Raw genomic sequence first — 230,686 nt, 5'->3', positions numbered from 1 at the left:
AGTTGTTTGATCAGAATCGTCACGGATGCACGGGGCATGTGCAGGCTCTCGGCCGCCTTGGCGAAACCGCCCAGCTCGACGATACGGGTGAACACGCGCATGGCGTTGAATCGATCCATGATTACCGGCAGCCTGAATAGAGAGAGCGTGTGATGGGTCACACTGTTTTAACAGGGTAAACCGGTTGAACGCAGGCCAGTGCCATTACAGCCGCTGGCCAGTATTCAGAAGTCTCTTTTATAGAAAATATCCAGCGAACTGGCAACACCGCTTGCCGCCTCCAGGTACACGCGCTTGCTGAGCAGATAGCGCAACGCAATGGTATTGGCCGGTTCAAACACGCCGACACCATAACGCAGGCTGAGCTTCTCGGTGATTTTGCCGCTGGCAACCACATTGGTCTTGTCGCCGGTTCCCGAGGTATCCAGCTCGAAGTCCTTGATACCCAGATTGTCCGCGAGCTTGCCGGTGGTCGACGAGCTACCGGCAACGCCAAGCGCCAGTGCAGCCTGAGCGACCATGTTGTTGTCTTCGCCCGAGGTACTCAGCGGTCTGCCCATGACCAGATAGGAGAGCGCCTGCTCCTGGCTCATCGCGGGTTCGGAAAACACTTCGGTGGTGGGTTGCTCGGCACTGCCGGTCAGACGAATGCCTGCGATCACGTCATCTGTCTGGCGAATGGCCTCGATATCCAGATAGGGCTGGTCCACAGGGCCTGCAAACAGCAGGCGCGCCTTGCGGATGGTCAGCCGCTGCCCGTAGGCACGGTAACGGCCGTCGTTCAGGTTCAGCTCACCACGGGTGTCCAGGTTGTCGCCAATGTGCACCCTTCCGACCAGATTGGCAGTAAGCCCAAAACCGCTGAAGGCGAGCTTTTCCTGACCAACCTCCACATCGATATCCATGGCCACTGCCAGCGGTGGCGCGCCCTCCTCGGTCTGCTGCCCGACGATCACCGTATCGCCCGAGAGCTTGACCGTAGACGGCGGCAGCTCACGCACGGTGATCGCCCCCTTGGGCACCAGCACCTTGCCGGAAATGGCCAACCGCTCACCCTGCATGGAAATTTTCAGGTCAGGCGCTACCTCCACTTCCGCGTAGGGCTCGACATTGATCGGCAGACGCGCGCCCTTGAGGCTCACATCAACGTTCAGATTCTGCCCCCAGGCCACCTGACCGCCAATGCTCCCCTGCCCGGTGCTGCCACTTTTCCAGCCACCGGTGAGCTGTACGCTCTCTCCGGCGATCAACGCCTGCACCTTGAGGTCATGCAGTTCCATCGGCAACTCGGCACCCGCCACTTCACCACCTTCAAGTGTCACGCTGCCGTTGACCAGAGGTGCCAGCAAGCTGCCTGACAATCGGCCATTGCCGTTCAGGCGGCCATTGAGTTTCTGCACCATTGGCGCAAAGGGTCGTGCCACCGAGATGTCCAGCCCGGAGAGACTGAAATCGCCTGACAGAGGCTTGTCTCTGGCCAGTGGATCGATCTGCGCATTGAGCAGTAACCGGCCCAGCTTGCCGCCTTCGAAATCCAGACGCGTATCGATACGTCTGGGTGCCAGTGTGGTGTTGAGTTTGAGTGTCTGATACGGAAAGTCCAGCCACTGGTCTTTGTTGCGCACCCGCAGCGTGCCGCCTCCGGCATCAATCGTAACCTTGCCGGAGGGGCCCGCTGCGGGAAGATCAAGCTGAACGTCGGCATTCAGCGCGCCCTGCCAGGCAAAATCCTTTGGCATCCATTGCGCCAGGCTGTCGAGCGGAAAGTTCTTCAGCTGATATCGCAAACGTGGCTCCGGCATCAGTCGTTGATCGCCACCGCACAGGCTGGAGGCACCGGACAGCCAGCAATGCGCACCGAAGTTCAGCCGACCATCGGCCAGGCGTTCAATCTTCGCCGGTTGCTGCAAACGCCAGTTCTGTCCGCCGCTCTGTACGGTGCCGCTGGCCAGCCGACCGCGCCAGTCGCCCTTGTCCAGGCCGCCGTCCAATGCGATCGCAAGCTTGAGCAACGGCCCTTGCAGGTCCAGCTTCAATTGTTGCGCCTTGAGCGTACCCTGACCGTCCACCAGCAACGTCCCCAGCCCGGTGTCGCCGGCCTGAATGCCAACGCCCTTGACGTTGATGGTCGCGCGCTGCGATTGATCCAGGCGGGCATTGAGAGTCAGGCTTTGCAGACGATTGTCCTGCAAGGCGAGCTGACTGCCCTGCAATGCCAGTTGCCCTTGCGGTGCCTGAAGCGTTCCTGTCAGGTCGAGCCTGCCTTTGGCCTGCCCCTGCAAGCGTGGCCACAACTGAGCCAGACGCGGCAGGTCAAGATCCAGCTGCCCTTTGAGACGCTCCTGCAAACTGCAATTACCCTGAACCCGGTTGTCACCCAATCGAATGTTCACATTGCTGACATTCCACTGCTGATCACGGCCGTCAGCCTTGGCTTGCAGCAGCGCAGGCTGGCCACGCAGACGTCCCTTGAGGTCCAGGTCGGCAGTCAGTTCAAGCTTCTCGTTGACCCGTTGACCTTTGCTGCGCAAGGGCCCTGCCAGTGTGCCGGGCAATTCGGCAACCCAGAATGAAGGGTCCAGCGCGCTCAGATCAAGTGCAGTGTCCCAGCCGAAGCCATTGGCAAATTGCAGGTTCAGAAAACCGCTGGCCTTACCCTGCCCTGCGACCAGCTCCAGTTGCGGCAGATGGACTTCCTGCAAATTGCCGCTGAAGGGACTGATCAGCGTGAACGCACCAGCAGGTCCTTTGAGGCTGGCGTTGAAATTGCCAAGATAATTGCCGTCCGTGTAGGAAATCTCACCTTTGAAGGCGTGCAACGACACTTGCGGTTCGGACGCCAGCGGATACAGACGCTGCCAGGGGAAATCCAGCCAGTCGATGCTCGCATCAGCCGAGAAACCACTCTGCCAGTTCAACGTGCCGTTGATGGCCAGACGCTGTTGATCGTTGGCGGCCAGATCAAGCGCTGCAATGGTTGCCCCGTTGGCATCCGCACGCCCCTGCAACGACAACGCTACAGGGCCTTTTTCTGCGGGCAGGCTGGCAGTGCCGTTGATCTGGTAACCCGAGTCGAGATCGCCTTCGGCAGTCAACAGCAGCTGGTCGAGTTGCAGGGTATCGGGCAATGCTGCGCTGGGTTTGAAATGTTCTGTAGTCAGTTTCAATCGTGCTGGCACATGCTCGGCCAAAGGTTGCAGCTCACCGGTCAGTTGCCCTGGTAGATAGCCGCTGCTGTCCGCCTTGAGTTGCAGGGTTTTGAGCACGTCACCGTGAATATCCAGCGCCAGCGTCCAGGGCTGACCGTCCTGTGGCGGCAGTTGCAGTTGACCTTTTACGCTCAATGGCCAGTCGCCCTCGGGCTTCAGCAGACCATTGAGGTCCAGCACCAGCGCATCACGTTGCAGGTGCGCGCTGTCGATTTGCAAGCCTTCGGCGGTCCAGTGCGCCGCCAGCTTGAGGTCGCGCAGCTGTTCGACGCCATCCAGTTGCATGCTGCCCAGCTGTATATCACCCAGTTGCAGGGCGAGCGGCAACTTGACGGCTGGCAAATTCATGGGGTCTTCGTCGCTCGGCGCACTGCTTGGAGGAAAGCGCAGCAGTACTTGACCCGCGTGCAGGCGATTAATGCATAAGGTCATCTTCAGCAGGCAGGCTGGCGTCCAGGCGAAATCGACAGAATGCACCTCGACACGGTCTGCGCCTTGCTGCCACACCAGGCGCTCGGCACTCCACTGCCCGCCCAGGCGGCCCTGAAAGTTTTCCAGTTGCACGCCGGGCACGCGAGCCAGCGCCCACCGGCTGCCTGCCTGGGTTCCAATCAACACCCCGACGCTGACGATCACCAGCAGCAGTAACGCGATCACGCTCAGTCCGGCAATCTTTGCGCCACGCCTGATGTTCATCCTGTTCAAAGTTCCGGCCCCATCGAGAAGTGCAGGCGAATGCCACCGTCGTCATCCAGCGCGTGCGCCAGATCGAGACGCAGCGGACCCACTGGAGATACCCAGCGCACCCCAAAACCGACGCCGGTTTTCAGGTCTGGCTTGTCCAGACTGTTGAATGAGTTGCCCTGATCGATGAAAGTCGCGAGCCGCCATTTATCGGCAATGGAATACTGGTACTCGACGCTCCCGGCAAACATGTAACGCCCACCAATGCGGTCGCCGTCCGAGTTGGTCGGTGACAGTTTCTGGTAGTCATACCCTCGTACGCTTTGATCGCCACCGGCAAAAAAACGCAGCGACGGCGGTATCGAGGTGTAACCGTCAGTCAGGTTGCCACCCAGTTGCACGCGCCCGAGAAAGCGATGGTTCTGAGCGACTGTCGTCAGCCCTTTGAGCAGCACATTGGCATGCACCAGATTGGCATCCGACAACATGCCCTCCTTGGCCACCTGGGTGTCGAACTGTAAACGGTAGCCCTGGTGGGGATCGATACTGTTATCGCTGCGCAGGTACGAATAACTGATGCCGGGCATTAGCATCGTGCTCAGACCCGAATCGTCGCCCAGCCGGTATTCTTCACGCTGCCATTTCAGTGAGATAACCCGTTCCCAGCCGCTGGGCAGTTTGCTGTGCCATTCGGGCCCGGCAGTCAGCAGCTTGCTGAGGCTGTCGGTTCCAGCAATCTCTTCATATTGATAGCCACCGGCATAACGCAGTTTATCGGTCAACGGCGGATCGAGCGGCACGTCGTACCACAGGCCGACATTCTGCCGAGGCGCGGATATTTCCGATTCGAACCCGTAGCTGTGCCCTTGTGGATTGGCCCAGTGTCGTGTCCAGTTGGCTTTGCCACGCGGACCGACATCGGTTGAGTACCCCAGGCCAAGGCCCATGGTTCGGGGTTTACGGGTTTCAAGCTGAACGGTTACCGGAATGACCTGATGGTCAGCTGCGGTAGGCGCGGCATCGACCCGCACGCCTTCAAAATAGCCACTGCCCTGCATGGCCTGGGTCAATTCGGCGATCAGTTGTGAATCGTAAGGAGTATTTTCCTTGAACGGCACCATGCGCTTGAGCAAATCGTCATCGAAAGGCGCATTGCCACTGAACATGACCTTGCCCAGCGAGTAGCGCGGACCACTGTCATAGACCAGCTCGATGTCGGCAAGCCCGGCTCGCGGGTCAATAGCCAGGCGCTGGCTGGTAAAGTGGCCGCTGAAAAAGCCGTAACGCGACGCCTGATTCTGGATCAGGCGTTTGGCATCCTCATAATTGCCATGATTGAGCACCGCGCCGGTTTTCAGCGCGTCGCTTTTGGGTACCCGAAAGGCTTTCAACGATGCTGCCGGACCCTCGACGCGGATTACCACCTTGCGCAGGTGAATCGGCTCGCCCGGCTGGATGTTGATCACTAGGCGCGGCTGGTCAGCGTCCTTGATCTCGCTGTCGATCTGCGCCTGATAATAGCCAAGCGCCTGAGCCGCTTTCTCTGCCTGCTGTTCGGCACCCAGACTGAAGTTACGCAACGCCTGAACGTCACGCTCGCCCAGGTCCCCCACATACCCTTCGACGTTGGCCTTGAGTTCCGGGTTGGCGGGCTTGATCCTGACGTCGAGGCGGGCCTGTGCAAGCGCCGCTGCACTCATGGTCATCAGAAACAGGCTGCTGAATAGTCTGAAAAGCTTCATGGGCGTAGATGCTAACACGATCAACGGGCCGCACTGGAAGCCCACGAATTGTTGGAGATTCAGACCGTTACGTCAGGCACCGGCAGTGAAACCTGAGGATTGGGGTGAAAAAACACATGCTCTCGGACAGGTCCTACCGCAATCTCGCCGATTTCCTCATAGCCTTGACGCTTATAGAACTCGAGATAACGAGGATTTCCCGTGTCTACGACGATGCCCTGAGAGCGCTCATCCACCGCGCACCAATCGTGCAACGCCCCAAGCAGTTGTTCGCTCAAATCCTGCCCCAGCTTCTGACCCTGAAATTCCGGATCCAGGCCTATCAACGGCAGCACATGCACGGTTTCGGACGGAACACAGGCCAGCACCGCGTTGTAATAAGCCAGATAACGCTGGGTGCAACCAAGGCCGGTGTCCATCACCATGCGCAGACGCCAGGCCCAGCTTTCAGTGACGCCCAGACGACGTTGCGGTGGCGCGATCAGCGCTACGCCGACCAGCCGATCCTGCAGAAACAGACCGAGTGCAGGCTGGTCTTGCAGGAAGTGTTGTTTGACCAGTTGGCGGATGGTCGCCAATACGCGTTGCTCATATCCCTCGCGCTCGGCATTGAACAGATAGGCGAACGTCGGATCGTGCCGATAGGCCCTGAACAGCAAGGAGCGGGTTTCACGGGAATAACCACTGTCGAGTTGACGAACTTCACCCGTGATGGCAGCAGGTAGGGACATAAAGGGCCTCGTGTTAACGGAACTGCGTCTGGCGCAGCAGTTTTGGCAAGCAGGCTTTCGAGTGATGGCACTTGATAACAGTTCCAACGATTTGTCCGGGCCTGTGTTCGCGTGGTGCCTTACACGGTGCTGGTCCTGAAACCACGGGTCAGCTAGCATCGCTGTTTGTTTTTGCTCAGGACCGCCGTTTTATGAAAATCGTCTCGTTCAACATCAATGGTCTGCGCGCTCGACCTCATCAGTTGGCGGCGCTGATCGACAAACATCAGCCTGACGTAATCGGCCTTCAGGAAACCAAGGTTTCTGACGAGCAGTTCCCCCACGCGGAAGTCGAAGCGCTGGGCTATCACGTGCATTTCCACGGTCAGAAAGGCCATTATGGTGTTGCCCTGCTATCACGCAATCCTCCGCTGGCCCTGCACAAGGGTTTTGAAGGCGACGACGAAGAATCGCAGAAGCGCTTCATCTGGGGCACTTATGCCGACAGCAATGGGCAGCCGGTCACCATCATGAATGGCTACTTTCCGCAGGGCGAGAGCCGTGATCACCCGACCAAATTTCCAGCCAAACAGCGTTTTTACGAGAATCTGCAGACCTTGCTGGAGAGCCATTTCAGCAACGAGCAGCCGCTTATCGTGATGGGTGACGTAAACATTTCTCCGCAGGACTGCGACATCGGCATCGGTGCCGACAACGCCAAACGCTGGCTGAAGACCGGCAAGTGCAGCTTTCTCCCCGAAGAGCGCGAGTGGATGGAACGCTTGAAAAACTGGGGCCTGGTGGACAGTTTCCGTCATCTGTATCCTGAAGTCGTCGACCGATTCAGCTGGTTTGACTATCGCAGCCGCGGCTTTGAAGACGAACCCAAGCGCGGCCTGCGCATCGACCTGATCATGACCTCTACCGGCCTGCAGCCACGCATCAAGGCGGCCGGGGTGGACTACGATTTGCGCGGCATGGAAAAGCCGTCGGACCATGCGCCGATCTGGCTGGAACTGAACTGAAAAAGCGCCCTATCGTGCGATCCGGCTTTATGCATAAACGGGTAGCGTGTGCAGTGGTCGAGCAATCGTCATATTCCGGAAATCTTTCTGTCTTATTCTCCCGGCACCCTCCCGTGACTCATGGTGACGCCGATGTTGCGCGCTTTGCTAACGGCGCTGACTCTGTCGAGCGCCACCCTGCCCGCCCTTGCGCTGGCGGCACTGCCGCTGCCCGCAGGTGAAATACCGGCCTTGCGCATTCAAGGCTCAAATACCATCAATGCCCAATTGGGCCCCGCACTGGCTGAAGGGTTGATGCGCCAGCAAGGCCTGCAATCAGTGCAGACTGTTGCCGGCAATGTCATGAATGAACAGCGCGTCGTCGGCACTACCGCCGCAGGGCAAACGGTCAGTATCGAAATCGCCGCACATGGTTCAGGCACCGGGTTTACTGCGCTCAAAGCAGGTAACGCCGAAATTGCCGCCTCTTCACGACCTATCAAGGATCAGGAAGCCAAGGACCTGGCTGGCTTGGGCGACCTGAAAAGCGCAGCAAGCGAGCAAACCATTGCCATCGATGGCGTTGCTGTGATTCTGCATCCAGGCAATCCGGTCAGACAGCTGGATACGCTGCAGCTGGCGCGCATTTTCAGCGGGGAAGTCAGGGACTGGGCCGAAGTGGGTGGAAATCCGGGAGCGATTCATCTTTATGTTCGCGATGAGAAGTCCGGCACCTATGAAACATTCAAGGACCTGATACTTGTAAAATACGGCAAGAACCTGTCCGGCACAGCCGCGCGCTTTGAATCCAGCGAACAGCTCTCCGACGACGTCAGCAAGGACATCAATGGCATCGGTTTTATCGGGCTACCATCCATCAGGCGGGCCAAAGCGGTGGCCATTGCCGATGGTGACTCCAGACCGATGCTCCCGACTGTCAGTCTGATTGCCACCGAGGATTATCCTCTGTCGCGACGGCTCTACTTTTATGTGCCCACCTCAACTCATCAACGCTGGGCGCAGGCGTTGGTCCGTTTCGCGCAGAGCGCCGAGGGTCAGGCCATCGTCGCACAGAGCGGCTTTGTCGCGCAGACCGTGCAGGCACTCAAGGTGCAGCCTACTGCGCAGATGCCTGCGGACTATCAGGCGCTGGCGCGCAAGGCCGAACGCCTGTCGGTCAACTTTCGCTTTGCCCAGGGCAGCGCGAGGCTGGACAACAAGGCGCAGCAGGACCTCAAGCGGGTAGCGGAGTACCTGAAAACCAGCGATAAGCTCAATCAACATGTCACGCTGGTCGGCTTTGGTGATGCCAAAAGCGACCCGGCTCGCGCAGCCCTGCTCTCAAGGCTGCGCGCCATGGCAGTGCGCCGCGAGCTGCTGAAAAGCGGCGTGACATTTCGCGACATCGTTGGCCTGGGAGATGAGATGCCGGTAGCCACCAATGAGATCGATGACGGCCGGATCAAGAACCGTCGGGTCGAAGTCTGGGTGCAGTAGCCTGGGCGCAATTATCGACTACCAGTTCAGGACTGGCTGCGCTCCCTGTCTGCCGGCAGATATTTGCCCAGTTCATACTTGCCGACAGCGGCGCGATGTACTTCATCCGGGCCGTCTGCCAGACGCAGTGTGCGCTGCATGGCGTACATATAGGCCAAGGGGAAATCATTGGAAACACCCGCACCGCCGTGCATCTGGATCGCCCGATCGATGACCTTCAGCGCCACGTTCGGCGCTACCACCTTGATCTGCGCGATTTCGCTTCTGGCGACCTTGTTGCCTGCTGTGTCCATCATGTAGGCAGCCTTCAGGGTCAGCAGGCGGGCCATATCGATCTCCATGCGCGAATCGGCGATCCTGTCGATATTGCCACCCAGCCTGGCCAGCGGCTTGCCGAAGGCAACCCGGTCTACGGAGCGTCTGCACATCAACTCAAGTGCCCGTTCGGCCATGCCGATGGAGCGCATACAGTGGTGAATGCGGCCTGGCCCCAATCGGCCTTGGGCGATTTCAAAGCCGCGCCCCTCACCCAGCAAGACGTTTTCAAACGGCACCCTGACGTTATCGAAGACCACTTCGGCATGCCCGTGGGGCGCGTCGTCGTAGCCGAACACAGGCAGCGGCCTGACAATCTTCACGCCCGGCGTGTCGACCGGGACCAGAATCATCGAGTGTTGCTGATGGCGCGGCCCGTCAGGATTGCTCAGGCCCATGAAAATCAGGATTTTGCAGCGCGGGTCGCAGGCACCGGAAGTCCACCATTTTCGACCATTAATTACCCATTCATCACCATCGCGCTCGGCGCGCGCGGCCATATTGGTGGCGTCCGATGACGCCACGTCGGGCTCGGTCATGGCAAAAGCAGAACGAATTTCGCCGCGCAGCAACGGTTCCAGCCAGCGAGCTTTCTGTTCCTCGCTGGCATAGCGAACCAGCACCTCCATGTTGCCGGTGTCAGGCGCAGAGCAATTGAACGGCTCGGGGCCCAGCATCGAACGCCCCATGATTTCCGCCAGCGGCGCGTATTCCAGATTGCTCAGGCCGGCACCGAGCGCAGACTCCGGCAAAAACAGGTTCCACAACCCCTCAGCCCTTGCACGGGCTTTCAGTTCTTCCATGATCGCGGTGGGCTGCCAGCGGTCGCCTTCGGCCACTTGCTGTTCGAAAACCGGCTCGGCCGGATAAACGTATGCATCCATGAACGCGGTGACGCGCTCACGCAATGCCTGCACCTTCGGGGAATACGCGAAATCCATGGGCCACTACCTTCTCGATCAGGGTGTCGAATGCATGATCCTGATGCTAGAGAAACGCCGTACATTTATCTAATCTATTCTCGGCGTGTATAAACATTCATAACCGATATATGATCCATCACCGCTGCGGCGTCCCCAGCCTGCCGAACAGCGAATCAAAATAACAGCACGAGGCGCCCATCAATGAACCTGAGCAAGGTCGATCTCAATCTTTTCATTGTCTTCGACGCCATCTACACCGAAACCAATCTGACCCGGGCCGGGCAGATCGTCGGCATTACCCAGCCTGCGGTGTCCAACGCTCTGGCGCGGCTGCGAGAGACCTTCAACGACCCGCTGTTTGTGCGAACGGCCCAAGGCATGGTGCCGACACCGATGGCGCAAAACATCATCGGCCCGGTGCGCAGTGCACTCTCATTGCTCAGGGTCTCGGTGCAGGAAAGCCGTATATTCAACCCGTTGCAGGCCAACAAGAATTACCGCATCAGCATGACCGACCTGACCGAGGCCGTGATCCTGCCGACGCTGTTCCAGCGGCTGCGACGCCTTGCGCCTGCAGTGACCATCGAAAGCTTTCTGTCCAAGCGTCGGGAAACCACCAAGGAGCTGGCTGCCGGGCGCCTCGACTTCGCCGTGGATGCACCGCTCAATACCGACCCGCAGGTTCGCCACGTCAAACTGATGGAAGACCGCTATGTGTGCGGCATGCGCAAGGCGCATCCGCTGGCAAACAAGGCCACGTTGACGCTGGATGATTACATGAGCCAGGCACACATCCATATTTCCAGTCGGCGTAGCGGACTGGGGCACGTGGACCTGGCGTTGGGCAAGATGGGCATTCAGCGCAGGATTGCGTTGCGCTCGCAGCATTACCTGATGGCGACACAGGTCCTGCAGCAGACTGATATGGTCATGACCATACCTGAACGCTTCGCCCGCCGTAACGATTTGCACTATGTCCACTTACCGGTCAACGATGTGCCTTCGGTCGAAACCCATCTGTACTGGCATGAAAGCACTGATCAGGACCCAGCCAACCGCTGGATGCGCGAACAGATCATCGAGCTTTCACAGCGGGTCGTGGCGCAGGAACAAGGCCTCGAGAAAGCATGAGATAAAAACACCAAGCCATTGTTTTTAAATTAAATATTTGAATTTGTTAAAGTCATTTCTAATTTGGCAGGCGCAGCTTGGCGCGCCTTGACAACACGACTTCTGCTTGACGCTTACGTAAAGCACGCCGTAGGTTGAGTGCTGAATATCTCGTTGAGCGACACCATGAGCAGTCAGACTTACAGCATTTCCGAGCTCGCCCGTGAGCTGGATATCACCACCCGCGCGATCCGCTTTTACGAAGAGCAAGGCATGCTCAGCCCTGAACGCAAGGGACTGGAGCGCATCTACACCGCCCGTGACAAAGTCACCCTGAAACTGATCCTGCGCGGCAAGCGCATTGGTTTTTCGCTGGCTGAATGCAAGAAACTGATCTCGCTGTACGACCCTGCCGGTGACAACCAGAAGCAGTTGCAGACCATGCTCGGCAAGATCGCCGAGCGCCGTGAACAGCTCGAACAACAATTGCTGGACATCCGGCAAATGCAACTGGAGCTGGACACCGCCGAAGAGCGTTGCCGGGCTGCGCTCGATAAAACTGCTGCCACTTCACACTGACCACCAAAAGGCACTGCCATGTCTCTTCCACAAAAGGTAAATATCGTTGAAGTCGGCCCGCGTGACGGCCTGCAGAATGAAGCACAACCGATCAGTATCGACGACAAGGTGCGCTTGGTGGATGACCTGACGGCAGCCGGACTGAGCCACATTGAAGTCGGCAGTTTTGTCTCGGCCAAATGGGTGCCGCAGATGGCTGGCTCCGCCCAGGTGTTCGAAAATATCCAGCGGCGTGAAGGCGTTATCTACTCTGCCCTGGCACCCAACCTGCGCGGGTTCGAAGATGCGTTGGCGGCCGGCGTCAGAGAGGTCGCGGTGTTTGCAGCGGCAACCGAAGGGTTCTCGCGGCGTAACCTCAATTGCTCGATCAGCGAAAGCCTGGAGCGCTTTGCGCCCATCATGGCGGCGGCGCGGATGCATGGTGTGCAGGTTCGGGGTTATGTGTCGTGCGTGTTGGGCTGCCCTTATGAGGGCAGTGTCTCGCCGCAGCAGGTCGCAGCCGTCGCCAACGAACTCTACGCGATGGGTTGCTATGAAGTTTCGCTGGGCGACACCATCGGCACCGGCACGCCGGGGGCCACGCGAGCGCTGTTCAACGCCGTCTCAGCGCAGATCCCGCGAGGCAAGCTTGCCGGACACTTCCACGACACTTACGGTCAGGCATTGGTGAATATCTACGCCAGCCTAGAGGAAGGTATCCAGGTCTTCGACAGTTCCGTGGCAGGCCTGGGCGGCTGCCCGTACGCCAAGGGTGCCAGCGGCAATGTTGCCACTGAGGACGTGCAGTACATGTTGCAGGGCATGGGCATTGAAACCGGGGTAGATCTGGACCAGGTCATCGCCGCAGGCCAGCGCATCTGCGGCGTACTGCGACGCAGCAATGGCTCGCGCGTGGCCAGGGCCCGGCTGTCTGCGTAACGACTGTCACCTGTCGGTAACAGGGTGCGACAACTTGTCACACAGTGTTACCCTGCCCCGAGTCCAGTCGAGACAAACGGGTAACACAGAAACACTCGGCAACTGAATCAGATGGCCCGATGCCCGAAAAAGACGTTCAGCTCCCGGTATTACGGGGCTTTTAAAAAACTGGCACGGGTCCTGCTATATTCTTTGTACAACAAAAATAAAAACACGCAGCAACCCAATAAAAACAACACGTACCGGCTCTGACACAACAAGAACAACACGGACAGAGACGTAGCTAACAGATTTTTTTGGAGTGGACAGCTTTTCTGAACTGCTTGCCTTGCAAGTCGTTCTGCAGCCAGACAGAGAATAACAAAACTGCCCTGAGGCAGCTCCCGAACTGGTTGGATCACATGATGAAAGCTTGATCAGCGCTCAAAAAAATACGTTTGCTCTTGGTCCCGCATGCGGACCGCTCAAAAAAGCAGTAAAGGGCCAGGTCGCAAAAAACAACAACAGGCCACCCGAAAAACAAAAAAGAGCATAGAGACATACCTTGAAGGGGAGCCCAGGCTCCCCTTCGTGCTTTCCAGCGTTTGCTTTTGCCTCCCGACTCTCCCCCACCCTCTGCGCACAAGCCTGATTGACAGCACATATCCGCAGGTTTACGTTAACGTAAAGGTCATAGTCAATCCGCATAGAATCATCTCCAAGAATAAAACAGGAACGCTACCCATGAGTTACCCCAGCCTGAACTTCGCCCTGGGCGAAACCATCGACATGCTGCGCGACCAGTTGCAATCCTTCGTCGCCGCAGAGCTTGCCGCGCGCGCCGCGCAGATCGACAAGGACAACCTGTTCCCAGTCGACATGTGGCGCAAATTCGGTGAGATGGGCGTGCTCGGCATCACGGTCAGCGAGGAATACGGTGGCGCAGGCCTGGGTTATCTGGCGCATGTCGTGGCGATGGAAGAAATCAGCCGTGGCTCGGCATCGGTGGCACTTCCCTACGGCGCACATTCCAACCTGTGCGTGAATCAGATCAACCGCAATGGCAGCCCGGCGCAGAAAGCCCGATACCTGCCCAAGCTGATCAGCGGCGAGCACATTGGCGCGCTGGCCATGAGCGAACCCAATGCAGGCTCGGACGTGGTATCGATGAAGCTGCGCGCCGACAAGCGTGGTGATCGCTATGTGTTAAATGGCAGCAAGACCTGGATCACCAACGGTCCGGATGCCAACACCTATGTGATCTACGCCAAGACCGACCTGGAGAAGGCAGCCCATGGCATCAGCGCATTCATCGTCGAACGCGACTGGAAGGGCTTCTCGCGCGGCAGCAAGTTCGACAAGCTGGGCATGCGCGGTTCCAATACCTGCGAGCTGTTTTTCGATGATGTCGAGGTGCCCTAAGAGAACCTGCTGGGCGCGCTTGATGGTGGTGTCAGAGTCCTGATGAGCGGCCTCGATTATGAACGCGTCGTGCTCTCTGGCGGGCCGACCGGAATCATGCAGGCCTGCATGGACGTGGTGGTGCCCTACATTCACGACCGCAAGCAGTTCGGCCAGAGCATCGGCGAGTTCCAGCTGATTCAGGGCAAGGTCGCAGACATATACACCCAGCTTAACGCCAGCCGGGCCTATCTGTACGCCGTCGCCCAAGCCTGTGATCGTGGCGAGACCACGCGCAAGGACGCAGCGGGCGTGATCCTCTACAGCGCCGAACGCGCCACGCAGATGGCGCTGGATGCCATCCAGATTCTGGGCGGCAATGGCTACATCAACGAATTCCCGACCGGTCGACTGATGCGCGACGCCAAACTCTACGAGATCGGTGCAGGCACCAGTGAGATCCGGCGCATGCTCATCGGTCGCGAACTGTTCAACGAAACCCGTTGATTGCGGAGCTACCATGACCATTCTGCAGACTCGCATCAACGCCCGCTCGCCGGAATTTGCCCTTAATCGCACCACGCTGCTCAAGCAGGTCGAAGAGCTCCGTATGTTGCTGAGCATCGTTCGCCAAGGCGGCGGGCCCAAGGCCCAGGAGCGTCATACGTCACGCGGCAAGCTGCTGCCGCGCGAACGTATCAACCGTCTACTGGACAGCGGCTCGCCGTTTCTGGAAATCGGCCAACTGGCCGCCCATCAGGTGTATGGCGAAGAGGTTCCAGCCGCTGGGGTAATTGCCGGTATTGGCCGGGTCGAGGGCGTCGAGTGCATGATCATCGCCAACGACGCGACGGTCAAAGGTGGCTCCTATTACCCGCTGACCGTCAAAAAGCACCTGCGCGCGCAGACCATCGCCCAGCAAAACCGCCTGCCGTGCATCTACCTGGTGGACTCCGGTGGTGCCAACCTGCCGCGCCAGGACGAAGTGTTTCCGGACCGAGAACACTTCGGGCGAATCTTCTTCAATCAAGCCAACATGAGCGCACAAGGCATTCCCCAGATTGCCGTGGTCATGGGTTCCTGTACCGCAGGCGGGGCCTATGTTCCGGCCATGGCCGACGAAGCGATCATGGTGCGTCAGCAAGCCACCATCTTCCTCGCAGGCCCGCCACTGGTAAAAGCTGCCACCGGAGAAATAGTCAGCGCTGAAGACCTGGGCGGTGCCGATGTGCATTGCCGCACCTCCGGGGTGGCCGATCACTATGCCGACAGCGACGAGCACGCGCTGGCATTGGCGCGACGCAGCATCGCCAATCTGAACTGGCGCAAGCGGGGTCAACTGAACACTGTCACACCGATTGCGCCGTTGTACGCAAGCGATGACCTGTACGGCATTATCCCGGCCGACACAAAGCAGCCGTTTGACGTACGCGAAGTCATCGCGCGGTTGGTGGATGGCTCGTTACTGGATGAATTCAAGGCGTTGTTTGGCACCACGCTGGTCTGCGGCTTCGCTCGCCTGCATGGCTACCCGATCGCGATTCTAGCCAACAATGGGATTCTGTTCGCAGAAGCTGCGCAAAAAGGCGCGCACTTTATCGAACTGGCCTGCCAAAGGGGAATTCCCCTGCTGTTTCTGCAGAACATCACCGGTTTCATGGTCGGTCAGAAGTATGAAGCCGGGGGCATCGCCAAGCATGGTGCCAAGCTGGTGACCGCCGTGGCCTGCGCGAAGGTGCCGAAATTCACGGTCATCATCGGCGGCAGTTTCGGCGCAGGAAATTACGGCATGTGCGGCCGCGCCTACGACCCGCGCTTCCTGTGGATGTGGCCCAACGCGAGAATCGGCGTGATGGGCGGCGAGCAGGCAGCGGGCGTGCTGGTGCAGGTCAAGTGCGAGCAGGCGGAACGTGCCGGCCAGGCCTTCAGCGCCGAGCAGCAGGCCGAACTGAAGCAGCCGATTCTCGATCAGTACGAGCATCAAGGGCATCCTTATTACTCCAGCGCCCGACTGTGGGACGACGGAGTCATCGACCCGGCACAAACCCGCGACATTCTTGCGCTGGCCCTGTCCGCCTCGCTCAATGCGCCCATCGAACCTACCACCTTCGGCCTGTTCCGGATGTGAGGCGGGAAATGACCATGACTTCGACCTCGTTCGCGACCATAGAGTTGATCACCGACCCACGTGGTTTCGCCACGCTGTGGCTAAATAGACCGGACAAGAACAATGCCTTCAATGCGCAGATGATTCGCGAGTTGATCCTCGCGCTGGACCAGGTGCAAAGTGATGCCGGCCTGCGCTTTCTGCTGGTGCGCGGGCGTGGCAGGCATTTCAGCGCCGGTGCCGATCTGGCCTGGATGCAGCAGGCCGCAGAGCTGGACTACAACACCAATCTGGATGATGCCCGTGAACTGGCAGAGCTGATGTACAGCCTCGCCAAATTGAAAATCCCGACGCTTGCGGTGGTGCAAGGTGCAGCGTTCGGTGGCGCGCTGGGCCTGATCAGTTGCTGCGACATGGCCATTGCGACGGCAGATGCGCAGTTCTGCCTGTCAGAAGTACGCATAGGTCTGGCTCCAGCGGTTATCAGTCCGTTTGTGGTACAGGCCATCGGCGAACGCGCCGCGCGGCGCTACGCCCTGACCGCCGAGCGTTTCGATGGCCAGCGAGCGCAGCAGATGGGGCTGATAGCTGAGTGCTACCCGGCTGCCGACCTGCAAGCCCGCACGCAGGAGTGGATCGACAACCTGCTGCTCAACAGCCCGCAGGCCATGCGAGTCAGCAAGGAGTTGCTGCGCGAAGTCGGTAGCGGCGAACTCACACCCGCATTGCGTCGCTACTGTGAAAGCGCCATCGCGCGCATCCGCACCAGCGCCGAAGGCCAGGAAGGCCTGCGCGCCTTCCTGCAAAAACGTACACCCGGCTGGCATCCACACGGCAATCAAACGCCAGCAGCGCTTGCAGCCCGGCAAGAATCACAGAAGGACTCGCAATCATGAGCACCCCCGAGCTGACCACGCTGTTGATCGCCAACCGTGGTGAAATTGCCTGTCGTATCATGCGGACCGCGAAAACCATGGGGCTCACCACAGTCGCCGTGCACAGTGCCATTGACCGTGACGCACGGCATAGCCGTGAGGCTGATATCCGTGTGGACCTTGGAGGCAGCAAGGCAGCAGAAAGCTACCTGGCGATCGACCAGCTTATCGATGCGGCCAATGCAAGCGGTGCACAAGCGATTCACCCCGGCTACGGTTTTTTGTCCGAAAATGCCGACTTTGCCCGTACCATTGAAGAGGCAGGGCTGATTTTCCTCGGCCCACCCGCCTCGGCCATCGACCCCATGGGCAGCAAATCTGCCGCCAAGTCGCTGATGGATCAAGCTGGCGTGCCATTGGTGCCTGGCTATCACGGCGACGCACAGGACATCGAGACGTTCCGCAGCGCCGCCGAACGCATCGGTTACCCCGTGCTGTTGAAAGCCACGGCAGGCGGTGGCGGCAAAGGCATGAAGGTTGTGGAGCACAGCGGCGAACTGGCCGAAGCGCTGGCCTCTGCGCAACGCGAGGCGCTCTCATCGTTCGGCGACGCGCGAATGCTGGTGGAGAAATACGTCCTCACTCCGCGCCACGTCGAGATTCAGGTGTTTGCCGACCGCCATGGTCACTGTCTCTACCTCAATGAGCGCGACTGCTCCATTCAGCGCTGACATCAGAAGGTCGTCGAAGAAGCACCTGCGCCCGGCCTGACACCCGAACTGCGCAAGGCCATGGGTGAAGCGGCGGTCAAGGCCGCACAGGCCATCGGCTACAAGGGCGCAGGCACGGTGGAATTCCTGCTGGACGCGCGCGGCGAGTTTTTCTTCATGGAGATGAATACCCGCCTGCAAGTCGAGCACCCGGTGACCGAATACATCACGGGCCTGGATCTGGTGGAATGGCAGATTCGGGTGGCCAGAGGCGAACCGCTGCCTATTACTCAGGAACAAGTGCCACTGATCGGTCACGCCATTGAGGTCCGGTTATACGCCGAAGACCCGGCCAACGATTTTCTGCCTGCGACCGGCACGCTGGAACTCTACAGAGAATCCGCGTCCGGCCCCGGCAAGCGTGTCGACAGTGGCGTTAGCGAGGGTGACAACATTTCACCCTTCTATGACCCCATGCTCGGCAAACTGATTGCCTGGGGCGAAAACCGTGAGCAGGCCCGTTTGCGCCTGCTCGCTATGCTGGATGAGTTTGCAGTGGGCGGTGTCAGAACCAACCTCGCATTTTTGCGCAGAATCATCGCCCATCCAGCGTTTGCCGCCGCGGAACTGGATACCGGCTTCATCCCCCGCTATCAGGATAAATTGCTGCCGCAAACGGGTGAACTGTGTGAGGAACTCTGGCAGGCCGCCGCCGAGGCCTTCAGCCAGAGCGAACCGGCACGTGTCGATCAAGACGACCTGCACTCGCCCTGGGCGGTCACGACAGGCTTTCGTGCAGGCCTGCCTGCGGAGACGGATCTGCGGCTGAGCTGCAATGGTCAAACCCGAACCGTCTACCTGCGCAACAGCAGCGACTCACCATTTAAACTCGGCAACGAGCATCTGACTGTCGAACACAACGGCGTGCGCCGCTCGCATCTGGCGATACGCCGTGGCGGTACGCTTTACCTCAAATGGCAAGGCGACCTGCACACCATCACGCGACTGGACCCCATCGCGCAGGCCGACCTCAGCGATAGCCAGCATGGCGGCCTGACCGCCCCCATGAATGGCAGCATCGTGCGCGTGCTGGTTGAAGTGGGTCAGGCGGTCGAGTGCGGGGCGCAACTGGTGGTGCTGGAGGCCATGAAGATGGAACACAGCATCCGCGCTGCCAGTACAGGCGTCGTTACAGCGCTTTACTGCCATGAGGGAGAGATGGTCAACGAAGGCGCAGTACTGGTGGAACTGAACTGATCACCAGCGACGGCCGCGCATGAAAACACCCTGAACAGTCAGGGCGTTTTGCGCAGCAGAGAACGGCTTAGGTTCTGTACGAAAAGTCGGCGAGCGAAGGTCAGGCAAGGCAAAAACAGGCGAGGAACGGCCGGGGTCGCGCTCGACTCTACGTGTTGTAAATGAGCATTCCGATCGAACTCGCGCTCGAGCCTGTTTTTAACGCAGCATCACCGAGCGCAGCCACTTTACGTACAGAGCCTAGTAGTAAGCGTTTTCTTTCTGCGTATGGTCGGTCACATCGCGAACGCCCGACAGCTCGGGAATGCGCTCAAGCAACGTACGCTCGATACCTTCCTTCAACGTGACATCAGCCTGACCGCAACCCTGGCAACCGCCACCGAATTGCAGAACAGCAATATTTTTTGCCTCTTCTTCAACCACATCGATCAGCGTGACCTGACCGCCGTGACTGGCAAGGCCCGGATTGATCTCGGTTTGCAGATAATAATTGATGCGCTCGTTGATCGGGCTGTCGGCATTGACCATTGGCACCTTGGCGTTTGGTGCCTTGATGGTCAACTGGCCGCCCATGCGATCAGTGGCGTAGTCAACTACGGCATCATCCAGAAAGGCTTCGCTGAAACCATCGATCCAGGCGGTGAAGCTCTTCAGGCCGATAGCCTTGTCTTCCGGCTTTTCTTCACCCGGCTTGCAGTAGGCAATGCAGGTTTCGGCGTACTGAGTGCCGGGCTGAGTAATAAATACGCGGATGCCAATGCCCGGGGTGTTCTGCTTTTCCAGCAGATCGGCCAGATAATCGTGGGCGGCATCGGTAATAGTGATAGCGGTCATGAAAATTCCTCGCAGACGTGCCAGCAGTTTACGCCAATCGGCACCGTCACACAAAGTCCTAGTATTTTTGTCAGGTTAATGCCTGCGCCCGGCTGACCGCTCGGCGTCCGTCCAGCCAGCTCTTCATCCTTCGGTAAAGGCCCTTCTCGATCCATTCATAACTGACCCAGGCACCGATGGCGATAATCGGCACGCAGAACGCGAACACCACATAAGGACTGAGGCCAAAGCGCTGCGCCATCAGCAACCCGCCGTACAGCACCAAGACATGCAGCAGGTAGACCGAGTACGAGCAATCTCCCAGTACCTTGAGCAACCTGTTGCCCTGGAAATACGGTTCCAGCGAGATGCACGACAGCACGATCAAGGCACTCGGCAGTCCCCAGTTGAGCAGACGCTGCTCATTGGTCAGGTGATTGATCGCATACAGCCCTACCGCAATACTCGCCAGCGGCAGCCATAGCGCCTGTTTGATCCAGCCACGGCGATAGAGGATGCCGATGCCGATACCCAGCAGGAATTCGTAAATAATGTCGTTGCCATAGAAGCGGCTGATCAGCCCGGTGCGGGCCAGAACCTCACTGACCGCAAACAGCGCTGCGGCAATGATCAGCGGCCGGTGACGCTGTTGAAAGAGGAATACCACCGAGAACAGCAGGTAGAAAAACATCTCATAGTTGAGCGTCCAGCCGACGTTAAGCGTCGGGTAAAGGCCATAACCACCGGGGTTTTCGGAAGGAATGAATACCAGTGACAAGAGGAAGTTCTGCCAGCCGATGACCTGATGCGGGAGCATCGGTGCTGCAATCAGCAACAACAACGCCATGGCGGCGGTATACAGCCAATAGGCCGGAACAATTCGAATCAGACGATGCAGAATGAAGCGCCGTGCAGGAATATCGCTGTTCTGCGTCGACAAAAAGATAACCAGACCACTGATGACAAAGAAGATATCAACGCCGACCGCGCCCTTCGACACAAAGAACTGTCCCACCGGGCCGCTGGCCTTGAAATCGAAAAAAATCTGCATGAAGTGATGACACACCACGACCCACGCTGCGAACGCCCGTAGCGCCTGAACTGAAATCAACATCACAAAAAACCTCTACTGCCTGACTTTCAATCATGGGTCGTTTGATAAACCGGCCTATGACGCGCACCATTTCGGACCACCTTTTTGGAAAAAAGATCGCGCGAGATACATTTCGTTCAGGAAGTAAAGATGGCCGCAGGCCATGTTACACAAGGGCCTGCGGCGTGAAGCCCCGGTTTTTCAGAGGTTCTCGTAGCGATTCATGTCCAGCACACCCGCTTCGCGTGGTTCAGTTTCCTGAACGTAGCGATTCAGATCGTGGAAGTAACTCCAGAACAGTGGATGAGTACGACGGATGCCCCAACGCTGGACGATTTGTTCGAAACTCGCCTGATCCTTGCTCTGCTGCATGGCATCGACAAAGGCCGGCACCTGTGCGACCGGAATATTGAAGATGAAATTCGGATAACTGCTGAGCACGCCCGGGTAGACGGTCAGTGTGTCCAGCCCAGGTATATAGCGATAGGACTCGCCCAGCAGAAACGCGACGTTACTGTGTGCACGGTTGCGCAGCATGCTGTAGATCATGCGTTTGCCGTCGCTGCCCTCGATGCGCAGCATGCTTGCTTCCGGCAATTGATCGATGACTTTCAGGCCCGCCGCCGGGCGTGAGGTCAAACGGCTCAGTGCCTGTTCCGCCTGGGCAAAACTGCTGTCGAGGTTCGGCCGAGAACAATACGCCCCGCTACAGCGGTTGATTGGATCAGGCGCGGCATTCAGGCTGCCGGAACGCTCGATCAGCTTGAACGCAAAGTCACGCTGCGGGGCCTTTTCATCGAGTTTGATACCGGTTGGCGTATCGTCATCGATCTTCTGGTAATCCAGCCACATCTTGATCTTGCCGCCATCCTGATAAAGATCGCTGAGTATGTCTTCCCGGCGATCGGCGGGCATCAGGCGCAGGAAGTTGATCTCGGCACCGTTGCGGATCAAATCGAAATACAGCCGGGTCTGTGCCTGATGTGAAACATTGCCATAGACATCGAAGTTCACCGCCAACTGGTAATAGGTACGCTCCAGCAACGGGAAGTCGAACAACCACATGGAGTGCGGCACGTCGCCAATCAGGCCTTTATTGACCGAAGCGCTGTCGAAATGACGGAAAACGGTCAGCAAGGCATTGTCGTTGCCAGCCCACAGCGTGCTCCACCCCGGTGCCGGCATTTTCGCGTAACTGTCGCGGCGCATGTCTTCATATTGATTACGCCGGTCCCGGTACGACAGCCACAGGCTGAGCACGCTGCCGACATCATCGTTCTGCCCCGGCATGGCCAGTAAAGGCGTGGCCTGCCCGCGATAAGCCGCATCGGTGATGTAGTGGTCGTGCTCAGGGTCCTGAAACAGCACCCAGAACTGATCGCGAATCACATCGGTCGCGATTTGCCCGCGACAAACCGGTCCGCGAATGAAGGTGCGGACGAAATACTCGGCATTGTCGAGCATGAACTGATAGCGCGACGCTGCCGGGATGGCTTCAAAGGTCAGAAACGGATTGGCCCGATGGCCAGGGCCATAGCCAGGCAGTGCGTTGACCTTCCAGTCGTTACCATAGAACAACTGCCTGACCCGCGTCAGTTTCTGCGGGCTCATGGCATAGGTAATGTGGGTCTTGTGAACGATCACGCCCTGCACAGGGATCAATCGATAATAGAAGTCACTGCCCGGATCATCGTCGGGGCGACGAGTAGCGATCAGGTCCACAGGCTTGCCGCTTGGGGTTCGCGAGCGCACCCACTGAAAGAAGTGCCCCGCTTCGCCGCCCTCGAAATAGATATGTGCCAGAAACAGGTGCTCAAACAGCCAGCGACCGACCAGCGCCTGATTCGCGCCAGGCTGGTTGAGCTGCGCCTCCCAGGCATTGATCTGCGCCGTTTCCGTGACACTCGGGGTAATGGTCTGCTGCTCCACCGGCGAACCGGCAGCCAGCCAGCGCTGCAGTGTCTGGTATTCGGCATCGGTCAGGCCAGCCACCGCCAGTGGCATGCCTTGTTGCGCATGAGCTGCGGCATAGGCGTTGAATTCGCCGGGCAGCGGGCAGACATTTTCGCGATTGATGCCCAGTGCGATCTCGTCCGGAATTTTGCTGTTGGCTGGCAACGGCGCGCTGCGCCCCAGATCGAGCATGCGCGCCATCAGGGCTGCCTGACTGCCCTGGGCCTCCAGCACAGAGTAAAAACCCTTGCCGCGCCACGCCTCGGTATCACGCGCATCATAAAACAGTCGGGTCGGCGCTACCGCCTCACTGCGCTCGCCCTGGTAAACCGGGATCTTGCTGGCACCACGGCTCACGCCTTCCCCGCTGCCCAGGTTCAACTGGCAGGGAGCGTCGTTGCAGGCATGGCAGGCAACGCATTTCTCGGTAAGGATCGGCTGAATATCCTTTACGTAGGAAATAGCCGGGCTTGCGGGTGTGGCTGAGGGTGTCTGGGCCTGTGCAGCACAGCAGATAAAAAGCAAGGCGATGCTTGCCAACAAACGGTGCGGCATATCCCGTAGGCTCTGTCATTAAAAATGGCACAATTCTACTAGGCCGTCATTGCCTCCAACATGAATGATTTTCATGCAAAAGCCGCAGCACCACCAAAACCGTTCCGGTTTGCTATCATCCCGTTCTTTAAAGTATCGACCTTCTCAAGGTAGCCCCCATGTCTGACCGCAGCGCCCGCCATCAAGCCTTTCTCACTGCTCTGAAACAGAGGATTCTGATCCTCGATGGCGGCATGGGCACCATGATTCAGAGCTACAGGCTTGAAGAGCAGGACTATCGGGGCAAGCGTTTCGCCGATTGGCCAAGCGATGTCAAGGGCAACAACGACCTGTTGATCCTGACCCGGCCTGACGTGATCGGCGCCATTGAGAAGGCTTATCTGGATGCCGGTGCCGACATTCTCGAAACCAATACCTTCAACGCCACTCAGGTCTCCCAGGCCGACTATGGCATGGAGTCGATCGTCTACGAACTGAACGTGGAAGGCGCGCGCCTGGCACGCAAGGTCGCGGACGCCAAAACCCTTGAAACGCCGGACAAGCCGCGCTTCGTGGCGGGCGTGCTGGGCCCTACCAGCCGCACCTGCTCGCTGTCGCCGGACGTCAACAACCCTGGCTATCGCAACGTCACGTTCGACGAGTTGGTCGAGAACTACAGCGAAGCCACCAAGGGGCTGATCGAGGGCGGTGCCGACCTGATCCTGATCGAAACCATTTTCGACACACTTAACGCCAAGGCGGCGATCTTTGCCGTGCAGGGCGTGTTCGAAGAAGTGGGTTTTGAACTGCCGATCATGATTTCCGGGACCATCACCGACGCTTCGGGACGTACCCTGTCGGGACAGACCACAGAAGCCTTCTGGAACTCGATCAGCCACGCCAAGCCGATCTCGGTCGGTCTGAACTGCGCGCTGGGTGCCAGCGAGCTGCGCCCTTACCTGCAAGAGCTGGCCAACAAGGCCAACACCCATGTATCTGCGCACCCCAACGCCGGTCTGCCCAACGCCTTTGGCGAATACGACGAACTGCCGAGCCAGACGGCGAAGATCATCGAAGAGTTCGCCCAGAGCGGTTTCCTGAACATTGTCGGCGGCTGCTGCGGCACCACCCCGGCGCACATCAAGGCGATTGCCGAGGCAGTCTCGGGCTACGCGCCACGCAAAATTCCGGACATTCCAAAAGCCTGCCGTCTGTCGGGCCTTGAGCCTTTCACCATCGATCGCCAGTCGCTGTTCGTCAACGTCGGCGAGCGTACCAATATCACCGGCTCTGCCCGCTTCGCCCGCCTGATCCGTGAAGACAATTACACCGAAGCGCTGGAGGTCGCCCTGCAGCAGGTCGAGGCCGGTGCCCAGGTGATCGATATCAACATGGACGAAGGGATGCTCGACTCGAAGAAGGCCATGGTGACCTTCCTCAACCTGATCGCAGGCGAGCCGGACATTTACCGCGTACCGATCATGATCGACTCGTCCAAGTGGGAAGTGATCGAGGCCGGCCTCAAATGCATCCAGGGCAAGGGCATCGTCAACTCCATCAGCATGAAGGAAGGCGTCGAGCAGTTCATTCATCACGCCCGCCTGTGCAAGCGCTATGGTGCAGCCGTGGTGGTCATGGCCTTCGATGAACAGGGGCAGGCCGACACCGAGGCGCGCAAGAAGGAAATCTGCAAGCGCTCCTACGACATTCTGGTCAACGAAGTGGGCTTCCCGCCGGAAGACATTATCTTCGACCCGAACATCTTCGCCATCGCTACCGGTATTGAAGAGCACAACAACTATGCCGTGGACTTCATCAACGCCTGCGCCTACATCCGTGACGAGCTGCCGTATGCGTTGACCTCGGGTGGCGTGTCCAACGTGTCGTTCTCGTTCCGCGGCAACAACCCGGTGCGCGAGGCGATTCACTCGGTGTTCCTGCTGCATGCGATCCGCAACGGCCTGAGCATGGGCATCGTCAACGCCGGCCAGCTGGAAATCTACGACCAGATCCCTGCTGAACTGCGTGACTGCGTCGAAGACGTGGTGCTCAACCGTAACGCCGAAGGCACCGACGCACTGCTGGCAATTGCCGACAAGTTCAAGGGTGATGGCAGCGTCAAGGAAGCGGAAACCGAGGAATGGCGCAGCTGGCCGGTCAATCAACGGCTGGAGCATGCGCTGGTCAAGGGCATCACCATTCATATCGTGCAGGACACCGAAGAGTCGCGTCTGGCATTCACCCGCCCCATCGAAGTGATTGAAGGCCCATTGATGGCGGGCATGAACGTGGTCGGTGACCTGTTTGGCGCAGGCAAGATGTTCCTGCCTCAGGTGGTGAAGTCCGCACGGGTCATGAAACAGGCAGTTGCACACCTGATCCCGTTCATCGAGCTGGAAAAAGGCGACAAGCCAGAGGCCAAGGGCAAGATCCTCATGGCCACGGTCAAGGGCGACGTCCATGACATTGGCAAGAACATCGTCGGCGTGGTGCTGGGCTGTAACGGCTACGACATCGTCGATCTCGGGGTGATGGTGCCTGCCGAGAAAATTCTCCAGGTGGCGCGCGATGAAAAGTGCGACATCATTGGTCTGTCAGGCCTGATCACGCCGTCACTGGACGAAATGGTCCATGTTGCCCGGGAAATGCAGCGCCAGGACTTCCATCTGCCCTTGATGATCGGTGGCGCGACCACCTCCAAAGCCCACACTGCGGTCAAGATCGAGCCTAAATACAGCAATGATGCAGTCATCTACGTCACCGACGCTTCACGTGCGGTGGGCGTGGCGACCCAGTTACTGTCGAAAGAACTGAAACCGGCCTTCATCGAAAAGACCCGCCTGGAATACGTCGAAGTACGTGAGCGTACCTCGGCACGCAGTGCGCGCACCGAGCGCTTGAGCTATGGCGCGGCGGTGGCGAAAAAGCCGCAATTCGACTGGGAAAACTATACCCCTGCCCAACCGACCTTCACCGGCACCCGGGTCCTGCAGGATATCGACCTTAACGTGCTGGCCGAGTACATCGACTGGACACCGTTCTTCATTTCCTGGGACCTGGCCGGTAAATACCCGCGCATCCTGACTGACGAAGTGGTCGGTGAAGCGGCCACCGCGCTGTATGCGGACGCCACTCAGATGCTGCGCAAGCTGATCGACGAGAAACTGATCAGCGCCCGTGCAGTATTCGGCTTCTGGCCAGCCAATCAGGTCAACGATGATGATCTGGAAGTCTATGGCGACGACGGCAAGCCGCAGGCGAAGCTGCATCACCTGCGCCAACAGACCATAAAGCCTGACGGCAAGCCGAATTTCTCGCTGGCCGACTTCGTCGCGCCGAAAGACAGTGGCCTGACCGACTACATCGGTGGCTTCATCACCACAGCCGGCATTGGTGCCGAAGAAGTTGCCAAGGCGTATCAGGACAAGGGCGACGACTACAATTCGATCATGGTCAAGGCGCTCGCCGACCGTCTGGCCGAGGCCTGTGCCGAATGGCTGCACCAGCAGGTGCGCAAGGAATACTGGGGTTACGCGAAAGACGAGGCGCTGGACAACGAGGCGTTGATCAAGGAGCAATACATGGGCATTCGTCCGGCTCCCGGCTACCCGGCCTGCCCGGATCACACCGAAAAAGGCACCCTGTTCGCCCTGCTCGATCCACTGCCGGAAGGCACACCCGAACATACGCCCGGCAAAAGCGGCGTGTTCCTGACCGAGCACTACGCAATGTTCCCGGCTGCGGCCGTCAGCGGCTGGTATTTTGCCCATCCTCAGGCGCAGTACTTTGCGGTAGGCAAGGTGGATAAGGATCAGGTCGAAAGCTACACCGCCCGCAAAGGCCAGGATCTGAGCGTCACCGAGCGCTGGCTGGCACCGAACCTGGGTTATGACGAGTAAGCACTGACCCGGCTACTTGCCGCCTGGGCGATCAGGCGGCAACATGTTTTTCAGGGAAAACGGTGAGTCCGCGCCAAAAGCCCCCACGTTGAATGCCTGAATATCAAGCCGGTAGCGCTCCTCGCGGGTTGCGTTCAGAAAGCGCTGCGTGTCCTTCGGCTCGACCAGGTGCAGTACATCGATAGTGCGCGCGCCGACCTGTTGCCGGGCTTGCCGCTGGGCAGTGTCATAGCGGTGCAACAGGATGATTGCCCATCCGCCCAGGGTGAAATGCCCGGTAGCAACCACGCTCAGGTTGCCATTGAGCTGGGCCTGCAATGAAAGCGAGGTGCCATTAATGGCACTGAACAACACATCTTCACCCGGTTTGCCGCCTTTTTCCCGCAATGCATCCATCGCACCGAACGCCATTTGCTCATTGGCAGCCCATACCAGGCGTGTCTGCGGGTAGCGTTTGAACAACACGCGCGCCTGCTCGAGTGCGCGATCCCGACGCCATCCTCCCAGCGCAATTTGCCGCAAATGCACCTCCGGGTGCTCTGACAAGGCGCGCAGCATGCCTTTTTCACGCAACAGGGACACAGGCGTGGTGTTGGTGCCCGAGAACGCGAGCATTTCAACCTCCTGCCCTTCCATGACCGGGTGAGCAAGGCTGATAAGCCTTTTCGCCGTCAGGTAACCACCCTGCTCGTCGTTGCCGACCAGGCTGCCAATGAAATCCGGATAGCGCGACGGCAGATCACCCAGAATACGAATCTGATCCGCCGTCAGTGTATTGTTGACGGCGAACAGCTTGACCCCGCTGCCTGTAGACATACGCAGGATTTCAGGGGCGACATTCAGCTCATTGGAAAACATCAGGTAGTCCGGACGCACATACCCTTGCAGCGTATCGCGCGCCATGGCCAGCAACTTGCGGGTGTCGCGATCGGTATAGAGAATTTTGAGTGACATACCGGTGGTATCGGCGGCCGTCTGCATCACCCGGGCATGGCTCTGCCAATAGCCATCGGTTTCTGTACCGGGACTCAGAAATACCACCGAGGCGGCACATGCGGATCCGGCCCACCAAAAGCCGAATAGCATTAGCCAGCCAACAAATAGCGCCTTCATATCAACGAACCTTGAGGTAGCAGGAATTTATCGCTACACGCGAGTTGTCGGCTGCTACAGCAAGGTTCTGGAGACTCCGGCAAATTCTTTGTTCAGCCTGTCACTGGCTGCTGGCCCAGAACATCGCGGCGCCCACGGCCAGTACGACAATGAATAGAATGGCCCAGGCGTCCACGGATCTGCCCGGCTTGGTTACTTTCGGGTGCTTGCTCATCGCATCGCCTCTTGTCGGTCTTATGGGTGATTGCATAAGAAAGGAAGGGTTACGACACTCATTCGGCATCGGTCAATTCACAGTTAAGTCGAGTCTTGCCCACACGGCAAGCAGGGATATGACCGAACGCCTTTTTGCTTATCGCTTTTAGTGATTTGCATATATATAAACATCACTTTTATCGATATCTGCAAACTGCTATCGTCGCCTTCGCTCCCGACGGAGTGCGCGGCCGTGCGCGCAGAATTGACCAGATGGAGCAGGCTACCGCAAGTGACGGGCGTGTGCCCGGACTGACGCAACTGCCCTGCTTCATGACGAAGCCTGAGAACAGGACCTATATGTACGTATACGACGATTACGATCAGAAGATCATCGAGGACCGCGTAAAGCAGTTCCGGGATCAGACCCGACGCTACCTTGCCGGGGAACTGAGCGAAGAAGAGTTTCGACCGTTGCGCCTGCAAAACGGTCTTTATGTGCAGCGCTTTGCGCCGATGTTGCGTGTGGCGGTTCCATACGGCCAGCTGACCTCGCGTCAGGCGCGCATGATGGCCAAAATTGCCCGTGACTACGACAAGGGCTACGCGCACATCAGTACTCGCCAGAACGTACAGTTCAACTGGCCTGCGCTTGAAGATGTACCGGATATTCTCGCTGAACTGGCGACCGTGCAGATGCACGCGATCCAGACCAGCGGCAACTGCCTGCGCAACGTGACCACCGACCAGTTTGCCGGTGTTGCTGCAGACGAACTGGTGGACCCACGCCCATGGTGCGAAATCGTCCGCCAGTGGACCACGTTCCACCCGGAGTTCGCCTACCTGCCGCGCAAGTTCAAGATCGCAATCAACGGTTCGACCAGTGATCGCGCCGCCATCGAAGTACATGACATCGGTCTTGAGCCGTTGTGCAACGAAGCCGGCGAGCTGGGCTTTCGTGTCCTGGTGGGTGGCGGCCTTGGCCGTACGCCGGTTGTAGGTGCCTTCATCAACGAGTTCCTGCCGTGGCAGGACCTGCTGAGTTACCTCGACGCCATCCTGCGGGTCTACAACCGTTATGGCCGTCGCGATAACAAGTACAAGGCGCGGATCAAGATTCTGGTCAAGGCACTGACGCCTGAGGTGTTCGCCGCCAAGGTCGACGCCGAAATGGCGCACTTGCGTGGTGGCCAGACCACCCTGACCGAAGCCGAAGTGCAGCGCGTTTCCCGGCACTTCGTCGACCCGCAATACAAGGCTCTCAGCGACCAGCACGCCGAACTGGCAGCACTGGACGCTCAACACCCAGGTTTCGCTCGCTGGCGTCAACGCAATGTGCTGGCCCACAAAAAGCCTGGCTACATTGCTGTGACCCTGTCGCTCAAGCCCACCGGCGTTGCGCCGGGCGACGTGACCGACAAGCAGCTGGACGCCATCGCCGATCTGGCTGATCGTTACAGCTTTGGTCAACTGCGCACTTCCCACGAGCAGAACATCATCCTGGCCGACGTCGAGCAGGCCGAGCTGTTCACCCTGTGGAACGAGCTGCGCGACAATGGTTTTGCCACACCGAACATTGGTCTTCTGACCGACATCATCTGCTGCCCTGGCGGTGATTTCTGCTCGCTGGCCAACGCCAAGTCGATTCCGATTGCAGAATCCATCCAGCGCCGCTTCGACGATCTGGACTACCTGTTCGATATCGGCGAGCTGGACCTGAATATTTCCGGCTGCATGAATGCTTGCGGCCACCACCACGTCGGCCATATCGGCGTGCTGGGCGTGGACAAGAAAGGTGAAGAGTTCTATCAGGTCTCACTCGGCGGCAGTGCCAGCCGTGATGCGAGCCTCGGCAAGATCCTCGGCCCTTCCTTTGCCCAGGAGGCGATGCCGGACGTGATCGAGAAGCTGATCGATGTCTACGTTGAAAAACGTACCGAAGACGAGCGCTTTATCGACACCTACCAACGTATTGGCATTGACCCTTTCAAGGAGCGCGTCTATGCAGCGAATCATTAAGAACAACGAAGTCATTGATGAAACCTGGCACTTGTTGCCGAAGGAAACCACCTTTGACAGCCTGTCGAACTGCGACGACCTGATCGTGCCGCTGGCACTGTGGCGCGAACACGCGCATGCATTGAAGGCACGCGATGGCGGTTTGGGCGTATGGCTGGACAGTGATGAAGAAGCCGAAGAGATTGGCGCAGATGTGGACCAATTTCAGGTCATAGCCCTGAACTTTCCGGCTTTCACTGACGGTCGTAGCTTCTCGAACGCGCGCCTGTTGCGTGATCGCTTTGGCTACAAGGGCGAATTGCGTGCCATCGGCGACGTGTTGCGCGATCAGTTGTTCTACATGCGCCGCTGTGGCTTCGACGCCTTTGCAGTGCGTGCCGACAAGGACCCGTACGAGGCGCTGGAAGGCCTCAAGGACTTTTCGGTGACCTATCAGGCTGCAACCGACGAGCCGCTGCCGCTGTTCCGGCGCCGCTGATTCAGGCGACCTGCTCCATCGTCCCTTTGCTCACTTGAGATGACTATCGTGCCTGCGCTCCGCGTAGGCATGCAGTTCGTGGTTCTGTGGTGTCAGGTGATTGGCGTTCGGCTCAGGTTATCGTTCCCACGCTCCGCGTGGTAATGCCTTTCGTGACGCTGTGCGTCACACGGTCGTCCTGCGAGATCAGGTGGATTGCGTTCGACTCAGGTCACTTTTGCGCCCTACGACGCCTTACTTTGAGGGACTAAAGTAAGCAAACTCCTTGCTCCTGTTTCCGGCCCGACTTCGTCGGGTTCCTTCGCCCTGTCACTAACGTTGCACTCTGCGTCGCCAGTGCCATCATGATAAAAAGCGCTTTGGTTTATGTGCCGTGATTACGGGCAAGGCATGACGTTGCGCGGCAGCCCAATTGTGACGCAGAGCGTCACGAGACAGCATGACGACGCGGAGCGTCGCACGATAGTTGGAGATTATCGTTCCGCACGCTCCAGCGTGTGAACGCGGCTCTGGACGCTCTGCGTCCGATCTTGATGTGCGACGCAGAGCGCCGCACGATAGTTGAGGTTATCGCTCACACCGGAGCATTGGCGCAAGTCGTTACCCCCCTAAACAATGCCTACCAGAACCGCTGCTGAGTCAAACGTCCCCACCACTTGGTGGCCAGTTGATCCGCCGAGGTGGCTGCAGCCATACCCATGCGCTCTTGCAGGCTCTTGCGTTGCACGTAGTGCAGGTGGAACACGTCTGCATCCTTGGCGCGCTCGGCCAGGTACTCGTCGCTGGTCTTGAGTTCGTCGACCAGCAGTTTGTCGACCGCTGCCATGCCTAGCCATACCTCACCCGTCGCCACTTCGTCGATGGACAACTGCGGGCGGTAGCTGGAAACGAAGTTCTTGAACAGGTCGTGGGTGATGTCCAGGTCCTGCTGGAATTTCTCGCGACCCTTCTCGGTGTTTTCGCCAAACACCGTCAGGGTGCGTTTGTATTCGCCTGCGGTCAGCACTTCAAAATCGATGTCGTGCTTCTTCAGCAAGCGATTGACGTTCGGCAACTGCGCCACGACGCCGATGGACCCGAGGATGGCGAAGGGTGCGCTGATGATCTTGTTGCCGATGCAGGCCATCATGTACCCGCCACTGGCCGCAACCTTGTCGATGCATACGGTCAGTGGAATACCGGCCTGCCGAATGCGTGCCAGTTGCGAGGACGCCAGACCATAGCTGTGCACCATGCCCCCACCGCTTTCCAGACGCAGGACCACTTCGTCCTTGTCGGTGGCCAGCGTCAGCAGAGCGGTAATTTCATGACGCATGCTTTCAGTAGCCGAGGCCTTGATGTCACCGTCGAAATCCAGCACATAGACACGGGATTTTGGCTCGGCCTGCTTTTTTTCTTTTTTCAGGGCCTTGCCCTGCTCCTTGCGCAACGTCTTGAGGCGCTCTTTGTCGAGCAAGGATTGCTCGAGCCGCTCACGCAGGCCTTTATAGAAATCATTGAGCCGGGTGACCTGCAGTTGCCCGGCCGTTTTGCGACGCCCCTTGCCACGCATGGACGCAATGGCAACCAGCACCACCACGATGGCGATCACCAGCGTCACGGTTTTGGCCAGAAAACTTGCGTAATCGACAACGAAATCCACGAATATCCCTCATTTGCGTCAGGCCCTTACCAATCAAGGGCCGCAATAAATGCAGCATACCGACGCCCCGTGCGACGCACCAGCTATCGAGCCGTTACAAACCATTAAAACGATGATTTCAAACGAGCGTATGTTTTTTCATTGACAGTCGCCCGGCATCCCTCATAACCTCGACCCACCTTCAACGTACCGAGACAACACGGACGTGGGCAGCATCTATCTGATACGACATGGCCAGGCCTCATTTGGTGCAGACAATTACGACGTCCTGTCGCCCACGGGCATTCGTCAGTCACAAGTGCTGGGTGCTCACCTCGCGCAGTCGGGCATGACCTTTGACCGGTGTGTATCGGGTGAGCTCCTGCGCCAGAAAGACACGGCACAGCATGTGCTGGGCCAGTACACAGAAGCAGGTATTGAAACGCCTCCCGTACAGCTCGACAGCGCCTTCGATGAATTCGACGCTGAAGGCGTGATCAGGGCGTTGATACCGGCGATGCTTGTCGATGAACCGCAAGCACTGGATATTCTGCGTGACGTCGCCGGCAACCCCGCAGGGTTTCATCGGTTGTTCAACCTGATTACCAAACGCTGGCTGAGTGGCGAGCACGACACGCCGGGGCTGCAAAGCTGGCAAGGTTTCGTAGACCGCGTCAAGGCAGGCCTGGACAGAATTCTTCAGGACGCAGGTCCGCATGAGCATATTGCCGTGTTCACCTCCGGCGGCACCATTACTGCCCTGCTCCACCTCGTTACCGGAATGCCTGCAGCAAAGGCACTGGAGCTGCACTGGCATATCGTCAACACTTCGCTGCATCAGCTCAAATTCAAAGGCAACGACGTTACCCTGGCTTCCTTCAACGGTTACACACACTTGCAACTGCTGAAGACGCCGGCGCTCATTACCTATCGCTGAGCCCGGCCAATCGCGTCCTTGCGGACGCAAGTACTCACCACAAAAGGATCAAGACATGACCTCAGTAGCAGACGCCGTACAAACCATGAAGAACAAGTTCAACCCGGCTGCTGCTGCCGGTCTGGACCTGGTCTTCGGTTTCCATATTACCGACGAAGACAAGCACTACGCCCTGATCGTCAAGGACAGCACCTGCGAATTGCAGGAAGGCGAAAACCCGGACGCCAACGTGACCCTGGTCATGGACAGCGAAACCCTCAAGGGCATTGTCAGCGGCGAGACCGATGGTATGCAGGCATTCATGGGCGGCAAGCTGCGCGCCGAAGGCGACATGATGCTGGCCATGAAGCTCAGCGAACTGTTCCCGGTGTAAACACCTGACGCTTTGCAAGCTGCACCAAAAAAACCGAAGCCCCGCCGGCTTCGGTTTTTTTGTCTGTGCCGTTCTGTATAAGGCAGCAATCAGAGCCGCTGATTGCCCGGCAACACGCTAGTCTATAACGCTGCCGCGAGCTTGCTCGTGGTTCAGACGATCATTAGATTAGTCAATAGTTTAAGCTGACCATAATAAACACAAGGTATACGTATGGCACTGACTGACCAGTCCACCGGGATCCGCAGCGGCGAAGAACTGGACGCCTCCCTGATAGATCCGTACCTGAAGGCGCATCTGGCGGATCTGCATGGCACCCCGGCGATCAGTCAGTTCCCCGGTGGCGCATCGAACCTGACGTATCTGATTCAGTACCCAGAGCGCGAGTTGGTGCTGCGGCGCCCACCGTTCGGACACAAGGCGCGATCGGCAAATGACATGGGTCGTGAATACCGCATTCTCAATCAGCTCAGAAATGCCTTCCCCTATTGCCCGCAAGCGTACCTGCACTGTACGGATGAGTCGGTGATCGGCTCGGAGTTTTACGTGATGCAGCGCGTCAAGGGGATCATCCTGCGCTCTGACCTGCCACCCGAATTGGCGCTGGATGCACGACAGACTGAAGACCTGTGCAAAAGCTTCATCAACAAACTGGTGGACTTGCACCGCGTTGATTACCAGGCGTGCGGCCTGGGTGATCTGGGCAAACCCCAGGGTTACGTGCAACGGCAGATTTCGGGCTGGTCGGAGCGTTATGAAAAAGCGCGAACCCCGGATGCTCCGGCATGGGAGCAGGTCCAGGCGTGGCTGGCAGACAAAATGCCTACCGACTCGCCCACCTCCAGCATCGTGCATAACGACTACCGCTTCGACAATGTGATCCTGGATCCGGAGAACCCGATGAACATCATCGGCGTGCTGGACTGGGAACTGACCACGCTCGGTGATCCGCTGATGGACCTGGGCAATACCCTCGCCTACTGGGTCCAGGCTGACGACCCGCTGCCGGTTCAGTTGACACGTCGCCAGCCGAGCAATGCCCCCGGCATGCTGACGCGCCAGGCGTTCGTCGACTATTACGCCGAACGTTCGGGCATCCGTATCGACAATTTCGACTTCTACTACACCTACGGCCTGTTTCGTCTGGCCGGTATCGTGCAACAGATTTACTACCGTTTTTTCCATGGACAGACTCAGGACAAACGCTTTGCCCGGTTCATTGACATGAACAGGCTGCTGGAGCAGATGAGCCTGAATGTAATCACCAAATCCAGCCTTTGACCGCCAACGCCAAGACAAGGAAACGACATGTCCAGAACCCAGCTTTTCGACCTTGATGGCAAGGTTGCTTTTGTTTCAGGTGCGAGCCGGGGAATCGGTGAAGCCATTGCCAGGCTGCTCGCTCAACAGGGCGCGCACGTTGTTGTGTCGAGCCGCAAGCTCGACGGGTGTCAGGCGGTTGCCGACGCCATCATCAGCGAGGGCGGCAAGGCCACAGCCATTGCCTGCCATATTGGCGAGATGGAGCAGATAACCAGCGTTTTCGCCCAGATTCGCGAGCAATTCGGGCGCCTGGATATACTGGTCAACAACGCAGCCACCAACCCGCAGTTCTGCAATGTGCTGGACACCGACCTCAGCGCGTTTCAAAAGACCATCGACGTTAACATTCGCGGCTATTTCTTCATGTCGGTGGAAGCCGGCAAGCTGATGCGCGAAGGCGGCGGTGGCAGCATTATCAATGTTGCATCCATCAATGCGGTGTCGCCAGGTGCCTATCAAGGTGTCTATTCAATGACCAAAGCGGCGGTGGTCAACATGACCAAGGTGTTCGCCAAAGAATGCGCCGAGTTCGGAATTCGCTGCAACGCTTTGCTGCCCGGCCTCACAGATACCCGATTTGCATCGGCGCTGGTCAAGAACGATGCGATTCTCAATATGGCCCTGGCGCAGATTCCGCTGAAACGCGTCGCAGCTCCCAGCGAAATGGCTGGCGCGGTCTTGTATCTGGCGAGCGCAGCGTCCAGTTACACCACCGGCGTTGCGCTTAATGTCGACGGCGGATTTTTATCCTGATGTCTGGAACTGAATGCCACGCTGAAAAATGAATTAATTTTCCATATTTTATATTTATGGAATATATTTTCCGCATAACAACAATCCTCTCTGGAGAATGTCATGCGGGAAAACCCTTCTACGTCGCTGGCGCAACTGGGCATCGGGCTGATCGGCACCGGTTTCATGGGCCGTGCCACGCCCTGGCCTTCGGCAATGCCAATGCCGCCCTTGATCTGCCGGCACGCATTCGACTGACCGCCCTGGCGGATGCGGACAGCGTCAGGGCCGAGCAGTGCGCTAGCGCCTGGGGCTTCGATCACAGCCACGCTGACTGGCAGCACCTGATCAGTGATCCGCAGGTGCAGATCGTGGCGATCACAACGCCCAATCATCTGCATTTCCCCATGGCCATGGCCGCCATCGCCGCAGGCAAGGCAGTGTATTGCGAAAAACCGCTGGCGGTGAGCCTCGCCCAGGCCGACGACATGCGCCGTAGCGCCAAGGCCGCCGGGGTTGTTACTCAGGTTGGCTACAACTACCAGCACAACCCTATGATCGGCCTTGCCAGGGAAATGGCGAACTGGGCGATATCGTCAGTTTTCAGGGTGAGTTCAGCGAGGACTTCATGGGCAACCCGTCGTCCCCTTGGTCGTGGCGTTGCGAAGCGGCGCATGCGGGCGGCGCGCTGGCCGATCTGGGCAGCCACTTGCTGGCGATGGCTCGCCATTTGCTGGGCGATGTAGAAGCGGTCTGCGCTGACTCCAGCACCGTACACCGCCAACGCCCTGCGAGTAACGGAAGCCAGGAAATGCGCAGCATCGCAGTGGATGACCAGACCCACGCACTGCTGCGTTTTGCCAATGGTGCGCGCGGAACCTTCAGTAGCAGTTGGCTGAAACACGGCTACAAAAACCACCTGAGTTTCGAAATCAGCGGCACCAAGGGCACACTGGCATTCGATCAGGAACGCCTTAACGAACTGCGCATTTACCGCACTGGCGCAGTTGGGCGTGATGGTTTTCAACGTCTTCTGGCAGGCCCTGCGCAACCCGGTTACGCGGCATTCTGCCCGGCACCGGGCCATCAGCTGGGTTACAACGAACTCAAGGCACTTGAGGTACAGGCACTCATTCTTGCAGTATGCGGCAAGGGCAGCCGTGGTCCGGACTTCGAAGAAGCCTGGCAGATCGAGCGTCTGGCGACTGCCATTCGCCTCGCCGCCGCCGAGCAGCGCTGGGTCGCGCTCAGCGATATCTGACTTCCTGCAACGCTTGGCAAGGGGGTAGAATGCGCCACATTCAGGCAGCCATTCTGCCCCCTCCCGCCGCCCCTATAAGCACGCTTGCCACCATGCCTTTTGAACTCAGCGTCGACCTGACCACCCTCGCCATTCTTGCTGTCGTTGCGTTCATCGCGGGCTTTATAGACGCCATCGCCGGTGGTGGCGGACTGCTTACTACACCCGCCCTGATGACAGCCGGTCTGCCACCGCATCTGGTGCTGGGCACCAACAAGCTCAGTTCGACGTTCGGTTCGGCAACCGCCAGTTTTACGTTCTATCGCCGCAAACTGTTTCACCCCAGACAGTGGATACACGCAGTGGTCGGCACTGCGGTGGGTGCCGCAGCCGGCGCGGTCATTGCTCATTACCTGCCAGCCGAATGGCTGAACCAGATGTTGCCGGTCATTGTGTTCGGTTGCGGGCTGTACTTGCTGTTTGGCGGCACGCCCAAGGCACCACTGGATAGCAATGCTCCGATCAAAAAGAAATGGCAACTGCCACAAGGGCTGGGGCTGGGCTTCTATGACGGTGTTGCCGGGCCCGGTACCGGCGCCTTCTGGACGGTCAGCACGCTGCTGCTCTACCCGGTGGATCTGGTCAAGGCCAGCGGCGTGGCACGCAGCATGAATTTCGTCAGCAATGCCGTGGCGCTTTCGGTATTCATATTTTCTGGCCAGGTGGACTACATCATCGCCCTGAGCATGGGCCTTGCGGTAATGCTGGGTGCCTACTTCGGCGCAGGCACTGCAATCAAGGGCGGTGCCAAATTCATCCGCCCTGTGTTCATCACCGTGGTATTGGGCCTGACCGTGCGCCTAGCCTGGCAGCACTGGTTCGGGGGCGCCTGAGCGTTCGGCCAGATACGCCTCGATAAGATAGCGGGCGATAGAACGGTTGGCCGGTAACGGCGGCAAGTCATCAATATGAAACCAGCGTGCGTCCTCGATTTCTTCCGCCTGGGGCACTATGTCGCCGCTATCATATTCGGCATGGAAGCCAAGCATCATCGAGTGCGGAAACGGCCAGCACTGGCTGCCCATGTATTTCAGGTTCTTGATGCGCACCTGCACTTCTTCCATCACTTCGCGGTGCACGCAGTCTTCGGCAGACTCGCCCGGCTCTACGAACCCTGCCAGCGCGCTGTACATGCCGGTGACAAACCGTGGTGAGCGGGCCAGCAGTATTTCATCGCCCCGCGTGACCAGCACGATCATGCTCGGGGAAATACGCGGGTACAGACGCAGGTTGTCGTGCTCGCAGAACATCGCCCGCTCTCCACGGATCTGCACCGTCGCACGACCGCAGGCTCCGCAAAAGCGATGTTCTCTGGCCCACGTACTGACTTGCGCGGCGTAGCCGAGCATCTGGAAGACCGCAAAATCGCCTTCCAGCATGAACTGACGCAAGCCTTGCCACGAACAGCCCTCGACCGCAACCGAGCGCTCAAGCACCAGCAGGTAGACAGGCTCACCCTCAAAATAGCCGATGCCGTGCTCGCTCTGCACTGGCAAATCCAGCCCCGCCAGCCAGCCTCTGGGGAACATTGCCCCATTGGTATCCAGCAAAAACCCCTGATCACTCTGGACCACAGCCAAACCACCATCGGCCTCGACATCCAGAACTGCAGTTGTCCAACGCTCCGGGTGCGCCATGGAAAAACTCCTTTGCTCAGATTCGAGCTCTATCATGAATCAATTATCGAAGACCGGCTTGTGCTTGTTCATCTGCGCAACCATCGCCAGCTTCAGGTCAGGTGATTGCAGCATGGCTGCGTTCCAGATGGCAACGTGTTCCAGGCCGTCCTCCACTCGGTGATCGCGCATGTAGCTGATCATTTGCTTGGTGCCTTCGATGGCAATGGGTGATTTGCCGGCTATCTCCCGGGCCACCGCGAAGACGCCCTGCAACAGACCTTCCAGGTCATCGAAGGTGCGATTGACCAGCCCGATCCTCTGCGCCTCTTCAGCTCCCACGGTACGCCCGGTATAAGCCAGCTCACGCAGCACGCCATCGCCGATGATTCGCGGCAGACGTTGCAGAGTCCCTACATCCGCTGCCATGCCCATGTCGATCTCGCGAATGGCAAACTGGGCGTCGGCGGCGGCGTAACGCATGTCACAGGCCGAAATCAGGTCTATGGCACCACCCAGGCAATAGCCCTGAATAGCAGCCAGAACCGGCTTTCGGCAATTTGCCACTGCAGTGAACGAAGCCTGCATATCACGGATCTTGCGCCTCAACAGCCGGGCATTACGGCCTGGATCCTTGCCCATCTGGTTGGCAACAGAAGCCAGCAATGCCAGATCGATGCCCGACGAAAAATGTTTACCCGCTCCGCTGAGTATTACTGCCCGCACTTCGTCATTGCGCTCAATCCAGTCGAATATGCCGATTATTTCAGTCCAGAACGCCTCGTTCATTGCGTTGAGCTTTTCAGGCCGGTTGATCTGTACGTGAGCAATGCTGTCAGCCAGCTCGACCCGGAAACTTTGATAATCGGTCACGATGTGATCCTCAGGGCATGTTGAGTATTCAGGCGCTGGACTATAACAACAGCGACGCAATCATCGTAACCGGGCTTAAGTGACATTTGCCGGACCGACCGCCAGCCGCGTTTATATATTCGCTGTACCCGCTACCGTTAAATAGTGTGAACGGTCAGAATGCCGGGAGGTCCAGTAATCAGTGATAGCAAAACCTATATGGGTTATTAGAGGGCGATACTTGAATACGTCAAAAGCGGCAACCGGGATTGAAGGTCTGGATGACATCCTTGCGGGTGGTCTTTCACGCAGTCATGTTTTTCTCCTTGAAGGAGAACCCGGAACCGGCAAGACAACCGTGGCACTGCAGTTCCTGAAGGCAGGCGCAGCAGCGGGTGAAATATCGCTGTACATCACCCTTTCCGAGACTGAAAGCGAGCTACGCTCGGGTGCTGCCTCACACGGCTGGGAGCTTGACGAGCAGATCAATATTTTCGAGCTGACGCCGCCTGAAAGCTTGCTTGATGCGGATCATCATCAAAGCCTGCTGTACTCCTCGGATCTGGAGCTGGGCGAAGCGACGCGGCAGATATTCGAGGTGGTAGAGCGGGTCAAACCCTCTCGCGTGGTGATCGACAGCCTCTCGGAAATTCGTCTTCTGGCGCAAAGTTCATTGCGCTACAGACGCCAGATTCTGGCCATCAAACATTACTTCACGCGTTATAACGCGACGGTATTGCTGCTCGATGACCTGACCACCGAAGCGCTGGATAAAACCGTACACAGTGTGGCCCACGGGGTTATCCGTCTTGAAGCGCTGACACCCACCTATGGTGCCGAGCGCAGACGGTTGAAGATCGTCAAATACCGCGGCCAGAAATACCGCGGCGGTTTCCACGACTTCACCATCGCCGAGAACGGCATCCATGTATTCCCACGTCTTGTAGCGGCCGAACACCGCTCCAATTACGCCCGCACTCAGGTCAGCAGCGGCATCACAGAACTGGACGACCTGCTGGGCGGCGGCATAGAAAGCGGCTCCAGCACGCTGATTCTGGGCCCTGCCGGGACCGGTAAATCGCTTATTTCACTGGTTTTCGCGGCACAGGCAGTGGCACGTGGCGAGCGCGTGGGGCTGTTCATATTCGATGAAGAAATGGGCCTGCTGTTCGAACGCATGCTCAAGCTCGGGATTGACCTGCGGGCGCTTCAGGAGACCGGCAATCTGGTGGTCGAGCAGATCGATGCGGCTGAGCTTTCTCCTGGCGAGTTTGCGCACCGCGTAAGGCGCGCAGTGGACCGCAAGCAGATAAAGACCGTGATCATCGACAGCATCAATGGTTATCAGGCGGCAATGCCGGAAGAGAGCGCACTGGTTTTGCACATGCATGAGCTTCTGCTCTACCTCAATCGCCAGGGCGCATCGACCTTCATGACCGTTGCACAACACGGGCTGGTCGGTGACATGCGCTCACCGGTCGACATTACCTACCTTGCCGACAGCGTTATTCTGTTGCGTTATTTCGAAGCTTTGGGTCAGGTGCGTCGCGCGATATCCATCATCAAGAAGCGCACGGGCACTCACGAGTCCACTATTCGTGAATACCGCATCAGTGCCAACGGTCTGAAGATCGGTAAGCCGCTTGAAGCCTTCCAAGGCGTACTGCGCGGGGTGCCGTCATACTTTGGCGACAAGAAACCGCTGCTTGAGGATGACGACCTGTGAGTATTCCAGGACTGTTGTCGGAGCGCGCAATCATTCTGGCGCCCAGAGGTCGAGACAGTCAGATCGCTATGCGGATCCTCGATGAAGCCGGCTACCTGGCAACGGTGGCCCATGACTTGTTCGAACTGGTCAAAGAGTTGAGCTCGGGCGCTGGCCTGGCAATCATCGCCGATGAGGCGTTGCGCAATAGTGACATTAAACCGCTGCTGGACCTCATCAGTCGCCAGCCAGCGTGGTCGGATCTGCCGATCGTCCTGATGACTCATCATGGCGGTCCAGATCACAATCCGTCTGCACGGATGGGTAATCTACTGGGCAATGTGACCTTTCTCGAGCGCCCCTTCCATCCTGCGACTCTGGTCAGCCTGGTCGTCACGGCCGTGCGCGGGCGCAGACGTCAGTATGAAGCACGGGCGCGCATGGAGGACCTGCACGAAAGTGAAGGCCGTCTGCAGAATGCGCTCAAGGCCGGCAGGCTGGGCTCCTGGTTGCTGGAAGCGGAATACCTCAAGCTGACTTGCTCGGATATTACTAAAAGTCACTATGGCCGCAACGAACAGGACACGTTCAATTACGACGACTGGCTCGCCGCTGTGTATTTCGAAGATCAGCCCAGAATGCAGTCGGCGCTTCAGCGCAGCCTGGACACCGGTGTTGATCTGATCATCGAATACCGCAACGTCTGGCCGGATGGCTCACTCAGTTGGGTGGATGTGCGCGCCCGCGCCATTTGCGGCAAGAACGGTCTGGTCAGTTCTCTGGCAGGCGTGACCTCTGACATCACCGAACGCAAGCAAGCCGAGTCGCAATTGCGGCGTCTCAATGAAACATTGGAGCAACAGGTCGAAGAGCGCACCTCGCAGTTGCGCCACAAGGAAGACATTCTTCGTCAGTCACAGAAAATGGAAGCAGTCGGCCAATTGACCGGCGGTATTGCCCATGACTTCAACAACATGCTGACCGGGATCATCGGCAGCCTGGAATTGATAAGAAGACGCCTGGCGCGCGGCAATATAGAGGACCTCAACAGCCTGATCGACCTGGGTGTGACCTCGGCGAATCGCGCCGCAGCACTTACCCATCGCTTGCTGGCATTCTCGCGGCGCCAGTCACTGGACTCAAAGCCGGTGGAGATGAACCATCTGGTCAATGCCATGGACGAACTGTTGCAGCGCAGTGTCAACGAGAGCATTCATTTGCAATTGCGCATGGCCAGCGATCTGTGGACTGCAGAAGCGGACCCTAACCAGCTGGAGAGCGCCCTGCTCAACCTGGTGCTCAATGCCCGAGATGCAATGCCCGACGGCGGCACGCTGGTGGTCGAAACCTTCAATCAGCAGCTGGACAGATCGTTTACCAATGCCCATGAGAACCTGCTGCCCGGTGATTACGTGGTGCTGAGCGTCAGTGACAATGGCTGCGGCATGCCGGAAACAGTGATCAGCCGTGCGTTTGACCCGTTCTTTACCACAAAGCCTATCGGCCAGGGCACCGGCTTAGGTCTTTCAATGATCTATGGTTTCAGCAAACAGTCGCATGGTCATGTTTCAATCAAGAGTGAAGTAGGCCGAGGCACTACCGTACAGCTGTTCCTGCCGCGCTTTAAGGGGCTTGCAGATGAAGCCGAGCAGAGTTTCCAGAGCAATGCCGTTTACGCCGAAAATGGCGAAACCGTGCTGATTGTCGAAGACGACCCGGCCGTTCGGACGCTGGTCAGTGAGGTACTCAGCGAATTGGGTTACACCTTCATCGAGGCCGGCGAAGCACTGGATGCCGTGCCGATACTGGAATCAGGCCAGCGTATTGATCTTCTGATCAGCGACGTAGGGCTGCCGGGCATGAATGGCCGGCAGCTTGCAGAAATCGCAAGGCAGCTGCGACCGGGACTCAAAGTGTTGTTCATCACAGGTTATGCAGAACATGCCGCGGTTCGCGGAGGTTTTCTGGACACCGGTATGCAACTGATCACCAAACCCTTTGCGTTCGATCAACTGACCTCGAAAGTGCGGGAAATGATAGAAGCCTGAGAAACGCTCAGGCTGTGCACGACTCCTGCCTGAAAGGCGGCATGCTCACTCGACGGTTAAAGCGCGTTGTCAGGCCAGCAGTTCCTGAATACGCGAATGCAGCGTTTCCATGGTGAACGGTTTGGCAAGAATGGGTGCCTTCAGCGCAATGGGGCTGCCCGAATCGAGTATTTCCGCCGGATAGCCGCTGATGAAGATCACTTTCAACTCCGGTCGAAGCATCACCGCAGGCTCGGCAATCTGTACACCCGAGACACCACCCGGCAATCGATAATCGGTGATCATCAGGTCAAGGTGGGGTTTGGTCGCCAGAATCTCGAAAGCCTGCTCACCATTCTCGGCTTTCAGGACTCGATACCCCTCACCAGACAGATAATCGGCCAGGAGCATCAGGATCAGGGGTTCGTCTTCGACGATTAATACGACGTTTTCTGCATCAGCGCTCATTGAACTGCCTTTGATCTTATAAATAGCTGCCATTACGACCACGGCATGCATGGGAGGTTGCGCCGATGTGTGATTAAACTTGATTGCCAGTGGCTATCACCTACATCGCCAACGGCTGTCACCTGTATCGACAGCAGCTGTCATCTATAAAGGCAGGCAGATACGAAAGACCGAACCCTTGCCTTCTTCGCTCTCCACCTCGATACGACCGCCGTGGGCCATGACGATCTGATCGGAAATGAACAATCCCAGGCCAAGCCCGGCAACAGCGTGATTGCTCGATACTCGCTCGAATTGCTGAAAGATGCGCTTCTGGTTTTCAGCAGTAATACCGATGCCTTGATCCCGAACCTCAATGAAGGCTTCGCCCTCCCTGCTGTACACATGCACTTCAATCGGTTTGCGCGCACCGTAGCGCAGCGCATTGGTCAACAGGTTGGCAACCACTTGCTCGATACGGAACTCGTCCCAGACGCCGATCACCGGCTGTTCGGCAAGCCGGGTGACCGTCGAATCGGCGGCGGCAATCTGTGCGGCAAAGCTTTCCAGCAACTGACAGACCAGTTCGCTCAAGTCAAACGGGCTCGGCCTGATCGACAGCTTGCCGGTACGAATTCTGGAGACATCAAGCATGTCTTCTATCAGGCGGATAAGGCTCTGAATCTGCCGCTCGTCGCGGTCGACCATTGCCCGCAGCTTTTCCATGGTGAACGCTGAAGCGTTGTCTTTGGCCAGGTGAAGTTTGCGCAGCTGGGTCTCCAGAATCAGACCGTTGAGCGGCGTACGCACCTCGTGGGAAACGATGGACATGAAGTCATCACGCATACGGATCGCGTGTTCCAGTTCGCCCTGGGTCGACTGCAGACGCTTGAGCAAGGCTTCCTGCTCCTGGCGACTGTGCTCCAGCTCTTCGACCTGTAGTTTCATGGCCTTGCGCTGCCGATACAGATCAACGAAAACATTGACCTTGCTCTTTACCGCATGGATATCCAGCGGCTTGTGCAGGAAGTCCACGGCACCACTTTCATAGCCCTTGAAGGCATAATTGAGCTCGCGACCGGCAGCGCTGACGAAAACGATCGGTATGCTCTTGGTCTTCTCGGTGCTGCGCATCATCTCGGCCAGCTCGAACCCGTTCATTCCAGGCATCTGGACGTCGAGGATGGCCAGCGCGAACTCGTGCTGCAACAGCAGTGACAACGCTTCGTCCGCCGAGAGTGCCTTGTAGACGAGTCGATCACCGCGCTTGATCAGCGCCTCGAGGGCCAGCAGGTTTTCCGGCAAATCATCAACGATGAGCAGTTTTGCCTGAATTTCACTTAACATGCGGTTCGTTCCAACTCGACCAGCAAGCGGCCAATATCGTTCAGGGAAAGAAGGTAATCCGGCGAGTGCAACACCAGGCCCGCCTGGGGCATGGTCGACGCCTGGGCCTGCGAGGGGTCTTGAATCACCGTGAAACCACCATACTTCTTGATCTGCAGCAAACCTTGTGCGCCGTCATTATTGGCACCAGTCAGCAATACGCCAGCCAGTCGCGGGCCGTAGGCATCCGCGGCCGAACCGAACAAAATGTCGATACTGGGCCTTGAGTAAAACACCCTGTCTTCCTGACTCAATGACAGTGAAAAGTCAGACTCCACCGAGACGTGGTAACCCGCTGGCGCAACGTACAAAGTGCCCGGCACGATATCTTCCTTGTCATCGGCTTCCTTGACCGGGATCGCCAAGCGATTCTGAAATACATGGGCCAACTGGCTGCGCCGGTCATCCGGCAAATGCAACACCATCAATATAGGCAGACTGAAACCCGGCCGCAGATTTCTGAATATTTTCAGCAGGGCCTCTACACCCCCCGCTGACGCGCCTAAGACAATAGCATCGACCACGGGCAACGGGCCGCAGGACAGGTCATCGTCAAAGGTGGTTCTCATAATTTCCGGTAGATCCGCTCGGGTTTCACCAGCGTCTCGAACGCCCCGCCGTAGGCAGAGAAATCCAGGGTTTCCTTACTGCCCAGCGCCAGAAAGCCGCGATGACACAGCGAGTCATGAAATAACCCGAAAGCTCGATCCTGAAGTTTTTTGTTGAAGTAAATCAGTACGTTACGACAGGAAACAAATTGCGTTTCGGAGAATACACTATCTGTGGCCAGACTGTGATCGGCAAAAGTGACGTTCTCGCACAGTGTCTTGTCGAAGATCGCGTAATCGTAGGCAGACGTGTAGTAATCGGCGAAATTGCGCTGCCCTCCCGAGTTACGGTAGTTCTCCGTATAGGTGCGCAGGTTATCCATGGAAAAGATGCCCTGCTTGGCCTTCTCCAAAGAGCTGGGATTGATATCGGTCGCATAAATGATGGTCCGCTCCAGCAGCCCCTCTTCGCGCAATAGAATAGCCGTTGAATAAACTTCCTCACCCGTACTGCAACCGGCAATCCACACCTTGATCGACGGATAAGTGCGTAGCACCGGCACGACCTCGTTGCGGATCGCCAGAAAGTGCGAGGGGTCACGGAACATATCACTCACCGGGATGGTGAGAATCTGCAGCAGCTGCATGAATGCTGCCGGGTCATGAAGCACACGCTCCTGCAGGGCCGAGATGGTCGCGCAATCGAACTGACGCAACGCATGGATCACGCGGCGCTTGATTGACGCACCGGAATAGTCGCGGAAATCGTAGCTGTACTGGAGGTAGATAGCCTCTATCAGCAGGCGCAGCTCGATCTCTATGCTTCGATCAAGGTGCATGATGCCATCCGTTTTTGCGCCCCGGAAAGCACGGCCAGTGAGCCCTCATTCAAATGCGCTCCATCTTCGGCAGCCAGACGCGAATCAGTGAAAACAGTCGATCCAGGTCAATGGGCTTGGCCAGGTAATCGTTGGAACCTGCCTGCAGACAACGCTCCTGATCATCTTTCATGGCCTTGGCAGTAACGGCGATGATCGGCAGCTTGCGCCAGCGCGGGTCTTTGCGGATCTCGATGGTGGCTTCGTAGCCGTCCATTTCAGGCATCATCACGTCCATCAGGACCAGATCGATGTCTTCGACCTCATTGAGCTTTGCAATCGCTTCAAGACCATTGCGGGCAATTTCCACCACTGCCCCCTTGTGCTCCAGGGCGCTGGTCAGGGCGAAAATGTTACGCACGTCGTCATCGACCACAAGGATCTTGCGCGCTTCAAAGACCTTGTCACGGCTGCGCGCAGTCTTGAGCATCTTTTGTCGCTCGTTGGACAGTTGCGACTCGACCTTGTGCAGGAACAGCGTGACCTCGTCCAGCAGGCGTTCAGGCGAGCGTGCGCCCTTGATAATGATAGAACGCGAATATTTCATCAGCTCGGCTTCTTCATCACGGGTCATGTTGCGCCCGGTATAGACAATCACCGGCGGAAAGGCGCAGATGTCTTCCGTGGACATGCGCTTGAGCAGCTCATTGCCAAGCATGTCCGGCAGTTTCAAGTCGATGATCATGCAGTCGTAGACATTCTCGCGCAGCAGGTCCAAGGCCTCCTGGGCAAAACCCACCGCAGTGATTTCAATATCATCGTCGCCGATAAGGCGAGCAATGCTGTCACGTTGCAGCGCATCGTCTTCGACCAGCAGGATGCGTTTGACCTTCTGGGTCAGTTTGGCCTCCAGCTTGGCGAATACATCCTTGAGCTCTTCGCGGGTGGTCGGCTTGACGGCGTAGCCAATGGCGCCCATGTGCAGCGCAGCTTCCTGGCGATCCTCGACCGAAATTACATGCACCGGAATGTGTCGGGTAGGTGCCAGCTCCTTGAGACGCTGAAGCACGGTCAGGCCCGAGTGATCCGGCAGGCGCATGTCCAGCAGGATCGCGTCCGGCGTGTAGCGTGACGCCAGGTTGAACCCTTCATCCGCAGCATGCGCGACCAGACACTCATAGCCCAGCTCATGGGCCAGATCGAAGAGGATCTGAGCGAAGCGCACTTCATCTTCGATGACCAGAATGCAGCGCCGCTGAAACGGTGCCTTGTCACGATCATCGGCAAACACGGCTACAGGTGTTTCCACCGGCACCGGGGCCGACTGCTGGATGACCGGCGCGGCAGGAACCGGCAACGATGGCGCGGGAGGCGCAACCATGACCGCAGACTCATTGCCTGGCTCTTGAGGGCCTTGCTCGACATAGCTTTCCGGCAACACCAGGCTGAAAATACTGCCCTGCCCTGGCGCGCTGGTCACACTGATGGATCCGCCCAGCAATGCCGCCAGATCGCGGGAGATCGACAACCCCAGCCCGGTACCGCCATAACGCCGGTTGGTGGTGCCATCTGCCTGACGGAATGCCTCGAATATACCCTGCTGATGCTCCTCGGCGATGCCGATGCCCGAGTCGCGCACGATAAACACGATGCCTGCACCCGGCTGGCGCGAAACGACCATGCTGACGGCGCCCGCTTCGGTGAATTTGATCGCGTTGGACAGCAGGTTCTTGAGAATCTGTTCAAGACGCTGGCGGTCCGTGAACAGCATGGTCGGCGCGCCTGCCTGTATGTCGACCGTGAACGCCAGCTTTTTCTCGGCGGCAAGCGGCTTGAACATGCTGCGCAGGCCTTCGACAAGACGAGATACGCTGCTGTTTTCCGGGCGCATTTCGAGCTTGCCGGCTTCGACCTTGGAAATATCCAGAATGTCGTTGATCAGGTTCAACAGGTCATTACCCGCCGAATAGATCGACTCGGCAAACTTGACCTGTTCGGCGGTCAGATTTTCGCCAGGATTTTCGGCCAGCAGCTTGGCCAGGATCAGCGAACTGTTGAGCGGCGTGCGCAGCTCATGGGACATGTTGGCAAGGAACTCGGACTTGTACTTGCTGGCGCGCTGCAGCTCGTCCGCACGCGCCTGCAACTCGGCCTGAGCGATGCTCAGTTCCTCGTTGTTACGGTCCAGCGCATCACGCTGATCGGCCAGTGCCTGACTCTGATCGGCCAGTTGCTCGTTGGTCTGTTCCAGCTCGGCCTGCTGAGTTTCCAGGTGTGCCTGAGACTCCTTGAGAATACGCGACTGCTCTTCCAGCTCTTCGTTGGCCGTGCGTAATTCTTCCTGCTGCACCTGCAATTCTTCGTTGAGTTGCTGGGTCTCGGCCAGCACCTCTTGCAGACGCTGGCGATAACGGGCCGCTTCAATCGAAGTGCCAATGTTGTCCGCGATCAGCTCAAGAAACTCTAGATCCTGCTCGGTAAGCGGGCGCAGAAAGCCCAACTCGATCACCCCGTTGACCTGATCGTCATTGCTGGTAGGCACTGCCACTATGCTGCGCGGCGAGCCTTCACCCAGACCGGAAGCCACTTTGAAGTAATTTTCGGGCAGTTCATCCAGCGTGATGATCCGGTCCTGTTGTGCGGCCTGCCCCACAATGCCTTCATCGCTGTGAATGGTCTGATCCTGCTGCTCCTGTTCGCGAGAGAAACCGTAGGAAGCAGCACGCGTCAAGCCGCCGTGATCCTGGCGAATATAGACCGCCGCCACCGACGCGCCCAGATAATGAGTCAGAAACTGAAGGATGTTTCGACCCAACATATTGAGTGTCAACTGACCCAGTACCTGTTCGGCCAGTTCGCTCTGACCGTTGCGCAACCAGGCGACTTTTTGCAGACGCTCGGCATTGATTTCCTGCAGCCTGAGGTTTTCGCTGTAGGTGGCCGAAAGCGACAGCAAATCACGTCGTCCGATATACGCCAGGATAGCGCTGACAATCACCACGAATATCAGATACAGGCAGACGGAAAGAATGGTACTGCGCGTGACCTCTGCGTTGCGGGTCAACCGAAGTTGCTGTTCCATTTCGACAGCCTGATCGTACTCGGTGCGGATCTGATCAGTAATTCGCTTGCCACGTCCGGCGAGCACAGCAGTTTGATAGTCGCCGTTGTTGCGCCGCAGATTGATCATCTCCTGAGCAAACGCATTCCACTCCTGCTGCATCGTGGACAGACGCCTGAACCGGTCCTGTTGCGTCGGGTTGTCTTCGACCAGACTCTTGAGTCCGTCCAGCTCGGCAACCAGCAACGGTTTGGCGATTTCATAGGGGTCGAGGAAGTGTTGATCGCCGGTCAGCAGAAAACCGCGCATGCCGGTTTCCATGTCTATCGACAGTTTCATCGAACGGTTGGTGTTATTGATCACCCGGTCAGTGTGCTCGACCCACTGTATGGCCGTGAGCAGATAACTGATCAGCAAAATGAAGAAAACGGCGCTCAGTACCCCCACACCCAATGGCAAGCCTACGTTACGCCCCAGCAGTTTTCGAAAGCGTTGCTCATCGACAACAGACGTCCGATTCATGAAATATCCCTGACGAGTGGATCAAAACCGTAGAGTTTGCCGTAAACCCACGAAAAACACTCTTATTTCTGACATAGAACATTGAAATTTCACACATAAATCGGTGATAAGCTCACTCACATATCGCGTTCATGACGTAAAGCCATCAATCCCCCTCACAATTCACCGTATTTGTGCGCCGATTGAACTTCCACCCGGTTTTTATTTACTGATACAGGGACAGTATCAACAGTGGACAGGACCGCGCTCGGTTACGCTGAGCTGCCGGAAAAGGAAGCATGGCATTCCATGCTGTCTGCGCTATCACCATTTTTCAGGTTTAAGGAGTCAACAATGCCGGACACAGCCCGCACCATTCTCGTGGTCGAAGACGACGCCATTGTGCGCATGCTGATTGTCGACGTGCTCGAAGAGCTGGAATACAAGGTACTGGAAGCCGAGGACGCCACTTCAGCTCTGACTTTCGTTGTCGACGATACCAGGCACATCGACCTGTTGATGACTGATCAGGGGTTGCCCGACATGAAGGGCACCGCGTTGGCTAAAAAGGTCATCGAACTGCGGCCTCAATTGCCGGTACTGTTCGCCAGCGGTTACTCCGAGAACATCGATGTGCCGCCAGGCATGCATTCGATCGGCAAGCCTTTTTCGATCGACCAGTTGCGTGACAAGGTAAAAAGCATCCTTGACTGACATCAAAGCTGCTTTCAGTCACACCGACACGCACGCCAGTACACGTGTATTGATCATCGGTTACGTATGGCCCGAGCCACGCTCTTCGGCTGCCAGCGGGCACATGATGCAACTGATCCAATGCTTCCTCGAGCAAAACTGGCAGATTACCTTTGCCAGCCCTGCCACTGAAGGTGAACATAGGGCCGATCTGGTCAGCCTGGGCATCGAGGAAGTACGAATCGCGCTCAATGACAGCAGTTTTGACCTGTTTGTCAGCAAATTGCAGCCCGATATCGTTGTTTTTGATCAGTTCATGATCGAAGAGCAGTTCGGCTGGCGCGTCGAGCAACAATGCCCCGACGCCCTGCGCATTCTGGAAACGTCGGATTTTCAAAGCCTGCGCCATGCACGCCATCAGATGTTGAAGGACTCGCTGAACAGCGATTCCGCGGGTGATCCGAGCGATATCTGCGACACTTCAACGCCGGGGCTTTTCAAGCAGATCGCCTCCAGCGAGCTGGCGCAGCGCGAGGTCGCATCGTTGTATCGCTGCGACCTGAACCTGATGACATCCGACGTTGAAATGGCATTACTGACCGGTTCCTTTGGGCTGCCCGCCTCGCTGCTGCACTGGTGTCCGCTAATGATTGACGGCGTTCCCGACAGCGTTCGGCCTTTTGCAGAGCGCGCACACTTCCTCAGCATCGGTAATTTCCGTCACGCCCCCAACTGGGATGCGGTGCTATGGATGAAAACCGCAATCTGGCCGCTGATCCGTCAGCAATTGCCTGAAGCGCAGCTGCATATTTACGGTGCCTACACGCCACCCAAGGCAACAGCGCTGCACAATGGCGCTCAAGGGTTTCATGTGAAGCAATGGGCTGAAGATGCGTTGCAGGTCATGTCATCAGCACGCATCTGTCTTGCGCCGTTGCGTTTCGGTGCCGGCATCAAGGGCAAATTGATGGATGCCATGCTCTGCGGCACTCCGTCAATCACCACTGTGATCGGCGCAGAAGCCATGAGCGGCGGGCTGCCGTGGCCTGGCGTCATCGCCGATAACCCGAAAGACATCGCTGATGCTGCGGTCAGACTCTATCAAGACCAGACCCGCTGGCTAGAAGCGCAGAACGCCGGGCTGGCGTTGCTGCAAGCGCGTTACCAGCATCGGCAACACTGTGCGGGCCTGATCGAGCGCATTCAGACCCTTCGTAACCAGTTGCCCGAGCATCGTCTGGCGAACTTCACCGGCGCCATGCTTCGCCATCATCACCACAAGAGCACCAAGTACATGGCGCAGTGGATCGAAGCCAAGAGCCGTAACAAGGCTGAAGATACGGTCTAAGCTGGTTTGCGCAACAGATAAGTATCCATGATCCACCCCCTGCGGTCGCGCGCTTCGGCGCGCAACAGCTTGATCTGCTCACACACGTCATCGAGCCTGCCAGACACCAGTATCTCGTCCGCGGTGCCCAGATAAGCGCCCCAATAGATATCCAGCCCCTGCCCGACGTAACGCTCGAATGTGCACTGTGCATCCAGCATCACCACGATATTGCTGTGTTGCTCAAGCGCTGCCGCCGCCAGGCGTCGCCCTGTGGTGATGTGAATCGACTCACCAATACGATTGAGCGGTATCCGGTGTTGCGCCACCAGGCTCTGGACACTGGTGATGCCGGGAATCACCTGATATTCGAATGTTTCCCTGCCGCGCGCCAATACGCGGTCAAGGATGCGCATGGTGCTGTCATACAGTGACGGATCGCCCCAGACCAGAAATGCACCAACCTGATCTGCGCCAAGCTCATCGGTCAACAGCCGTTCGAACAATGCAGCGCGCTGCTCGTGCCAACTTTCGATACCCCGCTCGTAGGCATCAGGGTCGCCTTCGCGCCGAGGGTCCTGAACCTGTACCAGACGATAGTCCTGATGAGTGATATGCCGCTGGCAAAGCGCTTTGCGCAGGCGCAGCAGCTCATCGTCGACATAGCCCTTGTCGAGGATGAAGATCACGTCGGCACGGTTCAGCGCGGCAATGGCCTGCAAGGTAATCTGCTCGGGATCACCGGCCCCCATGCCAATCAGCAGGATCTGTTTCATCGGATAACCACTCCACTGTGGCAAATCATGTGAGACGCCTGATCGTAGGTGATTTTTGTCAGCGACCGGGCATTGAAGCTGAAAATCAGGCACATTATCGTTCTGGCAACTGCTGAACACGACATAGCCATGAGTAAAACAACAAGAATCGCCGACCCTTCCTACGAATTGATGGACGACCACAACGGGCTGTCGATCATTTATCGCGAGCACGGATTCCCCTGTCCGCTGGTGCGCTGGCACTTTCACAAGGAATACGAGCTGCATTTGATTGTGGCCAGCTCAGGCAAGGTATTTGTCGGCGATTACATCGGCAATTTCAACCCTGCCAGCCTGTTTCTGACCGGTCCCAACCTGCCGCATAACTGGATCAGCCAGATCGATGAGGGTGAAGTTGTGGCCAAACGCGACATGCTGGTCAACTTCACCGATGAACTGCTGGAAAGTGGCAATCAGGTGTTTGCCGAACTAAAAACCCTGACACCATTACTGGAACGCGCCCGCTACGGCATCGAATTTCGCTGCAAACGTACGATTCGTCAGGCCATGAAGCTGATGCAGAAGATTGCCGACTCACGGGGCATCACCCGCCTGGGTCATTTCTTCATTCTTCTCGAGTTGCTGGCAGCCAGCGACGACTATCAGTTGCTCTCTGGCACTGCGGTCGCCCATACAGCTGACGAGCACAGCGTCGATCGCACCAACCGGGCGGTGGATTACATCTTTGCCCACTATGGCCGGGAGCTGCCGCTGGAGGAAGTGGCCGAGTATCTGGGCATGAAGCCAACCTATTTTTCCAGAGTGTTCAAGCAGGCCACAGGGCGTTGCTTCGTGGAGTTCGTCAATCGACTGCGCATCAGCAAGTCGTGCGAATTGCTGGCTGATGGCGACAAACCGGTCACTGATGTGTGCTTTGAATCCGGGTTCAACAATATCTCCAACTTCAATCGGCGCTTCCAGCAACTCAAGGGCATGACGCCCTCGCATTATCGCCGCCTGGCCGTGCAGCGCCTGACCGAACAAAACCTGTACTGATTCACCCTGCCCTTGCGCCTATCGTCTACGCTGCAGTTGCGGCGAAGCCAGCCTATAGGCGATTCGGCTCTATCGGCCTTTCGTGCATCAGTGCAAAAAAGTATCAGTCAGAGTGCGGCGCAGGATTTGTCTTTCCGACCGAACGCCGGTGTAATCAATCCACATCTTCCTCACCTCCGGAAGAGAAAAAAACAATAACCATCCTTCTACTGCTCACTGGGCGTGGAAGAGGAGTGATCAATGAAGAACTCAGCAAAACTTCTGCTCGCCAGTTCCGTCCTCAGTACCTGTTTCGTGTTCAGTGGCAGTGCCACAGCGGGGACCGTGACCATCGCCACGGTCAACAACAGTGACATGATTCGCATGCAGCGCCTCTCCAAGACCTTCGAAGAAAAGCACCCCGACATCAAGCTCAACTGGGTCGTGCTGGAAGAGAACGTCCTGCGCCAACGACTGACCACCGACATCGCCACCAAGGGCGGCCAGTTCGATGTGCTGACCATCGGCATGTACGAAGCCTCACTCTGGGGTCAGAAAGGCTGGTTGCAGGAAATGAAAGACCTGCCTGCCAGTTACGAGCTGGACGATGTGTTCCCTTCCGTGCGTGACGGCCTTTCGGTGGACGGCAAACTGTTCGCCCTGCCGTTCTATGCTGAAGCTTCAATCACTTACTACCGCACCGACCTGTTCAAGGCCGCCGGCCTGACCATGCCCGAGCGCCCTATCTGGACACAGATTGCCGAATTCGCTGGCAAACTGACTGACAAGTCCAAGGAACAGTACGGCATCTGCTTGCGTGGCAAGGCTGGCTGGGGCGAAAACATGGCGCTGATCACCACGCTGGCCAACGCTTATGGCGCGCGCTGGTTCGATGAGCAGTGGACGCCACAGTTCGATCAGCCAGAGTGGAAGAATGCGCTGAACTTCTACGTCAACACCATGAAGCAGTCCGGGCCGCCGGGCGCCTCCAGCAACGGTTTCAACGAGAACCTTGCGCTGTTCAACAGCGGCAAGTGCGCCATCTGGGTCGACGCCAGCGTTGCCGGTTCGTTCGTGACCGACAAGAAGCAGAGCAAAGTTGCCGACAGCGTCGGCTTCACCTACGCACCGCATGAAGTAACCGACAAGGGCTCGTCGTGGCTGTATTCGTGGTCGCTGGCGATCCCGACCAGCGCCAAGAACACCAAGGATGCTGCCGAGTTCACCCAGTGGGCCACCTCGAAAGAGTACGCCAAACTGGTTGCCGATACCGACGGTGTGTCCAACGTGCCGCCAGGCACCCGTGCCTCGACCTACACCGATGAGTACAAGAAAGCCGCACCATTCGCCAATATCACGCTTGAGTCGCTGAAGAAGGCCAATCCCAAATCGCCATCGCTCAAAACAGTGCCTTACGTAGGCATTCAACTGGTCACCATTCCTGAGTTTCAGGCCATCGGGACCAGCGTCGGTCAGCAGTTCTCCGCAGCGCTCATAGGCCAGTCCACTGTGGATCAAGCCTTGCAGAAAGCGCAAACAGCGACTGTACGTGACATGAAACGAGCGGGTTACCCGAAAGAGAAGAAAGAGTAACCGTACTGTACCAGGGTGAAGGCGTACGCTTTCACCCTGCCGCTCACCTGTGCAACAACTCTGGTGCAATCCGGTTCGGAGCTCTCCATGAATACCTCAGCCTCCCCTGAACGCACGGACCTGTCCGGCGAACAGCAACCGCTCAAAAGCCGTCGATTCAAGCCGGGCTGGTTTCTGGTCAGTCCTTCAGTGGCGCTTCTGCTGGTGTGGATGATCGTGCCGCTGGGCATGACCATTTATTTCTCGCTGATCCGCTACAACCTGCTCTACCCCGGCGAAAACGAGTTCGTCGGGCTGGAGAACTTCCAGTATTTTGTCACCGACAGCGGCTTTCTGCCCGGTGCCGGTAACACCTTGCTGCTGGTCGGCAGCGTACTGGCGATCAGTGTAATCCTCGGCGTGCTGATCTCGGCGCTGCTCGAAGCCAGTGAGTTTTTCGGCCGCGGCATCGTCCGCGTTCTGCTGATCTCGCCCTTCTTCATCATGCCCACGGTCAGCGCGCTGATCTGGAAAAACCTGATTTTCCATCCGGTGTCCGGCGTACTGCTGATGCCGATCTGCAAGGGCGGGCTGGCCTCTACAGCACTGCTATCGCTGATCCTGTGCTGGAACGAAGCGTTCTGGTCGCTGAACCTGACCTCGTCCGCAGCGGCACCGTTGACGGCACTGATCGCCTCCTACTCCAGCCCCGAAGGGCTGTTCTGGGCCAAGCTGTCGGCGGTCTCGACCCTGGCGTGTGCGCCCATCCTGATTTTCGGCTGGATCAGTCAGAAACAGCTGGTTCGCGGCCTGTCGTTCGGCGCTGTCAAATAGCCCGCCTCAAAGAACAAGAAGGAATCCAACATGGCTAACCTGAGCATCCGCAACCTGCAAAAAGGCTTTGATGGTCATCAAATCATCAAGGGTATCGATCTGGACGTGAATGACCGCGAGTTCGTGGTCTTTGTCGGGCCTTCGGGCTGTGGCAAATCCACCCTGCTGCGGCTCATCGCCGGGCTTGAGGAAGTCACCTCGGGGACCATCGAACTCGATGGCCGCGATATTACCCAGGTCACGCCCGCCAAACGCGATCTGGCGATGGTGTTCCAGACCTACGCGCTTTACCCGCACATGACGGTAGGCAAGAACCTGTCATTCGCGCTGGACCTGGCGGGTGGCGACAAGGCCGAGATCAAGAAGAAGGTCGATGAAGCCGCGCGTATTCTGGAGCTCGGCCCGTTGCTGGAACGCAAACCCAAGCAGTTGTCCGGTGGTCAACGACAGCGTGTTGCGATTGGTCGGGCCATCGTGCGCAACCCGAAGATTTTTCTCTTCGATGAACCATTGTCCAACCTCGACGCCGCGCTGCGCGTGCAAACCCGCCTGGAGCTGTCGCGCCTGCACAAAGAGCTGCAGGCCACGATGATTTATGTGACCCACGACCAGGTTGAGGCCATGACCCTGGCCGACAAGGTGGTCGTGCTCAACGGCGGCAAGGTCGAGCAGGTCGGCTCGCCGCTGGAGCTTTATCACCACCCGGCCAATCTGTTTGTCGCAGGCTTTCTCGGCACGCCGAAAATGGGGTTCCTCAAGGGCAAGATCAGTCGAGTGGACAACGCCGGCTGTGAAGTCGAGCTGGATGCCGGAACGCGCATCAGTCTGCCGGTCAATGGCGCAGGACAGAGCGTTGGCGCGGCGGTAACGCTGGGCATCCGCCCGGAACACCTGAACCTTGCCCAGAGCGAAGATTGCCAGTTGCAGGTGATTGCCGATGTCAGCGAACGTCTTGGCAGCGACACCTATTGCCATGTGCGCACCCGTTCGGGCGAGGCGCTGACCATGCGTATTCGTGGCGACCTGGCCAGCCAGTACGGCGAGACGCTGAACCTGCACCTGGACAGTGCCCAATGCCACCTGTTCGACGCTCAAGGTCTGGTGATTGCCAAAGCCTTGCAGACTGTCGCCGCCTGAGTTCCGGAGAGCCCTTCATGAAACTGACCAAAAACAATCTGTCCCGACTGGACGCCGACATTGCCCTGCCCGCCTACACCGTCGAAAGCACTCGCCAGGGCATTGCCCATATCGGCGTTGGCGGCTTCCATCGGGCGCATCAGGCGTTTTACACCGATGCACTGATGAACAGCGGCGAGGGCTTTGAATGGAGCATCTGCGGCGTCGGTCTGCGCACTGAAGACAAAGCCGTACGTGACGCACTGGCGCAGCAGGACTATCTGTACACGCTCTACGAACTGGGCGACACGCCAGATACCGAAACCCGCGTCATTGCCTCGATCAGCGGCATGCTGCTGGCCGAAGACAGCACTCAGGCGTTGATCGACAAGCTGTCCAGCCCGGACATCCGCATCGTCTCGCTGACCATCACCGAAGGCGGCTATTGCATCGACGACAGCAATGGCCAGTTCATGGCGCATCTGCCACAGATCCAGCATGACTTGGCACACCCGGACCAGCCAAAGACGGTATTCGGCTTCCTCTGCGCTGCACTGGCGCGCCGCCGTGCCGAAGGTACGCCAGCCTTTACCCTGATGTCCTGCGATAACCTGCCGCACAATGGCGCAGTCACTCGCAAGGCGCTGCTGGCATTTGCCACCTTGCGCGATGCCGACCTGCATGACTGGATCAAAGACAACGTCAGCTTCCCCAACGCGATGGTCGACCGCATCACCCCCATGACCAGCGCTGCTCACCGGCTGAAGCTGGCGGACGAGAAGCACATCGACGACGCCTGGCCGGTGGTCTGCGAACCGTTCGTGCAATGGGTGCTGGAAGACAAGTTCGTCAACGGTCGCCCGGCCTGGGAAAAGGTCGGCGTGCAGTTCACCGATGATGTGACGCCTTATGAGGAAATGAAGATCAAACTGCTCAACGGCAGCCACCTTGCCCTGACCTATCTGGGCTTCCTCAAGGGTTATCGTTTTGTCCACGAAACCATGAATGACCCGCTGTTCGTGCGCTATATCCGTGCTTATATGGACCTGGACGTCACGCCGCAGCTGGCGTCGGTGCCGGGCATCGACCTGGAAGGCTATAAAGACACGCTGATCGAGCGCTTTTCCAACCAGGCGATCGCCGATCAGCTGGAGCGGGTTTGTTCGGACGGTTCGTCCAAATTCCCCAAATTCACCATTCCGACGATCAATCGTCTGATCGTCGATCAGGGCAATTTCGAGCGCGCCTCGCTGGTCGTTGCCGCGTGGTCGCTGTATCTGCAGGGTGTCGACGAGAACGGCACGACCTACAAAATTCCCGACCCGCGCGCCGAGTTCTGTCAGGCACTGGTGGCCGACGACGAGCTGATTACCCAGCGGCTGTTGCAGGTTGAGGAAATATTTGGCGTTGCCATTCCGAAATCAGCCGAGTTTGTCGCAGCGTTCGAGCAGAACCTCAATGACCTGCGCACGCTGGGCGTCAGTGGCACAATTGACTGCGGCACCCAGGGCACCAAGGTGCTGGTGCTCGATACCGAAAGCAGTACTGTGCTGGGCGAGGGTTCGGCCTCGCATAGCCTGATCAGCGACCATAACGGCCGCCGCGAGCAGGACGTAGGGCAATGGCTGGACGCGCTGCAACAGGCCACCCGCGATGCCTTGGCACAGTCTGGCGTGTCGGGGCAGCAGATTCTCGGCATCGGCGTATCGGGCCAGCAACATGGCCTGGTGCTACTCGATGCTCAAGGTGAGGTGCTGCGCCCGGCCAAACTGTGGTGCGACACTGAATCGGCCCCGGAAAACCAGCGCTTGCTGGATTACCTGGGCGGCGCGCAGGGTTCCCTACAACGCCTTGGTCTGGTCATTGCGCCGGGCTATACCGTGTCCAAACTGCTGTGGACCAAGGAGCAGTACCCGCAGCTGTTTGAGCGCATAGACAAGGTGCTGCTGCCCCACGATTACCTCAACTATTGGCTGACCGGCCGCTGCTGCACTGAATTCGGAGACGCATCGGGCACCGGTTATTTCAATGTGCGCACCCGTGAGTGGGACCTGCCGCTGCTCGCGCACATCGACCCGAGCGACCGTCTGGGCAAGGCGCTGCCGCAATTGGTGCAAGCACACGAAGCGGTTGGCGTGCTGCGTCCTGAAATCGCCCGACTGCTGGACCTGAACCCCGCCGCACTGGTGTCCAGTGGTGGCGGCGACAACATGATGGGCGCCATTGGCACGGGCAATATCCAGCCCGGTCTGATCACCATGAGCCTGGGCTCGTCAGGCACTGTCTATGCCTACGCCGATGAGGCGCGGGTCAGCGAGCATGAGTCGGTCGCTACCTTCTGCTCATCCTCTGGTGGCTGGCTGCCATTGATCTGCACCATGAACCTGACCAATGCGACTACGGCAATTCGTGAGCTGTTCGCTCTGGATATCGCCGGGTTCAACCAGGCCGTCGCCCAGGCACCGATAGGGGCCGAAGGCGTGCTGATATTGCCTTTTCTGAACGGCGAACGTGTGCCCGCTCTGCCCGATGCCACCGGCAGCATCGTCGGCCTGGACAGCACCAATCTGACCCAGGCCAACCTGTCCCGCGCCGTGGTCGAAGGCACCACCTTCGGCCTTCGCTACGGATTGGACCTGCTGCGCGACAGTGGTATCAAAAGCGAGAAAATCCGCCTGATTGGCGGCGGTTCCAAAAGTGCGGTATGGCGGCAGATCGTAGCTGACATCATGAATACTCCGGTGATCTGTACCGACCACGCAGAAGCCGCCGCACTGGGCGCGGCCATTCAGGCCGCATGGTGCTGGTCGCATGCCGACGGCAAGGCTGAGGGCCTGCAGCAACTGTGCGAACGCTGTGTAAGTCTCGATCAAAGCAGTGAGACGCACCCCGTGGTGCATAATGTGGCCGCCTATCAGCAGGTCTATCAGCGTTATCAGGCGCAACTGCGCAAGGTTTGAACCGTTTTTTCATGGAGCACTTATGTTTCTGGTTTGTGGCGAAGCACTGTTCGATATTTTTACCCGCGCTGATGACAGCGGTTCCCTGAACAGATTGGGGTTTGATGCGATTGCCGGCGGCTCTCCATTCAACGTTGCGATCGGACTGCGCCGCCTGGGTGTGGAGGCAGGCTTCTTTGCCGGGCTGTCCACCGATTACCTGGGCCGCCGTCTGCGTGCCGTGCTGGAAAAGGAAACGGTCAATACCGATCACCTGATTGAGTTCGACGCGCCCACGACACTGGCCATGGTCGCCGTGGGCAGCGACGGCTCGCCGACTTACAGCTTTCGCGGCGACGGCTGCGCGGACCGGCAGTTGCGCCTTGAACATCTGCCGGAACTCGATGCGCAGGTACGCGGCATTCACGTCGGCTCGTTTTCGCTGGTGGTGCAGCCGATTGCCGACACACTGCTGGCGCTGGTCGCCCGCGAAAGTGCGACGCGCCTGATTTCACTGGACCCCAACGTGCGCCTCAACCCGGCACCGGACATTCAGCGCTGGCGCAGCCAGGTCGCAGCGTTCGCCGAACATGCGCACCTGATCAAGGTCAGTGATGAAGATCTGCATCTGTTGTACCCGGACAGTGACCCACAAAAAATCGCCGAAGGCTGGCTCGGCAAGCGTACGCAACTGGTCATCGTCACCCGCGGCACGCAAGGTGCCAGCGTCTTTACCCGGCAGCATGGTACTTGGTCAGTGCCGGCAAAAACGGTGGTCACCGCCGATACCGTCGGGGCCGGGGATACTTTTCAGGCGGCGCTGCTGACCTTCCTCAGCGAGCGTCAGCTCGATACGCCACAAGGCTTGTCGACGCTGTCACGGGAAACCCTGGACGAGATGCTGAATTTTGCCGTCGGCGCAGCCGCGCTGACCTGCACAAAGGTCGGGCCGGATCTGCCGTATCGGCATCAGTTGGGGTGATTCAGTTTTCGACGAGAAACAAAAACAGCGGTACATCCGTAACATGTAACGCATGAAATAAAGTCTTCGTGAGCAAGCTCACTCCCACATTCCGAACCTGTTCCAAGCGGGAGAAGTTTCAGGATTCACTCCCATTTGGAAAGCATTCCATTTGTGGGAGTGAGCTTGCTCACGAAAGAGCCATTACAGTCGCCGAACAAGCAACTGAACCCACCGCCTGGTCAAGCCAGCATGCCGGCCTTGATACCTCTGATGCGGGTGTTGATATCATCCGCAACGTTGTTCTGCTTGTCCTTGAGCGCGTCCTGGACTTTCTGGTCAATGGCCAGTTGGTCCTGAGGTGCCATGGCGTCGTAGTCTTTCTGGGTGACGCCCGTCAGCTTCTCGCGCACTTTCTCTTCGGCTGTCTGCTTCAGAGAGTCCATGAACTTCTGTTCTACCGAACCCGTCGATGCAGTGTCAGTGGTGCTGGTGGCGCTGGCCACTGAACCGATGACACCGTTGTCGCGATCAGCCGTCTTTTCCGACAGTGACGAATCACCGGCAGACTTGAGATTGATCATCATCCGCGCGAAGGATTCGTTGTAACCGCTGTTGTCCTGCTTGCTGTCTTGCGATGTTGAATTGCTGACCGGCGTGGTAACCGGTGCTGAACCTGATGTCAGGCCAGCTGCGGCAACCGAGCTGAATGCGTCCTGAGACACCTCATCTACGGTTTTGCGCCCAACCACAGCCCGGGAAACAAGCTGCTCAAGCGCACTCGTGCCAATAATCATCTTTCACCTCCTGATGAACCTGTTGCGCAGGTTAAACAGCAAGTCCAGTGCCAAGTGCACAGTAAAACCATAACTTACTGATTTTTATAACTTAAATTCAAAATCTAAAGATCGGCACTGTCAAAAAAACCCATACATTCTGCCGTTTGCGGCAAACATTCGCCGACACAGGCTGCTTTCAGCCTGCCGCACGACCGGTATTGACGTTCAACAGCTCGATCGGCAACGGTTCAGAGAAGTAGTAACCCTGCGCCTGGGTCGCGCCGATCTCGCGCAGCAACTCGAGTGTTTCCAGATCTTCGACACCTTCGGCGACGACGTTCAGATCAAGGGATTCGGCCATGCGTACGATGGCCCGCACGATGGCCCGGCTGCGTATGCTGGAGGCCAGTCCGAAGATAAACGATTTGTCGATTTTCAAGCCGCTGAAATGGTACTGATGCACATAGCTGAGCGAAGAAAACCCCGCGCCAAAATCGTCCAGCATGACCGACATGCCCTGCTCGGCCAGTTGCTTCATTGACAGGCGTGCCTGCTCGGGGTCGGCCACCAATGCCCCCTCCGTAAGTTCCAGGCACAGACGCCAGGGCGCAACATTCTGTTCAGCAAGCATCGCCAGCACTTCTGCAGCGAATGCCGGGCGGGTGATGCTGTAGCTGGAGCAGTTCACATGCACTGGCGGCCAGTGGCCGTTCTCGGGTTGCGCCAGGATGTTCACCACGCATTTGAGCATGTAGATATCCAGACGGCCAATCAGGCGCAAACCCTCCAGCGCGGGCAAAAAGCTTTCCGGCCCGACAATCCGTCCATCCGGCATGCGCCAGCGGATCAACGCTTCGAACGCCAGTAACTCTCCGGTCCTGACACAGATGACCGGCTGAAAATAGGGGATCAGTTGATCAGTACGCTTCAGGGCCGTGCGCAACGCTCCCTCTTGCTCGACCTGATCCGACACCTCCCGACGCAGAGCCTGATTGAACACGGCGAAGCTGTCACGCCCACCATTCTTGACCCGGTACATGGCGGTGTCGGCATCACGCAAGAGGTCTGCCGGCTCCTGATGAAAGCGGCTGTCAGCACCCACCACGCCGATGCTGCAAGAAGAAAAGACGCTGTGATCGTCAATCACGAACGGTTGCTCGAACGCGGTCAGGATCCGCTGGGCTATATCCGTACCGGCCTGTAACGGTGCATCGATGCTTAGCACCGCAAATTCGTCACCTCCAAGCCTGGCCAGCAGATCCCCTTCACGCATGCAACTGCGCAGCCGCTCGGCGGCCTGCACCAGGAGCATATCGCCGCAGTGGTGGCCAAGGCTGTCATTGATCATCTTGAAACGATCGAGATCGATGAACATGACAATCAGCTGCTGGCCGTTCAGGCAAAAGTCCCGCCACGCCTGTTTCAGGCGATGTTGCAAGTGACTGCGGTTAGGCAGTCCGGTCAACGAGTCGTGGGAGTTTTCATGCTGCAACCTGGCGTTGGCCTGATCCAGCTCCCGGGTCCGGTCGCGAACCCGGGCTTCGAGGAGCACATTGGCGGTGTGGATCGCCTCTGCCGCGCTGCGCCGGGACAGTGCCGTGTCGATGTGGCGAGAGACAAAGGTCAGCAGTTCCTGATCACGCAAGGTATAGCTGACATCCTTCGAATAGCTTTGCACCACTAGCACGCCGCGCACTTGCTCGCCATCGAACAGTGGAATGCCCAGCCAGGAAGAAGAACGACCGGTATTTTTTTGCACCTCGATTTCGCCCAGGCTTTCCAGCCTGCGGGCATCGTCGTAATCGATCAGGCACGGTCGCCGCTGGCCTATCACATACTCGGTAAAGCCGCGCTGCCCACGCCGTGAACGTGGCGGCGTGGGCTGGAATTCGTCGATGTAATAAGGAAAGGTCACTTCGCCTGTAGCGCTGTCGTAAAGGGCGATGTAGAAATTGAGTGCTACCAGCAGCTCGCCGACAATCATGTGCAGGCTGCGAAACAGCTCATTCATATCGCCCGGCTGGCTGGAAAGCTCGGCAATCTGGAACAGAGCACTCTGTAAGTGCTCGGCGCGTTCACGGTCGCGCACTTCCTGGCGCAGGGCGTCATTGGCTGCCGAAAGCTGTTGTGTGCGCAGTGCCACAATCTGCTCCAGGTCGGTACGGCGCAGCAGCCGGTCCAAGGCCATCGCCACATGCCGCGACACCACGGAAAACAACGCGCGATCCTGAGCACTGTAGACGCGGGACACGTCATAGACCTGCATCGCTACCATGCCGAATACTTCGTCCGAGGCGTTTTTCAGGGGCGCGCCCATCCAGAACTCCGGCAGACGCCCCACCCAGAAAAAACGACCTTCGGCTTTTGCCCGCTCGATACAGGCTGCTTCCAGAAACAAGGGTTGCCCGGTGCTCAAGACATACCCGGTGAGCGACATTCGATCGGCGTCGATGAATTCGAACGTCTCGTGGCCCATCGCTTCGTCATCGAAACGGTCGATGTAATACGGATAAGTGATCTTGCGGCTTTGCTGGTCATACAGCGCGACGTAGAAGTTCTCGGCATCGATCAGCGCACTCAACTGCTCATGAATACCCTGCAGAAAAGCCCCGCGATCCAGCGTGGAGCTGGCCAGCAGGCTGATTTCATAGAGAACCCGCTGGGTGTTCTGCGCCCGGATCAACGCAGCGGTCTGCAACAGTGAACCCAGTCTGGCAGCGAGATCCACCAGCGCGGGATGGTCTTTTTCAGCCATTGGCGCCAGCACCCAGCCCAACACGCCCTCGCCCTGCCCGGCGACTCGGCAATGAAGCTGCAATTGAGCACAGTATGTGTCGAAGTCTTCAGCAGCGATGTGCGCAGGCCAGACGACTGCAGGGTCGCCCTGCCCGAGCAGACATTTCAGCTCGCCTGCAGCGTAGGCTGCCCAGGCGATATCCGGTATCTGTTCCCGTGCAGCGCTCAAAAGTGCGTCGATGGGCGCGTGACTGGCGAATCTGTCATGGTTGGCAGCCAACGTGGTGTCTGGACTGAACGCTACGCTCGGGCATATACCCGTGGCCAGATGTGAGACTGTCATGGAAACACCAGATGCATGAGCCGACGACGGTCATCCGTAAAAACCATGACCAAAGGTAACAAGTGTGCTGCTGCATTGTTGCAAAGTTCATACCTTTTTGGCAGACCCTTTGCCTGTCAGATGACATCCATGTGACGTGGGGCACTACACGGCTGCCAGACGGGTCAGATCCAGGTGTGTCGCGAGACCGCCAAGGTGAATGAGCAGGGCTCGGCTATGCTTGCTCGCGGCGTTACATATTCTTCCCCCACTGAACAGGTGACAGTCATGGTCAAGACTTACAGTTACGCAGCGCAGTCTGCTCAGGAAGTGCTCAAACCGTATCAGTTCGAACGCCGCTCACCCGGTGCCGAAGACGTTCAGATCGACATTCTCTACTGCGGCGTTTGTCACTCGGACCTGCATACCGCACGCAATGAGTGGCACAACACACTCTATCCTTCGGTTCCGGGCCACGAAATCGTTGGCCGGGTAACGGCAGTCGGTGCAGACGTCAAACATTTCAAGGTCGGCGACCTCGCGGGTGTCGGCTGCATGGTCGACAGTTGCCAGCAATGTACACCCTGCGCAGAGGGTGACGAGCAATATTGCGAGAGCGGCTTCACAGGTACCTACAACGGCCCGGTATTTGGCGGCGAGAACACCTTCGGCGGCTACTCCGACAAGATCGTGGTCAAGGAGAAGTTCGTCCTGCGCATCTCTCACGACGCCAATCTGGCCGCCGTCGCGCCGCTGTTGTGCGCAGGTATCACCACGTACTCGCCATTGCGCCACTGGAAGGTCGGCCCGGGCAAAAAAGTGGGCATTGTCGGGCTCGGAGGGCTCGGCCACATGGGCGTCAAGATCGCGCACGCCATGGGCGCTCATGTGGTGCTGTTCACGACATCGCCCGACAAGCGTGAAGATGGCTTGCGGCTGGGTGCCGACGAAGTTGTTGTATCCAAAGATGCTGCACAGATGGCAGCCCAGGCCAATAGCCTGGATTTCATCCTCAATACAGTCGCAGCACCGCATGATCTGGATGCATTTCTGTCCCTTCTCAAGCGTGACGGCACCATGACGCTGGTCGGCGCACCGGCAGAGCCGCACCCGTCTCCGGCAGTCTTCAATTTGATCTTCAAACGCCGCAGTCTGGCAGGCTCGTTGATCGGCGGCATTCAGGAAACCCAGGAAATGCTGGACTTCTGCGCCGAACACGGCATCGTTTCAGACATTGAAATGATCGCCATGCAGGACATCAACGAGGCTTACGGGCGGATGCTCAAAGGCGACGTGAAATATCGTTTCGTCATCGACATGGCCAGCCTCAGGCAGGAAATTCCTGCTGACTCAAACGCCGCATGATGCGGGCTGAATGCACCTGAAGAGCCTGGCGCTGCCATGGATGGCTGCGCGCACGAGACATGCCGTACGTCGCAAGGCATGAACTGATAACCCACTGATACTCATACTCACTGTAAGTGTCGACAACGGCTTGAAGCCCGCACTTGCGCCTGGCCCACCCTGCTTCATGCTGGCATGAGCTTGTCCTGGCCAGAAAAATGAACTATTTATTACATTTTAGTGACTATCATTGACTGCCTTTGGGTCTCAAGTTCACGAAGTCCTTGCAGATACTCATGTCAACGGACGTTTTAACAGGTGAACAAATCATGAAACAACGAGCGACAGTCATCTGCAAACGCGACGGCCAGGTCCTCTACGTGCGCAAACCAAAATCGCGCTGGGCATTGCCTGGTGGCAAGATCGAGGCTGGTGAAACGCCTGCTCAGGCCGCCATGCGTGAATTGTGCGAGGAAACAGGCCTGAAAAATCTTGATCTGCTCTATCTCGAGGTTTATGAGAAAGACCAGGTTACTCACTACGTGTTCACTACGCAGGTCCCGGCCTCAAGCAAGCCTTCGCCACAGAATGAGATTGCCGCCTGCAAATGGCTGGCTCCGAAGAAACTCGCAGACTTGAAGGCCAGCAGTGCGACCAAGACCATCGTCAAGTCATATGCCCAGCGGGCCTGAGAGCATTTCGAGCATCTGGCGCAACGCCAAAGGGTGATCAGCCAGATCGGGTTGAACGGTCAGGCCTGAAGCTGTTCTGAGAGAGCAGACGGTTTATTACCTTCATCCCCGTCTCAGGAGATCCCCTATGACTCAGACCGCCCTGGTTGTTGGCGCAAGTGGCATTGTCGGCAGTGCAATCACACAGTTGTTACTGGAAAACGATTGGCAGGTTGCCGCCCTCTCCCGTAGTCCGTCAGCGCGGCCCGGCGTAATTCCGGTGGCTGCAGACCTGCAGAACCCGAAGTCCGTCAGTGCGGCCCTGGCTGATTTGAAGCCCACCCACGTTTTCATCACCACATGGTCGCGTCAGGCCACTGAAGCAGAGAACATCCGCGTCAATGCTGCGATGGTGCGCAATGTGCTGGATGCTGTACGGCCCGCTGGCAGTGTGAAACACGTTGCGCTGGTCACCGGGCTCAAACACTACCTTGGCCCGTTCGAAGCCTACGGTAAGGGCACGCTGCCACAAACGCCGTTCAGGGAGACGCAAGCGCGCCTGGATATCGAGAACTTCTACTACGCGCAGGAAGATGAAGTCTTCGCTGCCGCCGAGAAAGACGGTTTTACCTGGAGCGTCCATCGCCCGCACACCGTGACAGGTGTCGCGGTCGGCAATGCGATGAACATGGCGACCACCCTCGCCGTCTATGCCTCGATCTGCAAGGCAACCGGCCGACCTTTCGTGTTTCCGGGCTCACGCGTGCAGTGGGACAGTCTGACCGACATGACCGATGCACGTCAGCTCGCCCATCAGCAACTGTGGGCCGCCACGACGCCTGCTGCGGCAAATCAGGCGTTCAACATCACCAATGGCGACGTATTCCGCTGGAGCTGGATGTGGGGGCAGATCGCCGAGTACTTCGACCTGCAGCCAGCCGATTTTCCGAGCGAGCCAGCCCCGCTGGAAACGCAGATGGCCGATGATCAGGCTGCCTGGACCGATATTGTCCGCGAGCATCAACTCAAGGAAGGTGATATCAATCGCCTGATTTCGCCATGGCACACCGACGCCGACCTGGGCCGTCCGATCGAAGTGGTTACGGATATGTCGAAAAGTCGCAAACTGGGCTTCACGGCGTTCCAGGCGAGTGACGATGCGTTTTTCGAGGTATTTGAAAAGCTGCGCCGTGACCGACTGATTCCCTGAAGCTGCTTGCCCTCTTGTGCCAAGGCTCTGCGTTGGCACAAGAGTAGGCACTGGCTTCGAGCGAAACAGACGCAACAAAAAAGGGTCAACCTCTCGGTTGACCCTTTTTTTACCGCCCAGCAGAGCGGATTTTATCTGGTAGGCGCGATTGGACTCGAACCAACGACCCCCACCATGTCAAGGTGGTGCTCTAACCAACTGAGCTACGTGCCTGATGTGGGTCGGCATTCTACGGATATTCGAATGCCTGTCAAATTCTTTTTTGCAGTAACTCTCTGAATACGCGAAATTTTTACCCAGGGGTTCAGCACCCAGAGACAAAAAAGGGCCAGCCTTTCGGCTGACCCTTTTCTTACCGCCCAGCAGAGCGGATTTTTATCTGGTAGGCGCGATTGGACTCGAACCAACGACCCCCACCATGTCAAGGTGGTGCTCTAACCAACTGAGCTACGTGCCTGCTGTGGGTCCGCATTCTACGGATATTCAGATACCTGTCAATCTGTTTTTTCTCTAAGCCTATGAATTACAGCGTTTTTTGCCCGTTGGCAGGGAATGACACTTTTCGCCTGTTGCTGGCAGAGCTTTTGGTTCTCGGGTACGATCGCCACATCGTCAAGAATATTAAACGGAGTCTCAGGATGGCAAATACGCCCTATCCGCAGTCCTACTACGCCGCTTCGGCCAATGCCGCCCCGGAACGTCCAGCGTTGCAGGGTGAAGTCGAAACCGACGTGTGCGTCATCGGAGCTGGCTATACAGGCCTGTCGAGTGCGCTGTTCCTGCTGGAGAATGGATTCCGGGTCACGGTGCTGGAAGCGGCAAAAGTCGGCTTTGGCGCGTCGGGGCGTAATGGCGGGCAGATCGTCAATAGTTACAGCCGTGACATTGATGTGATCGAGCGAACCGTCGGACCACGCCAGGCACAGTTGCTGGGGCAGATGGCCTTTGAGGGCGCATCCATCATTCGTGATCGGGTTTCCCGCTACGGTATCCAGTGCGACCTGAAGGATGGCGGTGTATTTGCAGCGCTGACCGGCAAGCAACTGGCGCATCTGGAAGCCCAGCAGCGACTGTGGGAGCGTTACGGCCACACCGGCCTTGAGCTGATGGACAAGCGCCGGATCAACGAAGTCGTTGCCTGTGATCAATATATCGGCGGGCTGCTGGACATGACCGGCGGCCATATTCACCCGCTCAATCTGGCGCTGGGTGAAGCGGCCGCGGTCGAGACCCTGGGCGGCACGATTCACGAGCAGTCGGCGGCCATTCGCATCGAGCGCGGTGCCAACCCTGTGGTCCATACGGCGCAAGGCAAGGTCCGCGCGAAATTCATCATCGTGGCCGGCAACGCCTATCTGGGCAATCTGGTTCCGGAGCTGGCTGCCAAGTCGATGCCTTGTGGCACTCAAGTGATCACCACAGAGCCGCTGAGCGATGAACTGGCCAAAACACTCCTGCCGCAGGATTACTGCGTCGAGGATTGCAATTACCTGCTGGATTACTACCGCCTCAGCGCCGACAAGCGCCTGATCTTCGGCGGCGGCGTGGTCTACGGTGCCAGAGATCCCGCCAACATCGAAGCTATTATCCGGCCGAAGATGCTCAAGGCGTTTCCACAGCTCAAGGATGTGAAGGTCGACTACGCATGGACCGGCAACTTTCTGCTGACCCTGTCTCGCCTGCCTCAGGTTGGCAGGCTTGGCGACAACATCTATTACTCGCAGGGTTGCAGCGGACACGGCGTGACTTATACGCATCTGGCGGGCAAGGTACTGGCCGAGGCGTTGCGCGGTCAGGCAGAGCGCTTTGATGCGTTCGCCGACCTGCCCCACTATCCTTTCCCTGGCGGGCAGATGCTGCGCACCCCGCTTACTGCGTTGGGTGCCTGGTATTACAGCCTGCGTGACAGGTTGGGTTTTTAAGTTCGCTGACAGTAAAACGGCACCTTATCGGTGCCGTTTTTGTTTGTGCCGCGTTTATTTCATTTAACGCCACGTGCCAGCGTTCGTTTCGCCTCGCCCGCCGCCTGCTCCTGTCCGGACTTCGATAAAGCTTCAGCGGCCTGCAACCAGCGCTGCTGATCGACGTTGGCGGGCAGCTGCCGGGGCGACTGAACCAGCACCGCCCAACTGCCGGCCTCTTTCCACGCCGATGTGAAGCGGCTGAAACTCATTGAATAGCGACGATCCATGCCTGCATTCAACAACACCGTCTCCTTTACCCGGTTGTAACCAATCAACACGGCATAACGTGGGCTCTTCCACAGTGCAGAGCCTTGGGAAAAGCGCAGCATGACCGGATAGCCCGCCGACACTTGAGTCAGCAGGTCGTGTAATTGACCATCAAGCGGATAGACCATGAACCCGTATTCCCGCGCAACCTTCTGCATATTCTGTTCGAGCCGGTCTTCGGCACCTGGCAGTTGCAGCGGCTTGTCGAGCAAGCCGGGCGTGGTCTGTACCTGTTGGTTGGCCAGCATGCTTGCCAGCACCATTGGTCCGCTCTGGTAGGCGTTCCCACGGAAGAACGGCACCGACGTCAGTTCGACCCGGTCCGGAAGGCGTTTCATCTCGGGCGTGACCATTGAAGAACAGCCGACAAGCCCCATGAGCAAGGCTAAAACCAGCCATGAACGTAATGCACCGGCAGTACCGGAATAGAAAGAGACCGACAAGATGTTCACTCGCTTCAACTGATGCCGGGCAACCCACGACCCGGCCTGGACACCGATCATAGAGCTCTGGGGGTTCAGGGTATAGTCAGGCACTGCGGCTCATCGGGCCGAATGGAGAAAATAGTTCATAGCCCTGCGCCACTGGTCAATTAACCGAAACATGCCCCGTACTAGACTGTCAGTTATCAAGACCGCAACAAAAGCAGGAATGTGGAGGCACTTATGAGCCTGGAACTGACAATCGTGATGCTGCTCGCTTCGTGGCTTGCTGTAGCCAGTGCAATGCTGTGGGGCGTAATGCGCATATCCCGTCGCCATCACCAGCCGCACAGTGCAGCGTCACCTGCGGCAAAACGGCCGAGCCTGGTAAAGGCTGTCAAAGTACCCGCTGCTGTGGCCAGCTGATAGTTCGTTGTGCCGCTCGAATAAAGTTGTCGGCAGTGGAAATGCAAAAAGGTCGACCCGGTTACCCGGGTCGACCTTTTTTCAGCCTGGCCTGCTATCAGTGCGCGGACACCTGAGCAGCAGCCTTTTTGCGTCTTGCTCTGCGTACCAGCATGTTCAGGCCTTCAATGGCTGCCGAGAAGGTCATGGCAGCGTAGATGTAGCCCTTGGGCACATGAGCGCCAAAGCCTTCGGCGATCAGCGTCATACCGATCATGATCAGGAAGCCCAGGGCCAGCATGACCACCGTCGGGTTATCGTTGATGAACTTCGCCAGCGGGTTAGCAGCAACAAGCATCACGACGACGGCAGTAATTACAGCAATGACCATAATAGGCAAGTGTTCGGTCATGCCCACGGCAGTGATGATACTGTCGATAGAGAACACCAGATCCAGCATCAGGATCTGCACGATGGCCGCGCTCATGCTCAATGCCACGACCGAACCCAGGGCTTTCTCTTCTTCGGTCTTGACGTCCATGCTGTGGTGAATTTCCGTCGTCGCTTTCCAGACCAGGAACAGGCCACCAGCGATCAGAATCATGTCCTTCCACGAGAACGCCTGGCCGAACACCTCGAATACCGGCTCTGTCAGCTGCACGATGTACGCCACGGTGCTGAGCAAGCCAAGGCGCATCACCAGCGCCATACCGATACCCAGTTTGCGGGCCTTTTCTCGTTGGTGCTCAGGGAGCTTGTTGGTGATGATCGAGATGAAGATCAGGTTATCGATACCCAGTACGACTTCCATGACCACCAATGTTGCCAGCGCGATCCAGGCTGCCGGACTTGTTGCGAGTTCCAATAGGTATTCCATAGATCACTGCCCTGCCTGAGCCAATATTAGTTGTAAGTCAGATTTATTTATCGGTCGTATTTTCGGTTTCAGCCGAGCTTTGTGGTGGCTGCTGCACCGAAAGTTCCTGTTTTGCCTCATCAATGGCCTTGGTGGCGGCTTGATGTGTTTCGTCAATCGCCTGTTTTGCAGTGTCGGCTGCTGCATTCACCACATGCTTGGTGGATGACTCTATCTGATCGCATCCTGCCATTACCAGCAGCGAGCAGCCCAGCAGTGCAGCGTAAAGGGTTTTATTCATGGCTTCCTCGTTAAGCAAGGCTGGGCAGCGTGTACAGCCCGGCGTTGGAAGCAGATTCTAGACATTTTGAAACATACGGAAAATTCGATTTTATAAGGCATATACTTCGGTTTTACCGAATCGGCAGAGATCATGCTCAATTACCGTCAGCTTCACTATTTCTGGGTAGTAGCCAAAACCGGGAGCATCGTGCGCGCCTGCGAGCAGTTGAATCTCACCGCGCAGACCGTCAGCGGACAGATAAGCCTGCTGGAGGCGTCACTGGGTGTCGATCTGTTCCAGCGCGTAGGCCGGCAACTGGAAATGACTGAAGCGGGTCGCCTGGCCCTGCCTTACGCCGAACAGATGTTTCAGTTGGGCAATGATCTGGAAAACCTGCTGCGCTCGCAGCCCGATGAACAGCAACTGCTGTTGCGCATCGGAGTAGCTGATGTGGTGCCCAAGTCCATCGTGTACCGGTTGATTGCCCCGACCATGAACCTCAGTGAGTCCATTCGCATCACCTGCCGGGAAGATAAACTGGAAAGGTTGCTGGCAGACCTGGCAATTCAGCGTCTGGACCTGGTGATCTCCGACAGCCCCATGCCGCAGCACCTGGATATCAAGGGCTACAGCCAGAAACTGGGAGAATGCGGGGTCAGCTTTTTTGCGACCCGTGAAGTGGCAGAACGTATCGGCAGTGGCTTTCCGCAGTGCATGCACGGTGCGCCGCTGCTGATTCCAGGCCAGGAAACCGTCGTTCGCGGCCGGCTGATGCGCTGGTTTGCCGAACAGAGCATCCAGCCGCGCATCATCGGCGAGTTCGATGACAGTGCGCTGATGAAGGCGTTTGGCAAATCCGGCAGCGGTGTCTTTGTTGCGCCCAGCGTCATCGCCGATGAGGTGCAGAGCCAGTATGGCGTACAAGTGATAGGCCACACCGATGCGGTGACCGAATCCTTCTACGCCATCACCGTAGAGCGCAAGGTCAAACACCCTGGCGTTGTCGCCATCGCCGAAAGCGCACGAAACCAGTTGTTTACCGACGCAAGTTAGGCGGCAAGCGGGCCGGAATCACGCCTGATCAGCAGCACTGCCAGCACAATCGCAAGAGCGATAATGCCAGCGGCAGCGAAACCGACGTTCCCCAGACCGAGATGATCGATGACCCTGCCGCCGATCATCGCACCAGTCCCGATGCCAAGATTCGCTCCGGCGATGTTAAGCGACGCCGCGAACGCAGGTGCTTGCGGTGCGGCCTTGATCAACCGGACATGACTGACCAGAAACAAGGCGGCCTGGGTGATACCCCATATTGCCAGCGCGACTGGCAAGGCGAACACCGAGTGGATGCTGGGCACCACAGCGACCATGCCGACCACCATGAAGGCGCAGAATACCAGGCTGGCAATCAGCGGATGCCGGTCAACCATGCGCCCGCCCAGCGAGTTGCCGAGCAAGCCGACCGCGCCAAACCCCATCAGGCACCAGCCCACCAGGCTGCCATCGAACCCGGCGAGACGCTCCAGCATGTCAGCCAGATAGGTGTAGGCGGTGAACATGCCGCTGAATACCAGTACCGACAGCAGCACATGCCCCTGCATCATCCGGCTGCGCAAAATACCGAACTGGTTGAGGATCGACACCGGGTTTTTCTTCGCCGCCGTCCGTGGCAGATAGACCGCCAGCAACAGTGCCTTGGCAAATGCCAGGCCGGCGAGCACCAGAAACGCACTGCGCCAGCCGAAAGCATCGGAAATCAAAGTACCTATGGGGATGCCGAACACAGTGGCGCAAACGATGCCGAAACCGATTCTGGCAATCGCCCTGCCAGCGAACTGCGGCCCGACGATGTCCACGGCGGTTTCACTGGCCAGCGCCCAGAATACCGGCAGCCCCAACGCAGGAATCAGCCGCGCCAGCCCCATCACGGCAATATTGGGTGCCAGCGCTGCCAGTAGATTTGAAAAGCCGAATAGCACAAGAATGCTGATGAACAGACGCTTGCGCTCGAAACGCGAGAAATAAGCGGTCAGAAAAGGACCGAACGCTGCAACCGTGAATGCGAACAGGGTGACCAGCAGCCCCGCTTGCGAAACCGTGACATCCAGATCGCGGGCAACCGCAGGCAAAAGACCGACAATGACGAATTCTGTGGTCAGCACGGTGAAACCGGCGGCCGACAACAGAAGTATGGGCAACAACATGAATACTCCAGAACAACACTACAGCCCGAAAAACAGGGCTGACACCCCAACAACTCTCGTTCCCACGCTCCGCGTGGTAATGCATTTCGTGACGCTCTGCGTCAGCCGATGCGTGCCAATGCGGAGCATTGGCACGATAGTCAGTTGGATTTGCGCATAACGCCGAGGGACGAGAACATCAGCGAGGCTTCAGCCCCGCACGTTTCAGAATCAGAACTTGCCCATGAAGTCACGCTTGCCGATTTCAACGCCGTTATGGCGCAGCAGGTCGTAAGCGGTGGTGACATGGAAGAAGAACTGCGGCAAGGCGTAGCTGAGCAGATAAGCCTGACCGTTCAGACGCTTTTCCTTTTCGGTGCCGGGACGCAGGACGATTTCGATACCTTCCTTGCCGTCGACCTGCTCGGGCGTGATGCTGCCGATGAACGCGAGGGTCTTGGCAAGCAGTGCCTGCAGTTCGGCAAAGGTGGTTTCGGTGTCATCGTATTGCGGGATCTCGACACCTGCCAGGCGGGCCGAAGCACCCTTGGCAAAATCGACGGCAATCTGCACCTGACGGGTAAAAGGCAACATGTCCGGGAACAGACGCGCCTGCAGCAGCGCTGGCGGCTGGATTTTCTTCTCGGTCGCGTAGGCTTCGGCCTTGGTCAGAACATCGCTCAGCGCATTGAGCATTTGCTGAAAGACAGGAATGGAAGCGGCGTACAAGGAAATAGACATGACATATCCTGATTGAGAAAGGCGCAATTATAGACCCACCTGATGGCAAACACCGTGACACTTTTCAGCGACCCTGCAGATCAGTGCAACAGACACTGGCAATAATGTGCGCCACGCCCTACGCTGATCCACCGCCATCACTCAGGGAAGCGTCATGTCCATTGAATCGTCCTCCTCCGAATCCTCCCCGAATGCCGACGCCCTGCACCTCAACAGCTCTGAAGTGCGTGTTCTGGGCTGCCTGATCGAGAAACAGGCGACCAACCCGGAAACCTACCCGCTGACCCTTAATGCACTGGTACTTGCCTGCAACCAGAAGACCAGTCGCGATCCGGTCATGAGTCTGACTCCGGGCCAGGTCGGGCAGAGCCTGCGCGCTCTTGAGGGTCGAGGCCTGACGCGTCTGGTGATGGGCAGTCGCGCTGATCGCTGGGAGCACCGGGTCGACAAGGCCGTTGAGCTGGTCCCCGCGCAGGTGATACTGACCGGCCTGTTGCTGCTGCGCGGCCCGCAAACCGTCAGCGAACTGCTCACGCGCAGTCACCGCATGCATGATTTCGAGGACAGCGAGCAACTCATCCATCAACTGGAACGGCTCATCGCCAGAGGCTTGGCGATGCTCGCACCCCGCCAGTCCGGTCAACGGGAAGATCGTTACACGCACCTGCTGGGCGACCCGGATGATCTGCAAGAGCTGCTTGCAGCCCGTCAACACGCGCCTGAGCGTAATGCGGCAAACCCGGCTGCCAGCCAGCGTTTTGACGAGCTGGAAGCGCGCGTCGCGGCCCTTGAAGAGCGCCTTGCCAGACTGGAGTAATGCCCGTCGCCCACGTCCGACTCTGTGCGCAGGCCACCACTATCCGGCTCTGGCGAACGCCGCAGCCTGTTGATACTGCTCATCGGTCGGGCGAATGCCGGTATACAGCACAAACTGCTCCAATGCCTGGATCGCCGCGACTTCATCGCCGCTCACGACGCGCTTGCCCTGGCGGCGGGCAGCCTGGATCAGCGGCGTTTCGGCCGGGGTGGCCACCACATCGAAAATCGTCTCGGCCGCATCGATGGCCTGCAAGTCAAACGACAACTCGTCAGCCTGGGCACCTTGCATGCCCAGCGGCGTGACGTTGACCAGCAAAGGTGGTCGCGCGCTTCCCAGCTCCGCCTGCCAGCGAAAGCCACACGCCTCGGCCAGGCGTCGACCGGCCTGCTCGTTGCGGGCCACGATCAGGCCATCGGTGAAACCCGCATCGCGCAACGCGAACGCAACCGCCTTGGCCATGCCCCCGCTGCCGCGCAGGGCAAATGCGCTACGAGGGACGGCGTGGCTCTCCATGAGTTGCGCAACCGCGATGTAATCCGTGTTGAACGCCTTCAAATGCCCGTCGGTGTTGACGATGGTATTGATCGACTGGATGACGGCGGCGGAAGCATCAAGTTCGTCGACCAGTTCAATGCAGGCTTCCTTGAACGGCATCGAAACCGCACCGCCACGTATCCCCAGCGACCGAATGCCCGCCACGGCAGCGGCAAGATCATTGGGTGAGAAGGTCTTGTAATAGAAGTTAAGGCCCAACTGCTCATAAAGATGATTGTGGAAACGCACGCCAAAGTTGCCGGGACGGGCGGCCATGGACATGCACAACAATGTGTCTCTGTTTGCAGTAATGGGCATACGGGTTTCCTCCAGACGGTAATGGCTTGAATATTCGATAAAAGCGTATGCTACACACCAGTGAACGCGAGGACACGCGCCGCACACCTTACATAAAATTTACTCAGCACTTTCGCAGATTCTTACAATTTCGATGTCATAGTGTTATCCCGTGGCAGTGCTTGAGAGTGATGCAGGCGCGCGACAACGGGTTGAGAGCGAGGAACAATCATGATTCGTCAAATCCCCAAGATCGCCTTGTTTGTAGGTGCCCTGGCCCTTGCTGGCCAGGCGAATGCTGACCGTGGCTGGGGTGGCCCTGCCGTGGTAGGTGCTATCGTAGGCGCTGCCGTTGTCGGGGCGGCGGTATCTTCAAGTCGCGATAGAACCGTGTACGTAGAGCGCGAGCCGGTTTATGTGCAACAACAACCGGTCTACTACGCACCACCACCGGTCTATTATCAGCCGGCCCCGGTCTACCAGGTTGTCGAGCGCTACCCACCGCCTCCACCGCCAGGCTACTACCATCGCTACGGGCCACCACCAGGCCCGGGCTATTACTACGGCCCGCCACGCGGCCGCTGGTAACCGAACAAAAAACCCGCCTCTTCAGGCGGGTTTTTCATTGGTGTGCTCACACTATCGCCTGCCGTTGCAATGTGCCCGACCCTCGTTGTTATCAATGACCACTATTGAGAGTGTCGATTTCTACCTTTCCCGATCGGCCACTACAGTAGCGGCATGGATTGAGGAGGCAGTTATGACCAAGGTACACATCATGTCCGTCGTCGGCAGTGCAGTTCCAGCGCAGCTCAGAGAGCGAGGTCTGCTGGCCTGCTGGTACCTGATTCAGGATGGCGAGCCGGTCAGCGGCCCTCTGGCGTCTTTGCCTGTCGCCGAAGAGTTGTCCCGGCGAATGCAGTGCCAGCCCCTCAACAGCTGATTTTTTCTGCGAACCTCGTGCGTTGCTCCGCACATCCCCTTGCCCGCCTCTTTGAAGGCGGGCTTTTTTTGAGTCAGGGAAAGCAGACGATCCGCCTCAGCCGCGCTCGGCCATAGCAGCATTGACCTGACAACGATGCGCCAGCTTCTGCAAGCGCTTTTCCAGTGCCATGAACACCACACGATCATCGTTCAGGTCCTGTTTGTGAGACTCGAACAGGCGATGCAAGTAGTCCTGCAATGTGTATTTCAAGCTGTGCCGGTCATTGGCGCGTAGGTGCGTCAGGTTGAGACTGATACGGCCCTGCAATTCGCTTAGCTCGCCACACAGATACTGCATGCGCCGTCCGTAGCCAACTTCGCGGTCACGTACCTGCTTGCGCGCCTGCTCCGCTTCCTGCTTGCGCTGAATGGCGGGTACAGCCACGGCAACCATCAAACCGACGATCAGGCCAATGGCCTGCATCCAGCCTGCCCAGTCACTGGGGCGTGATGTAAAGCCGACACCCAGCAGCAGGATGACAACCAGCGAAGCGATGATCACCAATACTGCGTAATCCTTGCTGACAAACCCCTTGAGCATTGCATGACTCCTTGAATCGGTGACCTGAATGGCATGGAATGCTAATCGGTGCAGGCCTTTCACACCACGACTATTCAATTGTGGTTCGGTTTTAAACAGGTTTGAGAGCAAAAAGCCACTTAACCGCAACTTAACGAAATCCCGTTTCCTGCATTTATTAATGAAACGCCCTACGACACCCATCGACATACCGCAAAGTCTGCTCATAAAATGCAGCGTTTTGACGCGATCCCTTCCATTACCATCTTTATCGAGTGAGCCTTGCTCTTGAAAATTCGTCTGTCTCTTCTGGGCCTATTATTTGTACTTACCGGCCCGGCGCTTTCCACTACCACGCTGGCAAACGAATCCGCTGTTCTGAATCGTGATCCTTCCAATCTGCACCTCGCCTCAGGCAGCGCAATGGTCATCGACCTGCAAACCGACAAGGTTCTGTACTCCAGTAATCCGGACGTGATTGTACCGATTGCCTCGGTCACCAAACTGATGACCGCGATGGTAGTCCTTGATGCCAAACAATCGATGGACGAAGTCATACCGGTCAATATCTCCCAGACCCCGGAAATGAAAGGTGTGTTCTCCCGGGTTAAACTCGGCAGCGAAATGAACCGCCGCGACATGTTGCTGATCACCCTGATGTCGTCGGAAAACCGCGCTGCGGCGAGCCTGGCGCACAGCTATCCCGGTGGTTATCCCGCGTTCATTCTGGCGATGAATGCCAAGGCCAAGGCACTGGGCATGAAACATACCGCCTATGTCGAACCTACCGGCCTGTCGGTTTACAACGTATCCACCGCACGCGACCTCACCAAGCTGGTGATGGCGGCACGCAAATACCCGATGCTCAGTGAACTGAGCACCACCGAGCAAAAGACGGTGACGTTCCGCAAACCGACCTACACCCTGGGTTTCAGCAATACCGACCACCTGTTGCGCAAGGACAACTGGGATATCAAACTGACCAAAACCGGCTTTACCAATCAGGCCGGCCACTGCCTTGTGCTGCTGACCAGCATGGCCAATCGTCCGGTTTCCGTGGTTATTCTGGATGCTTTCGGCAAGTACACCCACTTCGCTGACGCCAGCCGTATACGCAAGTGGATGGAAACCGGCCAGAGCGGCCCGGCACCTGAAGTTGCCCTGCAGTACAAGAAAGAAAAGAATCTGGTCATGAGACAGACTGGTATTCAAGCCAAAGACTGACGGGTACGTGCAACAAAAAAACGGTCGCGATGCTTGCACATCGCGACCGTTTTTATTTACCCGTTGCGCACTCAGTTGTACTGAGTGACCAACTTGGTGTTCAGGTAAGCCTCAATGGCCTCGGTGCCGCCTTCGGAACCGTAACCGGAATCCTTGATCCCGCCGAACGGGACTTCCGGCAAGCCGATACCCTGATGGTTGATCGACAGCATGCCCGCCTCAATGTAAGTACTCAGTGCCTGAGCGGTCTTCATCGAGGTCGTAAATGCGTAGGACGCCAGCCCGAACGGCACCCGGTTGGATTCGGCAATAGCCTCTTCAACCGTGTCGAACGGCACCAGCAGCGCAACCGGCCCGAAAGGCTCCTCGTTCATGATGCGCATTTGCGGTGTCAGGCCACTCAATACGGTTGGCTCGAAGAAATAGCCCGCCCCCTCGACAGCCTTACCTCCGGCAGACAGGGTTGCACCGCCACGCACAGCGTCTTCGATCAGATCGACCAGCGCAGGAATACGTCGCTCGTTGGCTACCGGCCCCATCGTGGTGCCCGCCTCCAGACCGTTGCCGACCTTGATCTCGCGGGTCAGGCCCACAAACCTCTCGGTGAACGCATCCAGCACCTTGCGTTGTACCAGAATCCGCGTCGGCGATACGCAGACCTGTCCGGCATTGCGGAACTTCGCGGTGGCCAGCACGCGCGCAGCGAGGTCGATATCAGCGTCATCGAACACCAGCGCCGGCGCATGACCACCCAGCTCCATGGTTGCCCGCTTCATATGTTTCCCGGCGAGTGCAGCCAGTTGCTTGCCGACCGGTGTCGAACCGGTAAACGTGACCTTGCGAATCACCGGATGCGGGATCAGGTAGCCAGAGATTTCAGCCGGATCGCCGTAGACCAGACCAATCACGCCTGCCGGAACACCGGCATCGGCAAACGCCCGAATCAGCTCGGCAGGCGACGCCGGAGTTTCTTCCGGAGCCTTGACGATGATCGAGCACCCGGCTGCCAGTGCAGACGACAACTTGCGCACCACCTGATTGATCGGAAAATTCCACGGTGTGAACGCCGCAACCGGACCGACCGGCTCCTTGACGACCTTCTGCTCAATGGCCACGCCACGCGAAGGCACGATACGGCCATAGCTGCGACGCCCTTCCTCGGCCAGCCAGTCGATGACATCAGCGGCAGAAAGGGTTTCCATCCGCGCCTCGGCCAAGGGCTTGCCCTGCTCCTGGGTCAGGATCCGGGCAATGTTGTCGGCACGCTCGCGAATAAGGTTCGCGGCTTTCTGCATCAGCTTGTAGCGATCATAGGCCGAGGTCGCGCGCCAGGTGGCAAAGCCACGCTCGGCCGCCGCCAGGGCTTCGTCAAGGTCGGTGATACCGGCATGTGCCACACTGCCCAGCGACTGGCCGGTTGCAGGGTCTATGACCGGAATGGAACGGCCATCGCGGCTCGCGCGCCATTGGCCATCGATATAAAGCTGTACGTCTGGATACATGAAAAATCTCCATAGGTAGTTTGAAAAACCGGCGTGGCTGAGCGATCAGATTCGCTGCTCGGCACCAGCCATCGGTAAAGGGGCGTCTATATCGTGCTCGCCGCCCATGGCCTCGTATTTCTTGCGCAGGGCCCTGAGGTCATTCTGCGTGAACCTGTCGAGGCTCAGCAATGCGTTTGGCACATCCCAGGTGACACGCGTCCACAAGCGCGCAGTACCTGCGGAAGCGCTATGGTCTCATTGGCGTGCGCTATGCTGTACCTACCACAATATTTTACTTACAGAGTCTGGGCTTGAGTCACCAGTCAGGGATGATGGGATCATGAACACACAGTCTGCCGCACTGCATCATCATACGCCCCACCTGAATGTCATTGATCCACGCGGTCTGGAGATTCGCACGATTGATTTTTGGCGCAATCAGTCCGTGGACACGCCGGAACTCCTTGTAAACCGCACGGCTCATGATGCCGCCGGGCATCCGGTCAACTGTTGGGATGCAAGGCTCTGGGAAAGCCAGGCTGCGGTCAATCTTGCCACTGTGTTTTCCCTGAGTGGTCAGGCGCTTTTCAGCGACAGTGTTGATGCCGGTTGGCGGCTGATGTTGGCCGGTGAAGGCGGCGAGATCGTGGCTGGCTGGGATGGGCGTGGGACTGAGCAGAGTATGCAATATGACGCCCTGCTCAGACCCGTTGCCATCATTGAAAACGGAAGCTGCGTCGAGCGGCGGCAATACGGTGGTCCGGATACTCAGGGCCATAACCAGTGCAACCAATGTATACGCCATGATGACCCGGCTGGTTCGCGAATGGATACCGAGTTCGCCCTGACGGGTGGCGTGCTTGAACAGACGCGGCATTTCCACTTCAATCCCGAAAATGTCGACTGGCCAGAACCGCTGGCAGAACGTGACGCCTTGCTCGAATCTGGTCCAGGCGCAACTACGCGCTGGGCACACAGTCCGCTTGGCGATGTCATCTCGCAGACGGACGCCCAGCGTAACGTCCAGACCTTTGCCCATACTGTGGCAGGTCATATTGAGGCCATTTCACTCAGCCTCTCCGGGCAGAAAAAGCGAGTTCTGGTTCACAGTATCGATTACGACGCTCAAGGCCACGTAACCTCGGAAACTGCAGGCAACGGCGTTGTGACCAAGGCGTTGCACGACGCCGCAGATGGCCGTCTGATTGAACTCAAAGGCACACGGGCAGATGGCCAACTGCTGCAACATCTGCTCTATGACTATGACCCGATGGGCAATGTCCTGCGTATCGAGGATCGCGCCCAGCCGACACGGTGTTATGCCGGTCAGCGCATCGAGCCGGTGTCGACGTATCAATACGACACGCTGTATCAGTTGATCCAGGCTACGGGCACGGAGTCTGCGAAACTCAATCAAGGCCCTGTTTTTCCATCCTTCCAGGCACCCCTCGACCCGGCGCAGCTAGCCAATTACACGCAAACCTACCGCTATGATGCGAGAGGCAATCTGCTGCAACTGACTCACACTGGCACCCAGTCCCACTCGCGCACCCTGGTCACTTCGCAAACCAACAATCACAGCCTGCCTGTTATCAACGATCAACCGCCGGATGAAGCGGCCATCGCTGCCGCGTTCGACGCCAATGGCAATCTGAGTGAGTTGCAAGCCGGGCAAGCGATGAGCTGGGATTGGCGTAATCAGTTGCAGCAGGTGCGGTCTGTGGCTCGGGAAGCGGGTGACGACGACAGAGAGCGCTATGTCTACGACGCAAGTGGGCAACGCCTGTGCAAAATCCATACGACCACGGCGAAAGCACTGGTCCACATTGCCGAAGTGCGCTATCTGCCAGGCCTGGAGGTGCATAGCAACAGCGCCACAGCCGAGACTTTGCACGTTATCGTCACCCAGGCCGGGCGCAACGAGGTAAGGGTGTTGCACTGGCAGGCGGGTCAACCCGAAGGACTTGAAAACGATCAGGTTCGCTATAGCTTCGCCGATCACCTGGGGTCCGGCACTCTGGAACTGGATAAAAACGCGCACATCATCAGCCAGGAAAGTTACTACCCGTTTGGCGGTACCTCGTGGTGGGCAGGGCGCAGTACGGTTGAAGCCAGCTATAAAACCATTCGTTATTCCGGCAAGGAACGCGACGCGACGGGGCTGTACTACTACGGCCTGCGCTATTACGCGCCGTGGTTGCAGCGATGGATCAATCCGGACCCGGCGGGCACAGTGGACGGGATGAATCTGTATCGTTTTGTCAGGAATTCGCCTTTGCGGTTTGCTGATCAACAAGGGACTGCTCCCTACGACGTGCCCATTACCGTTGTCGTTGCAAAGGACCTTTCCGAGTTCGCGCCTGAGCAGCTATCCAAAATGTATGACGTTAGGGATGTTGCCGTTTCGTTATTGGAGTTCACGCGTTCCGAGCTGCTAAAAGCATCACCGAGGCGAGACGTAAACAAGGCTTTCGACGCAACCTTTGGCGCGCTGGATCCGAGCGCTCGCGCCGCTACGAGCATCGACGTGGAAGATTCGTTACGGCAGATGCAGGAGCTCATTGAGTCCATCGGCAGTCCAGACTCTGATCTGACACTGTTTCTTTTTAACGGACCCGAGGACATTCTCGCATCGACTGATTTTCAAGGCGAGTTTTCGGAATCGGTCGAACGGATTGGGGTGTCGACCTCTCTCCTTGCCAGCCACGATGTGCTGGAAGTTGCACGATCCCTTATTCACGAGACCTCCCATGTCCGCCTGAATACAGTGGATGCGTTTTATTATCTGACGGATGCCAGTAAGCTCCTCGTTAATGGAGCGGATGCCACACAGGTTAAGACGTGGTCAGGCGAGTTCCGAAAGTCGTTAAGAAAAATCTCGACGCATGGCCCCAGGGAAAACCGATTCGATCCAGCCAACTATATACTCGCCATGCAGGCGTTGACCGAGAATGCGCACACCCGAGCAGAGCGAAAACAAGAGTTCTTGAGCAACACAACGACCCGAACTTCATTATTGATGATGAATGCCGACACGCTTTCGTCGCTTGTCATGGCGACCGGACAGCCTGCCCGATATGCGCAGACACGGATGAATCGGTCTGGAAATTAGACAATCAATGGCGGTACCCGCTTGAGCAGATAGAGAGTGTCATTGACGCCTGAAAAAACGGCGCCTGCCTGAGCACCGTTTCAACAAAAAAAGCGTTGTCGGCGTAATTACAGAATCGGCTTGCCGCCCGTCACTGCATAACGCGAGCCGGAGATGTAACTGGCCTCATCCGAGGCCAGCAGCACGTAGATCGGCGACACTTCCACCGGCTGACCTGGACGGCCCAGCGGTGTCTCGCTGCCGAAGCTTTTGACGTCTTCGTCGGTCATGGTCGCCGGGATCAGCGGGGTCCAGATCGGGCCGGGGGCCACGCTGTTCACGCGGATACCCTTGTCGCCCAGCAACTGCGCCAGGCCACCGGTGAAATTGGCAATCGCGCCTTTGGTGGTCGCATACGCCAGCAGCGTCGGTTTGGGCATGTCCGAATTGACCGAACTGGTGTTGATGATCGAGCCACCTCTCGGCATATGCGGGACCGCGGCCTTGCAGATACGAAACATCGCAGTGATGTTGATATCGAAGGTCTTGACCCACTCTTCGTCGGAGATTTCTTCCAGCGTCTCGTGATTCATCTGGAACGCGGCGTTGTTGACCAGCACATCGATACGGCCAAATTCAGCCACCGTCTTGCTCACGATGTCTTCGCACTGTTGCTTCTGGGCCAGATCACCCGGCAACAGCAGACACTTCCTGCCAGCTTCTTCGACCCAGCGCTTGGTTTCTTCCGCGTCTTCATGCTCGTTCAGGTACGAGATTGCAACCTGCGCGCCTTCTCGTGCAAAGGCTATGGCGACAGCGCGACCGATGCCGCTATCGGCACCGGTGATCCATGCAATCTTGCCCTGCAGGTGCCCGGAGCCCTTGTAGCTTTTTTCGCCGCAATCCGGATAAGGGTCCATCTTACCCTGCAACCCTGGAACCTCTTGCGGCTGACTGGCAAACGGTGGCTTTGGGTATTCTTCGTTCATCTGAATAAATCTCCCTGGCTCAATAAAAACTGACTGAAAAATAGCGCTGCCCCTTGTCGCCGGGCACGGCCGAAGACGACAAGGGGGTTGATCAGTTGCAGCAATCAGGCACTCGGCTTGAGAACCACTTTGGTCCAACCTTCATCGCGCGCGTCGAAATGCTGATAGGCCGCAGGACCTTCCTCAAGTTTCAGACGATGGGAAATGATCTGCGAAGGCTTGGCCCGATCATGGTGGATCAGCTCGGCCAGGCGACGGTTGTAGGCTTTGACGTTGGCCTGTCCGGTGCGAATCTGCTGGCCTTTGAACCAGAACGAGCCGAAATCGAAGGCCATTTTGCCTTCCTTCGCCAGATCGTTATGCGCGCCCGGGTCCTGTGGCACGAAAACACCCACGACACCGATACCGCCAGTGGCCTTGGTCGAGGCCACGAGGTTGTTCATGGTGACGTGATTGGCCTCATGCCCATGACGGTCGCAACACTGATAACCCACGCACTCGCAACCGCGATCGGTGCCTTTGCCATTGGTCAGATTGAGAATCTGATCCACCGCACCCTGCTCCAGCGAATTGATCGGCGTCGCGCCCATTTTCGCTGCAAGCGCCAGGCGATCCGGGTGGTTGTCGACCACGAATACTTGCGAAGCACCCTTGATCATTGCCGAGTGCGCAGCCATCAGACCGACCGGACCGGCGCCATAGATAGCAACGCTTTCGCCAGGCAGCAGCCCGGCTAGCTCGGTGGCATGCCAACCGGTAGGAAAGATGTCCGAGAGCATGACGTAGTCTTCTTCACGCTCGGCAGCATCTTCAGGCAACAGCAGGCAGTTGAAGTCGGCGTACGGCACGCGCAACAGCTCGGCCTGGCCACCTTCATGATCGCCCATGTCGGCAAAGCCGTAAGCCGCACCCGCGCTGCCCGGGTTGGCGGTAAGGCAATAACCGGTCAGGCCCTTCTCACAGTTTTCGCAAAAGCCGCAGCCAATATTGAACGGCAGGCACACCCAGTCGCCCACTTTGATGCGGTCGACGCCGGCGCCGACTTCGATCACCTGGCCGAGATTCTCATGGCCGAAAATGCGCCCCGTCTCGAAAGACGTGCGCCCTTCGTACATGTGCAGGTCCGAGCCACAGATGTTGGTGGAGGTCACTCGGACAAGAGCATCTGTTGGCTTCTGGATCTTCGCATCCGGTACGTTTTTGACACTGACGTCACGCGGACCGCCATAGACGATGGCTTTCATGTTCTGAGTCTCCTTAGAGGGTGTAGACAAAATCATGTAGTGAGTCGGCGCGCGAGTATTCGAGCCTCGGCCAACCAAACCCATGCCTCGCTTACCGCAAAAAGGCGATCATGATGCATGATCAGTCGCCGAGCTCTCTCATTCCAGGCATGAGTTCGCTCCACTACCCATCGCTTGGGCATGACCACAAATCCAGTCTGAACAGGCTCCACGGAAAATAGATCGCCTTGTTCAGAGTGCCATTGCCCTGTTCTTCTGTTATTCGGGCCACGGATCACTTGAACATCGATAGCGTGCAGTTGATGGGTGCGCTGTGCCCATTTTCCTGCGTACGCACTATCAACAAAAAGCGTGCTCAGTGACGGATATTTTTCCTTCGAGTACGCCACCGCATCATCCGCCGCGTCACGATCCTGCACGCTTGCAGCACTGATACTGACAGCCAGCAGCAGGCCCAATGTATCGACAATCAGACTTCGTTTACGCCCCTTCACTTTTTTGCCTGCGTCGTAGCCGCTGTCACCGCCTTGAGGAGAACTGCGGGTCGACTGTGAATCCAGGATCGCTGCTGACGGGCTGTCAGCGCGTTCTTCCCGCTCACGCCATTGAGCTCGCAAGCGATCATGCATTTGCTCGAACTTGCCTTGAGCGCTCCACCGGCGGAACGTTTTGTAGACATTGTCCCAATGAGGAAAATCGCGGGGTAGCATTCGCCATGAGCACCCCGTGCGTACGACATAGCAACAGGCTTCCAGCAACGTGCGCCGAGAGTGAAGCGGTGGCACTCCTCGTCCGCCCTGGCTTTCAAACAGGTCGGCGACCAGTGCCCACTCGGTATCTGTCAAGCAACTCGGATATAGCTGCTCCGGCAGTTGGCGGCGGTGGGTTTCATTGTAGCCATAGGCTTTATTAGGTTCAGGTGACTGAAAACTTCCCTTGGCCCGCTGCTTTACACGCGTAATCCCTGCCATTTTCAACGCTTTTGCAAAGGTGTCGGGATGCGCAGTGATACCGGTTTCGGCGAAGAATACGAGCGCCAATTCGGCCTGGCTGGAATAGGGCTGTGCATGAGCGAGTTTCACCAGCACGGGATAGTGCTCGGCGGCAATCGAGCGAGGACGTCCGGTTTTAGGCATGGCTTGAGGGCTATTCAGACAAGGGAGTGAAAGTTTAATTTATTTTGTCTACACCCTCTTAGGTGAAAAATTCGGTAGGGCTTTTTAAGGCTCACCGAATATCTGTCACGACCAGAAGACGCCTGTTCAAAGTGATTGCCTTCATACCTGACGAGTGGTCATTGATGAGCGCGAGCCAGAGCGGTTCGTGCGTATTGATCCGGGAATATGAGATGAGTCCCGGCCCCTGTATTCACTGCAAAGAAAGCATTTGCACGCCTAATCTTATGGTATACCATCATACGAAATACAAAAGCACTCACTCCGGGAGTCTTTCATGAGTTTTGAAATTCGCAAGATCGTCACGTACACCGAAGAAACCTTTATCGAGGGCGGCAAGGCCGCCGACAAGCCGGTCACCATGATCGGGCTGGCGGCCGTGATCAAGAACCCTTGGCTGGGCCGTGGTTTCGTCGAAGACCTGAAACCGGAGATTCGCGCCAACTGCTCCGCACTGGGCGAGTTGATGGTCAAGCGCCTCACCGATGCGATTGGCGGCGCGCAGAACATCGAGGCCTATGGCAAGGCTGCAGTGGTCGGGGCGGAAGGCGAAATCGAACACGCTTCGGCGGTGATCCATACCTTGCGCTTTGGCAATCATTACCGTGAAGCCGTCAAGGCCAAGAGCTACCTGAGCTTTACCAATAAGCGCGGTGGCCCAGGCACGTCCATCCAGATTCCGATGATGCACAAGGATGATGAAGGCCTGCGCTCGCACTACATCACGCTGGAGATGCACATCGAAGATTCGCCCCGTGCCGAAGAAATCATCGTAGTCCTCGGTGCCGCCAACGGCGGACGCCTGCACCCGCGGATCGGCAATCGTTATATCGACCTGGAAGAACTGGCCGCCGAAAAGGCTCAGTAATCCATAAAAGCTGCGATCAATCTTCCAACCTCTGCGCAGGAGCGATCCATGATTCAGCTCACCGCTGAACACACCCCGGCGGGTACCAGCTATCTGGCTACCGGCCAAGGTCACCCCGTGGTGTTGATTCACGGTGTGGGCCTGAACAAGGAAATGTGGGGCGGCCAGATCGTTGGCCTGGCCACGAATTATCAGGTAATCGCTTATGACATGCTCGGCCATGGTGCCAGCCCGCGTCCGGACCCGGACACTGGCCTTCCGGGCTATGCCGAGCAACTTCGTGAGTTGCTGGAGCATTTGCAACTGCCCCAGGCGACGGTCGTCGGCTTCTCGATGGGCGGGCTGGTGGCTAGGGCATTCGCGCTGGAGTTTCCGCAGCTTCTCGCCGGGTTGGTGATTCTCAACAGCGTGTTCAACCGCAGCCCTGAACAGCGTGCTGGCGTCATTGCGCGCACCAGCCAGGCCGCCGAGCACGGGCCGGACGCCAACGCAGGCGAAGCTTTGTCACGCTGGTTCAGCCGTGAGTATCAGGCGGCCAACCCGGCGCAGATTGCGGCCATTCGGCAGAATCTGGCCAGTAACGATCCGCAAGGCTACCTGACTACCTACAAGCTGTTTGCTACCCAGGATATGTACCGCGCCGAAGATCTGGGCGATATTCGCGCACCGACCCTGATTGCCACTGGCGAACTTGACCCTGGATCAACGCCGGAAATGGCCCGTGAGCTGGCCATGCGCATCAGCGGTGCCGAAGTCGCGATACTGCCCGATCAACGCCATATGATGCCGGTTGAGTCGCCGCGCCTGGTCAACCAGGTGTTACTCGACTTCTTTGAAAAAACCGGTCTCGACAAATTGGCGACTGCCCACAACTCGATCAAGGGGATAGTTGCATGAGCCTTACCCGCTTTCAGATGTGCATCGACGGCCAATGGGTCGATGCGTTGTCCGGCAAGACTTTCGACAGCCTCAACCCGGCGCTGGCTGAACCGTGGGCGCAACTGCCCGACGCCGACGAAGCCGATGTCGAACGTGCTGTGCAGTCCGCGCAGAAAGCCTTCGAGGGCCCAGCGTGGCGAGGCCTTACCGCCACGGCACGCGGCAAGCTGCTGCGCAAACTGGGCGACCTGATCGCCGAAAACAAAGAGAATCTGGCGCAGCTGGAAAGCCGCGACAATGGCAAGCTGATTCGCGAAACCCGCGGTCAGGTCAGTTACCTGCCGGAGTTCTTTCATTACACCGCCGGGCTGGCTGACAAGCTCGAGGGCGGCACCCTGCCCCTCGACAAACCGGACCTGTTCGCCTACACCGTGCATGAACCGATGGGCGTGGTCGCCGGAATCATTCCGTGGAACAGCCCGTTGTACCTGACCGCCATAAAGCTGGCCCCGGCGCTGGCGGCTGGCAATACCATCGTCCTAAAGCCATCGGAACACGCCTCGGCCACCGTGCTTGAGCTGGCGCGGCTGGCGCTTGAAGCGGGTATCCCGCCCGGCGTGGTCAACGTCATCACCGGTTACGGCCCGACAACAGGCGCTGCACTGACCCGCCACCCGCTGGTGCGCAAGATTGCCTTTACCGGTGGCGCGGCCACGGCTCGCCAAGTGGTGTGCAGCAGCGCCGAGAATTTCGCCAAACTGTCATTGGAACTCGGCGGAAAATCACCGAATATCATTTTCGCCGACGCCGATCTGGACAGTGCCATCAATGGTGCGGTCGCAGGCATCTATGCAGCGTCCGGGCAAAGCTGTGTTTCCGGCTCGCGACTGCTGGTGCAGGACGAAATCTACGATGAGTTCATTGAACGCCTGGCCGAGCGCGCCAGTCGTATCCGGATCGGCAATCCGCAGGATGAAACCACCGAAATGGGTCCGATGGCCACAGCCCAGCAACTGGCCGTGGTAGAAGGCCTGGTGGCGGACGCGCTGGCCGAAGGTGCACGCCTGCGTCTGGGCGGCAAGCGCCCGAGGCTGGATAGCAAAGGCTGGTTCTATGAACCTACGCTGTTCGAATGCGACCGCAACTCGATGAAAATCATGCAGGAAGAAGTGTTCGGCCCGGTGGCATCGGTGATTCGTTTCAAGGACGAAGCGGAGGCGCTGGCCATTGCCAACGACTCACAGTTCGGCCTGGCTGCCGGAATCTGGACCCGTGACCTGGGCCGTGCGCATCGCCTGGCGCGGGATATTCGCTCGGGTATCATCTGGGTCAACACCTATCGTGCCGTGTCGGCCATGGCGCCTATCGGCGGTTTCAAAAACAGCGGCTACGGCCGCGAGAGCGGGATAGACTCCGTACTGGCCTACACCGAACTGAAAACGGTGTGGATCAACCTTTCGCAGGCGCCCATGCCTGATCCATTTGTCATGCGTTAACGAGGCCGCTGCGATGATCGAACCGAGTATCTACAAAGAAGTCATGGCGTCATTTCCTTCAGGCGTCACGATTGTTACCACGCTGGACCCCGAGGGCAATCTGGTCGGTATCACCGCCAGTGCGTTCAGTGCGCTGTCCATCGACCCGGCGCTGGTGCTGTTCTGCCCCAACTACGCATCGGACACTTACCCGGTGCTGCGCGACAGCAAAAAATTCGCCATTCACTTGCTGTCTGCCGACCAGCAGGTCGAAGCCTATGCGTTCGCCAGCAAGGGCAAGGACAAGACCAAAGGCATCGAGTGGCACTTGAGCGAGCTGGGCAACCCGCTGCTGGGCAAGGCAACCGCTATCATTGAATGCGAGCTGTGGCGCGAATACGACGGTGGCGATCATGCAATCATTGTCGGCGCAGTGAAAAACCTGATCCTGCCCGCTGTACCAGTCACACCAATGGTTTATCACCGCGGCAAGATGGGCGCACTGCCAGCCATCGTCTGAGGCTGCGCCGGGCGGTTTTGGTGGTTGCAGGCACCGGCGTGATAAACTCGGCCGCGACCCGGGTTCATCCGTCCGGGCCATGCAGCAGCCCGCGTGGTTCGTGGGCTGCCGACATGAGCGAGACTTTGTTTCCAGCCACGGTTTCCAGTCACGTTTTTACTTTGACAGCCCCATTCCGAGCACACTCGATGAAACGCCTGCCACTCGATGACACCTTCAAGGTCAACCGCAACCCCGTCACCCTGCGGGAGATTGTGCTGGACAAGCTGCGCAGCGCGATCATGAATTTTCAGCTGCTGCCGGGCGATCGTCTGGTCGAGCGTGATCTGTGTGACCGTCTGGGCGTCAGCCGCACCTCGGTGCGCGAGGCGCTGCGCCATCTGGAATCCGAAGGCCTGGTCGAGTTCGCCGATGCCAAGGGCCCGCGCGTTGCCATTATCACCCTGGCAGACGCGTGCGATATCTACGAGCTGCGGTGCGTACTGGAGGGCCTGATTGTTCAGCTGTTCACCCTGCGCGCCAAGCCCAAGGACATTCGCGCCCTGGAAAAAGCCCTGGAGGAAAATCGCCAGGCGCTCAAGGAAGGCGAGCTGCAGCAAGTGATCGATTCGGTCCAGGGTTTCTATGACGTACTACTGGAAGGCTCCGGTAATCACGTCGCCGCAACACAGCTGCGTCAGTTGCAGGCGCGCATCAGCTATCTACGCGCCACCTCGGTCTCCCAGGAAAACCGCCGCGGTGCGAGCAACAAGGAAATGGAACTCATGGTCGAGGCCATCAAGAGCGGCGACCCGATGGCCGCGCATCAGGCCTCGGTCGATCACGTGCGCAACGCCGCACGCGTGGCACTGGAATATTTGAAATCCAAGCAAGACGAAGACACCAAAGTCCGCGAAATCATCGCGCCCGTGGCACTCAAAGAACCCCGCATAGGGCGCTGACATGGTCACACCGCGCTTCTGCCCTCAATGCGGATGCGCTGACCTGGCTCAGCGCGTCCCCGAGGGCGATACCCACGCGCGGTTGATATGCGGCGGCTGCCAGTACATTCATTACGTCAACCCGAAGATCATTGCCGGCTGCATCATCGAGCAGGAAGGCAAATATCTGCTGTGCCAACGCGCCATACCGCCGCGCCCCGGCACCTGGACACTGCCTGCCGGGTTCATGGAAAGCGGCGAAACCACCGAGCAGGCGGCGCTGCGTGAGGTCTGGGAAGAAACCGGAGTGCGTGCCGAAATCGTCTCGCCCTATTCCATCTTCAGCGTGCCGCGGATCAACGAAGTCTACATCGTGTTCCGTGCCATCGCCCTGGAAGTCACCGGCCAGTTCGGCCCGGAAACCCTGGACTACCAATTCTTCGCCCCGGAAGACATCCCGTGGGACAGCATCTATTACCCCGCCATCCGCCAGATACTGGAACGCTATATCGAAGAGCGTCAGGCGGGGGTGTATGGCATCTACATCGGCAACGACAACACCGGCAAGGTCCATTTTATTCGTTAAGTGCAGCTCCAGGCGAAGCAGTCCGGGCCGCACCTGGATTTTGTCTGCTGCTCAAGGCTGCCCCTCGACTATCACGATTTCGGCCTTGGCTGCGCCCTGTCGATGGCTCATGGCGTTCTGGTATTGCGGCGAGTGATAGCAGGCAACTGCCTGCTCGTACGACTCGAATTCGATAATCACCGTGCGTTGTGGCGTCGCACGCCCTTCCAGCGCTTCGGAACGCCCGCCCCTCGCCAGAAATTTGCCACCAAACAGCACGAACGCTGCGGGGGCACGCTGGGTGTATTCAGTGTACTGCTGAGGGTCAGTTACATCGACGTGTGCAATCCAATAAGCCTTCATCGTGATCTCACTGTTTCAATGATGGGGAATCTGTGAAATATTCTGTCTTATGGTATACCACGATTCATCTACCCATAAAACCGGGATACTGAACATGGCATTCGACCGCATTGAAGACATCATTGAAGACTACCGCCAAGGCAAGATGGTTTTGCTGGTCGATGACGAAGACCGGGAAAACGAGGGCGATCTGCTGCTTGCCGCCGATTGCTGTTCAGCACAGGCAATCAGTTTCATGGCTCGCGAAGCACGCGGGCTGATTTGCCTGACGCTGACCGATGAACACTGTCAGCGTCTGGGCCTGGAGCAAATGGTGCCGAGCAACGGCAGTGTCTTCGCCACCGCGTTCACGGTGTCCATCGAAGCGACAATGGGCGTGACCACCGGCATCAGCGCGGCAGATCGTGCGCGTACCGTTCAGGCCGCCGTCAACCCGCACGCAGTACGGGAAGACCTGGTGCAGCCGGGTCATATCTTCCCGTTACGCGCGCGTGACGGCGGTGTTCTGACCCGCGCCGGGCACACTGAAGCGGGCTGCGATCTGGCACGTATGGCTGGTTTTTCCCCCGCCTCGGTCATTGTCGAGGTCATGAATGACGACGGCACAATGGCGCGTCGCCCTGATCTGGAACTGTTCGCCGAGAAACACGGAATCCGTATCGGTACCATCGCCGACCTGATCCATTACCGGCTTAGCACCGAGCACACCATCGTCAGGATTGGGGAGCGCGACCTGCCCACCGTACACGGCACCTTCCACCTGTTCAGCTACGAAGACCGCATCGAAGGTGGCGTACACATGGCCATGGTGATGGGTGATATCCGCCGCGACGACCCTACTCTGGTGCGCGTGCATGTGGTCGACCCGTTGCGCGACCTGGTCGGTGCCGAATACACCGGCCCGTCGAACTGGACGCTCTGGGCCGCGCTGCAACGGGTGGCGCAAGAAGGTCGCGGCGTGGTCGTGGTGCTGGCCAATCACGAATCCTCACAAGCGTTGCTGGAGCGAATTCCGCAACTTACCCAGCCGCCGCGCCAATACACTCGCTCGCAATCGCGTATCTATTCCGAGGTCGGTACTGGCGCTCAGATCTTGCAGGATCTGGGTGTCGGCAAACTGCGCCACCTCGGCCCGCCACTGAAATACGCAGGTTTGACCGGCTACGATCTGGAAGTGATTGAAAATATTCCGTTTCCCGGCTGACCGGCAAAAGTACCACGGGCACGCCCCACGGCCTCCGCTCGGCAACCGCATGGGTTTACCGCAAAAACACTCGATGAGGGCATTTTGACAGGGCAAAACGCTTGCAGAAAGTTTGGAATACCATAATATGACATTCCATAAAAACACGATTTAGTCAGGCGCGCCCGCCAAGGGACAGCACTAATAACAGCTCCTGACCTGTACCAGGTTTCAAGGCCCATTGGACCTACTGCTCCCGATTACGCGGGCAAGAAAAGCCCGCTCAAAACACAACAAATGAGGGCGTGAAAATGGTGTTGAACAAACGTGCAGCAGCAGTTCTGGCGGCCGGCGTGCTGGCTCTCTCGAGTGTCGCCGCGAGCGCCGCCGAGAGCGTCAACTTCGTGAGCTGGGGCGGTTCCACCCAGGACTTCCAGAAAGAAGCCTGGGCAGCTCCGTTCAGCAAGGCCAGCGGGATCACGGTCGTACAGGACGGTCCCACTGACTACGGCAAACTCAAGGCCATGGTCGAAAGCGGTAACGTGCAGTGGGACGTTGTCGATGTCGAAGCCGACTTTGCCCTGCGTGCCGCCAGCGAAGGCCTGCTGGAGCCTCTGGACTTCAACACCATCAAACGCGACGAGATCGACAAGCGCTTTGTCACCGACCACGGTGCCGGTTCGTTCTTCTTCTCCTTCGTGCTTGGCTACAACGAAAGCAAAGTGGGTGCCAAACCACCCGTCGACTGGGCCGCCATGTTCGACACCAAAACCTACCCCGGCAAACGCTCGCTGTATAAATGGCCAAGCCCCGGCGTGCTTGAACTGGCCCTGCTGGCCGACGGCGTAGCCCCCGACAAGCTCTACCCGCTGGACCTCGACCGCGCCTTCAAGAAACTCGACACCATCAAGAAGGACATCGTCTGGTGGGGCGGCGGCGCACAGTCTCAACAACTGCTGGCCTCTGGCGAAGTGGCGATGGGCCAGATGTGGAACGGCCGGGTCTATGCGCTGCAACAGGACGGCGCACCGGTGGGTGTGAGCTGGAAACAAAATCTGGTCATGGCTGATTTTCTGGTCGTGCCAAAAGGCGCAAAAAACAAGGATGCCGCGATGAAATTCATCGCCAACGCAACCAGCGCCAAAGGCCAGGCAGACTTCTCCAACCTCAGTGCCTATGCCCCGGTAAACACTCAGAGCGTTGCGCGCCTGGACTCAACACTGGCACCTAACCTGCCGACCGCCCATGTTGCCGATCAAATCACTCTCGACTTCGCATACTGGGCCAAGAATGGCGCAGGCATTGCGACACGGTGGAACGAATGGCTGGTCAAGTAAAAATGACAGCGGTTGCTCCTCGTCAACCCATCCCGGCCGGTGGTGCTCCGCGCACCGCCGGTGCGGCACACGACAAGGCGACGAGCATGCAGCGATCCCCTTCCCTCGCTCAGCGCTGGCGTGGCAGCCGCAATCTGCTTCCGGCGCTGATCTTTCTCGGACTGTTTTTCTTCGCCCCGCTGATCGGCCTGCTGCTGCGCGGTGTGCTTGAGCCTGTGCCGGGCCTTGGCAACTACGAACAACTGTTCGCCAACTCGGCTTACTCGCGGGTGCTGCTCAATACCTTTTCCGTCGCTGGTCTGGTGACCTTGTTCAGCCTGCTGCTGGGCTTCCCGCTGGCCTGGGTCATCACCCTGGTACCGCGTGGCTGGGGACGCTGGATTCTGAACATTGTGCTGTTGTCGATGTGGACCAGCCTGCTGGCGCGCACCTACTCGTGGCTGGTGCTGTTGCAGGCGTCCGGGGTGGTCAACAAGGCGCTGATGGCGATGGGCATCAGCGATCAGCCACTGGAGATGGTGCACAACCTGACCGGCGTGGTGATCGGCATGAGCTACATCATGATTCCGTTCATTGTCCTGCCGTTGCAGGCGACCATGCAGGCCATCGATCCGATGGTGTTGCAGGCCGGCTCGATCTGCGGTGCCAGCCCATGGACCAACTTCTTAAGGGTATTCCTGCCGCTGTGCCGTCCGGGACTGTTTTCCGGGGGGCTGATGGTGTTTGTCATGTCGCTCGGTTACTACGTTACCCCGGCGCTGCTGGGTGGCGCGCAGAACATGATGCTGCCCGAATTCATCGTCCAGCAGGTGCAGTCGTTCCTCAACTGGGGGCTGGCCAGTGCCGCCGCTGCGTTGCTGGTGCTGATTACGCTGGTGCTGTTCTACTTCTACCTGAAGCTCCAGCCGGAATCGCCGGTCGGTGCCAGTAACGCGAGGTAAACCGCCATGCTCCTGACACCCAATGCCATGAGCCCCGGCCTGCGTAAGGGTCTGTACCTGACCACTGGCCTGATCGCGCTGTTTCTGTTGCTGCCGATCCTGTTCATCGTCCTGCTGTCATTCGGTTCATCACAGTGGCTGGTATTTCCGCCACCCGGCTGGACACTGAAGTGGTATCAGCAGTTTTTCTCCAACCCGGACTGGATGGCCGCCGCCATGTCCAGCCTCAAGGTCGCGATTCTGACCACCATTGCCTCGGTGGCGCTGGGCCTGCCCACCGCTTTCGCGCTGGTGCGCGGCCGTTTCCCCGGGCGCGATTTCCTGTACGGCGTCTTCACATTGCCGATGATTGTGCCGCTGGTGATTATCGCTGTTGCCGTGTACGTCCTGTTTCTCAAACTCGGTTACACCGGCACATTGTTTTCCTTCGTCGTCAGCCATGTGATCGTCGCCTTGCCGTTCACCATCATCTCGATCATCAACTCGCTGAAACTGTTCGATCAGTCCATTGAAGATGCCGCGGTAATCTGTGGCGCGTCACGCCTGCAGGCGATCTACAAAGTGACCTTTCCCGGCATCCGTCCGGGCATGATGGCTGGCGCGCTGTTCGCGTTTCTGGTCTCGTGGGACGAAGTGGTGCTGAGCGTGATGATGGCCAGCCCGACCCTGCAAACCCTTCCCGTAAAAATGTGGACCACCCTGCGTCAGGACCTGACGCCGGTCATCGCTGTTGCCTCAACGCTGCTGATCGCCCTGTCGGTGCTGATCATGTTCATCGCCGCGACCCTGCGTCGCCGCAACGAAGCCAGGAGTACTTCATGAGTGCCGTGATCAAAGACCCCGCCCATCAGGATCAGAAAACGCTGGTCAGCCTGTGCAACCTGAACAAGCACTACGGTGATTTCGCCGCTGTCGACAACATTTCCCTGGATATTCAGGACGGCGAATTCCTGACCTTTCTCGGTTCCAGTGGCTCGGGCAAAAGCACCACGCTGTCAATGCTCGCCGGTTTCGAGACGCCCAGTTCGGGCGAGATTCTGGTCAGTGGCAAATCGCTGGTCAATGTGCCGCCGCACAAGCGCGACATCGGCATGGTGTTTCAGCGCTACTCGCTGTTCCCGCACCTGTCGGTACGCGACAACATTGCTTTCCCGCTGGCGATCCGCAAGTTGCCTGCGGCTGAGCGCGAAAAGAAAGTCGATGCGATGCTCAAGCTCGTCCAGCTGGAAGAGTTTGCTCACCGCCGCCCTTCGCAACTGTCCGGTGGCCAGCAGCAACGAGTCGCCATTGCCAGGGCGCTGGTCTACGAGCCACGCATCCTGCTGATGGACGAGCCGCTGGGCGCACTGGACAAGAAGCTGCGTGAAGACCTGCAGGACGAACTGCGTCAGTTGCATCGTCGGCTGGGCATCACCATCGTCTATGTGACCCACGATCAGGAGGAAGCCATGCGCCTGTCCCAGCGCATCGCGATTTTCAGCCACGGCAAAATCGTCGGTCTGGGCTCGGGTTATGACCTGTATCAGGACCCGCCAAATGCCTTCGTTGCGTCGTTTCTCGGCAACTCGAACTTCCTCAGGCTCAAAGCACAGGGCAACGCCGTAGCTACGTTTGAAGGCCTTGCGCTGGCGATTCGCCTGACCCCGGGCCTGAAGACCGATCAGGACGTTCTGCTGATGGTTCGCCCGGAGAAAGCCCAGACGCTGAGCGTTGAACAGGCTGCTGGCACACCACTGGAAGCAGGCTGGAACGAAGTGAGTGCCATGGTCAATGAGGTGCTTTTTCTCGGCGAGAGCCAGACCTGCTCGGTGGTCACCACAGGCGGCACTGCCATGACTGTCAAAGCGCTTTCAGCGACCGGCATGCTGCTCAGGGCTGGCGACCCGGTGCGGGTACGCTGGGCCGCTGCCGACGCGTGTATCTACACTGAATGGACGGACAGCGACCTGAACAAGGCAGCGGGAGCGCACTGACGCCGGTCTGCACGGGTCAGCGGTTTGCCGGTGAGGGATGCAAGGCAAGGTAGTCACGCAGAAACTCCACCGTGACGCGGACCTTGGCCGAACTCATCAGCGGCGAGGTATGCACCGCCCAGATGTCTGCATCCTGACGGTATTCCGGCAGCATCTGAACCAGCCGACCCTCGGCCAGGTCAGTGCGCACATCCCAGAGCGAACGCAGCAACACACCGCGCCCGTCCAGGCACCACTGGCGGGCGATTTCGCCGTGGTTGGTGGACAGGCTGCCGGTTACCTTGACGGTTTCAGCGCCTTGCGGCCCATTGAGATGCCATATGCCGAACGGACGGTCGCGTTCCTTGATCACCAGGCAATCGTGGTTGGCCAGCTCACCGATGCTCAGTGGCACCCCATGATCTTTCAGGTAAGCGGGGCTTGCGCACAACACGCGCCAGTTGCTGGCCAGGTGTCTTGCACGCAGGTGCGGGGCAATTTCGTTGCCGACGCGGATGTCCAGGTCGACGCCCTCCTCGATCAGGTCGACCAGCCGGTCCTGAATATCCAGACGTATATCCAGCTTCGGATAAAGCGCCGCCAGCTCCGACAAGGCAGGCGCTACGAAACGGCGACCGAAGCCCTGGCTGCTGACCACTCGCAGCAAGCCACTGGGCTCGCCGTGCAGCGCGGCAACTTCGTCGCCCATCTGCTGCACCGACTCCAGAATGCCTTTAGCCCACTCATAGACTCGCTCGCCGTCTTCGGTAATCGACACTTGCCGCGTTGAGCGGTGCAACAACACCACGCTCATATTCTGCTCCAGCAGTTTGACCCGCTTGCTGACATAAGCAGCGGACATGCCCAGCTCATTGGCAGCACCCACGAAGCTCGAGCGTCGAGCAACGTGGATGAACACGTTCAGATCATCAAGGTTTGGATAATTCACGATTCGTATTTTCTCAATCCATTAATCGACTGATTATCTTTATATCGTGTGCTTATAGCATGGATGGCCTGTGTGACTCATCCCTGACAAGCCGTCCGACAAGAGTGCCCGACATGAACAACAAGAAACTGCGTATTGCTGCCATCGCCGGTGACGGCATCGGCCTTGAAGTACTGCCCGAAGGCGTACGCGTGGTTCAGGCTGCCGCCGCGAAGCACGGTCTGGAGCTGGAGTTCGAATACTTCGAATGGGCCAGTTGCGATTACTACCTGAAGCACGGCAAGATGATGCCGGACGACTGGTTTGAACAGCTCAAAGGCTTCGACTCGATCTTTTTCGGTGCCGTGGGCTGGCCGGAAAAAGTGCCAGACCACATCTCTCTCTGGGGCTCATTGCTCAAGTTTCGCCGCGAGTTCGATCAGTACGCCAACATCCGTCCGGTGCGCCTGTTTCCCGGCGTGCCCTGCCCGCTGGCCAATCGCGAACCGGACGACATTGATTTCATCGTGGTGCGGGAAAACACCGAAGGTGAATACTCGTCGCTGGGCGGGATCATGTTTGAAAACACCGAAAACGAGTTCGTGTTGCAGGAATCTGTGTTCACCCGTCGCGGTGTCGACCGTATTCTCAGGTTCGCTTTCGAGATGGCCAGCAAACGCGAGCGCAAGCACGTGACTTCCGCGACCAAATCCAACGGCATGGCGATCAGCATGCCCTATTGGGACAAGCGCACCGAGGCGATGGCCAGTCAGTACCCGGACATCAGCTGGGACAAGCAACACATCGATATTCTGTGCGCGCGCTTCGTGCTGCAACCCGAGCGCTTCGACGTGGTGGTGGCGTCCAACCTGTTCGGCGATATCCTCAGCGACCTCGGCCCGGCGTGCGCTGGCACCATTGGCATTGCGCCGTCGGCCAACCTCAACCCGGAGCGTAACTTCCCGTCGCTGTTCGAACCGGTGCACGGCTCGGCGCCCGACATCTTCGGCAAGAACATCGCCAACCCGATTGCGATGATCTGGTCCGGCGCGCTGATGCTGGAATTCCTCGGCCAGGGCGATGAACGCTTCACGGCGGCTCATGACGAGATCATCACCGCTATCGAGCAAGTGATTGCCAGTGGCGACGTCACACCTGACCTGGGCGGCAAGCATTCGACCCAGGAAGTGGGTGCAGCGATTGCCGGACGGGTATCTGCCGCGCAGTAACTGCCGGCGTTACCTCATCCGGCTTGCGGCGGTCTGGCCTGTTCTTCCAGCAACTCCACGAAGCGGGTCAGGCTGCGCGATACGGTGCCTCGACGCCAGATCAGCCAGGTGTGCAGGTAACGAAACTTTTCGGACAAGGGCCAGACACTGACTGTGGCACAACCGGGCATGCTTTCCAGCATGCTGCGTGGCATCAGCGCCAACCCGGCACCGGCGCTGACGCAGGCCAGCATGCCGTGGTAAGACTCCATTTCGTGGATCTTGCCCGGTACTGCGGCGTCCTCGGTAAACCAGCGTTCGAAGTGGTGCCGGTACGAGCAGTTGGCACGAAACGCGTAGATGCTTTCACCGCTCACATCGCGCCCGCGCTTGACCGGTGCATGATTGAGTGGCACGATGATGACCATTTCCTCTTCGAATACCGGCACACCCTCGAGTGATGGATGCAGCACCGGCCCGTCGACAAACGCAGCAACCAGGCGCCCGGCAAGCACACCGTCGATCATGGTGCCGGACGGCCCGGTGGACAGGTCCAGTTCGACCTTGGCGTTTTGCTGGTTGTAGACCGCCAGCAACGCAGGAATCCTCACGGCCGCCGTGCTTTCCAGCGAGCCCAGTGAAAAAGGCCCTTGTGGTTCTTCGCCAGAAACCGCCAGCCGCGCCTCCTGTACCAGGTCCAATATGCGCCGCGTGTAATCGAGAAAATTCCAGCCGGCAGGCGACAGCCGCAAACGGTGTTTTTCGCGAATGAACAGGTCTACGCCCAGATCCTGCTCCAGTTGCTTGATACGCGTCGTCAGATTCGAGGGCACGCGATGAATATGCTGCGCAGCGGCGCTGATGCTGCCGTGTTCAGCCACCGCTTTAAACATCTCCAGCTGAACCAGATCCATTTCATTCTCCAATCATGAACAATACGCTCATTATTATTCAGTTTTAGAAAGCATTGCACGCCTATATTCTGGTCCCACTTCCCACCTCAACAGGATGGCGCAATGACTACTGTCACCAGCAACACCCACGCAATCTCGATCAACCCCGCCTCAGGCGAACAGATCGGCCACTACGCCTTCGAATCCGACGCCATGCTGGATCGCAGCCTGTCGCGTGTGACGGCCGGCTTTGCAGACTGGAAGCGCACGCCTGTCCAGCAACGTGCGCAACTGATCATCGCCATGGGCCAGGCCCTGCGCGACGACGCCGAAAACATTGCCCAGATGATCAGCCGGGAAATGGGCAAGCCTGTGACGCAGGCCAGAGGCGAAGTCGAGAAATGCGCGCAGTTATGCGATTGGTATGCAGCGCAAGGCCCGGCAATGCTGATGGCCGAGGCGACTCAGGTCGAGCATGACAAGGCACGCATCGAGTACCGTCCGCTGGGCCCTGTTCTTGCGGTGATGCCGTGGAATTTCCCGATCTGGCAAGTATTGCGCGGCGCAATTCCGACATTGCTGGCAGGCAATACCTACGTGCTCAAGCATGCACCCAACGTCATGGGTTGCGCATACCTGATGCTCGACTCGTTCAAGCGCGCCGGTTTCCCGGAGGGCGTGTTTGAAGTCATCAACGTGGCTGCCGAGGGCGTCTCGAAGGCCATTGCCGACCCACGCATTGCGGCCGTCACGCTGACCGGCAGTGTTCGCGCTGGCCAGGCCATTGGTGCTCAGGCCGGTGCGGCGCTCAAGAAGTGCGTGCTGGAGCTGGGCGGTTCCGACCCGTTCATCGTGCTCAATGACGCGGACCTGGATCAGGCTGTGAAAGCGGCTGTCATCGGTCGTTTCCAGAACACCGGGCAGGTCTGTGCCGCGGCCAAGCGTTTGATCATCGAGCAAGGTGTGGTCGAGGAGTTCACGCGCAGGTTCGTTGAGCAGACTCGCCAGTTGGTGATCGGCGATCCGTTGTCCGGCGAGACCTACATTGGTCCGATGGCACGCTTCGATCTGCGCGATGAACTGGATGCTCAGGTTCAGGACACCCTTGCCGAAGGCGCGAAACTGTTGCTGGGCGGCAAGAAGGCTGATGGCCAAGGCAACTACTACGAGCCGACCGTACTGGGCGACGTGACCGACCAGATGACTTCCTTCAGGCAGGAGCTGTTCGGCCCGGTAGCGTCGATCATTACCGCCCGCGACGCGCAGCACGCTCTGGAGCTGGCCAATGACAGCGAATTCGGCCTGACCGCGACGGTCTACACACGTGATCTGCAACTGGCAGAGCGCATGACCGAAGAACTGGAAACCGGTGGTGTGTTCATCAACGGCTACAGCGCTTCAGACCCGCGCGTGACGTTTGGCGGCGTGAAGAAAAGCGGCTTTGGCCGTGAACTCTCGCACTTCGGTGTACGCGAGTTCTGCAATGCACAGACCGTATGGCGCGATCGGCACTGAGGGTTGGGAAACACCAGTACACATGTCCCAGTGGGAGCGAGCTTGCTCGCGAAGGCGGACTCACATCAGCATAAATCTTTGGCGGTCATGCGGGTCTCTTCGCGAGCAAGCTCGCTCCCACAAGACCCTCTGGGTGCGTGAACTTCAACTATCGTGCGACGCTCTGCGTCGGCATGCCGTTCTGGACGCTCTGCGTCCAGTCTTCCAAGCGTCCAGGGCGATTACTCCTCGCCCGTTTCCACAATCGCAGGCTCACCAATCGTATAGAAATGCCCGCCCGCCACGTAATGAAGGCTGCGCCATTTCGGGTCGGCCTTTTCGAATTCCCAGTGCCCGTCGTTGAACACACGGGTGTCAGCCCAGGCGCCGATGACTTCGCCAATGAACAGGTCATAGGTCTGTTGATTGTGTGGCTCCGGAATGACCTTGCAGATCAGCCAGGCAGAGCAACCGACAACCAGCGGCGTGATATGATCTTCAATCAGAAACAGGTCGACATTGGCTTTATCAAGCTTGTCCGGGGTGAAGACCTTGCTCTGGGTGCCGACATCGAAGGTCATCTGCAATTGATCCAGATTGGGCACCTGCAACGCAAAATAACCGCTCTTCTCCACCAGCCCGCGGGTTTTGGTCATCTTGTCGATCACCAGTGTCACCTTGGGCGGCGAGAAATCCAGCGCGCAGGCCCATGCTGCAGACATGACGTTGTGAGTGCCTTCATGACTGGAGGACACCAGCACAGTCGGGCCGTGATTGAGCAGACGGTAGGCTTTTTCCAGCTCGACAGGACGAATGTGATTGTCCACTTGAAACCCTCGAAAACATGATTCGTACCGCTACCGGCAGAGCAGCGAAATAAGGCATTCTGCGTAAGCCAGCCGTACTGCATGGTGTGGCTGCACGCGAACCCTCTCACGACTCATAAGGCATCGGATTGAGCAGCATAGACAGCCAGAACCCCAAAGTGTTCGCCCTGGTACTGGCGGCAGGCCGAAGCAGGCGTTTTGGTGGCGATAAACGACAGGCTGCATTGCCCTGTGGACGTACCTTGCTGACCGCAAGTCTTGAAAACGCTGGAAGAGAATTCAGCAACGTGGGGCTGGTACTGCGTGCCGACGATGACGCTGAAGCACTGGGTATTCCCGCACACGTAACAATCATCCGCAGCGAACATGCCGACCTGGGCATGGGCCACAGTCTCGCCAGCGGCATTGCCGCCGTAATGGACTCCGCTGACGAAGCCGTCGCCATTCTGCTTGCAGACATGCCCTGGATAACGCCGCAGACCCTGCGCGAACTGGCCGCACTGGCCAGTCCTCAGCGCATTGCCGTGCCAATGCATGGCGGCCAGCGCGGCCATCCGGTGATCATTGGTCGGCAGTTCTGGCCGACACTGCTGACGCTGGAAGGCGATCAGGGCGCTAAAGCCCTGATCATGAACAACCCGGAGGTGTGTGACGTACTGAATTGCGATGACCCAGGCATTCTGCGCGACGCCGACACTCCGTCAGCGCTGGCGCAAGCCTGTGCGCAATACCTTAAACCTCGGCACGACTGACACCGTTGGCTACGCGCAGGATGTCAGCCATCACCGCAATGGCGATTTCGGAAGGCGTCTTGCTGCCCAGGTTCAGGCCGATGGGGGCATGGATTCTCTCCAGCACCCTGGCATCCAGCCCGCCGATCCGGCCCAGACGCACCAGACGTTTGCTGCTGGTGCGCATCGAACCCATCGCGCCTATGTAGAACGCCTCAGTGCGTACGGCTTCAAGCATGCTCAGATCGTCCAGTTTCGGATCATGGGTCAACGCCAGTACCGCCGTCGAACTGTGACAGCCACCTTCGGCAATGAACACCGCAGGCAATACACCGCGCACCTCGACACCCGGCATCGAAAACCCTGAGGTGACCTCGACACGCGGGTCACAGACGATGACTTCATAGCCCATCGCGACGGCAAAACTGGCGCAGAACTCCGCCACCGGCGATAGCCCGGCAAGCAGCACGCGATACACCGCCCCCATACGAATGCTGATGCGTTCGCCGTCCACCTGCACCCGCGCCTCGCCCATCGTTGCAGGTCCGATTTCTCTCTGCCCACCGCCCAACTGCACGTGCCTGCTGACCAGCTCGCGTCCGGCAAGCGCCTGCTCGATAGCCCCCAGATGTGCATCCGCTTGCGGACTCGGTGCAATGAACTCGATCAATACATCCAGCACACCACCGCACGGCAGGGCCCGCGTTGGTGCGAAGCCGCCGTCGCCGTAGCGAACGACCTGATTGACCGGCTGAAACTGCCCTGCAGCGACCCGTTCGAGAAAGTCCTCCTCCACACAGCCGCCAGACAGGGAACCGCGATGCTCACCGCTGCTCAGCGCCACCAGCATTGCCCCGGGCCCGCGTGGGGCCGAGCCGAACGTAGAGAGAACCGTGCATAGCCAGACGGCTTTGCCGCCAGCCAGCCAGTCACGAGCCTGTTGCACCACCTGCAAATCGAGCTGTTTCACTGCTACAACCCCGCCATCAGTTTTTCCTTGCTGATCGGCAGGCTGCGCACCCGTTTGCCGGTCGCGTGATACACCGCATTGGCCACGGCAGCTGCAAGCCCGGTCACACCGATTTCGCCGATACCCCGCGCACCGAACTCACCCAGGTTGTAGTCCGGATAATCGAGCAGCAAGACGTCGATATCCGGCTGATCCGCATGCACCGGCACTACGTACTCGGCATAGTTGTTATTGACCGGCATGCCACTGCGCGGGTCATATTCACCGGCTTCGAACAACGCCATGCCGATACCCATCACGATTGCGCCTTCCACCTGATTGCGTGCTGCCAGCGGGTTGACCACTTTGCCCACGTCAATGGCACTGACCACCCGCGAGACGCGCAGGCTGGAAATGCCCGGATCCCAGCGCACTTCGACGAAATGCACACCGAACGAGCGGAAGGAATACTTGCCCGCCTCCGACATGCCGCTTTGAAAATTACCCTCAGCGCGCGACAGGCGCTGCCCCTTCAGCACGTCGACAAAGCTGGCGCGCTGTTCGCCGATCACCAGTTGCCCGTTTTCGACCTTGATCGACTCGGCGTCCTGCCCGGCGAACACCGCATCCTTGCTGACAGCGTACTGGCGCAGCTTCTGCAACGCTTCACGCGTGGCCCCGGCAATCGCCGGCATTACGCTGGCGGTCACCCATGAACCACCGGAAACGGGGCCGGCCGGAAATGACGAACTGCCCAGCTCCACTTCAACACGCTCAACGGGAATGCCGGTCAACTGGCTGACAGTCTGCGCCACGATGGTGTATGTGCCGGTGCCAATGTCCTGCAAGCCACATTGGGCCAGTGCCGTACCGTCGGAACGCAGGATGACCCGCGCATCGGTGGGCACCTGATAGGCTTCCCAGTTACAGGCACCCATGCCGTAACCAATGATTTCATCACCTTCACGCATCGAGCCGATATCGGCCTTGCGCGCGTGCCAGCCGAATCGCTCGGCGGCTTTGTCGATAGCTTCCGGCAGGTGATTGCTGGACCACGGCAAGCCGACGCTCTGATCCTTGTCGGCCAGGTTCAGCTTGCGAAATGCCAGCGGGTCCATGCCACTGGCCAAGGCCATCTCATCAATGGCCGACTCCAACGCAAACAGGCCCGGTGCCGCACCCGGCGCGCGCATGGAGGTCGGCGTACCCCGGTTGATGGAGCTGATCTTGTGGCTGACCAGCACGTTGTCGCAGGCATACAGGCTTGTGGTCACGCCACCGCAGTTTTCGGTGTAATCATCCAGCATCGACGTGTTGTTGAACGACTCGTGACGGATCGACACCAGCTTGCCGCTGGCATCGGTGGCCAGACGCAAGCGCTGGTGGGTCTCCGGACGATGGCCCACGGTGGTAAACATCTGCGCGCGTGGCAACACCAGTTGCACCGGGCGACCGGTAACCCTGGCGGCGGCGCAGGCTGCCACGGAGTGCGGCCATGGCCACAGCTTGCCGCCAAAGCCCGAGCCTATGAACGGTGCGCGCACTTCAACGCGGTCGGGCGAAAGGTCGAAAACGTTGGCCAGCAGGTTGCGGTGGTTGACCACGCCCTGAGTGCTTTCGTAAACAAACAGCTTACCGTCCTGCCACCACGCCGTGCTGGCGTGCATCTCCATCGGGTTATGCACTTCAACCGGCGTGGTGTAAGTCTGATCGACTTTGACTTTTGCACTGTCAAACGCGCTGTCCGGCTTACCCCGGTTGTGCCCGGCACCGCCATCACGGGCACCATTGACCCGCATGCCTTCGTCAAGGTCCTTGACCGCCGGGCGCTCGTCATACTCGACCGTCACGCGGTGGGCAGCCGCCCTCGCCTGCTCGAAGCTTTCGGCTACCACCAGAGCGACAAACTGGCCAGGGTAATAGACCCGGTCATCCTCGAACGGCAGGCGATGCTCGTCCGCCTTGCTGGCCGAGAGCATCTTGGCGAAGCTCAGCCTGGTGTTCGGAGTACGGTGCAAAGCAGGAAAATTGCCATGATGGAAGATATCGACAACGCCAGGCATCGCCTTGGCCTGCTGATCCTTTACGGCAACCACGCGCCCGTTGGCGATGGTGCTGTAGACGCCATAGGCATACAGCATCTTGCCCATCGGATGGTCTGCGGCATAGCGCGCCTGACCACTGACTTTCTTGCCGCCATCGATACGACGCTGCGGCACACCAATGATGTTTTCGCTCATGAGAGATTCCTAGGCCGTGAGGTCACGAAGATTGCGGACAATGACCTGCTGACCCAGCGGGATCTTGAAGGCGTTATGTTCATAGGCCCGGGAGCCCTTCATCGCCAGCGCTGCGACCCGCGCAAAGGTGTCCATGTCAGCACGCTGACCGATCAGTGCACGTTCAGCCTCCACGGCCCGCCAAGGCTTGGTACCCACGCCACCCAGCGCGATACGCGCATCGGTGATTCGCTTGCCGTCCATCACCAGAATCACTGCACTGGACGCCAGGGCAAACTGGTAAGAGGTACGGTCGCGCAGCTTGAGATAAGAAGAACGACCACCTGCCAGCGGTGCATCCAGCGTCACGTGGGTGATCAGCTCGTGGGCCGCCAGCGCAGTTTCACGCTGCGGCGTATCACCGGGCAGCAGATGAAAGTCGGCAAAAGGAATATCTCGCGAACCATTGGCCCCCTGAACGGTTACCTGCCCGCCGATGGCCGCCATGCCGACGCACATGTCCGAAGGATGCGTTGCAATGCAGTGATCGCTGGTGCCCAGCACCGCATGCACACTGCGGTTCATGCCGCCGATAGCTGCACAACCGGAGCCCGGCTGGCGCTTGTTGCAGGCTGAAATACCATCGCGGAAATACGGGCAGCGCACCCGCTGCATGACATTGCCAGCGGTGGTGGCCTTATTGCGCAACTGGGTCGAAGCACCTGCCAGAATCGCTTCGGACAACACCGGATAGCGCTGCTGCACCAGTGGATGCCTGGCCAGATCAGTGTTGCTCACCAGCGCGCCGATGCGCAGACGCCCATCGGGCAGCGACTCGACCTGTTTCAACGCCAGATGATTGATGTCCACCATTTGCTGCGGTTGCATCACATCCAGCTTGACCAGATCAAGCAACGTGGTGCCACCTGCCAGATAGAAGAGCTGCCCCTCACCCGACGCAGTGCTGAATGCCTGCGCGGGCGATTCAGCCCGAGCGTAATCGAACGTTCGCATCAGGCAGCTCCTCCCATCTTCGAACGCGCAGACTGCACGGCTGAGAGAATGTTCTTGTAGGCACCGCAGCGGCAGATATTGCCGCTCATGGCTTCTCTGACGCTGGCGTCATCGGAAGGGATGTTCGGGTCCTGGAGAATCGCGACCGCGCTCATTATCTGTCCAGACGTGCAATAACCGCATTGATAGGCATCGTGTTCCCAGAAGGCTTCCTGTACCGGGTGCTGCTTGCCGTTCTCGGCCAGGCCTTCGATGGTGGTGATGCTGTCGCCCTGATGCTGGACGGCAATGGACAAACAGGAATTGATCGCCACGCCATTGACCAACAGCGTGCAAGCACCGCACTGGCCATGGTCGCAGCCTTTTTTGGTGCCCGTCAGTTGCAGGCGGTCACGCAGCACGTCGAGCAGAACGGCGTTGGCCGGCACGTTCAGGGTATGAACCTGGCCATTGACCTTCAACTGGATGCGCTGCTCGCCCGCTGCAGGCGCGTCACTGTCTTCGATTACAGGAGCCACCGGGGCTGCCTGCAGCATGCCGTCGGAGGGTATCCAGGTAGACAGCGTGGCCGCAGCAATGCCGGAAGCACCGAACTTCAAAAAGTTTCGGTGCGAAGGCTGCACGGCACTGCTGTCCACAGCAGAATCCTTGTGCTTTTTGGGTTCACTCATCAGGGTCACTCGGTAATAGCCGACGCTGCTGTAAAGCGCCGGGCGTTATTGTGTGGTCAGCCGCCTGGGCGTACTCCTGCTCAACGGCGCGCTGCCTTGATCTTTCATCGAGCTTTCATGGGTGATCAGAGCCAAAACGCTATCACCGGTTAAGTGTTTAACTGGCCAGCGCTGGTAAAGTTCCAACTGTTTGACGGGCGTCTGTATCCGGAGATTGCAGCCACCACACACCACAGTCGTGTATTGACACTAGCAGGTGGTCGGGATGCTGATTAGCCAGGCAAATCCACACACCCTTGTGAAACTGGCTCATGAATACCGTGCGGCAGTTAAAAATGTGCGCGGGCGACGGGGTCCGGCGGATTGCCACATTCTGGCAAGCGGCTAAAGACCCGCGCATAAACGACGATATAGATGGGGGGCAGGCTGTGAAGCGTCTAAATCAAGGCATTCGCGCCCGATTTGATGATGGCATCTCGCAACCGAGGTGCACATTATGCGAAAATGCCGCGTCTTTGCCGGTATGCCACCGTGGGAATGTCGCAGCACGCGTGCATTAAATTGCACATCAGGCGTGCCTCCATGCCCCGATGCGGCGTCTCAGACTCCGTGAACAGGCTGACCAGGTGTGTTTTCTGGAGGATGCCGAGGGGTGATATTCCCGGGCGTCGCCGCACACCAACAGAGCAAATGTCACTCATGACGCTGAATCCAATGATGATAAGAAGTCAGCGCAGCAGGACATAAATTGAGGTCTCGAGCGGTATTATATTGGCCTTGTATGTCCACCTCTAGTCCCTGTGGGTGCGAGCGTTTGTCGCAGGCTTCGATGCATGTGACAGGCCGTTTCTTCAGGAGTAGTCGGCGGATGGCGTTTATCAGATGGATGACAGAATGTTTAAAAAAGTGAACACGGCCCTGCTGGGTCTGGCCATTTCCATGGGCCTGATGCCCGTGCAGGCGGCTGAAACCAAGAAAGTCGACGTATTGCTCGTCGGCGGCGGCATCATGAGTGCAACGCTTGCGGTCTGGCTCAACGAGCTGGAGCCGAGCTGGTCGATGGAAATGGTCGAGCGCCTCGATGGCGTGGCCGAAGAAAGCTCCAACGGCTGGAACAACGCCGGTACCGGCCACTCGGCCCTGGCCGAGCTGAACTACACCCCGGAAGACAAGAACGGCAACGTTGATATCTCCAAGGCCATCGAGATCAACGAAGCGTTCCAGATTTCCCGTCAGTTCTGGTCGTGGCAGGTCAAGACCGGCGTTCTGAAGAACCCGCGTTCGTTCATCAACTCCACGCCGCACATGAGCTTCGTGTGGGGCGACAACAACATCCAGTTCCTGCGCAAGCGTTACGCAGCATTGCAGGCCAGCCCGCTGTTCAGCGGCATGCAGTACTCCGAAGACCACGAGCAGATCAAGAAGTGGGTTCCATTGATGATGGAAGGTCGTGACCCGGCGCAGAAGCTGGCTGTGACCTGGAGCCCGATTGGCACCGACGTCAACTTCGGCGAGATCACCCGCCAGTTCGTCGCCAATCTGAAAGCCAAGCAGAATTTCAATCTGCAGTTGTCGAGCGAAGTCGAAGACATCAATCACAACGACGACGGCACCTGGCGCGTCAAGTACAAGAACCTGAAAGACGGTACTGTCACCGAGACCGACACCAAGTTCCTGTTCATCGGCGCTGGCGGTGCTGCCCTGCACCTTCTGCAGGAATCCGGTATTCCTGAAGCCAAGGAATACGGCGGCTTCCCGGTCGGCGGTTCGTGGCTTGTCACCGACAACCAGACTCTGGCCATGCAGCATATGGGCAAAGCCTACGGTATCGCGTCGACTGGCGCGCCACCCATGTCGGTTCCGCACCTTGACACCCGTGTTCTGGATGGCAAGCGCGTGATCCTGTTTGGCCCGTTCGCGACCTTCTCGACCAAGTTCCTGAAAAACGGCTCCTACTTCGACCTGCTGACCAGCACCACCACGCATAACGTGTGGCCGATGACTCGCGTTGGTATCGAACAGTACCCGCTGATCGAATACCTGGCAGGTCAGGTAATGATGTCTGACGACGATCGCTTCGCCGCTCTGCAGCAGTACTTCCCGAACGCCAAGAAAGAAGACTGGCGCCTGATGCAAGCCGGTCAGCGCGTACAGATCATCAAGCGTGACGAAGAAAAAGGCGGCGTTCTGAAGCTGGGTACCGAAATCGTTGCTTCCAAGGACGGCTCCATCGCCGGTCTGCTGGGCGCATCGCCAGGTGCTTCGACTGCAGCGCCGATCATGCTGGGCGTGCTTGAGAAAGTCTTCAAGGACAAGGTAGCGACTCCGGAATGGCAGGCAAAACTGCGCCAGATCGTGCCTAGCTACGGCACCAAGCTGAACAACAACCCGGATCGCGTTGCCGAGGAATGGGCTTACACAGCCGAAGTCCTGCAACTGACTCCACCGCCGCCGGTGAACAAGACAGGTAATGCTCCAACACCTGCACCTGCTGCACAGCCAGCGAAAAGCAATCCAGCCAGTGACATGGCGCTCTAAGGCTTTCATAGCTTGAAGCAAAGCCCCGCCAGACAATGTCTGGCGGGGCTTTTTTGTAATTGGCGCCTTCTGGCCGAAAAAACAGTTAAAGCCACGCGTCCTCTTGGCACCTGTTATGGTGGCACACCTCCTTCACTCTCTGGCTTGTATCAGCAGAGCTGTATTATCCAGGTCTCCACGCCGCACCTTCGCGGCAACCTCGCATTTTCTTGCGCTGTCCATCCGGGCTGTTGGTCGCTCAAAGTATTGTCGCGGCTGACAAAAACTATCCGAATCGCTCTTTGTGCTTAACGACTGCATGTCGTACCAAGGCAGCGGCAGGCTGTTTCCGGTTGAAATACCCTATGGAGTTCACGCAAATGATCGAGCCCATGCTGGCTACAGGCCCAGATGCAGCGCTTGAAGCCGCGCTTGCCGAGTGTGCCCGTGAACCGATTCGGGTGCCCGGCGCAATCCAGCCTCATGGCGTGTTGCTGAGCGTTGCAGGCAACCCGCTGTGTATCGAACAAGTCAGCGCCAATTGCGCAAATGAGCTTGGGCTGGACAGCGACGCGTTGCTGGGCAGGCCCCTGTCATTGCTGTTATCGCCCGAGCAGGCGACGATTATCGAAAATGCGTACCACCACCCTGCTGCTCCACACATTGATCCGATACGACTGACGCTGGGAAGCGCTCACTACAGTGCTTCGCTGCACCGTACCGATGACGTGCTGATTATTGAACTGGAACCCTTCGTCGAAGCCGGCCAGGAACAGCCCAGAATCATTGCCCGTGTGTTGCGCAACCTGCAGGCAGCGACCACGCTGGAAACGCTGTTCGATATCAGTGTTCACGAGATTCAGGCACTTACCGGCTACGACCGGGTGATGATTTACCGGTTCGAGCCCGAGGGGCATGGCAAAGTCGTTGCCCAGGCGTTGACCGGGCTATTACCCAGTTACAGTGGTTTGAACTTCCCAGGCTCGGATATTCCTGCCCAGGCGCGAGAGCTGTATCGTTTGAACTGGATTCGGGTGATTCCGGACGCAACCTACGTTCCCGTCCCCCTGATACCGACACTGCGACCTGCAACAGGCCAGCCACTCGATCTGGGCTTCTCGACGCTGCGTAGCGTGTCCCCTGTTCACTGCGAATACCTCAAGAACATGGGCGTGCGCTCATCAATGAGCATCTCGCTGCTGGACGGCGGCGAACTTTGGGGTCTTATCGCCTGTGGGCATCCTGAACCGCTGCTGGTGTCCAGAGAGCTGCGCGATGCCTGTGCAATGATCGGGCAACTGTTGTCGGTGAAAATTTCCGCAATTGTTGCAACTGATATTCAGCGCGAACGGGAAGAGAAAGTTGTCCTGCTCGGGCAACTGGCAGACGCAATGAGTCGTGCCGACCATGAAATCCTTGACGGCCTGGTGAGCCGACCCGAACTGCTTCAGTCCTTGACACTGGCGGACGGCGTCGCGGTTCTGATTGACGACCGGGTTCACCTGTTCGGCGTATGCCCTACGACCGAGCAGGTGCAAGCGCTGTACCTCTGGATTCGGGACACAGGGCTGGCACGCCAGCGGTCGACGCAGCGAACGACAGGCTTGCAGGGTCTGGGTGTTTTTCATACCCACTCCATGCACAAGGAGTATCCCGAAAGCGCGGCCTACAGAGATGTCGCGAGCGGCGTCATTGCCTTTACATTGCCCAAGCCGATTGATAACGCGGTCATGTGGTTTCGTGCTCAGCTCACCTCGACAATGAACTGGAGCGGAAACCCGGCCCACCATGTGAGTACCAGCCCGGAAGGCTCCGCACGCCACCGCTTGCGCCCGAGACAGTCTTTCGACGCGTGGGAACAGCAGGTCACAGGCATCGCCAGCCCCTGGTCGCGGGGCGATCTTTATGGTGCTGAAGACATACGCCGCTCAGCGCTGGAGAACGACCTGGAGCGCCAGGTTCAGCGCGAGCAGGAGGCGGTGCGTTTGCGCGATGAGCTGGTCGCGGTGGTGTCCCATGACCTGCGCAACCCGATGTCGATCATCATCATGCAGTGCGGCATGATGCAGCGATGGGCAATCGACGATACACACTCTGAAAACCGCAACATCCGGCGCGCACTGGGCACCATCGAGAAAGCGACAACCCGCATGAACAGTCTTCTCGAAGACTTGCTCGATACCGCACAGATTGAAGCAGGCCGTTATCAGCTCTCACGCTTGCCGCTGGGTGTCACCAGTCTGCTTGAAGAGGCATGCAGCCTTCTGGTCATGCTGACCACTGAAAAGAATATCGAACTCAATTGCACCGCCGCGCAGGGTCTGGTCATCAATGCGGATCCGGAGCGAATCTTTCAGGTGCTTTCCAACCTGGTGGGTAACGCCATCAAGTTCCCCCCCAAAGGTGGCCGAATCAACATCAATGCGGTCGCCAGTGAAAATGAAGTCCTGTTCAAGGTCAGTGATGACGGGATAGGTATCCCGGCGGAACACTTGCCCTATATTTTCCAGCGTTATTGGTCTGTCAAGGAAGGCAACCCACGAGGCAACGGCCTTGGTCTTTATATATGCCAGGGTATTATCACCGCCCACGGTGGACGCTTGTGGGCCGAAAGCTCAGTCGATTCGGGAAGTGTATTTTCCTTCACGCTGCCTATGCATGAGGGGCAGGATGTCATTGGCGAGGCGACGTTTTTAAAACAGAGCGGCACGACTGATCGACTGGCGCAATCGATCTCCAGCAAACTGGAGCGCCAGCAACTGGAAGATCGCCTGACCCGCGCGGGGCTGCTGAACGAACTGAACCATCGGGTCAAAAACACCCTGGCAACCGTTCAGGCCATCGCCTCTCTCACGGTCAACAGCTCTGCCTCACTGGAGTCCTTTCGCAAAAAACTTCGATGCACGTCTGTTTGCACTGAGCCAGGCGCATGATGCCCTGGCCCGGGCAGAGTGGATATCCACTGAACTGGTCGACCTGATCGAGCAGCTTCAAGCGGTAAACGCGGGGGCGCACAAGATCAGCTTCACAGGCAATCCGGTAACTCTGGAGCCGCGCGTGTCATTGACGCTCTCAATGGTTCTGCACGAACTGATGGCTAACGCGGTGCAGCATGGTGCACTTTCATCATCAGCAGGCCAGGTGACGGTGATCTCCACCCTGGACGCCGGGCACAATCCTCCCACGCTGAAGATCGAATGGAGTGAAACAGGCGGCCCGCCGATTGCCGCAAGCACGGTAAAAGGCTTTGGCTTTCGCTTGATACGCCGCAGTATCGAACGAGAACTCAAAAGGCAAGGCTGACATTCAGTTCGCCAGCACAGGCATTATCTGGTCGATGCTGATCCCTTGGCCAGACAAACCGGAAGGCAGCTTATGAGTTCAGAATCAGACGACCATACCTCGCTCCCCAAAGTGCTGCTGGTCGAGGACGAGACAATGCTCGCAATGCTGATGGAGATGATGCTTGAGGACCTGGGGTTCGCTACCGCCTACCACGCCAGTTCGCTTGGCGAAGGCATTGAATATGCTCGCAACGGCGACTATGACCTGGCCATTCTGGATATCAATATCATCGGCGGTAACTCGTTCCCGATAGCAGCGGCCATTGCCCATCGCGGCATACCCTTCATGTTTTGCTCCGGGTATGGGCGACTGGGCATTCCCGAGGTATGGGTTGACCGGCGCTGCGTCGCCAAACCGTTCAGTGCAGAGCAGTTGAATGAGGCCTTGAGCGAACTGCTTCAGGCCTGACCAGGTCCGCTCTCGATCAGCCTGTTATCGGCTGGCGAAGGTTTACGCTCGCGGTAAGTCGCCACCACCACCAGCACCAGCAACACCGCGAGCAACACGGCGGACGACCCTACCGTGCCGAAATCCAGCCCGCCCTTCTCGTAGGGCTTGGTCAGCACATCGCCCAACGTCGCCCCGAATGGCCTCGTCAGCACAAAGGCTATCCAGAAAAGCATGATCGAGGACAGTCTGGTGGTGAAATGCAGGACAACGACTAACGCTATCGCAGAACCGATCAGCACCGCACCTCCGGCAAAGCCGAGCCCCGAGTCGTCGGCCAGGTAATCGCCGAGCGCTGTGCCCAGCGTGTTGGAGATGAGAATCGCGAACCAGTAAAAAAGCTCACCTTTCAGCGTCGAGACTCTGTCTACCGACAACGATTTCTCGCTGACATACCACGCGCAAAAAATGGCCATCAGCAGGGTAATCAGGATTGCAGAACCCGTTGCGTAGCCAAGCCCGAGTGTCCGGTCCATGAAGTCCGACATCGTCGTGCCTGCGGTACTGGTGGAAAGAATGACCAACCAGTAAAGCATCGGGTGATAACGTTTTGCGGCAAGCTGTGTCACGAGCGTGGCTACAAACAGGCTTATCAGTATCAGAGAGCTGATCGCATACCCGACATCAAGCGTCATCGACAATAAGTCGCCCGCTGTTTCGCCAAGTGTGGTCGCGCAGATCTTCATGATCCAGAACGCCAGGGTTATCTGGGGCAGTTTGTTCATTGTGTCTACCTGGATGATCAATGGAGGCGTGTTTCGCAGAGCGCGAATGTCGCCATGATCAGGCTCCAGATGTTTGAAATGTGTGAGGCCGAAATGAAAAACTGATTGAGGCAGGCAGGGACTCGCATAAAAAACAGGCCGGGTTGCCCCAGCCTGTTCACATCACGGGGAGTATCAGTTTTTTTGTGTTCGGGCTGGTTAGGGCCTGCCGTCAGGCAGGCCCTTGTTTTACCAGCTCGGTCTGGTAAATCGGTCTCCGTACAGGATCGCAAATTGATTCATTGCCACTTTCCAGTCGTGTGCCGCATGACCCCAGTTGGCGGTGATGTTGCGCAACCCAAGCCATATCAGTTTCGTCGCAGCCTCATCGGTCGGGAAGTGCCCTCGAGTCTTGATGATCTTGCGTAACTGGGCATTGATGCTCTCGATGGCATTGGTCGTGTAAACCACTTTGCGAATGCCCGCCGGAAAAACAAAAAACGGTATAACCCGATCCCAGGCGCGACGCCATGCAGCAACTACAGTCGGATACTGCTTGCCCCAGGGGCCCGCTTCAAAGGCGTTAAGCTCTTGCTCAGCCACATCGGCATTGATCGCCTGGTAGATCGGCTTGAGTGCTTTGGCCAGTGCCCGACGTTTATCCCAAGCGGCATAGTCCAAGCTGTTGCGGATCAGATGCACGATGCAGGTTTGCAGCGTCGTGGCAGGAAAAACCGCCCCCAACGCCTCCGGTATTCCTTTGAGGCCATCCGTGACGGCGATCAGAACATCTTCAACGCCACGAGTCTTGAGGTCGTTGAACACCTTCATCCAAAACTTGGCACCCTCGGTGCTCTCGATCCATATACCCAGAATGTCGCGCGTGCCATCAGGTAATACCCCCAGCGCCAGATAAATAGCCTTGTTGCACACTAACCCCTCGTCCCGGATTTTGACCCGTAACGCATCGAAGAAGATCACCGGATACATCGGTTCCAAGGGTCGTTGCTGCCAAGCGCCCACCTCTTCCATGACCGCATCGGTGACTGAGCTGATGAAGTCATGGGACACGTCAGTTCCATACTGCTCAGATAGAAAAGCGCGGATCTCACGCACCGTCATGCCCCGGGCGTACATGGCAATTATCTTGTCGTCGAAGCCTGTAAAACGGCGTTCGTGCTTGGGAATCAGGATCGGGGCGAAGCTACCATCGCGGTCTCTGGGGATATCCAGGCGAAGCGGCCCGTCGTCGGTCAGAACCGTCTTGCTGCTTTTGCCATTGCGCTGATTGGTCGACTCCTCAGGGCGCTCCGCGCCCTGAGGATAACCAAGGTGGTGACCCAGCTCGGCGCCTAGCGCACGCTCGATCAGAGCCTTCTTGAACGCCATGGACGCGTCTTGAATGGCTTCGGCGCTCATCGGGCCTTTAACAAACTGCTCGATCAGCTCTTGGGGAATCGAGGGCAACTCCCTCGCTGTTGCATTGGCGGACTTCTTTTTGGTCGGCATACATGCACCTCTAGCTACATGTTATGCCCGAACACAAAATTTCTGACAGTCTCCATCACGAAGCGATCGTGGTTTCCTCTGCGCCCGGCCACTCGCTGTCCGGCACATCATAGATGTCGCCGTTCTCGACGCCGTCGATCTCGTACTGGGTCAGGTAGTCCCTGAGGTGATCGGAGAAGCGGTCAACGCGCGTTTCCTGCTTGCCCTCCTCGATCAGACCGGGAATCAGCAACGCCAGAGCGCCCACGCCGGCTGCGGCAATACCAAGGCTGCCAGCGAGCAGCGGCAAGGCACGGACCACGCTGCCCGTCAGTTGCAGAACGCCCGCAGCGCCTTCAGCTGCAGATGCCAGACCTGCCATAGCGCCAAGAGATCCGGCAGTGATGCTCATGCCACCGGCAACCAGCTCGCCTCTTCTGATCGACTTCACTCCATCAAAGATGCCGTAAGCACCCGCAGCCACACCGGCAAGTCCACCGAGCCCCTTCGCGGCGTTTTCCAATTTCGACAGGTTAGTCGTGATGTCCTTGTAAACGTCCGGCTCCAGTACGTCCTTGATGTCCTTGAACATGGTCGTGACGTTCTTGATGCCGCCCTCGACCAGCAACGTTGCGCTTTGTACCGAACCGGTAGTGATGTCGACGATTTGCCGATCAGTCAGGGCCCCCGCGCCATTTGCGCCTTTTGCAATGGTGATACCGGCCATGAACAGGCCGCTGACGCCATGCAGGACTCCGGCACCGGAAGCGGCCTTTATCGACGAGTTATCGCTGAACAGGCCCAGCTCGGAAATGGACTTGGTGCCCTGACGCAGCAAATCCCAATTGCCTCTGAAAACGCCAAGAATCTGGTCAGACGTAGCGGGTTTGCCATCGGCATTCATCAGCAGTTCGGGGTTGCTCTTGCTGATCTCATCGATCAGTGCCTTGACCTTCTCCTCATCCAGCGCTTCACTGCCTTCCTTGCCGAACGCTTTTTTCAGGTCGTCGAAGCTGGCATCGTTGAAGACGTTCTCCTGAGCAATCGCGGTGTAGTTCTCTGTCAGCTTGTCGTCGTATTTACCCGTGAACTCTGGGTTCAGCGCGGCGTTGTACATCGCCACTTCCATGCTGAACTGGCTGGTCGCCACTTCAAAGCTTTCAGTTTTCAACAGCTCTTTGAGGCGCTCACCGGACACCAGCGATTTTTCATAGAAGGCCTCGAAATCCTTGTTATGCGAGGATTTCTGCACTGCTTCCTGAATTTCGCCCGGTTTGCTGAACCCCAGCGCGCCCTGAACGCTTTGCGCCGAGCTGTAGAACTGAGCAAGCGCTGTCTGCTGGTCGGTCTTGCCATCCTTGGTATTGGCGTCCCACAGCTTGTTTAGCGCAGCACCGGTCTTGATATCGTTGTCGTAAGTACTTTGCAGCGCGCGCTTGAGCCCGTCGCTGCCCTCCAGCACCTTGCTTGCCTCGCTGGTGGCATTCTCGTTATAGAACTTGACTACTGCGGCATCCTTTTCAAGCATCGCTACATGTTTGTTGACATCATCGAGGAGCTTCTGCGCATCGGGATGACTGCGTACATTGTTGGCGATCTGGACCTTGGATTTGTCGTCCTTCCACATCCCGGCACCGCTGCCCTGCACGATCAGACTCTGTGCAGCCTTGAGTTCCTGAAGTACGGCAGCCTTCTGCTCTGCGCTGTAATTTTGCGGGTTATCGAACACATCCTTGTTGAGCGGGTCGGTGTTGACCTTGTCCAGCAGATTGCCTTCGGCAACGGCTTCCAGCAATGTACCTACCGCCCCGACGTCCTTCGGCGAAGCCGTCTTGATGAAGGCCTGAATGTCACCGCGGCTGGCCTTGCCATCTGTGCCCTGCTCCAGGGGACTCTTCGCATTGTCGAGCAACGCAAAGGCACCGGGTTGCGACCAGAAGTCCAACGCTTCCTTGACCTCATCACTCAACTGAGGGTTTTTCTCTTTGTAGGCTGTCAGTGCTTCAGCGTTGAAATCCGAAGAGCCGGTCTTGCCTTTGATCGCGTCGTAATTTTCGTCGATGATCGCCGCATATCTGGCGATCTGCCTTGAAGCCTCATCGGCGTCAGGGTTGGCCTTGAGAAAATCCTTGTAACTACCGATGTCTTCGGTCTTTTTCAGCTCGGGCAGCACGGCGAAGCCCAGCTTGCCAAAATCCTGCAACCGTCCGGCCTCGGTGCCATGCTTTGCCTCGGCGCCCTTGGTGAAGCCATCAATGCTGCTGTTGAACACCTGGCCACCTGACTGAGCCTCGCCCTTCTCGTTGTACAGGGTCACCCGGTCAAGCACCTGGGCAGCACGAAACGCGGCATTGGCATCTTTTTCGAAATCGCCGACCCGCTCCTTGAGCATGTCCTTGACGCCGCTCTGATTTCCCAGATTCTTCAACAACGGATTAGCGTCGATGATCTCTTCGACCGAACGCTTGTCATCCTTGGGCAACTCCCACAAAAAACCGAGTTTCTCGGCCTGTTCACGTGCTTCCTTGTTGTCACCCACCGATGACACATTGGTCATCTCGCCCTTGAGGCTTGCAAACCCATCCTTGCCAAAGTCCTGCAGGCGACCGGCTTCAGTACCGTTCTTCGCCTCGCCACTCCTGGTGAAACCGTTAATGCTACCGTTCGCTACATCGCTACCGACAATCCGCACGTCGTTGCCATCGAACTGTTCGATGTGAGCCAGCACCTGGGTCGCGCGATAGGCTGCGTCGGCATCGCGCTCGAAATCGCCGACCTGCTCCTTGAGCATGTCCTTGACGTCACTCTGGTTACCCAGATTTTTCAACAACGGGTCGCTGTCGATTATGGCCTGCGCGTCGCGCTCGTCGCCTTTCGGTCGCTCCCACTGAATGCCCAGTTTCTCGGCCTGCTCACGGATGGCAGGGTCGTCAGCCAGGGATCGCACCTCATGCAGTTTGCCTTTCAGACTGGAAAAACCGAACTTGCCGAAATCCTTCAAACGACCCGCTTCGCTGCCATGCTTCGCGTCGCTGCTGCTGGTATACCCGTCGATGCGATTATTGCCGATGTCGTTACTGGCCAGACGGTTACCATTAGCGTCAAAGGTCTCAATGTGTTCAAGCAGTTGCACAGCCCGGAATGCGGCGCTCGAATACTTGGTGTAATCGCCCACCTGAGCGATCAGGTTCTGTTTGGCTTCGCCACGGTCGCCTCGTCCGCCCAGACTTTTGAGCAACGGGTTGTCGTCAATTATTTCCTGTGCAGAGCGCTTGTCATCTGAAGGTAACTCCCACTGGATACCGGCATCCCTGGACTGCTGCACGGCCTGCTCCCAGGCCTTGGCGTCTAACGGGTCTTTTGGCTTTTCAGTGGTGATTTTGCTGACGGAGGTCATTGTCTTTATCCTTCCATTGGTCACCAGAAAAATCACAGCGACAACTGCTGCCCGCGCAAAAGAACGAGCTGCGCCATGAGTCAGACTGGTGCGAGCTGGGCCTGACTAAAAGGCAGAGGCACGGGACCTGATCAAAGACCAGGCATCCGCGATCACACTCGATTAAATCGGACTTGCGTTAAGAAGGGATGACACAGACCGGAAAGTTACCTCGAACAGCTGTCTCAGCGCCCTCATTACGCAGCGCGTTACGGGTAACAAGACTGTTTACTTCTGATGACACGCTGACAAGTCATACAGCCTTGAAGGCACGGTCAATACAGCACATTGCCGGTTTTTCGCATGAATATCTCAACGGTCCAGGGCCCGAAGTCGTCGAACTCACCGAGACGCTTTATGAGGGTTGTAGAAAATTATCGCTCAGTCGACAGACGGTACTCGGGTTGACCGGCAAATGGTGTCCATTACTACGGGCGTGGTTTATGCATAGCTAACGAAACGGTCACATCAGCTAATTAAGATTCAGCGTCCCAGCCGAACAGCCGCGTCAAGCTCATAGAGCTGACGTTACGGGATGTAAGCAGATCAAAAAAACCGTTTAAAGATCAATACTTCATGCTCCTGCAAGGTGCGGTAGCACAGTTGTTACTTCTGATACAGGTCTAAGCATGGATTTTGAAACAGGCGGCCCGGGTACAATGGTCGATATCAGAACACGTGACGCTCTCCAGGGGCAGGAAGCTATCCGCTTCGGCTCTTTTGTGCTGCACCCGCAGCAGCAGCTGTTGTTCAGGCACTCGCAGCCGGTACCGCTGGGCAGTCGCGCCATGTCTCTGCTGGTGGCATTCGCAACACGCCCCGGCGAACTGCTGGAAAAGGCCGAATTGCTGACACTGGCCTGGCCCAAGGCGGTGGTGGAAGAATGCAACCTGCGCGCTCAGATCGTGACGTTGCGCAGAGCGCTGGAAGAGCAGGACGATTTCACTTATATCGTCACCGTGCCAGGCAGGGGTTATCGATTCAGCGCCCCGGTGAGCGTTCAACCAGCAACCGCTCCTGCGCTACCTGCACCTGCACCTGCACCTGCAAAAGACACATTTGCTGCGGCACCGGCGATAAAGCGCCAGGTGCTTGGCCGTGACGCGCTGGTCCGGCAGTTGCATGAACTGACGCTGAAGCGTCGCTTGCTGACCTTGACCGGTCCTGGCGGCGTGGGCAAGACCACTGTGGCGCTGGCGCTGGCAGATAGCCTGGCTGCACATGCCTCGTTGAGCACCGCATTCGTCGACCTGACGCCGGTCAGCTGCGCTCAGCCTGTCGTGGGCAGGATTGCCTTCGCCCTGGGTTTAAGCACTGAAAACGAACAGCCGCTGCGTGACATCCCGCCCTCACTGGCAAAGCGGCCGCAATTGCTGGTACTGGACAACTGCGAGCATGTACTTGATGAAACCGCCTCTGCCGTAGAAGCATTATTGGCCAATGCCCCACTGTGCTGCGTAGTGGTCACCAGCCGTGAGCCCTTACGCGTTCAAGGCGAATGGGTGCATGAACTCAGCTCCCTGCAAGTACCGGACGAAAACCAGACTATCAGCGCCGAGACCGCCATTGCCTACTCGGGTGTGGAACTGTTTGTCACACGTGCCCGAGAGCAGGACCCCGCATTTGTGTTGACTGACAGCGATACCGGAGCGGTCGCAGCCATTTGCCGCAAACTGGACGGCAATCCGTTGGCAATCGAGCTGGCCGCTGCACGCGTCAGGACTTTCGGCATTGCCGATCTGGTCGGGCTGCTGGACGGCAGTTTTCGCTTGCAGATGACCGGACTGCGCACCGCGTTACCGCGTCAGCGTTCGCTAAGCGCCACGCTGGACTGGACCTACGGCATGCTCACCGGGCACGAGCAGGCACTCCTGCGTCAACTGTCCATTTTCAATGGCTCATTCACGCTTGATGGCGTCATGGCAATCGTCAATATCGGCTTGCCGGATGTACGCATGACGCTACCGATGCTGGAAAGCCTGCTCGAAAAATCCCTGCTCGGAACCTTTGACCACAGCCAGGGCAAGCGCTTTCGACTGTTGGAAACCACGCGTCTGTATGTTCATGACAAGCTCGTTCAGCTCGATGATGTGCCGCGTTTGTGCCGCGCCCACGCCCAGTGGGCACTGCGCCTGCTCAACCAGGCCAGACTCGATCTCGATCAGTTGACACAAGACGTCTGGACTCAGCGCTACGCCGCAGAGATCGACACCATTCGCGCAGCACTGACCTGGGCCTTTTCAGCCGAGGGTGATCGACAACTTGGTGTAGAACTGACCCTGAGCAGCTCGCCCCTGTGGCTCAGGCTGTCGCTGGTGCGCGAGTACCAGGACTGGGTCAGCCTCGGTACACCGCGCCACGTCGAAGAAAAGGCACAGATGGATCGTCGTCAGCGTATGCGCTTGTTGACCATGTCCGGCAGTATTTTGATGCTCACCTACGGTGCCGGGCAGAAAATGCGCGAGGTCTGGCAACAGGTCAGTGAGGATGCCGAAGAGCTCAACGACTCCGAGTACCGCCTGCGCGCTTTGTGGGGCCAGTGGAACGACCACACCTGCAGCAACAGGCACAGCAAGGGTAAGGAAGTAGCCTTGCGATTCCTCGCGCTGGGCAAGGATTACAGAATCGCCGACTGCCAGTTGCTGGGCAGGCGAATGCGCGCCACCAGCGCGTTTTACATGGGCGATATGAAAACCGCCGGGCAGGCGATCGAAGAAGCTCTGGGCGCTTCAAGGTCTGCTTCGTCAAATATCATCGACATGCATTTCGACCAGCGAATTGCCGCACAATCATTGCGTGCCCAGGTACAGTTGCTGGTTGGCAATACCGGCCAGGCGATGGTTGCCCTGGACACCAACGTGAAGCAGGCCATTGCCCTGAGTCACCCCGCGACGCTCTGGTATACCCTGGCCATCAGTGCGATCCCGGCAACGCTGATTGCAGGCACGTTGCACAAGACACGTCACTTTCTGGATGTGCTTAAAAAAAGCAGCGAACGGCAACCGCTGCATATCTGGCGTCAGTTGACCAGTTGCTATGAGAGTATCCTGCTGATTCGTGAAGGCGACCCGGCAGCAGGCGTGCCATTGCTGGGAGAAGCGCTTCAACAGCTGCGCAACCATGTGGAAACGCCGCTGTGCTCAATGCTGCATACCGAGTACGTATCAGGTCTGGCCGCGCTGCGGCTTGAACCCCTTGCGCTGGAAACGCTGGATGAAATTCACACCAACGCTGTTGAACACCATGATCGTTGGTATTTGCCGGAGATCATGAGAGTCAAGGCACAGCTGATGCTCAGTCAACCACACATTCATGCGCTGGAAGAAGTACGCAAGATGCTGACCCAGGCACTGGACATCGCTCGGCAGGACGGTACACATTTCTGGGCGTGGCGCATCAACGCTGACCTCAACCGGCTGAAAATCGCCCCCGGCACACCAGCCCATCGCCATTGCCCGGCGGTGCATTGAAACACCGCGTCAGGCGTCAGATCAGCCGCTGCGCCACCAGCGCATCGGCCACTGCCTGAAACGTATTTTCCGGCACCGGATCACCAGCTACGCTGCGCCGGGCGATCATTTCGGCGAGACTTGCGTCGGGCCAGCGGGCAATGCCCAGCGACAAGGCCTCTGCCAGCAAGGTGCTCGAATCCTGTGAGGAGGCACGACAGACCACTATCGGCACCGGTGTCTCACCGCGCACATAGCGTACGCCCACCACCCAGCCTCCGCTGTCGCCAATCACCAAGGAGGCGCGCCCCAACCCAAGCTTTGTGGCCAGTGCCTGCATTTCGCGACGCTGGCGCTGGCGTTCGCGCTTGATCATGGGGTCTCCATCAATGTCCTTGCGTTCGCGTTTCTGTTCGCTATGGCTCATTTTCATTTCACGGCCGAACAGCCAGCGTTGCATCAGCACATCTACCGCGCCGACCAGCAGAAACGCTGCAAGCACGGTGAATACCAGTGGTTTGAGGACCAGATAGAACGTCGACTCGATGCAGCCTTCGCCGCATCGCGATGACTCCATCAGGGCCTGCAGCGCCTGGCGGCCGACGACATAGAATGCCAGCGCCAGTAACACAACCTTGACCAGCCCCTTCAGAAATTCGATCAGGTTGCGCATCGCGAAAATGCGCTTGAATCCCTCGGTAGGGTTGATACGTTTGATATCCGGCTGAATCGGCTCGATCGAAAACACTACACCGCGCATGGTTACGATGTTGGTCAGGATCACCGCGCCGACAGTCACAGCCACCACAGGCACCGTAATGCCGATGACAATCTGCTCGGCGTGATCGAGCAGCCGTGGCCAGACCTCTGCAAACGGCTCGATATAGATCAGTGCGGTCAGATCTATCAGTGCCTCGACCTGCGCACGTGCCTTGGGCAGCAGCACCGAGATGCACAAGGTACACATCAGGATGACCATGCCCGACACCAGTTCCTGGCTCTTGGCAACCTGCCCCTTCTTGCGTGCATCGCGTAGCTTCTTGTCCGAGGCCGGCTGGCTTTTTTCCTCGCTCGACTCACTCATCCCGGGCCCTCGCTGGCCAGCGTTTTCAGAACCTCGACCGTTCCTCGAAATTGCGCCAGTTGGTCAATCATGACCGGAATCAGAAACCCGATATAAACCACCATCAACACCGCAAAAAACAGATTTTTGACCGGCAGTGAAAGGTCAAAAATATGCAGGCTGGGTGCCATGCGCGACAGGTAAGCGAGCATAAGATCAGTGATCAGCATCGCAATCAGCAAGGGCGCAACCATCAGCACGCCAATGCGCATCACCTGGTCGAGAATGGCCAGAATGGAGGTCAGGGCAGCGCTGCTGAACAACGGCGTGAACTCGGTAACTGGCCAGAGCTGATAGCTGTGGTAATAACCGTCGACCATCAGAATAAAGCCGCCCGACATGAAAAACAGTGTAATGAGCATGACGGTCAGCAGCGTGGCCATCACGCTCGCTTCCCCCTGCCCCAAAGGGTCGACCAGCTGTTCCATGGTAGAACCCCGCTGCAGGTCGATCAGTTCACCAGCCACCTCGGCAGCCCAGAACGGTATGCCGAACAACAGGCCGATCAGCAGCCCGATCAGCAACTCCTTGATCATCAGCCCCGCGAGGAAAAAACCGCTGTGCTCGGGCATAGAAGTGAACGCCGAGAACACCGGCAAGATCATCGGCACCGAGATCGCCACTGCCACGCAGCCACGGATCATGCCGGTCAGGCCCAAACGATTGAATGCCGGGGTAATGATCACCACACCCATCGCCCGCGAAGCTGCCAGCGATGCGGAACTGATCACCGGATAAGCGATTTCGATGAACGCATTGGTCAGATCAGCGCCCATGACGACTCATCGGGTCCACAAGGGAAAGTTGTCCAGCACCTGATTGCCCAGCTCTGCCACCTGCCCGGCCAGCAACGGCCCGACAAACACGATCACCAGCAATACCGCCACCAGCTTGACCACTTGCGGCAGTGTCTGGTCCTGGATCTGGGGCAGCGCCTGTAACAGCCCCACACTAAGGCCGACGACAATGGCCACGACCAACGCCGGAGCGGAGAGCAGCAAGACAGTCATCAGCGCCTTGTTCATCAGCGAGAGAAAAACATCCTGGCCCACAGCGTCAGCCTCCGTAGCTCAGGATCAGACCGTGCATCAGTCGTGACCAGCCACTGAGCGCCACAAACAGAAAAATCTTCAACGGAATTGAAATCAAGGTGGGCGAGACCATCGACATGCCCATCGCCATGAGCACATTGGAGACCAACAGATCGACGACCAGAAACGGGATATAGAGCAGAAAACCGATCTCGAAGGCACGGGTCAGTTCAGAGCTGACGAACGCCGGAATCAGCACCACAAGATCGTCATCGCGCAGATCGGCTCGCGCTTCGGGCGACCATATGGTTTCAGTGGCCTGGACGAAAAAACCGCGTTCGCTTTCATTGGCGAACTTCGAAAGGTGCGCCTGTAATGTCGGGCACAAGGCGCTGCCGAGTTCCTCCAGTTGCTGGACATTCTGCAGGCTCAGATCGCGGCCTTGCACCTCCCGGTACATGTCACCGATCAGCGGCGTGGTCACGTATACCGAAAGAATCAGCGCAATGCCGTAAAGCACCAGATTGGGCGGCGTCTGCTGCACGCCCAGCGCATTGCGGATCAGAAACAGCACCACGGATATCTTCATGAATCCCGTCAGCGTCACGACGGCCAGAGGAATCAAACCGATAGTAGCGACGACCAGAATGATTTCGATCAGGTTCGGCTGGTAACCGTTCATGAGGCAGTGAAACCCAGCAGTCGCACACCCAGACCGTCGCCGATACTCACCAACTCGCCACGGCCTATACGGCGGCCATTGACCATCAGGTCCACCTCATCGTGCCTCGAACCGGCCAGCGGCAACAGGCTGCCCGGCGCCATCTCGCGCAGTTGCGCCAGCGTCAGTTCAACGCTGCCCAGTTGGCAGACCAGCGTAAGCGGCAGCTCATCCAGCGAAGTATCCAGATCGGAACCGTCGGTCATTTCACTCATCGAATCGTTCCTGTTGAAAGTGTGGGAAACATAATGGGGACTGACGGTGCGCAGAGGACCCAGCCATTCGAGGGTTTCACCCTGGTGCCTGGCAACCGTCCGGTAGCGCTTGCCCAGTCGCAGCAGCACCTGCGTGTCGGCCAGGGTGTCGAGCATGACCACATCGCCCGGCACCAGACTGTGCAGCTCTGTGGTGGTTAATGGCGCCTGCCCGGCCTCGACACTCAACGTGAGCACCAATGCATCAAGCGGCTGCGGTCTTGTAACGGCGTTACGGTCGAGCAGCGCGATGACGTGCCGGGCGCTGTCAGCATTCAAATGTATTTCCAGCGTCTGTGCCTGCCCCTCATCAGGCCGCACTTCCAACGCGAGCCTGAGTGGATTTTCGAGCGGATGTGCAGGCCACGGGAGAACCTGAACAGGCTCGCCCGATAATGCTTCCAGAGGCTCGATCCAGCTCAGCCAGGCCTGCTCCAGTAACAAGGTGTCGGCCTGGGTATCGACTGACGCACCTGGCAGCCAGCCCAGCCCTGACAGCTCGAAAAGACGCGACGGAACAACGAGTTCGAGGTAGGCCTGTCCGAACCTGATGGCCACCCTCACCGGTCGGCGACACTCGCCACCTGCGCTGGCCAAGCTCACGTGCATGGCGCGCTGCCCAAGAACGATCCGCCACGATGCTGTCTGGCGATGCAACAGGTTATGCAAACTCAGCAGATCAGTATCGAACCGGGCAAGCCGGCTTCGGACTGAACCAATGCCTGGAGGCGAAGGCATTGGCTGTACGCACACCGTCATTGCTCGTCTCCAGGTGGGGACCCTTTGACGGGCAGGTCTGCCTGATCGGCCTCATCGCGCTGCTCACTGGCCCGCGCATCGTTGCGCATGCGCTGTTCGACGAGGTTCTGCCAGGCTCGGGACTTTTTCAGCTGTTCAAGGTGCGCCTGCCTGAGCCGCTTGCGTGCCTGCTCTTCAGTCTCAAGGTTCAACACCGCATTATCGGCATCGGCCTGCAATGCCTTGCGTTCGTCATGCAGTTGCTTCAAGCGCTCCTGAACGACCTTCCACTCGCTGACCGACAGGCCCTCGCTGAGCTGGCCGACCGCCTGCTCGGCCTCCTGAGCCAGTTGTTCCCGGTGCAGGCGTAACTTTTCCCGTGCCTGATCCAGCTCGGTGTGGCTATCACGGCAGCGCTCCCGTTGAGCGCCAAGATGAGCGGCAGCGCGCTGCTCACGCAACAGACGCAAGGCTTGCAGGCTGTACAGGTCGGCCTTCTTCATCGTTTTTTCCATGGAGGGTGTAGACAAAATAAATTAAACTTTCACTCCCTTGTCTGAATAGCCCTCAAGCCATGCCTAAAACCGGACGTCCTCGCTCGATTGCCGCCGAGCACTATCCCGTGCTGGTGAAACTCGCTCATGCACAGCCCTATTCCAGCCAGGCCGAATTGGCGCTCGTATTCTTCGCCGAAACCGGTATCACTGCGCATCCCGACACCTTTGCAAAAGCGTTGAAAATGGCAGGGATTACGCGTGTAAAGCAGCGGGCCAAGGGAAGTTTTCAGTCACCTGAACCTAATAAAGCCTATGGCTACAATGAAACCCACCGCCGCCAACTGCCGGAGCAGCTATATCCGAGTTGCTTGACAGATACCGAGTGGGCACTGGTCGCCGACCTGTTTGAAAGCCAGGGCGGACGAGGAGTGCCACCGCTTCACTCTCGGCGCACGTTGCTGGAAGCCTGTTGCTATGTCGTACGCACGGGGTGCTCATGGCGAATGCTACCCCGCGATTTTCCTCATTGGGACAATGTCTACAAAACGTTCCGCCGGTGGAGCGCTCAAGGCAAGTTCGAGCAAATGCATGATCGCTTGCGAGCTCAATGGCGTGAGCGGGAAGAACGCGCTGACAGCCCGTCAGCAGCGATCCTGGATTCACAGTCGACCCGCAGTTCTCCTCAAGGCGGTGACAGCGGCTACGACGCAGGCAAAAAAGTGAAGGGGCGTAAACGAAGTCTGATTGTCGATACATTGGGCCTGCTGCTGGCTGTCAGTATCAGTGCTGCAAGCGTGCAGGATCGTGACGCGGCGGATGATGCGGTGGCGTACTCGAAGGAAAAATATCCGTCACTGAGCACGCTTTTTGTTGATAGTGCGTACGCAGGAAAATGGGCACAGCGCACCCATCAACTGCACGCTATCGATGTTCAAGTGATCCGTGGCCCGAATAACAGAAGAACAGGGCAATGGCACTCTGAACAAGGCGATCTATTTTCCGTGGAGCCTGTTCAGACTGGATTTGTGGTCATGCCCAAGCGATGGGTAGTGGAGCGAACTCATGCCTGGAATGAGAGAGCTCGGCGACTGATCATGCATCATGATTGCCTTTTTGCGGTAAGCGAGGCATGGGTTTGGTTGGCCGAGGCTCGAATACTCGCGCGCCGACTCACTACATGATTTTGTCTACACCCTCATAGCAAAGACCAATCGGCGTCGAGTCGTAGAGTGAATCAGGAGCCGAATCGAAAAACGGGCTCATGCCAGCACCTTGCGCAGGCGGGCCAGAGTTTGCGCAAGGCTGTCATGTTCGGAGGGCGGCTGACGCAGAAATGCCTCAATCGGCGAATGGCGGGCAATTGCCTCGTCGGCTATCGGGTCACTGCCAGCCGCGTACTCACCCACCTGAATCAACAGTTCGATTTCCTGACGGCGGGCAATCAACTCACGCAGCCGTGATGCCAGGTGCCTGTGTTCGGCAGTCGCAATGTGGTCCATCAAGCGGCTGCGACTGCGTAAAACATCGATTGCCGGAAAGTGATCGCGCTGCGCCAGTTCGGCGCTCAGCACGATATGGCCATCAAGGATTGAGCGAGTCTCCTCGGCCACCGGGTCCATGGCCGCATCACCTTCGGTCAATACGGTGTAAAGCGCCGTGATGCTGCCCTGCGGGCCAGGGCCGGCGCGCTCCAGCAGGCGCGGCAATGCCGAGAAAAAAGAAGGCGGATAACCGCGCCGGGGCGGCGGCTCCCCCACTGCCAGACCAATTTCGCGCTGGGCACGGGCAAAACGGGTCAGGCTGTCCATCAACAAGAGCACATTGCGCCCCTGATCACGGTGATACTCAGCCAGAGTGGTCGCTACGTAAGCCGCCCTGACCCGCTCGGCGGCGGGCCGGTCAGAGGTGGCAACCACCGCCACGGTACGTGCCCGGGCCGTGGCGTCGAGTTGCCCTTCAAGCAGTTCGCGTACTTCACGGCCACGCTCGCCGATAAGCCCGATGACGATCACGTCGGCATCGCTATTGCGAACGATACTCGCCAACAAGGAAGACTTACCCACCCCCGGCTCGCCGAAAATACCCATGCGTTGCCCCTGGCCGAGGGTCAACAGGCTGTCGATAGCTCGTATGCCCAATGACAGTGGCTTGACGATTCGCTGGCGGCTGAAGGGCGCCGGAGGTTCTGCATGCAATGGATAATGCTGCATCCCGAGCGTGGCAGTCGGCGCAGGTCCGTCGAGAAACTCGCCCATAGGGCTGATCACACGACCCAGCAAGGCATCGCCAACCTGCACGCCGAGCGCCTGGCCTGTGGCGATGATCTGGGTACGCGTCGAAAGGCCCTCCATCGAGCCGATAGGCGACAGGATCGCGTCATCTTCATCGAAGCCGATAACTTCCGCCGACAGCTCTCGGCCGTTACCCGGATCGCGCAGTACACATAATTCTCCGATGCCTACGCCGGCGACGCTGGCGCGCAGCAACACGCCACGAATACTGCGCAGCGTCCCACGCATGGGCCTGGGCTGGGCGAATTGCAAGCGCAAACCGAGGTTGGGCAGCAGCGTCGTCAGGGCCTCAGTCATCGCGATCACCTTCTGCCAGCGGCAACAACGCACGGCGCAGGTTATCCAGCTGGGCCTCCAGCCCGAGTTCCACGGACCCCGCCGGGCCACCCAACCGCGCCTGCCCTGCTTCGAGCTGGTCATCGCCTTCGATACTCAGCGAATGCAAGGGCAACGGCGCATGGGCCAGGTGCTGGCGCAGACCTTCAACTTCAGTGCCGGGTACATGCAGAGTCAACGCCTGATCCTGACGAAACGCTGCCAACGCCTGCGCAGTACAACGCAACAGCCGCTCGCGCTCGTCAATCTCTCCCAGTACCTGTCGGGCGATACCCAGTGCCAGTTCAGCCAGCGAAGTTTCCAGCCCGGCCAGGTAGCGGTCGACCTCGGCGCTGGTCTGTGCCAGCAATGCAGCGGCCCGTTCAGCGCCCTCCTGTCTGGCATGCTCGAAGCCTTCGGCGCGAGCCTGTTCGAGCCATTGCGCGCTGTTTTCCCGCACGCAACGAGCCTCTTCATGCGCGGCTTCGATGAAGGCAAATCCGTCGATCCAGCGAGCGGCGTCGGCAGCACGCAACACCCGGGAGCCTGGTCGTGTTGGCAGATCACTCATGGCTGCTGATCTCCGTCAAGTGTCGAGCAACGGTTTGCACCACCGTCACCTGTTTCGCATCATCCGGTGCAGCGTGCACAGGTTCAGCCAGACGCAGTCGCAGCCAGGCCTGCAGCGGTGCAGGACGGGACTGCAGCCAGGCGGCCACACAGGCAGCACCATCGCGATCAATGGCCTGGAGCAACTCGGCAGGTGTACGCAATAGATCGGCCGCACCGGCCAGATGCCGATGAGTGAGGGCCAGCGAGAATGTGTCGTTACCCAGCAGGCGACGGTACTCACTGACCACTTCGCCACGAATTTCCCGACTCAGCGTTGCCGCGTGCCAGACCGCACCACACAGGCGTGTCAAATGCGAAAAATCGCTTTCGCTCAGCAGCAGTACCGCCAGATCCTGTTCCGCAGGCAGGTCCAGCTGCGCCAGCGGCTGTAGCTTGAAATGTCCGGTCAGCAATTGTTCAAGGCGTGCGGTAAAGCGCGGTGAATCGTGTAACGCTGCAAGTCGGGCAGCATCAATGTCACGTTCAAGGCATTCGGCCAGACAGCGCTCGCGGACAAAGGCCAAGGGACGTTCGGCCAGTGCGTGCCACTGGCTGGTCAGCGCCGTATTCATGACGCTTCACTCAACACGTATGAGCCCTCGCCCCGGCGTCGCTGCCAGAACTGTCGGCCCAGCAGTCCGGCAAGCACCAGCGCAACCAGCAGCAGAGTGCCAAACAGCCAGCGTGCCGCTGGCAGGTCATCTTCAAGCATCCACAGGCCCAGGAAACTGCCCAACTGCGGCTGGGCACTGGCCTTGTCGGGAATGACTGCCTTTATCGCCGTGACTGAAACACCGTCGTAGCCCAGCCCGGAGATGCCGTTGGCAACCAGCGTCTTGATCTGCGGGATCAGCACATTGATGTCGGTTCGCGGGTCAAAACGGACCAGCACCGATGCCGAGGACGGCGAAATCACCCGTTTGAGTAAATCATTGTCAGGCAGCACCACATGCACCCGCGCGGACAGAATGCCATCTATCTGCGAAACGGTATGGGACAGCTCCTCACTCAGCGCATACACCATCTGCGCGCGCTCCTGCACTGGCGAGGACACCAGGCCATTGCCCTTGAAAACCTCTCCCATATTGGAAAAGCTCTGCCCCGGCAGGCCTGCGTCATCCAGTGCCGCCATCGCCTGGGCAAAGCGCTTTTCGTCGACCATCACCTTGAGCTGACCGTTGTCCTGAACCTTGCGCGAGGCCGGGATGCCATCACGCAACAGCACCGCCAGCATGGCGTTGGCCTCACGCTCGCCGAGGTTGGTGTAAAGATCGATATCGCAGGCCTGCAACAGGCTGGCAAGCGTCGCCACTATCAACAGGCGCAAGACACGGCGGCGTTTGGGCATGGTTCATTGACCTTTTAGAAGGGTGTTGGCAGAGCCGGATATCTGGGTTGCCCCGCGTACCACCATCTGGGTTTCGATGGAGTAATCGAACATCCGTCCAAGCGACTGGACGATGCGATCGACCTGCGGCTCACCTACTTTGCCCGGCGCCTGGACAGCGCTGGTGGCTGGGCTCGGAGCATGATTGGCGGACTGCAGCGCATTACCCTGGGTCAGCGCATCGGCCCGCTCTGAGAACTGCCGCGAGCGGTCAATAAAACCATCCAGTCGCTCCATCAGGTTGCTACCGATCTGATGCGGGCTGGCACCCTGCGGCATGCCTTTGGAAGTCTCGGCCATGTGTTCGAAGAGGTTCTGGGAAGCCTGCGGAACCCCGCCTCCTCCCGGCGAAGGCAAGGCAGCCGCCGCCGGTGATGCAGCTGGATTGACGGTCATGGTCGGAACCTATTCAGAGTCGTCGTCAGACTGGGCTTCGTTGAGCATTTCCTGAGCGCGCGGCATGATGCCAATGGTGACCGCCTGGGTAATCAGGGCATCGTTGAACTCACTGTCGCTGGCAGCCTGCTCGGCATTTTCGACGGCGGCGTTGAAGCGCGATTCCTGACTGGAAACATTGATGTCTACATTGCTGTCTACGGCGTTGATGGACATGGGTAGTGCTCCTTCTTCGGTTTACTGACGGTCGGTAGCGACTTGAGTGACGACACCGCCACGAAACACCCGCACGCCGCGCTCACGCACTACAGGGGCGACCTCGGCGGCAGGTTGACGATCCACATGGTGCTGAATCTGCGCCAGCCAGGCTGGCGGCCCTGAAACAAAAAGGCTGTCGCTGTCGGGGCTGACGCGGCTGGACATCGGCTGGCCGGACACTTCCAGCCGCGCCATATAACGCTGCAACTCTTCAAGCCGCGGCCCTTGCAGGTCGAACACACGGGTGGCGACCTCATCGGCACCGGCGATGTGCAGTACGTTGCCGTCGAAGTACCAGCTCAGTTGATTCGCATCGCACAAGCGGGTGAGAAACTCACCGGCATCTTCGCCACGTACCGTGCCTCGTGCGTTGCCCCGGACCTTCTCGGAAAACACCACGATCAGGCCAAGGTGTTGACCGAACTCAGTCAGCGCACCGCGAATATCCTGATCAACCAACACGTAGGCGTAAGGCTCTGAGAACCAGTCGGGCTGGCGCTCCGAGGCGGCCTTAAGCACGCCGGATAACAGGCACAGCAGGATCAGCATCAGCAATTTTGAAACTGGCGGGTCAGCCCTGAAGTGCTTCATGGCGCCCTCCGTGACAATGCGACGGCCGCTGGCAGACACGCTTCAGAAAACGGTCGCTATTCAGCGCAGGGGCTATAAAATGGCGCTCGCCCTCAAAGGCTGTCGACGGCTGATACGCCTCGCCCCGCCCCCTTTCACAAGAGCCTTGCCCATGCCACCTCGTTCCGTCCCCACGTTGTTGTTGCTCGGCTGCCTGAGTCTGGCGGCGTGTTCGACTCAGCCCAAATCCGACGCCAGCTACGAGCGCTTCATGCAACTGGCCGCCGACCTGGAGAAACGCGGCGACTTGACGACGGCAGCGTCGTTCTACCAGCGCGCCACGCAGCAGCCCGAAGCGGGTGTCGAGGCGTGGCGCAAACTCGGTGCAGCCCTGCTCGTCAGCAACGACACGCGTGGCGCAGAGCGCGCTTATCAGCGGGCGCTTGAGCTGAAAGCCGATGACCCGGATGCGCTGCTGGGCCTGGGTACTGCGCAGTTGCGTCAGGGTAAGCTGGAACGCGCCATCACTGCGCTGACCCAGGCCGCCGACGCGTTGCAGCAGCCACAGGCCTGGAACCGTCTGGGCATCGCGCACATTCTGAGTGGCCAGGCCGACGCTGCTCAAAGCGCCTTCGGCACCAGCCTGCGACTGGCCCCGAACGACCTCGACATCCGATGCAATCTGGCCTTGGCATACGCCCTGGGCGATGACGACCAGAAGGCCCTGGAGACCATCCGCAGCGTCAGCCAGTCGCCCCTTGCGCAACCGCGGCATCAACGCAACCAGCTGCTGGTCATGGTCCTGGCCGGAAAAGAGAAAGATCTCAAAAACATGACCTTCGACGATATCACCAAGGCCGAACGCGGCAAGCTGATCGCCGAAGCCCGGCGTGTCAAGGCCATACCGGACCGCGCCGAGCAGGCTCGTGAACTGGGGCTGATTGACGCTAACTGAGGTCATCGGGCCTCCTGTGTGTCAGTGCTGGCCTGTTGCTCCGCCTGACGCCGACGCAGCTCTTCGCGGTCATACCCGTCGATGTAAACCTGCGCGGCGCGCCCGACCGGTGCAGCCATGACAGGCCCGGTGTCACGGCCGTGCATGACATCTGCGCGCTGCTCGACCATTTGCAGCAGAATCAGGTTGCCGGCACAGCCCGGCGGCAACAATGGCTGAAAATCCTCACCTACACCGATCTCGTCCTGTGCAGCCGGTTGCACACAGGCCTGGGGCACCAGCTCCATACGGCCACCGGCACGGGTGATCGCCGCATAATCCGGTGAATAGCTCACTGGGTCGAGGTGGGTCTTGCAGCCTGCCAGCAGACACAAAAGCATCAGAACCGGCGGGCGTGACATAGCGCAGATGAGGTTCATGGCCATTCCCTTTCAGTTCATGTAAAAGACGAATGCGCCACCACTGCGCGGACCTGCCGACGCGGTGCTGGCGGCGCGCTGTTTGTCCAGCGGCGTCGCCACCACGCGATCCTTGACCGGCTCGACCAGATACGGGGTGATCAGAATCACCAGTTCGGTTTCGTTGCGCTGAAAGCGCTTGGAGCGGAATAGATTGCCCAGAATCGGCATGTCGCCCAGCATCGGCACTTTGTCCATGTCCTGGCTGCTTTCACGCTGGAACAGCCCGGCAATGGCAAACGTCTGACCACTGCCGACTTCCACACGAGTGTCGGCACGCCGTACCCGAAACGACGGCACCTGATAGCCGTTAACGTCCAGTGTGGTGGTACTCATCAGGCTGCTGACCTCGGGACGCACCTGCAACGCAATGCGCCCGTTGGGCAGCAGCGTCGGGCTGAACAGCAACGACACGCCGTAAGGCTTGTATTCGATACCGACGACTTCGCGGTTGACCGGCACCGGCACTGCCACTTCACCGCCAGCCAGAAAGCTCGCAGTCTGCCCGGTCATGGCGGTAATGTTCGGCTCGGCCAGAACTTCGAGCACACCGTTGCTTTGCAGCGCCTCCAGCATCGCGTCGATGTTGACATTGCCCGACGCAAGCCCGGCGCTGATTACGTTCGATGCGCCGCCCGCTGCATCGGCGGCCAAAGCGCCCCCCGTCAGCAAGCCGAATGAAAAAGTGCCGTTATTGAACAAGGCATTCCAGTTCACGCCATAGCGCAACAGCTCGGAGCGCGAGACTTCAGCGAAACGCACGCGGATATTCACCTGCGCCGACCCTGCGTAAGTGGCACTGTTTACCGTCGACTGAAAGTTCTGCCCCTCGGTGCTCAGCAAGGCATTAAGATCGGTTGCTTCACCGACATCCTGCACGGAGCCACTGGCAATCACCCGGCTGCCGGAGGCATTGATCCGCGCCTGACTCTGCGGGTGCAACGCCTTGAGCGGGCGTGTCACAGCAGCAGTGCCGCTGCTTACCGCCAGACTCAACGCAGCGGTCTCCCGGCCGTCGCTGTCCAGGGCAATCAGACTGGTCTGCCCTGCGGCCTTGCCGAACACGTAGATCACGCCGGGTGACACCACCTGCAAGTCGGCAATACCCGGCTCGGCCACCATCACCGAGTCCACGGGGGCTGAAAAATGCAGAACGCGGCCTTCACCGATGGCCAGATCGACTGTGCCTTTGGCTCCTTTGGCAATGTTTTCGGCAAATGAACCTGTGCCAATGAGCAACGCGCCCACACCCACGAGAAACATCCGGATTACGCTTACTGAGGTCATGAGGCAGTCGCCAGAGGAGTGACAGCACCGGCCCTGGATTCCGGGCGTGCAAGGACATCGGTCAGGCTGACAGTGCCGACCGCTTGAAGGTTGTATTCACTGGCCAGTTCACGAAAGGACAGAACCGCCAGTTGCAGCTCGCCGCGCACGATGAGACGGCGCATACACCGACGCAGCTCCGAATGCACAAGCAACACCGTCAAATCATGTTCCGGCAGCATGTCGCACAGGCGACGCAGCTGTACGAGTACGGTCCGGCCGATGTCATCGGGCAGCGAATCACGGCTCTTTTCCTGGCGAGCCAGCGTGGCGCGCAGTTGTTCTTCGAGCGCAGGTGCCAGTACAAAGGCGCTGATCACCCGGTTGCGATCGGCATACTGATGACTGATCTGCCGCGCAAGTCCTGCGCGCAGATGCTCGGTCAGTCTGCCCGCGTCAGATTCAATACTGCCCCACTCCACCATCGACTCCAGCAGGCCGCGACGGCTGCGTATCGATACCCCTTCAGAGACCAGCAAACGCAAGGCCTCTGCGATACGTTGCAGCGGCAGAATGCGCAGCACTTCCTTGATCAGCTCACCGTACTTACCCTCAAGCTGTTCCAGCATCAGGCGGGTTTCCTGAATACCCAGAAAGTCGGCGGCATAACGGCGCAACGTACGGTCCAGTACTTCGCGCAACACTTCATCGGCGAACAGAAAACCAATACCGGCGTCCTGCAAACGGTCCGCGTGCTCACGCCCTGCCCAGCGGCCGGGACGGGAACCGATCGGCGAAGGCGCTTCAAAGGTTTCGACAGAAACCAGTTGTGCATGCACCGGATCGTCCTGCAGCAAAAGCGCCATGCCGCTGAATTCGCCCTCACTGACGGGTACACCTTCAAGCTCGACCTGGAAACGATCGACTGGCAGGCTGCGGTCCAGATAAACCTCGGGCAGCGGCACCTCGACACCCAGATTGATACGAATGTCGTGACACAACGCTTCGATACGCTGACGCAGAGGCTGCAACGGGGCGGCCTCGGCCAATCCGGTTCCGATACTCAGCAGCACCTGGCTGTCGCGTGGCCGCTCGGCGCTTTCCAAGGCATCTTCCGCGGCATCGTTCGAAGCCCCGGAAGCGCCAGAGGATGCCCCGGGCTCGGCCATCGTTTCATGCTCTTGCAGCTCGTCCTTGACCAGTGACCGGGCGGCACGACGATCCCGGCGCCAGAGCACAAACGCGCTGCCGCCCAGCACGGCGGCCAGACCGACAAACACCAGCAACGGAAACCCCGGCAGCATGCCTACGCCCAGCAGAATCAGCGCAGTCAGACCCAGCGCACGATGGCTGGCGCTCAGCTGCCTGACAATCTCGGTGACCAGGTCACGCTCTTCGCCGTCGCTGTTGACGCGGGTCACCACGGTCCCTGCGGCTACGGAAATCAACAGTGCCGGGATCTGCGCAATGAGCCCGTCACCGACGGTCAGTAACGAATAGACATGCGCGGCTTCGGCGAACGGCATACCGCGCTGGACCATGCCGATCATCATGCCGCCCAGCAGGTTGACGAACAGAATCACCAACCCGGCAATGGCATCACCCTTGACGAACTTCATGGCGCCGTCCATAGCTCCGAACATCTGGCTTTCACGCTCCAGGCGTGAACGACGACGTCTGGCCTCGAACGGGTCGATGTCACCGTTGCGCAAGTCGTTATCAATGCTCATCTGCTTGCCGGGCATCGCATCCAGGGTAAAACGCGCAGCGACTTCGGCGACCCGTTCAGCACCCTTGGTAATGACCACGAACTGGGCAACTGTAATGATCAGAAATACGACCAGCCCCACAACGACCTGACCGGCAATCACGAAATCACCGAACGCCTTGACGATATGACCAGCATTGCCGTCCAGCAGAATCAGGCGAGTGGTGGTGATCGAGAGCGACAAACGAAACAGCGTGCTGAGCAGGATCAGCGGCGGCAGCGCGGAAAACTCCACAGAGTGGTTGATGTAGAACGCGACGATGAGAATCAGCAGGCTCAGGGCGATGTTGACTCCGATCAGCGCGTCCACCAGATAAGTCGGCATCGGAATGATCATCATCGCAATAGCCATCAGCATGAACGCAACGATGATCACATCTGTGCGTTTAGACGCAGTTACCGCCAGGCGATTCAGGGCATTCATGAGGGTCATTGCGCAGCCCTCCGGGCTTCCAGGTAGCGTCTGAAGCATTGCCGCGCGTCGTCCTTGCGGCCGGCCTTCCACAACGCGCGGCTACGCAACAGAAGCAGCGCGGCGCTCTCGCCTTGCTGCTCGACCAACCTGTCGAGTGCCGCAATGGCCCGGTCGGTGTCTCCGCTGTCGGTGAACGCCAGCACCAGGCTGTGCAGCAGCGCACTGTTCGTCGGTGCCAGCTGTATCGCAATCAGCAACATCACCAGTGCACGTTGTGGCTGGCCACTGCGCCGGTACAGATCACCCATACCGTGGAGCAACTCTATGCATTCGCGATCCTGACTGATGCTCATGACTGCACCTCGGCGCGTTGCTGTTCCAATAGCAGCCGCATGTCGATCTCTTCACGAATCACGTCTTCGGCGAGTTCGCGGATCTCCGGTTCGGCGTCCAGTGCCGGTAATACTTCGTCCAGCACATAGCGCAGTACTTGTAGCGAACGCGCTGTGCCAAAAAGCTGCGCATTGACACCAGAAGCCTGCCCGGTCTGCTCCAGCTCGCCACGCAACGACCGACGAACCTTGCGCTCGCGCTGATCAAGCAGCGCTTCGAAACGGGTTCCCTGACGCGGCTGCGCCGGAGCAACACGCTCGACAGCGGGCAAAGAATCGGCTGAAGGCGGCGCTACGGGCCGCAGATCGACTTTCATAAAGTGAAGGCAAACCTTTCATCACCGCGTACAAGGCGGACCTGATTGCCCTCAATGCTCTCCAGCCTCCAGTTGTCGGGTAACAGTGCGCCGGGGTAGACACGCTTTCCATGCTCATCGATCACGTAGGGATTGCGACCGAACCACACCGCCTGAAAACGCACGCGAGGTGCCGCAAGCGCCGTGCTTGCCTGCACGTTGGGCGTCAAGACAATATGCTGGCCAAACCGAGTATCAAAGGCCTGTTGAATCTGCAGCCAACTGCTTTTTTGGGCAGCGGGAAAAGCGCCCTCAACACTGAGCTGCCCGCCCTGTTCCTCAACCCGCAATTGCGTGAGCCTGGCGTCCTGCAGCGCACCCTCAAGCCAGCTTCGGGCCTGGGTCAGTGTGGGGGCGCTCTTGACGGGCGTTGACGAACCAGGGACGGAATCTGCAATGGAGTGCCGGGCCGACTCGGCAGGTGCACGAAAAGCAAATGCAGTGGCACATGTCACCAGCAACAAAAGTGCAGCCAGTGCTGGCCATTTAAGCAGCACCAGGCGGCGGGACACAGCGGGGATGGGTCGGGCACTTTGTGTGCTGCGCAAGCACAGCCTGCTCTGTCCGACCAGCAACTCGACAGGCAAGGAGATGCGTTGACCATGGCCGACGTTGACAACCCGACGTTGGCCAAGGCTGTCGAAAACCGTCACATCGTCGCCCAAGGCTTCTATTGCGACGTGTTCGACGGAGAATCGCAGACGAACATGTTGCTCGGCCACATCAGCATCGCCCAGCACAAGGTCGGCCGGAGCAGCACTGCCAATCACATAGACAGGGTTGTCCAGGAGCAGCGAAACGCCCTGATGCAAACCATGAAGAATTTCGAGCCGGGCTACGCCGCTTTCCTGCACAGAAGCGTCGGGCGTTCCGCTCAATGAGATCAAGGCTGCCATGATCGAGTCACCACCGTGTGATCTACCGGAAACGGCATGTCAAAGCCGGGCAAAACTGTCGATCGGAAGAATTTCGATGCGCAGTGAATGCAGGCAGCTGTAGCGCTGCCTGCATGACAACGTCAGTTCTGTGGACGTTGCTTGGTAGCATCCAGCTCTGCTTTCTTGGCAGTGGAGATTTCAGTGATCTTGGCCGATTTCTCGATAGCCATATCAAAGGTCGCCGACATTTTATCGATTGCTGCGTCTGAATTGCCGGAGCTTACGGGTGGAGTCGAACTCATGTTGTTTCTCCTTGCTTCGAGTAGGGATCTATCTGCTGATTAACAACCGGCTAAAGAGCAGGTCAATGTGCCATTACACAACACGGTGCAGAGACACTAAGCTATTTGCCGCGCTGCCAATTAATAGTAATCAGCGAAACTTGTTCGATGCTGTGAAATGTTGTGAAATCAGATTTCACAACAAATTAATACCGCAAACCAACAGTGATATCAAAGTGATATTTATTTCTGGTTTATTTCTGGTGATATTAATTTTTTATGTACCACGAGACGGGGCTCCAACGTTTACGGGGTGTTCGCCAGAGCCTTTATTATTTATCGACGCGTGTGAATTGTTGTGAAAAGAGATTAGCGATCCGCCACTTCACTTGTCGGAATGATAGTGTCGACCCATAAACCCTGTTCTTTTGATTTGAAAACGAGACGCCGTTCAAACTATTTAAGCGAATAAAGAGTTCGTCATTGACACAGGGTTTCGTTCGCCTCGCGGCACTCAATTATTGAGTCGCCTGCTCCACGTCCAGCGGTTAACAACAGGAGTTATATGCTATGTCGACGTCCACGATCAGCCCGGTGCCTGGCCCTCTTCCGCCACCCGCACCGGGCGCGAATGCCCGAACGCGATTCAACCAGGTGCTGCAGACCAGCAACCGCAATGGCGGCCAATACCGGCCAGCGGGCGCAGACGAAAAGGCACCTGCGCTGGGCAGTTACGCATCGATAGAAAAGCCCGGCACTGTGGCGGCTGACACAGTGCGCTACGTCCCCCAGGAAGGCGATCAGGTACTGGTAAGCAAATCCACCAGCCCGGAGCTCTATCGTCAGGTCGTCGAAGACCAACCCCGAGTGGCAGGTTTCAGGGCCAGTGTGGCTGCTGGCTACTCCCCAGCCAAGGCTGATGCTGCCGCGCCAGCGACTCTGAGCGGCTATGCCCGTATCGGAGCACCGGACGAAATGGGGCCGGGGCTGATTCGCTATGAAGCCGCCGATGGCAGCAAGGTCATCGTTTCGCAGCAACAGAACCCGGAACTCTTCAAACAGGTGGCATCGGATTTCAAATCGCTATCCGGCGTAGGCAGCAGTCAGCGCGAAGGCTACAGGGTGGCAGGCGCGGACGAAAAGCCGCCGGAAAACATTGCAGACTTTGCAGTGGTCGGTCCGGTGGATGAAGTCGGGCCGGGCGTGATGCGTTATGTCGACCGTGACGGCAATAAAATCGTCGTGGCCAAGAGCGACAATCCTGAGCTGTACAGCGCGGCCAAAGACGCTTTCAATACCCTGACCGGGCTGAACACGAGCGAAGCGCAAGGTTATCGCAGGGCGGGTGACAACGAAGTATGGCCACCCGTATTCGGCACCACCGTCGGCCCGTTGAATGAGGTCGGCCCGGACACTATCCGTTACGAGCACAACGGAGAGAAGGTTGTGGTCACCCGTGACGACAATCCGAAGTTGTTCGATTATCTGGCAGCGCTGCAAACCATAGTGTCGGACCCGCAAAAAAGAACTGCGATGGAAACAGCAGTCAACGAAGGGCAGATTCTTGCTGACCGCAACACCCCCATTCCCAGCTTGAACGACATTACACAGTTCACTTGGGTGTCTGGCCAGGAAGGAAGCCAGATCAGCTATCAGAATCAGAGCGGTGAGCGGATTGTCGTCACTGAAGCATTGACTCCTGAACTATTCGACAAAGTAACCACCCTCCATGACGCCTGGAACAAGATCAACAGCAGCCGGGAAGAAGGTTACACGTTGGCAGAGCCTCATGACTTTTTGAAGAATCAGGACATAACCATCGGTTCACCGGACGAATTAGGCGCGGGTCTGATTCGTTTCGAGAACGGCGATGGCAAGTTCATCGTCTCCAAGGATTCCAGCCCGCAGTTGTACGATGACGTGGTGGAAAAATGGAATGAGCTGGGCACCGGCAATATCGGTGAAACCCGCAGTCGGCATAACTTGCCGCCCGTGGCCGAGCTGGATCTGATGGGGCAGAAAACCGGCGTGAAAGCCGACAAGGATGACGAGAATTCCGAAGAGCTGAACGTCGGCGAACTGGCAACCAAGGAACTGCTCGACCAATACCGCGACGGTGTGAACAAAGGGGATATTGCCAAGGATGACCCTCGCGCAAAACTGGTCAGGGCAATCGAGGCGCAGGCTGCTTATGACAACGGTCGCGGCCTGACCGGTTATGAAGAGGCCAAAGGCGCTTTCGGCGGCACCTGGCGCGAATTCGACAGCAAACAGACCCAACTCAGTTCGGCCGACATGCACGACATCATTGATGGCGGCAAGCTGCAAGAACAACTGACCACACTGTTCTCTGATCCTACCGTGCAGCAGGACTACCAGAGCAAGATGACCGATGCACTGGGCAAACTGCCCAACAAGGACGAAATCAAGCAGAAGCTGCTCGACCTAACCGCCAATCCCGATTACGTACTTTACCTCAAGGACCTGAAAAAGCAGGGCCTTGGCCAAGAGGCGCAGAAAGACCTGAGCGACACCTTGTCCTCACTTGCACTGGTCGATCCAGAAGGCGCCAGCAAGGCGGCACAGTCTATTCAGGCCGACGGTTTGACCAGCGATCTCAACGATCTGGTCGCCGACCCGTCGAAGATCAGCGACGAGAATAACGCCCTTGCCACCAAGGACCTGTTCGGCCTGCTCAAGGCAGAGCTCAAGGGCTTTCTGGTCGATATGCCGCGCTTCCTGCAGCCCACCTTCGAAAAATTCCTTCAGGAAGGTGTCGTGGGCAACGCCAAGCCCGCAGACATCGCCAAAGCGCTCAAGGAGGTCGGTGATGCCTATCAAAAAAACGACAAGGTCAGCGAAGCAGACATCAAGACAGCCCTTTCCAAACCCTACATACCGGTCGCTGATCGCGGCAAACTGGGCGAAATCTTCAATACGCTCAATAGCAAAGGCGTCATGGGCTCCGTTGCAGCAGGCGTGTCGCTGTTCTCGGCGATTTATCAACTGGTCGGCAACGGCGGCAAGCTAGGCGAGACACCGATTCAGCGCCTGGGCATTGCCAAGGACTTTCTGAGCTTTGCCGGCGGTGCCAGCCATTTCGTACGTCTGGCTGATCAGGTTGGCGACCTGATGGGCAAAGGCGGCCTGGTGGACATGCTGGGGCTGGACAAGACGTTACCGGAGATCTGGGGCAAGGAAAGCTTTGGCAAGGCCAAGGAAGTCAGGGTCAGCGGCATTTCCGCAAGCAACCTGAGCGAGATCCGCACTGCACTGGATGCGACTGATGAATATCGGCTCAATTCGACGCTGGGCGACATGGCTGGCGGTGCAGAAGCGGAACGCCAGGCCATGGGCGGCATCACCCAGCGGCTGGATGACGCCGTGCAGGCTTCAGGGGCCAAACTGCCCTCTGGAACTGCCAATAAAATCGCGGGCTCAGTCGTCAAAGTGCTGGGGCCTGCAACGGATCTGGCTGGTGGTTTTGCCGATATCGTACTGGGTGCATTCACCATCAAGGACGGCGTGAAGTCAGGTGACAAGCTCGCTCAGGCTGCAGGCGGCCTGCAAATTGCCGGCGGTGCCTTCGGCGCGTCAGCCGGCGTACTGGGAACCGCGGCGCTGGTGGGTGCAGGCGGCGCGGCGGCCACCGCGCTGGCCGGGCCATTCTTCCTCGTCGGCGTTGTGATTGCTGTCGTTGGCGGGATCATTGGCTATTTCGTCGACCATAACAAAAAGCAGAAAGCATCCGAAAAGGAAAACGACTGGTATCGCGATCTGGCGGCAGACGGTTTGCTGCAGTCCGACTGGGGCGACAAGGTCGAATATGCACACTACTCGATCCACCACTATCGCGAACGCGAAGCGCCTGAAGACGACAGCCTGTTCCGCTTCCAGAGTGCCGAGTGGAAGCATTTAGACGAAACGCCGCAGGAAGGCGGCTCTTCCACCAACCGCCTTGATGACACGTTACACGTGGAATACGGCGAGCCACACAAATCGCCGGATCAACAGAAGCGTGACGAATTGAGAGAAGCACCGCGCTGGAGCGGCTCGAAGGTCTGAGCCATTCATACATGTTCGACAAGCCGCCGTTCAGGCGGCTTTTCGGTTGATCAGGGAGCGCCAAACAGCATGGTCCAGTACACACCGTAATCGGCGTTGGTAGCCGTCGCATAGGCCGCGCCGACCTCGGTAAACATCGGGTTCATGAGGTTGGCGCAATGTCCCGGGCTGGCCAGCCCGCTGGCCATTGCCTTGCTGACGGTGCTCTGCCCTGCTGCGATGTTTTCACCGATCTGCCGTCCGCCGTAACCTGCCGCACGGGCGCGATCTGCCGGTGAGTCGTTATCAAAGCCGCGATGCGTGAAGTAATTCTCGCTGGCCATCGACTGGCTGTGCCCCTGTGCAGCCGTTTCCAGGGTCGTGTTCCAGCTCAGCGGTCTGGCCGAAGGAAACGGCTGCTTGCCACACATGCGCGGCTTGGCTCGCGCGGCATTGACCTGCGCCAGAAGTATGCGGCCAGCCGAGCGTACATCTTCCAGGCTTTCGTCGATCAACGGTTTCGCCAATACCACACGCCAGTCGCCACGCTCGCGAGTGATACCGATGTCGGCGTATTGCGGGTCAAGCAAAGCGCCGCAATAGCGTTTTTCAAGCATACCGAACGCCTCACCAGCGCTCTGCGCACCCGCAAGTCGTATGGTCCGGACAGTGACCGCCTGGTAACCGGATGCCTTGAGCGCATCACGTGAACTGCCAGCGAAATTGATCGGCAACGCTACGCTGGTGTTGAGCGTCAGCGCCCTGGAGATTTTTGTCATCCGTGCTTCGCAGCGCTGAGGTTGCCCCCGAAAATCGTTGATGGCCTGGACCAGTTGTCGCTCGTCACTGGCACTGGCATGGCTGGCGTACATGGGCAGCAGAGGCACGAGGTACACGCACATGCGCCAGAAATAACGGTGCGATTCAGGCATGAACACAGACTCGAAAAGGAAAAGGCACGCCATGAATTTCAAGGCCCGAATAGGACCCTGAAAAAGCCTCTTGGTTCATGCTGCATGTTCAAGTGCAGTGGTTATTCAAATGCCTGTTCCGGCAAAAAGCACCGCTGATCCGGGCCTCTCGCGATCACGTTGAATTTACCCGGACCATCGCGATCTTCCTTACAGACCTCCTGTAACTGCCGAGAAAGGATTCTTTCACCATGGCCACTCCTCCCGAAACTCCGTCGCTGCGCCGGGCAATCACGGCACCAATGCTGACACTGTTCATCCTCGGTGACGTGCTGGGTGCTGGCGTCTATGCATTGGCAGGCACCATCGCCGGACGTGTCGGCGGAGCCATCTGGGCACCCCTGCTGATTGCCCTGTGCTTCGCCTTGCTGACCGCTGCATCCTACGCGGAACTGGTGACTAAATACCCTCGTGCGGGCGGTGCGGCGGTGTACGCCGAAAAAGCCTTTGGCAAGCCACTGCTGTCGTTTCTGGTCGGCTTTTCCATGGTGGCGGCAGGTGTCACCAGTGCGGCCGGGCTGGCGGTCGCGTTTGCCGGCGACTATTTCCAGGCATTGGTGAGCTGGCCCGCACAGTGGGTATGTGTGGGCTTTCTGGTGATTGTTGCGCTGTTGAATGCGCGTGGCATCAAGGAGTCGTTGTCGGCCAATCTGGTAATGACCCTGATTGAGCTGAGCGGGCTGGCAATGGTGATTGCGGCCGCAGTCTGGTTCGTCAGCCAGGGCAATGGTGTGCCGCAACGTGTATTCGAACTGGACACTAACTCACCCGCCACCGCGATTCTTGCCGCATCGCTACTGGCATTTTATTCATTTGTGGGCTTTGAAACGTCTGCCAACCTGGCCGAAGAGATCAAGGATGTGCGCAGGATTTATCCACGGGCGCTATTCGGTGCACTGCTCATTGCAGGTGTGGTTTACATGCTGGTCGGCGTGGGCGCGGCCATGGTGCTGCCCGTCGAACAGTTGAAAGCTTCGCAGGCCCCGCTGATGGATGTCGTCAGTGCTTCAGGGTTGGGGATACCTGCCCCATGGTTCGCGGTGATCGCGCTGATTGCGGTTGCCAATGGCGCACTGCTGACCATGATCATGGCCAGCAGACTGACCTTCGGGATGGCTCGTGAAGGACTGTTGCCCGCGGTGATGGGCTCGGTTCTGCCTCAACGGCGCACACCCGGCGTGGCTATTTTCGCAACCACAGTGGTTGCCATCGCGCTGTCCTTTACCAGCACCCTCACCACGCTCGCTGAAACCGTGGTGTTATTGCTGCTGTTCGTGTTTCTCAGCGTCAATATCGCAGTTCTGGTGCTCAAGCGCGACAAGGTCGAAGCCGGCCATTTTCAGGTTCACTGGGTCATTCCGGTATTGGCGATTCTTTCCTGCCTGCTTTTGCTGACCCAGCAAGGCCCTGAAACCTGGTTGCGTGCCGGCATGATGCTCGCTGTCGGAGTCGCGCTTTATGGACTGACCCGATTAGGCAGCTCAGTGCTGGTTTCACACCCGCGCTGAACGGCATTTGTGATGCATGCCACGCGCGTGAGTCAGGCTTTACTTCAGTGTGTAACGACGATGTCTGAAATCGGATTGCGCCACCGCTCTTCGATTCTCGCATCGTCTGCTCGATAGCCAAGAGCGATAACCAGCGGTATGACGGCACCACGTGGCAGCTGGAGAAGTTTGGCAACTTTCGCGCCTGAAAATCCTTCCATCGGGCACGTATCGATGCCCTTCGCGGCTGCGCCAAGCATGATGGTTTGAGCTGCGAAGATGGCATTGCGTGCCGCCCATTGCCGACCGCCAATATGGCCGATGGGGAGTAGCGAGAGGGTCGGTCGGATCAGCGCTGCAAGCGCAACAATGGGCGACCACAAGACAGAAGATCCCACTCCGAGAACCTTCTGAAACATACCTATCTGTTTGCGGTAGTAGACCTTCGAATCTGTTCCCAACACAGACGAACCTTCAACGTGGTCAAGTTGTGCGTTGGCTGTACGCAACCCCAGCGCAGGACTCGCCACGATCACGATGAGCTCGGCCGCTGATGCTGCAGCTTTCTGGCCGTTGCAAGCGACCGCCAAATTCGCTTGAGCCCAGGATCGCGAACCCAGTGCAGTTGATAAGGCTGCATGTTCCCGCTGGAGGGGGCATAGGCTGTGCGCCTGCACCGCCCGGTTCAGGCGCTTGCGCTAGGCATGAAGCAACTCGATCCGGAAAGCCTTTCGCAACGCCTGCCAGTGCAATACGACCAGGAAGAACTCAAAAGACATTGCCTGCGGTATAAACGCACATCTGGAACGGGTCGAGCAATTCATGGCCCGGGAACGCGCCCTTCTCGATCAGGCCAGTCATGAGTTTCGTACGCCGATCGCGGTGATCAGCGGCGCGCCGGATGTGCTGGCCAGGCAAGCGCTACCCGCGTGCGCAGCGCCACCGATTCAACGCATGCGGGCAACCGTGGATAACCTGACCGAGATCATGGTCGCGCTGCTGTATTTGTCGCGCGAGCCCATGTCCTCAGCGCCAGACGACCCCGTCGAACTGGACCGCCGGTTGCCCGGCCTGGTCAAGGACCACCAACACCTTCTGGACGGCAAACCCGTGCAGTTTTCGGTGCACATCCACCAGACGCTTTGCCTGCAAGTGCCCGAGGCGATGTTACGCATTGCCATCGGCAACCTGTTGCGTAACGCTGCCGAAAACACCTATGACGGAACAATCACCGTGCGCCTCAAGGACGGTGTATTGAGCGTGACCGACTCGGGCGAAGGCTTCGACACTGCGCAGGCGTCCCTCCACTACCTGTCTCTGCTGAGAAACCCGACCAGAGCGGGCACCGGGAAAGGCCTGGGGCTTTTTCTGGTGCGGCGCATCTGCGAACGATTTCGGTGGACGCTGACCCTGGAGTCGATGCCGACGCTAGGCACCAGAGCGGAGCTGGATTTCCAGACTCGGCTAGTGCAGTACCGGTAAATTCGACAGCAAGCCTCTATAACTTCAGCGTCATGAATGGCATGAGAAACATCATGAGATTAACGGTGCGACACTATTAACAAGCACGCTAAGTTAAATTTTTTTCACAGGCCAAAAAACAGCTTTACCGTCATAAAAAAAATATACATTATTCACGTGGCCAATAACCTGCTATTCAGCAACTTTAATGCAGTTATTTGTAGCCACCCCATCATTAAACCACGCAGAGAAAACATCATGAACCGAGTAACAGCAAAGTCCGCATTGAAAGCTCTCGTTGTGACAACCATTGCAATCATCGGCCTGCAGGGCACGGCATTTGCCGCCACCGGTATACAAACCACACCAGCTGTCGATGGCAAACATGCGCTCGTGCAAGAGGCCGGCAAGACTGAAGCCACCCGCACCACATCTGCACCACTGCAAGTAGCGACAAGGCTGAAAAACGGCTTCCCTATCAACAACGCCTGTGACGATACCGGCCTCCCTTGCCCGCCTCGCGGCTAAAAGCACCGGTTAAAAACAGCCGCAAAGTAGTCACTTTGCGGCTGCACTGTTATAGAACAATACCGTTGTTACCTGTCCACTCTGCAAGTGATCAGCCCCCTGAACTCAGCCGCTACTTGCATCTCCATCCATGTCGCTCATGCCCTCGCGACTAAATAGCAATGCCATAGCAGCGGCCAACAGGTTCAGCGTTTCAGTCGGTCGATGATCACCGCCAGCAACAGAATCGTGCCGCGAATCACGTATTGGTAGAACGTATCGATATTCTTCAGGTTCATCGCATTCTCGATGATCGCCAGAATCAGCACACCAGCGATTACATGGCGGATCATGCCGATGCCGCCGCTCAGCGAAACACCGCCCAGTACGCAAGCCGAGATGATGGTCAGCTCGAAGCCCTGACCGATCATTGGCTGCCCCGAGGTCATACGCGAAGCCAGAACCACGCCAGCCAGTGCCCCGACAAGCCCGTGAACCGCGAAGATGATGATCTTGGTGCGATCGACATGCACACCCGCCAGCAATGCAGCTTCCTGGTTGCCACCGATGGCCATGGTGTTGCGCCCGTAGGTGGTGTAGTTGAGCAACCAGCCGAAGAATATGAAACAGGCGATGGTGATCAGGATCGGCACCGGCACGCCATATATCTGGCCATTGCCGAAGATGAAGAAATCCTCGTTGGAGACGCCGACGGCCTTGCCGTTGGAGAAGATATACGCAAGGCCGCGCACGATCTGCATGGTCGCCAGGGTCGTGATCAGGGCATTGATGCGCAGCTTGGCAATCACGATGCCATTGATCAGACCAACCACCAGCCCCAGCGCCAGCGCGGCGGAAACACCGAGAAACACGCTGTCGGTGTCGCGGATAACAATCCCGGCGATGACCCCGGAACAGGCCAGCACCGAACCGACCGAAAGGTCGAAGTGCCCGGACGCCAGACAAAAGAGCATGGTGCAGGCAGCAATGCCCACGGTGGAAATCGCAAGGCCTAGCCCCCGCATGTTCAGCGGTGACATGAAGTTGTCGATGAACACGGCGCACAGCAGGAAGATTCCCACGGCAGCCAGGAGCATCACCCAGTCATCGGCAAAACGACGCAGGTTCATGCCCTGACGGGGAGCCTGCAGGCTGGATTCGGTAGACATATGCACCTCTTTATTATTGTTCATGGTCAGGGGACCGGTTATCAGCTACGCGTGCGAGGCAGAGCCAATTGCAGGAGTCGCGACTCATCAGCCTCATCGCGGTTGAGTTCACCAGTGATCGCGCCTTCGCTCATCACCAGAATGCGGTCGGAAATACCCATGACTTCCATCAGGTCACTGGACACCACAATGACCGCAATCCCGTCGGCGGCCAGGTTGTGAATGATCTCGTAGATCTCGGACTTGGCACCGACGTCAATCCCGCGGGTGGGCTCGTCCAGCAACAGGACCTTCATCGGCATCGACAGCCAGCGACCGAGAATCGCCTTCTGCTGATTGCCGCCGGAGAGGAACATGATCTGTTGCTCAGGCGATGGTGTCTTGACGTTCATCGACTTGATCTGGCTGCGTGCGTTGTCGCGCTCCCAGCGGCCCTGAATCAGGCAGCCGAGATTCACATGCCGGGGCCGTGCACCGATGTTGATGTTCTCCGCGACGCTGGACAGCGGCACGATACCTTCCTTCTTGCGGTCCTCCGGGCAGAGCAGAATGCCTGCTTCGATCGAATCGCGTGGGGACTTGAGCGTCAATGGCTTGCCGTCCAGCTGCAACGTGCCTGCCGTGCTGCGCGTCAACCCCGACAGCAGACGGAACAGCTCGGTACGCCCGGCGCCCACCAGCCCGAAGAAACCCAGCACTTCACCTTTCTCTACGGCAAAACTCACGGGTTCGTGCAGCCCCGGCCCCAGTAACCCGGTCACTCGCAGGCTAGGCCCTTGATGCTGGCGCGGACGATAATTGTAGATGTTCTGAATATCCCGGCCGACCATGCAGGTCACCAGCCGGTCATGATCCAGATCAGCCATCTGCTCAAAGGTTTTTACAAAACGACCGTCCTTGAACACTGTTACGGCATCACAGACACGGAAGATTTCTTCCATGCGATGAGACACGTAGAGAATCACCCGCCCCTCGTCGCGCAGCCGCACGATAATCGCCATCAACCGGTCAATTTCACGTGCCGACAGGCTGCTGGTGGGTTCGTCAAAGGCGATGACGTGCGCATTGCGTGACATGGCCTTGGCGATCTCCACCAATTGCCGCTGGCCCAGTGAAAGATCACCCAGGCGAGTGCGCGGGTCGATTTCGTCAGCCAGGCCTTTGAGCAGCTCACCTGCCCGACGGTACATCGCGCCACGATTGATCAAACCGAAACGATTGGGCATGTGCCCAAGCAGCAGGTTCTCGGCGACGGTCATTTCCGGCACCAGATGCAATTCCTGGTGAATCACCGCCACACCCGCCGCAATACTCTCGGCGGTGGATTTGAACTGGTAGCTCTGCTCACCGATCTGCAAGGTGCCGCTATTGGGCTGATAAGAGCCGCCGAGGATTTTCAGCAGCGTGGATTTACCGGCACCGTTCTCGCCCATCAAGGCGTGAACACTGCCGGGGCGCGCTTCGAAGCTGATGTCCGAAAGCGCCTTTACGCCGGGGAAGACCTTGCCGATGCCATTGAAGCGCAAGGCACCGTTTATGGATGTTTGCTCGATAGCCTGTTGCATGAAACCAACCTCCTCGCACGTGTGAGGGGCCTGAAAATCAGGCCCCTCAGTCAACTCACTTCCACAAACCGATCTTGGTCAATACTTCCTGGAAGTTGGCGCGGGTGATCAGTGTCACATCGTCCATAGCGGTATATTTAGGCGGTTCAACGCCCTCGGTGACCCATTTATACATATACAGCGCGGTGTTGTAGCCTTCCTTGTCCGGGCTTGGCAGCATGGAGCCAAAGAAGCCACTCTCTTTTTTCTTCAGCTCATCAATGGCATCGGTGCCGTTGATGCCGATCCCGATAACGTTTTTCGCGCTGAAACCATTGCTCGCCGTCGCGCGTACGCCCCCCAGAACAGTGTTGTCGTTCATGCCGCCGATGATCAGGTTTTTCGCATCGCCAGGCAGTTTTGGCAGCGCCGAGTTGGTGGCGTCCATGCTGCCTGGTACATCAAGAGTTTTCTGCGCGGTGAACAGGATGTGATCTTTCGGCAAACCGGCCTCTTCTAGCGCCTTCACCGAACCATCAGTACGTTTCTTACCGGTGTCGAGCTCGTTGTAAGTGTTGATGATCGCGTAGGTGCCTTTCCACCCGCCCTCATCCCACTTGCGGTTCTTCGCTTCGGTGGCCATCGCGGCACCTTGCTTCTGGCCCACTTCAAAGGCTGCCATGCCCAGATATGGCACGTCCTCCATGAATTTGCCGTTGGCGTCGACAAAACGATCGTCCACGGCCATGACTTTCAAACCGAGCGCCTTGGCCTTGGCCACGATTGCAGGGCCCAGAGAGACATCAGGCGGGCAGATCACAAAGCCCTTGGCACCGTTGGCGGCCAGGCTGTCGATAGCGGAAAGGGTCTTTTCACCATCTGGCACGGCAATCTTGAGCACGGTAAAACCATGCTCCTTGCCTGCCTTTTCAGCAAACGCCCATTCAGTCTGGAACCATGGCTCTTCAGCCTGTTTGACCAGAAAGCCGATTTTGACTTCATCAGCAGCGGAGGTGATGCCACTCATGCCCAGAATGGCGGTGGTGACGGCGGCACAGCACAGGGAACGAATCCCGTGACGACTCAACATAGCTAACTCCTTATTTTTATTGAATAGCTACAGCGTTCAGCGAGGTGGCGGTTGCAAACGCGGAGGCGTCCGAGAACCGATTAAATAGTCATACCATATAATGAATGACCGCTATGTAACCGAATGTCACTCCTGTATTTCCCATCGCGACGCCGCCGCAGAAAAGGCGACGGCGCGGCATTTTTTTCAACCGCTGAAGCGCTGACACAGCGTTCCTTTGACGCCAACATGCGCCATCAGCACCGCGCCATCGAAACGTCCATGAGCATCGGCAGGCGCTGCACTGGTGACATACAGTGTCTCCAGGTCAGGACCACCGAACACACAACTGGTGGGATGGCTGACGGGCAGCTCGATGACCCGGTCGACACTGCCGTCGGGGGCAAAGCGGATCAGGCAGCTGCCTCCCCAGCGCGCGTTCCATACATAACCTTCGGCATCCATTGCCGAGCCGTCGGGCGAACCCTGGCCCTGCTCGGCCGCCCATACCTGACGTGGTCCCAGCGAGCCATCTTCCTGCACAGGGTATTGGTAGATCACTTCGTCCAGGGTATCGGCGCTGTACAGCACGCTGCCGTCGATATTCCACAGCAGGGTATTGACGATGCCCTGCCCGTCCAGCAAACGCGTCACGCGGGCGTCGGGTTCAACCCGGAACAGCCCGCCCGAACGACGGACCAAAGGTACGTCTTTGCCTTCGGCATCGATATTGTTTTGCATGCTGCCCAGCCACAGGCGGCCACGGGCGTCACAACGGGCCTCATTGGCGCGATTGCCAGGGGTCGAATCTGCCACGCAGAACAACGCCAGTGAGGTTTTTTCGGATTTGAGGTCCAGACGATACACACCGCTGGCCAGAGTCACCAGTGCGTCGCCCTGCCCGGTCGGTATAAACGCAGAGACCGGCTCGGGCATGCGCCATTGGCGATACTCCCCGGCAACCAGCCGACAAGCCAGAAAACCGGCAATGTCGACCCAGTACAAGGCCTGCTCTGCGGCGTCCCAGAAGGAGCCCTCGGCCAGCTTGAAACGGTGCTCGGAAACGGGCAGCCAGTTCATGAAAAATGTCCTTTGTTATTGTTGTAAAGGCACTTTTTGGATGTTTGCGTCGCAGTCTTGTCCAACCTGCGTGCCCAGTCGACCTGTTTCGCAGGCATCCAGCGGATCGACCGGTTTCAGTGAAGCTGGCACTACTAAATAGTATTACAATTTATTTTTCAAGTGGCATTTTATAGGCTATAAATCCATGCATCGGCTTTAATCCGATCAAATAGTCTTACCAATAACAATAAAAGCAGGCAGATCAGATGAAAACACATGCTCTCCTCAGCACCCTTGGACTGTCCTTGATGATCAGCACCTTGACTGCACAGGCCGCGGCACTCTCCAGCGAGCACAGCACTTTCGGCCAACTGCCCGACGGCACTGCCGTCGAGAAATTCACCCTGCGCAACAGTCACGGCGTGCAGGCCAGCATCATCACCTACGGCGCGACGCTGCAATCGCTGCTGGTGCCTGACAAGGCCGGAAAGGTCGAGGACATCGTCCTGGGCTTCGACGATGTTCAGGGCTACCAGAACAACGGCACGGTTTATTTCGGCGCGACCATCGGCCGATTCGGCAACCGCCTGGCAGGCGGCAAGTTCAGCCTGGATGGCAAGACCTACCAGGTCCCACTCAACGACAAGACCAATGCCCTGCACGGCGGCACTCAGGGTTTTGACAAACGACTCTGGAAGGCAGAAGAAACCAAGACCGGTGATTCGGTCGGCGTGAAGCTGACCTACGTGTCGCCGGATGGCGAGATGGGCTTTCCGGGCACATTGAAAACTGAAGTCACTTACAGCCTGAATGAGAAAAACGAGCTGAAGATTGACTACCGCGCCACCACTGACAAGCCGACAGTGCTGAACCTGACCAACCATAGCTATTTCAACCTGGCGGGTGCAGGCAGCGGTGATGTACTCAAACAGGTCGCCACCCTGCACGCTTCGCACTACACACCGGTCAACGACAAGCTGATCCCGACCGGCGAACTGCCTGCCGTCGCGGGCACGCCGATGGACTTCCTCAAGCCCACCGCGTTCGGCAAGCACATAAAGGATGATCACCAGCAGTTGAAATATGCCGAACCCAAACAAGGCGGTTTTGATTTCAACTGGGTACTCGACACTAAGGGTGATGTGAAGAAACTGGCCGCCGAGGTCAGCGACCCGCAATCAGGCCGCAGGCTGCAGCTGTTCACCACAGAGCCAGGCGTACAGCTGTATACCGGCAACTTCCTGGATGGCAGCATTCATGGCAAGGCGGGCAAGGTCTACCCGCACTGGGGCGCCTTTACCCTGGAGACCCAGCACTGTCCTGATGCGCCCAATCAGCCGAAATTTCCCAGCACACGACTGGACCCAGGCAAAGCCTACACCCAGACCACCGTGTTCAAGTTTCTCAATAACTAGGGACGTTGAAGTCGCACAGCCCCTGAAACCCAGGGGCTGGCGACTCTCAAGGTTACTGATTGCGCTTCATTGCCGCAGTCAGGGTATCGACGTTGTAACGGAACATCTTCGCGTAGGTTGACGCAGGGCCGTCGGCTGGCGACAAGGCTTCGACGTACAGCTCACCGCCTGGCTGGGCACCACTGGCTTCGGCAATCTGCTTGACCAGACGCGGGTCGCTGGAGTTTTCGAAGAAGTAGGCACTGACATGCTCGGCCTTGATCTGACGAATCAGTTTCGAGACATCAGCTGCCGACGCTTCCGATTCGGTAGACAAGCCCAACGGTGACAGGAAAGTCACGCCATAGGCATCGCCAAAGTAGCCGAACGCATCATGAGAAGTGAGGATCTTGCGCTTGGCGGCCGGAATAGAATGAATCTGATCGCGGGCGTAAATGTCCAGTTGTTGCAGCTCGACGATGTAGCGATCGCCATTGGCTTGATACTCGCTTGCTCCTTCCGGGTCGGCTTTCTTTAGTGCGGCGATAATGTTACGCACATAAATCACCCCGTTGGCGGCGCTATTCCAGGCGTGCGGGTCGACAATACGCTTGCCATCTTCGTCCATGCTGCGGGTCTTGATCCCTTCAGAGAGCACTACCGGCTTGCCCTTGTAGCCCGACGCTTTGATGAGACGATCCATCCAGCCTTCCAGATGCAGGCCACTGACAAACGCCAGGTCGGCATTTTTCAATGCCTGAGCATCACTTGGCGTTGGCTCGTAGACATGCGGGTCGCCGTTCGGGCCGATCAGGGACTTTACGTGAACACGGTCGCCGCCGACCGTACTGACCATGTCCGCGATGACCGTGAACGACGCAACGGCTTCCAGCGGTTTGGCCTGGGCCAGGCTGGCGAACGCAGACAGCGCCAGTGCAGCTATGGAACTCAACACCATCAATCGTTTCATGACGTACCTTTTCAGTTAGCCAGGTGAGGTTTGGGAAACAGTCGGCGCACGATTCCCGTGCGCCCGAACAACAGGGAAAGGCCGTAGAACGCACTGGCGGTAAGCACGATGGCCGGGCCCGAGGCGACGCCAAGGTGGTAGGAAACGATCAGGCCGATCAGGCCTGACAAGGTCGCCAGCAGTGTCGAAATCACCATCAGGCCACTCAGCGAGTTGGTCCAGAAACGTGCCGCGGTTGCCGGCAGCATCATCATGCCCACGGCCATCAAGGTGCCCAGCGCCTGAAAACCTGCGACCAGGTTCAACACCACCAGCAGCAGGAACAACACGTGGTACAGCGAGCCGCGTCCGCCGACCGCACGCAGAAAGCCCGGATCGAAGCATTCCAGCACCAATGGGCGATAGATCACTGCCAACAGAATCAGCGTGAAGGAAGCAATGCTGCCGACCATATAGATAGCCGTGTCATCAATGGCCAGAATGGTGCCGAACAGCACATGCAGCAGGTCGACACTGGAGCCATGCAGCGAAACGATCAGCACCCCGGCCGCCAGAGAGGTCAGGTAAAAGCTGGCAAAACTGGCGTCTTCACGCAGCGAAGTCAGCCGGCTCACCAGCCCTGACAGCAAAGCCACTGCCAGCCCGGCGATCAGCCCGCCGAAGCCCATCGCGGGCAACGACAGACCGGCGACCATGAAGCCCACCGCCGCGCCGGGAAGCACCGCATGGCTCATGGCATCGCCCACCAGACTCATACGGCGCAGCATCAACAGCACGCCCACCGGCCCGGAACCAATCCCCAGTGCCAGGCACGCCACCAGCGCGCGGCGCATAAAACCGAATTCGATAAAAGGCTCGACGACCAGGCTATAGAGCATCATGAGCGCTCGTCCTCGCTATCACACAGCAAGGCGTCCGGGCTCCAGTACTCGGCCATGTTGCGCGCCTTGCGCAGGTTGGCGGCGCTGAGCACTTGCGAGGTTTCGCCCCAGGCAATGGCTTCACGGGCCATCAGCAGGGTTTGCGGAAAGTGCTGACGAACCTGTTCGATATCGTGCAGGACCGCGATCACTGTGCGCCCCTGCCCATGCCAGGCGCGCACCAGCTCCAGCAGATCACGGGTGGTGCGTGCGTCGATGGCGGTAAATGGCTCGTCGAGCAGAATCACAGAAGCATCCTGCAGCAGCAATCGGGCAAACAGCACCCGCTGGAACTGGCCGGACGACAACGAACCGACGCTGCGCCCTTCAAAACCCTCCAGGCCGACCGTGCTCAGCGCTTCCCCGGTCAATCGCGCATGATTGCGTGTCAGGCTGCGAAACGGCCCGATGCTGTGCCAGGCGCCCATCGAAACGGTATCGGCGACGCTCAGCGGAAAACTGCGATCGATTTCTGCGGCCTGGGGCAGGTAGCCGATCGTGCGGGTCGCCAGGCGGCCACGGTCGACGCGCCCCTGCGCAGGCTTCATGGTGCCGGCGATGGCCTTGATCAAGGTCGATTTACCCGCCCCGTTCGGCCCGACGATGGCCGTCAGGCTGCCCGCCTCGAACCGCCCGCTGATGTGGTGCACCGCCGGGCGGCGCTCATAGGCCACAGTAAGGTTTTCCAGAGCAATGGCTGCACTCATGGAATGGCCACCGACCAGCCGATGGCCAGCCAGAGCAATATCAGCACCGCAAGAGAAAACAGGACCCGCTTCCAGGCCGATTGGGCCAGCACGGAGCCTGCTATCGAGGCAAAACGAGTTTTCACGCGAAAGTAACCTGCAACTATTTGTTACAGTATTACATACCGATCGCGCAAATGTTATTAAATAACATTCATCCTTGAGTGCGCCCGTCCGGACAAGACTTCACTCTCGCTGAAAATCGTTAACCCATAGCGATACGTACAGGCCCGCTGTACGGTACTTGTCGAGCTGCACCCGACCCTATACTGTGCATGCAAACAGTATAGGGGTACTTCATGCAGCTTATCGACAAGCTCAGCATTCTGGCGGACGCCGCCAAGTACGATGCGTCGTGCGCCAGCAGTGGAGCACCCAAGCGCAGCTCGCAGGACAAATCCGGTCTGGGTTCCACCAACGGCATGGGCATCTGCCATAGCTATACGCCGGATGGCCGTTGCGTGTCGCTGCTGAAAATCCTGTTGACCAATTTCTGCTTTTACGACTGCCAGTACTGCGTCAACCGCCGCTCCAGCGACGTGCCCCGTGCGCGCTTCACGCCCGAAGAAGTGGTCACCCTGACGCTGGACTTCTATCGTCGCAATTGCGTCAGCGGGCTGTTTTTGAGTTCCGGGATCATTCGCTCTGCGGACTACACCATGGAGCAACTGGTCGAGGTCGCCCGGTTGTTGCGCGAGGTGCACGAGTTTCGCGGTTATATCCACCTCAAGACCATCCCCGACGCCGATCCGGCGCTGATCGAAAAAGCCGGTTGCTATGCCGACCGCCTCAGCGTCAATATCGAGCTGCCGACCGACCTGAGCCTGCAAACCCTTGCACCGGAAAAAGACGTCGCGTCGATCAAACAGGCCATGCAAACCATTTACACCGGCGAGCAAACCGTGCGCAACGAGCCGCGCTCGCCGCGCTTTGCCCCGGCCGGGCAAAGCACGCAAATGATCGTCGGTGCCGACGCTACCGACGACAGCACCATCCTGCACAGCGCGCAATCGCTGTACAGCAACTTCAAACTGCGCCGGGTCTACTATTCAGCGTTCAGTCCGATCCCCAACAGCCCCAACAGTGTGCCACTGGCTGCACCGCCGCTGATGCGCGAGCACCGGCTGTATCAGGCCGACTTCCTTTTGCGCGGCTACGGTTTTACTGCAGGTGAATTGCTCAGCGGCCCCGGTGACCTGGCGCTGGACATTGACCCCAAGCTGGCCTGGGCGCTGGGCAACCGGCAGGTGTTTCCGCTGGACCTGAACAAGGCCGACGCGGCGCTGATTGCCCGGGTGCCAGGCATCGGCATTCGTACCACCCAGCGGCTGGTCGAGCTGCGCAGGCAGCGGCGTATCCGCTACGAAGACCTCACCCGCATGCGCTGCATACTGGCCAAGGCCAAGCCGTTTATCATTACCAGCGACTACCACCCGCCGCATGCGGAAACCACCAGCGAATTTCTGCATCACCAGTTGCGTGACCGACCGCAGCCTCAGCAAATGGGGCTGTGGGGATGATCTGTCTGGACTGCGACGACCTGTTCGGCACTTGGCGGCTACAAGCGCGCTGGCTGCTGAGCCATGAAATCGACCCCAGCCAGGTCAGCTGGAAGTCACCGGACGCCGCCGACCTGTTTGGCAGCGAAGAAGAATACCCGCAGGAACAGGGCCCCTTTCAGGCCCGGGTTCCGCTGGAATTGGTGCAACTGCTGGAAAGCGCCTCGCGCTACCGGGGCGATCAGCGCTGGAGCCTGTTGTACGAAGTGCTGTGGCGCGTCACCCACGGTGATCGCACGGCCATGATGGCCGGCGACAAACTCGGCAGCGAGCTGCACCGTCGTCTCAAGTCGGTCAGACGTGAGGCGCATCATCTGCACGCGTTTCTACGTTTTGTCGCCTTGCCGCCTGTCGCTGATGACGCGGCCATCATGCGCCCGCAGTACGTGGCGTGGCATGAGCCGGCGCACGATATTCTGCTCAGTGCCAGTGAGCATTTCATCGGCCGCATGGGCCAGCACCGCTGGATGATCGCTACCCCTCAGGACGGCGTGTATTACGACGGCAAACAGCTGATCCACGAACGCCGCTGCCCTGAAGCCTGGCAGACCATGGCCCGGCAGGTCGAAGACCCGCATGGCGAGTTGTGGCTCACGTATTACAGCCACATCTTCAACCCTGCACGCCTGAACCCCAAAGTCATGGAGGGCCACTTCCCTTCGCGCTTCTGGAAGAATCTGCCCGAAGGCCCTTTGATTCCAGAGCTCATCACCCAGGCCCGGACTGGCAAACAACGCGACGGCCAGGCCAGCGATATCGCCGCCAGACGTGGCAAGAAGATTGCGCACAGGGATTGAGTCTTTCACTCGCGGGCTCTTGTTACCCGGCACTCTGTGCTCTTCAGGTGTTGTCTATGACGACAAGCGCCTAAAGCGAAACGCGCCCTTCAATGCAGGTAACCGTCGAGCCGCCCACCCAGATATCCTCACCTACACGCTGAATGGAAACTCGCCCCTTGCGGCCGAGCGCAGTGCCTTGGCTGACGATGTAATTGTCCGGTGCCAGCCCCTCTTCCAGAAACCAGCGAGCGATTCCGGCATTGAGGCTGCCGGTCACCGGGTCTTCCGCCATACCGTCGCCCGGGATAAAGGCACGCACTTCAAATTGCGCCTCATCCCCATCGACTGCCGGGTCCCATGGCGCAACGACGCCGAGTATCAGGCCGCTCAATAGTGTGTAATCCGGCTGCAAGCTCAGAACACTGGCGCGATCTGCCAGCCTGATGGCGACCCAACCCGGGCCGTTATCCACCCAGCGCGCATCCAGAATCTCACCCGCCCCCAGGTTCATACCGAGGCGGATCTGCTCGATCAATTCAGGGTCTACAGTGCCCGAACGCAACAAAGGCGGCGCAGTGAATGCCAGCCCGCTGCCCTCGCGACGAATGCGCACCAGACCGATCCCGCACTCCTGGATAATTTCCTCACCCTGCGCCGCGCCACCGCTTTCGAGCCAGGCGTGACAGCTGCCCAAGGTGGGATGCCCAGCGAAAGGCAGCTCTTCAAGTGTAGTGAAGATACGCACACGATAGTCGGCACGCGGGTCTGTCGGTTTGAGCAGAAACGTGGTTTCACTCAGGTTGGTCCAGCGTGCAAAGGCGGCCATCTGTTCATCACTCAGCCCGTCCGCGCCCAGCACCACCGCCAGCGGATTACCGAGCAAAGGCTGATCGCTGAACACATCCAGTTGTTTGAAATGAAACGAGCGCATCTGAGCTTCCTTGGCAAGGTGTTAAAGAACCAAGGTTGCCACGCACGCCACCGGGTAGACAACGGTCTATTGAACCAACGCTCGCCTTGGCCGCTCACAGCTCGCACTCGCCTGCTAATCTGGCAGACACAGGTCCGGACAACATGAGTCATTCGAGGTTTGAAGATGCTGGACACTACAACCTACAGTCAGCTCGAAACACTTTGCGAGACAATGACCGGCAAGTCCTTTCTGGTCGTCACCGGCGCAGGTATCAGCACCGCGTCCGGCATTCCGGACTACCGCGACAAGGACGGCGTGCGGCGTGGCAAACAGCCGATGATGTATCAAGAGTTTGTCGGCAACCCCGCTGCGCGCCAACGTTACTGGGCGCGGGCGATGCTGGGCTGGCCGCGTATTCGCGCGGCGCAGGCCAATGCCGCGCATCGGGCACTGGCTGCATTGCAGGTTGAAAATGCCATCAGCGGACTGATCACCCAGAACGTTGATGCACTGCACAGTCAGGCCGGAAGCCAGGACGTCATCGAGCTGCACGGCAGCCTGCACCGTGTACTGTGCCTGGATTGTCAGCAACGCAGCGAGCGGGCGGATATTCAAGAGCAGATGCTGGAGCAAAACCCCTATCTGCTAGGCGTTGATGCCATGCAGGCACCCGATGGCGACACCCTGCTGGCCCCGGCTTTCGAGGCTGGTTTCAAGGTGCCCCGTTGCCCGCATTGCGAGGGCGACAGACTCAAGCCGGACGTTGTGTTCTTTGGTGAGAACGTCGCGCCGCAGACCGCTGCCAAGGCAACGTCGAGCGTCGAACAGGCGGGAGGCTTGCTGGTGGTTGGCACGTCATTGATGGCCTGGTCGGCGTTCCGCCTGTGCAAGGCAATGGTCGAACAGGGCAAACCGGTCATCGCCATCAACCACGGCAAGACCCGCGCGGACGAATTGCTTGAAATGAAGATCGAAGCATCATGCGAGCAGGTACTGCCGTGGATCGCCGAGCAGCTTAGCGCGCGTTAGAACAACCCTAATTGCCCGCCGATCAGCGTGCTGAAATCATCGTCGACAAACGGCAGGATCGCATCCGCCAGTGGTTGTAACTGGCGAGTCACGTAATGGTCGTAGTCAATCGGCGCGTGACGAATCTCCAGTGGTTCCGGCCCGGCAGTGGTCATCACATAGCTGATCCAGCCGCCGCTCTGATATTGACGCGGACGCCCCTGCTGATCGTTGTATTCATCGGCGAGCCGCGCGGCGCGCACGTGTGGCGGCACGTTGCGCTGATAATCATCGAGCTTGCGGCGCAGGCGCTTGCGGTAGATCAACAGGTCATCCAGTTCGCCTGACAAGGTGCGCTGCACGTAGTCACGCACATAATTCTGATACGGCTGGCGCTTGAAGATGCGCAGGTATAGCTCCTGTTGAAACTGCTGAGCCAGCGGCGACCAGTCGGTGCGCACGGTTTCCAGGCCCTTGTAGACCATCTCCTCGGAACCATCGGCGCGAGTGACCAGTCCGGCGTAGCGTTTCTTGCTGCCCTCCTCCGCGCCGCGTACGGTTGGCATCAGGAAGCGGCGAAAATGCGTTTCGTATTGCAGCTCCAGCGCGCTGTGCAAGCCATATTCATTGTGCAGGTGCTCGCGCCACCACTGGTTGACCTGTTGCACCAGCGTCTTGCCGATGCTTGCCGCTTCTTCCTGCCCGTGAGGACGGCCCAGCCAGACAAACGTCGAGTCGGTATCGCCGTAGATTACGGTATAGCCCTGTGCCTGGATGAGGTCGCGGGTCTTGAGCATGATTTCATGCCCGCGCAAGGTGATCGATGAGGCCAGCCGCGGATCGAAGAACCGGCAGCCACTCGACCCCAGCACGCCGTAGAAGGCATTCATGATGATTTTCAGGGCTTGGGACAACGGCGCATTGTGCTCGCGCTTGGCGGTCTCCCGACCTTGCCACACTCGTTCCACGATCTCTGGCAGGCTATGGCGGGTGCGGGAAAACCGCGCGCCGCGAAAGCCTGGCACCGACGCGCTGTCCTCGGGGTGACGCATCCCTTCGATCAACCCCACCGGGTCGATGAGAAAGGTGCGAATGATCGACGGATACAGGCTCTTGTAGTCCAGCACCAGCACCGACTCATAGAGCCCCGGCTGGGAATCCATCACAAAACCACCGGGGCTTGCCTCCGGCATGCGTTCGCCCAGATTGGGCGCGACGAAGCCCTGGCGGTGCATCAGCGGAATGTACAGATGGCAGAACGCGGCCACCGAACCGCCGCTGCGGTCAGCGGGCAGGCCCGTTACGGTGGCGCGTTCGAGCAGAAAGGTCAGCAACTGGGTCTTGGCGAAGATGCGCGTCACCAGCTCGCAATCCTTGATGTTGTAACGCGCCAGCGCAGGCTTGTCCTCGGCGAACATGCGGTTGATTTCGTCCATGCGCTGGTAAGGCGTATCAATGGCCTTGCCCTCGCCCAGCAGGGTCTGCGCGACATTCTCGAGACTGAACGACGGAAAGCTCCAGGTCGCGGAACGCAAGGCCTCGATCCCGTCGATGATCAGCCGCCCGCTGACCTCGGCAAAAAAATGATTGTTACGGCTGCCATGCTCCCGCCAGCCCATTGCTTCACCGCCACGCCCGAGCCGCAATGGCACTTGCAGGCGCTGGGCATGTTCATGCAGAACCCGCAGGTCGAACTGCACGACGTTCCAGCCGATGATTGCGTCAGGATCGTGCAACGCCAGCCAGCCATTCAGGCACTCCAGCAACTGCGCGCGGGTATCGCAATAATCGAGCTGAAAATCCAGCTCCTCGGCGCCGCCATTGGGTGGCCCCAGCATGTACACCTGGCGCTGACCACAGCCCTCCAGCGCGATCGAATACAGCTCGCCACGCGCCGTGGTTTCGATATCGAGCGACGCCAGCTTCAGGCTGGGACGGTAATCGGGTGCCGGCCTGATTTGCGCGTCGCAAAGCACGCCCTCGGCATCCGGCGTACCGCTGAATTGCACTGGCGCGGTGATGAAGCGCTCCATCAGATAGCGCTCGGGCGGGCGAATGTCTGCCTCGTAAACATCGACATTGCCTCTACGCAGCATTTTTTCGATGTTCATCAACTGGCGGTGCTGCTGGCAATACACACCGAGCACAGGTCGATGACGAAAATCGCAAAGTTCCAGCGGACGCAATTCCACCCCGCGCTCGGTACGCAACAGCGACCGCGCACGCTCGCCCTGCTCGGCGGGAATAAAGGCGACAGAGGGCTGGCAAGGCAGGCGAATATGGCGAGGCCCCTGATCGGTGGCCAACCAGAAGTCGACCTCGGTCCCGGCGGGCGTATCTTGCCAGTGCCGACTCAGGATGAAGCCCTGCTGTAAATCCAACGCTGCTACCTCGACCGCATGGCGAAACCGTTGATTCTACTTGGCTGTGAGATCAAGCGCGCGGTCGGCAGTCGAATTCAGGCCATTTTCAGGCGCTGTCAATTAATTGCGTCTATGCCCTTTATCCCTATTTATTTGTTGCTCGATTCTGCGCGCTGCACGATTCTGTAGTGCGCCTGAAAATGCACTACAGTCTTACAGGTCCCGATCACGGAGAGCACCATGAAAACCGTCGCCCAACTACTGAAATTGAAAGACCTGCAAAACCAGCAAGTGCATACCATCGGCCCGGACCAGATGGTGCTCGATGCGCTCAGGCTGATGGCGGAAAAGAATATCGGTGCGCTGCCGGTGGTCGAGGGCAACGTGGTGGTCGGCGTCGTCAGTGAGCGCGACTATGCACGCAAGGTGATCCTCAAGGGGCGCTCCTCGGTGGGCACGCCGGTCAGAGAAATCATGAGCAACAAAGTCATTACCGTCGACTCGCAACAGAGCGTCGAAGCGTGCATGGGGATCATGACCGACAGCCATCTGCGCCATCTGCCGGTCGTGGAAGACGGCCGGCTGCTGGGCCTGCTGTCGATCGGCGACCTGGTGAAGGAAGCCATTGCCGAACAGGCCAGTCTCATTCAGCAGCTTGAGCAGTACATTCGCGGCGAGTGAGCCGAACGGCACGCCAGGCGCAACGCGCGATTACCGCACGCTGCGCCGGTCACTCAGTCATCCAGCGTCTTGCCAGGTGCCCCGCCCTTGACTGGCTTGGCCGGTTTTTCGGCCGGTGCAGGCTTGGCCTCTGGTTCTGGTGGCGGCGCGGATGCCTCTTTCTCGCGCATTGGCATCTGGTCGATGGTGGCGAAGATCTCCTTAAGGTCTACCGATTCTGACTTGCCGATAGTCTTGTCGATCTTTTTCTCGCCGTCCTTGCCCACCAGAATGACCTTGGTACCGACACCCGCGCCCAGCTTCAATTCACGAATCAAGGCCATGGTCGACTGGGGGTCCATGCTCTTGCCGTCACGCTCGCCGATAGTGTTCACCACCGTGAACAGCACCATATTGCGCTCTGTGAAGTCTTTATGATTTGCAGACTCCTTCAGCGCGTCCTTGAGGTGGCTCAGCGCCGGATCAGCCGGGCTGGGTGCGATGATGATCAGCGGGCGCGACTTGCCGCGCTCCTGGGCCAAAGGGCCATCGCTGTCAGCGGCAAGTGCTGTACCGGCAGCGACAAGCAGGGTGGCGAGGGTCAGGGACCGGATTAACATGGTGGGCTCCTTTCAAATCCATTGGGTAGCCATCGCGCGCAGACATACGCGATGCTGGACTGTTCTACCGCATATGGGTCATCCCGGTACAGCCCGATGTAGTCCTTTTCCTTAATCCCTTGCTTCAGGCAGAGCGCTCAAGCGATTTGTAAAGGGCGCTGTCGAGGCTCGCCAGCAGGCCTTGAACGATCTGTTCCACCTCGGCAGCGTTCAGCACCAATGGCGGCAGAAGACGGATGACCTTACCGCGCGTGACGTTGATCAACAGGCCGTAGTCCTCGGCCGCGATCCGGGTCAACTCGGGTATGGCCTGCCGCAATTCGATACCGATCATCAGCCCCAGCCCACGAATCTCCAGCACCTGCGGGTGAGCGCCAAGCACGTTGCGCAGCCGCTCCAGCAAGCGGCTGCCTTGCAGGGCAGCGTTCTCCACCAAGGCCTGCTGTTCGATGATGTCGATCACCGTGCAGCCGACCCGACAGGCCAGCGGATTACCACCGAAGGTGCTGCCGTGGCTGCCGGGGGTGAACAATTGCGCCGCCCTGCCCCGTGCCAGACAGGCACCTATCGGCACACCGTTGCCCAAACCCTTGGCCAGGGTCATGACGTCCGGCACGATGCCCTCGTGCTGAAAGGCAAACCACTTGCCGGTCCACCCCATGCCGGTCTGGATTTCGTCGAGCATCAACAGCCAGTCACGCCGCGTGCAGCGCTCCCTCAGCGCCTTGAGATACCCGGTTGGCGCGACCTGCGCGCCGCCTTCGCCTTGAATCGGCTCCACCAGTACTGCGGCAATGCGGTGCCCGTGAGTCACGCAGACCTTGTCGAACGCCGCCAGATCGCCAAAGGGTACTTTGAGGTAATCCCCCGGCAAGGTGCTGAAGCCCAGGCGCACAGCCGGTCCGTCACTGGCCGACAGTGTGCCCAGCGTGCGGCCGTGAAAGGCGTTTTCCATGACCACCACCAAAGGCCGTTCGATGTACTTGTGCCAGCCGTGCAGGCGCGCCAGCTTCAGCGCAGTCTCGTTGGCCTCGGCACCGGAGTTATTGAAAAACACCCGATCCAGCCCCGACAAACAGGTCAGTTTCTGCGCCAGACGCTGCTGCCAGTCAATGCTGTAAAGATTGGAAGTGTGCAACAGCAAACCCGCCTGATCCCGAATGGCCTCTACCAGCAGCGGATGCGAATGGCCGACATTGGTCACCGCCACGCCCGCCACAGCATCCAGGTATTGGCGCCCGCTCTGGTCCCACAGATGCGTGCCCAGGCCTCGGGTGAAGCTCAGGGCCAGAGGCTGGTAAGTGCTCATCAGGCAGGCAGTGGTCATGACGTGAAGCTCCTTGGGTATGTTTCGGTTTTTGCAGTATCGTTAGCCACTCCTTATGGATAAACAGCCAAATACTTCAATCATTTTAAAGCAGGGCTTGATAATGGATTTGTTTCAGGCGATGCGTGTGTACGTAAAGGTGGTCGAAGCAGGCAGCCTGACGGCGGCAGCGCAGGCGTGTTCGATTTCTACCACGATGGTTGGCAACCACCTGCGCGCACTGGAACAGCGCCTGGGCGTCAGCCTGTTGCAGCGCACCACTCGCCGTCAGCGCTTGACGGAATTCGGCACTGCGTATTACGAGCGTTGCCTTGAAGTGCTGGGGCTGGTGGCCGAGTCCGAGCAACTGGCCGAGCAGGCCCAGGGCGATCCCAGCGGCACGTTGCGCATCACCGCGCCGCTGACGTTCGGTTCGGAAGTGCTGGCCCCGGCCCTTGCCGGGTTCTCGCTACGTTTTCCCGAGGTCAAACTTGATCTGGTGCTGACCAACCAGCGTCTGGACATGATCGACAATGGGTTCGATATCGCCATACGCTTGGGGAACATCCCGCAATCCTCGCCACTGATTGCGCGCCTCATGCAGGACTACACCCTGACCATCTGCGCTGCGCCGAGTTATCTGGCTCGTCATGGAACGCCTGCGCACCCCGAGGACCTTGGTGCGCACAATTGCCTGGCGTTCTCCTACCCGGCAGGAGACGAGTGGCGCACGGCTGGCACCCAATGGCGTATGACCGGCCCCGAAGGTGAAGTGCTGGTGGATGTCGACGGCTCGATGGTTGCCAACACCTCTGCCGGTCTTTATCAGGCTGCGTGTGCTGGAATGGGTGTAGTGATGCTACCGGATGCGCTGGTTCAGCGAGACTTGCAGGAAGGCCGGCTGGTTGCGCTGCTGCCGGGCTATCACTTGCCCAGACGACCGATGAACCTGCTGTATGTGCAGGATCGTTATCGGCTGCCTAAAGTGAGAAGTTTTGTGGAGTACGCGATGGGGCTCTGGGGGCGGTAAGCACTTACCGCCCAAATGTCATCGAACCAACGCCGGTGCGCGCGTTGCTGCCCGCACCGGAGTTTGCCGGTCAGACCTTGAATCGGCTGACCATGCTCTGCAGATGCACACCCAGGCGCGCCAGCTCGACGCTGGACGCCGCGGTCTCTTCACTGGCGGACGCCGTTTGCTCGGAAATGTCGCGCACGTTCAGAACGCTGCGGTTGATCTCTTCGGCAACCGCACTCTGCTCTTCGGCAGCAGCGGCAATCTGGTGGTTCATCGTCTCGATGGTCGAGATCGCCTGGGTCATGTTGTTGATGGAAACGCCTGCATTGCGTGTCAGCTCGACACTGTTTTCAGTCAGAGCCTGGCTATTGTCGAGAATCGTAGCCACTTGCGATGTACGGCTGTGCAGGCCACTGATCAACGCAGCAATTTCTTCCGTCGATGTCTGCGTGCGCTGGGCCAGGCTTCTTACTTCGTCAGCCACCACCGCGAAGCCTCGTCCGGCTTCGCCTGCACGCGCCGCTTCAATGGCAGCATTGAGCGCCAACAGATTGGTCTGCTCGGCAACGGCCTTGATCACGTCCAGCACGCCGCCAATCTTGTTGCTTTCGCTCTTGAGCTCGTCCATTGCAGATTTGGAGTGTTTGACTTCAGTTGCGAGCTTCTCGATCTGGGCAACCGCCTTGGATACCACACCTTCGCCATCGCGGGCTTCCTTCGAAGCATTAACCGCCGCATGGGAAGCCTGCTCTGCGTTGCGTGCGACCTCCTGAACAGTCGCAGACATTTCGTGCATTGCAGTGGCAACCTGATCCGTTTCGCTCTTCTGACTGTTCACCCCGGCACTGGTCTGCTCAGTGACAGCCGACAACTGTTCGGCTGCGCTGGCGATTTGTGTCACACCATCGCGCAGGCCGCCAATCAGCTCGCGCAGGTTGCTGGTCATGCGCAGCATGCTGCCTTGCAACAAGCCCAGTTCATCCTTGCGCGTGACCGGCTGGTTGTACGTCAAATCGCCATCCGCTACACGCTCGGCCAGCTTCAGTGTGTCAAGCAACGGGCCGACGATAAGACGAGTGATAACCCAGGCCGCCAAAGCGCTCATGATCAACGCTGCAATCAGCCAGACAGACAGAAGGGTCTTGGCCTCGCCCACGTCTTCTATTCTCAGACTGACCTGATTGGCTGACAGCTTGTCGGCAGAATCAAACAGAATGGCGATAGTTTTATTGATCCCTGCCTGTGCCTGATCGATCTTGTCCTGCGCCGCAGTGAACTGATTCAACGTGTTCTGATAGCCGAGCAGAGCGTCCACAAGGTGCTTGATCGTCGCTGACTGGCTATCGAAGCCTTTCAGATTTTTAACAAAATTAATAACCGTGTCCATCGACGTTTCAGCCGGTGCCCGGTTCTCGGTTTTCAGGGAATAGGTGTAACCACGCAAGTCGAAGCGCATTTTCTGAAACAACGTCATCGCCTGAATAATGTCGTCACGCTGCGAGGCGCTGCCGTCATCTGATCGGGCAATGGCGTTCAGTTTCTGCAAATCGTCAGCGGCTGCGTCAGCGTACTGGCCAAACACTGACCGGGTCGCCTCGCGGGCGGCAGTGGCCTGCATCAGATTATCGTAGTGGACACGATAATCCTTCATCGCTTCAGCAGAAGCATTTACCAGCGGGGTGTTCAGCGGAGAGTCGAAAACCTTCTGCGCATACTTCACATGATTTTCGAGACTATCGATAGCTTTCAGCCAGTTGCTGGCGCGCTCGGCATCGTAGTTGAGCGCATAAGCCAGGCGGGCTATACGGACATCACGGGTCAGCGTGCTCAGCTTGCCGATATCGGCAATCCTCTCGCTTCGTTCGCTCAGCGAACTGATCCCCGTCCAGCCTGTGAGTGCAATCAGCACGGTCAGCACAATGACCAAGGCAAACCCGAGCACAAGCTTGGACCTTACAGAAATATTGTTCAGCATAGTGTTCACCGTAAATTGCTCTTGTCTGGTCATTGTGGGGGTTATAAGCGGCTTGTCCTTGCCATTGATACAACCCACAGTTGTCGGCGGGGCAGCTTCAAACTTTAAAAGTTGACGTCAAAATTCATGCTCGAAAATAAACATCGACTCGTCGAATAACCCGTATGGCCTTTCACGCCAGTCGGTTAGCATGGGCCGCTGTACCTACACATCGAGTATTTCGGAGAATTGCATGAGTCTGGAGTTGACAGCTTCTCGAGACGGCCTGACCACAGAGGAACGTTCTGCGATTGCCGAAATAGAGGCAACGACCAACATTTTAAGGCTGGTCACCCGACTGACAGGCATGCGCTTTGCAGGTATCGCAAAGTTCACCGACGCGGACTGGATCGCCTGTTCTGTATACGACCCGACTGACCTGGGCATTGACGATGGGGACGTGTTCAAACTGGAGACCACGCTGTGCAGTGAGTTTTGCGTCAACCCCGAAGCGTTGTTCATACCGCAGATCAGCAAAAACGGCCGCTACGCGAACCGGCCGGTGGTAAAGCGCTACGCCATCGAGAGTTATGCAGGCGTGCCGATCCATCTTCCGAACGGACAGTTGTACGGCGCGCTATGTGCGCTCGACTCGGACGTGACGTTGTTTGACGACCCCGATCTGGCGGAAACACTGACTCTGTTTGCCAGATTGATCGGCTGTATTTTCTTCGCCAACATCAGCGAAACAGACTGATGTAGCTGCCGCTTGATGCGGGTGAAAAACACGTTTCATGCGGACGAAGCGTTGATTTTGCAGGAAAGGATGAAGTCGCTCGACTGAAAAACCCCTTCGCCCTGTGTGAAGTTTCCGAGAAGACTTCAGTTGCTTGCGCGGGCTGTATCGAGGATTTAAGGTGCGCCGTCGCTGCAAAATCAGCGGCCGGATTTAGCGATCCGAATACCTCACAGCTAGCTTATGTATGCTTCCAGCCTCAGTGCATTTGAAGCAACTGTTATGGCGGCTGTGCGTCGGAGACTCCAGGGTCTGCCGGCGTTGTGAGGTGCCGGTTCGCTAACCTTCGCACAGCCGCCACCCATTTCGTCCAGTGATGTGCAGGCGGCTCATTTTCATGACAGGAGCTTTGCCGCGATGGATCTCCCATTCCCCCTTCTTCCCTGCACCGAAAACCACGAACCCACCCTCTTCCTGCGCCACCGTCGCATGTTGCGTGCTGTTGTCATGCACGCAGAAGCCTGGTTCCCGCTGGAAGATATCGCCCGCCTGATGGGCAAGCGTCTGGACGAGCGCAACACCCGCAAGCTCGACGCCGATCAGCGCCGCACCGCATGGTTGTTGACCCACGGCGAATGGCAAAAATGCCTGCTGATCAGCGAGTCTGCGGTATTCGCCCTGTTGATTCACCATTACATCCCGGAAAACCGCGCCCTGCGACGCTGGCTAACGCAAGACGTGCTGCCCGCACTGAGCGCCCGCCCCGTTGATATCAACAACGACGGCCCCACTCACTGCCAAATGCAGTGGCAGGGCACAACCCTGAGTACGCTGCAATGGCGCGGGGATATCTGGGTGAAGTTGCGCGACATGCCGGAAATCGCTCAGGTCCAGACGACCGGCAAGAAATATGGCTGGCTGAAACGCCTGAAGTTGCTGGGCAAACGGGCTGCCTGAGCGCTTCAAACAGGCTCTGTACAAAAAGTGGCCACGCTGGCCGACTTTTCGTACACAGCCTACGGTTTACTCTACGGTCGCGTACATGGGCACGAGTTCAAGCATGGCGCTACTGAACTGGCTTTCATCAAATTGCGTTCGGTGTCGAGGCGACACAGGTTTGACCGGGCGCTCGCCGTCCAATAACGCCTCGGCAGGCAGATCAATCCCGAAATGAGGAAATGGCTCCTGAGCCACCCAGCCTCCGGCCGCCAGAACCAACAGTAGAAATACGCCCGCAATGGGCTCTTTAGGTCTGCACATTCTCGTTTCTCCAATCCGGCAAAACGATTCAGCTCACAATGAGCAACTCGATATAACAGCCACGGCGTCACCCGTGTGTCGCGCCCGGCAGATCACTCGAAAGGCTCTTCGCCCTGCAACTTGGTGCGGTGCATCATTCGCCCGCACGCGGGGTCGTAAGCTTCCGCACGGTGCATGGTGCCGGTGTTGTCCCATATCACCAAATCACCCGTCTGCCACGCATGGCTGTAACTGAACGCCTCGGCTGTGGCCCATTCGCGAAGGCCGACCAGAATCTGCGCGCTTTGCGCCAGGCTGACGCCAACGACCTGCTGCGCAGTGCATCCCAGAATCAGCGACTTGCGACCGGACCGGTGCCTCCAGACCAGCGGCAACTCCTTCTCGCCGATAGCCTGCATGGCCTTGAGCATCGCAAGGCCAGGCTCGGGATTGTAATAGAGTAACGATGCCCATGGCGCGTGAATTACTCGTAAGCGTTCGTAACGTTGTTTATCGGCGCTCGATAACGCCTCGTAAGCCGCATAGGTATTACAGAAACCGGTATTGCCTCCCAAACTGGCGGGCACCTTGCAAGACAGCAACGACGCCAGAATGGGCACATCGCTGCTCGTACCGTCGATATGCCAGTAGAGCGAGCCCTTGAGAAACTCAGCGCCTGCCGGGTTCTCTTTGACATCAAGGCTGATCTTGGTGATGTTCTGGCCATCACTGGCTTCCGGACAGAAAGTGCCCAGCGTACGGGTGAAAGCGATCTGCTCTGCATCGGAAAAATCAATCTGCGGAAACACCAGCACACCTCGCTGCTCCAGCAGTTCCCGGATTCCCCCGGCGAATTGACCCGACAGCAGCTCCTGCTTGCTGTTGAAAATACGCGTGCCAATACCTGGCTTGATGGGCTCCTGAGACAGCTGAACAAGCGAAGTGGCTAACATGATGCGACCCTCTTCATAAGTGAACACAACGGTACACTTATGAAAAAATCTGCGCAACCTCTTATTGAGCCGACTGGCCGCACACCTTGTCTGCGCCTTACACTGGCCATCCACTGACCGTTCAAGGAATGAATTAACGTGCACGCCCCTGCCCCGCAAATCCTCATTCAGCGCATGGCCGAAATCCACATTGAAGGCGTTACTGCGCTCTACAACGAGCCTGCGGTCTGTCGTCAGGTGTTACAAATGCCGTTTCAGTCCATCGAAGTATGGCGCAAACGCCTGGCAGCCAGCACAGAGCGACATGTGAAACTGGTCGCGCTGAGTGGCGGCGAAGTCATCGGCAGCCTCGGCCTGGAACAATATTCGCGCAGCCGACAAAGCCATGTCGGCGCTATCGGCATGGGCGTCGCGTCGGCCTGGCACGGCAAAGGCATCGGCTCGAAACTGCTGGCGGCAGCGCTGGACATCGCAGACAACTGGATGAACATGCACCGGGTAGAACTGACCGTGTTTGCCGACAATGAGGCAGCACAAGGCCTTTATCGCAAGTACGGTTTCGAACAGGAAGGACGCCTGCGCAACTACGCCGTGCGCGATGGCGTATTCGTCGATGCCTTGAGCATGGCGCGGCTGAGGTGAGCGGTGCCCCTGAAGCTACTGCTGAAAGCATGCAAGGATCAGCCAAGAATCAATTTCTCCACATGACTCGCTTGCGTACCTGGAAACCAGGCCTATCGCGTTGGGCGAGTGACGCTGTATCGCCCTGCCACGAAGCTTTTTGAAGAAATCTTATTATCTTGCGCTGACCACACCGTGCCCAAACTACGTCGACAATTGATACGCGCAGAACTATTGATCATCGACGACTTGGGCATCGGCGGCATTGATGCCCAACTCGGTCCGTTACTCTTGGACGTTATCGACCAGCAGTCACAGAACGAGTCACTGCTGATCACAAGCCAGTAACCGAAAGAAAAATGGTATGACCTGTTCTCCGACCCCACGATTGCCGATGCAATTCTTGACCGTATCGTTCACAAGTACCATGTCATCGAACTAAAGGGCGAATCGATACAAAGAGTCAAAAGTCGCAAGCGGGCGTAAGAGCATTCAGCGTGTGTTTCTGGTGGTCAATACGAATGCAATTGGTCAAGTCGAATGCAAACAGGCCATCCGACCCGGAGCAGTAGTTTTGCGTTTTCTTCACTGCGGGTGGTACTGGTCAATTTAGTCGTCTCATCGATGCTCATCTGGCAAACTCATGCTGAGACCATTAATGAAAGCTAGCCTTGAGCCCGACTGACCGCATCTGGCTGAGAGCTGGCTCTCTGTTGGGAATCATCGCTTGGGATGCCTCTGCCGCCATACGGCATAGGATGCACTCAGGTCAGACTGGAGATCGCGTGCCAATGCATTGCCCTTACTGCAATTCGAATCTTGTCGATGCCGACGATGGTGGGATGCTGTGCTCTTCGTCAGGAGCCTTGCTCAGCGAACCTGTGAGCAAAGTTTTTCGCCTTCGTTACAGCCACTGCCAGACCATTGCCGGGGGCGATGCGGTGCGGCAACCTGCTGATCTTTTTTGCCCTGGCTGTGGCATCCCAATGACGGCAACAGGATGTCGATCATGCGGGCAATCCTTTGAACCGGCGCTTCTGCGACGCCTCATAGAACTCAATCCACATCCCAGATAACCGCCAGCAGATCAACCGCGGTTTTCGGCGCATGCTGGCCAGTCAAGCTTTTATCCCGTAACCGTTGCCGTGCGGCAGGGGCTGCGGTGGTGAGCGGGGCCGCAGAAACTCGGCTCCTGGCAGATTGCTGCTTTTCGCGACCGGCGGCTATCTGCCAGAAGCGGACCCGCTAAAACGCGCTTCTGGCGGTGAGATGAGGAAGAGTGACGGATCGGTTTTTTGTCAAGTCGATCCGTTTTTAAATTTCAAAAACAGGCCAGCCGCAGTCCCTTCGATAATGCCGATTAATAATGAATTAGCTTCGGACCACGATTATTGTTACGTAGCTCACATTAAACGATACTAGGGTCGTTTGGCGCTAGCTGATTTTTTTCTTGCTCTAGTACTTTTCAGGCCGAGGTAATTGGTTTCGTAAGTTGTAAGTAGTTTCCACATTTGCCGGTCAACTACATCGTGCTTTTCAGGACTCCTAAGTTTTTGAAGAAACCTGCTAATGAATTTGGCGGGTAGCTTAACAATCAAGCATTGATGAGAGCCATGCATTTCCCTTGTCCAATCTAAATCTTTTCCAGAAGTAAGATTCTCGCTCTCATCCCTATTGATAATAAACCCCAACTTTCCGTACGAGCCTGTCAGATAAGACTGTAATTGACGATATTCATCTGGGCCAAGCTCTTGAAAGTTTTTTGCATCAAACACGATATTCCTACTTTTGTAATCGAGTAAAACCCTACTCCAAAAATCCGATTTACCACGATTTGTCCCAGTTATGTCTCTACGCTGAACAGCAGCACCATCTGGATGTAACTGGAGTCCAACAAGCTGAGCGGCGAAGATGACTTTTAGCGCTTCGAGACTCCAGAGCTCAAAATCTCGCTCACCCTCTCGGCCTAACGGGATTTTGTCGAGTTGCGCAACAATCTGACCTATTTTGGTATTTCTGATTTTGGGATTTAGAGAGTCCACCTTAATATCATACTCATCATTTATCTCCTCTGCTTCATCTGGGGCTAATGCGTTACGGCTGAGATTCAAACCTAGCCAGTAACACGGATGTACAAGGATTCTGTCGGCGCTCTCGAACCCTTTATCCGGAGTTCTACCATCATGACAAAATGTGTATGAGGAGAGATTTTGATCGTGCAAGCCAATAAACCCGATACTATATAGCGATTGTAGTAAACCGGTAGGGCCCAGTAAGCGAGCTTCTGCCAGAGAAGCTTGATCATCACTGTCTTCTAAGAGGGTGTAGACAAAATCATGTAGTGAGTCGGCGCGCGAGTATTCGAGCCTCGGCCAACCAAACCCATGCCTCGCTTACCGCAAAAAGGCAATCATGATGCATGATCAGTCGCCGAGCTCTCTCATTCCAGGCATGAGTTCGCTCCACTACCCATCGCTTGGGCATGACCACAAATCCAGTCTGAACAGGCTCCACGGAAAATAGATCGCCTTGTTCAGAGTGCCATTGCCCTGTTCTTCTGTTATTCGGGCCACGGATCACTTGAACATCGATAGCGTGCAGTTGATGGGTGCGCTGTGCCCATTTTCCTGCGTACGCACTATCAACAAAAAGCGTGCTCAGTGACGGATATTTTTCCTTCGAGTACGCCACCGCATCATCCGCCGCGTCACGATCCTGCACGCTTGCAGCACTGATACTGACAGCCAGCAGCAGGCCCAATGTATCGACAATCAGACTTCGTTTACGCCCCTTCACTTTTTTGCCTGCGTCGTAGCCGCTGTCACCGCCTTGAGGAGAACTGCGGGTCGACTGTGAATCCAGGATCGCTGCTGACGGGCTGTCAGCGCGTTCTTCCCGCTCACGCCATTGAGCTCGCAAGCGATCATGCATTTGCTCGAACTTGCCTTGAGCGCTCCACCGGCGGAACGTTTTGTAGACATTGTCCCAATGAGGAAAATCGCGGGGTAGCATTCGCCATGAGCACCCCGTGCGTACGACATAGCAACAGGCTTCCAGCAACGTGCGCCGAGAGTGAAGCGGTGGCACTCCTCGTCCGCCCTGGCTTTCAAACAGGTCGGCGACCAGTGCCCACTCGGTATCTGTCAAGCAACTCGGATATAGCTGCTCCGGCAGTTGGCGGCGGTGGGTTTCATTGTAGCCATAGGCTTTATTAGGTTCAGGTGACTGAAAACTTCCCTTGGCCCGCTGCTTTACACGCGTAATCCCTGCCATTTTCAACGCTTTTGCAAAGGTGTCGGGATGCGCAGTGATACCGGTTTCGGCGAAGAATACGAGCGCCAATTCGGCCTGGCTGGAATAGGGCTGTGCATGAGCGAGTTTCACCAGCACGGGATAGTGCTCGGCGGCAATCGAGCGAGGACGTCCGGTTTTAGGCATGGCTTGAGGGCTATTCAGACAAGGGAGTGAAAGTTTAATTTATTTTGTCTACACCTTCTTAGCGGAACAATCAAGCGATACCGTTAGGTCCGTCCAGCACCTGCCTGACCTTCCGGGCAAGGTCTTGAGGCATGCAGGGCTTGGATACCACATCAAACTCGGAACCACCGATATCAGTTCGTTCGATCGAGCTTTCAGCATAGCCGGTGGTCAGCAGCACCTTGATCTTCGGGTACCTGCGCCTCACTTCCCGCGCGAGCATCACGCCGTTCATGCCGCCCGGCATGATCAGGTCAGTGAACAGCAAATCGTACCTGCTGCCGGATTCGAATTTCTTCAGTGCTTCACGAGCGTTGAGTACGATTTCGCAGATATAGCCATAGTCATCCAGCACCATCTTCGCCAGCTCGGCGACGTCGGGCCGGTCCTCGACAATCAGAATCCGCTCGCAGCTGCCAATGCGTCTGTCGACAGCTTTCGGTGGCTCCGCATGGGTCAGCATTGCCTCGTCTACCGGAAAATACAGACGCAGCGTTGTGCCAACACCTTCTTCGGTATAGATCCGCGCCGCGCCGCCCGACTGTTTGGCAAAGCCATAGACCATCGAAAGACCGAGCCCTGAACCCTTGCCCTCTTCCTTGGTGGTAAAAAACGGGTCCATTACACGGTCACGAATACTAGATGGCATGCCAATGCCATTGTCCGTTATGGCAATACTGACGTAGCGGCCAGGCAGCAAGCCGTCATAGGACATGTTGGCCAACTCATCGACGACCAGATTGCGGGTTTCAATGGATATTTTCGGGTCAGGCCTGCCGACCAACGCATCCCTGGCGTTGATGAAGATATTCAGCAAGGCAACTTCTGCCTGGGTCGGGTCGATACGGCAGTTCTTCAATGCCGGATCCAGATCGGTTTCGATCGTCACGTGCGGCCCGAACGTACGCTCGATCAAGGGCTCTGTGCTGGAAACCAGGCCATTGAGGTTGAGCACCCGTCCCTGCAGTTTTTGTTTACGGGCAAATGCCAGTAATTGCTTGGTAAGCGTACTCGCGCGTTCGACAGCAGACTTGGCGTGATGAACGCTACGCTGGACACGCTGCACATCAATAGTGGGCTTCTCTGCAGCGCTACCGATCAAATCAATATAGCCCCCCATGACTTGAAGCAGGTTATTGAAGTCATGGGCGATGCCTCCGGTAAGCTGCCCCAGGGCTTCCATTTTCTGCGCCTGACGCAAGGCATCCTCAGCATCCCGACGTCGACTGATATCCAGTTGCGACGCAAAGAAATAGATCAGGTCTCCGGCATCGTTATAAACCGGAGAAATAAACAAGGCATTCCAGAACGTAGAACCGTCCTTGCGGTAATTGAGAATTTCAGTGGAGATATCGACGCGCTCGTCAATCGCTTCACGAATGGACTGCACCACGGCCCGGTCAGTTTCCGGCCCCTGAAGAAACCGGCAGTTTGTACCGATGATTTCTTCTGACGAATAGCCCGTCATTTCCAGAAACGCGCGATTGGAAAAAATGATCGGGTTGTCCGCACGGTTGGGGTCCGTCACGATCATTGGCATCCGTGTCGTTTCCACCGCCGCAAAAAAGATATCTTTTCCCTGATGCTGGATATCTCCCGTTGCAGCATTGTCGACACGGGCTTTTTCTTCCGACACTCCAGAAACTCCACACATATTGGTTGGGTGTAATACACGTTCTCAAAGCTAGGACTGGCGGAGCCTTGAAAGGGTTCTCAGATTTTGGACAAAAAACGAATTATATTCATATGAGGGGCTAAACACTCAAAAAGCGTTCACGCCGAGAGCCGATTTTTCGTCCTTTTGTCGAATGAGAGCCGCAAATTCACCCGCACTCTCGCGTAACGCCACCTGCAAAGGGTGAAAGGAGGCCCGTTTGCCCTGCCCGTCTGCATAACCCAACAGGCCTGTCGGGCAGTATCGGGCGTCGTCCCAGCCCGGATAATCGAGAATGGGGTACCAGCAGATACCTTCTACCGGTAAGCCTGCCCTGACAGCCTTGCTGACCTCGGCACAAATGTAATTGAACCAGGGCAAACGCTGAACATCTTCGGCACCGGTTTCAGAAATCAATATCGGTCTTGCGTACCGTGTATGCAGCTCGCTCAACATGCCCTGAAAAGGCCTGTATTGCGGGTCGTCCTGAGTGAGCTTTCGCCCCTTGAATTGCCATTGGTTATGGGGGTAGAAGTTGACGCCCAACACATCCAGATACTCGGATCGGCCGCCCAGCCCAGGCAATTGCCGCCCGGATAAAAGATCCCAGGCTTCAAACTGCGCTTGCCTATAGCACTCTGCTGCCGCTATTTGCGCACTACCGCGCGTAGCCGGTAAGACATGAATCAATGGTTCGGCCTGAATAAAACGCGCGCCTGGCTCTATTGCACGTATCGCCTCTATCGCCGCAATGCTGGCCCGGACCAGTTGCTGTTTGAGTTCCATGCCGCGCTGCCGACTACCGGGGTTGAAATAAGCAACTTCACCTCCCGCCCAGCTCCAGAACGAAATTTCATTGATTGGCGAATAAAAAGGGGCGGTCTCCCCTTCGTCTTTGACTACCTGAGCCACTGCAGCGGCAAAACGCGCAAAGCGCTCGACAAACTCCGGCCGCCAGATATCCAGATCATCAGGATAACCGTAATGGCATAAGTCCCAGATAACCTGAGTGCCCTGACGCCGCGCGGCTCGTAACATGGGCAGAAAACTGCTCCAGTCGTAACAGTTCGGGCTGGTTTCAATCAGGTGCCAGCGCATACCGTCACGCACGGTACGTATTCCGTGCTCCGCCATTGCGGCAAAATCTTCCGGTGCCCATCGGTCGTGCCCAGTGGAGCCAAGCAGATCGAGTCGCACGCCGTCGCGTCGTCGATCGCTGGCACACTCGAATCCGCCTATGAAGAAGCTGTCAAACAGACCGCCCATACTCAACCTCGCGCAGGTTGTTCAATCGGTTCGGCAATCTGCTCCGGCAACTCATGAGCCAGCCGCTGGTACAGCGCCAATGCCTGACCGACAACCTGGTCCATGTTGTAATACTTGTAAGTACCGAGCCGCCCAAGAAAAGTCACCTGATTCGACTCATCGGCCAAGGCTTTGTAACGCTTGTACAACTCCGCGTTTTCCGGTCGCGGAATGGGGTAGTAAGGGTCGCCCTCGGCACTCGGGAATTCATAGCTGATACTGGTCTGGGCATGCAGTTGACCGATGAGGTGCTTGTATTCCGTAATACGCGTATGAGCAACTGCCTCATCCGGATAGTTCACCACGGCCACGGATTGAAACTGTGCCCGATCAACGGTCCTGTGCTCGAAACGCAACGACCGATATGGAAGACGGCCATAGCAATAATCGAAGTATTCATCGATCGGCCCGCAGTAGATCAGGTGCCGATACTGCACGGCCCCGCGTATATCGGCAAAATTGACCCCCAGTGCCACGTCGATAAGCGGGTGATCGAGCATCCGTTCAAACAGGTGCGTATAGCCATGCAACGGCATTTTCTGGAAGGTATCCGTGAAGTAGCGATTGTCCCAAGTGGTACGGGTAGGCACTCGAGAGGTGACCGACCTGTCCAGTTGCGACGGGTCCAGCCCCCATTGCTTGCGGGTGTAGCCACGAAAAAACTTCTCGTACAACTCCCGGCCCACCTGATTGATCACAACGTCTTCGGAGGTTCTTATCATCTCTACCGGCTCGGCCCGGCTGGCAAGAAAGGCTTCGGCTTGTTGCTCATTCATCTGCAAACCGTACAAGCTGTTGAGCGTATCGAGGTTGATCGGAATAGGCAGCAATTGGCCATCCACGCTGGCAAGCACACGGTGTTCGTAGTAGCGCCATTCGGTAAATCGCGAAAGGTATTCCACAATGCGCTCGGCATTGGTGTGAAAGATATGCGGCCCGTATTGATGAACCAATACCCCGGCGCTGTCCAGGTGATCGTAAGCGTTACCCGCAATGTGTGGACGTCGGTCGATCAGCAAAACGCGTTTACCCAACCCGGCTGCCAGCCGCTCCGCCACTACACTTCCCGCAAAACCTGCACCGACGATCAGAAAATCATAATGCGTCTCTGCAAATGCGGCTGATTGAGGATTTATCCGAGGCATTGGGTTTGCTCCCCGATAGTTACCAGGCCGATTTGCGCCTTCATGGCAGCGCACGTGTTGTCCCAGGACTCACCGGCCAGCACTGCATCAACTTTACGCAGAAAATCAGCAGGATCCCTATGCGCCAGTGCCTCGCGAATCGCGCGCACAAACGCATCGGTATCATCGGCAATTGCGACGACACCGGATTCACCATAAGTTCTGACAACGTCGGCAATCCGGGTTGATACCACTGGACAACCGCCAGCCAGGTACTCTGGCGTCTTGGTCGGGCTGATAAAACGTGTGGAATCGTTCAGGGCAAACGGCATCAATGCTACATCCCAGCCAGACAGATAGGCTGGCAAATCGCGATAAGGCTTGCTGCCCAGATAATGAACATTGTCCATGTGCGGCAGGGTTGCCGGATCGATTTTCACCACGGGGCCGATCAAAATGATTTGCCATGTGGGCTGTGATTCCGCCACTTCTCGAATCAGTTCAATATCGAAACGCTCATCAATGACGCCAAAATAGCCCAGCCTTGGGTGGGGAATGCATTGTTGATCCTCCGGAACGGCAAGCACGTTGCGGGCGGCTGCAAAATGCCCGATATCGACGCTGCTGGGCATGGAGTGTGCATTTGCATGCTGTAGGCGCTTGGCCTCCCAGAGACTGAAGCCGCCGGTAAAGACAACATCTGCGCGCTTCATCAGCGCTTGCCCCTGCTCGACAAGCTCTGGCGGCGCATCTTTGAATGCAGACAGCTCGTCCATGCAATCGAAGATCGTCACTTGCGCACGGAGGTGATCGGTAAATACCAGGCTCATCGGGGTGAAATACCACCGCAGCAGGTCGCCAAATTGTTGCGCATCCATAAAGCCATCCAGCAACGTGCGCTGTGCAGCTATGACCTGGTCAGGCTGCATCTGCAAAGGCAGGTGCGGCACCAGTACGGTGACACCGCATGCTTGCGGCAGTGACTCAAGCCAGATGCGAGGCGAGTCTGAAAGAGCAGGCTCCTCAAGAAACAACACCTGATAATCCTGCGCCATGCGCGACATGATGTGCTGCGGGCGCTGATACACAAACCCCCACCTGAGGTGGGACAGGCACAGCAGCAGCGGTCTGACTGCTGCCTCGACCCTGGTTAAGACTGACGTTGCGGATTGAATGTCCTGGACACCGTTCATGAAGTTTCCCTTTTGCTAAAGTCCTGGATGAAACTGAAGGGCTCTGTAAAGGGCTGAACTTCGACGGCATTCATGATGAGGATGTGCGTTGGCGGCTGTTGCATGCATGGACAATCACGTGCATAGAGCAACTATAGATATTCTCATTGGTTTCGAGCACGCGCCCGGACCGCTGTTCACTGATTCCGATAAAGGGTATGCGCCGTCGGGAATGAACCGTTGAACTCGGCGGTACAAATACGCCCCTAGTCTTGAGCGAATGTTTTTTGGCACCTGCGGTACGTTTTCCCCACGCGGTGGTCTGGTCCTGATTTTCGCAAGCAAGGCTCCTCTGTCGTCCTGTTGATAAAGGTCACGACGCCGAGCCCTCAGCGCGCCTCTTACCGAGGCGGCGAACATCCAGGAAGGATAATCATGATTCTGGTTACCGGTGGTGCGGGATACATTGGCGCTCACGTTGCGCTTGAATTGCTTGAAGATGGCCACGATGTCGTGGTGCTTGATAACTTGTGCAACAGTTCGCGAGAGACGTTGAGCCGGGTGGAGACACTCAGCGGGCGACAGGTGGACTTCATCCACGGCGATGTACGCAGCAAAGCGACGTTGAACCGGCTATTCGCCCGCCACCCTGTGAACGCTGTGGTGCATTGCGCCGGGCTCAAGGCCGTGGGCGAAAGCGTCAGAGAGCCGTTGCGCTATTTCGAGACCAACGTGAGTGGCAGCGTAAACCTCTGTCAGGCGATGGCGCAGGCAGGCGTGTTCAACCTTTTGTTCAGCTCATCAGCGACTGTATACGGCGACTGTGAACAAATGCCGCTGGATGAGAACTGCCCACTGGGTTTACCGACCAATCCTTACGGGCATTCCAAAATGATGGCCGAGCATGTGATGAAAAGCGTCGCTCGCTCGGATCCACGCTGGTCCATCGGGCTGCTGCGCTACTTCAACCCCATTGGTGCCCATTCTTCCGGCTTACTGGGCGAGTCGCCCTGCAACACGCCGAATAACCTGCTGCCCTTCCTGCTGCAGGTTGCCAATCGACGACGCCCTGCCCTGCACATTTTTGGCACCGACTACCCCACGCCGGACGGCACAGGTGTGCGTGATTACCTTCACGTAGTGGATCTGGCCGAAGGCCACTTGAAGGCGCTGGACAGAATACGCAGCGAACAAGGCGTATCCGTCTGGAATCTGGGAACCGGACAGGGTTATTCAGTCCTCGAGGTGGTGCACGCTTTCGAACGTATCTCCGGCAAAACCGTGCCTTTGATCTTTGAGCCGCGCCGGGCCGGAGACATTGCGGTGTGTTGGTCGGATCCGGGGAAAGCATTGCGTGAGCTGGATTGGCGCGCCAGGTTCAACCTTGATTCGATGCTCACTGACGCATGGCGCTGGCAGTGCATGAACCCACAGGGTTATATGCCGACAGCACTGGTCAGTTGAGGTGCGGCCAAAGGTGTAAAGTGGCGGGGAATTACCCTCGCAGCAGGCTGCTGTGCGCTAAAAATTCGCCGGTGTGTTGGAACTGATGATCTCGGCCTCGTCCTGGCCAATGTTGCGGAAGCGGTGTGGCAAGGTGGTCGGGAAGTAATAACCGTCCCCGGGACCGAGAATATTAACCTGCCCATCGATGGTCAGCTCCACGGTGTCGCGCGTCACCAGCCCGCACTCCTCGCCTTCGCTGTGGACGATGGGCTCTTCACCCGAATCTGCGCCCGGCGCGTACTGCTCGCGCAGAAAACGCATCTGGCGGCTCGGCAGGGTTGCGCCGACCAGCAGCAGGCGAACACCGTTACGCCCCAGGTCAGGCTGGTCACCGGCGCGGAATACATACTGATCCTGCCCCGGTGGCTGGTCGAAGGTGAAGAAATCCGCAAGCGTCATGGGGATGCCCTCAAGCAGCTTCTTCAACGAGCTTATAGAGGGGCTGACACGATTTTGCTCAATCAGGGAAATCGTGGCATTGGTCACACCACTGCGTCTGGCGAGTTCGCGCTGTGACAGCTTGTAGCTTTCACGCACTAGTTTGAGTCGTGCTCCCGTATCCATAATGGCCTTGTGTGAAAGATATCCGATGAGTGAAGCAAAGCCCAGTTGGAATGGATTGTCCATCGCCCAAGGCCGCAAAGCCGGATATTAAATCACGTTTGCCAGCAACACTCAGCAGCTCATCGCACTACCTGCCCTGACGGTTCCGGGCATACGCCAGGCAGGCTTCACGGAATGCCGTGAACAGGTTCAGCGACACAGGGTTGTTCATGAACTCCCACTCCGGGTGCCACTGCACGCCCAGCACAAAGCCTGGCGCACCGGGCAGGGAAACCGCTTCCACCAGACCGTCGGGTGCCAGTGCTTCCGCCCGCAGATCCGATGCCAGACGATCGATACCCTGACTGTGCAGGCTATTGACCTCGAACCCCGGGGTCAGCCCGAGCGCCTCCAGCACCCCGCCAGATCGCACCTGCACCGGGTGTTGCGTCGCATATTGCACAGCCAGCACATCGCTTTGCGGCTCACGGTGATCCAGATAGCCAGGCAATTCCTGCACCCTCTGATGCAGGCTGCCGCCCAGTGCAACATTCAGTTCCTGAAAACCACGGCAGATGCATAACACCGGCACACCCTGGGCGATGGCGGCCCTGAGCAGCGGTAATGTTGTGCGATCCCGAAACACGTCGTGGGCAGTGCCTTCCACGCTTGCCGGGCCGTTGTAATGATGCGGCTCGACATTGGACGGCGAGCCGGTAAACAGCAAACCGTCCAGTGAGGCCAGCAACTGCGCAGGCTCGGTGGGCACGTCGAGCGCGGGCAGAATGACCGGGACACCCGCAAACGCAGCCGCCTCGACATATTTATCGCCTGCGGTGTGAGAGGAGTACTTGCCCAACTGCTGACGGCAGGCAGTAACGCCTATCAAGGGAGGTCGTGACATACGTTGAGTCCTTGTGAATCTGGTGAGCCAGCACGCCAATATGACGCTATCCAGGCGGGATAAAACCAGTCTAGGATACTCATCTGCGCAACAAACATAGGCATTCAGGCAAAGGAACAATGCAGCGATGCAATATGAAATCACCCATGCCGATCTCTCTCTGGTACTGGCGCTGGTACGCGGCCGAACTCTGGCGCGTGCTGCAGATTTGCTGCACGTTGATATTTCTACAGTGTTCCGCTCGATCCGACGCCTGGAGTCAGCCCTTGGTGCTGCGCTGTTTGAAAAGAACCGACGCGGCTACATTCCGACGGATGCCGCCCAGGCCATGGCCGAGCAGGCGGAACACGCCGAACAGGCACTCGCCGCTGCCCGTATTGCCTTGCAGCAAGGCGAACAGGTCGTCAGCGGTACGGTACGCCTGACGTGCACCGACGCGGTATTGCACAGCCTGCTGCTGCCAACGCTCGCGGACTTCATGCCGCAGTACCCTGCTCTCACGCTGGAACTGGCCACCTCCAATGCGTTCGCCAACCTCAGCCGTCGTGACGCCGACATTGCGTTGCGCCTGACCAATACCCCGCCCGAACACCTGATCGGACGATGCCTGGGCAGCGCGGACTACTTCATTTGTGGCCGCCCAGAATACCACGACGCACTGACGCACAGCCCCGCCTCCATTCCCTGGATCAGCCCGGACGACTCGATGCCCGACCACACCTCGGTGATCTGGCGTAAACAGGCGTTCCCGGCGGTGAGCCCGCGCTATCGCTGCAGCAACATGTCGGCGGTCTCTCAACTGGTCGCTGCCGGCCTGGGCGTGGCGGCCTTGACCGATTTCACGATTCAGGGCCTTGGCTCAGTGGAACGGCTGAGTGAACCACTGCAAGGGTGCAGCACCGATCTGTGGCTACTGACCCGTCCCGACTGCCGCGCATTGCGCTCCGTGCAGACCCTTCTGGAAGCACTCGCGCCCCGTCTGCGAGCAGCATTGCTGGCGTCCAGATCCGCCTGATCGCCAGCCTGTGGATCCACTAAATAATAGTTAACAAAATTAATCATTGGATTAATCTCGATCCTGTGGCATTAATAATCACGAGGAAAACAACATGATTCATTCTGTGGATCCATAAGACCAATAATCGAACCGTGGAGAACCGTCATGCACCCGAAAAATGCGTGGTACGTCGCCTGTACAGCGGATGAAGTCGCCGACAAGCCTCTGGGCCGGCAGATCTGCAACGAAAGGATGGTCTTCTATCGCGACCAGAACCAGCAAGTTGTCGCCTTGGAAGATTTCTGCCCGCACCGCGGTGCTCCGCTGTCGCTGGGTTATGTCGAGAACGGCCAACTGGTATGCGGTTATCACGGGCTGGTGATGGGCGGCGATGGCAAGACCGCCGCGATGCCCGGCCAGCGTGTTCGAGGCTTCCCCTGCAACAAAACCTTCGCAGCGGTCGAGCGCTACGGCTTCATATGGGTCTGGCCTGGCGACCGGGAGAAGGCCGATCCGGCGCTCATCCACCATCTGGAGTGGGCGGTCAGCGACGAATGGGCCTACGGTGGCGGTCTGTTTCATATTCAGTGCGACTACCGCCTGATGATCGACAATCTGATGGACCTCACCCACGAAACCTACGTGCATGCGTCGAGCATCGGCCAGAAGGAAATCGACGAAGCAGCGCCTGTCACGACAGTTGAAGGCGAGGAAGTCATTACCGCGCGCCACATGGAAAACATCATGCCGCCGCCGTTCTGGCAGATGGCGCTGCGTGGCAACAACCTGGCCGATGACGTGCCAGTCGATCGCTGGCAGATATGCCGCTTCACCCCGCCCAGCCATGTACTCATCGAGGTAGGCGTAGCACACGCGGGCAAAGGCGGCTATCACGCGCTTCACGAGTTCAAGGCCTCGAGCATCGTTGTCGACTTCATCACGCCAGAGACCGACACCTCGATCTGGTACTTCTGGGGCATGGCGCGCAACTTCAACCCGGCTGACGAGCAACTGACGGCCACCATCCGCGAGGGGCAGCGCAAGATCTTCAGCGAAGACCTGGAGATGCTTGAACGCCAGCAACAGAACCTGCTTCAGCACCCGCAGCGCAACCTGCTCAAGCTCAACATCGACGCCGGCGGTGTGCAGTCGCGCAAAATTCTGGAACGCTTGATCGCTGCCGAACGAGCCAGCACAGCTGAACAGATTCCAGTAATGGCCACTAAATGACCGCCTGCTGCCAGCCCGAATGCGTTGAAAACAATCAGAAGTGACCCGTGCTGCGGTCACCCGAGGACATACCATGATCGACGTGACCGTGCTATCACGTAACGATGAAGCGCTGGATATCTGCAGTTTCGAGCTAGTGCGAGCCGATGGCGAGTTGCTGCCGCCTTTCACGGCAGGCGCACACATTGACGTGCACTTGCCTGACGGGCTGATCCGCCAGTATTCGCTGTGCAACGCACCGAACGAGCGTCATCGTTACCTGATTGGTGTCCTCAACGATCCGGCTTCACGCGGCGGGTCGCGCAGCCTGCATGAGCAGATTCAATCAGGCGCGCAACTACGCATCAGCGAGCCGCGCAACCTGTTTCCGCTGGCCGGGAACAGCCGTCGCACGCTTCTGTTTGGCGGCGGCATCGGCATCACCCCCATTCTGTGCATGGCTGAACAGCTTGCGCTGGAGGGTGCCGATTTCGAATTGCACTACTGTGTTCGTTCCGTCGAGCGCGGCGCGTTTATCGAGCGCCTGAAGCGTTCATCATTTGCCGACCGGGTCACGCTGCACCTTGATGAACAGCCCACTACCGCGCTGGATGCTGCCAATGTACTCGCCCAGCCGCAACCCGATACCCATCTGTATGTGTGCGGACCGGGTGGTTTCATGCAACACATCCTCGACAGCGCCCGTGCTGCCGGCTGGCCTGAAGACAATCTGCACCGGGAGTACTTTTCTGCAGAGCCGGTGGACACCAGCAATGACGGCAGCTTTTCTATCGAGATTGCCAGCACCGGCCAGGTGCTTGCCGTTCCTGCCAACAAGACGGTCGCCCAGGTGCTCGAAAGCCACGGCATCGATATTCCGCTGTCGTGCGAACAAGGTGTGTGTGGCACATGCCTGACGCGCGTCCTCAAGGGCATTCCGGATCATCGGGATCTGTTTCTGACTGAAGACGAGCAGGCGCTCAACGATCAGTTCACGCCATGCTGCTCACGCTCGAAAACCCCACTGCTGGTGCTCGATATCTGATCAGTTCGAGCGCTGGATGACCTTCATGCGCTCGTTCAAACCGGCACCGAAAATCTCCGCGTAGCGCAGGGTAGCATTGGCATGCTCACGCATGATCGCCTCGGCACGAGCACCCTGCCCGCTCACTAACGCATCCACCACCGCATGATGCTGCATGTGGGCGAAATTGAAGCGCCGGTATTCGCGAATCAGGTTATCGCGATCCACTGCCAGCGCCGTCACCGAGGCAAAAGGCAGATGGTCGTTGCGTGCCAGCGCATCGGCAATGGCGCGATTACCGCTGCCCGCCACGATCACTCGATGCAGGCGCATATTCATGTCGTGATAGACCTCAAGATCATCCTCAGTGACATAACCCTTTTCGAACAGCGCATCGCCCTGCACCAGGCAGGCTTCAAGCTCGTCCCGAGCCTCCTGCGTCAAGCCACGTTCGGCCATCTGCCGCGCCGCCAGACCTTCCAGAACACCACGCACGTCGACCGCACCGGCGATTTCCATCGGCGTGATCGAGCGCACCTGAAAACCGCGCCCGCCAAAGGGCACCAGCAGGCCTTCCTGCTCCAGGGTACGAAACGCCATACGCACCGGCATGCGCGACACCCCGAACAGCTCGCCTGACGCAATCATCTTGCGCAACGCAACAAGAATGGTCTGCCCGGGTTTGCTCATTGACAGGATTCCGTGGAGATCGAAAAACGCATCTTACTCCACGTACACAGGGGAATGGTTCAAGCGCAGTCGATCAGATCCGGCACGAGGCTGCATAACCGAAGGTGCGCTCCTCATCCGGCGTTTCGATCCACACCAGGGTTTGTTCAAAACTGATCGGTGGACTGTAGAAATAACCCTGCACCATCGTGCACCCAAGGCTGGTCAGTGCATTCAGCTCATCCTGCGTCTCGACGCCTTCAATCACGCAGCCAAGAGACATGTCCAGACTCAAGGCAACCAGCGATTTCACGATCTTGTAACTCGCCGGATTGTCATGCACGCCAGTTACAAAACTGCGGTCAATCTTCAGTTTGGTCAGCGCCAGCGCATGCAACTGACTGAGGCTGGAGTACCCGGTGCCAAAATCATCCAGCGAGATACCGCAACCCAGTTGCCGGAACTGTGCAATAGCCTGCTGTACCTGGGCAATGTCCTGCATGACCGCCGTTTCGGTGATTTCCAGATCGAGCCGTGAGGCATCGAAACCGCTGTTTTCGATGATCTCGACAATGGTACTGACACTTTCCCAGGTCGCGCAGTCGTGCGCCGACAGGTTGAACGACAGTCTGATGGGCGCCGGCCATGACAAGGCCCTCTTCAATGCATGAGTCAACAAGGGTGCGGTGAGCTTGTTGATCATGCCGATTCGCTCGGCAATCGGAATGAAATGCGCAGGCGATACCGAGCCCAGTTCCGGACTTTTCCAGCGGGCCAGAGCCTCGAAAGCCACCGTTTCGCGTGTGCAGCTTTCAATGATCGGCTGAAACAGCACGTAGAACTCGGTCTCCAGATTGGCACGCCGCAATGCCTGCTCGGTTACGCCATCGGCGTGCAACTGCTCGCGGTGGCTGGCGGAGAACAGGCAGGTAGTTCCGGGGTTATGGTCTTTGCCCTGATAAAGCGCGTAGTCAGCAAACTCGAACAGTTGGGTGGCATTGTCTGCAGTGGCCGGAAACGTAGCGAAGCCCAAAGTTGCGCCAATCTGGATGGGCATGTCCGACAGCTCGAAGCTTTCATGCATCAGTTCACACAGGTGTTTACCAAACGCCAACAATGCATCGTTGCTGATATCACCCTTGATAACCACAGCGAACTCGTCACCGCCCAGTCGCGACACATGCACTGTATCGCTGGAGGCACTGGTCAAACGTTCGGCTACCAGCATCAGCAGACGGTCGCCGGTACGATGCCCATAAAGGTCATTGACTGGCTTGAACCCGTCCAGATCCAGCACGCCGACCGCCAACCCGGTGCGCTGCGCCAGCGCCTCCTGCATGGCCGTGTCCAGTGTCTGAAAGAACTGTCGGCGGTTCGGCAGCCCCGTCAAACTGTCCTGATTGGCCAGCAGAAGGTTCTCATTGCTCAGTTGCTCGGTTCTTATCTGCACATTCACCAGGCTGGTGAAATCGCGGTATTGATACTGAAGAATGATCAGCATGCCAATCGACACCAGCACGATGTTCACTGCTGTGGCGATGAAAGTAATGTTGTGCGTCGACGCGAAAAAAATAACAAACGCAGTGTTGACCACAACTGCAGTGGTCAACGCCGCAGGCCGCAAGTGCATCATGCAGAAGATGCAGACAATCACGGTGATGCCCATGAAAAACGCCACGTGCGCCTGGGCATAGGCATCGCCATAGGGATAAAGCGACAGCGACCAGGCGGCGAAACCGGCAGCGATCACGCCTGCCAGTCCGTTGGTCCCGCGCAACGTCGCCAGAATGGTGGTTGGCGCGGGTGGCGGCCGGTTTACCGTGAGCAGCCACTTGCGCGCACGAATAGCGCAAACAATAGTGAGCAGCGCCGGAACCAGCAGGGTCAGCCACATCGGAGCAGTTGCCCAATGGGTGAATGCCAACGCCCAGGTGTTGACCAGCAGCACGAAATACATCAATGGCAGCTGTCGGGACAACGCAACGTATTGGGCCTGCAACAGCCTGGGATTATCAGCGGGTACAGACATCACGGTGCGCAAGGCACTCACTAGTTTTTTCAGCATCGCAAGGCTTCTCTGTCACTACAATCAAAGCACACGTGGCTTGCTGCTCATCATGTGAGCCAATTAATGATCGGCCCACTTGTCATGCTCTCGGCAGGTGTGATTAATTCTTTACGGTAAAACCGATCCATGCGTCGGTTTAATGGAAATAAACAGGCGATACCCTTTTCGAGCAGGTGCTCGGGTATATCTAAAACGCTTGCAAACTCCTCTTTTCAATCGTCCCCTATGGGCAGGGAGCATTACCATGAACAGGAAAGTCATTATCGATACGGACATGGGCTGGGACGACGTACTGTCCATCGCCTACCTGATGAAAAGGCCGGACATCGACATCGTCGGTATCACGGTCACTGGATGTGGCGAAACGGATCTCGGCTGGGGCGTCATCATCGCGCAGCATTTACTGGGCATTGGCAACCGTCTCAGTACTGTTGTGGCAAAAGGCACCGATAAGCCACTTGAGTACGACAACCGGTTTCCACAACCATTCAAAAACGATATGAATGACATCATGGGCCTTCTGGGAACGCTCAATCCGGCTGCCTTGCCGGCGTTATCAAACCTTCCCGCGTGGGAGTTCATGTATCAGGCCGTGAAGAACAGCCAGGATAAAATCACTGTTCTTTCGCTGGGTGGCTTTACCAACATTGCGAAGATGCTCTCACTGAGTAACCAACCCGCAGACTTCCAGATGATCGAGCAGATCGTCGCCATGGCTGGGGCTGTCTATGTTGACGGTAACGTCGCTGCATTGAACGACGCTCAAAAGGAATGGGATCAGGGTGAGGCCTACAGCAGTAACCACTACGCAGAATGGAATGTGTTCGTCGACCCTGTCGCGGCCGATACCGTTTTTCAGTCGAGCCTGCCATTGACCCTGGTCCCGCTGGACGTCTGCAACCAGGTCATTCTCGACGCGAGCTACTCGCAAAAGATTACGGCGAGCGACCCTGTCGCCTTGCTGGTCAAGCAAGTGCTTGAAACCAAATCAGGCACGCACGCCGAAGGTTATCCGGTACCGATATTCGATCCGCTGGCAACGATGCTGATGGCAGGCGGTATTGAAGCGACGAAAATTGATGAGCAGTTTCTGTCCGTCAACACGAGCATTACACCGCAGGACAATCACTGCGGACAGATACAACTACAAGGCAGCGGTTCGCGAACCATCACCTCCGTGCTGGGTGTGTCGCAGTTCGCGTTCAGCGCGAATTTTGCTCAGGTCATCAACAACCGGACATGAACCAGGCGCGGCCTAGACTCAGTTCGCCGCCACCTGAGCCCTATCGGCTTGCATGACCAGCGCTTTGAGCGATGCATCGAATTGTTTCAGCGCATTGACCTGCAGCTCACGCTGCTGGTCAATCTGTGCGGCAATTTCTGGAGCAGCTTTGCCCTGCACCCAGACCGAGGTCATCTCCTTGACCACCTCACCTTCTGCCTTGCCGATGTATTGCAGATTGGTGTCATAAAACCGGGCCATGAACCGCGCTTCGACCTGACTGTTGCGCTTGCTTACCAGACGGTTATAGGTATCAAGCATCACCACCACGTCGGGGCGCGCTTTCATCAGCGCGTCGAGGTTGTCGTAAACGGTCACCGAGGCGAATTCTTTCTGCAATGAGCCTACCAGCCAGTCGGTTGCCAGTTTCGGGTCCGAACTGCTGATGAATGCATTGCGGATACGCGAATCGAGCGCGCCGTTCTGTCCGCTCCTGAGCGCTACCGAGTGATAGTTGTTCAGGTACTGAAGGTTACTGACGGTGTTTTCGCTGTACAACACCCCCACTGACTGAGTGTGTTGCAGACTGGAGGCGCTGTCGGCCACCGGCATGAAGTGGCAAGACTGCTCTGATACCGTAGAGACTGACGAGACGGCAGCATTGGCTGGCGCAGTGAGCATCATGCTGGTGCTTAGCACGGCAGCAAACGTCAACAGGTTAAACATTCTCATCGCGTCGTCTCCCTTTGGAGCAGGTGGCTATGGCGCCATCCTCCTCCTTTGCCGGAAAAACAGAACTTGCCTTGCTTGATGATGACTATCGACTGAATGAATGATAGTTGATGCCAACGCACCGCAAGGTTTTTCGCGTCAATTTTCATCCACCCTGACAGCCGCGCGAATGGCCTTGAGCAGCATCCGGCACGCCGGATTGTCATTGTCGGCACGCCAGACCAGATGCAACTCGCTCTGCACACCCTCGCCCAGGTCAATGTCACGAAATACGACGTCCTTGAACACCACATTGGTCGCACAGCGCGGCACCAGTGCCAGGCCCATGCCGGCGTTGACCAGTGCCAGAATAGTCAGTGACGACCCAAGCCATTGGACATACTCCGGCGCAACTCGTGCGGAACGAAACATACCGGTCAGCAGTTCGTTGAACGGTGGATAGGCCGAATGCGAATACATCAGAAACGGCGCGCCTTCCAGGTCCGCCACCGTAACTGAATCAGCGTGAGCCAGCCGATGATTGCCCGGCACCGCCAGCACGAATGGCTCTCGCACCAGGCATTCGCTCTCGTAGCCGGGCTGAAACAGCGGCGCTCGCACGATCCCCAGGTCAATGCGTCGCGCCCTGAGCGCTTCGTGCTGCTGATAGGTGTTCATTTCAGTCAGGGAAATCTTTACCTGCGGCTGCTTGAGCCGCGCCTCGGCGATCACTCTGGGCAGAAACTCGTACACCGCGCTGCCGACAAAGCTGATGGTCACCGAGCCGATATCGCCTTCGGCAAAGCGCCGCGCGGAGATGGCAGCCTGCTGCGCGCGCTCCAGCAACGTCTGCGCTTCAATGAAGAACGCCCTGCCCGCTGCGGTCAGGGCCACACTGCGGGTGCTGCGCGTGAACAGCTCGACACCCAGATTGTGCTCCATTATCTGGATTTGCCGGCTCAGCGGAGGCTGGGTCATATTCAGCCGTTCGGCAGCGCGCCGGAAATTGAGTTCCGTGGCCACCGTGGTGAAGCAGCGCAGTTGAGAAAGCTCGAACATTGATCCACTCCCGGTATCAATCAAGTCATTAACTGGATTAGACGGGAATAATACACCCCATCATGATCGACTCATCCCCAAAAAAACAATGAATGGGAGTCGCCCTTGAATACCGTCCCTGGCACTACGGACCCCACGGTGCTTGCCCGTGCGGCCTCCAAGGTGAAACGCCACGTGTTGCCGCTGTTTGTGGTGATGTTCATCGTCAATTACATCGACCGGGTCAATATCGGTTTTGTACGCAGTCATCTGGAAACCGATCTGGGCATCGGTGCGGCGGCCTACGGGCTGGGCGCCGGATTGTTCTTTGTCGGCTATGCACTGTTCGAAGTACCTTCCAACATGCTGTTGCAGCGCTACGGTGCCCGCGCCTGGCTGACCCGCATCATGTTCACCTGGGGCGCGGCCGCGATGGCCATGGCGTTCGTTCAGGGTGAAACCAGTTTCTACGTGCTGCGTTTCATTCTGGGTGCCGCCGAAGCTGGCTTCTTTCCCGGCATCATCTATTACTTCACCCAATGGTTGCCTTCCAGCGATCGCGGCAAGGCCATGGCGCTGTTTCTCAGTGGCTCGGCAATCGCTTCGGTAATTTCCGGCCCGGTATCCGGTGCGCTCCTGGGCATCGAGGGCCTGAGTCTGCACGGCTGGCAGTGGATGTTCCTGATCGAGGGTTTCGCTTCCATAGTGCTGTGCGGATTCGTCTGGTTCTGGCTGCAATCACACCCGCATCAAGCCACCTGGCTCAGCGATGAAGAAAAAACCGCACTCAGCACCGCCATAGCCGAAGAGCAACGTCTGCGCGAAGCAACTCAGACCGTCAGGCCATCGGTGTTTCGCTTGCTGGCAGACCGGCAGATCCTGCTGTTCTGCTTCATCTACTTTTCGGTGGCGCTGACCATTTACGGGGCTACCTTCTGGCTGCCAAGCATGATCCGCAAGATGGGCAGTTTCAGCGACTTTGAGGTCGGGCTGTTCAACTCGGTGCCATGGATCATCTCGATTGTGGCCATGTATGGCTTTGCCGCACTGGCGGCACGCTTCAAGCACCAACAGGCCTGGGTCGCCGTCACGCTGGTGATCGCCGCCTTCGGCATGTTCATGTCCACCATTGGTGGTCCGGTGTTTGCTTTTGTTGCCATCTGTTTCGCGGCAATCGGTTTCAAGGCCGCGTCTGCACTGTTCTGGCCGATCCCTCAGGGCTATCTGGAGGCGCGCATTGCCGCAGCGGTCATTGCGCTGATCAACTCCATCGGCAACCTGGGCGGTTTCGTTGCTCCCACTACGTTCGGTTTTCTGGAGCAGACCACCGGTTCGATTCAGGGTGGTCTTTATGGACTGGCTGCCACCTCGTTGCTCGCTGCCGTCGTGATTTTCTTTGCCCGCACCACCCCGCGTGGTGACCTGCGCCGCCCGTCCAGAGATGAGCCAGCCAAATCCCACCGCGCCGTCGTACCTGGCACCCCTTCCAGCCTCAAACCCTGATCACCGGGAGACCGCCCTTTGAAAATCATACGCGTGACCGTAACCCCTATCGCCTTTCGCGATCCGCCGCTGCTCAACGCCAGTGGCATCCATGAACCTTTCGCACTGCGCTCGATCATCGAAGTGGAAAGCGACAACGGTTACATCGGCCTCGGCGAAAGCTATGGCGACGCCCCGGCGCTGGCCATTCAGCAACAGGTGCAGAACCAGTTGATCGGGCTCGACCCGTTCAACCTCAATCAACTGCGCAGCATCGTTCAGGCGACGGTTGCGGCACACAAACCTGCCAGCCTGGCCGGTGCTGAACTGGCACCGGGTTCGCACGCCAGCAAGGCGGTAAGCAACGCTTATTCAGCATTCGAGGTGGCGTTTCTGGACCTGCAGGCACGTTCCATGAGCCTGCCGTTGGTGGACCTGCTCGGCGGTGCCATTCGTGACCAGATACCCTTCAGCGCCTACCTGTTCTTCAAATACGCGCAGCATGCCGATGCGCCTTACGCACCCGACAGCTGGGGTGAAGCGCTCAGCGAAGAACAGATCGTCGCCCAGGCACGGCGCATGATCGAAGCCTACGGGTTCAAAAGCATCAAGCTCAAGGCCGGTGCGCTGGAGCCGGAACATGAGGTGTCCTGCATCAAGGCATTGAAAAAAGCCTTCCCCGGCTACCCGCTGCGCATCGACCCCAACGGCAACTGGTCGCTGGAAACCTCGATTCGCATGGCCGAGCTGCTGGGCGATGACCTGCAGTACTACGAAGACCCGACCCCTGGTCTGGATGGCATGTCGGAATTGCACAAGCGCACTGGCCTGCCACTGGCGACCAACATGGTCGTGACCGATTTCGATGAATTCCGACGCAGCGTGGCCCTCGACAGCGTGCAGATCGTACTCGCCGACCACCATTACTGGGGCGGCCTGCGCGACACCCAGGCGCTGGCGAAGATGTGCGACACCTTCGGCCTCGGTGTGTCGATGCACTCCAACTCGCATTTGGGGATCAGCCTCATGGCCATGGCCCACGTCGCTGCGTCCGTGCCCAATCTGGACTACGCCTGCGACACGCACTACCCGTGGCAGGAACCGGACGAGGAAGTCATCAAGGGCGGCAAGCTGCCGATTGTCGACGGCTGCGTCAGCATCACCCGCGCGCCGGGCCTTGGCCTTGAGCTGGATTACGACCAGCTCGGCAAGCTCAACGATCAGTACCACAGCTGTGGCATTCGTCAGCGCGATGATGTGAAGCAGATGCAGAAGTACCAGCCGCAATGGAGAGCTGTAAAACCAAGATACTGAGTACGTCCGGGCAGCGTCAGTCAGGCCTTGGCGCAGAATTGGCCTGCGGGTAGACACTCGGCACATCCTGCCGGGTGCGACCACGGATCAAAGCTTCGGGGTTGCGGCTTATATAATCGGTCAGGACCCGCACCGAGCGGGCCGTACGTTGAACCTCATCCATTGTCCGGCTGACCTGCTGACGTACCGGCGAGTCTTCTGCAAGAGCCGCCCCGGCTATCTCCATCGTGCTTCGGGACTGCCCCAGAACAGTGTGAAGTTCGGGCATCACGTCTGCGTTGAACAGCTTGAACGTCTTGTGCGCTTCGTCAAGGCTGCCATTCAGATTGCCGGCGATCTCCTGCATCGGCAATTTGCTGACCTTTTCAACGATCAGCTGTACCTGCTCCTGCATTTTCTCCAGCTCTCCCGGTACGGTGGGGATTATCAGCGGCCGTGCGTTGACATCGAATTGAACCGGCGCAGCGTTGGCAAAGAACTCCAGAGAAATATAAAGCTGGCCGGTCAGCAGACTCGCACTGCGAGGCTGTGCGCGCAGGCCCTGTTTGACGAAGTCGGCGATCAACTGCGCGGTACGCGAATCGTCGGGTGTACCCAATGTCTCTACGATCTTTTCGTTGGCCTGCCCAAGGCGTTCCGGGTAGATCACCGCCCCCACAATGCTGGAAAAAGACTTGTTGGCCGCATCGTAGTCAAGATCGACGGAGATCACTCGCCCCAGATTTATGCCCATGAACTCGACGGGCGAATTGACTTCAAGGCCACGCAAGGACTGCCTGAACATCATGCGGATATAACCCGGCTCGCCATCAGGCGGTGACAGCGCCTTTTGCTGATCCTCGAACAGCTTGAAACGTGCATGCTCTGCAGCCCTTGGCGAGCTCGAACCGTATCCTGGCTCAACGAAGGCCACACCTCCGGCCAGTAACGTCGAAACCGATTCAGTCTTTATCTTCAGCCCATCAGCATCAACCGTCAGGCCAATACCGCTGGCGTTCCAGAACCGTGTATCGGTGGTCACAAACCTGTCGTTGGGGGCATTGATGAAAATTTCCGCATCCACACCTTTGCCATCCTCGGACAAATGACAGGCAACCACTTGACCGACTTGAATGCGCCGATAATAGACAGGAGAACCGACATCGAGTGAGCCCATGTCCTCGGCGTGCAGGGTAAAACGTGTGCCTTTTGCGCCAAACGTAAGGGGTGGTGGGCTTTCCTGACCAATAAAGTGTTTTTTCGGGTGCTCGGACGTCCCGCTGTCTGCCGCGATATACGGCCCGGAAAGCAGGGTATCCACGCCGGACACGCCCTTGGCCCCGATACGCGGGCGCACCACCCAGAACATGGAATCCTCGGCAGTGAAGGCACGGGCGTCGGCATTCAGATCCACTGTCGCCACAACACCGGTACGGTCTTTGCTCAGGGTGACGGCCGACACCTCGCCGATCACGACATTTTTGACCTTGACTCTGGTCTTGTGGGCTTCAAGCCCTTCGGCGCTTTGAAAACTGATAAAAATTCTCGGCCCTTTCGACAGTGAGCTGCTAATCAGCAGCGATACGCATACCAGGGCAGCAATCACCGGAATCAGCCATACCGGCGAGGCACCGAATCGCCTTTTTCCAGTGATTGAAGCGCCAATTGTCGATGCAGAAACGGAACCTGAGCGATCAGACATTTTTTCCTCTGAGGCGCCCACACGGGGTCATGCCGACGGTTAATACTGTCGGCAGAACTCTGAACGTCGACTATCAATAAACCCTCAAGGAAATATCAAGATTTGATCAAGGCAGCGGGTCGAACTTCAATTCACTGAGGCTTTGCACCTTGTCTTCACGAACCATTTTGTATTCGGTATTCGGGCCGATCCACTGCGCCCAGATCGCGTCGATTTCACCTGCTGCTTCCATCGCACGCAGCGATTCGTTGACCTTGGCCAGAAATGCCGGCTCGCCCTGACGCATACCGGCACCGATAGGCTCCAGCGCCATCGGCTCCTTGGCGATTGCAAGCTCCACACCACTGGTCTTGGCCTGCCCGACCAGCTTGATCGCGGTCATGGTGTTGGTCACCAGGCCCACCACCTTGTTCTGTTGCAGCGCCATGTAGGCAGAACCGGTGTCCTGGAAGGTCACAGGCGTGGCATCAGCCAGCCGAATCGACTGTTCGGACGTAGAGCCTTTGGTCGAGCTGATGCGTTTGCCTTTGAAAAAGGATTTCGGTTGATCGGCATTGGCGGCGCGCACTACCAGCGTTTCCTTGGCGATGTAGTACGGATCGCTGAACTGGATCTGGTCGGCGCGACTCTTGGTGTAGGCCAGATTGGCAAAAATCACGTCAACGCGGCCCATTTTGACTTCAGGAATGCGCGCTTCGACCGACAGCGGCTTGAGCTCCAGCTCGACGCCCATATGTTTGGCCAGCGCCTTGCAGAGGTCAACATCCATGCCTACCAGTTCACGGGTTTTCGGGTCCGGTGCCGAAAACGGCGGGACGTCAGCATAGACGCCGCAACTCAGGCTTTTCTTGCTCATCACATCACTGAGCTGATCAGCGTGAGCAAACGAAACAGCCAATGGCGACAATGCCAGTGCAACCAGCAAAGACTTCATACGCATGGTGAGACTCCTGGAAATAAATGGAGGGATTGCTGAAACAAGGGCCTGTGCTCAATGGCTGCGCAGGTCGGAAATGAAGCGTTGGGCACGCGGGTGGTCCGGCTGCTGAAAGAAAGCCTCAGGACTGGATTTTTCAAGGATCTGCCCCGCATCCATGAACCAGATGGTGTCGGCCACTTCACGGGCAAAATTCATCTCGTGGGTGACGCACATCATGGTCATGCCCTCTTTGGCCAGGCCTTTCATGACGCTGAGCACCTCGCCGACCATTTCCGGGTCGAGTGCGCTGGTGGGCTCGTCAAAGAGCATCACGGGCGGTTCCATGGCCAGCGCCCGGGCAATCGCCACGCGCTGCTGCTGGCCGCCGGACAACTGCGCCGGGTAAGCGCCGGCCTTGTGTGCCAGCCCCACCCGATCCAGCAGTTCCATGGCCCTGGCGCGCGCCTCACTGTTTTTCAGGCCGCGCACTTTGGTCGGGGTCAGGATGATGTTGTCTAGCACCGACAGATGCGGGAACAGATTGAAGCTCTGGAATACAAAACCCACCCGACTGCGCAAGCGATTGACGTTGGCGTCGGTGCCGTTCACGTCGTGGCCGTCAAACAGAATCTGGCCCTGCTGAACATCTTCAAGACGGTTGACGGTGCGGATCAGTGTCGACTTGCCCGAACCCGAGGGCCCGCACAGCACCACCACTTCGCCGCGCTGCACTTCAGCGGTGATATCGGTCAGGGCCTGGTACTCGCCATACCACTTATTGATCCTGGAAAACATGATCATCGGATGCATTGGGCAACCCTCAATTATCGGTAGTCAAAGGCCGGGGAACAGGTGCAGGCGACACGCTGCCCTCCCGTTTGCGGGCAATTCGCCGTTCCACCACTGCGGCCAGCCGGGTCAGGCCGTAGCACAGCACGTTGTAGGTGATCGCCAGAATGAAGAACACCTGAAACGGCTTGGTCAGCAGCTGGTTGTTGATCTGATTGGCGGCGAAGGTCACTTCCTGGACGTTGATCACGTAGCCCAGCGACGTTTCCTTGATGATCGAAATGAACTGGCTGATCAGGCTTGGCAATGCGTTGTACAGCGCTTGCGGCAGAATCACCCAGACCGTGGTGCGCATGTAGCCCATGCCCAGCGCGCGTGATGCTTCGTACTGACCAGCCGGCAGCGCCTGAATGGCACCGCGGATGATTTCGCACAGGTAGGCGCTCTGATAGACCACCAGCGTGCAGAGCATGGTGGTGAAGCCGGTGATGTTATGACCGATCAGCAGCGGGACCAGAAAGTAAGTCCAGAAAATCACCATCAGCAGCGGAATGCCGCGCATCACATAGACCCAGACCGTGGCCGGGTAACGCAGCCAGTGCCACGGCGAGACCCGTGCCAGCGACAGTAGCAGCCCTAGCGGGAACGCCAGCAAAAGCGCCAGCGCAGCCAGAATCAGCGTTGAAACCAGCCCACCCATCGGGCCGTGAGGGTATTGGCCGACCAGCAGCAAGGTCCAGTTATCGCGAACAATCGTGAACACATCGAACATCGCCGCCTACCTCGCCATGGCTTTGCTGAAATGCCGGGCCAGCAACGCACCCAGGCCCATCAGCATCAGTGAAATGGCCAGGTAGACCACGGTTGCGACCAGATACGCCTCGAAGGTGCGAAAGGTGTAGTTCTCGACCTCGCGAGTGGCATAGGTCAGCTCGACGACGCCGATGGCCATGACCAGGCTGGTATTCTTGAACAGCAGCACCGTGTGATTGATCAATGACGGCAGGCAGTTGCGAACGCCTTGCGGCAGGATCACGTAACGCATCGAACGCACATAACCCAGGCCCAATGCGCGCGATGCTTCGACTTGCCCGGCCGGAATGGCGCGCAAGCCGCTGCGGATGTCCTCACTGAAGTAAGCCGCCTGGCACAGCCCCAGCGCGATCACCGAAAACAGGTACTCGGTGCTGTAGTTGGCCAGCCAGAGCTGCGTGCTTTCGGTGAGCAACGTCGGAATACCGAAATACCAGAGCATCAGTTGCACCAGTGTCGGCACGTTGCGGTGGTAGGACACATAGCCCGCCACCAGACGCTCGGCGTATTTGTTGCCGGTCAGGCGAATCGACACCAGCAGCAGGGCCACGGCCATTGCCATGCACCAGGCAACGAACGCCAGTTGCAGGGTTGTCTCTATGCCCTTGACGATCAGCTCGGCATACTCGCCCTGCAGGATCGCCGAAAGATCGAATTTACTCGTCATGGTTGTTCCCATTGACATTCAGCCAGGGCAGAAGCAAGGCGCCAGGGGTACTGGCGCGGGTGTCGCATGGCGGCTGGTGCCGCTCTCGTGATGGGTACAGCGCTTGCAGCGAGGCGCAGCCTCAGCCTTCATAGTCCTGCGGGCGCGCGGTCGACAGCCCGCCGGGTACCTGTAGCGTCGGGGTGATTTCCATATGGCCGATGTTGACCGCGATGGGCGCAGCGATCACGTAGGCGATTGCATCGGCAATGTCCTTGGCCACAGGCAGCTCATAGCCCTCGATGAAGCGTTTGCGCACTTCCTCGGAATCGCCATGCACATGGGCAAAAATGTCCGTGGCCACACGCCCGGGGCAGATTTCCGTCACCCGCACGCGCTTGCCGAACGCATCGATACGTAGCTGGCGAGAAAGCATGCTCACGGCAGCCTTGGTGGCGTGGTACGTCGAGTTGCCGCCGAAGTTGTAGGCGGCGGCAATCGAGCTGATGTTGATGATGTGCCCGCTGTCACGCTCGACCATACCCGGCAACGAAAGCCTGGCGATCTGCAATACCGCGCGCAGGTTCACATCGACCAGCAGATCAATCCCTTCTGCGTCTGCCTTGAGCAGCGAACCGGGCCGGTCGACTCCGGCATTGTTGACCACAACATCGAACTGATGGGCCTGGAACAGTGCCGTCAGACCGGCCAGATCAGTTACGTCGATAGCATGCGCGATGCAGCCGGTGCGCTGCGCCAGTGCCGCCAGCTTGTCTGCACTGCGCGCCAGCGCATGAACCTGCAGACCTTCAGCACACAGCCGTTCGACGACGGCTTCGCCAATGCCGGAAGAAGCGCCGGTCACCAGCGCAGTTTTGTAATCGGAAAAAGGCATGTCGGGGTTTCCTTGAATAAGCGTCGATCAGCCGCTTGGCTGTTAATGCTGATCGCCTTGTACTGGACTTTAACGAGCGTCATGGGCAGCGACCAAGACACAATGGTTGTGTGGCAATAAGCTGCGCTTATGACCCGAGCAGCTGTGAAACCGGGGTGATGACACCGCCCTGCTCTTCGATGCTCTGGCGAATGCTGCGCGCCAGCTCCACCGCCCCCGGCGTGTCGCCATGCAACAGGATTGATTGGGCATTGACCGCCACGCGCTTGCCGCTCAGGGTCGTAACCGTACCGTCCTGCAACAGTTGCGCAACCCTGGCGCGGACCTGCTGTGGGTCCTTGATCACCGCCCCGGCAATGCCACGCGGCACCAGCAGGCAGTTTTCGTCGTAGGCACGGTCGGCCAGAAACGTGGTCGCGACTCTCAGGCCGCACGCTTCGGCGGCCTGTTCGATGGCCGCGCTGCTGGATGAACTGATGATCATGTGCGCATCGAAACTGGCGACCGCCTTGACCAGCGGCCTGGCCAGTTCGGCATCGGCCGCGGCCATATTACCCAGCGCGCCGTGGAAGCTCATGTGCGTCACGCGGTAACCGGCAGCGGCTGCAATGCCTGCCAGAGCGCCCAGCTGATACACCACCATGCTGCACAACTCGTTGAGTTCGATGTTGATTCTGCGCCGCCCGAACCCCTGCAGATCAGGAAAACCGACATGTGCGCCGAGATCGATGCCCAGCGCTTTGGCGCGGTGCACGGTGTTATTCATTATCAATGGATCACCGGCATGAAAACCACAGGCCACGTTGGCCGAGGAGATCAGTTGCATCAGTGCCTCATCCTCACCCATGGTCCAGGGGCCGAAGCCCTCACCCAGATCAGCGTTCAGATCAATGCGCATCGTGTCACTCCTCCAGTTCAATCAGCGGCTGGCCGTAACCGACCCGTTCATGCTCGGCAGCCAGAAAACGCGTCACACGCCCTGCCTGCTGGCTGCGCACCGGCAGATAAAGCAGGCCGATGCGCAACAGGCCCAGCAACTGCCCGACTGCAACGGTGTCGCCGGGTTTTACGTAGCTGTTTTTTTCGTCGGGGTGTCTCGATACAAAAACGCCGGGGTTATCCGCAGCTATTACAAGCGCAATGGCTGGCGGCTGTTCGACTGCGACGTCCACGTCAGGTCGCGATGCAGGGTTATCCGCACGTACACCGCGTCGGATCAACAACTCGAACCCTGGTCGTTTCAGTTCAAGAACCGTGAGCCCGGCATCACGAATCCAGCCTGCCAGTTGGCGAATTTCATTGATGTTCATCAGCGATGTCCTTGCAGGCCGCGCAGCGCAAGCAAGCGCCGGGCGTCTTCGATGAAGGCGTGATTGGTGTCCAGTGCCTCGACGGCCTCCTCGTAGCTGCATTGCACGAAGCGCACCTTGCTGCCGATGGGGGCCTGACCGAGACGCCACAGGTCGGCTTCGATAACCGTCGCAAACTTTGGATAGCCGCCGCTGGGCTGGGCATCGCGCATTTGCACAATCGGCTGGCCGCCGTGGGGCACCTGAATCACCCCGGGCACAATGCCGTGAGAGCGAATTTCCAGCGCCTCCCTTGGCAATAGGGGCGTACCTTCCATGCGATAACCATAGCGATTGCTTTGCGTGGTGATTTTCCACTCGCCGGCAAAAAATGTTTGTTGGGCTTCAACGCTGAAGCAGTCGAACTCGGCGGCAGGCAGTACGCGTATGGCCGGTAGCTCGTCGATAATCAACGGCAAGGCCGCCGCAGCAGATTGCAGACCAAAATCACCAGCGCGCGGTTGATTAGCCGCACCGGCGGGAATCAGATCGCCCTGCTGCAAGGCGCGGCCCTGCCAGCCACCAAATGCACCGCGCAATTGCGTGCTGCGCGAGCCCAGAACCTGCGGCACATCCACACCGCCCGCCAGGCATAAATAGGCGCGACTGCCCGTCGTTGGGTAACTCAGCTTCAACACCTGATTCTTGCGCGCCTGAGCGACCCAGTTACCCGGCAGTCGCTCGCCATCCAGCCGTGCAGAACAGGCAGCACCGGTGATAGCAAAAGTGCAGTCCTCGACAAAACGCACTTCGAACGGGAACAGTGGAATCTCGATGCCTGCCGCGTCTTCGTCGTTGCCCAGCAACAAATTGCCGAGCTGCAACGACAGAGTGTCCATTGCGCCGGAGGTGCCGACGCCGTAGCCCAGGCTGCCATGCCGACCCAGATCCTGGACCGTCGCCAGTGCGGTGGCGCTGATAACTTCGATCATCGAATGATCCTCTCGATACGCAAGCGCAGTTGATCGCCGGGCTGCATCAGCGCCGGAGGGTTCTGATCAGCGTCGAAAAACACCATTTCCGTGCGCCCTATCGTGTTCCAGCCACTGGGGCCGGCTGAAGCGGAGATACCCGTCTGCACGCCGCCGATGGAAACCGAGCCGGCACCGATATCGAGTACCGGCACTTTGCGCCGAGGCGTCGCCAGACGCTGATCCATGCCGCCCAGATAGCAATAACCGGGGTGGCTGCCCAAGGCGTACACCGGGTAAAGCGGTTCGCAGTGCAGATTGGCGATGGTCTCGATATCCAGTCCGGTATGGGCGATGACATCGGCCATGTGCGGTCCGCCGTCACCGCCATACACCACCGGCAACTCGATGATCCGGCCTTGCAACGGCAGCGGCTGGCATTGCTCCCAGGCCTCCAGCAAGCGGGTTTTCAAGCCGGTCAGGTCGCGTGGCGGCGCTGCGAAGGTCAGCATCAGGTTGTTCATGCCCGGCACCGATTCGCGCACCTGCGGCCAGTCCTTGCTCAGGCTGGCCAGCGCCCATATGCGTTGCTGCGCTGCCAGCTCAAGCTCGCCGGGTGCTTCGAACAGCAAGGCGGTGGTTCCCAGCAAAGTGATTCGTGGCGGCAACTGCTGGAGGGTCATGGGTGGCTCCTTGTCTGTAACCAGCGCTCCAGGTGGTGAATGTCCATGCCACCCTTGCAGAACACCGGGTCCTGCAAAATGTCGCGATGCAGCGCGATGTTGGTAGAGATTCCCTCAACGTGCATTTCGCTCAGCGCCAGGCGCATACGTGCCAGGGCCTCATCGCGACTGGCACCGTGAGTGATGACCTTCGCCACCATCGAATCGTAATAAGGCGGAACGCGATAACCGTGGCTCACATGCGAGTCGACCCGTACGCCAAAACCACCAGGAATCTCCCAGCGGGTGACTTGCCCCGGCGTAGGCATGAAGCTGCGCGGGTCCTCGGCGTTGATCCGGCATTCCAGAGAATGGCCCGACACGCTGACGTCGGCCTGGCTGAAACTCAGGCGCTCGCCCATCGCCATGCGAATCTGCTGCTGAACGATGTCGATGCCGGAAGTCATTTCCGTGACCGGGTGCTCGACCTGCAGGCGAGTATTCATTTCGATGAAATAGAACTCATCGTTTTCAAACAGGAATTCGAACGTGCCTACGCCCTGGTAACCGATCTGCCGGCAGGCCAGTGCGCAACGTTCGCCCACCCTGGCCATCAATTCCGGGTCGATGCCCGGTGCAGGAGCCTCTTCAAGCACCTTCTGGTGGCGGCGCTGCATCGAGCAATCCCGCGAGCCAAGCCAGACAGCATTGCCATAGGCATCGCACAGCACCTGAATCTCGACATGGCGCGGCTGGCCCAGAAACTTCTCGATATACAACTCGGGATTGCCGAAGGCACGGCGGGCTTCTTCGCCGGTCAGCGCAATTGCATCAAGCAATTGCTGCTCTTCCTGAACCACGCGCATGCCCCGCCCGCCGCCACCACCAGCGGCCTTGACGATGACCGGGTAACCAATGTCACGGGCAATTTTCAGGATACCTAGCGGATCGGCAGGCATGCTGGTGTCCGGGCCTGGCACGCACGGCACGCCAGCCTCACGCATTGCCCGCTTGGCCGCGACCTTGTCGCCCATCACCCGAATGCAGGCGGCACTGGGGCCGATGAACGTCAGGCCAGCCTGTTCGATGCGCTCAGCGAACGCGGCGTTTTCAGACAGAAACCCGTAACCGGGATGGATCGCCTGAGCACCGGTCAACTGCGCAGCGTAAAGCACGGCAGCCTGATTCAGATAACTCTGCCCCGGCGCGGCCGGGCCTATGCACAGTGACTCATCGGCCTGCCGTACATAGCTGGCATCGCGATCCGCTTCGGAATAGACCGCAACCGTACTCAGGCCCAGGCCTTTGCAGGCGCGCTGGATGCACAGGGCAATTTCGCCGCGGTTGGCGATCAACACTTTATCGAACATCAAAAACCCCTGATCTGTGAACCCGGAAGGCAGCCGCACGGCCACCCAAGACCTTCAACCGATGCTGAAAAGCGCTTGTCCGGCCTGAACCTCTTCGCCGTTGGCAACCAGAATGGCGGTCACGACCCCTGCCTTTTCAGCCGTCACCGGATGAAACATCTTCATGGCTTCAACCACTGCCAGGGTCTGTCCCACTTCGACTGACGTGCCGACTTCAACGAAGGGCGGCTGGTCGGGCGCCGGGGTCAGGTGCAAGACCCCATACAGCGAGGCGCAGGCCTGAGCCTCTTGCGCATTGGCAGTTGCAGTTGCCTGAGAGGAAGCAGCAGCATCGGTTGCAGGCGCTTTCAGCGACGTTGATGCAGATGGACTGATGCCGCTGGCGGCCTCGACCGACTCACGCAGCAAGCGCAACTGCGTATCGCCTTCAGACAGGCTGAGTTCACTCAGGTCCGATTCGGCCATCAGGTCGATAAGTGCTTTGATACGTTCCGGTTTCATGCAAGAGCCCTTGCCTGGCAAAAGAAATGTGGCTGAGGGCAATGTAACGAGAGCGATTTTTGACCGCCAAGACGGTTTGACTGTGGGGTGATAAGCGCCCCTTATGACGCCGGGGTTACTCTGTACGGCGATTGCCGCGCATCTCTGCGACCAGTTCCAGTAGGATGGCCTTGACCGCCTGGGCCGGAACCGAAAGCGGCAAGTGGCCTGACAGGCACAGGGCCAGCGGCGCTTCGATCTCGGGTTCGACGATCCGGCTCAGATTGACCGCATGCGTATCGGCCAGCACCCGCGCAGCAGACTCGGGAAGAATGGTCGAGCCGAATCGATCCGCTACTGCGGCAGCCAGAGTCGTCGATGATTCGACTTCTGCCACCACCCGGGCACTGCGCTCGATGCGCACAAATGCCTCATCCACCAGACGGCGGATGGTGTTGTAGGTGCGCGGTAACAGCAGGTCGATATCGGCCAGCTCGGCGAGGGCTATTTCCTCGCAGCCCTGAAGCGTGTCCTGGGCGCTGACCAGATACAGTTGCTCGCGAATCAATTGCACAAAACTCAGGCCATGCACCTCACGTCCGCCATAAAGAACGGCCATGTCCATGCGCCCGTTCATGATCAGTTCGCTCAGCGTGGTGCCAAAGTTCTCGTTGAGGTACAGCAGGATACCCGGATGACGCTCGCGCACCCGTTTCAGCAACGGCAGCGACAAGGTTGACGCAGCAGTGCCCGGGGCCAGCCCTACCGACACCGGCCCCGACAACGCCAGGCCGCTGGCGTTGACATCACTTTGCGCCTGCTCACACTGACGCAGTATGACCTGAGCATGGCCGTACAAAACCTTGCCCGCCTCGGTCGGGGTAACGCCGCGCTTGGTGCGGATCAGCAACTGCTGCTGCAACTCGGCTTCCAGCGTCACCAATTGCTGGCTTAACGCAGGTTGTGCGATGTGCAGTACATCGGCGGCTTGGGTCAGGCTGCCGATGTCGACAATTTTCACAAAGTATTTCAAGCGGCGAAGGTTCAAGGTGCTGCACTCCAGAGTCACGACCCCGATGCCTCAGCAAGACACAGGCCAGCTCTGAAAAAACCAGACATAAGCAATTGCTATGTCAGCAACCGCCGAGCGTGTTTGCAACGCATGGATGCCCCCGCAGGCATTGCTCGCCCGCTTTTGGTGCAGCATTGGTTCATCTGCGGTCATAAGCGCTGCCTATCAACCCAGAACAAACTCGTCTTATGGCCTGCCGTCTGCAGGCTCGTAACGTATTCCCCGTCAAGGCCATCAACGAGGAATGCCAACGTGACCGCATCTCGCATCGCTGCCCGCGTGCTCCGCATCAAACCATCGCCCAGCAGCGCTGCTGCCGATCGGGCCAATGAACTGCGGCGCGCAGGCAAGTCGATCATCAATCTGGTGGTTGGCGAACCCGACTTCGATACGCCTGCCCACATTCGTCAGGCCGCCTCTGCCGCCATCGAAAACGGTGAAACCCGCTACACGCTCAATGCGGGTACTGCAGCGCTGCGCGACGCGATTGCCGCCAAACTCCAGCGCGAAAACGGCCTGAGCTACGCCCCCGGCCAGATCGTAGTCACCAGCGGTGCCAAGGCTGCGATCTTCAATGCCTTCGCAGCGACCCTGGGCATTGACGACGAAGTGCTGATCCCCGCGCCGTACTGGGTGTCGTACCCGGACATGGTGCTGGCCTGCGATGGTCGCCCGGTGACCTTACCGTGCCCCGAAGACAATCAGTTCAAGCTCACCGCCGAGCAACTACGCCACGCAATCACGCCGCGTACCCGCTGGCTGCTGCTCAATTCGCCGAGCAATCCGAGCGGCGCGACCTACAGCGCAACTGAATGGCGGGCACTGGCTGACGTGCTGCTCGACTACCCGGACGTGCTGGTCATGACCGATGATATTTACGAACACATTCGCTATGACGACACCCCGCTCAGCCATCTGCTGACTGTCGAACCCGCCCTGCGCGAGCGTGTGCTGATCATCAATGGTGTATCAAAAACCTACGCCATGACCGGTTGGCGCATCGGCTATGCCGCAGGCCCCAGCGATATCATCAACGCGATGGCTACCCTGCAATCGCAATCCACCAGCAACGCCTGCTCGGTGAGCCAGGCCGCCGCAGTGGCGGCCCTCAATGGCGACCAGTCGTTTGTCGGCGAGAGCGTCAAGGTCTACAAACAGCGCCGCGACCGCTGCCTGGAGTTGATCAACGCAATTGACGGCCTGAGTTGCATCCAGCCACAAGGCGCGTTTTATCTCTACGTCAATTGCGCAGCGCTGATCGGCAAAACCACCCCGTCAGGCTCGGTACTGGAAGCCGACACCGATGTGGTTCTGTACCTGCTGGAAAGTCAGGGTGTTGCGGTTGTAGCAGGCACCGCTTATGGCCTGGCACCGTTCTTCCGGATGTCTACGGCGACGGCCCTCGAAACCCTTGAAACCGGTTGCACACGCATTGCGACTGCTGTCGCTGCGTTGCGCTGAGCGCCTGGCCATGACCACGCCGAGCCACCCGGCCCTGACCTTCAAACAGGCCCTGCTGGCCATGCTCGGCATTTCCCTGGTGCTGATGCTGTCCGCACTCGACCAGACAGTGATCGGCAACGCATTGCCAAGCATCGTCGCGGAACTCGATGGTTTCGAGCTGTATGCCTGGGTCGCCACCGGCTACCTGCTGGCGTCCATTGTGACCATTCCGATCTTTGGCCGACTGGGCGATTTCTACGGGCGTAAACCGTTCGTGCTGGCCGCTACGGTCATTTTCACCGTTGCTTCGGTGGTCTGCGCGCTGGCCGACAGCATGCTGGTGCTGGTCATTGGCCGGGCCCTGCAAGGCGTCGGTGGCGGGATGCTGATCGGTACGGCATTTGCCTGTGTGCCGGAGCTGTTTCCCGACCCCCGTCAGCGACTGCGCTGGCAGGTTCTGCTGAGTGCGATGTTCAGCGTGGTCAATGCCATCGGCCCAGGGTTGGGCGGTTACCTGTCCGGCGAGTTCGGCTGGCGTTCGGTGTTCTGGCTGAACCTGCCGCTGGGCGTGATTGCGTTGTTTTTTGCCTGGCGCTTTTTACCCTGGTATCGCCCGCCAACAGCCGGTGCGATCAGGCTCGACTGGATCGGCGCAGTGTTGATTGTCCTGAGCCTGGGCAGCCTGCAATTGTTCGTTGAATGGCTCGGTCAGCGCTCTCTGGCGATCAGCCTGCTGTGCGGCGCTATCACTGTTATTGCCTTGACCGGACTTTGGTTCAGAGAGCGCCGTTGCGCGTTCGCCTTGCTGCCCGCCGGGCTGTTTGCCAATCGCAGCATCCGCCTGCTGTTCATCATGTCGCTGCTGGCCGGTGCGATCATGTTCACCCTGCTGTTTTACCTGCCTCTGCTGTTGCAGGGCAGCTACGGCTACTCGCCGCAGGACGCCGGGCTGCTGCTCACACCGCTGGCCCTGAGTATCACTTTGGGCGCAATCGTCAACAGTCGCATCGTCACGCGTCTGGCAAACCCCAACTGGTTACCGATTGGCGGATTCGTTGCCCTGTCGATTGCCTGCATCGCCTTGGCACTGGTCGGACTGCACGCCGGGTTCACGACCTTGCTGGGACTGATTCTGCTGGCGGGGCTGGGTCTGGGGTTCATTCTGCTCAACCTCACTGTATTCACCCAGACGCTTGCCGAGCGGCAGTTTCTCGGTATCGCCACAGCACTCACTCAATCGTTGCGACTGGTTGGCGGCTTGCTGGGCACCGCGGCAATGGGTGTGCTGGTCAAGTTGCTGTACGTCGCCAATCTGCAACATGCGCTGGCCTCGGCAGGCCAGATGCAGGCAATAGCGCGTCTGACCGACCCTCAGGTCCTGCTGCAGCACACGCCCACAGATATCGACACCACGTTGCAGCTGGCTCGCACTGCCCTCGCCCATGCAGTCGGTACGGGGCTGTTGATCTGCGCCGCACTGGGCGTACTTGCACTGGTGGTTCTTTCCCGTTTACCTCGCGTCGCGCTGTATCAAGCGCCTCGCACAACGACACCTGAAACGGATTCAGCTGCAAAACACGCCTCTTAAAACAACAAGAAACCTGACTGCCGCCCGACCCTGCCTCTCACAACACTTAATGACAGCATGAGGATGAACCCGATGGAGCGTATCAATCGCGCCACCCCTTTCGTTGCGGGCTTTTGTGGCCTGCTGATCGCGCAGCAGAGCTTTGGCGAAGGTTTTCTGGAAGACAGCAAGGCCAGCATTCTGGCGCGCAACTTCTTCAGCAACGCAGACAACCGCAGCGGTGCTGCCGACCCGAACTACACGCAGGAGTGGGGCCAGGGCTTCATGCTCAACTACCAGTCCGGCTACACTCCCGGCACCGTCGGCTTTGGTGTCGATGCGCTGGGCCAGTTGGGCATCCGCCTGGACTCGGGCAAGGGCCGCCATTACAACCCGCAAAGCACGGCGTTCAACGGCAATATCTTCCCCACAGACAGCGACGGCCGCGCGGTCGATGAGTTCAGCAGCCTGGGCGCAACGCTCAAGGCACGCGTTTCAAAAACCGAGTTGAAATACGGCACGCTGGTGCCGATGCTGCCGGTGGTCATGTCCACTGATCGCATGCTGCAACAAACTTTTCGCGGCGGCCAGATTCAGTCTGGCGACTTGAAGGAGTTCACTTTCACCGCAGGCCAGCTGGAACATGTCATGGGCCGCGGTTCGACCAACCAGATGGGCATGTCGATTCCCGGTGCCAACAACCCGCTGACCGGCGAATTCGTCAACAAGTTCTACTACGCAGGCGTCGATTACAAACCGACCAAAGACCTGACCTTGCAGTATTACTACGGCAACCTGGAAAACTTCTACAAACAGAACTTTCTCGGACTGAAATATGACATGCAACTCGGCCCGGGCACCCTGCGCACCGACCTGCGCCACTTCGACAACCGCTCGGACGGTGCAAACGGTCACGATCCGGCGTTCTACACGGTGGGTTATTACGGCAACGGCGTTACTAAGGGTGAAGTCGACAGCCGCCTGTCCAGCGCCCAGTTCACCTACCTCATCAACGGTCATACCTTTGCTGCCGGTTATCAGGCAGTGACCGGCGACAGCGACGCGGTATGGTTGAATCAGGGCGATGGATCAACCGCCTACTTCGTGACCGAATCCATGATCGGCAAGTTCCAGCGCGCCGGAGAACGCACCTGGCAGGTCCGTTACGGCTATGACTTCGCCAGGCTTGGCGTTCCCGGGCTGAAATTCCTGGCCATGTATGAAAGCGGTTCGAACATCCAGACGTCCGACGGCGACAAGAAGGAATGGGAACGCAACGTGACCCTGAGTTACGTGGTGCAGTCCGGCCCGGCGAAAAACCTCAGCGTTGCACTGCGTCATGCACAACTTCGTACCGAATTCGCCAGCCAGCGTGATGCCGATGAGCACCGGATCATTGTCAGCTATCCGATTAATATTTTTTAAAACCTGGGCGGGTGGCAGATACCGGGTGTATCTGCTACCTGAGGGTTGGTTGACGGCGTGCACAAGCGCTCGTGCTGGTCACAACATTCGTTATAACCTTTGCACCTTGCAGAGGAAGCGAAAACAATGGATAAAACGATCCCGGAAGCGGGAGTATCAGTTTTTTTGTGTTCGGGCTGGTTAGGGCCTGCCGTCAGGCAGGCCCTTGTTTTACCAGCTCGGTCTGGTAAATCGGTCTCCGTACAGGATCGCAAATTGATTCATTGCCACTTTCCAGTCGTGTGCCGCATGACCCCAGTTGGCGGTGATGTTGCGCAACCCAAGCCATATCAGTTTCGTCGCAGCCTCATCGGTCGGGAAGTGCCCTCGAGTCTTGATGATCTTGCGTAACTGGGCATTGATGCTCTCGATGGCATTGGTCGTGTAAACCACTTTGCGAATGCCCGCCGGAAAAACAAAAAACGGTATAACCCGATCCCAGGCGCGACGCCATGCAGCAACTACAGTCGGATACTGCTTGCCCCAGGGGCCCGCTTCAAAGGCGTTAAGCTCTTGCTCAGCCACATCGGCATTGATCGCCTGGTAGATCGGCTTGAGTGCTTTGGCCAGTGCCCGACGTTTATCCCAAGCGGCATAGTCCAAGCTGTTGCGGATCAGATGCACGATGCAGGTTTGCAGCGTCGTGGCAGGAAAAACCGCCCCCAACGCCTCCGGTATTCCTTTGAGGCCATCCGTGACGGCGATCAGAACATCTTCAACGCCACGAGTCTTGAGGTCGTTGAACACCTTCATCCAAAACTTGGCACCCTCGGTGCTCTCGATCCATATACCCAGAATGTCGCGCGTGCCATCAGGTAATACCCCCAGCGCCAGATAAATAGCCTTGTTGCACACTAACCCCTCGTCCCGGATTTTGACCCGTAACGCATCGAAGAAGATCACCGGATACATCGGTTCCAAGGGTCGTTGCTGCCAAGCGCCCACCTCTTCCATGACCGCATCGGTGACTGAGCTGATGAAGTCATGGGACACGTCAGTTCCATACTGCTCAGATAGAAAAGCGCGGATCTCACGCACCGTCATGCCCCGGGCGTACATGGCAATTATCTTGTCGTCGAAGCCTGTAAAACGTCGTTCGTGCTTGGGAATCAGGATCGGGGCGAAGCTACCATCGCGGTCTCTGGGGATATCCAGGCGAAGCGGCCCGTCGTCGGTCAGAACCGTCTTGCTGCTTTTGCCATTGCGCTGATTGGTCGACTCCTCAGGGCGCTCCGCGCCCTGAGGATAACCAAGGTGGTGACCCAGCTCGGCGCCTAGCGCACGCTTGATCAGAGCCTTCTTGAACGCCATGGACGCGTCTTGAATGGCTTCGGCGCTCATCGGGCCTTTAACAAACTGCTCGATCAGCTCTTGGGGAATCGAGGGCAACTCCCTCGCTGTTGCATTGGCGGACTTCTTTTTGGTCGGCATACATGCACCTCTAGCTACATGTTATGCCCGAACACAAAATTTCTGACAGTCTCCGCACGGAAGGTGATGACGTTCATCACTCTACGTAGCTCAAGGACGATGGATAGACAAGACTGCGAGTATTTTGGTCTTTCTCATTACAAAGAAAAACGCGGGGAATACGCTAACACTTTCAACGCCGAGGCGAAGATCACCGCCTTTGCCAAGACACGCAAGCACCACGCTCATGCGGCAACGCTGCGCCTGGAAGGACTCCAGCCGCTCATTTGGCGGCTATAAACAAATATCCGAGTCAGGCCAATAACAAATCAGGCCACTCCCCTTGCACGAGTCTCATCCGACCAATCAGCCGCCGACCTTGGCCCAGCGGAGGGATCCAGACTGCTGACCGCATCCAGGCGTTGAATCTGTTCGTCAGTCAGCGTCAGCGACAAGGCGCCCAGATTATCGGCAATCTGCTCATGCGAACGAGGCCCGACGATTGGAACAGCGCCGTGCGAACCTGCCCAGGCAATGGCAACCTGACCCGCGCTTACGCCAAGCTCACCGGCAACCTCCAGAACAGTATCGAGAATCCGTGTGCGCTGCGCCGAGTTCTCAGGCTGGAATACCTTGCCGCCAAACCCCTCAGCGCGCCCGCTCTCCCCTTTGCGGTATTTGCCGGTGAGCATGCCACCCCCCCAGAGGTGACCAGGTGACGACGCCAAGGCCAAGCGCGTAAGAAGCCTGAAAAAGATCAGCCTCAGGCTCGCGATGCACCAGGCTATGTTCGAACTGAGCGGCTGCAATGGGTAATGCGCGGCTGATTTCGGCCAGCGTAACCGCGCGAGCAAGCCGCCATGCAGGGAAATTGGACAGGCCTGCGTAGAGGATTTTCCCTGCACGCGCCAGATCTTCAAACCCTCTGACAATTTCCTCGATGGGTGTAACAGCGTCTGGATGGTGCGCCCAATAGATGTCGATGCGATCCGTCTTCAAGCGCTTGAGACTTGCTTCCACCGAGCTGACCATTGCCTTGCGATTGTTGCCGATGGCCAGTCGGCCGGGATTGGCCGAGGCACCGTTGGTAAATTTGGTCGCCAGCACGAAATCATCGCGCCGGCCTTCCAGCAGCGTACCGAGTAACTCTTCGGACTGACCGAACTGGTATATGTCTGCAGTATCGATGAAGTTGCCACCCGCCTCTGCATAGGCGTTGAAAATTGCCTTGCTGGCAACCGGGTCTGCGCCGTAGCCCCAGCCCGTGCCGAAGTTTCCTGTGCCCAGCGCCAGTTGCGAAACATTGAGCCCGGTTTTGCCAAACGTTCTGTATTTCATGGTTTTGCTCCTGCCGATTGAGTATCGCCAATGGTGCGATCCTGTTGCCGAGAAACAAGGTGGACAGCTAACAGTCAGCTTTGAGCGGTTATGATTACGATCAGCATCTTAACTGTCAATCATTTTGATGATGGTCAGCATCAATGCTATATTCACACCCTGCCGAACCCGGACGGGTAAAAACCAAGCAGGCAAGAGAGGCAACTCACATGAGAGTCACCAAGGCGCAGGCCCAGGCCAACCGGGCACATATTGTCGAGACGGCATCCGTCCAGTTTCGCGAGCACGGCTTTGACGGTGTCGGGGTGGCAGACTTGATGGCCGCAGCGGGTTTTACCCACGGCGGGTTCTACAAGCATTTCGGCTCCAAGTCCGATCTGATGGCCGAATCGGCTGCCTGTGCCATCTCGCGCACCGTGGAGCAATCGAAAAACGTCGATCCTGCGCAGTTCATCGAGTACTACCTGTCCAGAGAGCACCGGGATACCCCAGGCACAGGCTGCACGATAGCCGCACTCAGTGCTGATGCTGCACGTCAGTCAGACGACGTCAAGATAACCTTTGCCGAGGGCATAGAGAGCATGCTTGCCGCCCTGGCTCCGGCAGGCACGTCTCCTGGCGACAACGAATGGAAACAGGCGCGGGCAAACACCATCGATATGTTTGCCCATGCACTGGGCGCGCTGCTGCTATCGCGCAGTTGCCCTAACGACTCGCCACTGGCAGACGAAATACTCGATGTGTGCCGTACGAAAATGCTTGAGCAACTGCAGGCTCTTTGACCGCGTCTATGAAGGAAACAGTTTGCTCAGGCACGCCAGCTTCTTTTTGTACGACTTTCGCGCTTCTAGAGCCTCCTCCAGCGTTACCGCCACGAATCGCGCTTTCTGGTTGGGTTGCATCTGACCGATCAGGTCGAGGTCGGCACTGATCACCGTACCGATCATCGCGTAGCCTCCGCCGGACACCGCGTCACGGTGCAAGACAATGGGCTCAAGCCCGGCAGGCACCTGAATCGAGCCGATCGGGTAGCAGCTGTCGACGATATTTGATGGATCGGAGCCTGCCCCGAAAGGCTGCTCCCTGGGCTGGAACGTCAACGCCCTGCCGCCCTTGAAGCGATAACCGATGCGGTCGGCTTCCGAGCCTACGCTCCAGGACTCGGAGAAAAAGCTGGTGGCTGCGAATTCGGTCAGACGCTCGTAATACAGGCCAGGCACCACACGCAGATACACTTCCCCGCCCAAAGACTGTCGCAAAGCCATCGGCAGGCTCGCCCCGGCCCGGCCTTTGCCGCCAGGAATACCTATCGGCAACTGATCATCAGCCATCAGTCGGCGGCCCTGAAAGCCGCCAAGCGCACCCAGCGTGTAAGTCGACCGACTGCCCAACACCAGCGGCACATCAATCCCCCCGGCAACCGCCAGATAGGTGCGCGCGCCGTCATTGGGGAAGTCGAAACGCAGCACCTGTCCGGCCTTTACCGCAAAGGCAGTGTCGTGGTGCATTTCCACACCGTCGAGGCGCGCCGTCATGTGCGCGCCACAGACAGCGGCCAATGTATCGCACTGAAACTCCAGCTCCGGCCCCAGCAATGTGCATTCAAGCCCGGCGGCACCGGGTGGGTTGCCGACCAGTTGATTGGCAGCGCTGAGCGCATACTGGTCCAGCGCACCCGAGGGCGGAATGCCCAGGTGGTAATAGCCTTCGCGGCCAAGATCCTGCACCGAGGTCGCCAGACCGGGTTTGAGCACCTTGATCATGCCAGCACCTCCTGCAACGACTTGGGATAACCAGCGGGATCAGCCAGAAAGGCATCCAGGGAAAACTTGACCGGACGAATCCGCAGATCGAAGCGTCCGGCTTCAACCTCTGCAACGGCCGTATCATAGGTGTCCCGATCAACCGGTTTGAACTGGACGATGTCGCCTGGCCGGAAAAACACCATGTGCTCTTTCAGATAAGCCAGCCCCTGCTGCGGATCGTAGATCGGAGCGGGCGTAACGCCGAACATCTGGTAGCCACCCGCTCCGCGCACCGAATAGATGCAGCCGAAGCAGCCACCGTGACCTAGCGTAAGCTTGGGTGTATCGGTACGTGGCCGAAGGTATTTGGGCACTTGCAGTTGGCGCTCGCGTTCGACCATCGGAAACATGAACGGCAGACCGGCCACAAAACCGACCATCGAGACGAACCACGGCGCGCCGCTATGAGCCGCAATGAAGGCATCGACATCCGCCAGGTTATTGATGCGCGCAGCGTATTCCAGGTCCGTCGAACCCGGGTCCTGGTGGCGGTCACGAAAACGCATCAGGGTTTCATGGGTCCAGGGATCGTTGTAGAGCACCGGAATCTCGATGATACGGGTTTGCAGCGTACGTTCGGCCACCGCATCGACCTCGGCAGCTCTCACCGCTTCGAGCAAGGCATGCGGTGCGATACGGTCTGGGTCGAAGCGGATCTGGAACGACGCGTTGGCCAGGCATACGTCCAGTACCCCGTCCAGTTCCAGACGCTCGACTGCACGGGTCACCGCCAGCCCTTTGAAAAATGCCTCCAGCGACATACTCTCGCTGACTTCCGCGAACAGATGTTCATCAGCGCCAAAGCTGTAGCGAATCGGATCAGCCATGTCTGTTCCTTGTTGAATTTATTGTAGAACGGCAGGCAAATATCAGTAACGTAGCTCGTGTGTCTGTGCACACGATGCCATTTGACTCAGCGCGGCTTACGCACCGTGATTCCGGCAGCGTCCAACGCCTTGCGGGTCGCTTCGGCAAGGGCCAGAGCGCCCGGCGTGTCGCTGTGCAGGCAGATCGAATCGAATTCGATGCTCAGGTCCTCGCCCTCGACGGTGCGCACCAGACCTTGCTGGCACGCGCGAACCACGCGTGCCGCGACCTCGGCCGGGTCATGCGCGCGCCCATTACGGGTGAAGACGATGGAACCGCTAAGGTCGTAGTCGCGATCAGCGTAGAACTCGCGAATCACCGGCTGACCGAGCTCCTGAGCGATCTTGCAGATAACCGAACCGGGCATGCAGTAAAGCAGTAATTCGGGCTCCAGGCGCTGAAGGTTTTCCACCAGTAGACGGGCAGCGGCTTCATCCCGGGCGAGGTGCATATACAACGCCCCATGAGGTTTGAGATGCTGCAATGCCACGCCCTGAACCCGGGCCAGCTCACGTAATGCACCCAGTTGGTAGAGCATGTCATCGACCAGCTCCTGCGGCGCTGCGTTGATGTGCCTCCGCCCGAAGCCGACCAGATCGCGGAACCCTGGGTGCGCGCCAATGGCAACGCCCAGCTGTTTAGCCTGTTCGATGGTGCGGCGCATGGTGCCGGGGTCACCCGCGTGAAAACCGGTAGCGACGTTGGCGGAACTGATGAAGGCCATCAATTCGTTATCGACACCATCACCAATGGTCCACGCGCCGAAGCTTTCACCCATGTCCGAGTTGAAATCCACCTGCATGGCTTTTGCTCCTGGGGCTATCGGGTTAAGGGTCAGTCCGGAAAAGAAGCTATCCGGCCTCATGCAAAACACGTTAGATTCGCTTGCACCCCTTGGGTAGATCTATTTACAGATACATCATCTTCTGAAAAACAGATACCCGCCGATTGGAGTGCTTATGTCCCTGACGTTGCGCCAGGTTCGTTATTTCGTGGCAACGGCCGAGATCGGGCAAATCTCGCAGGCGGCTATTCACCTGAACATTTCCCAGTCTGCGGTGACCACGGCAATCAAGGAACTGGAAAGCATGCTCGGCACGCTGTTGTTCCAGCGCTCGGCCCAAGGCATGAGCCTGACCGAAGCGGGTCGACATTTTCTCAACCGCGCCTACGTGATCCTGCGCAGCGTCGATGACGCACTGAACAGCCCGCTACCCGATATTCGCGCCAGCGGCGTATTGCGCCTGGCCGCCAGTTACACCGTGATTGGCTACTTTCTGCCTCACCACCTGCAACGTCTGGAACATTGGCACCCTGATGTAGCCATCGAGGTTCATGAGCGCGAAAGGCAAGCCATCGAACAGGGTCTGTTGGAGGGGCGCTTCGATATGGCAGTGGTGCTGACAGCCAACATCACTCACCCGGATATCGTCTCGGAGACGCTGTTCAACTCCGAACGCCATCTATGGCTGTCCAGCCATCACCCGCTGTGCCAGCGCGCCGCCGTGAGCCTTGCCGATGTGGCACAAGAGCCCTATATCCTGTTGACCGTCGATGAGGCGGAGCAAAGTGCAATGCGTTACTGGGAACTGGCCGGCCAACGACCCAATGTCAGAGTGCGCACCAGCTCCGTGGAAGCAGTGCGCAGCATGGTCGCCAACGGCAGCGGCGTGGCGATTCTCTCCGACCTGGTACATCGCCCCTGGTCGCTGGAAGGCAAACGTATTGAAACGTTGACTGTCACCGACTCGGTAACGCCAATGAGCGTCGGCCTGGCCTGGCACCGCGAGCGAGAGCTGAGCCCGGCGATGCAGGCGTTTCGTAACTATTTTCACGATGCGTTTCTGGCACCGCAGCAGCTGTCGGCGCGGCGTTGAGGATATTACAACCGGGGCAGTTGATCGAACGCACCGAGATGTACATCTTCAGACCAGATATAAACCCGTCTCGATGGATTCAGAGAACAGAGTCGTCTCCAGTCATGAATGATGGAAAGATCGCCAAGCCCGCTGCCACGCATTGCATGCTCTGGAAACTCGCGCAACCAACCGCTCATTTCATCCTCTTGCAGGAAGCTGATGGCTTTGAACGGGGAACGCCCTTTCAATGCATCCTGTACCTGCCTGACAAAACGCTCTGCACATTTACGTCGAGCGCCTCCGTCTCCATTCTGTCCAATATGATTGCCGGTTTCGAGTATCGTAGCCATCGGCAAAAACAGCGACTCTCCAGCAAGTATGCGTTGTTCTAACTGACGAAGGGTTTCAATGTGTTGTTGCGCCTTGATGGGCACATTGAGAATTTCGACGAAGACAGAGGTATCAATCAAGCAGACGGCTGTCATTCTGCTCCTCCATCTGTGTTTTGGCGCAATTCAGCCAACCAGTCCAGCGCTTGTGCCTTGCGCTCATCTTCCGTTGTATCGTCCTTCAAGAAACGATCCAGGACCCTCCGCGTCATGAGTTGCCCCAATGGCCCCTGCGCGACCAGTTCCGGATAGCGACTCAGGTCTCCCAGGCGCACCAGACGGCTGTCGCCGTGTTCAGGATCGCGATAGCAGGCAACCACATCAGCCAGCGCACTATCAGGCAACGCATCCATCAAAGCAGGGTTATGTGATGTCAGCAGGACTCGCAGCTTTCTTTCGGCAGCGGTAGCTCGGAGTTGTCTTACAAGGGTTTCCGCACGACTGGGATGGACACCATTGTCAATCTCTTCGATAACCACCAGCGCTCCTTCAGGAGCGGTTAAAAGCGTTGCGCCGACGGCTAAAACGCGAAGGGTCCCATCAGAGAGCAGCGGTGCGTCCACGGTTCTGCTTTTCTGTCCGAAAGACTCCACCAGCCTCACCATGACGTCGTTGCGATCAGTCTTTATAAACTCTATGTCGGTGATGTCCTGTTCGGGCAAGGATTTGATAAAGGCGAGCAGTCTGGTTTTCTGTTCCGGCTCTTGAGAAATCCTGTATAGGACCGCAGACAGGTTGCTGCCGTCCTCTTTGATGAGGTCGTCCTTCACATAAGCATAGTCACGCATCAGCGCAGGACGCGGATCAAGAAACACCACATTGCGCAAGGTTTCACGTATGGCTTTTGTAACAGCAGGAATGATGCGCTGTGAGTCATGATGAGCCGACTCAAATCGACCTGGCGTTTCGAGCTGATAGAAAATGGCTTGTCGGTTTGAACAAGGAATATGAGGCTTGTTTTTTCCTCGTTTGAAGTTGTTGTAGGCAACCCTGATCTCATCGGTATGGTCATTGGCGCGACCGTCGACCTGGTACAGAGGAACCGCTTCGCCCGGTTTCGGGAGTATCAGTTTTTTTGTGTTCGGGCTGGTTAGGGCCTGCCGTCAGGCAGGCCCTTGTTTTACCAGCTCGGTCTGGTAAATCGGTCTCCGTACAGGATCGCAAATTGATTCATTGCCACTTTCCAGTCGTGTGCCGCATGACCCCAGTTGGCGGTGATGTTGCGCAACCCAAGCCATATCAGTTTCGTCGCAGCCTCATCGGTCGGGAAGTGCCCTCGAGTCTTGATGATCTTGCGTAACTGGGCATTGATGCTCTCGATGGCATTGGTCGTGTAAACCACTTTGCGAATGCCCGCCGGAAAAACAAAAAACGGTATAACCCGATCCCAGGCGCGACGCCATGCAGCAACTACAGTCGGATACTGCTTGCCCCAGGGGCCCGCTTCAAAGGCGTTAAGCTCTTGCTCAGCCACATCGGCATTGATCGCCTGGTAGATCGGCTTGAGTGCTTTGGCCAGTGCCCGACGTTTATCCCAAGCGGCATAGTCCAAGCTGTTGCGGATCAGATGCACGATGCAGGTTTGCAGCGTCGTGGCAGGAAAAACCGCCCCCAACGCCTCCGGTATTCCTTTGAGGCCATCCGTGACGGCGATCAGAACATCTTCAACGCCACGAGTCTTGAGGTCGTTGAACACCTTCATCCAAAACTTGGCACCCTCGGTGCTCTCGATCCATATACCCAGAATGTCGCGCGTGCCATCAGGTAATACCCCCAGCGCCAGATAAATAGCCTTGTTGCACACTAACCCCTCGTCCCGGATTTTGACCCGTAACGCATCGAAGAAGATCACCGGATACATCGGTTCCAAGGGTCGTTGCTGCCAAGCGCCCACCTCTTCCATGACCGCATCGGTGACTGAGCTGATGAAGTCATGGGACACGTCAGTTCCATACTGCTCAGATAGAAAAGCGCGGATCTCACGCACCGTCATGCCCCGGGCGTACATGGCAATTATCTTGTCGTCGAAGCCTGTAAAACGGCGTTCGTGCTTGGGAATCAGGATCGGGGCGAAGCTACCATCGCGGTCTCTGGGGATATCCAGGCGAAGCGGCCCGTCGTCGGTCAGAACCGTCTTGCTGCTTTTGCCATTGCGCTGATTGGTCGACTCCTCAGGGCGCTCCGCGCCCTGAGGATAACCAAGGTGGTGACCCAGCTCGGCGCCTAGCGCACGCTCGATCAGAGCCTTCTTGAACGCCATGGACGCGTCTTGAATGGCTTCGGCGCTCATCGGGCCTTTAACAAACTGCTCGATCAGCTCTTGGGGAATCGAGGGCAACTCCCTCGCTGTTGCATTGGCGGACTTCTTTTTGGTCGGCATACATGCACCTCTAGCTACATGTTATGCCCGAACACAAAATTTCTGACAGTCTCCAACTGATCGGCTACCAGGCCAATCGATATTTCAAAATGCCCCCACCCCTTTGGCATGCCCTCAAACCGGCCCCCCAAACTGAAACTCGCAAGAGGATCGCGCAGCAAATCATTTGCCTGCCCACGAACAACCGCATCGCCACTCTGAATTGATCGTGTGATGTCTTCAAGACGGCTGCCTTTGGCCAGCCAGTTGAGCAAACGAATAGCTTCAAGGACGTTGCTCTTGCCCGAAGCGTTGGCACCGATTAAAAAGGTCATGGCTGCCAGCGGAAGACTTGCACTCTCGTAACTCTTGAAGTTTTTCAGTTCAATCGAAATCAACATGCTTTCGAAACTCGCACACGCGTCATCAAGTCGTTCTCCAATAATCGATGTTGCCCAAGTGCATGGAATCCCCGCCGCCTTGAGCTTTTCATACTCAGGTCAAGAATTTAACACTATTCCTGACATGGCAAGTCGCCAATGCTGCGAACGCAGATTACGATTGCTCGGCTCCGTGACGCTGACTGACAGGCGCATGCTCGGCCATCAGCTCGGTAATCCAGTCAATGAACACACGCACCTTGATGCTGATATGCCGGTTCGGCGGGAATGCCACGTACATCGGCATGCTGTCCAGCTGCCAGTCTTTGAACAGCGGTATCAGGTCGCCGCGCACCTGATGCTGCCTGGCCATGTAGTCCGGTAGCCAGAGAATGCCCATTCCGGCCAGACCTGCGGCAATGTAGGCATTGCCATCATCCACCGCCAGCGCATAGCGGCCCTGCACATGGACCTTTTCACCGTCGCGGTGCATTGCGTATGGCAGCGCCTTGCTGGTGCGCGCCCACAGGTAGCCAACGATACGATGGGCAGAATCTTCAAGTTCGCGCGGGTGAACAGGCGTGCCCATTCGCGTTAGATAATACGGCGCGGCGTACACACCCAGTTGCAGGTCGCCCACCCGCCGCGCGATCAGTGACTGATCGGTTATTTCACCACCGCGCACGACGCAGTCAACATTTTCGCCAATCATGTCGACAATACGGTCGCTGACACCCATGTCGATCTGGATGTCCGGATAGCGGGCATGGAAACCAGGCAGCGCAGGCATCAACAGCATGCTGGCAAACGGTCTCGGCACGTCCACGCGCAATCGACCTCTGGGCAGCGACGTCGCGTCGGAAAGGCTGGTCTCCGCGTCATCCATGTCGGCCAGCAGCCTGACCACGCGCTCGTAATAGGCTGCGCCGTCGGCAGTCACGTTCACCTTGCGTGTGGTGCGGAGCAGCCTGACCCGCAGGCGTGCCTCCAGTTGCTGCACCAGCTGCGTCACGCTGGTCTTGCTCATGTGCAGCGTGGCGGCAGCTTTGGTGAAGCTGCCTGTTTCCACCACTCGGGCAAACGCTTGCATCGCGTCAAAACGGTCCATTCTCGCCCTGCCTGTCTCGTCACGCTGGCCTGCCGGATTGTTTGGGTTCTCCAAACAGTGCTGAGTACGGTTGCTCGTTTATCGGTTCGGCGCAAGTCCCTACAGTGGCCTCACCACTGATTTCAGGTCACTCGACCCTTTGATGGAGGCACCCATGCCACACCGTGACGTCGTTTTCCCCGCTGGTCGTCAGGCGCTTTACGAGCGCAATCGCTATTCGCCCGCGGTACGCTCCAATGGTTTTCTGTTTGTTTCTGGACAAGTGGGCAGTCGCGAAGATGGCTCACCGGAGCCGGATCTCGAAAAGCAGGTGCGCCTGGCGTTCACCAACCTCAACGCCATTCTGCTGGCCGCTGGCTGCACGTTCGATGATGTGGTCGACGTGACGGTGTTCATTGTCGACCCCGAAGCGAAGTTCGAGCGTATATGGAAGGTGGTCCCGGAATTCTGGGGCAACGCGCCGCACCCGACCCTGACGGGCGTCGGCGTCACCTGGCTTTATGGCTTTGATTTTGAAATCAAGGTGATTGCCAGGTTACCGGAAACTGCACGCGACTAGCCGCAGCCGGCAGCTCAGTTGCTGCGAATCGGTACCACGCGGTCGCTGGCATAAACAGCCGCGGGCTCTTCAAACTGCTGGAAGAATTTTCCGGACACCACATGATCAAGAAACTGTGCCTGGTCTTCAGTGGCCTGCAGCATCGGCGAGTAGCCATCGGCATCGGACACTGCAAAAAGACGAGCCTTGCGTTCATGCGCCACAGCGATGAACGCTCTTTTCTCTTCGTCGGACATCGCCGAAAAGTAGTCAGACAGATTTTCCAGCGAGCGTACCGCCAGATCCTGGTCGAGCTGATCGTCATCCGTGAACATCAAATGCCAGACGAAATCGAAAGAAAGCTCAGCGAGGGCACGCATAGACGGGTTCCGTAGTGTTGAGAGACGCGAGAGTCACTGTTCACTTCAATTCGGTCAAGCGCTAAAAGATGACCTGCGTCAAGTGCAGCTCCATAAATGGCTGAATTTTGCGTTCACGTCATGGATAAGAGGGGCAGGCTCAGTAGGCGATGAATGCCGGATTCTCGATCAGCAGCGCCATGCCCTGCCCGCCCCCTACGCAGGCGGCGGCAATCCCGTAGCGCAGGTTTTTTTCGCGCAATTGCCGGGCCAGGGTCATGACCAGACGCAGCCCGGTGGCTGCCAACGGGTGGCCCAGGCCCAGTGAGCCGCCCAGACAGTTGAGTCGTTCGCTTTCCAATTCCAGCGTTTGTGTCACCGCCAGCATCTGGGCCGCCTGCGCTTCGTTTATTTCCAGCCGGCCAATGTCGCTCAACGCCAGCCCGCTGCGCTGCAATAACAGCTGAACGGCAGGCGTCGGGCCAATGCCCATGAACTCTGGCGCGACGCCAATCACAGCACTGGCCAGCAGGTGCGCCAGCACCGGTCTTTGTGACTGCGAAGCGCGGCCCACCAATGCCGCTGCCGCGCCATCGACCACCGCACAGCTGTTGCCTGCGGTCTGCACACCATCAGCATGAATGGCGCGCAAACGGGACAAGGCCGCCAGGGTGGTCGCTCGCGGATGGCTGTCCTGCGTGACCGTTTCAACTCCTCGCGGCAACTCGATGCTGCGCGGCTGGTACCCCTCCAGCTCAAAGCGCTCGCTGCTGACCGGCACAATTTCGCCAGCCCATTGGCCGCCAAGCTGCGATTGCAGTGCGCGCTGATGGCTGAGCAATGCATAACCGTCGACGGCCTCACGGCTCAAGCCGTAACGTTTTGCAAGATTGTCCGCCGTAGCAATCATGTCCATTGCCGGTGCCGGGTCGTACAGCGCTTCCCAGAGAAAGTCCTTGAACTGCACGGCACCGCCCAGCGGGAAGCCGTCGCGATGGGTATAGGCCGCAATCGGGTTGCGCGACATCGATTCGGCAGCAACGCACAGCGCCATCTGCCCGCCTTCGCTCACGTGCTGAGCGGCCTGACGCAACAGTTCGAGACCTGTGGCGCAGATGCGCTGCACGCCCAGCGCAGGAACGCTTTGCGCGACGCCGCTGTACAGGCCGACATGCCGGGGCAGCAGGTACGCGTCGAAACTGGCTTGCGCCATCGAGCCGGTCAGTACGCTGTCGACCTGACCTGGCTGAGTGGCTGCACGCGCCAAAACCTCACGACCGACCTTTATACCCAAATCGATGGGTGAAATATGCCCCAGAGCGCCGCCCAGATCGACCCACGGCGTGCGCACTGCGTCGACAATGGCCACGTCGCTGAACGCCAGATATTGCCCGCCGCTGCTCATGCCGTCGGCTCGGCACTGATTTTGTCCGGGGACTGATCACGATAAAGCGCTTCGACTATTTCTGCCCGCCACTGCAGCACCGCACGCTGGTTGATCGAACCCTTGTCGGTGATTTCGCCACGGTCAATAGACGCGGGTTCGTCAAGCAGCACGATCCATTCAAGACGGCTGGCATTGCCATTTGTACCTTGATTCAGGCGGGTCAGCCATTCGCCGAACCACGCACGTACCGGCGCACTGGCCAACACCTGCGCAACAGAGGCCTGCGCATCCAGCCCGGCCAATTGGCGACATTCATGCAACCTTGGAAACACCAGCGCACCCAGGCATTCACGATCAGGCGCGGTGATGACCACATCCTGCACGTACGGCGAACCTTCCAGCACGGCGCGGTTGCGCATGGGGCCTACGCTGACAAACACGCCGGACGACAGTTTGAAGTCCTCGGCCAGACGCCCGTCGAACATCAGGCCCAGCTCGGGTGCCGCGGGATCGGCGAGCTTGATTGCATCGCCGGAGCAATAAAAACCGTTTTCGTCGAACACGTCAGCAGTCTGCTGCGGCGAGCGCCAGTAGCCTGGCATTATGTGCGGCCCGCGAAAACGGCCTTCCAGCTTGCCGTCCACCGGTACCAGACACACTTCGCATCCTGGCGCAGGCAAGCCGATATAGCCGGCCATCGACAGCGGTCCGGTGGTGAACGTGCAGGAAGGCGCAGCCTCGGTCATGCCCAACCCGGCCATCATGCGAATCCGTTCGCCACAATGCTGCTCGGCGACACAGTCAAGACGATCCCAGATACTTTGCGACAGGCCGGCTGCGGCGAAGAAGAACAGTTTCATGCGCGAGAAGAATCGCTCACGCAGTTCGGCGTCCTGCTCCAGCGCGTCGACCAGCTCTTCCCAGCCCTTGGGCACGGTCAGGTAGGCCGTCGGCGAGATTTCCTTAAGGTTGCGCAGGGTTTCGGCAAAACCCTGGACGGTCGGTTTGCCGTTGTCCAGATAGAACGTGCCACCGTTGTACAACACGATACCGAGGTTATGGCTGCCGCCGAAGGTGTGATTCCACGGTAGCCAGTCGACCAGCACGGGCGGCTCTTCGCCGAACACCGGAAATGTCTGCAGCAGCATCTGCTGATTGGCACACAGCATGCGCTGCGTGGTCACTACGGCCTTGGGCAGTTTGGTCGAGCCCGAGGTGAACAGGAACTTGGCGATACTGTCAGGACCACTGGCCAGAAAAGCCGCCTCGGCTTCACGGCCGCCAGGCTGATCGAACAGGCTGGCGAAGCTCAGTGGACGCCTGCCAGCGAGTTGGCCGCGTACAGTGATGATCGGCGTATCCGCTGGAATGACCGCATCAATGGCGCGCTGAAACGGCGCGGCTTCGCTGACAAACACCAGCCCTGGCTGCAACACTTCGCAAACATGCCGCAGCTTGGCGAAATCCTGGGACATGACTGAATACGCTGGCGATACCGGGCAATAGGGAATCCCCGCGTACATGGCGCCCAGTGCAAGCTGCAAATGCTCGATGTCGTTACCCGAGAGCAGCGCCAACGGCCGCTCGGCGGAGAGGCCATACGCCAGCAGGCTCTGCGCGATGGCGCGCACGTCTGTGAGCATGTCGGCGTAACTGACCTTGCGCCAGCCACCACGGCTGTAGCGGGCGGCAATAAAGGTTTGCTGCGGACGGATGCTGGCCCAGTACACCAATCGGTCGAGCAAGCGATCGGGCAATTGCGCCAGTGGTTCCAGAGCGCGCATATGCAAAATGCCCTGCTCTTCCCGCACCTCGATGGGCGGATGACCGATGGAGACCTGGCGATAGCGTGGTGAGCTATCTTCACTGTGCAGCGTTGATGATCTGATATCGGAACTCACGTGCGTT

The 230,686-nt window shown here is 58.1% G+C and carries 196 protein-coding genes, 2 tRNA genes and 13 pseudogenes (1 of these 211 running past the window's edge); 88 read left to right on the top strand and 123 right to left on the bottom strand.

Annotation, left to right across the window (positions count from 1 at the left end; all coding sequences use genetic code 11):
- The 4 genes from FFH21_RS14010 to FFH21_RS13995 form a co-directional block, all read right to left on the bottom strand.
- Positions 1-119, bottom strand: the 5' portion of a protein-coding gene (locus tag FFH21_RS14010; protein WP_011168693.1) for a LysR family transcriptional regulator. 799 nt of this gene lie to the left of the window's left edge; only the first 119 of its 918 coding nucleotides appear in the window; it begins with the start codon at positions 117-119; its stop codon lies beyond the left edge, outside the window.
- A gap of 105 nt (positions 120-224) precedes the next feature.
- Positions 225-3,905: a translocation/assembly module TamB domain-containing protein gene (locus FFH21_RS14005; RefSeq protein WP_011168692.1), complete on the bottom strand. Its 3,681-nt coding sequence runs from the start codon at positions 3,903-3,905 to the stop codon at positions 225-227.
- Positions 3,906-3,910: 5 nt separating this feature from the next.
- Positions 3,911-5,635 carry an autotransporter assembly complex family protein gene (locus FFH21_RS14000; RefSeq protein ID WP_011168691.1) on the bottom strand — a complete coding sequence of 575 codons (1,725 nt, stop codon included), beginning with the start codon at positions 5,633-5,635 and terminating at the stop codon, positions 3,911-3,913.
- 59 nt (positions 5,636-5,694) lie between these two features.
- Entirely contained in the window at positions 5,695-6,366 is a 672-nt protein-coding gene (locus FFH21_RS13995; protein WP_004658826.1) for an N-acetyltransferase, read from the bottom strand.
- A 191-nt stretch (positions 6,367-6,557) separates the two neighbouring features.
- Here FFH21_RS13995 and xthA point away from each other — a divergent pair, with 191 nt between their 5' ends.
- The gene (gene xthA / locus FFH21_RS13990; RefSeq protein WP_004658827.1) at positions 6,558-7,370 is read left to right on the top strand and encodes an exodeoxyribonuclease III; all 813 of its coding nucleotides are present in this window, start codon (positions 6,558-6,560) and stop codon (positions 7,368-7,370) included.
- 132 nt (positions 7,371-7,502) lie between these two features.
- Complete coding sequence (locus FFH21_RS13985; RefSeq protein ID WP_054073023.1) at positions 7,503-8,846, top strand: substrate-binding domain-containing protein; 1,344 nt, start codon at positions 7,503-7,505, stop codon at positions 8,844-8,846.
- A 26-nt stretch (positions 8,847-8,872) separates the two neighbouring features.
- Here the strand turns inward: FFH21_RS13985 and FFH21_RS13980 are convergent, their stop codons facing one another.
- Positions 8,873-10,102, bottom strand: coding sequence for an acyl-CoA dehydrogenase (locus FFH21_RS13980; protein WP_011168689.1), 1,230 nt, complete (start codon positions 10,100-10,102; stop codon positions 8,873-8,875).
- A gap of 183 nt (positions 10,103-10,285) precedes the next feature.
- Here FFH21_RS13980 and FFH21_RS13975 point away from each other — a divergent pair, with 183 nt between their 5' ends.
- From FFH21_RS13975 to FFH21_RS13965, 3 genes are all read left to right on the top strand, one after another.
- Entirely contained in the window at positions 10,286-11,215 is a 930-nt protein-coding gene (locus FFH21_RS13975) for a LysR family transcriptional regulator (RefSeq protein WP_011168688.1), read from the top strand.
- 165 nt (positions 11,216-11,380) lie between these two features.
- A complete protein-coding gene (locus FFH21_RS13970) occupies positions 11,381-11,773 on the top strand; it encodes a MerR family DNA-binding transcriptional regulator (protein ID WP_011168687.1) in 393 nt (130 codons plus the stop codon).
- Between the two features lie 18 nt (positions 11,774-11,791).
- The gene (locus tag FFH21_RS13965; protein WP_011168686.1) at positions 11,792-12,691 is read left to right on the top strand and encodes a hydroxymethylglutaryl-CoA lyase; all 900 of its coding nucleotides are present in this window, start codon (positions 11,792-11,794) and stop codon (positions 12,689-12,691) included.
- A gap of 283 nt (positions 12,692-12,974) precedes the next feature.
- Here FFH21_RS13965 and FFH21_RS30590 read toward each other — a convergent pair.
- Positions 12,975-13,232: pseudogene (locus FFH21_RS30590) on the bottom strand (hypothetical protein).
- 182 nt (positions 13,233-13,414) lie between these two features.
- On the opposite strand from FFH21_RS30590, the pseudogene FFH21_RS13955 reads away from it, so the two are divergent.
- From FFH21_RS13955 to FFH21_RS13940, 4 genes and pseudogenes are all read left to right on the top strand, one after another.
- Positions 13,415-14,578: pseudogene (locus tag FFH21_RS13955) on the top strand (isovaleryl-CoA dehydrogenase).
- A gap of 13 nt (positions 14,579-14,591) precedes the next feature.
- Positions 14,592-16,199 carry a carboxyl transferase domain-containing protein gene (locus tag FFH21_RS13950; protein WP_011168685.1) on the top strand — a complete coding sequence of 536 codons (1,608 nt, stop codon included), beginning with the start codon at positions 14,592-14,594 and terminating at the stop codon, positions 16,197-16,199.
- Positions 16,200-16,213: 14 nt separating this feature from the next.
- Entirely contained in the window at positions 16,214-17,074 is an 861-nt protein-coding gene (locus FFH21_RS13945; RefSeq protein ID WP_011168684.1) for a gamma-carboxygeranoyl-CoA hydratase, read from the top strand.
- Positions 17,071-19,020: pseudogene (locus FFH21_RS13940) on the top strand (biotin carboxylase N-terminal domain-containing protein). The gene FFH21_RS13945 and the pseudogene FFH21_RS13940 overlap by 4 nt, the downstream one beginning before the upstream one ends.
- Positions 19,021-19,260: 240 nt before the next feature.
- Here the strand turns inward: FFH21_RS13940 and nfuA are convergent.
- From nfuA to FFH21_RS13925, 3 genes are all read right to left on the bottom strand, one after another.
- On the bottom strand, positions 19,261-19,854 hold the full coding sequence (nfuA, locus tag FFH21_RS13935; protein ID WP_002553665.1) for a Fe-S biogenesis protein NfuA: 594 nt from the start codon (positions 19,852-19,854) through the stop codon (positions 19,261-19,263).
- 70 nt (positions 19,855-19,924) lie between these two features.
- Positions 19,925-20,947 (bottom strand): acyltransferase, encoded by a 1,023-nt coding sequence (locus FFH21_RS13930; RefSeq protein WP_041924550.1) that lies wholly within the window; start codon positions 20,945-20,947, stop codon positions 19,925-19,927.
- A 180-nt stretch (positions 20,948-21,127) separates the two neighbouring features.
- Positions 21,128-23,260 carry a fatty acid cis/trans isomerase gene (locus tag FFH21_RS13925; protein WP_122319209.1) on the bottom strand — a complete coding sequence of 711 codons (2,133 nt, stop codon included), beginning with the start codon at positions 23,258-23,260 and terminating at the stop codon, positions 21,128-21,130.
- 332 nt (positions 23,261-23,592) lie between these two features.
- Between FFH21_RS13925 and metH the strand changes: the two genes are divergently transcribed.
- The gene (gene metH, locus FFH21_RS13920; RefSeq protein WP_011168681.1) at positions 23,593-27,312 is read left to right on the top strand and encodes a methionine synthase; all 3,720 of its coding nucleotides are present in this window, start codon (positions 23,593-23,595) and stop codon (positions 27,310-27,312) included.
- Positions 27,313-27,324: 12 nt separating this feature from the next.
- Here the strand turns inward: metH and FFH21_RS13915 are convergent, their stop codons facing one another.
- On the bottom strand, positions 27,325-28,425 hold the full coding sequence (locus FFH21_RS13915; protein WP_004667578.1) for an ABC transporter substrate-binding protein: 1,101 nt from the start codon (positions 28,423-28,425) through the stop codon (positions 27,325-27,327).
- A 555-nt stretch (positions 28,426-28,980) separates the two neighbouring features.
- On the opposite strand from FFH21_RS13915, the gene FFH21_RS13910 reads away from it, so the two are divergent.
- Together FFH21_RS13910 and FFH21_RS13905 are read left to right on the top strand one after the other, a co-directional pair.
- The gene (locus FFH21_RS13910) at positions 28,981-30,639 is read left to right on the top strand and encodes a nitrite/sulfite reductase (protein WP_011168680.1); all 1,659 of its coding nucleotides are present in this window, start codon (positions 28,981-28,983) and stop codon (positions 30,637-30,639) included.
- Positions 30,623-31,117, top strand: a complete 495-nt coding sequence (locus FFH21_RS13905; protein WP_002553657.1) for a DUF934 domain-containing protein — start codon at positions 30,623-30,625, stop codon at positions 31,115-31,117. The genes FFH21_RS13910 and FFH21_RS13905 overlap by 17 nt, the downstream gene beginning before the upstream one ends.
- Positions 31,118-31,736: 619 nt before the next feature.
- Here FFH21_RS13905 and sohB read toward each other — a convergent pair.
- Positions 31,737-32,759 (bottom strand): protease SohB, encoded by a 1,023-nt coding sequence (sohB, locus tag FFH21_RS13900; protein WP_004667577.1) that lies wholly within the window; start codon positions 32,757-32,759, stop codon positions 31,737-31,739.
- A 205-nt stretch (positions 32,760-32,964) separates the two neighbouring features.
- On the opposite strand from sohB, the gene FFH21_RS13890 reads away from it, so the two are divergent.
- The 6 genes and pseudogenes from FFH21_RS13890 to FFH21_RS13865 all read left to right on the top strand — a co-directional run bounded on the left by FFH21_RS13890 (position 32,965) and on the right by FFH21_RS13865 (position 38,236).
- Positions 32,965-33,675 carry a histidine phosphatase family protein gene (locus FFH21_RS13890; protein ID WP_004658096.1) on the top strand — a complete coding sequence of 237 codons (711 nt, stop codon included), beginning with the start codon at positions 32,965-32,967 and terminating at the stop codon, positions 33,673-33,675.
- A 55-nt stretch (positions 33,676-33,730) separates the two neighbouring features.
- Positions 33,731-34,048, top strand: a complete 318-nt coding sequence (locus FFH21_RS13885) for an SCP2 sterol-binding domain-containing protein (protein WP_002553652.1) — start codon at positions 33,731-33,733, stop codon at positions 34,046-34,048.
- Between the two features lie 213 nt (positions 34,049-34,261).
- Complete coding sequence (locus FFH21_RS13880) at positions 34,262-35,329, top strand: phosphotransferase family protein (protein WP_004665055.1); 1,068 nt, start codon at positions 34,262-34,264, stop codon at positions 35,327-35,329.
- 27 nt (positions 35,330-35,356) lie between these two features.
- A complete protein-coding gene (locus FFH21_RS13875; RefSeq protein WP_005743582.1) occupies positions 35,357-36,124 on the top strand; it encodes an SDR family oxidoreductase in 768 nt (255 codons plus the stop codon).
- 102 nt (positions 36,125-36,226) lie between these two features.
- Positions 36,227-37,364: pseudogene (locus FFH21_RS13870) on the top strand (Gfo/Idh/MocA family protein).
- 92 nt (positions 37,365-37,456) lie between these two features.
- Entirely contained in the window at positions 37,457-38,236 is a 780-nt protein-coding gene (locus tag FFH21_RS13865) for a TSUP family transporter (protein ID WP_011168679.1), read from the top strand.
- On the opposite strand, the gene nudC is transcribed toward FFH21_RS13865, so the two are convergent.
- Positions 38,204-39,040, bottom strand: coding sequence for an NAD(+) diphosphatase (gene nudC / locus FFH21_RS13860; protein ID WP_004658101.1), 837 nt, complete (start codon positions 39,038-39,040; stop codon positions 38,204-38,206). The genes FFH21_RS13865 and nudC overlap by 33 nt on opposite strands.
- Before the next feature lie 39 nt (positions 39,041-39,079).
- Positions 39,080-39,892, bottom strand: a complete 813-nt coding sequence (locus tag FFH21_RS13855) for a crotonase/enoyl-CoA hydratase family protein (protein WP_002553647.1) — start codon at positions 39,890-39,892, stop codon at positions 39,080-39,082.
- A 220-nt stretch (positions 39,893-40,112) separates the two neighbouring features.
- Between FFH21_RS13855 and FFH21_RS13850 the strand changes: the two genes are divergently transcribed.
- Together FFH21_RS13850 and FFH21_RS13845 are read left to right on the top strand one after the other, a co-directional pair.
- Positions 40,113-41,597, top strand: a complete 1,485-nt coding sequence (locus FFH21_RS13850; protein WP_002553646.1) for an ATPase domain-containing protein — start codon at positions 40,113-40,115, stop codon at positions 41,595-41,597.
- Positions 41,594-43,624 carry a response regulator gene (locus tag FFH21_RS13845; protein WP_041924549.1) on the top strand — a complete coding sequence of 677 codons (2,031 nt, stop codon included), beginning with the start codon at positions 41,594-41,596 and terminating at the stop codon, positions 43,622-43,624. Before FFH21_RS13850 ends, FFH21_RS13845 begins: the two co-directional genes overlap by 4 nt.
- 69 nt (positions 43,625-43,693) lie before the next feature.
- Here FFH21_RS13845 and FFH21_RS13840 read toward each other — a convergent pair whose 3' ends face one another.
- The 5 genes from FFH21_RS13840 to FFH21_RS13820 form a co-directional block, all read right to left on the bottom strand.
- Positions 43,694-44,071: a response regulator gene (locus FFH21_RS13840; RefSeq protein WP_002553644.1), complete on the bottom strand. Its 378-nt coding sequence runs from the start codon at positions 44,069-44,071 to the stop codon at positions 43,694-43,696.
- A 144-nt stretch (positions 44,072-44,215) separates the two neighbouring features.
- A complete protein-coding gene (locus FFH21_RS13835) occupies positions 44,216-45,397 on the bottom strand; it encodes a hybrid sensor histidine kinase/response regulator (protein ID WP_011168676.1) in 1,182 nt (393 codons plus the stop codon).
- Positions 45,391-46,005, bottom strand: coding sequence for a chemotaxis protein CheB (locus FFH21_RS13830; RefSeq protein ID WP_004658106.1), 615 nt, complete (start codon positions 46,003-46,005; stop codon positions 45,391-45,393). The genes FFH21_RS13835 and FFH21_RS13830 overlap by 7 nt, the downstream gene beginning before the upstream one ends.
- Positions 46,002-46,823 carry a protein-glutamate O-methyltransferase CheR gene (locus FFH21_RS13825; RefSeq protein WP_011168675.1) on the bottom strand — a complete coding sequence of 274 codons (822 nt, stop codon included), beginning with the start codon at positions 46,821-46,823 and terminating at the stop codon, positions 46,002-46,004. The genes FFH21_RS13830 and FFH21_RS13825 overlap by 4 nt, the downstream gene beginning before the upstream one ends.
- A 49-nt stretch (positions 46,824-46,872) precedes the next feature.
- Positions 46,873-50,385: a response regulator gene (locus FFH21_RS13820; RefSeq protein ID WP_011168674.1), complete on the bottom strand. Its 3,513-nt coding sequence runs from the start codon at positions 50,383-50,385 to the stop codon at positions 46,873-46,875.
- A gap of 333 nt (positions 50,386-50,718) precedes the next feature.
- Between FFH21_RS13820 and FFH21_RS13815 the strand changes: the two genes are divergently transcribed.
- Together FFH21_RS13815 and FFH21_RS13810 are read left to right on the top strand one after the other, a co-directional pair.
- Positions 50,719-51,078: a response regulator gene (locus FFH21_RS13815; protein ID WP_002553639.1), complete on the top strand. Its 360-nt coding sequence runs from the start codon at positions 50,719-50,721 to the stop codon at positions 51,076-51,078.
- Positions 51,071-52,405, top strand: a complete 1,335-nt coding sequence (locus FFH21_RS13810; protein ID WP_019741443.1) for a glycosyltransferase family 4 protein — start codon at positions 51,071-51,073, stop codon at positions 52,403-52,405. Before FFH21_RS13815 ends, FFH21_RS13810 begins: the two co-directional genes overlap by 8 nt.
- Here the strand turns inward: FFH21_RS13810 and cobF are convergent.
- Positions 52,402-53,160: a precorrin-6A synthase (deacetylating) gene (cobF, locus tag FFH21_RS13805; protein ID WP_004658112.1), complete on the bottom strand. Its 759-nt coding sequence runs from the start codon at positions 53,158-53,160 to the stop codon at positions 52,402-52,404. The genes FFH21_RS13810 and cobF overlap by 4 nt on opposite strands.
- Before the next feature lie 129 nt (positions 53,161-53,289).
- Here cobF and FFH21_RS13800 point away from each other — a divergent pair, with 129 nt between their 5' ends.
- From FFH21_RS13800 to FFH21_RS13770, 7 genes and pseudogenes are all read left to right on the top strand, one after another.
- On the top strand, positions 53,290-54,195 hold the full coding sequence (locus tag FFH21_RS13800) for an AraC family transcriptional regulator (RefSeq protein WP_002553636.1): 906 nt from the start codon (positions 53,290-53,292) through the stop codon (positions 54,193-54,195).
- A 240-nt stretch (positions 54,196-54,435) separates the two neighbouring features.
- The gene (locus FFH21_RS13795) at positions 54,436-55,767 is read left to right on the top strand and encodes a sugar ABC transporter substrate-binding protein (protein ID WP_011168672.1); all 1,332 of its coding nucleotides are present in this window, start codon (positions 54,436-54,438) and stop codon (positions 55,765-55,767) included.
- A gap of 87 nt (positions 55,768-55,854) precedes the next feature.
- Positions 55,855-56,580, top strand: a complete 726-nt coding sequence (locus FFH21_RS30585) for a carbohydrate ABC transporter permease (RefSeq protein ID WP_011168671.1) — start codon at positions 55,855-55,857, stop codon at positions 56,578-56,580.
- Between the two features lie 30 nt (positions 56,581-56,610).
- On the top strand, positions 56,611-57,717 hold the full coding sequence (locus tag FFH21_RS13780) for an ABC transporter ATP-binding protein (protein ID WP_010202752.1): 1,107 nt from the start codon (positions 56,611-56,613) through the stop codon (positions 57,715-57,717).
- Between the two features lie 17 nt (positions 57,718-57,734).
- Positions 57,735-59,192 (top strand): annotated as a pseudogene (locus FFH21_RS30215) (mannitol dehydrogenase family protein); the annotation flags it as partial.
- On the top strand, positions 59,187-60,656 hold the full coding sequence (gene xylB, locus FFH21_RS30210; RefSeq protein WP_050772294.1) for a xylulokinase: 1,470 nt from the start codon (positions 59,187-59,189) through the stop codon (positions 60,654-60,656). The pseudogene FFH21_RS30215 and the gene xylB, both read left to right, overlap by 6 nt.
- A gap of 22 nt (positions 60,657-60,678) precedes the next feature.
- Complete coding sequence (locus FFH21_RS13770) at positions 60,679-61,617, top strand: carbohydrate kinase (protein ID WP_004658118.1); 939 nt, start codon at positions 60,679-60,681, stop codon at positions 61,615-61,617.
- Between the two features lie 221 nt (positions 61,618-61,838).
- On the opposite strand, the gene FFH21_RS13765 is transcribed toward FFH21_RS13770, so the two are convergent.
- Positions 61,839-62,393, bottom strand: coding sequence for a hypothetical protein (locus tag FFH21_RS13765; RefSeq protein ID WP_004665039.1), 555 nt, complete (start codon positions 62,391-62,393; stop codon positions 61,839-61,841).
- Between the two features lie 178 nt (positions 62,394-62,571).
- Positions 62,572-65,454, bottom strand: a complete 2,883-nt coding sequence (locus FFH21_RS13760) for an EAL domain-containing protein (RefSeq protein ID WP_011168669.1) — start codon at positions 65,452-65,454, stop codon at positions 62,572-62,574.
- A gap of 267 nt (positions 65,455-65,721) precedes the next feature.
- On the opposite strand from FFH21_RS13760, the gene FFH21_RS13750 reads away from it, so the two are divergent.
- From FFH21_RS13750 to FFH21_RS13740, 3 genes are all read left to right on the top strand, one after another.
- Positions 65,722-66,798, top strand: a complete 1,077-nt coding sequence (locus FFH21_RS13750; protein ID WP_011168668.1) for an NAD(P)-dependent alcohol dehydrogenase — start codon at positions 65,722-65,724, stop codon at positions 66,796-66,798.
- A gap of 308 nt (positions 66,799-67,106) precedes the next feature.
- Positions 67,107-67,469, top strand: a complete 363-nt coding sequence (locus tag FFH21_RS13745; protein ID WP_011168667.1) for an NUDIX hydrolase — start codon at positions 67,107-67,109, stop codon at positions 67,467-67,469.
- A gap of 127 nt (positions 67,470-67,596) precedes the next feature.
- The gene (locus tag FFH21_RS13740) at positions 67,597-68,658 is read left to right on the top strand and encodes an SDR family oxidoreductase (protein ID WP_011168666.1); all 1,062 of its coding nucleotides are present in this window, start codon (positions 67,597-67,599) and stop codon (positions 68,656-68,658) included.
- A 136-nt stretch (positions 68,659-68,794) separates the two neighbouring features.
- Here the strand turns inward: FFH21_RS13740 and FFH21_RS13735 are convergent.
- Positions 68,795-68,871: transfer RNA gene (locus FFH21_RS13735), tRNA-Val, on the bottom strand.
- Between the two features lie 167 nt (positions 68,872-69,038).
- Positions 69,039-69,115 (bottom strand) — tRNA-Val (locus FFH21_RS13730).
- Positions 69,116-69,296: 181 nt separating this feature from the next.
- On the opposite strand from FFH21_RS13730, the gene FFH21_RS13725 reads away from it, so the two are divergent.
- On the top strand, positions 69,297-70,580 hold the full coding sequence (locus FFH21_RS13725) for an FAD-binding oxidoreductase (protein ID WP_004658121.1): 1,284 nt from the start codon (positions 69,297-69,299) through the stop codon (positions 70,578-70,580).
- A gap of 59 nt (positions 70,581-70,639) precedes the next feature.
- On the opposite strand, the gene FFH21_RS13720 is transcribed toward FFH21_RS13725, so the two are convergent.
- Positions 70,640-71,335, bottom strand: coding sequence for a peptidase C39 family protein (locus tag FFH21_RS13720; RefSeq protein ID WP_029241015.1), 696 nt, complete (start codon positions 71,333-71,335; stop codon positions 70,640-70,642).
- A gap of 219 nt (positions 71,336-71,554) precedes the next feature.
- Between FFH21_RS13720 and FFH21_RS13715 the strand changes: the two genes are divergently transcribed.
- A complete protein-coding gene (locus FFH21_RS13715) occupies positions 71,555-71,737 on the top strand; it encodes a hypothetical protein (protein ID WP_004658124.1) in 183 nt (60 codons plus the stop codon).
- A gap of 97 nt (positions 71,738-71,834) precedes the next feature.
- Here FFH21_RS13715 and FFH21_RS13710 read toward each other — a convergent pair whose 3' ends face one another.
- Positions 71,835-72,593, bottom strand: a complete 759-nt coding sequence (locus tag FFH21_RS13710; protein ID WP_002553623.1) for a TerC family protein — start codon at positions 72,591-72,593, stop codon at positions 71,835-71,837.
- Positions 72,594-72,636: 43 nt separating this feature from the next.
- Positions 72,637-72,873, bottom strand: a complete 237-nt coding sequence (locus FFH21_RS13705) for a hypothetical protein (protein WP_005757924.1) — start codon at positions 72,871-72,873, stop codon at positions 72,637-72,639.
- A gap of 132 nt (positions 72,874-73,005) precedes the next feature.
- Between FFH21_RS13705 and nhaR the strand changes: the two genes are divergently transcribed.
- Positions 73,006-73,908 carry a transcriptional activator NhaR gene (gene nhaR, locus FFH21_RS13700; RefSeq protein WP_004658128.1) on the top strand — a complete coding sequence of 301 codons (903 nt, stop codon included), beginning with the start codon at positions 73,006-73,008 and terminating at the stop codon, positions 73,906-73,908.
- Here the strand turns inward: nhaR and FFH21_RS13695 are convergent.
- A complete protein-coding gene (locus tag FFH21_RS13695; protein ID WP_004665033.1) occupies positions 73,905-75,059 on the bottom strand; it encodes an MFS transporter in 1,155 nt (384 codons plus the stop codon). The genes nhaR and FFH21_RS13695 overlap by 4 nt on opposite strands.
- Before the next feature lie 210 nt (positions 75,060-75,269).
- Complete coding sequence (locus tag FFH21_RS13690) at positions 75,270-75,779, bottom strand: DUF1993 family protein (protein ID WP_002553619.1); 510 nt, start codon at positions 75,777-75,779, stop codon at positions 75,270-75,272.
- Positions 75,780-75,933: 154 nt separating this feature from the next.
- Here FFH21_RS13690 and FFH21_RS13685 point away from each other — a divergent pair, with 154 nt between their 5' ends.
- Positions 75,934-76,596 carry a YceH family protein gene (locus FFH21_RS13685; protein ID WP_011168664.1) on the top strand — a complete coding sequence of 221 codons (663 nt, stop codon included), beginning with the start codon at positions 75,934-75,936 and terminating at the stop codon, positions 76,594-76,596.
- A 39-nt stretch (positions 76,597-76,635) separates the two neighbouring features.
- On the opposite strand, the gene FFH21_RS13680 is transcribed toward FFH21_RS13685, so the two are convergent.
- A complete protein-coding gene (locus tag FFH21_RS13680) occupies positions 76,636-77,451 on the bottom strand; it encodes a shikimate 5-dehydrogenase (protein ID WP_054073174.1) in 816 nt (271 codons plus the stop codon).
- Between the two features lie 210 nt (positions 77,452-77,661).
- Between FFH21_RS13680 and FFH21_RS13675 the strand changes: the two genes are divergently transcribed.
- Together FFH21_RS13675 and FFH21_RS13670 are read left to right on the top strand one after the other, a co-directional pair.
- Entirely contained in the window at positions 77,662-78,018 is a 357-nt protein-coding gene (locus tag FFH21_RS13675; protein WP_002553616.1) for a hypothetical protein, read from the top strand.
- A gap of 172 nt (positions 78,019-78,190) precedes the next feature.
- Positions 78,191-78,373, top strand: coding sequence for a hypothetical protein (locus FFH21_RS13670; protein WP_004658131.1), 183 nt, complete (start codon positions 78,191-78,193; stop codon positions 78,371-78,373).
- Between the two features lie 96 nt (positions 78,374-78,469).
- Here FFH21_RS13670 and FFH21_RS13665 read toward each other — a convergent pair whose 3' ends face one another.
- Positions 78,470-78,955 (bottom strand): hypothetical protein, encoded by a 486-nt coding sequence (locus tag FFH21_RS13665; protein WP_011168661.1) that lies wholly within the window; start codon positions 78,953-78,955, stop codon positions 78,470-78,472.
- A 267-nt stretch (positions 78,956-79,222) separates the two neighbouring features.
- Between FFH21_RS13665 and pbpG the strand changes: the two genes are divergently transcribed.
- The gene (gene pbpG, locus FFH21_RS13660; RefSeq protein ID WP_011168660.1) at positions 79,223-80,158 is read left to right on the top strand and encodes a D-alanyl-D-alanine endopeptidase; all 936 of its coding nucleotides are present in this window, start codon (positions 79,223-79,225) and stop codon (positions 80,156-80,158) included.
- 71 nt (positions 80,159-80,229) lie between these two features.
- Here pbpG and FFH21_RS13655 read toward each other — a convergent pair whose 3' ends face one another.
- Together FFH21_RS13655 and FFH21_RS29975 are read right to left on the bottom strand one after the other, a co-directional pair.
- Positions 80,230-81,660 (bottom strand): NAD-dependent succinate-semialdehyde dehydrogenase, encoded by a 1,431-nt coding sequence (locus FFH21_RS13655; protein ID WP_004665028.1) that lies wholly within the window; start codon positions 81,658-81,660, stop codon positions 80,230-80,232.
- A gap of 45 nt (positions 81,661-81,705) precedes the next feature.
- Positions 81,706-81,867, bottom strand: a complete 162-nt coding sequence (locus FFH21_RS29975; protein WP_004665027.1) for a hypothetical protein — start codon at positions 81,865-81,867, stop codon at positions 81,706-81,708.
- 115 nt (positions 81,868-81,982) lie between these two features.
- Here FFH21_RS29975 and FFH21_RS13650 point away from each other — a divergent pair, with 115 nt between their 5' ends.
- On the top strand, positions 81,983-84,754 hold the full coding sequence (locus tag FFH21_RS13650) for an RHS repeat domain-containing protein (protein ID WP_011168659.1): 2,772 nt from the start codon (positions 81,983-81,985) through the stop codon (positions 84,752-84,754).
- Between the two features lie 107 nt (positions 84,755-84,861).
- On the opposite strand, the gene FFH21_RS13645 is transcribed toward FFH21_RS13650, so the two are convergent.
- The 3 genes from FFH21_RS13645 to FFH21_RS13635 all read right to left on the bottom strand — a co-directional run bounded on the left by FFH21_RS13645 (position 84,862) and on the right by FFH21_RS13635 (position 88,102).
- Positions 84,862-85,722 (bottom strand): SDR family oxidoreductase, encoded by an 861-nt coding sequence (locus FFH21_RS13645; RefSeq protein ID WP_011168658.1) that lies wholly within the window; start codon positions 85,720-85,722, stop codon positions 84,862-84,864.
- A 104-nt stretch (positions 85,723-85,826) separates the two neighbouring features.
- Complete coding sequence (locus tag FFH21_RS13640) at positions 85,827-86,966, bottom strand: glutathione-independent formaldehyde dehydrogenase (protein WP_002553610.1); 1,140 nt, start codon at positions 86,964-86,966, stop codon at positions 85,827-85,829.
- A 32-nt stretch (positions 86,967-86,998) separates the two neighbouring features.
- Complete coding sequence (locus tag FFH21_RS13635) at positions 86,999-88,102, bottom strand: IS5-like element ISPsy19 family transposase (RefSeq protein ID WP_004663854.1); 1,104 nt, start codon at positions 88,100-88,102, stop codon at positions 86,999-87,001.
- A gap of 316 nt (positions 88,103-88,418) precedes the next feature.
- Between FFH21_RS13635 and FFH21_RS13630 the strand changes: the two genes are divergently transcribed.
- From FFH21_RS13630 to FFH21_RS13605, 6 genes are all read left to right on the top strand, one after another.
- A complete protein-coding gene (locus FFH21_RS13630; RefSeq protein WP_004665025.1) occupies positions 88,419-89,009 on the top strand; it encodes an amino acid synthesis family protein in 591 nt (196 codons plus the stop codon).
- A 48-nt stretch (positions 89,010-89,057) separates the two neighbouring features.
- Positions 89,058-89,906 carry an alpha/beta fold hydrolase gene (locus FFH21_RS13625; protein WP_005733397.1) on the top strand — a complete coding sequence of 283 codons (849 nt, stop codon included), beginning with the start codon at positions 89,058-89,060 and terminating at the stop codon, positions 89,904-89,906.
- Positions 89,903-91,384: an aldehyde dehydrogenase gene (locus tag FFH21_RS13620; RefSeq protein WP_011168657.1), complete on the top strand. Its 1,482-nt coding sequence runs from the start codon at positions 89,903-89,905 to the stop codon at positions 91,382-91,384. The genes FFH21_RS13625 and FFH21_RS13620 overlap by 4 nt, the downstream gene beginning before the upstream one ends.
- A gap of 13 nt (positions 91,385-91,397) precedes the next feature.
- The gene (locus tag FFH21_RS13615; RefSeq protein WP_002553606.1) at positions 91,398-91,883 is read left to right on the top strand and encodes a flavin reductase family protein; all 486 of its coding nucleotides are present in this window, start codon (positions 91,398-91,400) and stop codon (positions 91,881-91,883) included.
- A gap of 188 nt (positions 91,884-92,071) precedes the next feature.
- Positions 92,072-92,824, top strand: coding sequence for a GntR family transcriptional regulator (locus tag FFH21_RS13610; RefSeq protein ID WP_002553605.1), 753 nt, complete (start codon positions 92,072-92,074; stop codon positions 92,822-92,824).
- A 1-nt stretch (position 92,825) separates the two neighbouring features.
- Positions 92,826-93,389 (top strand): NUDIX hydrolase, encoded by a 564-nt coding sequence (locus FFH21_RS13605; protein WP_004667572.1) that lies wholly within the window; start codon positions 92,826-92,828, stop codon positions 93,387-93,389.
- A gap of 51 nt (positions 93,390-93,440) precedes the next feature.
- Here the strand turns inward: FFH21_RS13605 and FFH21_RS13600 are convergent, their stop codons facing one another.
- On the bottom strand, positions 93,441-93,731 hold the full coding sequence (locus FFH21_RS13600; protein WP_004665021.1) for a DUF1330 domain-containing protein: 291 nt from the start codon (positions 93,729-93,731) through the stop codon (positions 93,441-93,443).
- A 94-nt stretch (positions 93,732-93,825) separates the two neighbouring features.
- Here FFH21_RS13600 and ribBA point away from each other — a divergent pair, with 94 nt between their 5' ends.
- The 5 genes from ribBA to FFH21_RS13575 all read left to right on the top strand — a co-directional run bounded on the left by ribBA (position 93,826) and on the right by FFH21_RS13575 (position 99,165).
- Positions 93,826-94,935 carry a bifunctional 3,4-dihydroxy-2-butanone-4-phosphate synthase/GTP cyclohydrolase II gene (gene ribBA / locus FFH21_RS13595; protein ID WP_004658144.1) on the top strand — a complete coding sequence of 370 codons (1,110 nt, stop codon included), beginning with the start codon at positions 93,826-93,828 and terminating at the stop codon, positions 94,933-94,935.
- Positions 94,936-95,225: 290 nt separating this feature from the next.
- Positions 95,226-96,251 (top strand): ABC transporter substrate-binding protein, encoded by a 1,026-nt coding sequence (locus tag FFH21_RS13590; protein ID WP_004665020.1) that lies wholly within the window; start codon positions 95,226-95,228, stop codon positions 96,249-96,251.
- Positions 96,236-97,192: an ABC transporter permease gene (locus tag FFH21_RS13585; RefSeq protein WP_004665019.1), complete on the top strand. Its 957-nt coding sequence runs from the start codon at positions 96,236-96,238 to the stop codon at positions 97,190-97,192. The genes FFH21_RS13590 and FFH21_RS13585 overlap by 16 nt, the downstream gene beginning before the upstream one ends.
- A gap of 6 nt (positions 97,193-97,198) precedes the next feature.
- Positions 97,199-98,014 carry an ABC transporter permease gene (locus FFH21_RS13580; protein WP_011168654.1) on the top strand — a complete coding sequence of 272 codons (816 nt, stop codon included), beginning with the start codon at positions 97,199-97,201 and terminating at the stop codon, positions 98,012-98,014.
- Positions 98,011-99,165 (top strand): ABC transporter ATP-binding protein, encoded by a 1,155-nt coding sequence (locus tag FFH21_RS13575; protein WP_011168653.1) that lies wholly within the window; start codon positions 98,011-98,013, stop codon positions 99,163-99,165. Before FFH21_RS13580 ends, FFH21_RS13575 begins: the two co-directional genes overlap by 4 nt.
- A 16-nt stretch (positions 99,166-99,181) precedes the next feature.
- Here FFH21_RS13575 and FFH21_RS13570 read toward each other — a convergent pair whose 3' ends face one another.
- Positions 99,182-100,093, bottom strand: coding sequence for a LysR substrate-binding domain-containing protein (locus tag FFH21_RS13570; protein WP_004665017.1), 912 nt, complete (start codon positions 100,091-100,093; stop codon positions 99,182-99,184).
- 113 nt (positions 100,094-100,206) lie between these two features.
- Between FFH21_RS13570 and FFH21_RS13565 the strand changes: the two genes are divergently transcribed.
- Positions 100,207-101,301 carry a tartrate dehydrogenase gene (locus FFH21_RS13565; RefSeq protein ID WP_011168652.1) on the top strand — a complete coding sequence of 365 codons (1,095 nt, stop codon included), beginning with the start codon at positions 100,207-100,209 and terminating at the stop codon, positions 101,299-101,301.
- A 14-nt stretch (positions 101,302-101,315) separates the two neighbouring features.
- On the opposite strand, the gene FFH21_RS13560 is transcribed toward FFH21_RS13565, so the two are convergent.
- Positions 101,316-102,194 carry a LysR family transcriptional regulator gene (locus tag FFH21_RS13560; RefSeq protein ID WP_054073118.1) on the bottom strand — a complete coding sequence of 293 codons (879 nt, stop codon included), beginning with the start codon at positions 102,192-102,194 and terminating at the stop codon, positions 101,316-101,318.
- A 102-nt stretch (positions 102,195-102,296) separates the two neighbouring features.
- On the opposite strand from FFH21_RS13560, the gene FFH21_RS13555 reads away from it, so the two are divergent.
- A complete protein-coding gene (locus FFH21_RS13555; protein ID WP_011168650.1) occupies positions 102,297-103,688 on the top strand; it encodes an aldehyde dehydrogenase family protein in 1,392 nt (463 codons plus the stop codon).
- Positions 103,689-103,909: 221 nt separating this feature from the next.
- Here the strand turns inward: FFH21_RS13555 and FFH21_RS13550 are convergent, their stop codons facing one another.
- Entirely contained in the window at positions 103,910-104,494 is a 585-nt protein-coding gene (locus FFH21_RS13550; protein ID WP_004658153.1) for a flavin reductase family protein, read from the bottom strand.
- 128 nt (positions 104,495-104,622) lie between these two features.
- Between FFH21_RS13550 and FFH21_RS13545 the strand changes: the two genes are divergently transcribed.
- Positions 104,623-105,246, top strand: coding sequence for an NTP transferase domain-containing protein (locus FFH21_RS13545; protein ID WP_004665015.1), 624 nt, complete (start codon positions 104,623-104,625; stop codon positions 105,244-105,246).
- On the opposite strand, the gene FFH21_RS13540 is transcribed toward FFH21_RS13545, so the two are convergent.
- Genes FFH21_RS13540 through FFH21_RS13525 form a run of 4 tightly spaced genes read right to left on the bottom strand, consistent with a single transcriptional unit; the run spans position 105,227 to position 110,078 of the window.
- Positions 105,227-106,195, bottom strand: a complete 969-nt coding sequence (locus FFH21_RS13540) for an XdhC family protein (protein WP_011168648.1) — start codon at positions 106,193-106,195, stop codon at positions 105,227-105,229. The two genes, FFH21_RS13545 and FFH21_RS13540, sit on opposite strands and share 20 nt — an antisense overlap.
- Positions 106,196-106,197: 2 nt before the next feature.
- Positions 106,198-108,414: a xanthine dehydrogenase family protein molybdopterin-binding subunit gene (locus FFH21_RS13535; protein ID WP_011168647.1), complete on the bottom strand. Its 2,217-nt coding sequence runs from the start codon at positions 108,412-108,414 to the stop codon at positions 106,198-106,200.
- Between the two features lie 9 nt (positions 108,415-108,423).
- On the bottom strand, positions 108,424-109,407 hold the full coding sequence (locus FFH21_RS13530; RefSeq protein WP_011168646.1) for a xanthine dehydrogenase family protein subunit M: 984 nt from the start codon (positions 109,405-109,407) through the stop codon (positions 108,424-108,426).
- Entirely contained in the window at positions 109,407-110,078 is a 672-nt protein-coding gene (locus FFH21_RS13525; RefSeq protein ID WP_011168645.1) for a (2Fe-2S)-binding protein, read from the bottom strand. Before FFH21_RS13525 ends, FFH21_RS13530 begins: the two co-directional genes overlap by 1 nt.
- A gap of 894 nt (positions 110,079-110,972) precedes the next feature.
- Between FFH21_RS13525 and mqo the strand changes: the two genes are divergently transcribed.
- The 3 genes and pseudogenes from mqo to FFH21_RS13510 all read left to right on the top strand — a co-directional run bounded on the left by mqo (position 110,973) and on the right by FFH21_RS13510 (position 116,348).
- Positions 110,973-112,616 (top strand): malate dehydrogenase (quinone), encoded by a 1,644-nt coding sequence (gene mqo, locus FFH21_RS13520; RefSeq protein ID WP_002553589.1) that lies wholly within the window; start codon positions 110,973-110,975, stop codon positions 112,614-112,616.
- Between the two features lie 344 nt (positions 112,617-112,960).
- A pseudogene (locus FFH21_RS13515) lies at positions 112,961-115,974 on the top strand (ATP-binding protein).
- Positions 115,971-116,348: a response regulator gene (locus tag FFH21_RS13510; RefSeq protein WP_002553587.1), complete on the top strand. Its 378-nt coding sequence runs from the start codon at positions 115,971-115,973 to the stop codon at positions 116,346-116,348. Before FFH21_RS13515 ends, FFH21_RS13510 begins: the two are co-directional and overlap by 4 nt.
- Here the strand turns inward: FFH21_RS13510 and FFH21_RS13505 are convergent.
- The 3 genes from FFH21_RS13505 to FFH21_RS13490 all read right to left on the bottom strand — a co-directional run bounded on the left by FFH21_RS13505 (position 116,339) and on the right by FFH21_RS13490 (position 121,976).
- Positions 116,339-117,112 carry a membrane protein gene (locus FFH21_RS13505; protein ID WP_004658161.1) on the bottom strand — a complete coding sequence of 258 codons (774 nt, stop codon included), beginning with the start codon at positions 117,110-117,112 and terminating at the stop codon, positions 116,339-116,341. The two genes, FFH21_RS13510 and FFH21_RS13505, sit on opposite strands and share 10 nt — an antisense overlap.
- A 228-nt stretch (positions 117,113-117,340) precedes the next feature.
- Positions 117,341-118,600: an IS256-like element ISPsy17 family transposase gene (locus FFH21_RS13495; protein WP_004666928.1), complete on the bottom strand. Its 1,260-nt coding sequence runs from the start codon at positions 118,598-118,600 to the stop codon at positions 117,341-117,343.
- Positions 118,601-118,655: 55 nt separating this feature from the next.
- Positions 118,656-121,976 (bottom strand): type III effector HrpK domain-containing protein, encoded by a 3,321-nt coding sequence (locus FFH21_RS13490; RefSeq protein ID WP_011168643.1) that lies wholly within the window; start codon positions 121,974-121,976, stop codon positions 118,656-118,658.
- 668 nt (positions 121,977-122,644) lie between these two features.
- On the opposite strand from FFH21_RS13490, the gene FFH21_RS13485 reads away from it, so the two are divergent.
- Positions 122,645-125,485: a winged helix-turn-helix domain-containing protein gene (locus tag FFH21_RS13485; protein WP_041924547.1), complete on the top strand. Its 2,841-nt coding sequence runs from the start codon at positions 122,645-122,647 to the stop codon at positions 125,483-125,485.
- A 16-nt stretch (positions 125,486-125,501) separates the two neighbouring features.
- On the opposite strand, the gene FFH21_RS13480 is transcribed toward FFH21_RS13485, so the two are convergent.
- Genes FFH21_RS13480 through FFH21_RS13455 form a run of 6 tightly spaced genes read right to left on the bottom strand, consistent with a single transcriptional unit; the run spans position 125,502 to position 129,834 of the window.
- Entirely contained in the window at positions 125,502-126,548 is a 1,047-nt protein-coding gene (locus FFH21_RS13480) for an EscU/YscU/HrcU family type III secretion system export apparatus switch protein (RefSeq protein ID WP_011168641.1), read from the bottom strand.
- Positions 126,545-127,363 carry a type III secretion system export apparatus subunit SctT gene (sctT, locus tag FFH21_RS13475; protein WP_004643252.1) on the bottom strand — a complete coding sequence of 273 codons (819 nt, stop codon included), beginning with the start codon at positions 127,361-127,363 and terminating at the stop codon, positions 126,545-126,547. Before sctT ends, FFH21_RS13480 begins: the two co-directional genes overlap by 4 nt.
- Before the next feature lie 6 nt (positions 127,364-127,369).
- Positions 127,370-127,639: an EscS/YscS/HrcS family type III secretion system export apparatus protein gene (locus tag FFH21_RS13470; protein WP_011168640.1), complete on the bottom strand. Its 270-nt coding sequence runs from the start codon at positions 127,637-127,639 to the stop codon at positions 127,370-127,372.
- Positions 127,640-127,643: 4 nt separating this feature from the next.
- Complete coding sequence (gene sctR / locus FFH21_RS13465) at positions 127,644-128,300, bottom strand: type III secretion system export apparatus subunit SctR (protein ID WP_011168639.1); 657 nt, start codon at positions 128,298-128,300, stop codon at positions 127,644-127,646.
- Positions 128,297-129,352, bottom strand: coding sequence for a type III secretion system cytoplasmic ring protein SctQ (gene sctQ, locus FFH21_RS13460; protein WP_041924546.1), 1,056 nt, complete (start codon positions 129,350-129,352; stop codon positions 128,297-128,299). Before sctQ ends, sctR begins: the two co-directional genes overlap by 4 nt.
- Positions 129,349-129,834, bottom strand: coding sequence for a hypothetical protein (locus tag FFH21_RS13455; RefSeq protein WP_004658170.1), 486 nt, complete (start codon positions 129,832-129,834; stop codon positions 129,349-129,351). The genes sctQ and FFH21_RS13455 overlap by 4 nt, the downstream gene beginning before the upstream one ends.
- Positions 129,835-129,905: 71 nt before the next feature.
- Between FFH21_RS13455 and FFH21_RS13450 the strand changes: the two genes are divergently transcribed.
- A complete protein-coding gene (locus tag FFH21_RS13450) occupies positions 129,906-131,009 on the top strand; it encodes an IS5-like element ISPsy19 family transposase (protein ID WP_004665003.1) in 1,104 nt (367 codons plus the stop codon).
- Positions 131,010-131,087: 78 nt separating this feature from the next.
- Here FFH21_RS13450 and FFH21_RS13445 read toward each other — a convergent pair whose 3' ends face one another.
- The 7 genes from FFH21_RS13445 to FFH21_RS13415 are packed head-to-tail and all read right to left on the bottom strand — an operon-like array spanning position 131,088 to position 135,678.
- The gene (locus FFH21_RS13445) at positions 131,088-132,416 is read right to left on the bottom strand and encodes a FliI/YscN family ATPase (protein ID WP_011168636.1); all 1,329 of its coding nucleotides are present in this window, start codon (positions 132,414-132,416) and stop codon (positions 131,088-131,090) included.
- The gene (locus tag FFH21_RS13440; protein WP_004665002.1) at positions 132,409-133,005 is read right to left on the bottom strand and encodes a FliH/SctL family protein; all 597 of its coding nucleotides are present in this window, start codon (positions 133,003-133,005) and stop codon (positions 132,409-132,411) included. Before FFH21_RS13440 ends, FFH21_RS13445 begins: the two co-directional genes overlap by 8 nt.
- Positions 132,998-133,618, bottom strand: a complete 621-nt coding sequence (locus tag FFH21_RS13435; RefSeq protein ID WP_004660815.1) for a hypothetical protein — start codon at positions 133,616-133,618, stop codon at positions 132,998-133,000. Before FFH21_RS13435 ends, FFH21_RS13440 begins: the two co-directional genes overlap by 8 nt.
- Complete coding sequence (gene sctJ / locus FFH21_RS13430; protein ID WP_004660817.1) at positions 133,615-134,394, bottom strand: type III secretion system inner membrane ring lipoprotein SctJ; 780 nt, start codon at positions 134,392-134,394, stop codon at positions 133,615-133,617. The genes FFH21_RS13435 and sctJ overlap by 4 nt, the downstream gene beginning before the upstream one ends.
- A 3-nt stretch (positions 134,395-134,397) precedes the next feature.
- Entirely contained in the window at positions 134,398-134,829 is a 432-nt protein-coding gene (locus FFH21_RS13425; protein WP_002553573.1) for a hypothetical protein, read from the bottom strand.
- 9 nt (positions 134,830-134,838) lie between these two features.
- Positions 134,839-135,045 (bottom strand): hypothetical protein, encoded by a 207-nt coding sequence (locus FFH21_RS13420; RefSeq protein WP_011168635.1) that lies wholly within the window; start codon positions 135,043-135,045, stop codon positions 134,839-134,841.
- Positions 135,046-135,066: 21 nt separating this feature from the next.
- Complete coding sequence (locus FFH21_RS13415; protein WP_011168634.1) at positions 135,067-135,678, bottom strand: hypothetical protein; 612 nt, start codon at positions 135,676-135,678, stop codon at positions 135,067-135,069.
- A gap of 151 nt (positions 135,679-135,829) precedes the next feature.
- Between FFH21_RS13415 and FFH21_RS13410 the strand changes: the two genes are divergently transcribed.
- Positions 135,830-136,612 (top strand): tetratricopeptide repeat protein, encoded by a 783-nt coding sequence (locus tag FFH21_RS13410; RefSeq protein WP_004664998.1) that lies wholly within the window; start codon positions 135,830-135,832, stop codon positions 136,610-136,612.
- 2 nt (positions 136,613-136,614) lie between these two features.
- Here FFH21_RS13410 and FFH21_RS13405 read toward each other — a convergent pair whose 3' ends face one another.
- From FFH21_RS13405 to FFH21_RS29970, 7 genes are all read right to left on the bottom strand, one after another.
- Entirely contained in the window at positions 136,615-137,031 is a 417-nt protein-coding gene (locus FFH21_RS13405; protein ID WP_004667671.1) for a hypothetical protein, read from the bottom strand.
- Positions 137,032-137,043: 12 nt separating this feature from the next.
- Positions 137,044-138,357: a type II and III secretion system protein family protein gene (locus tag FFH21_RS13400; RefSeq protein WP_011168632.1), complete on the bottom strand. Its 1,314-nt coding sequence runs from the start codon at positions 138,355-138,357 to the stop codon at positions 137,044-137,046.
- Positions 138,354-140,537, bottom strand: coding sequence for a type III secretion system export apparatus subunit SctV (sctV, locus tag FFH21_RS13395; RefSeq protein WP_011168631.1), 2,184 nt, complete (start codon positions 140,535-140,537; stop codon positions 138,354-138,356). The genes FFH21_RS13400 and sctV overlap by 4 nt, the downstream gene beginning before the upstream one ends.
- Positions 140,534-140,872: a M48 family metallopeptidase gene (locus tag FFH21_RS13390; protein WP_002553567.1), complete on the bottom strand. Its 339-nt coding sequence runs from the start codon at positions 140,870-140,872 to the stop codon at positions 140,534-140,536. Before FFH21_RS13390 ends, sctV begins: the two co-directional genes overlap by 4 nt.
- Entirely contained in the window at positions 140,869-141,228 is a 360-nt protein-coding gene (locus FFH21_RS13385; RefSeq protein ID WP_004660832.1) for a hypothetical protein, read from the bottom strand. The genes FFH21_RS13390 and FFH21_RS13385 overlap by 4 nt, the downstream gene beginning before the upstream one ends.
- Positions 141,225-142,163 (bottom strand): FHA domain-containing protein, encoded by a 939-nt coding sequence (locus FFH21_RS13380; RefSeq protein ID WP_011168630.1) that lies wholly within the window; start codon positions 142,161-142,163, stop codon positions 141,225-141,227. The genes FFH21_RS13385 and FFH21_RS13380 overlap by 4 nt, the downstream gene beginning before the upstream one ends.
- A gap of 122 nt (positions 142,164-142,285) precedes the next feature.
- A complete protein-coding gene (locus tag FFH21_RS29970; protein ID WP_004660836.1) occupies positions 142,286-142,447 on the bottom strand; it encodes a hypothetical protein in 162 nt (53 codons plus the stop codon).
- 549 nt (positions 142,448-142,996) lie between these two features.
- Here FFH21_RS29970 and FFH21_RS13375 point away from each other — a divergent pair.
- The gene (locus FFH21_RS13375) at positions 142,997-146,491 is read left to right on the top strand and encodes a hypothetical protein (RefSeq protein ID WP_011168629.1); all 3,495 of its coding nucleotides are present in this window, start codon (positions 142,997-142,999) and stop codon (positions 146,489-146,491) included.
- Between the two features lie 50 nt (positions 146,492-146,541).
- Here the strand turns inward: FFH21_RS13375 and FFH21_RS13370 are convergent, their stop codons facing one another.
- On the bottom strand, positions 146,542-147,402 hold the full coding sequence (locus tag FFH21_RS13370) for a CAP domain-containing protein (protein WP_041924804.1): 861 nt from the start codon (positions 147,400-147,402) through the stop codon (positions 146,542-146,544).
- A gap of 230 nt (positions 147,403-147,632) precedes the next feature.
- On the opposite strand from FFH21_RS13370, the gene FFH21_RS13365 reads away from it, so the two are divergent.
- Complete coding sequence (locus tag FFH21_RS13365) at positions 147,633-148,949, top strand: APC family permease (protein WP_011168626.1); 1,317 nt, start codon at positions 147,633-147,635, stop codon at positions 148,947-148,949.
- A gap of 44 nt (positions 148,950-148,993) precedes the next feature.
- On the opposite strand, the gene FFH21_RS13360 is transcribed toward FFH21_RS13365, so the two are convergent.
- Positions 148,994-149,464: a nitroreductase family protein gene (locus FFH21_RS13360; protein ID WP_230383653.1), complete on the bottom strand. Its 471-nt coding sequence runs from the start codon at positions 149,462-149,464 to the stop codon at positions 148,994-148,996.
- Between the two features lie 129 nt (positions 149,465-149,593).
- Between FFH21_RS13360 and FFH21_RS13350 the strand changes: the two are divergent.
- Positions 149,594-150,410 (top strand): annotated as a pseudogene (locus FFH21_RS13350) (sensor histidine kinase); the annotation flags it as partial.
- 264 nt (positions 150,411-150,674) lie between these two features.
- Entirely contained in the window at positions 150,675-150,917 is a 243-nt protein-coding gene (locus FFH21_RS13345) for a hypothetical protein (RefSeq protein ID WP_041924545.1), read from the top strand.
- Positions 150,918-151,102: 185 nt separating this feature from the next.
- Here FFH21_RS13345 and araH read toward each other — a convergent pair whose 3' ends face one another.
- The 4 genes from araH to FFH21_RS13325 form a co-directional block, all read right to left on the bottom strand.
- Positions 151,103-152,065: an L-arabinose ABC transporter permease AraH gene (gene araH, locus FFH21_RS13340; RefSeq protein ID WP_038820239.1), complete on the bottom strand. Its 963-nt coding sequence runs from the start codon at positions 152,063-152,065 to the stop codon at positions 151,103-151,105.
- 41 nt (positions 152,066-152,106) lie between these two features.
- Entirely contained in the window at positions 152,107-153,630 is a 1,524-nt protein-coding gene (gene araG / locus FFH21_RS13335) for an L-arabinose ABC transporter ATP-binding protein AraG (RefSeq protein ID WP_005757844.1), read from the bottom strand.
- A 55-nt stretch (positions 153,631-153,685) separates the two neighbouring features.
- Entirely contained in the window at positions 153,686-154,699 is a 1,014-nt protein-coding gene (locus FFH21_RS13330) for a substrate-binding domain-containing protein (protein WP_004664986.1), read from the bottom strand.
- Positions 154,700-154,885: 186 nt separating this feature from the next.
- A complete protein-coding gene (locus FFH21_RS13325) occupies positions 154,886-155,758 on the bottom strand; it encodes an SMP-30/gluconolactonase/LRE family protein (RefSeq protein ID WP_004664985.1) in 873 nt (290 codons plus the stop codon).
- 248 nt (positions 155,759-156,006) lie between these two features.
- Here FFH21_RS13325 and FFH21_RS13320 point away from each other — a divergent pair, with 248 nt between their 5' ends.
- Positions 156,007-157,155 carry an aldose epimerase family protein gene (locus FFH21_RS13320; RefSeq protein ID WP_011168622.1) on the top strand — a complete coding sequence of 383 codons (1,149 nt, stop codon included), beginning with the start codon at positions 156,007-156,009 and terminating at the stop codon, positions 157,153-157,155.
- Positions 157,156-157,207: 52 nt separating this feature from the next.
- On the opposite strand, the gene FFH21_RS13315 is transcribed toward FFH21_RS13320, so the two are convergent.
- The 4 genes from FFH21_RS13315 to FFH21_RS30580 are packed head-to-tail and all read right to left on the bottom strand — an operon-like array spanning position 157,208 to position 159,856.
- On the bottom strand, positions 157,208-158,104 hold the full coding sequence (locus FFH21_RS13315; RefSeq protein WP_011168621.1) for a metal ABC transporter substrate-binding protein: 897 nt from the start codon (positions 158,102-158,104) through the stop codon (positions 157,208-157,210).
- Between the two features lie 11 nt (positions 158,105-158,115).
- Positions 158,116-158,985, bottom strand: coding sequence for a metal ABC transporter permease (locus FFH21_RS13310; protein ID WP_002553554.1), 870 nt, complete (start codon positions 158,983-158,985; stop codon positions 158,116-158,118).
- Positions 158,982-159,731, bottom strand: coding sequence for a zinc ABC transporter ATP-binding protein AztA (gene aztA / locus FFH21_RS13305; protein ID WP_005733071.1), 750 nt, complete (start codon positions 159,729-159,731; stop codon positions 158,982-158,984). The genes FFH21_RS13310 and aztA overlap by 4 nt, the downstream gene beginning before the upstream one ends.
- Positions 159,728-159,856, bottom strand: coding sequence for a hypothetical protein (locus FFH21_RS30580; RefSeq protein WP_011168620.1), 129 nt, complete (start codon positions 159,854-159,856; stop codon positions 159,728-159,730). The genes aztA and FFH21_RS30580 overlap by 4 nt, the downstream gene beginning before the upstream one ends.
- A 213-nt stretch (positions 159,857-160,069) precedes the next feature.
- Here FFH21_RS30580 and FFH21_RS13300 point away from each other — a divergent pair, with 213 nt between their 5' ends.
- Positions 160,070-161,290, top strand: coding sequence for a putative DNA modification/repair radical SAM protein (locus tag FFH21_RS13300; protein WP_011168619.1), 1,221 nt, complete (start codon positions 160,070-160,072; stop codon positions 161,288-161,290).
- Positions 161,287-162,126, top strand: coding sequence for a TIGR03915 family putative DNA repair protein (locus FFH21_RS13295; RefSeq protein WP_011168618.1), 840 nt, complete (start codon positions 161,287-161,289; stop codon positions 162,124-162,126). Before FFH21_RS13300 ends, FFH21_RS13295 begins: the two co-directional genes overlap by 4 nt.
- Before the next feature lie 70 nt (positions 162,127-162,196).
- On the opposite strand, the gene FFH21_RS13290 is transcribed toward FFH21_RS13295, so the two are convergent.
- On the bottom strand, positions 162,197-163,039 hold the full coding sequence (locus tag FFH21_RS13290; RefSeq protein WP_004664979.1) for a PhzF family phenazine biosynthesis protein: 843 nt from the start codon (positions 163,037-163,039) through the stop codon (positions 162,197-162,199).
- 165 nt (positions 163,040-163,204) lie between these two features.
- Between FFH21_RS13290 and FFH21_RS13285 the strand changes: the two genes are divergently transcribed.
- A complete protein-coding gene (locus FFH21_RS13285; RefSeq protein ID WP_011168617.1) occupies positions 163,205-164,050 on the top strand; it encodes an NAD-dependent protein deacetylase in 846 nt (281 codons plus the stop codon).
- On the opposite strand, the gene FFH21_RS13280 is transcribed toward FFH21_RS13285, so the two are convergent.
- Positions 164,047-166,410, bottom strand: coding sequence for a DNA polymerase II (locus tag FFH21_RS13280; protein ID WP_011168616.1), 2,364 nt, complete (start codon positions 166,408-166,410; stop codon positions 164,047-164,049). The two genes, FFH21_RS13285 and FFH21_RS13280, sit on opposite strands and share 4 nt — an antisense overlap.
- Positions 166,411-166,632: 222 nt before the next feature.
- Here FFH21_RS13280 and FFH21_RS13275 point away from each other — a divergent pair, with 222 nt between their 5' ends.
- Entirely contained in the window at positions 166,633-167,073 is a 441-nt protein-coding gene (locus FFH21_RS13275) for a CBS domain-containing protein (RefSeq protein ID WP_011168615.1), read from the top strand.
- Positions 167,074-167,126: 53 nt separating this feature from the next.
- Here the strand turns inward: FFH21_RS13275 and FFH21_RS13270 are convergent, their stop codons facing one another.
- Positions 167,127-167,672 (bottom strand): DUF4174 domain-containing protein, encoded by a 546-nt coding sequence (locus FFH21_RS13270; RefSeq protein WP_005733079.1) that lies wholly within the window; start codon positions 167,670-167,672, stop codon positions 167,127-167,129.
- A gap of 124 nt (positions 167,673-167,796) precedes the next feature.
- On the bottom strand, positions 167,797-168,999 hold the full coding sequence (locus tag FFH21_RS13265) for an aspartate aminotransferase family protein (RefSeq protein ID WP_011168614.1): 1,203 nt from the start codon (positions 168,997-168,999) through the stop codon (positions 167,797-167,799).
- 103 nt (positions 169,000-169,102) lie between these two features.
- Here FFH21_RS13265 and FFH21_RS13260 point away from each other — a divergent pair, with 103 nt between their 5' ends.
- Positions 169,103-170,008, top strand: coding sequence for a LysR family transcriptional regulator (locus FFH21_RS13260; RefSeq protein ID WP_004667677.1), 906 nt, complete (start codon positions 169,103-169,105; stop codon positions 170,006-170,008).
- Between the two features lie 70 nt (positions 170,009-170,078).
- Here FFH21_RS13260 and FFH21_RS31050 read toward each other — a convergent pair.
- Both FFH21_RS31050 and FFH21_RS31045 read right to left on the bottom strand, forming a co-directional pair.
- Positions 170,079-170,678, bottom strand: a pseudogene (locus tag FFH21_RS31050) (methyl-accepting chemotaxis protein); the annotation flags it as partial.
- A 255-nt stretch (positions 170,679-170,933) separates the two neighbouring features.
- Positions 170,934-171,971: pseudogene (locus tag FFH21_RS31045) on the bottom strand (methyl-accepting chemotaxis protein); the annotation flags it as partial.
- A 232-nt stretch (positions 171,972-172,203) separates the two neighbouring features.
- On the opposite strand from FFH21_RS31045, the gene FFH21_RS13250 reads away from it, so the two are divergent.
- Both FFH21_RS13250 and FFH21_RS13245 read left to right on the top strand, forming a co-directional pair.
- Positions 172,204-172,707, top strand: a complete 504-nt coding sequence (locus tag FFH21_RS13250; RefSeq protein ID WP_004661486.1) for a GAF domain-containing protein — start codon at positions 172,204-172,206, stop codon at positions 172,705-172,707.
- Between the two features lie 396 nt (positions 172,708-173,103).
- Positions 173,104-173,643: a Bro-N domain-containing protein gene (locus tag FFH21_RS13245; RefSeq protein WP_004664973.1), complete on the top strand. Its 540-nt coding sequence runs from the start codon at positions 173,104-173,106 to the stop codon at positions 173,641-173,643.
- Between the two features lie 66 nt (positions 173,644-173,709).
- On the opposite strand, the gene FFH21_RS13240 is transcribed toward FFH21_RS13245, so the two are convergent.
- Positions 173,710-173,946, bottom strand: coding sequence for a hypothetical protein (locus tag FFH21_RS13240; RefSeq protein WP_004661480.1), 237 nt, complete (start codon positions 173,944-173,946; stop codon positions 173,710-173,712).
- 92 nt (positions 173,947-174,038) lie between these two features.
- Complete coding sequence (locus FFH21_RS13235) at positions 174,039-174,878, bottom strand: TauD/TfdA family dioxygenase (RefSeq protein WP_011168612.1); 840 nt, start codon at positions 174,876-174,878, stop codon at positions 174,039-174,041.
- A gap of 138 nt (positions 174,879-175,016) precedes the next feature.
- Here FFH21_RS13235 and FFH21_RS13230 point away from each other — a divergent pair, with 138 nt between their 5' ends.
- Both FFH21_RS13230 and FFH21_RS13225 read left to right on the top strand, forming a co-directional pair.
- On the top strand, positions 175,017-175,520 hold the full coding sequence (locus FFH21_RS13230; RefSeq protein WP_011168611.1) for a GNAT family N-acetyltransferase: 504 nt from the start codon (positions 175,017-175,019) through the stop codon (positions 175,518-175,520).
- Positions 175,521-175,598: 78 nt separating this feature from the next.
- Positions 175,599-175,985, top strand: a pseudogene (locus FFH21_RS13225) (ATP-binding protein); the annotation flags it as partial.
- Positions 175,986-176,369: 384 nt separating this feature from the next.
- On the opposite strand, the gene FFH21_RS29965 reads toward FFH21_RS13225, so the two are convergent.
- The 7 genes from FFH21_RS29965 to FFH21_RS13195 all read right to left on the bottom strand — a co-directional run bounded on the left by FFH21_RS29965 (position 176,370) and on the right by FFH21_RS13195 (position 184,252).
- Entirely contained in the window at positions 176,370-176,510 is a 141-nt protein-coding gene (locus FFH21_RS29965; protein ID WP_004643952.1) for a hypothetical protein, read from the bottom strand.
- Positions 176,511-176,917: 407 nt separating this feature from the next.
- On the bottom strand, positions 176,918-177,721 hold the full coding sequence (locus FFH21_RS30575) for a hypothetical protein (protein ID WP_234704568.1): 804 nt from the start codon (positions 177,719-177,721) through the stop codon (positions 176,918-176,920).
- Positions 177,722-177,833: 112 nt separating this feature from the next.
- Positions 177,834-178,937 carry an IS5-like element ISPsy19 family transposase gene (locus FFH21_RS13215; RefSeq protein WP_004665003.1) on the bottom strand — a complete coding sequence of 368 codons (1,104 nt, stop codon included), beginning with the start codon at positions 178,935-178,937 and terminating at the stop codon, positions 177,834-177,836.
- Positions 178,938-179,007: 70 nt separating this feature from the next.
- On the bottom strand, positions 179,008-180,612 hold the full coding sequence (locus tag FFH21_RS13210) for a hybrid sensor histidine kinase/response regulator (protein WP_004662206.1): 1,605 nt from the start codon (positions 180,610-180,612) through the stop codon (positions 179,008-179,010).
- A gap of 126 nt (positions 180,613-180,738) precedes the next feature.
- Positions 180,739-181,896, bottom strand: coding sequence for a hypothetical protein (locus FFH21_RS13205; RefSeq protein ID WP_011168608.1), 1,158 nt, complete (start codon positions 181,894-181,896; stop codon positions 180,739-180,741).
- 2 nt (positions 181,897-181,898) lie between these two features.
- A complete protein-coding gene (gene glf / locus FFH21_RS13200) occupies positions 181,899-183,080 on the bottom strand; it encodes a UDP-galactopyranose mutase (protein WP_011168607.1) in 1,182 nt (393 codons plus the stop codon).
- Complete coding sequence (locus FFH21_RS13195) at positions 183,068-184,252, bottom strand: glycosyltransferase family 1 protein (protein ID WP_011168606.1); 1,185 nt, start codon at positions 184,250-184,252, stop codon at positions 183,068-183,070. Before FFH21_RS13195 ends, glf begins: the two co-directional genes overlap by 13 nt.
- A 414-nt stretch (positions 184,253-184,666) precedes the next feature.
- Between FFH21_RS13195 and galE the strand changes: the two genes are divergently transcribed.
- Positions 184,667-185,695 carry a UDP-glucose 4-epimerase GalE gene (gene galE / locus FFH21_RS13190; protein WP_011168605.1) on the top strand — a complete coding sequence of 343 codons (1,029 nt, stop codon included), beginning with the start codon at positions 184,667-184,669 and terminating at the stop codon, positions 185,693-185,695.
- A gap of 57 nt (positions 185,696-185,752) precedes the next feature.
- On the opposite strand, the gene FFH21_RS13185 is transcribed toward galE, so the two are convergent.
- Both FFH21_RS13185 and FFH21_RS13180 read right to left on the bottom strand, forming a co-directional pair.
- Complete coding sequence (locus FFH21_RS13185) at positions 185,753-186,301, bottom strand: cupin domain-containing protein (RefSeq protein WP_054088540.1); 549 nt, start codon at positions 186,299-186,301, stop codon at positions 185,753-185,755.
- Positions 186,302-186,428: 127 nt separating this feature from the next.
- On the bottom strand, positions 186,429-187,184 hold the full coding sequence (locus FFH21_RS13180; protein WP_004667613.1) for a gamma-glutamyl-gamma-aminobutyrate hydrolase family protein: 756 nt from the start codon (positions 187,182-187,184) through the stop codon (positions 186,429-186,431).
- 127 nt (positions 187,185-187,311) lie between these two features.
- Here FFH21_RS13180 and FFH21_RS13175 point away from each other — a divergent pair, with 127 nt between their 5' ends.
- The 3 genes from FFH21_RS13175 to FFH21_RS13165 all read left to right on the top strand — a co-directional run bounded on the left by FFH21_RS13175 (position 187,312) and on the right by FFH21_RS13165 (position 190,435).
- Positions 187,312-188,199 carry a LysR family transcriptional regulator gene (locus FFH21_RS13175; RefSeq protein ID WP_004662195.1) on the top strand — a complete coding sequence of 296 codons (888 nt, stop codon included), beginning with the start codon at positions 187,312-187,314 and terminating at the stop codon, positions 188,197-188,199.
- Positions 188,200-188,346: 147 nt separating this feature from the next.
- Positions 188,347-189,411 carry an aromatic ring-hydroxylating dioxygenase subunit alpha gene (locus tag FFH21_RS13170; RefSeq protein WP_011168603.1) on the top strand — a complete coding sequence of 355 codons (1,065 nt, stop codon included), beginning with the start codon at positions 188,347-188,349 and terminating at the stop codon, positions 189,409-189,411.
- A 73-nt stretch (positions 189,412-189,484) separates the two neighbouring features.
- Positions 189,485-190,435, top strand: coding sequence for a 2Fe-2S iron-sulfur cluster-binding protein (locus FFH21_RS13165; RefSeq protein WP_004665483.1), 951 nt, complete (start codon positions 189,485-189,487; stop codon positions 190,433-190,435).
- Here the strand turns inward: FFH21_RS13165 and FFH21_RS13160 are convergent, their stop codons facing one another.
- Positions 190,436-191,104: a GntR family transcriptional regulator gene (locus FFH21_RS13160; protein ID WP_011168602.1), complete on the bottom strand. Its 669-nt coding sequence runs from the start codon at positions 191,102-191,104 to the stop codon at positions 190,436-190,438.
- A 73-nt stretch (positions 191,105-191,177) separates the two neighbouring features.
- The gene (locus FFH21_RS13155) at positions 191,178-193,148 is read right to left on the bottom strand and encodes a bifunctional diguanylate cyclase/phosphodiesterase (RefSeq protein ID WP_004665484.1); all 1,971 of its coding nucleotides are present in this window, start codon (positions 193,146-193,148) and stop codon (positions 191,178-191,180) included.
- 247 nt (positions 193,149-193,395) lie between these two features.
- On the opposite strand from FFH21_RS13155, the gene FFH21_RS13150 reads away from it, so the two are divergent.
- Positions 193,396-194,394: a nucleoside hydrolase gene (locus FFH21_RS13150; RefSeq protein WP_004662185.1), complete on the top strand. Its 999-nt coding sequence runs from the start codon at positions 193,396-193,398 to the stop codon at positions 194,392-194,394.
- Between the two features lie 18 nt (positions 194,395-194,412).
- On the opposite strand, the gene FFH21_RS13145 is transcribed toward FFH21_RS13150, so the two are convergent.
- A complete protein-coding gene (locus FFH21_RS13145) occupies positions 194,413-195,105 on the bottom strand; it encodes a hypothetical protein (protein ID WP_002553487.1) in 693 nt (230 codons plus the stop codon).
- Positions 195,106-195,243: 138 nt separating this feature from the next.
- Positions 195,244-196,143 (bottom strand): LysR substrate-binding domain-containing protein, encoded by a 900-nt coding sequence (locus FFH21_RS13140; protein ID WP_011168601.1) that lies wholly within the window; start codon positions 196,141-196,143, stop codon positions 195,244-195,246.
- Between the two features lie 138 nt (positions 196,144-196,281).
- Here FFH21_RS13140 and FFH21_RS13135 point away from each other — a divergent pair, with 138 nt between their 5' ends.
- Positions 196,282-197,625 carry an MFS transporter gene (locus FFH21_RS13135; protein ID WP_011168600.1) on the top strand — a complete coding sequence of 448 codons (1,344 nt, stop codon included), beginning with the start codon at positions 196,282-196,284 and terminating at the stop codon, positions 197,623-197,625.
- 18 nt (positions 197,626-197,643) lie between these two features.
- The gene (locus FFH21_RS13130) at positions 197,644-198,918 is read left to right on the top strand and encodes a glucarate dehydratase family protein (RefSeq protein ID WP_011168599.1); all 1,275 of its coding nucleotides are present in this window, start codon (positions 197,644-197,646) and stop codon (positions 198,916-198,918) included.
- A 16-nt stretch (positions 198,919-198,934) separates the two neighbouring features.
- On the opposite strand, the gene FFH21_RS13125 is transcribed toward FFH21_RS13130, so the two are convergent.
- The 13 genes from FFH21_RS13125 to nac all read right to left on the bottom strand — a co-directional run bounded on the left by FFH21_RS13125 (position 198,935) and on the right by nac (position 210,481).
- Entirely contained in the window at positions 198,935-200,599 is a 1,665-nt protein-coding gene (locus FFH21_RS13125; protein WP_011168598.1) for an intermembrane transport protein PqiB, read from the bottom strand.
- Between the two features lie 106 nt (positions 200,600-200,705).
- On the bottom strand, positions 200,706-201,539 hold the full coding sequence (locus FFH21_RS13120; protein ID WP_011168597.1) for an ABC transporter substrate-binding protein: 834 nt from the start codon (positions 201,537-201,539) through the stop codon (positions 200,706-200,708).
- A gap of 51 nt (positions 201,540-201,590) precedes the next feature.
- Positions 201,591-202,319 (bottom strand): amino acid ABC transporter ATP-binding protein, encoded by a 729-nt coding sequence (locus FFH21_RS13115; protein WP_005731847.1) that lies wholly within the window; start codon positions 202,317-202,319, stop codon positions 201,591-201,593.
- A gap of 19 nt (positions 202,320-202,338) precedes the next feature.
- Positions 202,339-203,079, bottom strand: a complete 741-nt coding sequence (locus FFH21_RS13110; RefSeq protein WP_011168596.1) for an amino acid ABC transporter permease — start codon at positions 203,077-203,079, stop codon at positions 202,339-202,341.
- Positions 203,080-203,085: 6 nt separating this feature from the next.
- A complete protein-coding gene (locus FFH21_RS13105) occupies positions 203,086-203,787 on the bottom strand; it encodes an amino acid ABC transporter permease (protein ID WP_002553479.1) in 702 nt (233 codons plus the stop codon).
- 121 nt (positions 203,788-203,908) lie between these two features.
- Complete coding sequence (locus tag FFH21_RS13100) at positions 203,909-204,661, bottom strand: SDR family oxidoreductase (protein WP_005731845.1); 753 nt, start codon at positions 204,659-204,661, stop codon at positions 203,909-203,911.
- Positions 204,662-204,788: 127 nt separating this feature from the next.
- Entirely contained in the window at positions 204,789-205,559 is a 771-nt protein-coding gene (locus FFH21_RS13095) for a 5-oxoprolinase subunit PxpA (protein WP_011168595.1), read from the bottom strand.
- 4 nt (positions 205,560-205,563) lie between these two features.
- A complete protein-coding gene (locus tag FFH21_RS13090) occupies positions 205,564-205,971 on the bottom strand; it encodes a biotin/lipoyl-containing protein (protein ID WP_011168594.1) in 408 nt (135 codons plus the stop codon).
- On the bottom strand, positions 205,971-206,942 hold the full coding sequence (locus FFH21_RS13085) for a biotin-dependent carboxyltransferase family protein (protein WP_002553476.1): 972 nt from the start codon (positions 206,940-206,942) through the stop codon (positions 205,971-205,973). Before FFH21_RS13085 ends, FFH21_RS13090 begins: the two co-directional genes overlap by 1 nt.
- Complete coding sequence (gene pxpB / locus FFH21_RS13080; RefSeq protein ID WP_005731840.1) at positions 206,939-207,604, bottom strand: 5-oxoprolinase subunit PxpB; 666 nt, start codon at positions 207,602-207,604, stop codon at positions 206,939-206,941. The genes FFH21_RS13085 and pxpB overlap by 4 nt, the downstream gene beginning before the upstream one ends.
- The gene (accC, locus tag FFH21_RS13075) at positions 207,601-208,953 is read right to left on the bottom strand and encodes an acetyl-CoA carboxylase biotin carboxylase subunit (RefSeq protein ID WP_011168593.1); all 1,353 of its coding nucleotides are present in this window, start codon (positions 208,951-208,953) and stop codon (positions 207,601-207,603) included. The genes pxpB and accC overlap by 4 nt, the downstream gene beginning before the upstream one ends.
- A 54-nt stretch (positions 208,954-209,007) precedes the next feature.
- The gene (locus FFH21_RS13070; protein ID WP_019741075.1) at positions 209,008-209,454 is read right to left on the bottom strand and encodes an acetyl-CoA carboxylase biotin carboxyl carrier protein subunit; all 447 of its coding nucleotides are present in this window, start codon (positions 209,452-209,454) and stop codon (positions 209,008-209,010) included.
- A gap of 115 nt (positions 209,455-209,569) precedes the next feature.
- Positions 209,570-210,481: a nitrogen assimilation transcriptional regulator NAC gene (gene nac / locus FFH21_RS13065; protein WP_011168591.1), complete on the bottom strand. Its 912-nt coding sequence runs from the start codon at positions 210,479-210,481 to the stop codon at positions 209,570-209,572.
- A gap of 276 nt (positions 210,482-210,757) precedes the next feature.
- Between nac and FFH21_RS13060 the strand changes: the two genes are divergently transcribed.
- The 3 genes from FFH21_RS13060 (at position 210,758) to FFH21_RS13050 (ending at position 214,940) form a co-directional block, all read left to right on the top strand.
- The gene (locus FFH21_RS13060; protein ID WP_019741074.1) at positions 210,758-211,966 is read left to right on the top strand and encodes an aspartate transaminase; all 1,209 of its coding nucleotides are present in this window, start codon (positions 210,758-210,760) and stop codon (positions 211,964-211,966) included.
- Positions 211,938-213,536, top strand: coding sequence for an MFS transporter (locus FFH21_RS13055; protein ID WP_041924544.1), 1,599 nt, complete (start codon positions 211,938-211,940; stop codon positions 213,534-213,536). Before FFH21_RS13060 ends, FFH21_RS13055 begins: the two co-directional genes overlap by 29 nt.
- 72 nt (positions 213,537-213,608) lie before the next feature.
- On the top strand, positions 213,609-214,940 hold the full coding sequence (locus tag FFH21_RS13050; RefSeq protein WP_011168588.1) for an OprD family porin: 1,332 nt from the start codon (positions 213,609-213,611) through the stop codon (positions 214,938-214,940).
- A 210-nt stretch (positions 214,941-215,150) separates the two neighbouring features.
- Here the strand turns inward: FFH21_RS13050 and FFH21_RS13040 are convergent, their stop codons facing one another.
- Positions 215,151-216,410, bottom strand: a complete 1,260-nt coding sequence (locus tag FFH21_RS13040) for an IS256-like element ISPsy17 family transposase (protein WP_011168414.1) — start codon at positions 216,408-216,410, stop codon at positions 215,151-215,153.
- Positions 216,411-216,476: 66 nt separating this feature from the next.
- Between FFH21_RS13040 and FFH21_RS13035 the strand changes: the two genes are divergently transcribed.
- Positions 216,477-216,689, top strand: a complete 213-nt coding sequence (locus FFH21_RS13035; RefSeq protein ID WP_004667642.1) for a hypothetical protein — start codon at positions 216,477-216,479, stop codon at positions 216,687-216,689.
- 29 nt (positions 216,690-216,718) lie between these two features.
- Here the strand turns inward: FFH21_RS13035 and FFH21_RS13030 are convergent.
- Positions 216,719-217,727 (bottom strand): annotated as a pseudogene (locus FFH21_RS13030) (aldo/keto reductase).
- 209 nt (positions 217,728-217,936) lie between these two features.
- Between FFH21_RS13030 and FFH21_RS13025 the strand changes: the two are divergent.
- Positions 217,937-218,509: a TetR/AcrR family transcriptional regulator gene (locus tag FFH21_RS13025; RefSeq protein WP_004662609.1), complete on the top strand. Its 573-nt coding sequence runs from the start codon at positions 217,937-217,939 to the stop codon at positions 218,507-218,509.
- Between the two features lie 6 nt (positions 218,510-218,515).
- Here the strand turns inward: FFH21_RS13025 and FFH21_RS13020 are convergent, their stop codons facing one another.
- The 3 genes from FFH21_RS13020 to FFH21_RS13010 all read right to left on the bottom strand — a co-directional run bounded on the left by FFH21_RS13020 (position 218,516) and on the right by FFH21_RS13010 (position 221,201).
- Positions 218,516-219,490: a biotin-dependent carboxyltransferase family protein gene (locus tag FFH21_RS13020; protein WP_011168587.1), complete on the bottom strand. Its 975-nt coding sequence runs from the start codon at positions 219,488-219,490 to the stop codon at positions 218,516-218,518.
- Positions 219,487-220,359 (bottom strand): allophanate hydrolase subunit 1, encoded by an 873-nt coding sequence (locus tag FFH21_RS13015; RefSeq protein WP_011168586.1) that lies wholly within the window; start codon positions 220,357-220,359, stop codon positions 219,487-219,489. The genes FFH21_RS13020 and FFH21_RS13015 overlap by 4 nt, the downstream gene beginning before the upstream one ends.
- 86 nt (positions 220,360-220,445) lie before the next feature.
- Positions 220,446-221,201, bottom strand: coding sequence for a 5-oxoprolinase subunit PxpA (locus FFH21_RS13010; protein WP_011168585.1), 756 nt, complete (start codon positions 221,199-221,201; stop codon positions 220,446-220,448).
- Between the two features lie 157 nt (positions 221,202-221,358).
- Here FFH21_RS13010 and FFH21_RS13005 point away from each other — a divergent pair, with 157 nt between their 5' ends.
- Positions 221,359-222,276: a LysR family transcriptional regulator gene (locus FFH21_RS13005; RefSeq protein WP_011168584.1), complete on the top strand. Its 918-nt coding sequence runs from the start codon at positions 221,359-221,361 to the stop codon at positions 222,274-222,276.
- A gap of 5 nt (positions 222,277-222,281) precedes the next feature.
- On the opposite strand, the gene FFH21_RS13000 is transcribed toward FFH21_RS13005, so the two are convergent.
- The 5 genes and pseudogenes from FFH21_RS13000 to FFH21_RS12975 form a co-directional block, all read right to left on the bottom strand.
- Entirely contained in the window at positions 222,282-222,743 is a 462-nt protein-coding gene (locus FFH21_RS13000; RefSeq protein WP_004665333.1) for a hypothetical protein, read from the bottom strand.
- Positions 222,740-223,705 (bottom strand): annotated as a pseudogene (locus tag FFH21_RS12995) (AAA family ATPase); the annotation flags it as partial. The gene FFH21_RS13000 and the pseudogene FFH21_RS12995, both read right to left, overlap by 4 nt.
- 62 nt (positions 223,706-223,767) lie before the next feature.
- Positions 223,768-225,027, bottom strand: coding sequence for an IS256-like element ISPsy17 family transposase (locus FFH21_RS12985; RefSeq protein WP_004666928.1), 1,260 nt, complete (start codon positions 225,025-225,027; stop codon positions 223,768-223,770).
- A gap of 53 nt (positions 225,028-225,080) precedes the next feature.
- Positions 225,081-225,407 (bottom strand): annotated as a pseudogene (locus FFH21_RS12980) (AAA family ATPase); the annotation flags it as partial.
- Between the two features lie 154 nt (positions 225,408-225,561).
- Entirely contained in the window at positions 225,562-226,494 is a 933-nt protein-coding gene (locus FFH21_RS12975) for a LysR family transcriptional regulator (RefSeq protein WP_011168581.1), read from the bottom strand.
- Positions 226,495-226,648: 154 nt separating this feature from the next.
- Between FFH21_RS12975 and FFH21_RS12970 the strand changes: the two genes are divergently transcribed.
- Complete coding sequence (locus FFH21_RS12970) at positions 226,649-227,053, top strand: RidA family protein (RefSeq protein WP_004665327.1); 405 nt, start codon at positions 226,649-226,651, stop codon at positions 227,051-227,053.
- 14 nt (positions 227,054-227,067) lie between these two features.
- Here the strand turns inward: FFH21_RS12970 and FFH21_RS12965 are convergent, their stop codons facing one another.
- From FFH21_RS12965 to FFH21_RS12955, 3 genes are all read right to left on the bottom strand, one after another.
- Positions 227,068-227,412, bottom strand: coding sequence for a hypothetical protein (locus FFH21_RS12965; RefSeq protein ID WP_011168580.1), 345 nt, complete (start codon positions 227,410-227,412; stop codon positions 227,068-227,070).
- A 139-nt stretch (positions 227,413-227,551) separates the two neighbouring features.
- The gene (locus tag FFH21_RS12960) at positions 227,552-228,796 is read right to left on the bottom strand and encodes a thiolase family protein (RefSeq protein ID WP_004665324.1); all 1,245 of its coding nucleotides are present in this window, start codon (positions 228,794-228,796) and stop codon (positions 227,552-227,554) included.
- Positions 228,793-230,679 carry a feruloyl-CoA synthase gene (locus FFH21_RS12955; RefSeq protein WP_041924543.1) on the bottom strand — a complete coding sequence of 629 codons (1,887 nt, stop codon included), beginning with the start codon at positions 230,677-230,679 and terminating at the stop codon, positions 228,793-228,795. Before FFH21_RS12955 ends, FFH21_RS12960 begins: the two co-directional genes overlap by 4 nt.
- Positions 230,680-230,686 lie beyond the last annotated feature (7 nt).

This window comes from Pseudomonas sp. KBS0707 (assembly GCF_005937945.2).
GTDB classification, from domain to species: Bacteria; Pseudomonadota; Gammaproteobacteria; order Pseudomonadales; family Pseudomonadaceae; genus Aquipseudomonas; species Aquipseudomonas amygdali.
This window is presented reverse-complemented; position numbering and strand designations above follow the sequence as displayed.

Excerpts from the sequence above, each read along its gene's own strand:
- FFH21_RS14005 (WP_011168692.1), bottom strand. The coding sequence starts at position 3,905 with ATGAACATCAGGCGTGGCGCAAAGATTGCCGGACTGAGCGTGATCGCG.
- FFH21_RS14000 (WP_011168691.1), bottom strand. The coding sequence starts at position 5,635 with ATGAAGCTTTTCAGACTATTCAGCAGCCTGTTTCTGATGACCATGAGT.
- FFH21_RS13995 (WP_004658826.1), bottom strand. The coding sequence starts at position 6,366 with ATGTCCCTACCTGCTGCCATCACGGGTGAAGTTCGTCAACTCGACAGT.
- xthA (WP_004658827.1), top strand. The coding sequence starts at position 6,558 with ATGAAAATCGTCTCGTTCAACATCAATGGTCTGCGCGCTCGACCTCAT.
- FFH21_RS13985 (WP_054073023.1), top strand. The coding sequence starts at position 7,503 with ATGTTGCGCGCTTTGCTAACGGCGCTGACTCTGTCGAGCGCCACCCTG.
- FFH21_RS13980 (WP_011168689.1), bottom strand. The coding sequence starts at position 10,102 with ATGGATTTCGCGTATTCCCCGAAGGTGCAGGCATTGCGTGAGCGCGTC.
- FFH21_RS13975 (WP_011168688.1), top strand. The coding sequence starts at position 10,286 with ATGAACCTGAGCAAGGTCGATCTCAATCTTTTCATTGTCTTCGACGCC.
- FFH21_RS13970 (WP_011168687.1), top strand. The coding sequence starts at position 11,381 with ATGAGCAGTCAGACTTACAGCATTTCCGAGCTCGCCCGTGAGCTGGAT.
- FFH21_RS13965 (WP_011168686.1), top strand. The coding sequence starts at position 11,792 with ATGTCTCTTCCACAAAAGGTAAATATCGTTGAAGTCGGCCCGCGTGAC.
- FFH21_RS13950 (WP_011168685.1), top strand. The coding sequence starts at position 14,592 with ATGACCATTCTGCAGACTCGCATCAACGCCCGCTCGCCGGAATTTGCC.
- FFH21_RS13945 (WP_011168684.1), top strand. The coding sequence starts at position 16,214 with ATGACTTCGACCTCGTTCGCGACCATAGAGTTGATCACCGACCCACGT.
- nfuA (WP_002553665.1), bottom strand. The coding sequence starts at position 19,854 with ATGACCGCTATCACTATTACCGATGCCGCCCACGATTATCTGGCCGAT.
- FFH21_RS13930 (WP_041924550.1), bottom strand. The coding sequence starts at position 20,947 with ATGTTGATTTCAGTTCAGGCGCTACGGGCGTTCGCAGCGTGGGTCGTG.
- metH (WP_011168681.1), top strand. The coding sequence starts at position 23,593 with ATGTCTGACCGCAGCGCCCGCCATCAAGCCTTTCTCACTGCTCTGAAA.
- FFH21_RS13915 (WP_004667578.1), bottom strand. The coding sequence starts at position 28,425 with ATGAAGGCGCTATTTGTTGGCTGGCTAATGCTATTCGGCTTTTGGTGG.
- FFH21_RS13910 (WP_011168680.1), top strand. The coding sequence starts at position 28,981 with ATGTACGTATACGACGATTACGATCAGAAGATCATCGAGGACCGCGTA.
- FFH21_RS13905 (WP_002553657.1), top strand. The coding sequence starts at position 30,623 with ATGCAGCGAATCATTAAGAACAACGAAGTCATTGATGAAACCTGGCAC.
- FFH21_RS13885 (WP_002553652.1), top strand. The coding sequence starts at position 33,731 with ATGACCTCAGTAGCAGACGCCGTACAAACCATGAAGAACAAGTTCAAC.
- FFH21_RS13880 (WP_004665055.1), top strand. The coding sequence starts at position 34,262 with ATGGCACTGACTGACCAGTCCACCGGGATCCGCAGCGGCGAAGAACTG.
- FFH21_RS13875 (WP_005743582.1), top strand. The coding sequence starts at position 35,357 with ATGTCCAGAACCCAGCTTTTCGACCTTGATGGCAAGGTTGCTTTTGTT.
- FFH21_RS13865 (WP_011168679.1), top strand. The coding sequence starts at position 37,457 with ATGCCTTTTGAACTCAGCGTCGACCTGACCACCCTCGCCATTCTTGCT.
- nudC (WP_004658101.1), bottom strand. The coding sequence starts at position 39,040 with ATGGCGCACCCGGAGCGTTGGACAACTGCAGTTCTGGATGTCGAGGCC.
- FFH21_RS13840 (WP_002553644.1), bottom strand. The coding sequence starts at position 44,071 with ATGAGCGCTGATGCAGAAAACGTCGTATTAATCGTCGAAGACGAACCC.
- FFH21_RS13835 (WP_011168676.1), bottom strand. The coding sequence starts at position 45,397 with ATGTTAAGTGAAATTCAGGCAAAACTGCTCATCGTTGATGATTTGCCG.
- FFH21_RS13830 (WP_004658106.1), bottom strand. The coding sequence starts at position 46,005 with ATGAGAACCACCTTTGACGATGACCTGTCCTGCGGCCCGTTGCCCGTG.
- FFH21_RS13825 (WP_011168675.1), bottom strand. The coding sequence starts at position 46,823 with ATGCACCTTGATCGAAGCATAGAGATCGAGCTGCGCCTGCTGATAGAG.
- FFH21_RS13820 (WP_011168674.1), bottom strand. The coding sequence starts at position 50,385 with ATGAATCGGACGTCTGTTGTCGATGAGCAACGCTTTCGAAAACTGCTG.
- FFH21_RS13815 (WP_002553639.1), top strand. The coding sequence starts at position 50,719 with ATGCCGGACACAGCCCGCACCATTCTCGTGGTCGAAGACGACGCCATT.
- cobF (WP_004658112.1), bottom strand. The coding sequence starts at position 53,160 with ATGAAACAGATCCTGCTGATTGGCATGGGGGCCGGTGATCCCGAGCAG.
- FFH21_RS13800 (WP_002553636.1), top strand. The coding sequence starts at position 53,290 with ATGAGTAAAACAACAAGAATCGCCGACCCTTCCTACGAATTGATGGAC.
- FFH21_RS13795 (WP_011168672.1), top strand. The coding sequence starts at position 54,436 with ATGAAGAACTCAGCAAAACTTCTGCTCGCCAGTTCCGTCCTCAGTACC.
- FFH21_RS30585 (WP_011168671.1), top strand. The coding sequence starts at position 55,855 with ATGAATACCTCAGCCTCCCCTGAACGCACGGACCTGTCCGGCGAACAG.
- FFH21_RS13780 (WP_010202752.1), top strand. The coding sequence starts at position 56,611 with ATGGCTAACCTGAGCATCCGCAACCTGCAAAAAGGCTTTGATGGTCAT.
- FFH21_RS13770 (WP_004658118.1), top strand. The coding sequence starts at position 60,679 with ATGTTTCTGGTTTGTGGCGAAGCACTGTTCGATATTTTTACCCGCGCT.
- FFH21_RS13765 (WP_004665039.1), bottom strand. The coding sequence starts at position 62,393 with ATGATTATTGGCACGAGTGCGCTTGAGCAGCTTGTTTCCCGGGCTGTG.
- FFH21_RS13760 (WP_011168669.1), bottom strand. The coding sequence starts at position 65,454 with ATGACAGTCTCACATCTGGCCACGGGTATATGCCCGAGCGTAGCGTTC.
- FFH21_RS13750 (WP_011168668.1), top strand. The coding sequence starts at position 65,722 with ATGGTCAAGACTTACAGTTACGCAGCGCAGTCTGCTCAGGAAGTGCTC.
- FFH21_RS13745 (WP_011168667.1), top strand. The coding sequence starts at position 67,107 with ATGAAACAACGAGCGACAGTCATCTGCAAACGCGACGGCCAGGTCCTC.
- FFH21_RS13740 (WP_011168666.1), top strand. The coding sequence starts at position 67,597 with ATGACTCAGACCGCCCTGGTTGTTGGCGCAAGTGGCATTGTCGGCAGT.
- FFH21_RS13725 (WP_004658121.1), top strand. The coding sequence starts at position 69,297 with ATGGCAAATACGCCCTATCCGCAGTCCTACTACGCCGCTTCGGCCAAT.
- FFH21_RS13715 (WP_004658124.1), top strand. The coding sequence starts at position 71,555 with ATGAGCCTGGAACTGACAATCGTGATGCTGCTCGCTTCGTGGCTTGCT.
- FFH21_RS13710 (WP_002553623.1), bottom strand. The coding sequence starts at position 72,593 with ATGGAATACCTATTGGAACTCGCAACAAGTCCGGCAGCCTGGATCGCG.
- FFH21_RS13705 (WP_005757924.1), bottom strand. The coding sequence starts at position 72,873 with ATGAATAAAACCCTTTACGCTGCACTGCTGGGCTGCTCGCTGCTGGTA.
- nhaR (WP_004658128.1), top strand. The coding sequence starts at position 73,006 with ATGCTCAATTACCGTCAGCTTCACTATTTCTGGGTAGTAGCCAAAACC.
- FFH21_RS13695 (WP_004665033.1), bottom strand. The coding sequence starts at position 75,059 with ATGTTGTTGCCCATACTTCTGTTGTCGGCCGCCGGTTTCACCGTGCTG.
- FFH21_RS13690 (WP_002553619.1), bottom strand. The coding sequence starts at position 75,779 with ATGTCTATTTCCTTGTACGCCGCTTCCATTCCTGTCTTTCAGCAAATG.
- FFH21_RS13685 (WP_011168664.1), top strand. The coding sequence starts at position 75,934 with ATGTCCATTGAATCGTCCTCCTCCGAATCCTCCCCGAATGCCGACGCC.
- FFH21_RS13680 (WP_054073174.1), bottom strand. The coding sequence starts at position 77,451 with ATGCCCATTACTGCAAACAGAGACACATTGTTGTGCATGTCCATGGCC.
- FFH21_RS13675 (WP_002553616.1), top strand. The coding sequence starts at position 77,662 with ATGATTCGTCAAATCCCCAAGATCGCCTTGTTTGTAGGTGCCCTGGCC.
- FFH21_RS13670 (WP_004658131.1), top strand. The coding sequence starts at position 78,191 with ATGACCAAGGTACACATCATGTCCGTCGTCGGCAGTGCAGTTCCAGCG.
- FFH21_RS13665 (WP_011168661.1), bottom strand. The coding sequence starts at position 78,955 with ATGCTCAAGGGGTTTGTCAGCAAGGATTACGCAGTATTGGTGATCATC.
- FFH21_RS13655 (WP_004665028.1), bottom strand. The coding sequence starts at position 81,660 with ATGTATCCAGACGTACAGCTTTATATCGATGGCCAATGGCGCGCGAGC.
- FFH21_RS13650 (WP_011168659.1), top strand. The coding sequence starts at position 81,983 with ATGAACACACAGTCTGCCGCACTGCATCATCATACGCCCCACCTGAAT.
- FFH21_RS13645 (WP_011168658.1), bottom strand. The coding sequence starts at position 85,722 with ATGAACGAAGAATACCCAAAGCCACCGTTTGCCAGTCAGCCGCAAGAG.
- FFH21_RS13640 (WP_002553610.1), bottom strand. The coding sequence starts at position 86,966 with ATGAAAGCCATCGTCTATGGCGGTCCGCGTGACGTCAGTGTCAAAAAC.
- FFH21_RS13635 (WP_004663854.1), bottom strand. The coding sequence starts at position 88,102 with ATGCCTAAAACCGGACGTCCTCGCTCGATTGCCGCCGAGCACTATCCC.
- FFH21_RS13630 (WP_004665025.1), top strand. The coding sequence starts at position 88,419 with ATGAGTTTTGAAATTCGCAAGATCGTCACGTACACCGAAGAAACCTTT.
- FFH21_RS13625 (WP_005733397.1), top strand. The coding sequence starts at position 89,058 with ATGATTCAGCTCACCGCTGAACACACCCCGGCGGGTACCAGCTATCTG.
- FFH21_RS13620 (WP_011168657.1), top strand. The coding sequence starts at position 89,903 with ATGAGCCTTACCCGCTTTCAGATGTGCATCGACGGCCAATGGGTCGAT.
- FFH21_RS13615 (WP_002553606.1), top strand. The coding sequence starts at position 91,398 with ATGATCGAACCGAGTATCTACAAAGAAGTCATGGCGTCATTTCCTTCA.
- FFH21_RS13610 (WP_002553605.1), top strand. The coding sequence starts at position 92,072 with ATGAAACGCCTGCCACTCGATGACACCTTCAAGGTCAACCGCAACCCC.
- FFH21_RS13605 (WP_004667572.1), top strand. The coding sequence starts at position 92,826 with ATGGTCACACCGCGCTTCTGCCCTCAATGCGGATGCGCTGACCTGGCT.
- FFH21_RS13600 (WP_004665021.1), bottom strand. The coding sequence starts at position 93,731 with ATGAAGGCTTATTGGATTGCACACGTCGATGTAACTGACCCTCAGCAG.
- ribBA (WP_004658144.1), top strand. The coding sequence starts at position 93,826 with ATGGCATTCGACCGCATTGAAGACATCATTGAAGACTACCGCCAAGGC.
- FFH21_RS13590 (WP_004665020.1), top strand. The coding sequence starts at position 95,226 with ATGGTGTTGAACAAACGTGCAGCAGCAGTTCTGGCGGCCGGCGTGCTG.
- FFH21_RS13585 (WP_004665019.1), top strand. The coding sequence starts at position 96,236 with ATGGCTGGTCAAGTAAAAATGACAGCGGTTGCTCCTCGTCAACCCATC.
- FFH21_RS13580 (WP_011168654.1), top strand. The coding sequence starts at position 97,199 with ATGCTCCTGACACCCAATGCCATGAGCCCCGGCCTGCGTAAGGGTCTG.
- FFH21_RS13575 (WP_011168653.1), top strand. The coding sequence starts at position 98,011 with ATGAGTGCCGTGATCAAAGACCCCGCCCATCAGGATCAGAAAACGCTG.
- FFH21_RS13565 (WP_011168652.1), top strand. The coding sequence starts at position 100,207 with ATGAACAACAAGAAACTGCGTATTGCTGCCATCGCCGGTGACGGCATC.
- FFH21_RS13560 (WP_054073118.1), bottom strand. The coding sequence starts at position 102,194 with ATGGATCTGGTTCAGCTGGAGATGTTTAAAGCGGTGGCTGAACACGGC.
- FFH21_RS13555 (WP_011168650.1), top strand. The coding sequence starts at position 102,297 with ATGACTACTGTCACCAGCAACACCCACGCAATCTCGATCAACCCCGCC.
- FFH21_RS13535 (WP_011168647.1), bottom strand. The coding sequence starts at position 108,414 with ATGAGCGAAAACATCATTGGTGTGCCGCAGCGTCGTATCGATGGCGGC.
- FFH21_RS13530 (WP_011168646.1), bottom strand. The coding sequence starts at position 109,407 with ATGCGAACGTTCGATTACGCTCGGGCTGAATCGCCCGCGCAGGCATTC.
- FFH21_RS13525 (WP_011168645.1), bottom strand. The coding sequence starts at position 110,078 with ATGAGTGAACCCAAAAAGCACAAGGATTCTGCTGTGGACAGCAGTGCC.
- mqo (WP_002553589.1), top strand. The coding sequence starts at position 110,973 with ATGTTTAAAAAAGTGAACACGGCCCTGCTGGGTCTGGCCATTTCCATG.
- FFH21_RS13510 (WP_002553587.1), top strand. The coding sequence starts at position 115,971 with ATGAGTTCAGAATCAGACGACCATACCTCGCTCCCCAAAGTGCTGCTG.
- FFH21_RS13505 (WP_004658161.1), bottom strand. The coding sequence starts at position 117,112 with ATGAACAAACTGCCCCAGATAACCCTGGCGTTCTGGATCATGAAGATC.
- FFH21_RS13495 (WP_004666928.1), bottom strand. The coding sequence starts at position 118,600 with ATGCCGACCAAAAAGAAGTCCGCCAATGCAACAGCGAGGGAGTTGCCC.
- FFH21_RS13490 (WP_011168643.1), bottom strand. The coding sequence starts at position 121,976 with ATGACCTCCGTCAGCAAAATCACCACTGAAAAGCCAAAAGACCCGTTA.
- FFH21_RS13485 (WP_041924547.1), top strand. The coding sequence starts at position 122,645 with ATGGATTTTGAAACAGGCGGCCCGGGTACAATGGTCGATATCAGAACA.
- FFH21_RS13480 (WP_011168641.1), bottom strand. The coding sequence starts at position 126,548 with ATGAGTGAGTCGAGCGAGGAAAAAAGCCAGCCGGCCTCGGACAAGAAG.
- sctT (WP_004643252.1), bottom strand. The coding sequence starts at position 127,363 with ATGGGCGCTGATCTGACCAATGCGTTCATCGAAATCGCTTATCCGGTG.
- sctR (WP_011168639.1), bottom strand. The coding sequence starts at position 128,300 with ATGAACGGTTACCAGCCGAACCTGATCGAAATCATTCTGGTCGTCGCT.
- sctQ (WP_041924546.1), bottom strand. The coding sequence starts at position 129,352 with ATGACGGTGTGCGTACAGCCAATGCCTTCGCCTCCAGGCATTGGTTCA.
- FFH21_RS13455 (WP_004658170.1), bottom strand. The coding sequence starts at position 129,834 with ATGAAGAAGGCCGACCTGTACAGCCTGCAAGCCTTGCGTCTGTTGCGT.
- FFH21_RS13450 (WP_004665003.1), top strand. The coding sequence starts at position 129,906 with ATGCCTAAAACCGGACGTCCTCGCTCGATTGCCGCCGAGCACTATCCC.
- FFH21_RS13445 (WP_011168636.1), bottom strand. The coding sequence starts at position 132,416 with ATGACTGAGGCCCTGACGACGCTGCTGCCCAACCTCGGTTTGCGCTTG.
- FFH21_RS13440 (WP_004665002.1), bottom strand. The coding sequence starts at position 133,005 with ATGAGTGATCTGCCAACACGACCAGGCTCCCGGGTGTTGCGTGCTGCC.
- FFH21_RS13435 (WP_004660815.1), bottom strand. The coding sequence starts at position 133,618 with ATGAATACGGCGCTGACCAGCCAGTGGCACGCACTGGCCGAACGTCCC.
- sctJ (WP_004660817.1), bottom strand. The coding sequence starts at position 134,394 with ATGCCCAAACGCCGCCGTGTCTTGCGCCTGTTGATAGTGGCGACGCTT.
- FFH21_RS13425 (WP_002553573.1), bottom strand. The coding sequence starts at position 134,829 with ATGACCGTCAATCCAGCTGCATCACCGGCGGCGGCTGCCTTGCCTTCG.
- FFH21_RS13420 (WP_011168635.1), bottom strand. The coding sequence starts at position 135,045 with ATGTCCATCAACGCCGTAGACAGCAATGTAGACATCAATGTTTCCAGT.
- FFH21_RS13415 (WP_011168634.1), bottom strand. The coding sequence starts at position 135,678 with ATGAAGCACTTCAGGGCTGACCCGCCAGTTTCAAAATTGCTGATGCTG.
- FFH21_RS13410 (WP_004664998.1), top strand. The coding sequence starts at position 135,830 with ATGCCACCTCGTTCCGTCCCCACGTTGTTGTTGCTCGGCTGCCTGAGT.
- FFH21_RS13405 (WP_004667671.1), bottom strand. The coding sequence starts at position 137,031 with ATGAACCTCATCTGCGCTATGTCACGCCCGCCGGTTCTGATGCTTTTG.
- FFH21_RS13400 (WP_011168632.1), bottom strand. The coding sequence starts at position 138,357 with ATGACCTCAGTAAGCGTAATCCGGATGTTTCTCGTGGGTGTGGGCGCG.
- sctV (WP_011168631.1), bottom strand. The coding sequence starts at position 140,537 with ATGACCCTCATGAATGCCCTGAATCGCCTGGCGGTAACTGCGTCTAAA.
- FFH21_RS13390 (WP_002553567.1), bottom strand. The coding sequence starts at position 140,872 with ATGAGCATCAGTCAGGATCGCGAATGCATAGAGTTGCTCCACGGTATG.
- FFH21_RS13385 (WP_004660832.1), bottom strand. The coding sequence starts at position 141,228 with ATGAAAGTCGATCTGCGGCCCGTAGCGCCGCCTTCAGCCGATTCTTTG.
- FFH21_RS13380 (WP_011168630.1), bottom strand. The coding sequence starts at position 142,163 with ATGGCAGCCTTGATCTCATTGAGCGGAACGCCCGACGCTTCTGTGCAG.
- FFH21_RS29970 (WP_004660836.1), bottom strand. The coding sequence starts at position 142,447 with ATGAGTTCGACTCCACCCGTAAGCTCCGGCAATTCAGACGCAGCAATC.
- FFH21_RS13375 (WP_011168629.1), top strand. The coding sequence starts at position 142,997 with ATGTCGACGTCCACGATCAGCCCGGTGCCTGGCCCTCTTCCGCCACCC.
- FFH21_RS13370 (WP_041924804.1), bottom strand. The coding sequence starts at position 147,402 with ATGCCTGAATCGCACCGTTATTTCTGGCGCATGTGCGTGTACCTCGTG.
- FFH21_RS13365 (WP_011168626.1), top strand. The coding sequence starts at position 147,633 with ATGGCCACTCCTCCCGAAACTCCGTCGCTGCGCCGGGCAATCACGGCA.
- araH (WP_038820239.1), bottom strand. The coding sequence starts at position 152,065 with ATGTCTACCGAATCCAGCCTGCAGGCTCCCCGTCAGGGCATGAACCTG.
- araG (WP_005757844.1), bottom strand. The coding sequence starts at position 153,630 with ATGCAACAGGCTATCGAGCAAACATCCATAAACGGTGCCTTGCGCTTC.
- FFH21_RS13330 (WP_004664986.1), bottom strand. The coding sequence starts at position 154,699 with ATGTTGAGTCGTCACGGGATTCGTTCCCTGTGCTGTGCCGCCGTCACC.
- FFH21_RS13325 (WP_004664985.1), bottom strand. The coding sequence starts at position 155,758 with ATGAACTGGCTGCCCGTTTCCGAGCACCGTTTCAAGCTGGCCGAGGGC.
- FFH21_RS13320 (WP_011168622.1), top strand. The coding sequence starts at position 156,007 with ATGAAAACACATGCTCTCCTCAGCACCCTTGGACTGTCCTTGATGATC.
- FFH21_RS13315 (WP_011168621.1), bottom strand. The coding sequence starts at position 158,104 with ATGAAACGATTGATGGTGTTGAGTTCCATAGCTGCACTGGCGCTGTCT.
- FFH21_RS13310 (WP_002553554.1), bottom strand. The coding sequence starts at position 158,985 with ATGATGCTCTATAGCCTGGTCGTCGAGCCTTTTATCGAATTCGGTTTT.
- aztA (WP_005733071.1), bottom strand. The coding sequence starts at position 159,731 with ATGAGTGCAGCCATTGCTCTGGAAAACCTTACTGTGGCCTATGAGCGC.
- FFH21_RS13300 (WP_011168619.1), top strand. The coding sequence starts at position 160,070 with ATGCAGCTTATCGACAAGCTCAGCATTCTGGCGGACGCCGCCAAGTAC.
- FFH21_RS13295 (WP_011168618.1), top strand. The coding sequence starts at position 161,287 with ATGATCTGTCTGGACTGCGACGACCTGTTCGGCACTTGGCGGCTACAA.
- FFH21_RS13290 (WP_004664979.1), bottom strand. The coding sequence starts at position 163,039 with ATGCGCTCGTTTCATTTCAAACAACTGGATGTGTTCAGCGATCAGCCT.
- FFH21_RS13285 (WP_011168617.1), top strand. The coding sequence starts at position 163,205 with ATGCTGGACACTACAACCTACAGTCAGCTCGAAACACTTTGCGAGACA.
- FFH21_RS13275 (WP_011168615.1), top strand. The coding sequence starts at position 166,633 with ATGAAAACCGTCGCCCAACTACTGAAATTGAAAGACCTGCAAAACCAG.
- FFH21_RS13270 (WP_005733079.1), bottom strand. The coding sequence starts at position 167,672 with ATGTTAATCCGGTCCCTGACCCTCGCCACCCTGCTTGTCGCTGCCGGT.
- FFH21_RS13265 (WP_011168614.1), bottom strand. The coding sequence starts at position 168,999 with ATGACCACTGCCTGCCTGATGAGCACTTACCAGCCTCTGGCCCTGAGC.
- FFH21_RS13260 (WP_004667677.1), top strand. The coding sequence starts at position 169,103 with ATGGATTTGTTTCAGGCGATGCGTGTGTACGTAAAGGTGGTCGAAGCA.
- FFH21_RS13250 (WP_004661486.1), top strand. The coding sequence starts at position 172,204 with ATGAGTCTGGAGTTGACAGCTTCTCGAGACGGCCTGACCACAGAGGAA.
- FFH21_RS13245 (WP_004664973.1), top strand. The coding sequence starts at position 173,104 with ATGGATCTCCCATTCCCCCTTCTTCCCTGCACCGAAAACCACGAACCC.
- FFH21_RS13240 (WP_004661480.1), bottom strand. The coding sequence starts at position 173,946 with ATGTGCAGACCTAAAGAGCCCATTGCGGGCGTATTTCTACTGTTGGTT.
- FFH21_RS13235 (WP_011168612.1), bottom strand. The coding sequence starts at position 174,878 with ATGTTAGCCACTTCGCTTGTTCAGCTGTCTCAGGAGCCCATCAAGCCA.
- FFH21_RS29965 (WP_004643952.1), bottom strand. The coding sequence starts at position 176,510 with ATGATCGACATCCTGTTGCCGTCATTGGGATGCCACAGCCAGGGCAAA.
- FFH21_RS13215 (WP_004665003.1), bottom strand. The coding sequence starts at position 178,937 with ATGCCTAAAACCGGACGTCCTCGCTCGATTGCCGCCGAGCACTATCCC.
- FFH21_RS13205 (WP_011168608.1), bottom strand. The coding sequence starts at position 181,896 with ATGGGCGGTCTGTTTGACAGCTTCTTCATAGGCGGATTCGAGTGTGCC.
- glf (WP_011168607.1), bottom strand. The coding sequence starts at position 183,080 with ATGCCTCGGATAAATCCTCAATCAGCCGCATTTGCAGAGACGCATTAT.
- FFH21_RS13195 (WP_011168606.1), bottom strand. The coding sequence starts at position 184,252 with ATGAACGGTGTCCAGGACATTCAATCCGCAACGTCAGTCTTAACCAGG.
- galE (WP_011168605.1), top strand. The coding sequence starts at position 184,667 with ATGATTCTGGTTACCGGTGGTGCGGGATACATTGGCGCTCACGTTGCG.
- FFH21_RS13185 (WP_054088540.1), bottom strand. The coding sequence starts at position 186,301 with ATGGATACGGGAGCACGACTCAAACTAGTGCGTGAAAGCTACAAGCTG.
- FFH21_RS13180 (WP_004667613.1), bottom strand. The coding sequence starts at position 187,184 with ATGTCACGACCTCCCTTGATAGGCGTTACTGCCTGCCGTCAGCAGTTG.
- FFH21_RS13175 (WP_004662195.1), top strand. The coding sequence starts at position 187,312 with ATGCAATATGAAATCACCCATGCCGATCTCTCTCTGGTACTGGCGCTG.
- FFH21_RS13170 (WP_011168603.1), top strand. The coding sequence starts at position 188,347 with ATGCACCCGAAAAATGCGTGGTACGTCGCCTGTACAGCGGATGAAGTC.
- FFH21_RS13165 (WP_004665483.1), top strand. The coding sequence starts at position 189,485 with ATGATCGACGTGACCGTGCTATCACGTAACGATGAAGCGCTGGATATC.
- FFH21_RS13160 (WP_011168602.1), bottom strand. The coding sequence starts at position 191,104 with ATGAGCAAACCCGGGCAGACCATTCTTGTTGCGTTGCGCAAGATGATT.
- FFH21_RS13155 (WP_004665484.1), bottom strand. The coding sequence starts at position 193,148 with ATGCTGAAAAAACTAGTGAGTGCCTTGCGCACCGTGATGTCTGTACCC.
- FFH21_RS13150 (WP_004662185.1), top strand. The coding sequence starts at position 193,396 with ATGAACAGGAAAGTCATTATCGATACGGACATGGGCTGGGACGACGTA.
- FFH21_RS13145 (WP_002553487.1), bottom strand. The coding sequence starts at position 195,105 with ATGAGAATGTTTAACCTGTTGACGTTTGCTGCCGTGCTAAGCACCAGC.
- FFH21_RS13140 (WP_011168601.1), bottom strand. The coding sequence starts at position 196,143 with ATGTTCGAGCTTTCTCAACTGCGCTGCTTCACCACGGTGGCCACGGAA.
- FFH21_RS13125 (WP_011168598.1), bottom strand. The coding sequence starts at position 200,599 with ATGTCTGATCGCTCAGGTTCCGTTTCTGCATCGACAATTGGCGCTTCA.
- FFH21_RS13120 (WP_011168597.1), bottom strand. The coding sequence starts at position 201,539 with ATGCGTATGAAGTCTTTGCTGGTTGCACTGGCATTGTCGCCATTGGCT.
- FFH21_RS13115 (WP_005731847.1), bottom strand. The coding sequence starts at position 202,319 with ATGATCATGTTTTCCAGGATCAATAAGTGGTATGGCGAGTACCAGGCC.
- FFH21_RS13110 (WP_011168596.1), bottom strand. The coding sequence starts at position 203,079 with ATGTTCGATGTGTTCACGATTGTTCGCGATAACTGGACCTTGCTGCTG.
- FFH21_RS13105 (WP_002553479.1), bottom strand. The coding sequence starts at position 203,787 with ATGACGAGTAAATTCGATCTTTCGGCGATCCTGCAGGGCGAGTATGCC.
- FFH21_RS13100 (WP_005731845.1), bottom strand. The coding sequence starts at position 204,661 with ATGCCTTTTTCCGATTACAAAACTGCGCTGGTGACCGGCGCTTCTTCC.
- FFH21_RS13095 (WP_011168595.1), bottom strand. The coding sequence starts at position 205,559 with ATGCGCATTGATCTGAACGCTGATCTGGGTGAGGGCTTCGGCCCCTGG.
- FFH21_RS13090 (WP_011168594.1), bottom strand. The coding sequence starts at position 205,971 with ATGAACATCAATGAAATTCGCCAACTGGCAGGCTGGATTCGTGATGCC.
- FFH21_RS13085 (WP_002553476.1), bottom strand. The coding sequence starts at position 206,942 with ATGATCGAAGTTATCAGCGCCACCGCACTGGCGACGGTCCAGGATCTG.
- pxpB (WP_005731840.1), bottom strand. The coding sequence starts at position 207,604 with ATGACCCTCCAGCAGTTGCCGCCACGAATCACTTTGCTGGGAACCACC.
- accC (WP_011168593.1), bottom strand. The coding sequence starts at position 208,953 with ATGTTCGATAAAGTGTTGATCGCCAACCGCGGCGAAATTGCCCTGTGC.
- FFH21_RS13070 (WP_019741075.1), bottom strand. The coding sequence starts at position 209,454 with ATGAAACCGGAACGTATCAAAGCACTTATCGACCTGATGGCCGAATCG.
- FFH21_RS13050 (WP_011168588.1), top strand. The coding sequence starts at position 213,609 with ATGGAGCGTATCAATCGCGCCACCCCTTTCGTTGCGGGCTTTTGTGGC.
- FFH21_RS13040 (WP_011168414.1), bottom strand. The coding sequence starts at position 216,410 with ATGCCGACCAAAAAGAAGTCCGCCAATGCAACAGCGAGGGAGTTGCCC.
- FFH21_RS13035 (WP_004667642.1), top strand. The coding sequence starts at position 216,477 with ATGACGTTCATCACTCTACGTAGCTCAAGGACGATGGATAGACAAGAC.
- FFH21_RS13025 (WP_004662609.1), top strand. The coding sequence starts at position 217,937 with ATGAGAGTCACCAAGGCGCAGGCCCAGGCCAACCGGGCACATATTGTC.
- FFH21_RS13020 (WP_011168587.1), bottom strand. The coding sequence starts at position 219,490 with ATGATCAAGGTGCTCAAACCCGGTCTGGCGACCTCGGTGCAGGATCTT.
- FFH21_RS13015 (WP_011168586.1), bottom strand. The coding sequence starts at position 220,359 with ATGGCTGATCCGATTCGCTACAGCTTTGGCGCTGATGAACATCTGTTC.
- FFH21_RS13010 (WP_011168585.1), bottom strand. The coding sequence starts at position 221,201 with ATGCAGGTGGATTTCAACTCGGACATGGGTGAAAGCTTCGGCGCGTGG.
- FFH21_RS13005 (WP_011168584.1), top strand. The coding sequence starts at position 221,359 with ATGTCCCTGACGTTGCGCCAGGTTCGTTATTTCGTGGCAACGGCCGAG.
- FFH21_RS13000 (WP_004665333.1), bottom strand. The coding sequence starts at position 222,743 with ATGACAGCCGTCTGCTTGATTGATACCTCTGTCTTCGTCGAAATTCTC.
- FFH21_RS12985 (WP_004666928.1), bottom strand. The coding sequence starts at position 225,027 with ATGCCGACCAAAAAGAAGTCCGCCAATGCAACAGCGAGGGAGTTGCCC.
- FFH21_RS12975 (WP_011168581.1), bottom strand. The coding sequence starts at position 226,494 with ATGGACCGTTTTGACGCGATGCAAGCGTTTGCCCGAGTGGTGGAAACA.
- FFH21_RS12970 (WP_004665327.1), top strand. The coding sequence starts at position 226,649 with ATGCCACACCGTGACGTCGTTTTCCCCGCTGGTCGTCAGGCGCTTTAC.
- FFH21_RS12965 (WP_011168580.1), bottom strand. The coding sequence starts at position 227,412 with ATGCGTGCCCTCGCTGAGCTTTCTTTCGATTTCGTCTGGCATTTGATG.
- FFH21_RS12960 (WP_004665324.1), bottom strand. The coding sequence starts at position 228,796 with ATGAGCAGCGGCGGGCAATATCTGGCGTTCAGCGACGTGGCCATTGTC.